Raw genomic sequence first — 229,304 nt, 5'->3', positions numbered from 1 at the left:
GAACCCCCGGCTGCTCGCCGGACTGGCCGCCCGGCTCACCCCCGGTCAGCTGGCGGGCCGCACCCCGCCGCCCTATCCGCTGCCCGGCGCCGAGGACGTCCTGGAGGCCCACGCCGCCCGCCTCGACGGGCTGCCCCCGGACACCCGCACGCTGCTGCTGCTCGCTGCCGCGGCGCAGGAGCACGAGCCGGAGGGCGCCGGTGCCGATGTCGCGCTCCTGCTCCGTGCCGCCGCCTCGACGGGCCTCGGCCCCGCCGTGCTCGACCAGGCCCTGCTCACCCCGGCCGGGACCGCCGGCGCTCTCCAACGAGCGGGCGACCGACTCCACTTCAGCCACCCGCTGCTGCGCCGGGCGGTCCTGCACCGAGCCTCCCCGCAGCACCGCCGCGCGGTGCACGGACTGCTCGCCGCGCTGCTGACGGCTGCCCCGGCCGGCGCCCGCGGACGGGTCCGCCGGCCACCGCGCTGGGCCGCGGGGGCAGGGGGCGGGGGACTGGGCCTCAGCGGTCGGACGTCCCTGCCCGGGGCCGGTGTCTCGTATGTGACGGCTTCCGGTTCCGGTGCCCGGCCCGGTGACGGCAGGGCGGCAAGTTCCGCCTTCCGTCCGGGGGAGGGGCCGGTGGTTGGTGCGGGTGTGCGTCCGGGGGAGGGGTGGGCGGTTGGTTCGGGTGTGCGTCCGGGGGATGGGCCGGTGGCCGGTGCGGGTCTCCGTCCCGGCGGCGGCCGGGTGGCCGCTGCCGGTTTCCGTCCCGGAGACACCCGCGCGACCGGTTCCGTTTCCGCCCCTGCCCCCGGCCTCGCCCCCGTGCCTGCGCCGTTCTCCGATCCGGCGCCCGTCCCCGTGCCGGGCGCCGGCGGTGTCAGCCGGTCCGACCGGGTGCTTCCCCCTCAGCACGGCGTGTTCCGGCCCGGGGCGGGATACCCGGCGGCCGGGCCGGCGGGGCTGCCCGCGCTCGTCCAGCGTGCCTGCGCCGCCGAGGGGCCCGACGACGGGCTGGCCGACGCCCTGGAGGCGGCGGCCGTGGCGCCGCGGCCGCATGCCGAGCGGGCCGCCGCGCTCGCCCGTGCCGCGGTGCTCTCCAGCGACGAGGAGGTGCGGGCCGCCCGGTTCGCCGCCGCCGCCGAGCACACCCGTCTCGCTGGGGACGCCGGCCGGGCCCGCGCGCTGTTGGCCCGGGTCGGCGCCCGCCCCGCGCACGACGGCGCGCACCTGGTGCGCGGGCTGCTCGCCCTGCGCGACGGACCGGCCGCCGACGCCCACGAGGCCCTCCTCACCACCGCGGCGCTGCTCGCGCCGCACGACCCGCGCCGCGCGCTCGACGCCCAGCTCGGAGCCGCCGAGGCCGCCTGGGCGATGGGGGACGCGCTCGCGTACCTCGACGCCATGACCCGGATGCCGGTCTCCGTGGCGGAGCCGGCCCTCGCCCAGTACTGCGACGGTATGAGCGCGGTGCTGTGCGGGCGTATCGCCGAAGGGCAGGCGCTGCTGCGCCGCTGCCTGGCTTCGGCGGGCCGGGCGGACGACCCGGCCCAGCTGCTGCGCGGTGGGGTCTCGGCCCTGGTGCTGGGCGACGTCGACGCCGCCTGCCGGTTCGGCACCCGGGCGCTGGCCGCCGTACGGTCGGCCGGTCCCGAGGCCCTGCTGCCGCAGGCCCTGGAGCACCTGGCGTACGCCGAACTCCGGGCCGGCCGCCATGCCCCCGCCCGCGCCCACGCGCTGGAGGGCCTGCACGCGGCCCGGCGTACCGGACAGCCCAACATCGCCTCCCACCTGCACGCCGTGCTGGCACTTGCCGCTTCGGTGGAGGGCGGCACGGAAGCCTGCGCCGCCCACGCCGACGCGGCCCTGGCAGGGGCAGGCCCCAACGGACTCGTACAGGCCGCCACCCTCGCCACCTGGGCGCTCGCCCGTGCCGACCTGGCGGCGGGCCGCTCCGGAGAGGCCGCGGCCCGGCTCGACCCGCTCGTGCGGCCCGGCCCCCGGCGCGGCCACTTCGCCACCCGGATGCTCGCCGTGCCGTGCTACGTCGAGGCGTCCGTCCTGGCCGGGCGGGCGGAACGGGGCAGGGGAGCGGACCCGGTCGCCGACGCGGTGGCGGAGTTCGCCGTGTGGGTCACCCGCACCACCGACCCCCAGGCCCCCGCCCAACTCGCCCGCTGCCGCGCCCTGCTGGCGGCACCGGCCGATGTCGCCGGACGGTACGAGGAGGCGCTCGCCCACCACGATCGCGCCGGCGGCGACTTCGAACGCGCCCGCACGCAGCTGCTCCACGGGGCGTGGCTGCGCCGGCGCCGCCGTACCCGGGAGGCGAGGGGCCCGCTGCGGGACGCCCTGGTCGCCTTCGAGCGGTGCGGTGCGCGGGCCTGGACCGACAGGGCGAGCGGTGAGCTGCGGGCCGCTGGGGAGGCCGTGGAGGGCCCGGCCGCCGCGGGCGGCACGGATCCGCTGGCCGCGCTCACCCCGCAGCAGCAGCGCATCGCCCGATGCGTCGCCGAGGGGGCCACCAACCGTGAGGTGGCGCTGCGGCTCTCGGTGAGCACGCGGACCGTCGACCACCATCTGCGCAATGTCTTCGCCGCGCTCGGCGTGCGGTCCAGGACCGAACTGGCCAGGCTGCTGGACCGCTGAAACGACGCGGGTGAGGAGTTCCGGTTTCGGCTCCGAGTCCGGGAGGTTGCAGGACCGTGATGAGAAGTACGCCGCAAACCTCTAGGTACCGACTGGGCGGTATGCCATTCTGCGGGCGTCAGGATGATTCGGTGTGCTCATGCCCAACGCCGGGCTGAGTGAACCGGAGCCGGTCGTTTTCTGGAGCCGGCCGAATCCCGGTGGAGGCCGCCATGCCGCAGGTCGTACGTTCACGGGTCAGGGCGCTGCACGGGCCGCCCCCCGTCGCTCCGATGCCGCGCCGCTTCCGTTCGCTGGCCGATCGCGAGGCCGTCGCCGTACTGCACCGGGCTGCCCGGGTGCTGATGGAGGCGCTGCCGGAGCTCACGGACCGGCTCGTCGAGGCGCTGCACGAGCAGGAGCCCGCCTACCGCTCGGCCATCGAGGCCGACGCGGCGGAGATCTGGCAGGAGGTGCACCACTCGCTTCGGCACAACGTCGGATCGCTGATCCAGCCCCGGGAGTTCCGGGAGGCCGCCCACCGGACCTCCCGGCGGATCGGCGAGGTACGGGCCGAGCAGGGCCTGCCGCTCGACGCGGTCCTGCACGCCTTCCGGATGGGCGGCGCGATGGTCTGGCAGGACCTGGTGGACGACACCGCGCGCCGCCACCCCGAGGACATCCGGCTGCTGGTGCACGTCGCGGCGGACGTCTGGAACTTCGTGGACGAGCACTGCGGTGTCGTCGCGGACGCCTACCGGCAGACCGAGCGCAAGCTGGCGTGGCGGCGGGAGAACCGCCAGCGCCTGATGACGGCGGCCCTGCTCGACGGCACCGCGCAGATCGCCGAACTGCCGGACGCCGCCGCGATGCTGGGGCTGCCGGAGCACGGCAGGTACGCGGTGCTCGCGGTCTCCACCGCCCGCCGCGCCCCGCACGGCACCGCACAGCCGCCGATGACGCTGCCCGCCGGGACGGACGCGCTCTGGCACCCGGGCCCGGACGCCGAGTTCGCGATCCTGACGCTGTCCCGGGGCGAGGGGGCGGCGGAGCCCGTCGCTCCGCTCACCGGTGCGGGCACCGGATCAGCGGCCGATCAGGGCGGTGGCCCGCAGCCCGGCGGACCTGCCGGCGCGGTCGACGGGGACGCGGAACTCGCCGCGCTGGCCGCCGGGTTGTCCGCCCCGCCCGGCAGCAGGGTCGGCATCAGCTCCGTCGTGGAGGGGCTGGCGGCCGTCGGGGACGCCCGGCGGCTCGCCGAGACCGCCCTGCGGGCCTGCCCGGCCGGAGGCGGAGTCGTCCTGCTCGACGAGCAACTGCCCGCCGCCCTGGTCGTCTCGTCCCCGGGACTCGGCTCCGCGCTGGCCGCACGGGTGCTGGGACCGTTGGACCGGCTGGACCCGGCCGACCGCGACGTGATCATCGAGACGCTCACGGCGTGGTTCGACTCGGACGGTTCCGCGCAGCGGGCGGGGGCCCGGCTCTACTGCCACCGCAACACGGTCCTGAACCGGCTGCGCCGCTTCGAGCAGCTGACCGGCCGCTGTCTGACCCGCCCGTCCGACGCGGTCGAGGTCTCCCTGGCCCTGACGGCCCGCCGCCTGCTGGCGGGCTGACGCTCCGACGAGCACATCGCGCCCGCGCCCACCGGACTGCCGGGCGCCCGGACTGACGGACTGGCGGACTGCCGGACTGCCGGACTGCCGGACTGCCGGACTGGCGGGCGCCGGAAGCAGGAGCCGTCCGTGCCGTCGTCCGGCGGGCTGCCGGACGAGGTGTTCACGCGCGGCAGGGCGGCGGACGAGGCGCCCGGCGGGGTGTCGGACGACCGGCTCGTGCCCGGCGGGGTGTCGGACGACCGGCTCGTGCCCGGCGGGGTGTCGGACGACCCGCTCGTGCCCGCCGGGCCGGGCCGGTGGCCGGGCGGGCCGGGTGCGATGTGCTCGCGCACAGACCTCGCCCGCACCGGCTGTACCCGCGCAGCGCCCCCGCCCCGGCCGCTGTACGCGGACCCGGTCGCCTGATGCCGTAACCGGCATGTCCTCAGCGCCCCCGACACCCCGCACGCCCCGCGCCCGCGCGCGCGCCTGCGCACCCGCCGTCCCAGCGGCCCCGACCCCGCCCCCGGCCCCGGGACCGCGACGGTGAGCGGCGGCTTCGACGCCCGGTCGCTGGCCGTGGTCGTCTTCCTCGGATTCGTCGCCGTGTCGCTGCTGCTGTGCGGGCTGGCCGCGGCGGACCAGGACGACCCGGAGCACTTCTACGCGGGCGGCGGCTCCGCCCTCGGTCCGGCCGGGAGCGGGCTGGCCATCGCCGGCGACTACATCTCGGCCGCCACGCTGCTCTCCACGACGGGTTCGGTCGCCCTCGCGGGATTCGACGGCATTCTCTTCGCCGCCGCCACGGTCGCCTCCCTGGTCCTGGTCATGCGGATCCTGGCCGAACCGATGCGCCGCAAGGGCGTGTTCACCCTCGGCGACTTCCTGGCGGACCGGCTCGGCGACCCGACCGTACGCCGCGCCCTCGGAATCACGACCCTGGTCGTGCTGGCCCCGCTGCTGCTGGTGCAACTCGCCACCGCGGGCCGGGTCATGGCCTCCATGTTCGGGCTGCCCGACGGCGCGCTCACCAGCTGCACCGTCGCCAGCGGCGCCCTGATGGTCTGCTACTCGGCGGTCGGCGGCATGCGCGGCACCGGCTACATCCAGATCGTCAAGGTCGCGGTGGTGCTGGCCGCGGTGACCCTGCTCGCCGGGCTGGTGCTCGCCCGCTACGGCTGGAACCCCTTCGCCCTCTTCGACGCCGCACAGCAGGGCAGCGGAGCCGGCGGGTCCTACGCACGCCCCGGACTGCAGTTCGGCCACACCTTCGCCGGCACCCTGGATCTCCTCGGCTTCCAGCTGACCCTGGTCCTCGGGGCCGCGTGCATGCCGCACATCATGATGCGGCTGCACCCCATGCGCGACCGCTGGACCGTGCGCCGCGCCACCGTCTGGGCGGCGGCCCCCGTGGCCTTCCTGTGCGCGGGCGTCGTCGTGGTCGGCCTCGGGGCGTCCGCCCTGCTCGGCCACAAGATCATCCAGGCCGCGGACCCGGCGGGCGGCACCGCGCTGCTGCTGGTGACCGGCGCACTCGACCCGGGCGCCGACGGGCCGCGCGAGAGCCCGCTGTTCGCGTTCGTGGCCTGCGCGGTGTTCGCCACGACCCTGGCCGCGGTCGCCGGCATCACGCTGGCCGCCGCCTCATCCGTCGCCCGGGACTTCGCGGCGAAGGCCCGGTCCCGTACGGCCGTCCGCTCCGACCGGTCCGCCGGGCGCGAGATCCTCCGCGCCCGCCTGGCCGTCGTCCTGACGGGCGCGCTCGCCGTCTACGTGTCGACGTACACCCACGACCGCAATCCGCAGGTGCTGCTCTCGCTCTCGTTCGCGGCCGCCGCGTCCGTACTGCCGCCGGTCCTGCTGTACGCCCTGTTCCGGCCGGGCTTCAACGCGCGCGGGGTGCGCTGGACGGTCTACGGCACGCTGCCGCTCATCGTGTTCCTGATGGTCTTCTCGCCCGCGTTCTCCGGCACCCACATCGCGCTGTTCCCGACCCGCGACTTCCACTGGTTCCCGCTCCAGACACCGGGCCTGGTCACGATCCCGGCCGGATTCCTCCTGGGACACCTCGGCTCCCGTGCCGGGCGGAGGGAGCGTCCGGCACCGCCCGGGCCGCGGCCGCACCGCGCGGCGCCGGCCACGCGGTAGCGGGCCACGGCAGGCCCGCCCGGCCGCCTACATCCCGAGCTTCGCTGTCGTCAGCCGGCCGATCGCGTCCTGCTCACCTTCCAGCTCCACCCGCGCCGCGTCCTGCCGCCCGAACGCGAACAGCAGCAGCTCGCCCGGCTCGCCCGTCACCGTCACCACCGGGGTCCCCTTGTGCGCCACCGCCGTCTGGCCGTCCGGGCGGCGCAGCACCAGCCCCACCGGGGCCTTCCGGCCCAGGACCCGCGCCGCCTTCTCCGTACGCGACCACAGGACATCGGCGAAGACCGGGTCCAGCTCCCGCGCCGACCAGTCCGGCTGCGCCCGGCGGACATCCTCCGTGTGCACGTAGAACTCGACGGTGTTCGCCGCCTCGTCCAGCTGCTTCAGCCCGAACGGGGACATCCTCGGCGGACCCGTACGGATGAGCTGGATCAGTTCCTCGTACGGCTTCGCCGCGAACTCGGCGGTGACCCGCTCACTCCGGTTCTTCAGCGGTCCGATCACGGTCCCCGCCGCCGCGTCCGGCCGCCGCTCACGCACCACCACATGGGCCGCCAGATCGCGGGCGGTCCAGCCGTGGCAGAGAGTCGGGGCCTCCGGGCCCACGGCCTCCAACAGGTCGGCAAGCAGAAGTCGTTCGCGCTTCGCATGGGTCGACATGCCCGCCAGCGTACGACCGCCGTCCACCGTCCGCCCAGTGGACGCACGCCCGGACGCGCTCCGCACCCACGGCACAATGGGCACATGACCAGCACGCCCACGCCCGGCACGCCCCGGCCCGCCAGCGACCTCGACCCCGCCATCGCCGCCCGTCTCAAGCGCGGCGCCGACGGACTGGTCCCGGCCATCGCCCAGCAGTACGACACCGGCGAGGTGCTGATGCTCGGCTGGATGGACGACGAGGCACTGCACCGCACGCTCACCACCGGCCGCTGCACCTACTGGTCGCGCAGCCGCCAGGAGTACTGGGTCAAGGGCGACACGTCCGGCCACATCCAGCTGGTCAAGTCCGTCGCCCTCGACTGCGACGCCGACACGGTCCTCGTCAAGGTCGACCAGACGGGTGCCGCCTGCCACACGGGCGACCGCACCTGTTTCGACGCCGACGTCCTGCCCCTCGGCCAGTAGGGTCTGCCGCCATGGACCTCGACACCTTCCGCAAGCTGGCCGTCGACCGGCGCGTCATCCCCGTCACCCGCCGGCTCCTCGCGGACGGCGACACCCCGGTCGGTCTCTACCGCAAGCTCGCGGGCGAACGCACCGGCACCTTCCTCCTCGAATCCGCGGAGAACGGCCGCACCTGGTCGCGCTACTCCTTCATCGGTGTACGCAGCGCCGCCACGCTCACCACCCGCGACGGCGAGGCCCACTGGCTCGGCACCCCGCCCGTCGGTGTCCCCGTCGACGGCGACCCGCTCCAGGCCCTGCGCGCGACCATCGAGACGCTCCACACCCCGCACGACCAGGAATCCGGGCTGCCGCCCTTCACCGGCGGCATGGTCGGCTACCTCGGCTACGACATCGTGCGCCGGCTGGAGAAGATCGGCGAGAGCGGCGGCGACGACCTCAAGCTCCCCGAGCTGACGATGCTGCTCACCTCCGACCTCGCCGTCCTCGACCACTGGGACGGCAGCGTCCTGCTGATCGCCAACGCGATCAACCACAACGACCTGGACTCCGGCGTCGACGAGGCGTACACCGACGCCGTCGCCCGGCTCGACGCCATGGAGCGGGACCTGAGCCGCCCCGTCGAGAACGCCCCGGCGGCCCTCCCGCCCTCCGAGCTCCCCCCGTACACCGCCCTGTGGGGCGGCCCCGCCTACCAGGACGCCGTCGAGGACGTGAAGGAGCGCATCAGGGCAGGCGAGGCCTTCCAGGTCGTCCCCTCCCAACGCTTCGAAACCCCGTGCACGGCCAGCGCGTTGGACGTCTACCGGGTGCTGCGCGCCACCAACCCCTCGCCGTACATGTACCTCTTCCGCTTCGACGGCTTCGACGTCGCCGGATCCAGTCCCGAGGCCCTCGTCAAGGTCGAGGACGGCCGCGCGATGGTCCACCCGATCGCCGGCACCCGGCATCGCGGCGCCACCCCGCAGGAGGACCAGGCGCTCGCCGACGAACTCCTCGCCGACCCGAAGGAACGCGCCGAGCACCTGATGCTCGTCGACCTCGGCCGCAACGACCTGGGCCGGGTCTGCGAGCCCGGCAGCGTCGAGGTCGTCGACTTCATGTCGATCGAGCGGTACTCCCACGTGATGCACATCGTGTCCACGGTCACCGGCAAGGTCGCCGAGGGCCGCACCGCCTTCGACGTCCTGACCGCGTGCTTCCCGGCGGGCACCCTCTCCGGCGCCCCCAAGCCGCGCGCCATGCAGATCATCGAGGAGCTCGAACCCACCCGCCGCGGGCTGTACGGCGGCTGCGTCGGCTACCTCGACTTCGCCGGGGACTCCGACACCGCCATCGCGATCCGCACCGCCCTGCTGCGGGACGGCACCGCGTACGTCCAGGCCGGCGCCGGTGTCGTCGCCGACTCCGACCCGGTCGCCGAGGACACCGAGTGCCGCAACAAGGCCGCCGCGGTGCTGCGCGCCGTGCACACCGCCAACCGGCTCGGCGGAAACTGAGAGCATCCGGCAACCGGGGGGCCGCGACGCCGCCCCCCGGTTGGCGGATGCTCTGAGACGACCGGCACACGGGGGGCGGTCGGCCACTGCGGGGCCGTAAGGGATAGTGGAGTACGTGAGCGCTGTCCCCGTACCCCAGCCCCGTGCCGAAGCCGCCACCGCGCCCGACAGCGCGGGAAGCCGCCGAAGCCTGGCAGCCGCCCTGCTCCTCGGGGCGGCCGGAGCCACTGTCGTGCTGCTCGCCTCCGGGCAGACCTGGGCCGGGGGCGAGGCCGCGGTCGGCGGCGGCAACCTGGCCCTGAACGCCGAGGGGCAGGACGTCACCGGCCTCCCCGCGGCCCTCGCCATAGTCGGCCTGGCCGCCCTCGTCGCCGTCTTCGCCGTCCGCGGCGCCGGCCGGCTGGCCGTCGCGGGGCTGCTGGCCCTCAGCGGGTTCGGCGCCGCGCTGAGCGCCTTCCTCGGCGCGTCCGACAGCGCCGCGCTCGACGAGAAGGCCGCGCAGACCACCGGCGACGCCTCCGCCACCATCCACGCACTCAGCCACACCGCCTGGCCCTACGTCACCGCGGCCGGCGGCCTGCTGATCCTCATCGCCGGGCTGCTCGCCCTGCGCTTCGGCAGCCGCTGGCCCACGATGTCCGGACGGTACGAGCGCGACGGCACCCCCCGCCCCCGCAAGGCCCGCCCCACCGCCCCGGACCCCGACCGGCCCGAGGACCTGTGGAAGGCGCTGGACCGCGGCGAGGACCCGACGCGCGAGGCATGACCCCCAGCTCACGTCGCACCCGCCCGTACGGGACAATGACCCTGAGCTCGTAGCACGGCGGCACAGTCGCGGCGACCCCGAGCGATACCAACAGCGCAACACCAACGAGGAGCAACTCATGGCGGGCAGCAGCCACGGACACACCCCGGCCGCCTGGACCGGTGTCATCATCGCCTTCATCGGCTTCTGCATCGCGGGCGTCTTCATGGTCGCGGCCAACCCGCTGGGCTTCTGGGCCGGAATCGTCGTCGTCTTCGTCGGCGGGATCGTCGGACTCGCGATGAAGGCCGCGGGCCTCGGCATGCCGAAGGAGTCGGCGGAGCTGGCGGCGGCCAGGGCCCGCGCCGGGCAGGCACAGACCTCCTGAATCCGTTCCGAGGACCCACACACGCGAGGCGCAGCCCGGTCCGGGCTGCGCCTTTCCGTATGAACGGCGACAATCACCGAGTGGACGCATCGCCTTCCCCCGCCCCGCCCCCGCCCCCGCAGGCCGCCGCCCCGCAGACCCCGGGCCCGCAGCCGGTGACCGGCCGGCCCCCGACACCGGGCCACGGACCGATGCCGGCCTTCCCACCCGGACCCGGACCCGGACCTGTTCCCGCGTCGCGGTTGCGGCGGATCGCCAAGCCCGCCGCCGTCATGGCGGGCGTCGTCGCCGCCTTCGCCTACGTCGGCACCGTGGACCCCAACGAACCCGGGCACTACCCGGTGTGCCCGCTGCTCCGGCTCACCGGCATCTTCTGCCCGGGCTGCGGCGGGCTGCGCAGCGCCCACGCCTTCGCCCACGGTGACATCGCCGCGGCACTCGGCTCCAACGCCGTCGCCGTCATCGGCTACGCGGCCTTCGCCGTGCTCTGGGCGCTCTGGATGGTCCGCGCGGCCGCCGGACGGCCGCTGCGGATCGAACCGAAACCCGCCCACTGGTGGGCGATCGGAGCCGTACTGCTCATCTTCACGGTGGTCAGGAACCTGCCGTTCGGATCGGCGCTGGCACCGTGAATGCCCAGGTAGTGGGACATCCGCCAGGCGGATGCGGGCCCATCGGTCTCCTGCGGATACCATCGGGATGTCCCATCCTGTTCCCCTGTCAACGTCCCGGAAGGGGGCCTCTCGCGTGAGTGTGCTCGACGAGATCATCGACGGCGTTCGCGCCGACCTCGCGGAGCGGCAGGCGCGCGTCAGCCTCGACGAGCTCAAGGAACGCGCGGCGCGCGCTCCCCAGGCCAAGGACGGAGTCGCCGCCCTGCGCGGCGAGGGCGTGACCGTCATCTGCGAGGTCAAGCGCTCCAGCCCCTCCAAGGGCGCCCTTGCCGCCATCGCCGACCCGGCCGCGCTCGCCGCGGACTACGAGGCGGGTGGCGCGTCCGTCATCTCCGTCCTCACCGAGGAGCGGCGCTTCGGCGGATCGCTGGCCGACCTGGAGGCCGTCCGCGCCAAGGTCGACATCCCGATCCTGCGCAAGGACTTCATCGTCACCTCGTACCAGCTGTGGGAGGCGCGGGCCTACGGCGCCGACCTCGCCCTGCTGATCGTCGCCGCCCTCGACCAGGAGGCCCTCGTCTCCCTGATCGAGCGCGCCGAGTCCATCGGCCTGACGCCGTTGGTCGAGGCGCACGACGAGGAGGAGGCGGAGCGCGCGGTGGAGGCCGGCGCGAAGATCATCGGCGTCAACGCGCGCAACCTGAAGGACCTCAAGGTCGACCGCTCCACCTTCGAGCGCGTCGCCCCCGAGATCCCCGACCACATCGTCAAGATCGCCGAGTCCGGCGTCCGCGGCCCGCACGACCTCATCGCCTACGCCAACGCGGGCGCGGACGGTGTGCTGGTCGGCGAGTCCCTGGTCACCGGCCGCGACCCGCGGTCGGCCGTCGCCGACCTGGTTGCCGCGGGCGCCCACCCGGCGCTCCGGCACGGACGGAGCTGACCCGGGGCCTTGCGTTCGGACCGTGCAGGGCTCGCGGGGTCCGGCACGCCCCTCTGCCGCGTTGTCGTCGGTCGCCCGTGCTCCGCAGTGACTCCCTCCTCCGCCCCGCAGCCGCACGTACCGGACCCCGCTCCCTGATCCGGCCCGATCCGAACGAAAGGCCCTGGCCCGTGACCCCCGACCGTTCCGCGCTCCGTCCCCGGGCGGGCCTCCGCCCCGCCGGGGCACGTCAGCCGCTGGGACGCGATCCGCACGCCCCGCTGGCGCGCGGCTGCCGCCCGCGCGGCTGCCGCGCCCCCGCGCGCCGGGTGCACGGACGGCGGGTGCGGTACGTGATCGGCGACGAGCCGGGACAGGTCAACGGCATGCGATGGCGCACGGGGTCCGCGCAGTAGAGCGAGCCCCGGCCGTCGCACCCCGCCCCGTCCGGCGGATCCGCACGACCCCACCGCCCGGCCTTCCACGGCCGCGGCGGGGCTCCGCTCACGGCGCAATACGGTGAACCCACCCACTGCCATGCCGAGGAGCAACGTCGAGATGTCGTCCGACTTCTTCATTCCGGACCCGGAGGGTCTGATCCCCAGCGCCGAGGGGTACTTCGGTGCGTACGGCGGAAAGTTCATCCCGGAGGCGCTCGTCGCCGCCGTGGACGAGGTCGCCGTCGAGTACGACAAGGCCAAGGCCGACCCGGCCTTCGCCGCCGAGCTCAACGAGCTCATGGTGAACTACACCGGCCGGCCCAGCGCCCTGACCGAGGTCAAGCGCTTCGCCGAGCACGCCGGCGGCGCACGGGTCTTCCTCAAGCGCGAGGACCTGAACCACACCGGCTCGCACAAGATCAACAACGTGCTGGGCCAGGCGCTGCTCACCAGGCGCATGGGCAAGACCCGCGTCATCGCGGAGACCGGAGCCGGCCAGCACGGCGTCGCCACCGCGACCGCCTGCGCGCTCTTCGGCCTCGAATGCACCATCTACATGGGCGAGATCGACACCGAGCGGCAGGCGCTGAACGTGGCGCGCATGCGGATGCTCGGCGCCGAGGTCATCGCGGTGAAGTCCGGCTCCCGCACGCTCAAGGACGCCATCAACGAGGCGTTCCGCGACTGGGTCGCCAACGTCGACCGCACCCACTACCTCTTCGGCACGGTCGCCGGCCCGCACCCCTTCCCCGCCATGGTCCGCGACTTCCACCGCGTGATCGGCGTCGAGGCCCGGCGCCAGATCCTGGAACGGGCCGGCCGGCTGCCGGACGCCGCCATCGCCTGCGTCGGCGGCGGTTCCAACGCCATCGGCCTCTTCCACGCCCTCATCCCGGACGCCGGGGTCCGCCTCATCGGCTGCGAACCCGCAGGGCACGGCGTGGAGACCGGCGAGCACGCGGCGACCCTGACCGAGGGCGAGCCCGGCATCCTGCACGGTTCGCGCAGCTACGTCCTCCAGGACGACGAGGGCCAGATCACCGAGCCGTACTCCATCTCGGCCGGCCTGGACTACCCGGGCATCGGCCCGGAGCACGCCTACCTGAAGGATGTCGGCCGGGGCGAGTACCGCGCGGTCACCGACGACGCGGCCATGCAGGCGCTGCGCCTGCTCTCCCGTACCGAGGGGATCATCCCGGCCATCGAGAGCGCGCACGCGCTGGCCGGAGCCCTGGAGGTCGGCAAGGAGCTCGGCAAGGACGGCCTGATCCTGGTCAACCTGTCCGGCCGGGGCGACAAGGACATGGACACGGCAGCGCGCTACTTCGGGCTGTACGAGACCGACGCCGCCGTCGAGGCCGACGCGGACAGCGAAGGCGCCGAGATCGAGGGGGACGTCAAGTGAGCGGCAACATCGAACTGCTGAACACCACGCTCGCCGCCGCGAAGGCCGAGAACCGGGCCGCGCTGATCGCGTACCTGCCCGCCGGCTTCCCGACCGTGGACGGCGCCATCGAGGCCGTCAAGGCCGTGGCCGCGGGCGGCGCCGACGTCGTCGAGGTGGGGCTGCCGCACAGCGACCCCGTGCTCGACGGCCCCGTCATCCAGACGGCCGACGACATCGCGCTGCGCGGCGGGGTGCGGATCGCCGACGTGATGCGTACGGTCCGCGAGGCGCACGAGGCGACCGGCATCCCGATCCTCGTCATGACGTACTGGAACCCGATCGACCGGTACGGCGTCGAGCGCTTCACCGCCGAACTCGCCGAGGCGGGCGGCGCCGGGTGCATCCTGCCCGACCTGCCGGTCCAGGAGTCCGCCCTGTGGCGTGAGCACGCCGACAAGCACGGTCTGGCGACCGTCTTCGTCGTCGCGCCCAGCAGCAAGGACGAGCGGCTCGCCACCATCACGGCGGCCGGTTCCGGCTTCGTGTACGCCGCCTCGCTGATGGGGGTCACCGGCACCCGCGTCTCGGTCGGCGAACAGGCCCAGGACCTGGTGCGGCGCACCCGCGCCACCACCGACATCCCGGTCTGCGTCGGCCTCGGCGTCTCCAACGCCGACCAGGCCGCCGAGGTCGCGGGCTTCGCCGACGGCGTCATCGTCGGCTCCGCCTTCGTCAAGCGGATGCTCGACGCTCCGGACGAGGCGGCGGGCCTCGCGGCCGTCCGCTCACTGGCGGCCGATCTGGCCGAAGGTGTTCGAAAGCGCTGACACCCTTTCTCACCCGAATGGGTGGATCTTGGACCGGGGAGGCACGCGAGTGCCTCCCCGGTTCGTTGCTGCGGGTGTGAGCGAGAAGAACCAAGAGGGAAAACGGGCCGCGCGAGACCGGCTGATCCAGCAGCGCGAGCAGGTGAGGGCGCGCGAGCGCCGCCGCCGCACGCTGATCGTGTCCGCCGCCGTGGTGGGAATCCTGGGACTGGCCGCCGTCGTCGGCGTGATCGCCGCGAACACCGGCGGCAAGGGCGACAAGGACAAGGCCTCGGGTCCCGCCGTCGCGCCGTCCGGCGCCACGGGCAAGGACAGCCTGACCATTCCGGTGGGAGCGGACGACGCCCCGTCCACGCTCACGGTCTGGGAGGACTTCCGCTGCCCGGTCTGCGCCCAGTTCGAGAACGCCTTCCGGGACACGATCCACCAGATGGAGAAGAGCGGTCAGCTCAAGGTCGAGTACCACTTCGCCACGCTGATCGACGGCAATCTCGGCGGCAGCGGCTCGCTCAAGGCGGCCAACGCGGCGGCCTGCGCCCAGGACGTCGGCAAGTTCCCCGCCTACCACGACGTCCTGTACAGCAACCAGCCGCCGGAGTCCGACGACGCCTTCGGCGACAACAGCAAGCTGATCGAGCTGTCCAAGAAGGTCGACGGGCTCGACACGCCCGCGTTCCGCAGCTGTGTGGAGGACGGTGCGCACGACGCCTGGGTGGAGAAATCCAACACCGCGTTCGAGAACGGCGGATTCCAGGGCACACCGACGGCGCTGCTCAACGGCGAGTCGATCTTCCCCAAGAAGGGGGACGAGCCGATCACCGTGGCCAACCTGAAGAAGTGGGTCGCCGAGGCCAACAAGGGCAAGAAGCCGGGGACCGTCACACCCGCCCCCTCGGGGTCCTGAGAGGCGGGCTGCCGGGGGAATCGATGACCGGCTCGTTACCCAGACGTTGTCGGGCGGGTTGCCGTACGTCCCGCCCGGCAGGGTAGCGTCGACCGTGCCATGAATCTTGCCTACATTCCCAGCCCGTCGACCGGCGTGATCGATCTCGGACCGATCCCGCTCCGCGGCTACGCGTTCTGCATCATCATCGGTGTCTTCGTCGCCGTCTGGTTCGGCAACAAGCGCTGGGTCGCCCGAGGCGGCAGAGCCGGCACGGTTGCCGACATCGCCGTCTGGGCCGTGCCCTTCGGCTTGGTCGGCGGCAGGCTCTACCACGTCATCACCGACTACCAGCTGTACTTCAGCGACGGTGAGAACTGGGTCGACGCCTTCAAGATCTGGCAGGGCGGCCTCGGTATCTGGGGCGCGATCGCGCTCGGTGCGGTCGGTGCCTGGATCGGCTGCCGCCGCCGCGGGATCCCGCTGCCCGCCTGGGCCGACGCGCTCGCCCCCGGCATCGCCCTGGCCCAGGCCTGCGGCCGCTGGGGCAACTGGTTCAACCAGGAGCTTTACGGGCGGGCGACCGACGTCCCGTGGGCGGTGAAGATCAGCGAGGGCCCCAACCGGGTGGCCGGCACGTACCACCCGACCTTCCTCTACGAGTCGCTGTGGTGCATCGGCGTGGCGCTCCTGGTGATCTGGGCGGACCGCCGCTTCAAGCTCGGCCACGGACGGGCGTTCGCGCTGTACGTCGCCGCGTACTGCGCGGGCCGTGCCTGGATCGAGTACATGCGCGTCGACGAGGCCCACCACATCCTGGGCCTGCGTCTGAACGTGTGGACCGCGCTGATCATGTTCGTGCTCGCGGTGGTGTACATCGTGATCTCGGCGAAGGTACGGCCGGGGCGCGAGGAGATCGTCGAGCCGGGGGCGTCGGAGACACCCGAGGCCAAGGACGGCGAAGCCGCCGAGGACACGGAGTCCGGCGAGGCCGAGGACGGCGACACGGAGTCCGCCGACACGAAGCCGGCCGAAGCTGACGCCGAAGCCGACCAGGACGCGTCGAAGACGAACGGTGAGGCGGAGACGGCCAAGGGCTGACGTCGACGCACATACGACGACGAGGGCCGCCGAACGATTCGGCGGCCCTCGTCATGTCCGTGTCTGCGGCACGGTGCCCTCAATCGCCGGACGGGCTCGATTCCGCCAGGGCCAGCGTGCGGTGTGCCTGGGCCACCACCGCCGCGTCGACGAAGCGGCCGTCCGGCAGGGCCAGCGCACCCGCCTCGACCCGGGCGGCCTCGACGATCTCCTGCGCGGCCTCCACCTCCTGCGGCGTCGGCCGGAACGCCCGCTCGATCACCGGGAGCTGCCGGGGGTGGATCGCCGCCCGGCCGAGGAACCCCAGCGCCCGCCCGTGGGCGCAGGACGTCCACAGCCCGTCCAGGTCCCGGACGTCCGGGAACACCGACTGGGTGGGCGGGGCAAGACCCGCCGCCCTGGCCGCGACCACCACCCGGCTGCGCGACCAGTCGAGCCCCGCATCCTCGCGCACCCCCAGATCCGCCCGGAGGTCCGCCTCCCCGAGGGCGATGGAACGCACCTGCGGATGGGCGGCGGCCACCGAGTACGCGTGCTCGATGCCGAGCGCCGACTCCAGCAGCGGACAGAGCGCGACCCCCGGGGCCAGCGCCGCGATGTGGTGGACGGACGCGGCATGCGTGATCTTCGGCAGCCGCAGCCCGGCGAGACCCGGCAGCCCCGCCAGGGCCAGCACGTCCGTCTCGTCGTTGACCCTGACGTGGACCGGCGCCTGTGTGGGGGAGGCCGGGTCGGAGAGCAGCTCGACGGCGGCGGACCGTGCGTACTCCTTGCGGTCGGGGGCGACCGCGTCCTCCAGGTCGACGATCACCATGTCCGCCCCGGAGTCCCGCGCCTTGCGCACCACATCAGGCCGGTCGCCCGGGACGTACAGCCACGTCAGCGGCGTCTCGGCGGTCACAGGACACGCTCCGACCGCAGTGCCGCGATCTCCTCGCCGCTCAGCCCGAGCCCGGTGAGGATCTCCTCCGTGTCCGCCCCGTGCGGCCGCCCCGCCCAGCGGATGCCCCCGGGGGTGCCCGAGAGCCGGAAGAGGACGTTCTGCATCCGCAGCGGACCCAGCTCCGGATCGTCGACCTCCGTGATGGAGTCCAGGGCCCGGTACTGCGGATCCTCCATCACGTCACGGATGTCCTGGATGGGTGCGATGGCCGCCTCCGCCTTCTCGAACGCGGAGATCGCCTCGTCCCGGGTGCGCCGCCCGATCCAGTGGCCGACCGCCTCGTCGAGTTCGTCGCTGTGCTCGGCCCGGGTGGCGCCCGAGGCGAACCACGGCTCCTCGGTCAGCTCCTCCCGGCCCACCAGGCGCATCACCCGCTCCGCGACGGACTGCGCCGACGTGGAGACGGCCACCCACTGCCCGTCCGAGGTGCGGTAGGTGTTGCGCGGGGCGTTGTTGCGCGAACGGTTGCCGGTGCGTGGCTGGACGTAACCGAGCTGGTCGTACCAGAGCGGCTGCGGGCCGAGCACCATCAGGATCGGCTCGATGATCGCCATGTCGACGACCTGGCCCACGCCCGTACGGTCCCGGCCGGCCAGCGCCGCCATCACGGCGAACGACGTGGCGAGCGCCGCGATCGAGTCGGCGAGACCGAAGGGCGGCAGCGTCGGAGGGCCGTCCGGCTCCCCGGTGATCGCCGCGAACCCGCTCATCGCCTCCGCGAGCGTGCCGAAGCCGGGCCGGTGGGCGTACGGGCCGAACTGGCCGAAGCCCGTGACCCGGACCAGCACCAGACGCGGGTTGACGGCGTGCAGCTCCGCCGGCCCGAGACCCCACCGCTCCAGCGTGCCCGGCCGGAAGTTCTCGATGATCACGTCGGTGTCGGCGGCGAGCCGCAGCAGGAGGTCGCGGCCGCCCGGGCAGGCCAGATCGAGAGTGAGATTGCGCTTGTTGCGGCCGAGCAGCTTCCACCACAGACCGACCCCGTCCTTCGTCGGGCCGTGCCCCCGGGACGGATCGGGCTTGCTCGGATGCTCGACCTTGATCACATCGGCGCCGAAGTCGCCCAGCATCGTGGCGCACAGGGGGCCCGCGAACAGCGTGGCGAGATCGATGACGCGCAGCCCGGTCAGGGGGGCTGCTCCCGGCGCGCTCATGCGGCGTCGATTTCGCTGCGGTACGGCATGGAGATCGAGGCGCCCGGTTTCTGGACGCAGAGCGCGGCGGCCGACGAGGCCCAGGCGATGGCCTGCGGCACCGGCCGTCCCTCGCCGAGCGCCACGGCGAGCGTGCCGGCGAACGTGTCACCGGCGCCGGTGGTGTCGACGGAGGTCACCTCGGGGGCCGGGAAGTGGACGGTCTGGCTGCCCCGTGCCGCGTACAGGCAGCCCTTCGAACCGAGTGTGATGACGAGCGCGGGCACCTGACCGAGCAGGATCTCGGCCGCCGCGTGCGGTTCGGCGTGCCCCGACAGTTCGGCCGCCTCGTGCTCATTGGCGATCAGCAGGTCGACACAGTCGAGGAGTTCGGCGGGCAGTTCCTGTACGGGGGACGGGGTGAGGACCGTCCGCACCCCCTGGGCGTGACCGGCCCGTGCCCCCTCGATCACGGCGGTCAGCGGCAGTTCCAGTTGGAGCAGCAGCAGATCGGCCTCGGCGATGGCGGCGATCTCACCCGGGCCGAGTGCGGTGACGGTGCCGTTGGCGCCGGGGATGACGACGATCGCGTTGGACCCCTTGGCATCGACCACGATGTGCGCGGTGCCACTCGGCCCCTCCGCGGTGTGCAGGAGATCGGTGTCGACTCCGGAGTGCTCCAGGTTCTCCCGCATCCGGGCGCCGTACTCGTCGTCGCCGACCGCGCCGATCATCATCACGTCGCCGCCCGCGCGGGCGGCGGCGACGGCCTGGTTGGCGCCCTTGCCGCCGGGAATCGTGCGGAACTCCCGCCCGGTGACGGTCTCCCCGCGTTCCGGAGCCCGGTCGACGTAGGCCACAAGATCCATATTGGTGCTGCCGAGCACCGCGACTTTGGTCATGGGCGGAGTGCCTCCTCGTGGGTGAGCCGGGTGAGCCGGGTGAGCCGGGTGAGCCGGTGGGTCAGGTCGGCGAGGGTGTCGAAGCCGACCGAGTCGAAACCGGGGACGGACGTGGCGAGCCGGTTCTTCAGCGGGGTGGTCCACCGGTCGGGCAGCGCGTCCGGCCGCCCGGCCAGCAGGCCGGCGAGCGAACCGGCGGTCGCCCCGTTGGAGTCGGTGTCCCAGCCGCCGGACACCGCACGGCAGATCGAGCCGGTGAAGTCGCCGTCGGCATGGGTGAGGGCGGCGGCGAGCAGAGCCGCGTTGGGCAGCACATGTACCCAGTGATACCTGCCGTACGCCGTGTGCAGCCGGTCGACGACCGTATCGAAACGGGCCTCCCCGCGGGCCGTGGCGATACCGTCCCGTACGGCCTGCGCGAACCGCGAACCCGGCGGCACCACGCGCAGGCCGGCGGCGAGGCACCCGTGCACATCGGCCTCGCCCCCGGCCGCCTCCGCGAGCGCCGCCGCGGTGAACATCGCGCCGTACACACCGTTCCCGGTGTGGGTGAGGACCGCGTCGCGATGCGCCTGTTCCGCCGCCGCGCCGGGGTCACCGGGATGGGTCCAGCCGTGGACGTCGGCACGGATCTGCGCCCCGATCCACTCCCGGAACGGATTGCGGTGACGGGCGGTGTCCGGCGGTTCGAGGCCGTCGAGCAGATTGCGGTACGCGACGCGCTCGGCGGTGAACGTCCGGCCCGCCGGGAGCTCCTCCAGCCAGAGCCTGGCGAGATCGGCGGTGCTGAAGGAACTGCCGTACCGCTGGAGCAACAGCACGGTGAGCAACGGGTAGTTGAGGTCGTCGTCCTCGGGCATCCCGTCGATGTTCTCGGCCAGCGAGGTGGGCGCCGAGCGACGGTTCCAGGGGTAGGTGGCGGCCAGTGCCGGGGGCACGCCGCGGGCGGTGAACCAGGTGCTCAGCGGCCAGTTGCCGGTGGCCCGGGCCAGGGCGCGGATGCCCTCAAGCGGCAGCTTCTCGACCGGCTTGCCGAGCAGACAGCCGGCGGCGCGGCCCAGCCAGGCCGCGTGCAGCCGCTCGCGGTCCACGGCGGCCGGCCCGTTGCGCGGGTGCGGCCACTGCGGGCAGGCGTCCCGGATCGCGTCGAGGTCGGTCGGTTCGTCGTCGGCCAGCGGCGAATCAAGCAGGGCCAGTTCGTCCAGCAGATGTGCGGCGACCGCGCGCAGCCCGGGCGGGGCCGGGGGAGCCGAGGCGCCCGCGCGGTCCGGGGCCGGCGAGCCGCCGGCCTCGTACCACCGGCGTTCGATGTCCCGGACGTCCCGCCCGTCCTCGGCCGCCTGCCGCAACTCGTGCCCGACGAGGTCCTCGGGCTGGACCCAGGTGGCCCGCAGCGTCGTCGTCATGGCCGGGCCGCCGGCGTGGCGAAGGCCGCCTCGTGGGCGCGGCGGCGGGCCGTGTCGTGGGCGAACACCTCGCGGGCGACCTCGGTCAGGACGCGGGCCGGGGCGTGCAGGTCGAGCCGGCTGGCCTCGCCGACCGTCGTCGCCCAGTCGGCCGGGACCGCCCGTTCGCCGTGCAGCGCGCCCGCGATCGCGCCGCCCATCGTGGCGATCGAGTCGCAGTCCCGCCCGTAGTTGACCGAGCCGAGGACCGTCTGCCGGTAGTCCCCGTCCGCGACCAGCAGCATCCCGAGCGCGACGGGGAGTTCCTCGATGGCGTGCAGCCGGGACGGGCGGCGGGCGCCGAGCGAGGGGGCGCGGTAGTCGGGGCCGACCGTGTCGAAGGGGGCGACGGCCTCCCGCAGCGGGACGAGCGCCGACTCGAAGTCCCGGTGTCCGACCGCCGTTTCACAGACCGCGTCGATCGCGGCCCGGGTGCCGTCCTTGGCGAGCGACAGACACGTCTCGACCACGCTCGCGGGCGTCGCCCCCGGAAGGCAGGCCGCGGCGACGGCAGCCGCGAAGACTCCCGCGGCCTCCCGCCCGTACGACGACTGATGGGCGCCCGCCACATCCAGCGCCTCGGCGTACGCGGCCTGCGGATGGGCCGCGTTCACCAGGCCGACGGGCGCCATGTACATCGCCGCACCGCAGTTCACGATGTTCCCGGTGCCCGCCTCACGCGGGTCGACATGGCCGTAGTGCAGCCGGGCGACGATCCACTTCTCGGCGAGGAAGATCCGCTGCAGCGGCAGCGCCTCCGCCTCCAGTTCCGGAATCCAGCGGGGGTTCGAGATCAGCTCCGGCACGAGGTGGTCGGCGACGGCGTACGCGTCGAGGTGGTCGCGGACCTTCCCGTACACGCGTACCAGCGCATGGGTCATCAAGGTGTCGTCGGTGACGTGCCCGTCGCCCTTGTGGTACGGCGCGATGGGGCGGGCGGTACGCCAGTCGTCGCCGTCCCACGGACCGACCACGCCGGTGATCCGCCCGCCGTGGCGCGCCACGATCTGCTCCGGGGCGTAGCCCTCGACCGGACCGCCGAGCGCGTCGCCGACGGCGGCGCCGACGAGCGCGCCCGCGATCCGTTCATCGAGGGTGGGCGCCGCGGGCGTCGTGGGGGGTGCGGACCTCGTGGGCGCCAGGGGCGCTGTGGATGTCATGTCCGAATTGTCCACCCGAGGGTGCTGGTTCCGTGTCTGCCAGCAGCCCGGCGAGTTCGATCAGATCCGTCCCCGCGAAACGGGGCAGCGCGCACCCCGCCAGGGTGCGGCACGCCTCGCGCCAGCCGTCGGGCACGGTGGTGATCGAGCCCAGCGCACCGGTGAGCGCACCGGCCAGGGCGGGGGCCGAGTCGGCGACCCGGGACAGACAGGCCGCCGACGGCACGGCCTGCGCGATGTCGCCCCGCGCCGCGGTGGCCAGGGCGAGGGCGACGGGGACCGTTTCGGCCGCGGCGATCCCGTAGCTGTAGACATGGTCGACGATCTGATGCTCCAGCACCGGTACGAGGGCGAACGCACCGGCCCGCTCGCCGGCGAAGTCGCGGGCGATGCGGACCGCGTGGGCGGCGTTGCGGGCGATCTCGGTGCCCTCGGGGAGCTGGGCGAGCGCGGCGTTCACCGCGGTGTCCACGTCCGCGCCGCCGAGCGCCTCGGCGATCGCGGCGGCCATCGCCCGCGCACCGTGCACCCCGTCGCCGTCCTGGGTGTAGCGCGCGTCGAACTCCGCGAGGTCGGCCGCGGCCCCGGGATCGCCCGGGTGCACGACGGCCAGCACGGCGGCCCGCACACACGCCGCGTCGTCGAAGTAGTGCGGGTTGTCGTGCCCCGTGGCGGGCGGGCGGAGACCGGCGGCGAGGTTGCCGAGCCCGGCCCGGACCGAGATCCGGGCCCGCAGCGGGAGGACCGCCGACTCGACCTCGGGTGCCCGGGCGGCCGCGGCGGCGACCTCGGCTGCCAGCGCGTTCCAGGCGGCGTCCACGGCGGCCCGCATCCGGCGAGCCGCGGGCAGGCCCTGCAGCGCACCCGCCGCGGAGGTGAGGATGGTCCCGGCGGCGAACGCCGCCCATTCGGCGTCGTCGGACGGGCCGAGCCGCAGGGGCTCGGGCGGCTGGTTGAGCGCGATGGGGACGGGCAGCGTGGTGGTCGCGTTCTGCTCGGCGAAGGTGTCGAGCTCGCGGGTCAGGCGCCGGGTCCACTCCGGCATCCGGGCCGCCCGGTGCCGCGCGGCAGGCCACCCGGCGGCGTCCCCGGCGGCCAGCCCGAGCAGCAGCCCCTCGATACGGGCCCGGCGCGGTGTGCGCGGCCGCGCGGCTCCGGGGCCGGCTTCGGTTCGTGCCTCGGTTCGCGGGGTGTCCCTGGCCGTGGTCATCGCCCCACCACCGTTGCGGTGGCGGGGGCGGCATCCGACTCCGCATCCGTGGACGGTGGCGGGGGAGGCCCGTCCCCGCCCCGTTCCTCCGTCTCGTCCGGGGTGAGCAGTTCCGCGATGTCCAGGACGTGGTAGCCGCGCATCGACGGGAGGCAGCTGCCGCGGACCGGTCCGATCGCGTCCGCCCAGGGGCGCGGGATGGCGGACGCCCCGTGCAGCGCTCCGGCCAGGGCCCCCGCCACCGCGGCTGTCGTATCGGCGTCGCGGCCCATGTTGACCGCCATCAGCACCGCCGTACGGAAGTCGCCGCGCGCCGCCGCGAACGCGCCGAAGGCCAGGCCCACCGCCTCCGGGGCCAGGTCCGTCCACGGATATCCGCCGACGACGACGGCCGAGCGCACCGCCCGTTCCCTCGTCAGCCGGTCGGGATACGGGCGCTGCGCCGCCGTCACCGCCCGCCGCAGCGAACGCGCCGTCCACGAGTCCATCGGTACGACGGAGAGCGCGGCGGCGATCACGGAGGTGACCCCGGCCCCCGTCATCGCGGCCGCCACCCCGGCCGCCACCGCCTGGCCGCCGTAGATGCCCTCGCCCTCATGGCTGACCCGGCCGTCCACCGCGACCAGCCGCGCCGCCTCGGTGGGCCGGCCCGCCGCGAAGACGCCGAAGGGGGCCGCCCGCATCGCCAGGCCGTCGCTCCAGGCGTGCCGGTGCTGGGCGGAGATCGGGGCGGCCAGCCCCCGGCGCAGGTTCTCCAGCGTGCCGCGCTCGCTGAAACCGGCACCCCGGAACGGCCCCTCGTCCAGATCGGCGATCCACAGGTGCCAGGCCCGCTCGACATGCGTGACGGTCAGCGCCGAGCCGTGCCGGGCCAGCAGCAGCCCGGAGAAGATCGCGTACTCGGTGTCGTCCGTGCCCGCCGGGTCGTCGCTCACGAAGCCCTCGATGCGGCCCCAGCGGCGGCGGATCTCGGAGGGCCGCATGTTCTCCGCGGGGGCGCCCAGCGCATCGCCGACCGCGAGACCCAGCAGCGCACCCCTGGCCCGGTCACCGAGGCCGCCCGGTGCCGCAGCGGCCGGTTCGGGAGCCCCGCGTACCGCTGCCCGCGCGCCGTTCGTCCGCGGCCCTGCCGGATTTCCTGCGCCTCGCTCCATCGCGTCGACCCTTCGCTCGTACCGAGCCAGTTCTCGTCCCTGTGGGATCTGTGCCACGCGGAGCCACGACAGAGGCCGGTTATCCCCACAAAAGGGCCACTCGGATGACGGCCTTCGGACAGCAAGGCAAGGCGTACCTACCTGGTTACGCAGGGTGGTAAGTACGGCCTGCCTTGCTGGCGGGAGCCATTTTTCGTGCGTACTTTCGAGGGTGTCGAGCGGGGCGGAGCGTACGAATTCCGCTGCCGGAGAAGGGGAGAGCTGTGTCCATCATCGAGACCGACGCCGTACTGCACGAGGCGCACCGGGACAACCACACCCACCGTGACGTGAACGGCGGATGGCTGCGTCCGGCGGTGTTCGGTGCGATGGACGGGCTCGTCTCGAACCTCGCCCTGATGACCGGTGTCGCGGGCGGGGACGTCTCGCACCGCACGATCGTGATCACCGGCCTGGCCGGTCTGGCCGCGGGCGCCTTCTCGATGGCGGCCGGCGAGTACACCTCCGTCGCCTCGCAGCGCGAGCTCGTCGAGGCCGAGCTCGACGTCGAGCGGCGGGAGCTGCGCAAGCACCCCAAGGACGAGGAACGGGAGCTCGCCGAGCTCTACGAGTCCCGCGGCGTCGAGCCCGGCCTCGCCCGCGAGGTCGCCCGGCAGCTGTCGCGCGACCCCGAGCAGGCCCTGGAGATCCATGCCCGCGAGGAACTCGGCATCGACCCGGGCGACCTGCCGTCGCCCCTCGTCGCCGCCGTGTCCTCCTTCGGCGCCTTCGCGCTGGGCGCGCTGCTGCCCGTACTGCCGTATCTGCTCGGTGCGGACGCGATGTGGCCCGCCGTGCTGCTCGCCCTGGCCGGACTGTTCGGCTGCGGAGCGGTCGTCGCCCGGGTCACGGCCCGCAGCTGGTGGTTCAGCGGACTGCGCCAGCTGGTGCTCGGTGGCGCCGCCGCCGCGATCACCTACGGCCTGGGCGCCCTGTTCGGGGTCGCCGTCGGAGGCTGAGAACCCGCGTCCGGTACCGTCCACGGCCACGTACACCCTCCGGTGCACGTGGCCGTAACGCGTACGCCACCTGTGTGACGTACGTCCTGACCACCGCCACTGGGCGGATCGGTCGTACGCGACGTAAAATGAGACTCTATGCAGGGCTACACATAAGTAGTCGTTACCCGGCGGTTTCGTTTCCTTTGCCGCCGGGCATGAGCCGTAGACACCGCAGGCAACGACGCCTGCTCTCTGTGGTCTCCCGGGCGCCGATCCTCCGACTGCGACCCACTTCACCGTCACGACGGTGTCCGTATGTTGGAACGAGCTATCCGCTTTTTGAGAAGCGTCCCATCATGTAATCTGCACGAAATTTCGCAGAGGGCCAACGTCGTCCCTCGGCACTGAAAATGCCACGACGACGACGGGAGAGCCGATGCGCACCGACGCCTGGTCGCCCATGGACGGTCGCCCCGCCCAGCAGGGGATGTACGACCCCCGCAACGAGCACGACGCCTGTGGCGTGGGGTTCGTAGCCACTCTGACCGGTGTGGCCGGCCACGAGCTGGTCGAGCAGGCGCTGACCGTACTGCGCAACCTCGAACACCGCGGAGCCACCGGATCCGAGCCCGACTCCGGTGACGGTGCCGGAATCCTGCTCCAGGTCCCGGACGCCTTCCTGCGCGAAGAGGTCGGCTTCGAGCTCCCCGATGCCGGCGCCTACGCCGTCGGCATCGCCTTCCTGCCCGCGGACGACTCCACCGAGGCCGTCCGCAACCTCGAGAAGATCGCCGCCGAAGAAGGCCTCAAGGTCCTCGGCTGGCGCGAGGTCCCGGTCACCCCCGACATCCTCGGCAACGGCGCCCGCGCCACCATGCCCGAGTTCCGCCAGCTCTTCGTCGCGGACGGCGAGAGCACCGGCATCGTCCTGGACCGCAAGGCGTTCGTGCTGCGCAAGCGCGCCGAGCGTGAGACCGGGGTCTACTTCCCGTCGCTCTCCGCCCGCACGATCGTCTACAAGGGCATGCTCACCACCGGGCAGCTGGAGCCGTTCTTCCCGGACCTCTCCGACCGCCGTTTCGCCACCACGGTCGCGCTGGTCCACTCCCGCTTCTCCACCAACACCTTCCCGAGCTGGCCGCTCGCCCACCCGTACCGCTTCGTCGCGCACAACGGCGAGATCAACACGGTCAAGGGCAACCGCAACTGGATGAAGGCCCGCGAGTCCCAGCTCGCCTCCAGCCTCTTCGGCGAGGCGCAGCTGGACCGGATCTTCCCCGTCTGCACCCCGGACGCCTCCGACTCGGCCTCCTTCGACGAGGTCCTGGAGCTGCTCCACCTCGGCGGCCGCTCCCTGCCGCACTCCGTCCTGATGATGGTCCCCGAGGCGTGGGAGAACCACGACTCGATGGACCCGGCCCGGCGCGCCTTCTACCAGTACCACTCCACGATGATGGAGCCCTGGGACGGCCCGGCCTGCGTCACCTTCACCGACGGCACCCAGGTCGGAGCGGTCCTCGACCGCAACGGCCTGCGCCCCGGCCGCTACTGGGTCACCGACGACGGCCTCGTCGTGCTCTCCTCCGAGGTCGGCGTCCTGGACATCGACCCCGCCAAGGTCGTCCGCAAGGGCCGCCTCCAGCCCGGCAAGATGTTCCTCGTCGACACCGCCGAGCACCGCATCATCGAGGACGACGAGATCAAGGCGTCCCTCGCCGCCGAGCAGCCGTACCAGGAGTGGCTGGAAACCGGCGAGATCGAGCTCGAGGACCTCCCCGAGCGCGAGCACATCGTCCACACCCACGCCTCCGTCACCCGCCGCCAGCAGACCTTCGGCTACACAGAGGAAGAGCTCCGCGTCCTCCTCGCCCCGATGGCCCGCACCGCCGGCGAACCGCTCGGCTCCATGGGCACGGACTCGCCGATCGCCGCGCTCTCCGAGCGCCCCCGGCTGCTCTTCGACTACTTCACCCAGCTGTTCGCCCAGGTCACCAACCCGCCGCTGGACGCCATCCGCGAGGAGCTCGTCACCTCGCTGCGCTCCACGCTGGGCCCCGCGGGCAACATCCTGGAGCCGACCGCCGCGGCGTGTCGCAGCGTCACGCTGCCCTTCCCGGTGATCGACAACGACGAGCTGGCCAAGCTCATACACATCAACGCCGACGGCGACATGCCGGGCATGAAGGCAGCGACGCTTTCCGGCCTCTACCGCGTCAGCGGCGGCGGCGAGGCCCTGGCCGCCCGCATCGAGCAGATCACCACCGAGGTCGACGCCGCCATCGAGGACGGCGCCCGCCTGATCGTCCTGTCCGACCGGCACTCCGACGCCGAGCACGCGCCGATCCCGTCGCTGCTGCTCACCTCGGCCGTCCACCACCACCTCATCCGCACCAAGCAGCGCACCCAGGTGGGCCTGCTGGTCGAGGCCGGTGACGTCCGCGAGGTCCACCACGTCGCCCTGCTGATCGGCTACGGCGCCGCCGCGGTCAACCCGTACCTCGCCATGGAGTCCGTCGAGGACCTCGTCCGGGCCGGCACGTTCATCGAGGGCATCGAGGCCGAACAGGCCATCCGCAACCTCATCTACGCGCTGGGCAAGGGCGTCCTCAAGGTCATGTCCAAGATGGGCATCTCCACCGTCGCCTCCTACCGCGGCGCCCAGGTCTTCGAGGCCGTCGGCCTCGACGAGGACTTCGTCGCGCAGTACTTCAACGGCACCGCCACCAAGATCGGCGGCGCCGGACTCGACGTCGTCGCCAAGGAGGTCGCCGCCCGCCACGCCAAGGGCTACCCCGCCTCCGGCATCTCCGCCTCGCACCGCGCGCTGGAGATCGGCGGCGAGTACCAGTGGCGCCGCGAGGGCGAGCCGCACCTGTTCGACCCGGAGACGGTCTTCCGCCTCCAGCACGCCACCCGTAACCGCCGGTACGACATCTTCAAGAAGTACACGGACCGGGTGAACGAGCAGTCCGAGCGCCTGATGACGCTCCGCGGACTCTTCGGCTTCGCCTCGGACCGCGAGGCCATCGACATCGACGAGGTCGAGTCCGTGGCCGACATCGTCAAGCGCTTCTCCACCGGCGCCATGTCGTACGGCTCGATCTCCCGCGAGGCGCACGAGACCCTCGCCATCGCCATGAACCAGCTGGGCGGCAAGTCCAACACCGGTGAGGGCGGCGAGGACGCCGACCGGCTCTACGACCCGGCCCGACGCTCCTCCATCAAGCAGGTCGCCTCCGGCCGCTTCGGTGTCACCAGCGAGTACCTGGTCAACGCGGACGACATCCAGATCAAGATGGCGCAGGGCGCCAAGCCCGGCGAGGGCGGCCAGCTGCCCGGCCACAAGGTCTACCCGTGGGTCGCCAAGACCCGGCACTCCACCCCGGGTGTCGGTCTGATCTCCCCGCCGCCGCACCACGACATCTACTCCATCGAGGACCTGGCTCAGCTGATCCACGACCTCAAGAACGCCAACCCGGCGGCCCGCATCCACGTGAAGCTGGTCTCCGAGGTCGGTGTCGGCACGGTCGCCGCCGGTGTCTCCAAGGCGCACGCGGACGTCGTCCTCATCTCCGGCCACGACGGCGGAACGGGCGCCTCCCCGCTCACCTCCCTGAAGCACGCGGGCGGCCCCTGGGAGCTCGGCCTCGCCGAGACCCAGCAGACGCTGCTCCTCAACGGCCTGCGCGACCGCATCGTCGTGCAGACCGACGGCCAGCTCAAGACCGGCCGCGACGTCGTCATCGCCGCACTGCTGGGCGCCGAGGAGTTCGGTTTCGCGACCGCGCCGCTCGTCGTCTCCGGCTGCGTCATGATGCGCGTCTGCCACCTCGACACCTGCCCGGTCGGCATCGCCACCCAGAACCCGGTCCTGCGCGACCGCTTCTCCGGCAAGGCCGAGTACATCGTCAACTTCTTCGAGTTCATCGCCCAGGAAGTCCGCGAGATCCTCGCCGAGCTCGGCTTCCGTACGATCGAAGAGGCCGTCGGCCACGCCGAGCTCCTGGACACCGACCGTGCGATCACGCACTGGAAGGCCCAGGGCCTCGACCTCAAGCCGCTGTTCTACGTCCCCGAGCTGGCCGAGGGTGCCGCCCGCCACCAGATCGCCGAGCAGGACCACGGTCTGTCCAAGGCCCTCGACAACGAGCTCATCAAGCTCGCCGCCGACGCCCTGAACGCCGACAGCGCCGAGTCCGCCCTGCCGGTCCGCGCACAGGTCGCGATCCGCAACATCAACCGGACCGTCGGCACCATGCTCGGCCACGAGGTCACGAAGAAGTTCGGCGGTGCGGGCCTGCCCGAGGACACCATCGACATCACCTTCACCGGCTCCGCGGGCCAGTCCTTCGGCGCCTTCCTCCCCAGCGGTGTGACGCTGCGCCTGGAGGGCGACGCCAACGACTACGTCGGCAAGGGCCTCTCCGGCGGCCGCGTCGTCGTCCGCCCGGACCGCGGCGCCGACCACCTCGCCGAGTACTCCACCATCGCGGGCAACACCATCGCCTACGGTGCCACCGGCGGCGAACTGTTCCTGCGCGGCCGCACCGGCGAACGCTTCTGCGTCCGCAACTCCGGCGCCACCGTCGTCTCGGAGGGCGTGGGCGACCACGGCTGCGAGTACATGACCGGTGGACACGCCGTCGTCCTCGGTGAGACCGGACGCAACTTCGCAGCCGGCATGTCGGGCGGCGTCGCGTACGTCATCGACCTGAACCGCGACCACGTCAACGTCGGGAACCTCGGCGCGGTCGAGGAGCTCTCCGACACCGACAGGCAGTGGCTGCACGACGTGGTGCGCCGCCACCAGGAGGAGACCGGATCCACGGTCGCCGAGAAGCTTCTCGCCGAGTGGGACGCCTCGGTGGCCCGCTTCAGCAAGATCATCCCGTCCACCTACAAGGCCGTGCTCGCCGCCAAGGACGCCGCTGAGCTCGCCGGTCTCTCCGAGCAGGAGACCACCGAGAAGATGATGGAGGCGGCGACCAATGGCTGACCCCAAGGGCTTCCTGACCACCGGACGCGAGGTCGCCAAGACCCGCCCCGTCGGCGAGCGCGTCAAGGACTGGAACGAGGTCTACGTTCCGGGCTCGCTGCTCCCGATCATCAGCAAGCAGGCCGGCCGCTGCATGGACTGCGGCATCCCGTTCTGCCACAACGGCTGTCCGCTCGGAAACCTCATCCCCGAGTGGAACGACTACGCCTACCGCGAGGACTGGACCGCCGCGTCCGAGCGCCTGCACGCCACGAACAACTTCCCGGAGTTCACCGGGCGGCTCTGCCCGGCCCCGTGCGAGTCGGCGTGTGTGCTCGGCATCAACCAGCCGGCCGTCACGATCAAGAACGTCGAAGTCTCCATCATCGACCAGGCGTGGGACCGCGGCGACGTCACGCCGCAGCCGCCCGAGCGCCTCTCCGGCAAGACCGTGGCCGTCATCGGCTCCGGCCCGGCCGGACTCGCCGCCGCCCAGCAGCTGACCCGGGCCGGCCACACGGTCGCCGTCTACGAGCGCGCGGACCGCATCGGGGGACTCCTCCGGTACGGCATCCCCGAGTTCAAGATGGAGAAGTCGCACATCAACCGCCGCATCGAGCAGATGCGCGCCGAGGGCACCAAGTTCCGCACCGAGATCGAGGTCGGCAAGGACATCGACGCCGCGAAGCTGCGGCGCCGCTACGACGCCGTCGTCATCGCCGCCGGCGCCACCGTCTCCCGCGACCTGCCCGTCCCGGGCCGTGAGCTGAACGGCGTGCACTTCGCGATGGAGTACCTGCCGCTCGCCAACAAGGTGCAGGAGGGCGACCTGACGGTCTCCCCGATCACCGCCGAGGGCAAGCACGTCGTCGTCATCGGCGGCGGCGACACCGGCGCCGACTGCGTCGGCACCGCCCACCGCCAGGGCGCGCTCTCCGTCACGCAGCTGGAGATCATGCCCCGGCCGGGCGAGGACCGGAACGCCAACCAGCCCTGGCCGACCTTCCCCATGCTCTACAAGGTCACCTCCGCGCACGAGGAGGGCGGCGAGCGGGTCTACTCCGTCTCCACCACCCACTTCGAGGGCGACGAGGACGGCAACGTCCAGGCCCTCCACCTCGTCGAGGTGGAGTTCAAGGACGGTAAGCTGGAGCAGAAGCCCGGCACCGAGCGGCAGATCCCCGCACAGCTGGTCACCCTCGCCATGGGCTTCACCGGCACGGACCAGGCCAACGGCCTCGTCCAGCAGTTCGGTCTGGAGCTCGACGCACGGGGCAACGTCGCCCGTGACGACGACTACGCCACCAACGTCGACGGCGTCTTCGTCGCCGGTGACGCGGGCCGCGGCCAGTCCCTCATCGTGTGGGCCATCGCCGAGGGCCGCTCCGCGGCACGCGGCGTGGACCGCTTCCTGACCGGAGCCAGCGCACTGCCGGCCCCGATCCGCCCGACGGACCGTTCCCTGATGGTCTGATCACGGCACACAGACGTCCCGTACAACGGCGTACGGAACTGAACGCGGCGCCTGCCCGTCCCCGACCGGACGATTCGGCAGGCGCCGTGGCGCATCCCGGGGCGGTTTCCGCCCAGGCGCCCCCTGCCTCAGGTGACCAGAGCCAGCGCGCAGGTGGCGGCGGACACCGCCGTCACCGACAGCACCAGACCCGTCAGGACGAAGCGCCGCACATCGATCCGCGTCCCCTGCCAGCGGCACCGCTCGAACCACAGCAGCGTCGCCAGCGAACCCCACGGCGTGACCACGGACCCCGCGTTGACCCCGATCAGCAGGGCCAGCAGCTGGTTGTGGTTGTCCGCCGGGATCACCGCCTCGCCCGCCACGTACGCCGGCAGGTTGTTCAGCACGTTCGACAGCCCCGCACCCACCCCGGCCGACCGCAGCATGCCCACGAAGCCGTCGTCCGAGCCGAGCGCCCGCACCAGCAACGTGTGCAGCCCGTGTGCACCGACCGTCTCCACGACCAGGAACATCCCGGGCACCAGCACCAGCAGCCGCCACGGGACCAGCGAGAGGCGCAGCTCCTCCCGGCGGCGCACCGCGTAGGCCGCCACCACGACCACCATCGAGACCAGCGAGGCCGACCACAGCGGCACGTCCAGCAGCAGGATCGCCAGCAGGAAACCACCGCACGCCACCGCACAGATCCGCAGCAGCACCGGGTCACCGGGCACGGGCAGCGCGGGCGGCGTGTAGCGGTCCGCGCCCCGCCTGCCGCGGCGCCAGTAGAACACCCACAGACACCCGGCCGTCACCCCGATCGCGGCCAGCTGGGGCAGCCACATCACGCCTGCCAGACCGGCCGGCGACAGCGCCACCCGGTCCGCCGCCAGCAGATTGGTCAGGTTCGACACCGGCAGCAGCAGACTCGCCGTGTTGGCCAGCCACACCGTCGTCATGGCCAACGGCAGGGCCGCGATGCCCACCCGGGTACCGAGCGCCAGCATCACGGGGGTGAGCAGGACCGCGGTCGTGTCCAGGTTCAGGGTGATCGTGGTCAGCGAGGCGAAGACCACGCACAGCCCGAAGAGCAACGGGTAGCGGCCCCGTCCCGCGCGCGCCACCCAGGCCGCCACCACATCGAAGACCTGTGCCCGGCCCGCCAGTTCCGCCAGCACGATCACGGTGGCCAGGAACGCCAGCAGCGGCCCGATACGCCGCATCTGGTCGGCCGCCGGCCCGGCGGGCAGGAGACCGGTCGCCGCGGCGGCCAGTCCGAGGACGAGGAGCCCGCCGGCCAGCCAGTCCAGAGGATGCAGCCGGCGCACCAGGGAGACCGCACCGGAACGCACGGTCCCCGGCGCGGAGTGATCATTCCGCATGCGGGCATCGTGTCAGACCGGCCACCCGTTGCCGCTCAGCCCGTCAGCGCCGAGCTCTTGAGGACCACCAGCAGCACCAGCACGGCGAACAGCACCACACACCCGGCCGCCTGCACCGGCGTGCGGCGCTGCGCCGGGGCGTACGCGTAGACGATCGTGACGACCGCACCGGTCAGCAGCCCGCCCAGATGCCCCTCCCACGAGGTGAAGGTCGCCGAGATCACCATCCAGACCAGGAACCCGGCCAGGAACCGGTTCACCGCCTGCATGTCCCGGCCGAGGCGCCGGTTGATGACGTAGAACGACGCCGCGAGACCGAAGACCGCCCCCGAGGCGCCCACCGCGGAGTCGAGCGGCGCGATCAGGTAGAGGAGCACCGAACCGCCCAGCGCGGACAGCAGGTACAGCGCGAGATACCGGACCCGGCCCAGCTCCTGCTCGACGACCCGGCCCAGATTCCACAGCGCGTACATGTTGAAGAGGATGTGCAGCACCCCGAACGGCAGTGAACCGAAGCCGGACTCGTCCGGCGGCAGGTGCAGGAAGGCCCCGGTCAGCAGCCGGTACCACTCACCGTCCACCACGCCGGTGACGTCGAAGCCCGGGAAACCCCCGTCCACGTAGACGTACTGGCTGCCGTCCGGGCCGGTCAGCCCGGCCCCCGTCATCGCGAACCGGTCGACGATCCCCGGACGGACCAGCTCGCCCAGGTACACCAGGATGTTGAGGCCCATCAGCACATACGTGACGAGCGGCACCGCGTTCCGGGCCACCGCGCCGCCGAACACCGTCCGCGCCTGCCGTACCGAGCGCTGCCCCTCCTTCACGCACTCCACGCAGTGATGGCCGACGGCCGCCTCGCGCATGCAGTCGGGGCAGATGAAGCGTTCGCAGCGGGTGCAGCTCACATACGTCTCGTACGAGGGGTGGCGATAGCACCTTGTGACGGCGGCCTCCATGGCCGGCTCCTTCATCGGTCGGCGGGCACAGAGGCCGGTGGGGGCGGCGGCGATCAAGATAGCGAACCCGGGGGAGCGGTCTAGGCTCGGGGTTCCTCATCGCCGACGATCGGAGCCCCCTGATGACCGCCGAGGCGTTCCGGATCCTGCGCGCCGCCGGCCGCACCCCTGTGGCGTGGCGGAACGGCGGGGGCACCACGCGCGAGATCGCCGTGTCCCCCGGCGCCACCACCGATGCCTTCGACTGGCGGGTCAGCCTGGCGGACGTGGCCGCGGACGGGCCGTTCTCCGTGTTCCCGGGTGTCGACCGGACCCTGACCGTGGTGGAGGGGGCCGGGATGGACCTGATGGTGGACGGTGAGCACCACATCGTCGACGAGCCGTACTGGCCGCACGACTTCCCGGGTGACGTGGAGACGGACGGGCGGCTGCTGGCGGGCCCGGTCGTGAACCTCAACGTGATGTACCGCAGGGACCGGGTCCGGGCCGAGACGGCGGTGGTACGCGGCACCCTCCGGCTGATGGCTCCGGAGGGCGGGGCGGTGCTGGCCGTGGCGCTGGAGGACGGTGCCGTCATCGACGGCACGGACGTCCGGCTCGACCGCTACGACGCGGTGCTGCTGCGGAGCAGGGCGTCGTGCGTGCTGCGGACCCAGGGGGACGCGGCACTGGTGACCGTGTCGGGCTACGAGCCCGGAATCCAGTAGCGGTGCACCTCGGAGACGGCCGGGGGCTCACTGGCGGCGGGCAGACCCTGCTTCTCGGCGATGGGCATGATCACTGTGCCGAACTTGTCCATGGCCTCCTGGGACTCCCAGAGGTCGTACACCTCGATGCCCGAATCGGTGGCCACGCAGACGTGCGAGAGACAGCCCGCGAACGTGTCGCCGGGCAGTGACTCCAGTTCCGCGTTGAGCGCGTCGTACTGGTCCGTCGTCACACCCGGCAGCGACACCTTCATGAAGATCGTCATCTGAACTCACCTCGGAGGGGAGCGGCCCTCCCTGCCGCCCGGACGGCGGCCTCCACCCCTTCCAGCACACCACGCCGGGGCCGCCGTGGCATCCGTCCGGGTGGTCCATCGCCGTGCTTGGCGGAATCCGGACAGAGGATGTCGGGATTCCCGGGTTCGATGGAGTCATGACCTCATCGAACTGGGCAGACTTCCGGACCGCCGAACCGGACTTCGCCGACACCGTGCGCCGTCGCTTCGAGCAGTACAAGCACCACGTCCTGGCGACCCTCCGCAAGGACGGCTCGCCCCGGGTGACCGGCCTCGAAGTGGACTTCCGGCTGGACGAGCCGCTTCTCGGCATGATGCCGAACTCGCGCAAAGCACTGGACCTGCGCCGCGACCCCCGCTTCGCGGTGCAGGCGAACCCGGGCCCCGACGCCGAGATGGCCGACGGGGACGTACGGATCTCCGGACGCGCGGTGGAGGTGGCCGACCCGGACCTGCTGGCCCGCTTCATCGACGAGGTGAAGCCGCCGGAACCCTTCCACCTCTTCCGGGTGGAGCTCACCGAGGTCGTACGCACCGGGATCGAGGGCGGCGACACCCTGGTCGTCCAGGTCTGGCGCCCCGGCCGGGCCCTGCACACGGTCCGCCGGGGCAACGACGACGGGTCGACGGTCACGGCGCCCTGACGGGGCGGCGTGGACGGGGCCCGTCCGGGGCGGCGGCCACCGGGCGGAGAATGGGTGCGTGCCTACCAAGAAGAAGCCCCAGGCGACCCCCTCGCCCGAGCGTCGTGACGAACTGCTCGCCACCGCCGCCGAGGTGTTCGCCGCCCAGGGATACAACGCCACGACCGTCCGCAGGATCGCGGACGAGGCCGGCATGCTCGCGGGCAGTCTCTACTACCACTTCGATTCCAAGGAATCGATGCTCGACGAGATCCTCTCCACCTTCCTGAACGAGCTCTGGGAGGGGTACGACTCCGTCCTCGACGCGGGGCTCGGCCCCCGGGAGACCATCGAGGCACTCGTCACCGAATCCTTCCGCGAGATCGACCGGCACCGTGCCGCCGTCGCCATCTACCAGAAGGAGGCCCGGCACCTGGCGGCGCAGCCCCGGTTCCAGTACCTCGTCGAGTCCCAGGAGAAGTTCGAGAAGGCCTGGCTCGGCACCCTGGAGCGAGGCGTCGCCGACCGGACCTTCCGGGACGACCTCGACGTCCGCCTCACCTACCGGTTCGTCCGGGACACCGTCTGGGTCGCCGCGTCCTGGTACCGGCCGGGCGGCCGGCACAGCCCGGAGGAGATCGCCCGCCAGTACCTCTCGATGGTCCTGGACGGCATCGCGCTGCGTCGCTGAACCGGATGCGGGACAGTTCGCGGGACGGTTTCGAACAGTTCCGAAAGGCCCCTTGGCCGGACGCCCCAAGGGGTCTCCCGGCAATCCGCCGGCCGGCGGCGCGGCGTGTCCCACCGCTGATCGGCAGATCGTGCTACGGTGGTCCGGTTGCAGTTTTGGTACCCATGAACTTTATGTGCGCCTGACGGGAATGCTTCCTCAGGCGCTTTATTGTTTTCCGGCTTTCTCCGGGTGGGGCTCAATGCGGCGACTTGGAATTCGTAAAGTGCGGATTTCCGGCACTGCACCTGTTTTAGGAGAATGACATGGCTACTGGAACCGTGAAGTGGTTCAACTCGGAAAAGGGCTTCGGCTTCATCGAGCAGGACGGCGGCGGCGCCGACGTCTTCGCCCACTACTCCAACATCGCCACCCAGGGCTTCCGTGAGCTCCAGGAGGGCCAGAAGGTCTCCTTCGACGTCACGCAGGGCCAGAAGGGCCCGCAGGCGGAGAACATCGTCCCGGCCTAATTGCCGGACGCGTACCTCGCAGCCGGGGCCCGCACCGTGAAGGTGCGGGTCCCGGCTTGTGCTGTCCCTGGGAAGCAACGCAAAGACGGGCGCCGACCGGCGCCCCGCACCGGGTGCGACGAAGCACCCCGGGAGTCCCGAGCGTTCCGCGCGCCGCGTACGGCGGTATGACCGCACGTCCACGCAAGCCCCCGGAACTCTCCAGCAGTCCCCAGCAGTCCCACGTAGTTCCCAGGAATCCCCCAGGAGGGCAATTCCGTATGACCCGCTCCGAACGTCAGGACCGTCCCGCCCGCAATCGCCCGTCGAGGGGGCGTGGCACGGCCCAGGCAAAGGCAACCGCACAGGGTTCCGGCAAGGGATCCGGCAAGGCGTCTCCCCGTCGCAGGGCCACGCCGCCGCAGGGTGAGTTCGCCCTGCCCGAAACCATGACCCCCGCACTGCCCGCCGTCGAGGCGTTCGCCGAGCTGGACATGCCCGCCGCCCTGCTGAAAACCCTTGCCGCGCAGGGCGTCACCGACCCGTTCCCGATCCAGGGCGCCACCCTGCCGAACTCGCTCGCCGGCCGGGACATCCTCGGCCGCGGCCGCACCGGCTCCGGCAAGACCCTCGCCTTCGGCCTCGCGCTGCTGGCCCGCACCGCCGGGCGCCGCTCCGAGCCGAAGGCGCCGCTGGCCCTCGTCCTCGTCCCGACCCGCGAGCTCGCCCAGCAGGTCACCGACGCGCTGACGCCGTACGCCACCGCCGTCAACCTGCGGATGGCCACCGTCGTCGGCGGCATGTCGATCACCAAGCAGTCCGGCACCCTGCGCCGCGGCGCCGAAGTGGTCGTCGCCACGCCGGGCCGGCTCAAGGACCTCATCGAACGCGGCGACTGCCGCCTCGACCAGGTCTCCATCACGGTCCTCGACGAGGCCGACCAGATGGCCGACATGGGCTTCATGCCGCAGGTCGTCGCGCTGCTCAAGCAGGTCGAGGAAGGCGGACAGCGGATGCTGTTCTCCGCGACCCTGGACAAGAACATCGACCGGCTGGTCAAGATGTTCCTGACCGACCCCGTCGTGCACTCGGTCGACCCGTCCGCCGGTGCCGTCACCACCATGGAGCACCACGTGCTCCATGTCCTCGACGAGACCGACAAGAAGGCCGTCGCCACGAAGATCGCCGCCCGTGAGGGCCGCGTGATCATGTTCGTCGACACCAAGCGTGGCGCGGACCGCTTCGCCAAGCGGCTGCTCGCCAGCGGTGTACGGGCCTCCGCGCTGCACGGCGGGCGTTCCCAGCCGCAGCGCAACCGGACCCTGGACCAGTTCAAGACCGGCGAGGTCACCGTGCTCGTCGCGACGAACGTGGCGGCCCGCGGCATCCACGTCGACGACCTCGACCTGGTCGTCAACGTGGACCCGCCCACCGACCACAAGGACTACCTCCACCGCGGTGGACGCACGGCGCGCGCCGGGGAGTCCGGCAGCGTCGTCACACTCGTGCTGCCCGAGGAGAAGCGGGAGATGACCCGGCTGATGCAGGACGCGGGCATCGCCCCCCGCACCACGCGGATCAGGTCCAGTGACGAGGAGCTCACCCGGATCACCGGGGCGCGCGAACCGTCCGGCATCGCGATCGTGATCGAGGCCCCGCAGCCGACCCCGCCGAAGCCGCGCACGCGGTCCGGCGGCGGCACGGGTACGGGCACCGGCACCGGCGGCGGGTTCCGCTCGGGCAGCCGTGGCCGCGGCAGGCGCGGCGGATCCGGTGGCGCGGGTGGTGCCGGTGGCAGCGCCGCGGGTGGCGCGGGACGCGCCGGTGGCGCGGGTGGTGCCGGCCGCACCGGCGGTGCCGGCGGCGCCTCGCGCGGTGCCGGCGCGGGTGGCGCGGGTCGCGCCGGCGGTGCCGGTCGCGGTGGTGCGCCTGCGCGGGGTCGTCGCGCGGCGTAGCAGGTCACGTCTCAGCCCGTCCGGCGTTCGAGGACGGAGCGGCAACCGGGTTCGCCCGGAGCACCGTTTCCGTCCTCAAGCGGCGGACGGGCTGCTTTTACCGCCCGGACGGGCTTGTTCGTGCCCCGAGCCGCGCGAGGACGTCCGTGCCGAACGCCCGACGCAACGGGTCGTCCGCCGCGCACCACGCGGCCGCCGCCTGGCGGGTCTCCTCGTCGCCGCGCTCGCACAGCGCCTCGGCCGACGCCCGCCAGTTGTCCAGCTCCGGGCTCCCGGACCGCAGAGCCCGACGTGCCAGCTCCTCGAAGGAGGCGCGCACACCCAGCTCCGTCTCCAGGACCGTGGCGATCGCACCGTGTCCCGTCTGCTGGTCCCGGCCCGCGAACGGACGACCGTCACGGACCAGTTCGACGGACAGCGTCTGTCCGCCGTCGACCACGGACCGGCTCACCACGACCTCGTACGCACCCCTCTCCCCGTACGACTCCCGCAGGCCCGCCCGCATCTCCTGCTCCAGGTCGGTGTCCAGCAAGCGCCTCGCCTCGCCCAGCGCCTCCTCGACCGCGCCGTCCGCCGCCCCCGCACCGTGCCGCAACAGCGCACGCACCGTTGGCAGAGAGCCCCTGCGGGCCGCGAGCAGCAGAAGAGATTCGCCCTCCGGACCCGGCAGACACGGATCCGCGCCGTACGCCAGCAGCACCTCGGCGGTCCGCGCATGACCGAGCCCCACCGCCCACCGCAGCGCCGTGAACCCGAACTGCTCACGCAGATCCGGCCGCGCCCCGGCCGCCAGCAACGCCTCGACCACCTCCGTGTGCCCGCCGCACGCAGCCCCGCACAGCGGCAGGTCACCCGACTCGGGACCGCAGGCCCGGTCGGGGTCGGCGCCCGCGGCGAGGAGCAGCCGCACCACCCCCGGCCGGTCGGACACCGCCGCGAGATAGAGGGCGCTCGCCCCGTCCTCGTCCACCGACTCGGCGGGCACGCCGCTGCGGAGCAGCTGTACGACGGCGTTCTCACCCTCGTGCAGCGCCTCGAACAGGCTGGGCGCATCCCCTGCCGCCGCCATCGGATCTTCTGTCATATTTCGACTGTAATACGGCGCGCGCCAGGGCCTCTTGTCCGTCCACGCGCTCTCAGGTGGTGCAGTCCAGCACCGTCCGGCACAGCGCGCACCGCGCCCGCACCCGGCCGCGTACCGGCACCCTGTTGCGCTGATGGCACGTCGGGCACGCGAACGCGACCCGCAGCCCGTCCCCGCCCGCCTCGAAGGCGTACGGAACCCCGGGACCCGGGACCGGAGCCGCACCGGGATGGTCCTGGGCGTACCGCCGGTCCTTGGCGTACCGGCGCCGGCCCGCCCAGCCCGCGGCCGTCAGCGGCGGCTGCGCACTCTCGCGCAGGGCCTGCGCCCGGCCCTTGGTGTACGCGGTGTACGCCTGCGGGCTGGTGAACCACGGCGAGGGATCCTCGTCGAAGGCGAGCGCCCGCTTGGCCAGCACGTACCCGAACTCCTCCGGAGTGAGGTAGCCGAGCTTCTGGCTGGACGTGGCGTCCTCCCGGAACGCGTCCAGCAGCAGCCAGCCCGCCCCCAGGTACGCCGCCGCGGTGTCGGTCAGGATCTCGTTGTCCCGGGTCCCCGGGAACTCCAGGCCGAGCCGGTGCAGCAGCACATGCATGACCTCGTGCGACAGCGCGGCGCCGATGTCCCGGCGATGAGTGCGGAAGCGGTCGTTCAGCTCGATGAAGTACTCCGGTCCCGCCGCGAGTTCGACACTTCCCGCATGCTCCATCGCACGGAACGCCACGATCATCCGCGCGTCCGGCAGCCGCAGGTGCTGCACCATCGCCCGCGCCACCCGCTGCGCACCGAGATGCAGGTCGTCCGCGTCGGCGAACGCCGCGTCGGCGGGGGCGAGGCTCGGGGCGAAGCGGTGCACGCCGTCGTACGACAGACGGCGGTACAGCGCGGTGATCGCGGAGCGGACGGTGTCCAGATGCGGGAAACCGTGCACCACCGGGCTGCCCTGGGGGCTGTCCGCCACGTCCCCCACCCCCACTTCGCGACGCTCGACTCCGCACCACTGTAGACCGGGGCGGGCGGGCCCCGTCAGACGTCCGTGGCCGCCGGGCCCGGCGCCCGCAGACCGGGGCGGGCGGGGCCTGTCAGACGTCCGTGGCCGCCGGGCCCGGTGCCCGCACGGGCGCACCCGGGCCCAGCTCCGCGTACGGAGCCGCCGCACCCTCCACCTCCAGCACCCACACCTCGTTGGTCCCGTCCCGCAGCACCGGACCCGGCACGTACAGCGTCCGCTGCGGGCCCGCCGCCCAGTAACGTCCGAGGCAGAACCCGTTCACCCAGACGAACCCACGCGTCCAGCCCGGCAGTTCGAACCCCGCGTGCCCGGTTCCGGACACGTCGGCGACCTCGAACGTGCCCCGGTACAGGCCGGTCCCCCCGGACCCGTCGACCGGCACGAACGGGACACCCTCCAACGCGGCCGGCCCGTCGAACGCGTCGAGCCGCAGCGCCCGCGCCCGTACGCCGTGCAGGAACTGGCGCTCGTGCAGCACACCCCCGGTGATCCCCTTCGGTTCACCCAGCCGGGGCCCGTAGTTGACCCGGCCCAGCGACTCCACCCACAGCTCCACCTCGGCGGGCCCGCCCACCGGCTCCGCCAGCGTGCTGTCCGCCTCGCTCAGCACGCCCCGGCGGACCCCGTCCACGTACACGACCGCCCGGTCGCGCAGGCCCGAAACCCCCAGGGTGTACGGGGCGCGCGGACCCGGAACCGCGACCCGGTAGCGGACCAGGCCGCGGTCCAGGCCCAGTTCCTCGAACGTGGGCGGCACACCGGACTCCGCCGTCTCCTTCTCGCCCAGCGCCTCCATGACGTCGGGCAGCGGCGCCCACTCGGTCAGTTCGGCCCGTACCGGAGCCAGGCCGGCGGGCTCGGCGGGCAGCGGGGGCAGCGGCCCGTCCGCGTACGGGGCGAGGACCTCCCGGAACAGGTGGAACTTCTCCGTGGCCCGCCCGTACTCGTCGACCGGTGCGTCGTAGTCGTACGACGTCACCGTCGGCAGCAGGTCCCCGTCCTGGAGCGGCCCGGAACGGTTGGCCCCCGCCCAGCCCGCGAAGTTCGTCCCCCCGTGTGCCATGTAGATGTTCACCGAGGCCCCGCACTCCAGGATCTCCCGCAGCGCGTCGGCGGCCTGCGCCGGATCCCGCTGGACCGGCGGCGCGCCCCAGTGCTCGAACCAGCCGCACCAGAACTCCATGCACATCAGCGGACCACCGGGCTGATGGCGGCGCAGCACCCGGAACGCCTCGCCCGCGCCCGAACCGAAGTTCGCCGTGGCGAGCAGACCGGGCACCGAACCACCGGTGAGCATGTGGTCCTCGGGACCGTCGGAGGTGAACAGCGGAACGCGCACGCCGGACTCACCGAGCAGCGCCGCGATCCGGCGCAGATAGACGGCGTCGGTGCCGTAGCTGCCGTACTCGTTCTCCGCCTGCACCATGATCACCGGCCCGCCGCGGTCGGTCTGTCGCTCCACCACCTGCGGCAGCAACGCGGCGAACCACCGCTCCACCGCGTCCAGATAGCCCTCGTCCCGGGTCCGCACCCGCCGGCCGAACCGCCCGGTCACCCACGCCGGCAGCCCGCCGTTCTCCCACTCCGCGCAGATGTACGGCCCCGGGCGCACGATCGCCCACAGACCGGCCCGCTCGGCCGCGTCCAGGAAACGGCCGAGCGCCCCGACGCCGCGGAACTCGCCCGGTCGCGGCTCGTGGAGGTTCCACGGCACATACGTCTCGACGCAGTTCAGACCCATCGCCCGCAGCATCGACAGCCGGTGCTCCCACTGTGCCTCGTGCACCCGGAAGTAGTGCAGGGCCCCCGACAGCAGCCGTACGGGCTTCCCGTCGATCCGGAAGTGGTCGTCCGCCACGGTGAAGTCAGCCATCGTGCTCGTTCTCTCCTGATGCGCGCGGTCCCGTGAACGCCGCGCTGCGCGGCCCGGTACGAGCGGAACGCGGTACGTGGGACGGAGCGGGCGAACCCGGGAGCAATGTCACGGCCCAGCCTCACCCCCTGGCGTGCGGCCGGTCCATGGACAAAGATCACTGCTGATTGGACGCAGCACGACGCAGCACGACGCAGTACAACGCAGCACACGGCGCTGCACGTCACACGGCCGCGGACGGAGGAGCGAAGGACGATGTACCACACCTGGATGCGCTTCTTCACCCCGAGCCCGCTCCACCACCGCCTCGGCCTGGTCTGCCTGGGAGTCGGCCTGCAGCACGGCACGCTGCCGACCGTCGGCCCCCGCACCCTGGACCACCACGTGGCCGTCGTCATCAACGCGGGCAGCGGATGGTTCGCCGGTCCGGACGGTCGCCGGGTGCCCGTCACCGCGCCCAGCCTGATCTGGCTGACCCCCGGCACCCCGCACCACTACGGAGCCGACCCGGTCACCGGCTGGGACGAGAGCTTCGTCGACTTCACGGGGCCGGCCACCGCCACGTACACCGAACTCGGCTACATCGAACCCGAACGCCCGCTCGTCCCGCTCGCCGACACCGCGGCACCACGGGCCGCGATCGGCCGGATGGTACGGGCGGCCCGGCGGGGCAACCCCCTGCTGGAGGTGGAGACGGGGGCGGCCGTCCATGAACTCCTCGTCGCGCTCCGCCGGGCGCGCGCCGATGTCGGCCCCGACGGCGACCCGGTGCTGCAGGCCCTGGCCCGCGATGCCTTCCAGCCGCTGTCCGTCGCCGAGCACGCCGCCCGGCACGGCATGACGCCCGCCGAACTCCGCACGGCGGTGCGGCGGGGGGCCGGGTGCAGCCCGAAGGACTACCTCCTGACCATCCGCCTCGGCCGCGCCAAGGAGCTGCTGGCCACCGGGGACCTGCCCGTCGCCGCTGTCGCCCGGCGGGTGGGGTACGACGACCCGGCGTACTTCTCCCGGCTGTTCGCCCGCCGCGTCGGCATGGCCCCGGTCCGCTTCCGCGAACAGCAGGGCCGCAGCGTGCCGGGCGGCTGGAGCGACCGAGTCCCGGACCCGGAACACCCTCCGACGATCATCCCGTAGTCCGGTCCCTCTAAGCTCTCTGACCATGACCACGAGCGACATCGACGATTCCGTAGGCGCCGAACTGAACCGGCTGCGCGAGAGCATCGACAACATCGACGCGGCTGTTGTCCACATGCTCGCGGAGCGCTTCAAGTGCACCCAGCAGGTCGGCCACCTCAAGGCCGCCCACCAGCTCCCCCCGGCCGATCCGGCCCGCGAGTCCCGCCAGATCGCCCGGCTCCGTCAACTGGCCGAGAGCGCCCATCTGGACCCGGCCTTCGCCGAGAAGCTGCTGAACTTCATCGTGGCGGAGGTCATCCGCCACCACGAACGGATCGCGGAGGAGTCGGCGGCGAACGGCGCGGCCTGAGGCAGGCCCGTCGTCGGCCGGCCGTTCCGGGTGGCCGCTCCTCATGGGGCGCAGGGGCGTCCTCCGGACCGCTGGTCCGGCCGTCTGCGCCTCGACCGGGCGACCCAGGCGCTTACCAGTAGACCGAAGCCCGTAGCCATGACGGTGATCCCCGCCGTCGCCGACTCGTTGACGTGATCACCGTTCCCCTGCGGCGCGGGCAGGCCCGCGGCCGCGTAGTGGGGGAGGAGCAGCAGGCCCGTACCCACCAGGGCGGGCACCACCCAGCCGGCGCTGTCGCGGCGCGAGGACCGGGCACACACCACTGCGCCCACCGTCAGAAGCACCGCACAGCCCAGCGCCGGGAGCACCGTGTAGATCAGCCACTCGGACAGCAGGGGCCGCCAGTACCACTCCGATGCGGGCCTCGGGCCGTCGAAGTAGCGCAGGGTCCGGGGCTGCGGTGGCCCCAGGAAGTCGCGCAGTGACCCGGGCACCAGTCCGCCCAGCAGTCCGCCGGCGAAGAGCGGTGCCGAGCACCGGACCGCTGTGCCACCCTTCGTCCGGTGGACCGCCCGGCCGACGCGGACGCCCAGCACCGCGCACCAGCCGGCCAGCAGTCCCAGGAATACACCCTTCACCGCCCCGTAGCCGATCGGTGTCCATACGTTCCAGGGATAGTTCGCCATGTGTGCGGCACGCACGCTTCCCGCGACACCCCAGGCGATGGCGCCCGCTGCCACTGCCCATGGCACGACCCCCGTGATCCGGGGCGGCCTTTCACGCGGGCCCGGGACCTGCGGCCCGGCGATCCCACTCACCTGTCCGGTCACTGCCCACCCCGTCCCGCCCCGATCCGTGCGAGAGCGCCGGCCTGTCGCGCCTGTCGCAACGCGGGACGCGACAGAGGCCCCGAAGGTTGCGCCCGTCGATGGGGCGATTGGCCGCCGTCAGGGCGAGATCTCCTCCAGCGGCCGGTTCGCCGTCTCCTCCGCCAGCGTTCCCGCCACCACCGCGCCCACCAGCGCCACCCCTCCCAGCATCACGAACACCGCGGCGACGCTGTCGCCCGCCGCGTAGACCACGCCCACCAGGATCGGGCCGAGGATCACGCCCAGCCGGTTGACCGCGCCGCCGACGCTGCAGCCCAGGGCGCGCATCCGGGTCGGGTAGAGCTCGGGTGTGTACAGGTACAGGCAGATGTTGGAGCCGAAGAAGCCGACCGCCGAGAGCGAGGTCCAGATCAGGACCTCTGCCGGGGTGCCCGCGCCGAGCGCGGCCAGGGTGAGCAGGAGTGCGGCCGAGGCGCCGAGGCAGATCGCGAAGATCCGGCGGCGGCCCAGGACGTCCACCGTGAGCGCGACGATCAGACAGCCGAGCAGGCCGGCGACCGAGGTCACCGTGGAGTAGAGCAGGGCGTCGGAGAGGGTGAGGCCGTACGCGTCCTTGTAGATGCTGGGCAGCCAGGACGTCACGCCGTAGTTGACGAAGTAGCCGGTGAACCAGATCGCGCCGACGACGAGGGTGCGGCGCCGGTAGCGGCCGGTGAACAGGCCGCGGATACCGGTCGCGGCGCGTTCCGCCGGGGTGGCGGTGGCCACCGCCACGGGTTTCTGATCGGCGGGGCCGGGGCCGGACGGGCGGGGGAGTGGTTCGCCCGTCGCCGCCGACACCTTGGCCTCGATGCCGGTCATCACCGCGTCGGCCTCCGCCAGACGGCCGCGTTCCGCGAGCCAGCGCGGCGACTCCGGGACCTTGCGCTGGACGAGGAAGGCCAGCAGGCCGGGCACGGCGGCGACCGCGAACATCACGCGCCAGCCCGCCGCCGGGACCACCCAGGCCGCGACCAGGGCGCCGATGGTGAGGCCGGCCGGGAAGACGAGCTCGTACAGCAGGACGAAGCGGCCCCGTTTGAAGCTCCGGGTGATCTCGCTGATGAAGGCCGCCGCCACCGGCACCTCGCCGCCGATCGCGAGCCCCTGGACGAAGCGCAGGGCCAGGAACGGGGTGAGCGAGGTGCAGGCGGTCAGCGCCAGGCTCACGAGACCGGACGCGGCCACGCAGTACGCGATCACCTTCACCCGGCCGTAGCGGTCGGCCAGCCGGCCCGACAGCAGGGCGCCGACGAGCATGCCGGCCGAGCCGACCGTGAGGACCGCCGTGGCGTCGCCCGTGGACAACTGCCACTCGTCGCGGAGCTCCGGCAGCGCGTAGGCGATCAGCAGCTGGTCGAAGGCCTCGAAGAAGGTGACGACACCCACGATCAGGCGGACGGTGACGTGCCAGCGGGAGAGCGGCAGGCGCTCGAAGCGGGCGGCGATGGTGGCGCGGGTGGTGCCGGCCGGCGAGGCGCCGGGAGCGGCGGCGTCCTTCGAGGTGTCGGTGCTCATCCAGGGTTCCTCCTGCTCCGCATGGGGCCGGAGCGGTTGGGGAGCCAGGTGTACGGGGTTACAGAGGGGAGGGGGATGAGGTGAGCGTACGGGTGGGAACGGCCGCACGGTGCTCGTGACCTTGTGAAGTCACCCACGCGTGAAGTCACCCACGCTTGCGAAGTCGCCCACGCACCTCTGTAAGTGCCTAGCTTTTAAGTGCTTAAGTTTTACCGGTGCCGGGGTGGTCGCCGTCAAGACCTCCGAGGCAAAAGGAGATTTTGCCGAGGGGGCTTGCGGTCAATTACTTAAGCCCTTAGATTTTTAGGCCTGAGGTAATCGATTCGATCGCAGGAGGCCAACTGATGCTTGCCGACGAGGTGTTGGTCGCGGGGCAGTGGCGACAGGGCCGTGGCGCCCTCATCGAGACGGTCGACCCGGCCACCGGCCAGGTCATCGCCACCGTGCACGCCGCATCCCTCGACGACGTCGAGGAGGCCGCCACCGCGGCCACCCGCGCCGCCCACGACCCCGCCTGGCGCGAGCTCCCCGCCCACCTCCGTGCCCGGCTGCTCCACCGCATCGCCGACCTCGTCGAGCAGAGCGCCGACCGGCTCTCCGCCCTGCAGACCGCCGACACCGGCAAATGCCGCACCGAGACCCGCGCCCTCGTCCACAGCGCCGCCGGCACCTTCCGCTACGCCGCCGCCGCCCTGGAGACCGCGGAGGACGCCCTCACCCCCTCCCGCGGCCCGTACGTCACGATGAGCGTCCACGAACCCATCGGCGTCGTCGGCGCGATCACCCCCTGGAACTCGCCGATCGCCAGCGACGCCCAGAAGCTCGCCCCCGCCCTCGCCGCAGGCAACGCCGTCCTCCTCAAGCCCGCCGAGTGGACCCCCCTCGTCGCCCTCGCGCTCGGCCGCCTCGTCCACCGGGCACTCACCGAGGCCGGGCTGCCCACCGCGCTGCTCTCCGTCCTGCCCGGCCGCGGCAGCGTCATCGGCGACGCGATCGTCCGCCACCCGGCCGTGGAGAAGATCACCTTCACCGGCGGCACCTCCACCGGCCGCACCCTTGCCCACGCCGCCGCCGACAAACTCATCCCCGTCTCCCTCGAACTCGGCGGCAAGTCCCCGACGATCGTGCTGGAGGACGCCGACCTGGAGCAGGCGCTGGCCGGCGTCATGTACGGCGTCTTCTCCTCCAGCGGACAGAGCTGCATCGCCGGCTCCCGGCTGTTCGTGCACCGCTCCCGCTACGAGGAGTTCCTCGGCGAACTCGTCTCCCGTACCGAGAAGCTCCGCGTCGGACCCGGCACCGACCCCGACACCCAGGTAGCCCCGCTCGTCCACCACAAGCACCGCGACAGCGTCGCCGCCTACGTCGACCTGGCCCGCGAGGAAGGCGCCACCGTCCGGTGCGGAGGAGCGGCCCCCGACGGCGAGCGCTACCGCGACGGCGCCTACTACCTCCCCACCGTCCTGGACGGCCTGCCCAACACCGCCCGCGTCTGCCAGGAGGAGATCTTCGGACCCGTCGTCGTCGCCCTGCCCTTCGACGACGAGGACGACCTCGTCACCCAGGCCAACGACAGCGTCTACGGACTGGCCTGCGGCATCTGGACCCGCGACCACGCCCGGGCCTGGCGCCTCGCCCGCCGCATCGACGCGGGCACCGTCTGGATCAACACGTACAAGCAGTTCAGCATCTCCACCCCGTTCGGCGGGCTCAAGGACAGCGGCATCGGCACCGAGAAGGGCCGCGACCTCATCCGCGGCTACCAGCGGCAGAAGTCCCTCTACTGGGCCACCGACACCACCCCCCTGCCCTGGGCCGCCCAGTGAAGGCGAACGCCCCGGGCCACGCCGTGAAGCCGAGCGAGAAGAAGCCGGAGCCCCCCATGCCGTACGAGAACACCCCACACCCCCTGCAGGCGCCCGTCGCCCGGCTGCGCGCCCTGCGCTCCGTCGAGCTCCGCACCCCCGCCTTCACCGAGTCCGCCGACTTCTACCGCGAGGTCTGGGGCCTGGAACCCGTCGAACAGGAAGCGGACGCCACCTGGCTGCGCGGCACCGGCGAGGAACACCACGTCCTCCACCTCGCCCGCGGCGAGCAGAACGGCCTCGGCCGCATCACCTTCGCCGTCGCCACCCCCGCCGAGATCGACGAGGCCGCCCGCCGGCTCCTCGCCCGGTCCATCGTCCCCGTCGCCGGACCCGGCCCACTCGACCAGGTCGGCGGCGGCTACGGACTCCGCTTCACCGACCCCGAGGGCCGGCTGATCGAACTCAGCGCCCAGACCCACGCCGTCACCCCGCGCGGCCGGGACGCAGCCGTCCCCGTCGGCGTCACCCACACCGTCCTCAACACCACGGACATCGACGCCGCCGTCGCCTTCTACACCTCGGTCCTCGGCCTGCGCGTCTCCGACTGGTCCGAACACCAGATGGCGTTCCTGCGCTGCAACGCCGACCACCACTGCATCGCGTTCAACCAGGCCGAGTGGACCTCCCTCAACCACGTCGCCTACGAGATGACGTCCGTCGACCACTTCATGCGCGGCCTCGGACGCCTGCGCCACCACGGCATCAACCCCCAGTGGGGACCCGGCCGTCACGGCCCCGGCAACAACACCTTCTCCTACTTCACCGACCCCGCCGGACTCGTCTGCGAGTACACCTCCGAGGTCGCCCAGATCGTCGAGGACGCCTGGATCGCCAAGGTCTGGCGCCGCACCCCCGACCTCTCCGACCTGTGGGGAACCGCAGGACCGCCCTCACCCGGCATCCGCAGCCACATGGCCGGAACCCCCGACCCCGGCCCCCTCGCCACCCCCACCGACGCGCCAGAAGAGGTGACCGCATGACCACCACCCTCACCCCCCGGCCGGACACCACCACCCGCCCCACCCGCCCCGTGCGCCGCATCGGCCTCGTCGGCTGGGGCGCCATCGGACGCGTCGTCGGCACCGCCCTCGCCGAAGGCCACATCCCCGGCGCCGAACTCACCTGCATCATCGACAACCGCCCCCTCGTCGACGCCCCCGCACCCCAGCTCTCCTTCGAGGACGCCCTCACCGTCTGCGACCTCATCGTCGAAGCAGCGGGCCAGGCCGTCGTACGCGAATGGGCCGAGCGCGTCCTCGACAGCGGCGCCGACCTGCTCATCGCCTCCACCGGCGCCCTCGTCGACCCCGCCCTCACCGACCGGCTGCGCGCCGCCGGACCCGGACGCGTCTACTTCACCGGCGGAGCCGTCGGCGGACTCGACCTCCTCCAGGCCGTCCGCGGACTCGGCCCCCTCACCTCCGTCACCCTCACCACCACCAAACTCCCCGCCACCCTCCACCAGCCCTGGATGGACGCGGAGCTCACCGAACGGCTGCGCACCACCACCGAACCCGTCGAAGTGATGCGCGGCACCGCCGTCGACGTCCCGGTGAAGTTCCCCAAGTCGACCAACGTCGCCGCATCCGTCGCCCTCGCCACCGGCGACCCCGCCCTCGTCCAGGTCGTCGTCGTCGCCGACCCGGCCGCCACCCTCACCCGGCACGTCATCGACGCCGCAGGACCGCACGGCACCTACCGCTTCGAGGTCGCCCACCGGCCCGACGAAGCCAACCCCGCCACCAGCCAGGTCGTCCCGCACGCCGTGCTCCGCAGCCTCGGCGCCGTCGTCGGCCGGGCGGGACAGATCCTGTGACCGCCGCCACCGCCGTCGCCGGGGTTCATACGCGGGAAGCCGGCGACCCGGAGGCCCCGCTGCTCCTCTGCCTCCACGGCATCGGCTCCTCCTCCGCCGCCTTCGCCCCCCAACTCGATGCCCTCGCCGACCAGGTGCGCATCGTGGCCTGGGACGCCCCCGGCTACGCGGACTCCGCCGACCCCGACCACGCGCCCGGCCTCGACGGCTACGCCGACGCCGCCGCCGCCCTCATCCGCGCACACGGCGGCCCCGCCCACGTCCTCGGAGTCTCCTGGGGCGGCGTCATCGCACTGCGCCTCGCCACCCGCCACCCCGACCTCGTCGCCTCCCTGATCGTCGCCGACTCCAGCCGCGGCTCCGGCACCCACCCGGAGAAGGCCGACGCCATGCGCGGGCGCGCACACCAACTCGCCGACCAGGGACCCGAAGCCTTCGCCGCCGCCCGCGGACCACGCCTCGTCTCCGCCGGCGCACCCCCCGAACTCGTCGCACGCGTCGTCAACACCATGGCCGCCTCCATCCGCAGCCCCGGCTACGGCTACGCCGCCGCCTCCATGGCCGAAGCCGACCTCACCCACGACCTGCCCGCCATCACCGCACCCGCCCTCGTGCTGTGCGGCGAACAGGACACCGTCACCGGCACCGACGAGTCACAGGCCATCGCCGGCGGACTCACCAAATCCGTCTACGTCACCCTCTCCGGCGCCGGACACCTCTCCAACCAGGAACGCCCCGAGGCCTTCAACGCCTGGGTCCGCGCCCACCTCCACGTCGTCGCCCGCGTTCCCGCGTAACGACGAGACCCCGCACCCACCCACAGAACCAGGAGCACCCCGTGCCCATCGACAACACCCCGTACGAGACCGACGGCGACCTCGCGAAGTTCACCGACTCCCTCATCGCCACCAAGGACTCCCGCGAACCCGACTGGAACACCCTCTCCTTCCAGGAGAAGGCCGGCGCCCAGTACCGCCGCGCCCAGATCCGCTACGTCGGCTCCGGCGCCACCGGCAACCACGAGAACGACAACCGCATCCTGCCCTCCGGCGGCTTCACCCTCTCCAACATGCTGCTCCCGCCGGGCGCCGAAGGCCCCGAGCACACCCACCACGACGTCGAGGAGGCCTTCTTCGTCCTGGAGGGCCAGGTCAAGGTCGGCATCCACCGCGGCGCCGACGAGGCCGAGTACCGCACCCTCGGCTACCGCGACATGATCGTCGTCCCCGCCGGAGTCGCCCGCTCCCTGAAGAACGAAGGCGACACCGACGCCCTGTTCTGCGTCATCATCGGCACCCAGAAGCCGCAGGTCCCCACCTACCCCGCGCACTCCCCGATGCACGGCATCACCCGCGACTGATGGCCACCGACGACACCCCCCGCACGGTCGTCGTCACCGGCGCCGGCCGCGGCCTGGGACTGGCCGCGGCCCGCCGGATCGGCAACGACGGCCACCGCGTCGTCATCGCCGAACTCGACGGGACCACCGGCCGGCAGGCCGCCCGGGAACTGCGCGCCGAAGGCATCACCGCCGACTACCACCCGCTCGACGTCGCCGACCCCGACTCCACCGCCGCCCTGGCCGCCACCCTCGCCGGCGACGGCACCCGGCTGTACGGCCTGGTCAACAACGCCGGACTCGCCAACGCGGTCGGCGGCAAACCGTTCCACGAGATCGACATCGACGCCTGGGACCGCATCATGACGGTCAACGCCCGAGGCCCCTGGCTCGTCGCCCGCGCCCTCCTCCCGCTCATGCGGGCCCACGGCAGCGGACGCATCGTCAACCTCGCCTCGGACGCCGCCCTGTACGGCTCCCCCCGCCTCGCCCACTACATCGCCTCCAAGGGCGCCGTCATCTCCCTGACCCGGGCCATGGCACGCGAGATCGGAGACCTTGGCATCACCGTCAACGCCGTCGCCCCCGGTCTCACCGAAGGGGAGTCCGCCGTCGACATCCCCGCCGAACGCCACGAGCTGTACCGCCTCAACCGGGCCATCTCCCGCCCCCAGCAACCCGCCGACCTGGTCGGTCTCATCGCCTTCCTCATCGGTGACGAGTCCGGCTACATCACGGGCCAGACCTTCGCGGTCAACGGCGGCTTCACGATGAACTGACCGACTGGGCCCGCCGTCCAGGCCCGCCCCCCATGCCCGTCCTGGCCAAGCAGGCCCGCGCGGGCAGACCAAGCCCGTCCTGGCGAATCAAGCCCGTCCGGCGATTGAGGACACCCCCGCACCGGGCCTCGTTGCCCCCCGCCCCACCCCCAACCGCAAGGAACCCCATGGACCTCCGCCTGAAAGGCCACCGCATCCTCGTCACCGGCGGCAGCTCCGGCGTCGGCCTCGCCACCATCCGCATGCTGCTCGCCGAAGGCGCCCGCGTCGCCACCTGCGGCCGCCGGGCCGACGCCCTCGCCCAGGCCCTCGACGGCCTCGCCACCCCGGACGCGCTCTACCACGCCCCGTGCGACGTCCGCGACGAAGCCGCCGTACAGGCCTTCACCGAGGCCGCAGCCGACCACCTCGGCGGCCTCGACGGACTCGTCAACAACGCCGGCGCCTCCCGGATGAAACCCTTCGCCGAGACCACCACCGACGACTGGCGCGACGAACTCGAACTCAAGTTCTTCGGCGTCCTCAACCCCCTCAACGCCGCCCTGCCCCACCTGCGCGCCTCCGGCCACGCCTCCGTCGTCAACATCAACGCCGTCCTCGCCAAACAACCCGAGACCGCACTGATGACCACCAGCGCCGCCCGCGCCGGCATCCTCAACCTCTCCACCTCCCTGTCCAAGGAACTCGCCCCCGACGGCATCCGCGTCAACTCCGTCTGCCTCGGCCTCGTCGACACCGGACAGTGGGAACGCCGCTACGCCGCCTCCGGCAGCCCCCTCGACTACCCCGCCTGGCAGACGGCACTCGCCGCCGACCGCGGCATCGCACTCGGCCGCCTCGGCAACGCCGACGAAGTCGCGTACGCCGTCACCGCCCTCCTCTCACCCAGGGCCTCGTACATCACCGGCACCACCGTCGACGTCTGCGGCGGCGTCAACCGCGCCGTCGCATAACCCCTCACCCCCACCACCCCTCAGGAGCACCCGACATGACCCGACCCAACGGCGGCGACCTGCTCGTCGAGACGCTGCGCGCACTCGGCGTCGACACGGTGTTCGGCATCGTCAGCGTGCACAACCTGCCGCTCGTCGAAGCCGTCGACCGCGACCTCCGCTTCGTCCCCGTCCGCCACGAAGCCGCCGCCGTCAACGCCGCCGACGGCTACGCCCGCGCCACCGGCAACCTCGGCTGCGCCCTCACCAGCACCGGCACGGGAGCGGGCAACGCCGCCGGATCCCTCATCGAGTCCCTGAGCTCCGGCACCCCCGTCCTCCACATCACCGGACAGATCGACAGCGAACACCTCGGCTCCGGACGCGGCTTCATCCACGAGACCAAGGACCAGCTCGGCATGCTCCGCGCGGTCTCCACCCACGCCGTCACCGTCACCGACGCCGCATCCGCCGGCGACATCCTCCGCGACGCCGCAGCCCGCGCACTCACCGCCCCGCACGGCCCCGTCAGCGTCGAATGGCCCATCGACCTGCAGTTCGCCCCCCAGCAGCTCACCGCCACCCCCGTGCCACGGCCGGCCACCCCCGCCCTGCCCGACCCGGCACTCCTCGACGAGGCGGCCGCACTCCTCTCCGCCGCCCGCCGCCCCCTGGTCTGGGCCGGCGGCGGAGCCAACACCGCCCGCCCCGAACTCGCCGCACTCCTCGACGCCCTGAACGCCGGACTCGTCACCTCCAACTCCGGCCGCGGCTCCGTCCCCGAATCCGACGACCGCGTCCTCGGCAACTACGCCACCGCACCCGCCGGCCGCGCCCTCCTCGCCGAAGCCGACGTCCTGCTCTCCATCGGCACCCACTTCCGCTCCAACGAAACCGCCGACTACAGCCTCGGACTCCCGCCCGTCCACATCCAGCTGGACCTCGACCCCGCCGCCCCCGGCCGCGTGTACCCCGCCACCGTCGCCCTCCACGGCGACGCCACCGCCGTACTCGCCGCACTCCTCGGACGCGTCACCAGCGGTGGTACGGAGACGAGCTGGCCGGACCGCGTACGCAAGGCACGCACCGACGCCCGCACCGCACAGCGCCACGCCATCGGACCCCAGGCCGCGATCAACGACGCCATCCGCGACGCCTGCCCGCCCGGATCCGTCATCGCCCGCGACGTCACCATCCCCTCCTCCACCTGGGGAAACCGCCTCCTGGAAATCACCGACCCGGCCACCAACGTCTTCCCCCGCGGCGGCGGCATCGGACAGGGCCTCGCCATGGGCATCGGCGCCGCACTCGGCCGCCCCGACACCCCCACCGTCGTCATCGCCGGAGACGGAGGCCTCGCCGTCCACCTCGGCGAACTCCTCACCCTCGCCCAGGAGAAGCCCGACCTCACGCTCCTCGTCTTCAACGACGGCGGCTACGGCGTCCTGCGCAACATGCAGGACAACCACTTCCCCCGCCGCTCCGGAGTCGACCTCACCACCCCCGACTTCGCCCTCCTCGCCGCCGCCGTCGGCCTCCCCTACGCACGCATCGCCACCGAAGCCGACGCCGGACCCGTGATCAAGGAGGCCATCGCCTCCCCGGGCCCCACCCTCGTCGAGATCGACCTCACCGCACTCGGCCCGATGAACACCCCGTTCACCCCGCCCGTCAAGCTCCCCGCCACCGCGACCGATACCTCTGGACAGGGAGGCAACCCGTCATGACAACCGCCGAGGAACCCCGGCTCGACCTGCTCGTCCACCGCATGACCTGGGAGGCCGACGGCGTCCTGAGCATCGAACTCACCCACCCCGACGGGGAACCCCTCCCCACCTGGCAGCCCGGCGCCCACATCGACGTACACACCGGCGGACACACCCGCCAGTACTCCCTGTGCTCCGACCCCGCCGACACCACCCACTGGCGCATCGGCGTCCTGCGCGAACCCGCCTCCCGCGGCGGCTCCGCCCACCTCCACACCCACATCCGCCCCGGCCAGACCCTCCACGTCCAGGGCCCCCGCAACCACTTCGAACTCGACCCGGCGGGCGACGCCACCGGCTACCTCTTCATCGCCGGCGGCATCGGCATCACCCCGATCCTCGCCATGGCCCGCGAAGCCACCCGCACCGGCACCCCCTGGCGCCTCGTCCACGGCGGACGCACCCGCACCTCCATGGCCTTCGGCGCAGAACTCACCTCACTCGCCGAACTCCCCGGCGGAACCGTCGAGTTCATACCCCAGGACGAACACGGCCACATCGACCTCGACACCCTCCTCGGCGACCTCGCCCCCGGCACCCAGGTCTACTGCTGCGGCCCCGAACCCCTCCTCGCCGCCGTCGAGGAACGCCACCCCGCCGCCCGTACGGAACGCTTCGCCGCCCCCACCGCCGCACCCCGCGACGGCGAGGACACCGGCTTCGACGTCGTCTGCTCCCGCACCGGACGCACCATCGAGGTCGGCCCCGACACCTCCGTACTCGACGCACTGGAGAACGCCGGCATCCCCGTCGCCTCCTCCTGCCGCGACGGCATCTGCGGCACCTGCGAGACCAAGGTCCTCGAAGGCACCCCCGACCACCGCGACTTCCTCCTCACCGAAACCGAACGCGAAGCCGGCGCCTCGATGATGCTCTGCGTCTCCCGCGCCCGCACCCCCCGCCTCGTACTCGACCTCTGACACGCCCCCGAAGGGAGCCGACATGGCCCGCCCGACCACCCCGCAGTACCTCGAACCCCACCAGGCACGCACCACCGAGCCCACCCCCTACGAGAAGAAGCTCGCCGCAGTGATCGAAGAGGTCTTCGGCAGCGGAGCCCACGACCTGCCCGGCCTCGTCGCCGGACTCAACGCCCGCGACCTGCCCGCCCCCGACGGCAGCCCGTGGACCGAGGAAACCTTCCGCAACGAGATGCGACGCCTGGGAGCGTGAGACAACCATGACCACCGACACCACCACCGTGCACCCGGGCACCCCCACCCGCCCCTCCGAAGTCGCCCGCCCCGGCAACCGCACCGCCGACAAGCTCTACGCCACCGGCATCCGCAACCAGTGGTACGCCGTCTGCCCCTCCGACCACGTCCCCGCGGGCGGCATGAAACGCCTCACCCTCCTCGGCGAGGAATGGCTCCTCTTCCGCCGCGCCGACGGCACCCTCCACATGCTGGAGGACCGCTGCCCCCACCGCGGCGCCCGCCTCTCCCTCGGCAAACACCTCGGCGACCGCATCGCCTGCTGGTACCACGGCGTCCAGGTCGACGGCACCGGCACCGTCGCCGCCGTACCCGGCCTCCCCGGCTGCAACCTCGAAGGCAAACAACTCGTCGCCGCCCCCCACGTCATCGAGACCGCCGGCGGCATCCTCGCCTACTTCGGCGACAACGAGCACCCCGAACCCACCCCACTCGTCCTCCCCGAACACCTCACCGACCCCGGCACCTCCGCGTTCCTCTGCTACGCCGAGTGGAACGTCAACTGGCGCTACGCCGTCGAGAACCTCCTCGACCCCATGCACGGCTCGTTCCTCCACCGCGACTCGCACAGCATGGCCGAGGGCCAGACCACCGCACGCTTCCGCATCCGCGAGACCGAACGCGGCTTCTTCTTCGAGAAGACCGACCAGAGCGGCGTCAACTTCGACTGGGTCGAGCTCTGCCGCACCGGCGTCGACTGGGTCGACCTCACCATCCCCTACCCACCGACCGCCGGCCCCGGCGGACCCTTCGGCATCGTCGGCATGGCCACGCCCATCGACGAGAACCGCTGCGCCGTCTTCTTCTGGCGCTACCGCAAGGTCACCGGCTGGCAGCGCGACACCTGGCGCTTCCTCTACAAGACGCTCCTGGAGGACCGCCACTGGGACGTCCTCGAACAGGACCGCATCATGCTGGAGGACCTGCGCACCGACGCCGACCAGGCGGAGAACCTCTACCAGCACGACCTCGGCGTGGTCCGCGTCCGCCGCATGTACCGCACAGAAGCAGAAGCCCAGGCAACGACAGTCTGACCCGACCCCCGCTCCTCAATCGCCCGGACACCCAGCACATCAAGCAGGACACCCGGCACATCAAGCAGGACACCCGGCACATCAAGCAGGACACCCGGCACAACAAGCCGGACCCCGGCAAACTCAAGCCCGTCCGGCGATTGAGGACACCTTCACACCGGGGCGCGACGCCCCAATTCAAGCCCGTCCGGCGATTGAGGACACCACCCGCACCGGGGGACAGGCGCACCCCGCGGAGCGCCCCCGCACCGGGGGACAGGTGCACCCCGCGGAGCGCCCCCGCACCGCGAAACCGCGACTACTCGCCCGACTCCGCCGCCAACACAGACCGCTCCAGCTTCTCCAGCAGCCCCGCCAACTGCGCACACTCCGCAGGCGACAACCCCGCCAACATCCGCCGCTCATTGTCCAGATGCTCCGAGAACAACTCGTCGATCAGCGACAGACCCTCGTCCGTCAGCCGAGAGTGCACCACCCGGCGGTCCTGCGGATCCCGCTCCCGACGGATCAGCCCGTCCTTCTCCAGACGGTCGATCCGCAACGTCACCCCCGCCGAACTGATCAACCCCGAATCGGCCAGCTCACCCGCCGTACGCCGGAACGGCGCCCCCGCCCGCCGCAGCGCCGTCAGCACATCGAAACCGGCCATCGACAGGCCCTTGCGCTCCACCGGCCGCGAGATCGCCGCGCTGTAGCGCAGAAACGCCCGGTGCAGCCGGCCGAACACCTCCAGCGGAGCCGTATCCAGCTCGGGCCGCTCCCGCCGCCAGTCCGCGACGATCGACGCCACCGCGTCCTGGTCCTTCGCCATCCCGCACCCCTCCCCACACGTACACGTCATCAAGAATCTTAGCCCTCAAAGGACCCCGACGGGCCGCGTCAGCCCTGCGAGAACCCGCCTGCACACCGCCCGCCCCATACGGCAGCATGGCCCCCATGTCCGTACTGACGCGCGATGAAGCGCAGGCCCGAGCCCAGTTCCTCGACGTACAGCGGTACACGATCGACCTCGATCTGACCGCGGGGGAGGAGACCTTCGACTCCCGTACCGTCATCCAGTTCACCGCCCTCGCCGCAGGTGACACCTTCGTCGAGCTCAAGCCCGCCACCTTGCGCTCCATCAGCCTCGACGGACACGCACTGGACCCCGCCGGCCTCACCGAGAACCGCTTCCCCCTCACCGCCCTCACCGCCGGCCCCCACGAACTGCGCATCGACGCCGCCATGCGCTACTCCCGCACCGGCGAAGGCATGCACCGCTTCACCGACCCCACCGACAACGAGACGTACGTCTACACCCAGCTCTTCATGGAAGACGTCCAGCGCGTCTTCGCCGCGTTCGACCAGCCCGACCTCAAATCCGTCTTCGCCCTCACCGTCACCGCCCCCGAAGGCTGGACCGTCCTCGGCAACGGCATCGCCGAACACACCGGCGACGGCCACTGGACCCTCGCCCCCACACCCCCCGTCTCCACCTACCTCGTCGCCGTCGCCGCAGGCCCCTGGCACTCCGTGACCACCGAACACGCCGGACTGCCCTTCGGCATCCACTGCCGCCGCTCCCTGGCCCCCCACCTCGACGCCGACGCCGACGAGATCCTCGACATCACCCGCGCCTGCTTCGACCGGTTCCAGGAGAAGTTCGACGAGCCCTACCCGTTCGACTCCTACGACCAGGCCTTCGTCCCCGAATTCAACGCGGGCGCCATGGAGAACCCCGGCCTCGTCACCTTCCGCGACGAATTCATCTACCGCTCCGCCGTCACCGACACCGAACGCCAGACCCGCGGCATGGTCATCGCCCACGAAATGGCCCACATGTGGTTCGGCGACCTCGTCACCCTCGCCTGGTGGGACGACATCTGGCTCAACGAGTCCTTCGCCGAGTACATGGGCTACCAGACCCTCGCCGAAGCCACCCGCTTCACCGACACCTGGGTCGACTTCGGCGTCGCCCGCAAGGGCTGGGGATACGACGCCGACCAGCGCCCCTCCACCCACCCCGTCGCCCCCGACCCCGCCGCCGTCCCCGACACCGCCTCCGCGATGCTCAACTTCGACGGCATCTCCTACGCCAAGGGCGCATCCGCCCTGCGCCAACTCGTCGCCTGGCTCGGCGAAAAGGACTTCCTGGCCGGCATCAACACCCACTTCGCCCGCCACAAGTTCGGCAACGCCACCCTCGCCGACTTCATCGACAACCTCGCCTCCGCCACCGACCGCGACGTCCACTCCTGGGCCGACCAGTGGCTGCGCACCACCGGAGTCGACACCCTCACCCCCCACATCGGCGAGAACGACACCACCTGGTCCCTCACCGTCGACCACCACGGCACCCGCCCCCACCACATCACCGTCGGCACCTACGACCACGCCATCAACACCCAGTCCGGCCCCGACCGCCTCGTCCTGCGCGACCGCTTCGACATCGGCATCCCCCCGCAGAACACCCCACAGGACAGCGACCGCACCACCACCCGCCCCGGCCGCCGCCCCGCCCTCGTCGTCCTCAACGACAACGACCTCACCTACGCCAAGATCCGCCTCGACCCCGACTCCTGGACCACCCTCCAGGCCGGCCTCTCCGGCATCCCCGACCCCCTCACCCGCGCCGTCGTCTGGAACGCCGCCCGCGACATGGTCCGCGACGGCGAACTCGCCCCCACCACCTACCTCGAAGCCGCCCGCACCCACCTCCCGCACGAAACCGACCTCGCCCTCCTCCAAGGCGTCCTCGCCTTCGCCGACACCCAGGTCGCCGCCCGCTACATCACCCCCGAGGACCGCCCCGCCGCCCTGGCCACCCTCACCGCCCTCACCCGCGACCTCATCCGCCGCACCGAGGACGGCACCCACCCCGGCCTCCGCCTCACCGCCGTACGCCACTTCATCGACGCCGCCACCCAGCCCGACACCATCCACGGCTGGCTCACCGAAGGCACCGTCCCCGGCGGCCCCGAACTCGACCCCGAACTCCGCTGGCGCATCCTCACCCGTCTCGCCGTCCTCGGCGCCACCGACGAACAGGCCATCGCCGCCGAACTCGAAGCCGACCCCAGCGCCACCGGCCAGGAAGGCGCCGCCCGCTGCCGCGCCGCCCTGCCCACCCCCGAAGCCAAGGCCGCCGCCTGGCACGCCATGTTCACCGACGACACCCTCTCCAACTACCTGTTCACCGCCACCGCCCAAGGCTTCTGGCAGCCCGAACAGACCGACCTCGTCGCCGCATACGTGCCCCGCTACTACCCCGACGCCACCGCACTCGCCGTCCGCCGCGGCCCCGCCATCGCCGACGCAGCCGGACGCTACGCCTTCCCCGCCTACGCCATCGACGCCGACAGCCTCCACCTCGGCGACCAGGCCCTCACCGACCAGGCCCTCATCCCCGCCCTGCGCCGCAAACTCACCGACCAGATCGACGACCTCCGCCGCGCCCTCAGCGTCCGCAACACCCACTGACCCAAACCACCCGAAACAGCACCGCCCGAACCCGCACCACCCGTGCCCGGCCCGCCCTCACCCCGAGGACAGGCCGGGCACACCCATATCCGCACCCGGCCCGCACCCATATCCGCACCCACAACCACCCACGCCCCTACCACCCGAACCCCTCACCAACACCCCCAAGCGCCCACCCATCCCCCTTTCGAGTTCAGATCACCAGGCTCCCCGGCAACGCCCACCGAAACCCGGACAAGCTGGCCTGTCCACCCATGTCCACCCGTGCGCACCCGAAGGGCCACCCACCCATGCCCACCCCACCCCTCGCCGGATCCACCACCGGCCCCACCGCACTGCGCCCCCTCATCGACACCGTCCTCACCGCACTCCAAGAAGGCGCCCGCCGCCGCGACGGCCCACTCCCCGCCGGCGGACCCGACACCGTCACCACCCACATGCGCACCGCCCTCGACCCCCTCATCCCCGAACACGGAACCGGCCCCCACCACGCCCTCGCCACCCTCATCGGCGCCCTCACCGAAGGCGCAGCCGACCCCGCCGACCCCCTCTGCGCCGCCCACCTCCACACACCGCCCCTCGCCCTCGCCACCGCCGCCGACCTCGCCGCCTCCGCCCTCAACCCCTCCATGGACTCCTGGGACCAAGCCCCCGCCGCCTCCACCCTCGAAGCCGACACCACCGCAGCACTCGCCGCCGAGATCTACCCCCACCACCCCCACCCCGACGCCCTCATCACCACCGGCGGCACCGAAGCCAACCAACTCGCCCTCCTCCTCGCCAGAGAACGCCACGGCCCCACCCTCCAGACCATCACCGGCACCAACGCCCACCACAGCATCACCCGCGCCACCTGGCTCCTCGGCCTCCCCACACCCCTCACCGTCCCCGCCCCCGACGGCACCATCGACCTCACCGCCCTGAACGACACCCTCACCCGCCACCAAGGACAGACACCCCTCCTCGTCACCGCCACCGCAGGCACCACCGACACCGGCCAGATCGACCCCCTCACCGCCATCGCCGACCTCTGCCACACCCACGGCGCCGAACTCCACATCGACGCCGCCTACGGCGGACCCCTCCTCCTCAGCCCCACCCACCGCCACAAGGTCACCGGCCTCGACCGCGCCCACAGCGTCACCCTCGACCTCCACAAACTCGGCTGGCAACCCGCCTCAGCCGGCATCCTCGCCGTCCCCGACCACCACCACCTCGACCCACTCCACCACCACGCCCCCTACCTCAACGCCGACGACGACACCCAAGCCGGACTCCCCGACCTCCTCGGCCGCTCCCTGCGCACCACCCGCCGCCCCGACGCCCTCAAAATCGCCGTCACCCTCCAAGCACTCGGCCGCACCGGACTCGCCGACCTCATCGACCGCACCTGCACCGCCGCCCACCACCTCGCCGACCTCATCACAAAAACCCCCACCCTCGACCTCTACGACCAACCCACCATCACCACCGTCCTCTTCCGCCCCACAGGCGCCGACGACCACACCGTCGCCACCATCCGCCGCACCCTCCTCACCCGAGGCCACGCCGTACTCGGCCGCACCCACGCCCACGGCCACCTCTGGCTCAAAGCCACCCTCCTCAACCCCCACACCACCCCCGACGACCTCCAAAAACTCCTCGACCTCGTCACCCACCTCACCACCGAGACCGCAGAAAGCAGCCCGAACCGATGACAGCCCGGACCGACCGGCCCACCCCCGCAACCGATCAGCCCCACGACCTCGTCGGCATCGGCATCGGCCCCTTCAACCTCTCCCTCGCCGCCCTCACCCACGGCCTCCCCAACCCCATCACCGCCACCTTCTACGACCAACGCCCCGCCTTCCACTGGCACCCCGGCCTCCTCATCGACGGCGCCAGCCTCCAAGTCCCCTTCCTCGCCGACCTCGTCACCCTCGCCGACCCCACCAGCGCCTGGACCCTCCTCAACTACCTACGCACCCGCGACCGGCTCTTCCCCTTCTACTTCGCCGAGCGCTTCCACATCCAACGCGCCGAATACGACGCCTACTGCCGCTGGGTCAGCCAACAACTCCCCGACCTCCACTTCAGCCACCAAGTCGACGCCATCCGCTGGAACCCCCAACACGCCCACTTCGAAGTCGACTTCACCCAACTCGACGCCCACGGCGAAGCCGAAGCCCTCGGCCGCGCCCACACCCGCAACATCGCCCTCGGCATCGGCACCGAACCCCACATCCCCGAACCCCTCAAACCCCTCACCAACACCGGCACCGTCCCCGTCATCCACTCCGCCGACTACCTCCACCACCGCCAACAACTCCTCGAAGCCGAACACATCACCGTCATCGGCTCAGGACAATCCGGCGCCGAAATCTTCCTCGACCTCCTCCGCGCCCGCCCCACCGGCCACGAAAAACTCCACTGGCTCGCCCGCACCCCCGCCTTCGCCCCCATGGAGTACTCCAAACTCGGCCTCGAACACTTCACCCCCGACTACACCCGCTACTTCCACGCCCTCCCCGAAGCCGTACGCGACCAACTCGTCCCCCACCAATGGCAACTCCACAAAGGCATCGACCACGACACCATCACCGCCATCCACGACGAGCTCTACCGCCGCACCCTCCACGGCGGCTGGCCCGACGCCACCCTCACCCCCGGCGTCACCGTCCGCACCGCAGGCCGCCTCGCCAACACCCGCATCGAACTCCACCTCGAACACACCCAACAAGGCACCCGCACCCGCCTCACCACCGACGCCGTCGTCCTCGCCACCGGCTACCGCGAACGCCCCCTCGACCCCATCCTCGACAACCTCGGCACCCACCTACGCCGCGACACCGCCGGACGCCCCCGCATCGACCACCACCACCGCCTCGACCTCGACCCCACCATCACCGGCAACATCTACGTACAGAACGCCGAACGCCACACCCACGGAGTCGGCGCCCCCGACCTCGGCCTCGCCGCCTGGCGCAGCGCCACCATCCTCAACCACCTCACCGGCACCACCCCCTACCCCCTCCCACAACGCACCGCCTTCACCACCTTCGGCCTCACCCCCCAGAACACCGGCATCCCCACACAGAACCCCGTCCTCGTCCCCCTCGTCCAAGGCAACTGACCACCCACGGACACAACGAAGGCGGCCGCCCACCCCACAAAAAAGGGAAGAGAGCGGCCGCCCCCCCCACACACACCCGACTAGAACACCGGCACACCGTCCCGCGTCAGACGCCAGTCCACCGAAGCAAACTCCGCACCATCCACCGAACCCTTCGCCTGCACCCACGCAATCATCGTCGTCCGGATCTCCTCCGAATTCGCCCACAACTGCTTCGAACCCGCCACATGCGGGAAATTACCGCCACCACTCGCCCGGTAATTATTCACCGCCAGCACAAACTGAGCCGCCGGATCAATCGCCTTACCCTCGAACGACAGATTCACAATCCGCGAACCATTCGGCTTCGCGATGTCGATGTCATACGTCACACCCGACACCACATCATAATTGTAATCCGGCGTGTTGTCCGCATTCGTCAACTTCGCCGTATCCACCGGAGCACCCGCCGCCGTCTGCACGTAATACCGCGCCGAGAACTCCAGATAATCCTTCACCTGCGCACCCGTCAGCAGCCGCGCCTCAAGCGTGTTCTCGAACGTGTACAGACCTGCCGCATCCTTGATCGTCACGTCCCCCGCCGGAATCCGCGCCGTACGCGAGAAACACGCCGCCTGCGACAACACCGGCAACGCCGCGTACTCGCCACCCGCCAGCGCCGCCTTCACCGTCTCCGCCTGGATGACATTGATCAGGTCGATGATCGGCTCGTCCTTCCACGCCGCCTCCGCCGACGTCATCTCCGAAGCCGACGTACCGATCACCTGGTTGACATACGCCACCACCTTCTTGTGCTCGTCCGCCAACAGCTTGGTGATCTTCCGGTCCTCCGCCACCGTGTTGGAGTTCAGCACCTGGGAACCAGCCCTCTCGACCACCCAGCGGCCCTTCTCCCACACCAGATCGAAATCGAACAACGTCAGCCGCTGCCCCCACTTCAACGGCTCCGACAGCACGACCTTCTTACCGGTCTCCTTGTTCTCCACGAAGTACTCGGGAATCTCCGAATGCGCATGACCCACCAGAATCGCATCGATCCCCGGCACCTGCTCCGCCACCAGACCCGCAGCATTCTCCACATACGGAATCTGATCACCGTACGACGACGTCCCACTGCTCCCCGAATGCGCCGACACAATCACCACATCCGCACCCATCGAACGAAGCCGCGGCACATACTTCGCCGCCTGCTCCTCAAGACCCGGGAACACCATCTTCCCGCCCACGTTCGCCTTGTCCCAGATCGCGATGCCCGGATTCGTCAGACCCAGAATCGCCACCTTCACATCCCGGCCATGAGGCGTACGCAGCTTCTTGATCACATACGGGGCGAACGCCGGCCGCAACGTCTTCGCATCCAGCGCGTTCGCACCCAGCAGCGGGAAATCACACTGCTCCTCGAACTTCCGCAGCACCGGAATGCCGTAATTGAACTCATGATTGCCCAACGCCGCCGCGTCATAACCGATCGCGTTCATCGCCTGCGCCATCGGATGCACCGGCCCGCGCTTCGCCGTGATCGGATCGACCTTCGCGTAGTAGTACGACAACTGCGTACCCTGGATCGTGTCACCCGCATCGATCATCAGGGTGTTCTGACGGCCCTTCTCCCGGCGCACCTGCTCCACCAGCGTCGAGATCTTCGCCAGACCGACGTCGTTGTGCGCCTTGTCGTCGAACTCCTTGTCGGTGAAGTAGTCCCAGTTGAAGACGTTCCCGTGCAGATCCGTCGTCCCCATCACGGTGAACGAGTACCGCTTCGGCGGACGCCCGTGCCCCCGGCCATGCGCCTCGGCCGGCACCGCGGTGCCACCCGCGATCGCCACACCGGCACCGGCCGCAGCCGACGTGCCCAGGAACGTCCTTCGGTTCAGCGGCATCTCGTCTCCCACATCTCTGTTCTCTCCGTGCACAGTTCTGTCCGTACACAACGCGCGTAGACCCCACGCACGCGTGGACAACGCGCGTAGATAATCACCCACGCACCGCCCCCGGCAACACCCCCGACAGGTTTCTATTCGATGACCCCCACACCCCCACCCGGTTGCCACCGCGAACCCGCAGCCCCGACCACCCACCCCCACAGCCCCGCACGCCACCGCCGAACGCTCATCCGAGCACCCCGCCGCACAATTCAACACTTGTCAAAAACCCTTCACCCAAAGGCCGTTGACCAGTCATTGACAGCCAATTAACTACCCGTAGGTAAGGTTTAGGCTCCCCCTATGCGCCGAGCCAAAATCGTTTGCACCCTAGGACCCGCCACCGACACATACGACCAGATCAAAGCCCTGGTCGACGCGGGAATGGACATCGCCCGCCTCAACCTCAGCCACGGCACCTACACCGAACACGAAGACCGCTACCACCGCGTACGCAAAGCATCCGACGAAGCCGGACGCAGCGTCGGCATCCTCGCCGACCTTCAAGGCCCGAAGATCCGCCTCGGACGCTTCCGCGAAGGCCCCGTACTCCTTGAACGCGGCGACGACTTCACCATCACCGTCGAACCCATGGAAGGCGACCGCCACACCTGCGGCACCACCTACACCGGCCTCAACGCCGACGTCACCGCCGGCGAACGCATCCTCATCGACGACGGCCGCGTCACCCTCGAAGTCACCCACGTCGACGGCCCCCGCGTCCACACCACCGTCATCGAAGGAGGCATGGTCTCCGACCACAAAGGCCTCAACCTCCCCGGCGTCGCCGTCTCCGTCCCCGCCCTCTCCGAAAAAGACATCGAAGACCTCCGCTGGGCCCTGCGCACCGGCGCCGACATCATCGCCCTCTCCTTCGTCCGCAGCGGACGCGACATCGAAGACGTCCACCGCATCATGGACGAAGAGGGCCGACGCCTCCCCGTCATCGCCAAAGTCGAAAAACCCCAGGCCGTCGACAACATCGACGACATCGTCGCCGCCTTCGACGGCATCATGGTCGCCCGCGGCGACCTCGGCGTCGAAATGCCCCTGGAACAGGTCCCGATCGTCCAGAAGCGCGCCATCAAACTCGCCAAGCGCAACGCCAAGCCGGTCATCGTCGCCACCCAGATGCTCGACTCGATGATCGACAACTCCCGCCCCACCCGCGCCGAAGCCTCCGACGTCGCCAACGCCGTCATCGACGGCACGGACGCGGTGATGCTCTCCGGCGAGACGAGCGTCGGCAAGTACCCCATCGAGACGGTACGCACGATGTCCCGCATCGTGGAGGCAGCCGAGGAGGACATCCTCGCCAAGGGCCTCCCGCCCCTGACCGACCGCAACAAGCCCCGCACCCAGGGCGGCGCGGTCGCCCGCGCCGCGGCGGAGATGGGCGACTTCCTCGGCGCCAAGTTCCTGGTCGCCTTCACCCAGAGCGGCGACACGGTCAAGCGCCTCTCCCGCTACCGCTCACCCATCCCGCTCCTGGCCTTCACCCCGGACCCGGCCACCCGCTCCCAGCTGAACCTCACGTGGGGCGTGGAGACGTTCCTGGGGCCGCACGTGGACTCGACGGACGCGATGGTGGCGCAGGTCGACGAAGAGCTCCTCAAGATCGGCCGCTGTCAGAAGGGCGACGTGGTCGTCATCACGGCAGGCTCCCCGCCCGGCGTCGCGGGCTCGACGAACCTGGTACGCGTGCACCACATCGGCGAGGACGACAGCCCGAAGTAGGGCTGTCGGCTCAGTATTTCGGCCCGACGTGTGCGTCCATGAGGACTACGGACGCCCGTCGGGCGACGGAGATGTTGTACTCCTTGCCCGCGCGGGTGCAGTGGGTCCACTCGATGCCCAGCTTGTCGAGGGTGTCGGTGTAAAGCCGCCGGATGTCGTCCGAGACGTTGGTGAACCAGTACCGGGGGTACTCGTACCGCTTTTTCACGCCGCCGACCGTCCTGGTGGTCCAGTTCATGTTCCGGCATCCGTCGGAGTGGATGAGGCCGCGGATGAAGTCCCAGGGGTGGGCGTCGACGATCTCCTGCTGCCATGGTTCGAGGGCGATGACGCGGTCGTGCTTCTTGCCGGGGCCGTGCTGGGGGAAGAGGCACCAGAGGTGCTTCGAGTACATCTTCACGTCGCGGCAGCCCTTGCGGCGCACCCTGCAGACGGAGTTTTCGGGGAAGACTGTGCGCATGGCCTTCTCGCACTGGTCCATCAGGCCCGGCCATGAGTCGTCGCAGGTAATGGACAGGCTGGGTGCCTTCATAGCCTTGTTCTGGATGATGTGCCCATCTCCGAGGTAAAGGCCGAGGAGGTAGGCGTATGCGGCCTGGTCCAGCTCCCCGTCACATCGAGGGCACAGGGAAAAGCGACGAGGGCTGGGGCATTCCCCACGCTTGGCACGGTCCATGTGTTTCCAGTAGCTGATCGTGCCTGTCGGTACGTTCAACTTCCGTGCCACGTCCGCGTTCCGTGCGCCCCCTCGCAGGAGGGTGAGTGCCTTCTGTCGCATTTCTGTTCCGTGGAAGTTCACACAACCACGATGGGTGAGTAGCCGCTACGATGTGCAGCAGAAAGTGGATGTTCACGAGAACGTGAACATCCACTTTCTGCTGTCAACTGTGCCGGGTGCGGGAGTCGAACCCGCACGCCCTTTCGGGCAGATTGGTTTGAGCAATCAGCGTCTGCCATTCCGCCAACCCGGCAGGGTGTGGTTCGGAGTGTACCGGGTCACCGCATGAGGTTGCAGCTAGGTAGGCTGCTTCGCAGCAGCGCCTGTCCTGGAACAAGGAGCCCCCGTGACCACCCCCGAGTCGCCCCAGCCCGTCGCCGACGACGACAAGTCGCACGTCCCGCCGCTGACGACCCGCGTCGTCATCGCCGAGGACGAGGCGCTCATCCGCCTCGACCTCAAAGAGATGCTCGAAGAAGAGGGGTACTCGGTCGTCGGTGAGGCCGGAGACGGGCAGCAGGCTGTCGAGCTGGCCCGGGAGCACAAGCCGGACTTGGTCATCCTCGATGTGAAGATGCCGGTCCTCGATGGCATCTCCGCCGCCGAGAAGATCGCCGAGGAGTCCATCGCGCCCGTCCTGATGCTCACCGCGTTCTCGCAGCGCGACCTCGTGGAGCGGGCCCGGGACGCCGGGGCGATGGCGTACCTCGTGAAGCCGTTCAGCAAGAGCGACGTGGTGCCGGCCATCGAGATGGCGGTGTCGCGGTTCGCCGAGCTGAAGGCGCTGGAGGGCGAGGTCGCGGACCTGTCGCAGCGGCTGGAGACCCGGAAGCTGGTGGACCGGGCGAAGAGCATCCTGCAGACGGACTACGGGCTGTCCGAGCCTGCCGCGTTCCGGTGGATCCAGAAGACGTCGATGGACCGGCGGCTGTCGATGCAGCAGCTGGCGGAGGCGTTGATCGAGGACGCCGAGGAGAAGAAGCGGGCTGCCGAGTAGTCGTACGCGTACACGAAGAAGGCCCGTGCCCCGGTGATCCGGGGCACGGGCCTTCTTCGTACGGACGTCAGTCCTCGCCGAGGTACGCCTTGCGGACGGACTCGTCGTGGAGGAGGTCCGCTCCGGTGCCGGAGAGGACGATCTTGCCGATCTCCATGACGTGGCCCTGGTCCGCGAGGGAGAGGGCGGCCTGGGCGTTCTGCTCGACGAGCAGGATCGTGGTGCCCGAGGCCTTGAGCTCGACGATGGTTTCCATGATCTTCTGCATCATGATCGGGGAGAGGCCCATGGAGGGCTCGTCGAGCATGAGCAGCTTGGGCTGGGACATGAGGGCGCGTCCCATGGCGAGCATCTGCTGTTCGCCGCCCGAGAGGGTTCCGGCGGCCTGCTTCCGGCGTTCCCCGAGGATGGGGAAGAGGTCGTAGGCGCGTTGGATGTCCTTCTCGATGCCTGCCTTGTCGTTGCGGAGGTAGGCGCCGAGGAGGAGGTTCTCGGTGATCGTCAGCCGGGGGAAGATGTGGCGGCCCTCGGGGGAGTGGGCGAGGCCCAGGGCGACGATCTTGTGTGCGGGGATGTTGGCGAGTGGTTTGCCCTCGAAGAGGATGCGTCCGCCGATGGGCTTGAGCAGTCCGGAGAGGGTGCGCAGGGTGGTGGTCTTTCCGGCGCCGTTGGTGCCGATGAGGGTGACCACCTGGCCGGCGTCGACGCTGAAGGAGATGCCTTTGACGGCTTCGATCTTGCCGTAGGCGACGCGGAGGTCCTCGACCTCGAGCAGTGCGGTCATCGGGTGTCCTCCTCCTCGGTGGTGGTGGTGTCCTTGGGGCTGGTGCCGGTGTTTGCCACCGCTTCGGCTTCCGCTTCGGCCGCTTCGACTTCGGCGACTTCTTCGGCGCCGGGGGCGCCTTCGAAGGGGGTGCCGAGGTAGGCGGCGATGACGCGTTCGTCGCTCTGGACGACTTCGGCGGTGCCTTCGACGAGTTTTTCGCCCTGGACGAGGCAGGCGACGCGGTCGCTGAGGTTGAAGATGAAGCGCATGTCGTGCTCGATGACGAGGACGGCGATGCCTTGGTCCCGGATGGCGAAGATGAGTTCTTCGGTGACGCGGGTTTCCTGGGGGTTCATGCCGGCGGTGGGCTCGTCCAGGAGGAGGAGTCCGGGGTCGCTGGCGAGGGCGCGGGCGATTTCCAGCTTGCGCTGGTCTCCGTAGGGGAGGTTGCGCGCGAGGTGGTCGGCCTTGTCCTGGAGGCCGATGAACTCCAGGAGTTCCATGGCGCGTTCGTGGCTGGCCTGTTCGGCTTTGGTGAAGCCGGGGAGGCGCAGGAGTGCGGACCAGAGGCCTTCTTTGGTCCTGGTGTGGCGTCCGACGAGGACGTTTTCCAGGACGGTCATGTTGGCGAAGAGCCTGATGTTCTGGAAGGTGCGGGCGATGCCTGCCTTGGTGACGAGGTGGGGCTTGGGTGGCAGGACGGTGCCTTTGTAGCTGACCTTGCCCTCGGTGGGGACGTAGAGGCCGGTGAGGCAGTTGAAGAAGGTGGTTTTGCCGGCGCCGTTGGGGCCGATGAGTCCGACGATTTCGCCCGCGTTGACGGTGAGGTCGACGTTGCGTACGGCGGTGAGTCCGCCGAAGCGCATGGTGACGCCGCTGGCGTCGAGGACGGTGGTCGCGGTGTTCGTGGTGGTGGTCATGGTGTTCACGCCCCCGCCTTGGTGATGCCTGCGTCGGCCTCTTCGGGCTGCCGTGGTTCGGGTACGAGGACGGGTTCGTCGTTCTCGTGGAATTCGAGTTGCTTGCGGCGGTCGGCGACGAGGCCTTCGGGTCGGAAGCGCATCAGGAGGATGAGCGCGACGCCGAAGAGGAAGAGCTGGTAGTCCTGCATGAACTGCAGCTTGGCCGGGATGAGGTAGAGCAGTGCGGCGCCGACGAAGGGTCCGCTGAGGGTTCCCATGCCGCCGAGGATGACGGCGGCGAGGAGGAAGGCGGAGTTCGGGGGTACGGAGCCGGCGAACTGGTACTGCTCGGGTGTCACGGTGTAGTTGACGTGTGACTGGACGGTTCCTGCGAGTCCGGCGAGGGTGGCGCCGAGGGCGAAGGCGAGCAGTTTGAGCCGGAAGGCGTTGATGCCCATGGCGGTGGCTGCGGTTTCGTCCTCGCGGATGGCTACCCAGGCGCGGCCGATGCGGGAGTCTCCGGAGCGGCGGAAGACGAGGACGACGACGGCGGTGACGACGAGCATCAGCAGGTAGTAGTTGGCCGGCCTGCTGAGGGTGAAGGGGCCGATGTCGTGGCTGAGTCCGAAGTCGATCCCGAAGAGGTTGAGGTCGGGGATGCTCGGGATGCCCTGGGAGCCGTTGGTGAGGTCGGGGCCGCTGTTGCCGTTGAGGTTGTTGACGGTGACGCGGAAGATCTCTCCGAAGCCCAGGGTGACGATGGCGAGGTAGTCGCCGCGCAGTCGCAGGGTCGGGGCGCCGATGAGGACGCCGAAGATCAGTGAGACTGCGGCTCCGGTGAGGACGGCGGCCCAGAACGGGAAGTGGACGCCGATGGCGGAGAGGGGTGCGCCGGAGACGAGGGCGGCTGTGTAGGCGCCGACGCCGAGGAAGGCGACGTAGCCGAGGTCGAGGAGGCCGGCGAGGCCGACGACGACGTTGAGGCCGAGTGCGACGGTGGCGAAGATGAGGATGTTCGCACCGATGAGGGTGAATTCCGCCGTGTCCTGGGTGAAGGGGAAGCAGAAGGCTGCGACCAGGGCTGCGGTGAGGGTGACGTTGCGGTGCTTCGTGGTCAGCGCGGTGATGCGGGCGATGAGTCCGGCCCGGGTGAGTGCGGTGAAGGTGAAGGCCGCGGTGATGAGGAAGCCGATGAACTGTTCGGATTCCTCGGTGGGGATGTCGATGCAGTAGGTGAAGACGTACAGCGCGACGCCGAAGGCGGCGGCGACGACGAGGATCTCGCCCCAGGCGGGGAGGGGTTTGGCGCGGCCGACGGACGGTGCGGCGAGGCTGTTGCGGAAGGTTTTCCAGGCGCCGGGCCGGGTTTCGTGGGCGGGGGGTTCCACGTCGCTGGGGAGTCCGAGGGCGGCGATGAAGGCGATGAGTGCGCCGATGCCGCTGACCCAGGCTCCGGGTTCGAGGTTGACCACGCCGCCGAGTTCGTAGGCGATGGCACCGATGGTGTAGCCGGTGGTGCCGAGGGTGGCGAGGGTGAGGAGGCGGACGGGGCTGTTGGTGCCGCCGGGGGTGAGCCAGCGGAGGCCTCGGATGCCGTATCCGCAGAGGGTGAAGAGGAGGGTGAGGATGGCGGCGGTGAGGGTGAGGATCTGGAGGCCGCCGGGGTAGCCGGTGACGGTGAGGTCGCCGGGGAATTCGGAGGTCCAGGTCCAGGGGAGGAAGGTGCCGGCGAGTGCGACGGCTGCGCCTGCGGCGGTCGCGATCCGGGCGATCGGTGCGGGCAGTGGGATGAGTGCTTTCTGGGTGGTCATCCGTATCACGCCCTGTCCGCGACGCGTTCGCCGAGCAGGCCTTGTGGCCGGAGCAGGAGGACGACGATGAGGAGGACGAAGGCCCATACGTCCTTCCAGGCGCCGCCGCCGAAGAGGTCCATGCCGGGGACGTCGCTCATGTAGCCGGTGGCGAGGGATTCGGCGACGCCGAGCACGACTCCGCCGAGCATGGCGCCGTAGATGTTGCCGATGCCGCCGAGTACGGCTGCGGTGAAGGCTTTGAGGCCCATGATGAAGCCCATTTTGAAGCCGATCTGGCCGTTCTTGAGCCCGTAGGCGACGGCGGCGACGGCTGCGAACGCGGCACCGATGGCGAAGGCCATGACGATGATGCGGTCGGTGTTGATGCCCATGAGTTTGGCGGTGTCGGGGTCCTGCGAGGTGGCTTGCATGCCGCGGCCGGAGCGGGTCTTGGAGACGAAGAGGCCGAGGGCGATCATGCAGACGGGGGCGGCGATGAGGACGAAGAGGTCACCGCGCTGGATGTGGGCGCCGAAGAGGTCGAATGCTTCGCCCTTGAACTGGGGGAAGGGTCGGTCCTTGGTGGCGTTGGGGTACCACTTCCAGATGGCCTGCTGGAGTGCGAGGGAGAGTCCGATCGCGGTGATCAGCGGGGCGAGTCTGGGGGCGGTGCGCAGGGGTCGGTAGGCGAAGCGTTCGGCTGCGACGCTGATGGCGACGGAGCATATGACGCCGCCGATGATCATGAGGGGGACGATTGCGAGGAGGTTGGAGCCGGCCGGCATCCAGAGGTACACGGTGAGAGCTCCGAAGCCTCCGATCATGAAGATCTCGCCGTGGGCGAAGTTGATGAGCTGGATGATTCCGTAGACCATCGTGTATCCGATCGCGATGAGTCCGTACATCGCGCCGAGGATGAGTCCATTGGCCAGCTGTTGCGGCAGTTCGTGCACCGCAGGGCCTCCGTGGAGTGGTTCGGATATGGCACCGCGCGGGAGCGCTCGTAGCGCTCCCGCGCGGTCTGGTGTCAGTCAGTGCGTGACCGGGAGCGTGTTACGGCTTGTAGGCCTCGCTGAGCTTGGAGGTCCACTTGCCGCCGTCGACCTGGTAGGCGGTCATCATGGTGTTGGTGGTGTCGCCGTATTCGTCGAAGGAGACGGGGCCGGTGACGCCTTCGAAGCTGACCTTGCTGACGGCTTCGAGGACCTTGGCGCGGGCGTCGTCGGGGAGCTTGCCGTCGTTGGCTGCGACGACGGCCTTGACGGCCTCGATGATGGCCCAGGTGGCGTCGTAGGTGCCGCCGCCGTAGGCCTCGTAGGCGTCCTTGTATCCGGCGGCCTTGTAGTTCGCGATGAAGGTCTTGGCGGACTCGAGCTCTTCGACGGGCTTGCCGACGGAGGTGGCGATGTCGCCCTGGGACTTCTTGTTGAGCTTGATGAAGTCGGCGCTGTACATGCCGTCGCCGCCCATGAGGGGGATCTGGACGCTGTCCTTGAGCTGCTGGCTCAGGGGGGCGCCGGCGGGGTACTCACCGCCGTAGTAGACGGCCTTGGCGCCGGACTTCTTGACCTTGGTGACGACGGCGTTGAAGTCGCGGTCGTCGGGGTTGACGTGGTCGGATCCGGCGATCTTGCCGCCGAGGCCGGTGAACGTCGCCTTGAAGGAGGCTGCGAGACCGGCGCCGTAGGGCTTCTGGTCGTCGATGAGGTAGACCTGCTTGATCTTCGCGTTGTTGTACAGGTACTTCGCGGCGAAGGCGCCCTGGATCTGGTCCGTGGTGGCGGTGCGGAAGTAGGTCTTGAAGGGGCGCTTCTTGTCGCCGGTCTTCCAGTTGTCGCCCTGGGTCAGCTCGGTGCCGGTGTTGGCGGGGGAGATCTGGGTGAGGCCCGCGTCGTTGAGCGGCTTCTGCATCGACTGGGAGACGCCGGAGTTCAGCGGGCCGACGACGCCGACGACCTTTTTGTTGTCGATGAACTTGGTGGCGTTCTGCTGGCCGACGGAGGGCTGGGCCTGGTCGTCGAGGGGCTGGACCTCGAAGGTGATGCCCGGGACCGTCTTGTCCTTGTTCGCCGTCTTGGCGGCGAGGTCGGCGGAGTTCTTGATGCCGAGGCCGAGGGCGGAGAGGTCACCGGTGAGCGGGGCGTCGACGCCGATGACGACGGTCTGGTTGCCGCTGCTCTCGCTGCCCTTCTTGTCGTCGTCGCGCGACCCGCAGGCGGTGAGTGTCAGTGCTCCTGTGGTGAGCACTGTGGTGAGGATGAGCAAAGAACGGTGTCGCACGAAAAGTCCTTTCCCTGGCGCGGCCTCCTCTGCTTGAGGTGCCGTGTCGTTCGCCGGGCCGTACTGGTTGGTACAGGGCCGTGCTGCAGACGCGCCCGGCGGCGCGGTGACTGGCGGTGACTCTAAGGGCAGGGGTGGGGGTCGGGGATGGGGGTGGAGCAGGATGTGACTGTCTTGTTATGCCCTTGAGCAAGGCTTGAGGTGGCTGTGTGGACATGTACGGCTTTTTACCGGACGGTGAAGTGACCGCATGCTGAGAACGCGCAGCTCTGTTAAGGGGCTTGAGGCGATCTTGGTGCTGTCGTGTGGTGGGGGCGTGTGGCGGCGTGGGTGGGCGCGCCTGAGTGCCCGGTGCCTGCGGGGCCGGGTTCGTTGTGGGGCGTCGGGTGGGTGCACATTGCGGTTTTGTTACGCAGTGTTACATCCGGGGTGGTGTGGTCGACGCGGTGTGGTGGGTGCGCAGGCGGGTTGTGGCAGATGAGTGGGCCACGGAACGGGCTGGGTGGTCAAGGGTGTTGGCTGTGGCTGTTGTGCAAGTTCTGTGTGTGGGGCGGTGGTTGTGCCCGGGTATGGCACTGCCCGGACGGATTCGGGATCCGGCCGGGCAGGGGTGGTGCGGGGTGGTGCGGGGTCAGGAGGGTTCGGCCTTGGGGAGGTCGCGCAGGAGGCAGGTGAGGCGGGCGGTGCAGACGCGCTTGTCCTGTTCGTCGGTGATGACGATTTCGTACGTGGCGGTGGTGCGGCCGCGGTGTACGGGGGTGGCGGTGCCGGTGACGAGGCCGCTTCGTACCCCTCGGTGATGGGTGCAGTTCAGGTCGACGCCGACGGCGATCTTGGTGGCGCCGCCGTGGAGCATGGAGCCGATGGATCCGAGGGTTTCGGCGAGGACGGCGGAGGCGCCGCCGTGCAGGAGTCCGTAGGGCTGGGTGTTGCCTTCGACGGGCATGGTGGCGACGACGCGGTCCGCGGAGGCTTCGATGATGGTGACGCCCATGCGTTCGCCGAGGTGGCCTGCGGAGAAGAGTGCGGGCAGGTCGACGCCGAGGGTGGCGTACTCGTCGATGATCTCCTGGGGGAACTGGGGTGTGGTGTGCTCGCCCATGGGTCCGGCTCCGATCGTCTGCGGTGGTTCGTTGCTGTGCGCACGTTCGTGTGTGCACTGTTCTTATCAGACGACTGAGCGGGCGCTTAGTGCGCCTGCCCGGGGGTGTCGGCGCGCGCGCTCTCGAACCGCACCACGACGGACTTGCTGGCGGGGGTGTTGCTGGTGTCGGCGGTGGAGTCCAGGGGGACCAGCACGTTGGTCTCGGGGTAGTACGCGGCGGCGCAGCCGCGGGCGGTGGGGTAGTGGACGACGCGGAAGCCGGGGGCGCGTCGTTCGGTGCCGTCCTTCCATTCGCTGACGAGGTCGGTGTAGGTGCCGTCGGTGAGGCCGAGGGCGGTGGCGTCGTCGGGGTTGACGAGGACGACGCGGCGGCCGCCCTTGATGCCGCGGTAGCGGTCGTCGAGGCCGTAGATGGTGGTGTTGTACTGGTCGTGGGAGCGCAGGGTCTGCAACAGCAGGCGGCCTTCGGGGAGTTCGGGGTATTCGACGGGGGCGGCGGTGAAGTTGGCCCTGCCGGTGGCGGTGGGGAAGCGGCGGGAGTCGCGGGGGGCGTGGGGGAGGGTGAATCCGCCGGGGTGGGCGATGCGTTGGTTGAAGTTCTCGAAGCCGGGGACGACGCGGGAGATGCGGTCGCGGATCGTGGCGTAGTCCTTCTCGAACTCTTCCCAGGGGGTGGTGGAGGCGGGGCCGAGTACGGCGCGGGCGAGGCGGGCGACGATGGCGGGTTCGGAGAGCAGGTGGGGGCTTGCGGGGGTGAGGTTGCCGCGGGAGGCGTGGACCATGCTCATGGAGTCCTCGACGGTGACGAACTGCTTGCCGCCGGCTTGTACGTCCTTGTCGGTGCGGCCGAGGGTGGGCAGGATCAGGGCCCTGGCGCCGGTGACGGTGTGGGAGCGGTTGAGCTTGGTGGAGACGTGGACGGTGAGGCGTGCGGTGCGCATGGCGGCTTCGGTGACGTCGGTGTCGGGGGAGGCGGAGACGAAGTTGCCGCCCATGGCGAAGAAGACCTTGGCGTCGCCGTCGCGCAGGGCGCGGATGGAGCGGACGACGTCGTAGCCGTGGTGGCGCGGTGAGGTGATGGAGAATTCCTTGTCGAGGGCGTCGAGGAACGCTGTCGAGGGGCGCTCGAAGATGCCCATGGTGCGGTCGCCCTGGACGTTGGAGTGGCCGCGCACGGGGCAGACTCCGGCGCCGGGCCGGCCGATGTTGCCGCGCAGCAGGAGGAAGTTGACGACTTCGCGGATGGTCGGCACGGAGTGTTTGTGCTGGGTGAGGCCCATGGCCCAGCAGACGATGGTGCGCTTGGACGCGAGGACCATGGAGAGGGCCTCTTCGATGGCGGGGCGCTCCAGGCCGGTCGCGGCGAGGGTCTGTTCCCAGTCGGCTTCTGCGGCCGCGGCGGCGAACTCCTCGTAGCCGTGGGTGTGTGCGGCGACGAAGGTCTCGTCGACGGCGCCCTCGGTGGCGAGGATCATCTTGTTGAGGAGCCGGAAGAGGGCCTGGTCGCCGCCGATGCGGATCTGGAGGAAGAGGTCGTTGAGTGCCGCTCCCTTGATCATGCCGAGCGGGGTCTGCGGGTTCTTGAAGCGTTCGAGTCCGGCCTCGGGGAGCGGGTTCACCGAGATGATCTTCGCTCCGGCGGATTTGGCCTTCTCCAGGGCGGAGAGCATCCGGGGGTGGTTGGTGCCGGGGTTCTGTCCGGCGACGATGATCAGGTCGGCGTGGTGGAGGTCCTCCAGGGAGACGGATCCCTTGCCGACGCCGATGGTCTCGGTGAGTGCCGAGCCGGAGGACTCGTGGCACATGTTGGAGCAGTCGGGCAGGTTGTTGGTGCCGAATTCGCGGGCGAACAGCTGGAGCAGGAACGCGGCCTCGTTGCTGGTGCGTCCGGAGGTGTAGAAGAGCGCTTCGTCGGGGGAGGCGAGTCGGCCGAGTTCCTCGGCGATGACGGCGAAGGCGCGCTCCCAGGTCACGGCCTCGTACCGGTCCGCGCCCTCGGGCAGATACATGGGTTGCGTGATGCGTCCCTGCTGGCCGAGCCAGTAGCCGCTGCGGGTGGCGAGGTCGGCGAGGGGGTGTGCGGCGAAGAAGTCCGGGGTGACGCGGCGCAGGGTGGCTTCCTCGGCGACGGCTTTGGCCCCGTTCTCGCAGAACTCGGCGGTGTGCCGCTTGTCGGCCTCGGGCCAGGCGCAGCCGGGGCAGTCGAAGCCGTCCTTCTGGTTGACCTTGAGGAGGGTCTGCGCGGTGCGGCGGACGCCCATCTGCTGCTGGGCGATGCGCAGGCTGTGGGCGACGGCGGGCAGCCCGGCGGCGGCGTGCTGGGCCGGCTGGACCTGGGGTGCGTCCTGGACCGGGTCTCCTGCGGGCGGCTTCGTGGCCATCGTGCTCCCCTTCGGGCCTGCCGCGGACCTTGTGTGGTCCGCTGTGCGTGTTTCCTTCTCCTTCGATCCTGGCACGCGGTGCGGGCGGGGTGCCCGGTGAGCGGTCGGCGGGCGGTGGTGGGCGGTGGCCGGTCCGGATTGTCAGTGGTACGTGGCAGGATCGGGGTGTGGCTGAGACGGCATCGAAGAAGACGGCAGACAACCGACCGCGCCTGCTCCTGATGGACGGGCACTCCCTGGCGTACCGGGCGTTCTTTGCGCTGCCTGCGGAGAATTTCACGACGGGGGCGGGGCAGCCGACGAACGCGGTGTACGGCTTCGCGTCGATGCTCGCGAACACGTTGCGTGACGAGGCGCCGACGCATTTCGCGGTGGCGTTCGACGTGTCGCGCAAGACGTGGCGCTCGCAGGAGTTCCCCGAGTACAAGGCGAACCGTTCGAAGACGCCGGACGAGTTCAAGGGTCAGGTCGAGCTGATCGGTGAACTGCTGGACGCGATGCACGCGGACCGTTTCGCGGTCGACGGCTTCGAGGCGGACGACGTCATCGCGACGCTGGCCACGCAGGCGGAGGCGGCGGGGTTCGAGGTGCTGATCGTCACCGGTGACCGTGACTCCTTCCAGCTGATCACGGACAATGTGACGGTGCTGTACCCGACCAAGGGTGTGTCGGAGCTGACGCGGTTCACCCCGGAGAAGGTCGAGGAGAAGTACGGGCTCACCCCGCAGCAGTACCCGGACTTCGCGGCGCTGCGCGGTGACCCGTCGGACAACCTTCCGGGTATTCCGGGGGTGGGTGAGAAGACGGCCGCGAAGTGGATCAACCAGTTCGGTTCGTTCGACGAGCTGGTGGAGCGGGCCGAGGAGGTCAAGGGGAAGGCCGGGCAGAATTTCCGCGACCACCTGGACGCGGTGCGGCTGAACCGGCGGCTGACGGAGATGGTCCGTGACGTGGAGCTGCCGAAGACCCCGGCCGATCTGGAGCGTGCTCCGTACGACCGCACGGCGGTCACCGGGGTGCTCGATGTGCTGGAGATCCGTAACCCGAGCCTGCGCGAGCGGCTGCTGGCGGTGGATCCGGGCAAGGCGGAGGACGAGGCTCCGGCGCCGGCCGCGGGCGTCGAGCTGGACGGTTCGGTGCTGGGTGCGGGCGAGCTCGCTCCGTGGCTGGCCGAGCACGGGGAGCAGCCGCTCGGTGTCGCCACGGTCGACACCTGGGCGCTCGGCAGTGGCACGGTCACCGAGATCGCGCTCGCCGCGGCGGGCGGGGCTGCGGCCTGGTTCGACCCGGCGCTGCTCGACGCGGCGGACGAGCAGGCGTTCGCTGCGTGGATCGCGGACGCGGACCGGCCGAAGGTCATGCACAACGCGAAGAGCGTGATGCGGGTCTTCCCGGAGCACGGCTGGCGGACCGAGGGCGTCTCGATGGACACGGCGCTCGCCGCGTACCTGGTCAAGCCGGGCCGTCGCTCGTTCGCGCTGGACGCGCTGGCCGTGGAGTACCTGGGCCGTGAGCTCGCTCCGGCGGCGTCGTCCGACGGCCAGCTGGCGTTCGGTGCGGACGACCAGGCCGAGGCCGATGCGCTGATGACGCAGGCCCGTGCGGTCCTCGACCTGGGTGACGCGTTCACGGCGCGGCTGAAGGAGGTCGGTGCGGCCGAGCTGCTGCACGACATGGAGCTGCCGACGTCGATCCTGCTGGCCCGTCTGGAGCGGCACGGCATCGCGGCGGACCGGGCCCATCTGGAGGGCATGGAGCAGCAGTTCGCGGGTGCCGTGCAGCAGGCGGTGAAGGAGGCGCACGCGGCGGTGGGCCGCGAGTTCAACCTCGGTTCGCCCAAGCAGCTCCAGGAGGTCCTCTTCGGTGAGCTGGGCCTGCCGAAGACGAAGAAGACGAAGACCGGGTTCACGACGGACGCGGACGCGCTGGCGTGGCTGGCCGCGCAGACGGAGCACGAGCTGCCGGTCATCATGCTGCGCCACCGCGAGCAGGCGAAGCTGCGGGTCACGGTCGAGGGCCTGGTGAAGACGATCGCGGCGGACGGCCGTATCCACACCACGTTCAACCAGACCGTGGCGGCGACCGGCCGGCTGTCGTCCACCGACCCGAATCTTCAGAACATCCCCGTGCGGACGGACGAGGGCCGGGCCATTCGTCGAGGCTTCGTCGTGGGCGAGGGCTTCGAGACGCTGATGACGGCGGACTACAGCCAGATCGAACTGCGCGTGATGGCGCACCTGTCCGAGGACGCGGGTCTGATCGAGGCGTTCACGTCCGGTGAGGACCTGCACACCACGGTCGCCTCGCAGGTGTTCGGCGTCGACAAGTCGGCGGTCGACCCGGAGATGCGGCGCAAGATCAAGGCGATGAGCTACGGACTGGCGTACGGGCTGTCCGCGTTCGGTCTCTCGCAGCAGCTGAACATCGAGGCGGGTGAGGCCCGGGGCCTGATGGACACCTACTTCGAGCGGTTCGGCGGGGTCCGGGACTATCTGCACCGGGTGGTGGAGGAGGCCAGGGCCACCGGGTACACGGAGACGGTCTTCGGCCGCCGCCGCTACCTGCCGGACCTCAACAGCGACAACCGCCAGCGCCGCGAGACGGCCGAGCGGATGGCGCTCAACGCACCGATCCAGGGCACGGCCGCGGACATCGTCAAGGTCGCCATGCTGCACGTCGACCGGGCGCTGACCGAGGCGAAGCTGACGTCACGGATGCTGCTCCAGGTCCATGACGAAATCGTGCTGGAGATCGCCAAGGGCGAGCGGGAACAGGTGGAGAAGATCCTGCGCCACGAGATGGCGACGGCGGTGCAGCTGCGGGCGCCGCTGGACGTGTCGGTCGGGGTCGGCACCGACTGGGAGTCCGCCGCACACTGACGTGGGCCCCGCCCCGGGGCGGGGGCGTTCTCTAGTCGCCGGTCCGGCTCGTGTCCCGGGCCGGGCCGGTGACGGGGCGCGCCGGGGCGCCGGTGCCCCGGACCCACAGCCGCATCCACATGCCGTACAGCACGAGCCCGACGGCGAGCCCGGCGCCCGCGCCGAAGCAGGCGGTCGGAATGATGTCGAGCGGTGTGTCGACGTGTCCGAAGTACGCATACCAGCGTGCGCAGCGGTGCACGATGCCCAGCAGTACGCACATGCCGAGGGACGCCGCTGCCCACGCCCGTGCCCGGTGGTCCAGGACCGGTACGGACTCCGGCACCGGCCGGGCCCCGGTGCGGCGCAGCCCCGACACGGTGAACCATGCCAGCACCGTCAGCGCCAGGGCCGAACTGCCGTACTGCACCAGTTGGAACACCGGGTGGCCGCCCGCGTGCTGCCCGAGCACGGGTACCAGCCGCACGCCCCACCGGTCGTGGTGGGTGAAGGCGTCCCAGACGACGTGTGTGGCGGCTCCGATGACGGCCGACACGACGAACCACGCACCGTCCCGCAGGCCCCGCGGCCCTTGTCCGGGCGGGCGCGGGGCACCGCGGACCCAGGCGTGCACGCGCCCCTGCCAGGGCGTGGGCAGCAGCGCCACGAGGGGTTCGCGCAGCAGCAGCCACAGCGCCACGGTCGCCGCGGTGATCAGGACGTCCACCGTGAACACACCCCACCAGGCGTGGGTGACCTGCCCGAACTCCATGGCGCCCGGGATCGCCGTGTCCGCGTAGTACGTCATGTCGGGGGCGAACGAACCGGCGACGAGTGCCGAGGCCAGGAGCGGTCCGCGCCCTGCTCCGTTGCGGCGGATCCCGGGGAGGACGGCTGCGGCGTGGCTGAGCGTGAACGGCATGGGGGAAGTATGCGCGAGCAGCCGGCGCGGGCTTTTCACCGACTGGACAACTTGCGGACCGGAACGTGAGAAACCGGTAAGAAGCGGTCCGGTCGCTGTGTTCGCGCGGCACAAGTTGCCGTAGGGTCGCCTGAGTCCAGGCGCAGGGGAGCGCGGACAGCCGACGAGGGGGAGGGCCCAGACGTTATGGCAGCGCAATTCGGTCGCCGACTGCGCAGAGGGGCGACCACGGCTGCCGTGGCCGCTGCCGCTGTGGCAGCACTTTCCGCCTCGCAGGCCCCGGGTTCGCCCCTGGTGGCGTCCGACGGGGACCAGCCGGCCACCGGTACGGCGGGTTCGACGCCCTCGGGCGACGGTGCCGCGTCCGGCAACTCGCCCTACTTCACCGACCTGCCGCCGCTGAACACACCCAACAAGCCGGGCACCTCCGTCAATCTGCCCGTGACGGGCAGCGCCGAATCGGGCATTCCGGCGTCGATCCTCGCGGCGTACCAGAAGGCCCAGCAGACCGTCGCGGGTACGGACGCCGCCTGCCGGCTGCCGTGGCAGCTCCTCGCCGCGATCGGCAAGGTCGAGTCGGGCCAGGCCCGCGGCGGCCGTGTCGACGCGCAGGGCACCACGCTCTCCCCGATCCTCGGCCCCGCCCTCAACGGTCAGGGTTTCGCCCTGATCAAGGACACCGACAACGGTGCCTACGACGGGGACTCGACGCATGACCGGGCGGTCGGCCCGATGCAGTTCATCCCGTCCACCTGGGCGACCTGGGGCCAGGACGGCAACGCCGACGGCCGCAGGGACCCCAACAACATCTACGACGCGGCGCTCGCCGCCGGGCGTTACCTCTGCGCCGGTTCGCGCGATCTGGCGCTCGCCGCCGACCTTGACCGGGCGGTCCTGAGCTACAACCACTCCGACGAGTACCTGCGTACCGTCCGCACCTGGTTCGAGTACTACAACCGCGGCACGCACGAGGTGCCGGACGGCACCGGCGTCCTGCCGGTCGAATCCAGTACCGGAACGCACCCGGGCACCGGCTCCGGAACCCATGGCGGCGGCCCGTCCTCCTCCCCGTCGCCGTCGCCCTCGGGGTCGCCGTCGCCCACCCCGACGCCCAAGCCCGAGCCGCCGTCGAAGCCGAGCCCGACGCCCTCGGACCCGGGCGGGCCGGGCACGCCCACGACGCCGACCCCGACCCCCGAGCCCACGCCGAGCCCGGCCCTGGCCGCCGTGCAGAACGCGGGCACCGGCGAGCTGTCGGCCACGGCGGGCGACGCGTTCGCTGAGCGGATCAAGGTCCTGGCGAAGAGCAACTTCGGCAAGCCGCTCGCCAAGGTGTCCGTGACCTTCACCGTCGTCGGTGACACGGACGCCGCGTTCGACGGCGGGAAGAAGTCCGTCACCGCGGCCACCGGGACCGACGGCACGGTCACCGCACCCGTGCTGAAGGCGGGCGAGAAGACGGGCGCGTTCACCGTCCGGGCGACGGCCACCGGCACGTCGCTGCCCGCCGTCACGTACACGGCGGCCGTCACCGCGCGGCAGGCCGACGCCATCGTCAGGACGGGCACCGCGGAGCTGACCGCAGTGGCGGGCCAGACGTTCGCCGACGTCACCGTCAGGGCCACGTACAAGGGCGCTGCCGCCGACCGGGTCGCCGTCACCGCCACCATGATCACCGACGACGAGAAGCCGGTCGAGAACGACAAGGGCCCGTACTTCACGAACGACGACGGTGACCCGGTCCGCACCTTCGCGTTCACCACGGACGCCGACGGCACGCTCACCCTGCCGAAGATCTACGCCGACGGTGCCGCGGGTACGTACAAGCTGCGTCTGACCACCGAGGGCGGCGCCACCGTCGTCATCGAGCTCACGGTCCAGGCCCCCGCCGCCTGACCCGCGCGCGCCCGGGCCCACCACGCCCCCGAACAGCCCCTTGGCCGGCACCCGGCCAAGGGGCTGTTCTACGTGTTCTCATCTCGCGCCCCGGTTGCTACGGTGCCCCAGCCCTGACGACCCATCAGTTCTGAGCCCGGGAGGCCGAGCATGCGCGCCCTGATTGCCGCAGCCGTCGGACTGGCCGCAGCCCTCGCCCTCGTACTCACCATCAGTGCGATCGGCGCGCCACCCGGCGAGACCTCGCCCGAACCCCTGCTGACCACGGTCCCGGGTCCGAAGAACTAGGGGGCTGTCCGGCGGCGCATGGCCGGGGTCACGGCGTGTCCGACCCTGATCCGCCGGACAGCCCCGATCCGTCCGCACCACGCAATGCAGAGGAAGGACACCCCATGCGCCGCCGAGCCAGCCTCGTACTCCTGGCCTTCGCCGTCTTCTTCGCCGCGCTGTCACCGCTGTTGCGCTGGTACGCCTTCCCGCGCCTCGCGAAGATCCCGCCGAACCAGTACCAGGAGACCGTGCTGGAGGCGAAGCCCGCGACCCTCCTCGACTACAGCACCCTGAAGGCCGAGAAGGTCGACAGGATCACCATCGTGCAGACCCTCAAGGGCAACGTGGAGGAGTCCGAGAAGATCGAGCGCAGCGCGGGCCGCGACGTCGTCGTGTGGGACGCCCTGTCCTATGTGCAGGGACCCGACGGCAAGATGGTCTCCAAGATCCCCGAGCGCTACATCTTCGACGCGCACAGCCAGGACCCGGTCCACGCCACGGGCGAATCGGTCGACGGCGACGCGGTGAACCGCGAGGGCATCGAGTTCAAGTGGCCCTTCCTCACGGAGAAGCGCGACTACGAGTACTTCGACGCCCAGACCCGCACCAGCTCGCCCATCCACTACGAGGGCACCCGGAACTTCCGCGGCATGGACGTCTACTACTTCGAGCAGACCATCCCGTGGACCAAGGTCCCCATGCCCAAGACCATGCCCATCAAGGGCATCACCCCGGAGCAGATCACCAAGACGGGGGTGACCCGCTGGTACACCACCAAGCGGATGTTCTGGGTCGACCCGGTCACCGGGGCGCCGGTCAACGGCGAGGAGGTCCACAAGGAGGAGCTGCGGAACGGGAAGGCGATGGGCATGTCCCAGGACACCGTCACCGTCTTCGCCGGGCACGTGAAGATGCGCGAGGACTACATCGTCTCGATCGTCGACCAGGTCAAGTCCCAGCGGGTGCTGATCCTGCTGCTGACCTCGTACCTGCCCTGGGGCTTCCTCGTCCTGGGCGCCGGGCTGCTGGCCCTGTCGCTGTGGCTGGAGGCGCGCTCGCGGCGGCCGGGCGGGACGGACACGGTCAGGCGGAAGGAACCGGAACCCGCTCCTACTCCCGCCTGAGCCGCGCCTTCGTGAACCGGGTCGCCTCGACCGTCGTCGGGTCCTCGGGCCATGGATGCCTCGGATAGCGGCCGCGCAGCTCCGCCCGCACCGCCTTGTAGCCCTCCCGCCAGAACGACGCCAGATCCGCCGTCACCGCCGCCGGGCGCCCCGCGGGCGACAGCAGGTGCACCAGCACCGGCACACCCGCCACCCGCGGGGTCTCCTGGAGACCGAAGAGCTCCTGGAGCTTCACCGCGAGCACGGGCTGGGATCCCCCGTACTCCACCCTGATCCGTGAACCGCTCGGCACCTCGATCCGCTCAGGGGCCAGCTCGTCCAGCCGGGCCGCCTCGCCGGTCGCCCACGGCAGCAGCCGGCGCAGCGCCTGCCCCGCGTCGATCCCGGCCAGGTCCGAACGGCGCCGGGCCCGGGAGAGTTCGGGCTCCAGCCACTGCTCGGTACGGTCCAGCAGCGCTTCGTCCGACACCTCCGGCCAGGGTGCGCCGAGCTCCCGGTGGAGAAAGGCCAGCCGCTCCCGCAGCTGTCCGGTGTTGCGGCTCCAGCGCAGGAGCCCCAGCCCTTCCCGCCGCAACCCCTCCACCAGGGCCTCGCGGACCAGGGCGGGGTCCGGGTTCTTCAACGGACGCGCCGCCAGTTCGACGGCGCCGAGTCGCTCCACCCGCCGGGCCACCACGTCCCGGCCGTCCCAGCGGACCTCCTCGCCCGCGAACCGCAGATGCCCGGCCGCCCGCCGTGCCGTGTCCTCGTCGATGACCGCGGCGAGCCGGACCTGCGCGGAGGCCGCGTGCGCGGGACGGTCCGCGACCGCGACCGCCAGCCACGGCGCGCTGCGCAGCCGCGAGCCGTCCCGCAGCTCCGCGCCCGTGCCGGACGCCATCAGGAACGTCCCCTCGCCCCGGGCCCGCGCCACCCGCTCGGGAAAGGCCAGGGCGGCGACGAGTCCCACGGCGGCGTCGTCCGTGCCCGCACCGCCGGCCCCGGAACCCTTGAGGGAGGGCGACAGCCGCCGCACCTCCTGCCGCCAGCGGGCCGCGTAGCCGTCCTTGCCGAGCCGGGCGGTACGCAATGCCGCCGCCAGGTCGTCGCCGTAGTCCCGGGGCGGTTCCTCGCTCAGCAGCGCCACGACCTCCGCGGCCCGTCGCCCGCCGACCTCGGCCGCCCCGTCCAGGAGCGCCCTGGCCAGCCGCGGATGCAGCCCGAGGCGGGACATCCGCACCCCCCGGTCGGTCACCCGCCCGTCGGCGTCCACCGCGCCGACCGCGCTCAGCACCTCGCGGGCCGCGCCCATCGCCCCGGCCGGCGGCGGGTCCAGCAGCGCGAGTCCCGCGGCGTCCGGATCGCCCCAGCAGGCTGCCTGGAGGGCGAACGCGGCCAGGTCGGCCACCTTGATCTCGGGGGAGGGGAACCGGGCGAGCCGCCCGTCCTCCGCCTGCTCCCAGCAGCGGTAGACCGTCCCGGGAGCCTCCCGGCCGGCCCGGCCCGCCCGCTGGCGGCCCGCCGCCTGCGAGGCCCGTACCGTCGTCAGCGCGCTCAGCCCGCGGGCGTGATCGGTGCGCGGCTCCCGGGCCAGCCCCGAGTCGACGACGGTCCGCACCCCCGGAACGGTCAGCGAGGACTCCGCCACCGACGTCGCCAGCACCACCCGCCGCCCGTCGGACGAACCCGCCAGCACCGCGTCCTGCACCGCGGCCGGCGCCCGCCCGTGCACCTGGAGCACCTCCGCGGCCACCCCGGACAGCTGCCCCGCCACCCGGCCGATCTCGCCGACACCCGGCAGGAAGCACAGCACGTCGCCCTCCCGCTCGGCCAGCGCCCGGCGCACCACGGAGGCGACATGGGCCAGCAGCGCCGGGTCGACCCGCATCCCGTGCGGCGGCCGGACCGGACGGGCGGGCGGGGCCCACACCACCTCGACGGGGTGCGAGACGCCCTGCGCCTCGATCACCGGGGCGTCGCCGAGCAGCCGGGCCCAGCCCTCGGCGTCGGTGGTCGCGGACGCGGCGACCAGACGCAGGTCGGGGCGGATCGCCTCCCGTACGTCGAGCAGGAACGCGGCCACCGTGTCCGCGTCCAGATGGCGCTCGTGGCACTCGTCGATGATCACCGCGTCGATGCCCGCGAGCTCCTGGTCGCGCTGGAGCCGCTGGAGCAGCACCCCGGTGGTGACGACCTCGACCACGGTGTCCGGGCCCGTCACCCGCTCCCCGCGCACGGTGAAGCCGACCCGTTCACCCGGCCGCTCGCCGAGCAGCCACGCCATCCGCCGGGCCGCGGCCCGCGCCGCGATCCGCCGCGGCTCGGCGACCACGACCCGGCGCACCGGACCGTCGCCGGTCAGACCGGCCAGGACAAGAGGGACGAGGGTCGTCTTGCCGGTGCCCGGCGGCGCGCACAGCACCGCGACCCCGCGTTCGTCGAGCGCCTGCCGCAGCGCGGGCACGGCGGTGCGGACGGGCAGCTGGTCCAGGGCGTCGGTACGGATCACGCCCCCAGTCTCGTACGGCGGGGCGCGGCCGCCCGCACCGGCAGGTGTCCCAGTCCGTACGCGGGCCGGGGCGGTGGCAGGTTCTCAGTCCCGTACGCAGACGAAGATCGCGGTCCCCGGGATGAGGTTGCCCCGCAGCGGCGACCAGCCGCCCCACTCCTGGTTGTTCCACGCCGGCCACTCCGGCTCGACCAGGTCGGCCAGGCGGAAGCCGCCCGCCACCACGTCCCGCACCCGGTCGCCGAGCGTGCGGTGGTGCTCCACGTACACCGCCTCGCCCCGCTCGTCCTGCTCGACGTACGGGGTGCGGTCGAAGTAGGAGGCGGCGACGGACAGGCCCTCGGGCCCCGGCTCGTCCGGGAAGGCCCAGCGGACCGGGTGCGTGACGGAGAAGACCCAGCGGCCGCCGGGGCGCAGCACCCGGTGGACCTCGCGGAAGACCTGGACCGGATCGGCGACGAAGGGCACCGCGCCGTAGGCGGAGCAGGCCAGGTCGAAGGAACCGTCCCGGAAGGGCAGCACCCCGGCGTCCGCCTCGACCAGGGGGATGCCCTCGCCGATCCGCAGGGCGTGCTGGAGCTGGCGGTGGGAGAGGTCGAGGGCGACCGGCCGGGCGCCCTGCGCGGCCAGCCAGCGCGAACACTGTGCGGCGCCCGCGCCGATCTCCAGGACGTCGAGGCCCTTCAGCGACTCCGCGGGGCCCAGCAGGCCGGCCTCGGCCTCGTCGAGTCCCTCCGGGCCCCAGACGAAGCGGTCGTCGCCGAGGAAGCCGCCGTGGTCGTTCTGGTACTCGTCCGCGTTCCGGTCCCACCAGCCGCGGCTGGCCCGGCTGCTCTCGGCCTCGCCGGCGGTGCGGCGTGTCGCTTCGGGTTCGGCCGCGTAGATCTCTTGGCTCATCGTGTCCGTCGTTGTAGTTTGCCTTCACCCCGTGGTGCGCGGTACGTACCAGGGGGACCTCTGTGAGCGCGGAACCCGCGTGTCCGGATCATCTCCGGGGCCGATGTGGCCTCGGTGAACCTGAGTTGTGCCGGGTATGGGCCGTTCCGCCCCTGGTGTGCGCCTTCGCGCATTGACCGTGCCCTGCTGCCCCCGTATGCTACAAGTTGCGCTGCGAGCCTGCGCGCCTCAGACCTAGCAGGCCGCGCTCGCATCTGTATGTATGTCCCCTCGGTTCACGAGGCGCCTCCCGACCACGGGATTCGGCGCTTCCCAGGCTGTCCGGCTTCTGCAGAGGCGATACGGGCTCACGGCGTAGCAGTAACTTCGACTCACTGTCCGTACCGGAGCCCTTTCCCACATGACGAGCAGCACCGAGACCACCGCCACCACTCCGCAGGTTGCGGTCAACGACATCGGCGACGCGGACGCGTTCCTCGCGGCGATCGACGAGACGATCAAGTACTTCAACGACGGCGACATCGTTGACGGTGTCATCGTCAAGGTTGACCGCGACGAGGTTCTCCTCGACATCGGTTACAAGACCGAAGGTGTCATCCCGAGCCGCGAGCTCTCGATCAAGCACGACGTCGACCCGAACGAGGTCGTCAAGGTCGGCGACGAGATCGAGGCCCTGGTTCTCCAGAAGGAGGACAAGGAAGGCCGCCTGATCCTCTCGAAGAAGCGCGCTCAGTACGAGCGTGCCTGGGGCACCATCGAGAAGATCAAGGAAGAAGACGGCATCGTCACCGGTACCGTCATCGAGGTCGTCAAGGGTGGTCTCATCCTCGACATCGGCCTCCGTGGCTTCCTCCCGGCGTCGCTCGTCGAGATGCGCCGCGTCCGCGACCTCCAGCCTTACGTGGGCAAGGAGCTCGAGGCCAAGATCATCGAGCTGGACAAGAACCGCAACAACGTGGTCCTGTCCCGCCGTGCCTGGCTCGAGCAGACCCAGTCCGAGGTCCGCCAGACGTTCCTCACGACCCTCCAGAAGGGTCAGGTCCGCTCCGGCGTCGTCTCCTCGATCGTCAACTTCGGTGCCTTCGTGGACCTGGGTGGCGTCGACGGTCTCGTGCACGTCTCCGAGCTGTCCTGGAAGCACATCGACCACCCCTCCGAGGTTGTCGAGGTCGGCCAGGAAGTCACCGTCGAGGTTCTCGACGTGGACATGGACCGCGAGCGCGTGTCCCTGTCGCTCAAGGCGACGCAGGAAGACCCGTGGCAGCAGTTCGCCCGTACGCACCAGATCGGGCAGGTCGTTCCCGGTAAGGTCACCAAGCTCGTTCCGTTCGGTGCGTTCGTGCGCGTCGACGAGGGCATCGAGGGCCTGGTCCACATCTCCGAGCTGGCCGAGCGTCACGTGGAGATCCCGGAGCAGGTCGTCCAGGTCAACGACGAGATCTTCGTCAAGGTCATCGACATCGACCTCGAGCGTCGTCGCATCAGCCTCTCGCTGAAGCAGGCCAACGAGTCCTTCGGTGGCGACCCGGCCTCGGTCGAGTTCGACCCGACGCTGTACGGCATGGCCGCGTCGTACGACGACCAGGGCAACTACATCTACCCCGAGGGCTTCGACCCCGAGACCAACGACTGGCTCGAGGGCTTCGAGGCTCAGCGCGAGGTCTGGGAGACCCAGTACGCCGAGGCGCAGCAGCGCTTCGAGCAGCACCAGGCCCAGGTCATCAAGTCCCGCGAGGCCGACGAGGCCGCTGCTGCCGAGGGCGCTGCTGCCCCGGCCGGCAGCGCTCCGGCTGCCTCGGGCGGCAGCGGTGGCGGCGGCGGTTCGTACTCCTCGGAGTCCGCGGACAACTCCGGCGCCCTGGCGTCGGACGAGGCCCTGGCTGCCCTGCGCGAGAAGCTGGCGGGCGGCCAGAGCTGACGCTCTGACCTTCCGGCCGGTCATCGGCTGCAGTAGATGACGGTGAGGCCCGCTCCCTTCGGGGGGCGGGCCTCACTCGTTTCCGCGGCGAGCTGTTACGGGGTGACGGCGATGTTGGTCAGGCCGTTGCCGCCGGTCACGGTGTTGCTCGCGTGGACCGTCGTGGTGCAGCTCGCGCCGTAGTTCGTGACATTGACCGCGAGCCTCTTGTCGCCCGTCGATCCGGACAGGTCCGACACGTTGTCCCTGAAGACGGTCCCGCAGCCCCAGCCGCTCTGCTGGGTGTGGGTCTCGTATCCGTTGTTGGTCGTACGGGAGCCGTGGTTGCCCTCGACCAGCACGTTGTTGCCCTTCACGTCGACCCAGGAGTCGTCGTAGTTGGCGCCGGTCAGTCCGCTGCCGTCGAAGGTGTTCCCGACGATGCGCGCACCCGTGGTGCCTTCCTTGATGTCGACGTTCTCGCCGCCGACGTCCGGCCCGATGGTGTTGTCCAGGATCTGTACCCGGTCGCTCCGGTCGGAGAGGTCGCCCGCCGTGCCGACGTAGACGCCCTCGCCCATGCCGCGGCCGTCGTGCCCGGTGTCGTAGATCCGGGAGTTCCGGATGACGCCGTCGCTGCTGGACCTGCGGAAGTGGACGCCCTCCATGTCGAGGTCGTGCACGGTCACCGAGTCGATCACGACGCCGTTGGCGCCGTCGGCCATGATGCCCTTCTGGCCGCCCGTGACGGTGATGCCCTTCACCGTCCAGTACGAGGCGCCGTTGAGGTGCAGCCCGTAGCCGCCACCGGCCGTGAGCACTGCCCCCGCCGAGCCGGTCAGGGTGATGCGTGCGGAAGGGGTGCCGGGGACGAGGGCCTTGAAGTTGCCGGTGTACGTGCCGTCCGCGAGGTGGATCGTGTCGCCCGGACCGGCCGCGGTGAGCGCCGACTTGAGCTGGGCGGCGGTGCTCACTTCGATGACCGTCGCGGCCCCGGCCGTACCGGCGGAGGCGAGGGCGAGCGTGCCGGTGGCGAGAGCGGTGACCAGCAGGGCGGGGAACAGCGTGCGGGTGCGCATGGGGGTGCCTTCCCGTGAAAGGTTCAGGACGTTCTCGTACATGAATGTGGGGCGAGTCTCTGAACTTGCTGCCCAGTGACGGTAGGGATGGGGCGCGGGCATGTCAAGGTCTGGACCATTGCTCGTAGGGTTCCGGGCGCGGTGAACACAGGGAAACGTGTGGGATACACGAACAGCTGACGCCCCGAAACACACGCTTGCCAGGATCCCGGCAACCTCAAGATCCGAAGGGGAGCCGGGACATGACGCATGCTTCGCACCACTCGCCCGCGACACCGGGCGCGAGCCGCCGCACCTTCCTCCGCAACGTCGGACTCTCCGGCGGGGCGGGCGCGATGTTCGCCACCATGGGGGCACTCGGCCTCGCCCCCACCGCCCAGGCCGCGAGCCGCGAACCCGCCTACCGCGCCCCCAGCGAGGGCGACTTCCACCTGAAGGGCAAGGCCGCCGCCAAGGTGGTCGTCGTCGGCGGCGGCATCGCCGGCCTCGCCACCGCCTACGAGCTCGGCAAGGCGGGCTACGACTGTACGGTCCTGGAGGCCCGCGGCCGTACGGGCGGCCGCAACTTCACCGTGCGCGGCGGTGATTCCACCACCGACATCCACGGCGTCAAGCAGACGGCGCGGTTCTCCGACGGGCAGTACATGAACGCCGGACCCGGCCGCATTCCGCAGTGGATGGTCACCCTCGACTACTGCCGTGAACTCGGTGTCCCCATCGAGGTGTTCACCAACGTGAACGCCAACGCCTACCTCTACAACGAGAAGGCGGGCATGAAGGCCCCGGTGCGCTACCGCACCGCCAAGGCCGATGTGTACGGCTACGTCGCCGAACTCCTCTCCAAGGCGACCGACAAGGGCGCGCTCGACCGGCAGATCACCGCCGACGACCAGGAACGGCTGCTCGACTTCCTCAAGGACTTCGGCGACATCGGCGACACCCTCGACTACACCGGGAGCTCCCGGCGCGGATACCGTGTCGACCCCGCTGCCGCCGGAACCCCCGGCGAGGAACTCGGGTCCGTCCCCTCCGCGTCCGAGGTCTTCGCCAGCGGCGTCGGACGCTACTTCGCCTTCGAGTTCGAGTACGACCAGGCGATGCTGATGTTCCAGCCGGTCGGCGGCATGGACCGGATACCCGCCGCGCTCACCCGCGCGATAGGCGAGCGCAGGATCCGCACCGGCGCCGCCGTCACCGAGATCACCGACACCGCCCACGGCGTCACCGTCACCTACACCCAGTCAGGTCGCACCCGCAGCATCGAGGCGGACTACTGCGTCGCCGCCCTGCCGCCCAACATCCTCGCCAAGACCGCTCACAATCTCGGCCCGGCCGTCCAGACCGCACTGGAGGCCTGCAGACCGTCCTCGGCGGGCAAGATCGGGCTGGAGTACAGGAACCGCTGGTGGGAGAGCGACCACCAGATCTACGGGGGCATCACCGAGACGGACATGGACCTGGCCCACATCTGGTACCCGTCCTACGGCCACCAGGGGAGCCGCGGCACCCTCATCGGGTACTACAACACCGGCTCCAACGCGGACGCGTACGCCGCCCTGACCCCGCGCGAGCGGGAGGCGAGGGCCGTCGCGCAGGGCGTGAAGATCCACGGCGAGAAGTACCGTACGGAACTGGCCACCTCGTTCTCCCACCACTGGCGCCAGACCCCGTACCTGGAGGCTGCCTGGCACTCCCTGTCGGGCGGCCCCGACGCCCCGGTCTTCGCACCGCTCAACCAGGCAGCGGGGCGGGTCTACTTCGCCGGCGACTACCTGAGCTACGCCGACGCCTGGCAGCACGGAGCGTTCACTTCCGCACGGAAGGCGGTCACGGCACTGCACACGCGGGTACTTGGGTAAACACCATGTGAAGGGGCACGGGCGGGAATGCCCGTGCCCCCCGGGACGTTCTTCTTCAGGAACACAAGGAGGAGCGGTAACCGTGCCTGATCCGCAGAGTTTGTACGAATGGGAGCCGAAGGGCCTGGCTGTCGTCGACATGGCGCTCGCCCAGGAGTCGGCCGGTCTGGTCATGCTCTACCACTTCGAGGGATACATCGACGCGGGTGAGACCGGTGAGCAGATCGTCGACGGGCTGCTCGAATCGCTGCCCCATCAGGTCGTGGCCCGTTTCGACCACGACCGCCTCGTCGACTACCGCGCACGGCGCCCGCTGCTGACGTTCAAGCGTGACCGCTGGTCGTCGTACGAGACCCCGACGCTGGACGTCCGGGTCGTCCAGGACGCCACGGGTGCACCCTTCCTGCTGCTGTCCGGCCCCGAGCCCGACGTGGAGTGGGAGCGGTTCGCCGCCGCCGTCGAGCAGATCGTCGAGCGGCTCGGTGTCCGTCTCGCCGTCACCTTCCACGGCATCCCGATGGGTGTTCCGCACACCCGTCCGGTCGGCGTCACACCGCACGGCAACCGCACCGACCTCATGCCGGGCCACCGCAGCCCGTTCGACGAGGCGCAGGTGCCCGGTTCCGCCGCCGCCCTCGTCGAGTACCGGCTGATGGAGGCCGGACACGACGTTCTCGGTGTCGCCGCACATGTGCCGCACTACGTCGCCCGCTCCGCCTACCCCGACGCCGCGCTCACCGCGCTGGAATCGATCACGGCCGCGACCGGACTCGTGCTGCCGGCCGTCGCCCACTCCCTGCGCACCGAGGCGCACCGCACCCAGACGGAGATCGACCGCCAGATCGGCCAGGGCGACGAGGAGCTCGTCTCGCTGGTCGAGGGCCTTGAGCACCAGTACGACGCCGTCGCGGGTTCCGAGACCCGCGGCAACCTGGTCGCCGAGCCGGTCGAACTGCCGTCCGCCGACGAGATCGGTCTCGAATTCGAGAAGTTCCTGGCGGAGCGCGAGGGCGACGGCTGAGGGCGATGGCTGAGCCGGGTCGGGCCGCTCTTGTCAGGCCTGTTCCAGCAGCGCCGGGCGGCGGGCACTAGGCTGCCGCCCATGCTGAAAGTGGGCCTGACCGGTGGTATCGGCGCCGGCAAGAGCGAAGTGTCCCGGATGCTCGCCGGATACGGAGCCGTCCTCATCGACGCCGACCGGATCGCCCGCGAGGTCGTCGAGCCCGGCACCCCCGGGCTCGACGCCGTCGTCGGGGAGTTCGGCACCGGCATCCTCACCCCCGAGGGGACACTGGACCGGCCGAAGCTCGGCTCGATCGTCTTCTCCGACGGCGAGCGCCTCGCCGCCCTCAACGCGATCGTCCACCCGCTGGTCGGCGCCCGCTCCGCCGAGCTGGAACGTGCCGCGGGACCCGATTCCGTCGTCGTCCACGACGTGCCGCTGCTCACCGAGAACAGCCTCGCCCCGCTCTACGACCTGGTGATCGTGGTCGACGCCGCGCCGGAGACCCAGCTCGACCGCCTCGTACGCCTGCGCGGGATGACGGAGCAGGAGGCGCGCGCCAGGATGGCCGCACAGGCCACCCGGGAGCAGCGGCGCGCGGTGGCCGATCTGGTCATCGACAACGACGGACCGATCGAAGCCCTGGAACCGCAGGTCCGCGAGGTCTGGGCGGAACTGGAACGGCGGGCCGCGGCCGGCTGAGCCCGGCCGGAACAGCGGTGGCCGGGCAGACGTTCACCTGACAGCGGAGCCGACGTTCACCTGACCGTGGACGAGGGAAGGATGTGACCGTGCCCGAGAGGAACCCCGAAACCCACGTCATCGACTTCCGCGCGGCCGAGCAACTGCTCGCGGCGCGCGATCCCCGTGGCGCGGTCCAGCTGCTCGACTCGGTGATCGCCTCCCACCCGGAGAACACCGCGGCCCGGCTCCTGCGCGCCCGCGCCTTCTTCGCGGCAGCCCAGCTGCGCCCCGCCGAGCTCGAGTTCGAGCTGGTCCTGGAGCGGGAGCCGGACAACGCGTTCGCGCACTTCGCCCTCGCCCGCACCTTCGAGCGCTCCGGTCACCCGGAGCGGGCCACGCGCCACTTCCGGCTGGCGGCGGCGCTCGACCCGAACCCGGAGTACCTGAAGGCCGCCCGCTTCGACGCGGAGGGCTGAGCGGCTCCCGCGCTCAGTGCCCGTACCGCCCCCGGCCCCCGTGATCGGGTTCGTACGGCGGGATGGAGCGGCCCGGCTGGTAATGCGGGCCCTGGTGCAGGTGGTGGACGATCACCGCGAGATCCACCAGCACCAGCACGAGCAGCACCCCGCAGGCCGCCGCCCACCCCGGCCTGCCGGTCCAGGCGAACGCCGCCAGGCCGAAGACGGCCCAGGCCAGGCCCCATAGACTCAGCCAGAGCCGCATCCGCAGGGAACTGCGGGCAGTCGTCGGTTCACTACCGGTACGCATGGCGATCGCCTCTCCTACCAGCATGGACCCGCGGCGGCGCGAGTGCGGCGTTCCGACGGAAGAGAGTGGGGGACGGCCGTGAACGGCACAGCATGGGGGGACACCGCAGCCCGCAGGTCGCGTGTCCGCGGGTGTCTGCTGGGCGGGGCGATCGGGGACGCACTGGGAAACCCGGTGGAGTTCCTGTCGCTCACCGGCATCCGCCGGGCGCACGGCGAGCAGGGCGTACGCGACCTCACCGCGGACGAGGACGGGGTCGTCGGACGCGTCACGGACGACACCCAGATGACCCTCTTCACCGCCGAGGGGCTGATCAGAGCGCACTCCCGGGCCATGGCCAAGGGCATCGGCGGCGCGGAGACGGCGATCATGAAGCACGCCTACCTGCGCTGGCTGGACACCCAGAACCATCCCGCGCCGCCGGCCCGGGGCGGGGACGATCTGGTCCGGACCGGTTGGCTCAGGCAGCAGCCCTGGCTGTACGCACGCCGGGCCCCCGGCAACGCCTGCCTGACCGGGCTCGCCTCCGGGCACACCCCCGACCCGAGAGGCCCCATCGGAAAGCCGGGCCCCGTCAACACAGACTCCAAGGGCTGCGGCACGGTCATGCGCTCCGCTCCCTTCGGCCTCACCGGGCAGCACCCGGCCCAGTGCTTCGAGCTCGCCGCCCGGTGTGCGCAGATCACCCACGGCCACCCCACCGGCGCCTACGCCGCCGGGGCGCTCGCGGCGATCGTCGCCCATCTGCTGGAGGGCGACTCCCTGCCGGGCTCCGTCCTGCGCGCCATGGACCTGCTGGCCCGCCACCCCGGCCACGAGGAGACGACCGCCGCCCTGCGCGGCGCCGTCGAACTGGCCGCGCAGGGCGCACCGAGCGCCGAGAAGGTGGAGTCGCTCGGCGCGGGCTGGGTGGCCGAGGAGGCCCTGGCCATCGCCGTGTACTGCGCCCTGGTCCTGCCGGAGCCCGGTCGGGCCGCCGAGTCGCTGCTGCTCTCCGTCAACCACTCGGGCGACAGCGACTCCACGGGCTCGGTCTGCGGCAACCTGCTCGGCGCCCGCCACGGCGACGCGTGCCTTCCGCCGTCGTGGCTGGTGCGCACCGAGGGACGGGCCGTGATCACAGAGGTGGCCGACGACCTGTCGCTGGAGTTCGCGCACGCCCTCGCGTGGCCGGAGGGCCGCTACCCGGGGTGCTGACCGGGCCGGTCGGTCAGCCGGTCAGCAGCTTGGCGCGCAGGGTCTCCACGGTCGCCGCGTCGAGCTTCAGCCCTTCGTGTACATAGGTGTCGAAGTCGCCGTAGATCTGGTCGGCCTCGGCGAACGCGGCGCGCAGCCAGCTCAGTTCGACGGCCTCCGGGTCACCGGTGTACTGGTTGCTGGCGAGGAAGTCCGCCTCGACGGTGGCCCGGGGTACGCCGAGCAGGGTGAGCAGGACGGCAGGACCGCAGACCCGCCACCGACGCCGAACTGGCCCAGCAGCGCGACTCGGCGGCCCAGCGTGCGGAGGAGGGCGTGCCGCTCGACGCCATCCTCACCGCGTACCAGGTGGGGATCGCGATGTGCTGGGAGGAGACAGCCCAGGACGCCGGCCCCGACGACCTGCCCGCCGTCCTGGAGATCATGAACCGCATCATGGTCCTCCAGCAGCAGCTGATCTCCGCGGTGAGCGGCGCCTATCTGGAGGCCCGGCAGATCCTGGACAGCCAGGAACACGGCGGCCGGCACGCCCTGATGGCCGCCCTGCTGACGGGCGAGGACCTGGAACGCTTCACCCGGCGCACGGGGCTGCGCCCGGCCGCCCGGTATCTGACGATGACGCTCGCGCTCGGCACGCACGACGACGAGGTGGGCCAGGCCCCGGGCCCCGGTGCGGGGGTGGCGGCCCGCCGCAAGATCCGCCGGATCCGCACGGCCCTGGACCGGTTCGCCGGTACGCCCGCGCTGACCGCCCTCGACGAGACGGGCGGCACGGTCCTGCTGGCCGTCGCCGAGCCGCCGCCGTGGAGCGGGCCGGGCGGGCTGGTCGGCCTGATCGCCGAAGCCACCCGCGCCGCGGGCGTGCCGGTCACCGCGGCGGCCGAGACCACGGAACCGGCGGCGGTGCCGGCCGCCGTGGCCCGCAACGCCGAGATCGTCGGCCTCGTCGCCCGTACCGGACGGCCCGCAGGCCTGTACCGGCTGGCCGACGTCCTGCTGGAGTACCAGCTGAGCAGGCCGAGCGAGGCCCTGAACGGCCTGGCGCGGCTCCTGCACCCGCTGGAGGCCAAACCGGAGCTGCTGCACACGCTGGAGACGTACCTCGCGCACGGCCTGGACCGCAGGGCGGCGGCTGCCGCCCTGCACGTCCACCCGAACACCGTCGACTACCGCATCCGCCGTATCGGCCGGCTGACCGGTCTCTCCCCGGCCCGGCCCATGGATCTCCAGCACCTCAGCGCTGCGCTGGTCGCCCGCCGTTCGGTATGAGGAGGGGAACGGCGGCCGCGGACGATCGGTACAGGGCGGGGAACGGCCGCAGCCGACCGTTCGTTCGGCCGAGTATGAGCGAACGAGTGGTGCGTGAGGGCTATTCGGGGACGGGGCCCGGTGAGATCACCCCGGACGGCTGCGCGGTCGAGCTGTACCGACGACTGGCCGTCAGTGACGAACCGGACGTCATCGCCGCCGCCGTACCCGCCGGATCGAGCATTCTGGAACTGGGAAGCGGTGCGGGCCGGGTGACGCATCCTCTGGTCGACCGCGGGTTCGACGTCACGGCGGTGGACGAGTCGGCGCAGATGCTGGAGCAGGTGCGCGGCGCGCGCACGGTGTGCAGCCCCATCGAGTCGCTCGATCTCGGCGACGAGACCTTCGACGTGGTCATGCTGGCCTCGTTCCTGGTGCACTCGGGCGACCACCGGGTGCGGGACGGGCTGCTGCGGACCTGCCGGAGATACGTGCGTGACGGCGGAGTGGTCCTCATCCAGCGCGAGGGCGAGGACTCCCGCGTCGGTCTGCCGCGCGAGCGCGTCCACCCGTCGGGGTACACGGTCCGGATCGTCTCCGCGGAGCCCGTCGGCGACGGGGTGGACTCGGTGCTCTGCGTGTACGAGTTCCCGGATGCGCGCTGGACGCAGACCTTCCTCTCGCGGCCGCTGTCGAAGGAGCAGTTCGAGGGCTACCTGGACATGGCCGGGCTGAGGGTGGACCGCTGTCTCACCGAGGACGGCACCTGGGTGAGGGCCGTGCCCAAGTAGCGCCGCAGCGCGGGGAACCGGCGTCCGGCGGAGCGATGAGTTACGGGCCGGGACACGGTCTGACCTTGTGTGAGCGCGACACCGCGCACCGCTTCCCCGAGGAGACCTCATGTCCGAGATCACGACGGCCGCAGCCACGTCTGCCGCTCCCACAGCCCCTTCTGCCGCCGCCGGCCGCCGTGGCCGGGGCGCTGTCGCGCTGAGCGTGGCGCGGTATGCCCTTGCCCTGTTCCTGGGCTTCAGCGGAGTCGCCAAGCTGATCGCCCATGAGTCCGCCGTCGAGTCGTTCGACCGGATGGGCTGGAGTCACGGTGCGATGTACGCCATCGGCGGTCTGGAGACGGCCGGGGCGATCGCGCTGCTGATCCCGGTCCTCGCCGGGGTGGCGGCCATCGCCTTCTGCGGGCTGCTGGCAGGGGCGTCGGTCGTCCAGCTGACGCTGCTCGATCCGCCGAACGCGGTGATGCCCGCGGTACTCATCGTGGTCATGGCCCTGATCGCCCGGGACCGCCGGGGCGGAACGGCGGCACTCGTCGCAATGGTCCGCCGCAGTGCGTGAGACGGACGCCGGTGCGGGCATGCACCGGGTGCGCGACCCTCGGGGCCGCGACCCGGTGCATGCCCGCACCGGCGTCCTGGGGGATCAGTGAACGGTGGTGAAGCTGCGCCAGGGCAGTGAACTGGGCGCCCTCACATCGGAGAGCGTGGTGGCGAGGTACGTCGTGCCCGGGCCGGTGCAGTCCCGCGTGCGGTACAGGATGATGTCGATCAGCGTCTCGTTGAGCACTTCCTTGGCTCCCGCGGGGGCGAGCCGGTGGCATCCCTTCACCGAGGGACTGTTCACCTCGATCACGGCGTCCCGTTCGGTCGTGTAGATGACCGGGCCGACGGCGGTCCGGCCGAGGCCCGAGCAGCCTGCGACGGTGAGGGTCAGGAGCGCGGTCCCGGCGGCGATGCCGAGACGGCGGCGTCGGTGGTCGATCACGGGCATGGGCGGGTCCTCGTCTGTCTCGTCCGGCTCATCCGTACGCACTCCGTCACGCCACCCCGTACGCGGCGGAGCGACGTGCTGACGCTGGTCACCCTGCCCGCTCCCGGCGGGCCCGGCATCCGGGAAGCGGCCGGGCGGGGGACGGGAGGACGGACCGAGGTTCGCCCGCTGTCCAAAGGGGGCATAACGTGGTAATAGCGCTGATTGTGGCGTGAGGCAGATGTTCCGGTTCTTCCGGATGGCAGGGGGCCGTCATGGTCCAGGAGCTCTTGATCGCAGTGGTCGCGGCGGTATCGGCGGGTGCCGTGTACACGGCCGCTGCCGCCCGGGTCGTCAAGCAGTACGAGCGGGGCGTGGTGCTCAGGCTCGGCCGGCTCCGCAACGATGTGCGCGGGCCCGGATTCACCATGGTGCTGCCCGGCGTCGAGCGACTGCGCAAGGTCAACATGCAGATCGTGACCATGCCTGTGCCGGCGCAGGACGGGATCACCCGGGACAACGTCACGGTGCGGGTGGACGCGGTCATCTACTTCAAGGTGGTCGACGCCGCGAGCGCGGTCGTGGAGGTGGAGGACTACCGGTTCGCCGTCTCGCAGATGGCGCAGACGTCGTTGCGTTCGATCATCGGCAAGAGCGATCTGGACGATCTGCTCTCCAACCGGGAGAAGCTCAACCAGGGCCTGGAGCTGATGATCGACAGCCCCGCGGTGGGATGGGGTGTGCAGATCGACCGGGTCGAGATCAAGGACGTCTCGCTGCCGGAGACCATGAAACGCTCCATGGCCCGCCAGGCGGAGGCCGACCGTGAGCGGCGTGCCCGGGTCATCAACGCGGACGCGGAGCTCCAGGCGTCCAAGAAGCTGGCCGAGGCGGCGTCGGAGATGTCGGCCCAGCCCGCGGCGTTGCAGCTGAGGCTGCTGCAGACCGTGGTGGCCGTGGCGGCGGAGAAGAACTCCACCCTGGTGCTGCCGTTCCCGGTGGAGCTCCTCCGCTTCCTGGAACGGGCCCAGCAGCCGGCGCAGCCGCAGGCCGTGGACCGCGCACCACAGGAACCCGCCCCGCCCGCACCGGCCGGACCCGCCGCCCCACCGGCGTCTGCCCCCGGCCATCTGCGTCCCGCCCCGCCCGCGTCCCCGGCCCCGGCTCCGGGACAGCCCCGCCCCACCGGCCCGAAGCCGCTCGCCAGGCACTGACCCGCCGGCCCGCCCGCACCGGCCGGCCGGTGCGTCGCGGCGCGGTCACGCCCGGTCACGCTCCGGCCGCTGTCGGACCCGTACGAGTTGCGGGCACGGCGGCGGCCGGTCCGCTGTCAGACGCCCCGCCTAGACTCGCGAGTCGAAAGGTTCCCGTGCCGGCCGCGCCGACCAGGCGCGGAGGACCGAGGACACCAGGGCTCACGACCGGGCCCGGACGGGAACAGGGAAGGGCCGATGGGTATCGCACCGCAGACGCACGACGCGGCCACCGGCCGCCTGCTGCGCTGCGCCGCGGTCTTCCTGCCGGCCACGCTCCCGCGCGAAGGGCGCATGGCGTTCTGGGACCCGGAAGGACACCCCCTGCCCGACCGGGATGACCTGTGGGCGCCCGGCACCGGCACCGGGGCGGACACATCCGCACCCGCCGAGGCGGACGGCTCGGGCGTGCGCACCTCCGAGATCATCGTCGTCCGGCACCACGGCGAGCAGGGAGACATCCGCCGGAGCACCGTGCCCGCCCTGCTGCTCCCCCTGACCGAGGCCGTACCCCTGCTGGCCCGGGCCCGCCACCTGCGGTCCGCGCACCCCGCCACCCGCTGCTGGGGCGCCGCCACCCTGCACGCGCTCCACCTCGTCTCCCGCGGCCGGATGCTGCCCGGACTGACCGCCGACGATCACGACGCCTGGCGGGCCGGCCCGCGTGACGCCGAGGACGTCGCCCATCTGCGCGCGGTCGCCGCCGCCATGCCCGCCGAGGGTTACGCGATCCCCTTCCCCGACCGCACCCCCCTCCAGGTCCCCGACCCCGAGCCGCTCATCAGCTCCTTCCTCGACGCGGTGGCCGACACCCTGCCCCGGACCCCCGCGGCAGCCTTCGCCATGGGCGCGCCCTTCGCCGCCCGGGAGGGCCGCCATCTGCCCGGCGTCCGCGAGTGGGCCGTGGAGGTCGCGGCCGGACTGGACGCGGGCGTACGGGTGTCGCTGCGCCTGGACCTCTCCGCGTTCGAGCTCTTCGACACCGAAGACCGGCCCGGCCCGGCAGAGGACCGGGACGAAGGCGTACCGGCCCCCGCCCGGCATGCCGGCGCCGCCATCACCCAGGTGCACAGCCTCGCCGATCCCACCTACGTCGTCGACGCGGCCGCCCTGTGGAACGGCTCGGCGGGCGAGCCCTTCGGCCCGCGGGCCCGGATCGACGCCGTGCTCGCCCTGCGCCGCGCCGCCCGCGTCTGGGCCCCGCTGGAACGGCTGCTGGACCAGCCGGTTCCCGACGTACTGGCCCTCACCGAGGACGAGTTGTACGAGCTGCTGGGTGCCGGCGGGGCGCGGCTGGCAGCCGCCGGGGTGAGCGTGCACTGGCCCAGGGAGCTCGCCCGTTCGCTCACCGCGACGGCGGTCGTGCGGCCCGCGCCGGGCTCGGCCACCGACGGCACCTCGTTCTTCGACGCCGAACAGCTCTTCGCGTTCAACTGGCAGCTCTCGCTGGGCGACCAGAAGCTGACCGAGGCCGAGATGGACGTGCTCGCCGAGGCACACCGGCCCGTGGTGCGGCTGCGCGACCAGTGGGTCGTCGTCGACCCCGCGCTCGTACGCAAGGCACGCAAGCGGGAGCTCGGCCTGCTCGACCCGGTGGACGCGCTCGCCGTCGCCCTGACCGGCAGCGCCGAAGTGGACGGCGAGCAGGTCGAGGCCGTCCCGATCGGCGCGCTCGCCGAACTGCGCGCCCGCATCGTCGAGGACGACACCCTCATCGCACCGCCGCCCGGCCTCGACGCCACCCTCCGCGACTACCAACTGCGCGGACTGGCCTGGCTGGACCGGATGACATCCCTGGGCCTCGGCGGCTGCCTCGCCGACGACATGGGCCTCGGCAAGACGATCACCCTCATCGCCCTCCATCTGCACCGGGCCCACCCCGCACCCACGCTCGTGATCTGCCCCGCCTCGCTGCTGGGCAACTGGCACCGGGAGATCAACCGCTTCGCACCCGGCGTCCCCGTGCGGCGGTTCCACGGCACCGACCGCACCCTCGCCGAGCCCGACAACGGCTTCGTCCTCACCACGTACGGCACGATGCGCTCCAGCGCCGCCGAACTGGCCTCCCACAGCTGGGGACTGGTCGTCGCCGACGAGGCACAGCACGTGAAGAACCCGAACTCCTCCACGGCGAAGGCGCTGCGCACCATTGCGTCCCCGGCCCGGGTCGCCCTGACCGGCACCCCCGTCGAGAACAACCTCTCCGAACTCTGGGCCCTGCTCGACTGGACCACTCCCGGGCTGCTCGGTCCCCTCAAGGCCTTCCGGGCCCGCCACGCCCGCATCGTGGAGAACACGGGAACCGCCGCAGGCATCGCCAACGACGAAGCGGTCGAGCGGCTCTCCCGGCTGGTCCGGCCGTTCCTGCTGCGCCGCAAGAAGTCGGACCCCGGCATCGCCCCCGAGCTGCCGCCCAAGACGGAGACCGACCACCCCGTCTTCCTCACCCGCGAACAGGCCACGCTCTACGAGGCCACGGTGCGCGAGACGATGGCCTACATCGAGGCGTCGGAAGGCATCGCCCGGCGTGGCCTGATCATGAAGCTGCTGGCCTCGCTCAAGCAGATCTGCAACCACCCCGCGCAGTATCTGAAGGAGGAGCCCACCCGTCTCACCGGCCGGTCCGGGAAGCTCGCCCTGCTCGACGAACTCCTCGACACGATCCTCGCCGAGGACGGCTCCGTGCTCATCTTCACCCAGTACGTGACGATGGCCCGGCTGCTCTCCGCCCACCTCACCTCGCGCGCGATCCCCTCCCAGCTCCTGCACGGCGGCACGCCGGTGCCGGAGCGGGAACGGATGGTGGACCGCTTCCAGTCCGGCGAGGTGCCGGTCTTCCTGCTCTCCCTCAAGGCCGCCGGCACCGGGCTCAACCTCACCCGGGCCGCCCATGTCATCCACTACGACCGCTGGTGGAACCCGGCGGTCGAGGAGCAGGCCACGGACCGCGCCTACCGCATCGGGCAGACCCAGCCGGTGCAGGTGCACCGGCTGATCGCCGAAGGCACCGTCGAGGACCGGATCGGCGAGATGCTGCTGGCCAAGCGAGCCCTGGCCGACGCCGTGCTCGGCACCGGCGAGACCGCGCTCACCGAGCTCAGCGACCGTGACCTGGCCGACCTCGTCTCGCTCCGGAGGCCGTCATGAGCCCCCGCCCCCACTCCTCCGGCGCACGGCCCGTCGCCCGGTCCCGCCCCGGCCCCGACGACCTGCGGCGGACCTTCGAGGCCGTGCCGGCGCGCACCTCCGGCGACGACGAGCCGTTCGCGGACAGCTGGTGGGGCCGGGCATGGGTGACGGCGCTGGAGGACCTCTCGATGGACGCGCCCCGGCTGGCCCGCGGACGCGCGTACGCGGACAGCGGCAAGGTCGCCGCGATCACCGTCACGCCCGGTCGCGTCGTCGCCTACGTGCACGGCAGCCGCCCCCGGCCCTACCGTGCCGAGCTCCGGCTGCGCACGCTCACCGACCCCGACTGGGACACCTTCCTCGACGCGGTCGCCGCCCGCCCCGGCCACCTCGCCGCCCTCCTCGCCAAGGAGATGCCGCACTCCCTCGCCGACACAGCGGCCGCCGCCGGCATCACCCTGCTCCCCGCGGCGGACGACCTCGACCCCGGCTGTTCCTGCCCCGACCACGGCTGGCCGTGCAAGCACGTGGCGGCGCTCTGCTACCAGATGGCCCGGCTCCTGGACACCGACCCGTTCGTCCTCCTGCTGCTGCGCGGCCGGGGCGAACGCGAGCTCGTGGAGGACCTCGGCCGTCGCAACGCCGCACACTCCGCGCGGGAGCGGCCCGCTCCACCCGCCACCCCGTCCGTACCCGCCCGGGAAGCGCTCGCCGACCGTTTCCTGCCGCCGCTGCCCGCCCCGTTCCCGGTCGAGCCGCATCCGGGCCGGCCGCCCTCGTACCCCGAGTTTCCCGGGGCCAGGGACCCCCTGGCCCTCGACCAGCTCGCCACCGACGCGGCCGCCCGCGCCCACGCGCTGCTCATCACCGGCGCCGACCCGCTCGCCGGGCTCACCGCCTGGCAGGACGCGGTCCGGCTGGCAGCCGCCCGCCCCACGGCCGGACTCACCGCCACCACCCGTGCCCTCTACCGCGAACTGGCATCCGCCACCGGCCGCAACACCACCGACCTGGCCCGGGCCGTCGCCGCCTGGCGTCAGGGCGGAGCCGAGGGACTCGCCGTCCTGGAGACACCGTGGGACCCCCCGGCCGGCCCGTTCGACCGCGCCCGCCCGGCCCTCGCGGCGGCCGGCTTCCCGCGTTTCCAGCCCTGGCGCAACCACCTGACCCACCCCGGCGGCACACTCCAGCTCCGCTTCGGCCACGACAACCGGTGGTACGGCTACGAATCGGATCCCGGCGAGGACGAATGGTGGCCCAGGGCGGCGCCGGACTCCGACCCCGTGGGCGCACTCCTCGAACTCAGCGGCGGCTGACCCCGCCGGAGGATCAGCTGTTCAGGAAGATCAGCAGGCCGATCAGCAGCACCGCGACGACGGGCAGCATGATCAGCCGTGCCTTGCGGAACGACTCGTTGTCCTGCTGCGCGAGCCCACGGCCGGCACCGTGTGCGGACGCCAGGTGCTCCCCGGCCATGTCGACGAGCCGCCGGGTCGTCAGGAGCGACGGCGACCAGTCGCAGTGCGTACAGACGAGGAAGTCGCGGTAGGGGTCGTACCTGAAGTCCCGCTCGATGTTGACCGTGAAGACCTGTCCCTCCTCGGTCGTCGCGGTGAAGTGACGTACGGGCGTGCCCATCTGGCGTTCTCCCTGGCGGTCGACGGCCGGTGCCCCGGCACCCGGCCGCGGAACAGTACCGGACGGCTCGGGCGCTGTGCCGGGCGGGTCGTCCGAGGGAGCCGGGGGATGGTGCCGGGGAGCGGGCGGGCTGCATCAGCGGCGAAAACTGCCGCGGGCCGGACGTCGGAGAAGGCAGCCAGGAATTCTTAGATCGGAGAAGTCGGCCAGGGATCAGAGACCGGAGGGAGACAGTCAGGGATTCAGAGACCGGAGGGAAACGGCCAGGGATCAGAAGTCGGCCGTCGTGCGCTCCTCCAGCCGCGCCACCGAGTCCTGGGCGTACGCCTTCTCGTAGGCATTGCGGATCCGCTCGATCTGCGGATCGCGCAGTCGGGCCTCGGACGCCGGGTAGAGCAGGGTCAGTTCGTAGCTGCGCTCCCGCTCGATGACCCCGTTGGAGTCCCGCCACTGTCCCCGGCCGTCCTGGATGGTCAGCCCGTTGGGAAAGCGCGGGGTGACTTCGGCGTCGATGAAGGCCAGGAACTGGCGGTCGGTCACATCCGGGCCGCCGTCGGGGCGTTCGGTGCCGAAGAACAGCCGTGTCTCGATGTATGCCTTGCCCCGCGCGGCAGCCGGCCGGGCGTCCGCGGGGGAGTCGGTGCCCAGGGTGGCGTAGGCGACCGGTGTGCCCACGGCCAGGACCGCGAGGCCCGCCGTGGCCGCGGCGAGCGCGGCACGACGACGTGGGCGGCGGCGGACAGCCGGGGAGCCGTCGGACGAGCCCGGGTCGTTCGCGGCGGTGGGGTGGGGCAGGCGGGACATGAGGAAGCCCTTCGTTCCGGAAGCGGGGCAGGCGCGGACGCGCCGGGCTCACTGTGGCAAGTCGCCCCCGCCCGGCAGCGGCGGCGCAGGGGCGTCGCGCGGAAACCACCCGAACGGGCGGGCGGGGGTCTCCCGGTCGGTTTCGGGGCGACAAAAACCGTTGGTGCGACGCGTGTTGCTCTTGCTAGCTTCCTGGACGTGGCGAAACTCAATCAGATCATCGCAGTGGAGAAGGGCGTCAAGTCCAAGGCTCACCAGGACCTGACGGCGGCGCATCACGGCCTCCAGAAGGCCGGTCTGTTGGCCGGGATCTCCCGGACCTACCAGCCGAAGGACGAGGAGGGCGAGCAGTTGCCGCCCGAGTCGACCCTGGTGCAGATCAAGGCCGAGGACGTGCTGCGGGAGACCGCGGCGACGCTGACCCGCCTCTTCGACGTGACCGCCACCAAGGACTGGGCGAACTGCGCGGCCCGCGCCGACGTCTCGGTCGACGGACGCGTGCTGGTGAGCGGCGTGCCGGTGTCGTACCTGCTCTTCCTGGAGAAGCAGCTCACGGACATCAACACCTTCGTCCGCAAGCTCCCGGTGCTCGACGCCTCCGAGGCATGGAGCCAGGACCCGTCCACCGACTCCTGGAAGACCGAGCCGGTGCGGACCCTGCGGACGAAGAAGGTGCCCCGCAACCACGTGAAGGCGGAGGCCACCGAGAAGCACCCGGCGCAGGTCGAGGTGTACTACGAGGACATCCCCATCGGCTACTGGACCACGGTCAAGTTCTCCGGTGCGCTGCCCGCGCGGCGGATCAACGAACTGCTCGACCGGGTGGAGAAGCTCCAGCAGGCCGTCAAGTTCGCCCGCGAGGAGGCCAACGGCGTGGACGTCACGGACCAGCGGGTGGGTGACGCGGTCTTCGGTTACCTCTTCGGGTGACCGACCATGGAATCCCCGGCGGCGGTCGACGCGGCCGGGGTGCGCGAGGAGCGCAAAGCTGAAACTGAAGTTTGTCGTGACGACGCGGCTCAAGTGGAGGTTCGAGTCCTCCCCCCGGCACTTTCGCACCTCCGTACGTCCCGTACGGATACGGGCCGGGGTGGCCCAAATGGCAGAGGCAGGCCGCGATCAATCTCAGACTCTTGCTCCAGACTCAGCATGCGCCGCCTATCGCCGGATCAACCGGGCCCGTGCCCGTGTGCGTCGAGATGCCGGTTCGACTCCGGCCCGCGGAGCTTCGGTCTGCGGTCGTCTAAAGGCAGGACACGGCGACATAAAACTGACACGGGACCTTTAAAAGTGCCGGCGTGCCGTACAGGCGGCAACCACAGGGCTCGGGGGCCGGCTACGCCCCCGGGCCCGCTCCCGTTCCCGGGCCCGCGTCACCCCGTCGCGCGCAGCGACACCCCGCGCCCGGCGAAGAAGCGCTCGAAGCCGGCCAGTGGCAGCTCCGCCGCCCGGGTCGATGCCGATGTGCCGGACGGGTTGTGGAAATGCACGCCCGTCCCGTCGGCCGTGCGCGACGTCAGGAGCACCAGATGGCCGCCGCGTCCCGGCGCGGGCCGCTGCGGGTGACGGATCGCGTAGTGGACGGACGCCATGACGGACCGGCCCTCGTCCAGCAGGTCCAGGATCTCCGCCGGTGCGAGATGACGGTGGACGGTGGCCTCCAGGCCGTGCTTCTCGCGTACGTACGTGGCGAACGGGGCGTAGACCAGTCCCCGGATCTCGCCGTCGTCGTCCTCGGTGTACGCGCCGTACTCGAGCGCTCCGTCCCGCAGCGAGAAGAGTGACGGGGCGTCGGCGCCGAGCGCCATGCGCAGACAGGTCATACCGCACAGATGACCGGCCCAGCGCGCGTACTCGGCGGGCGACTTCGCGCCGGAGTCCGCCCAGGCGGGATCGGATGCCGGGTCAAGACCGCCCTCGACGATCGGCCCGACGAGCTCGAACGAGGCGAACTGTGTCTGGACGGGGACCCGGCAGGCAGGACAGCTCACGAGCGGTCTCCGTTCATCTCCGGTGGCCGGTCACTGCCGGTACCCGGCCAGGAAGCGGCCGATGCGGCTGATCGCCGCGTCAAGATCGTCAGCGTACGGGAGGGTCAGGATCCGGAAGTGGTCGGGCCGCGCCCAGTTGAAGCCGGTGCCCTGTACGACCTGGATCTTCTCGCGCAGCAGCAGGTCCAGGACGAACTTCTCGTCGTCGATGATCGGATGCACCTTCGGGTCGATGCGCGGGAAGGCATACAGCGCCCCCTTCGGTTTCACGCACGACACCCCGGGGATCTCGTTCAGCTTCTCCCAGGCGCGGTTGCGCTGCTCGTACAGCCTGCCGCCGGGCACCACCAGGTCCCGGATGGACTGGCGGCCGCCGAGCGCGGCCTGGATCGCGTACTGCGCGGGCGCGTTGGGGCACAGACGCATGGAGGCGAGCATGGTCAGCCCCTCCAGGTAGCTGCGGGCGTGCTGCTTGGGTCCCGACACCACCATCCAGCCCGAGCGGAACCCGGCCACGCGGTACGTCTTCGACAGCCCGCTGAAGGTGAGGCAGACCAGGTCGGGGGCGAGCACCGCCACGCTGTGGTGCTCGGCGTCGTCGTACAGGATCTGGTCGTAGATCTCGTCGGCGAACACCATCAGGCCGTGCCTGCGGGCCAGGTCGAGGATGCCTTCCAGCACCTCGCGGGGGTAGACGGCACCCGTCGGGTTGTTCGGGTTGATGATCACGACGGCCCGGGTGCGGTCGGTGATCTTCGAGGCCATGTCGGCGAGGTCGGGGTTCCAGTCCGACTCCTCGTCGCACACGTAGTGCACGGCCTTCCCGCCGGCCAGCGTCGTCACCGCGGTCCACAGCGGGTAGTCGGGGGAGGGGATGAGTACCTCGTCACCGTCCTCCAGCAGCCCCTGCACCGCCATGGAGATCAGCTCGGAGACACCGTTGCCGAGGAAGATGTCGTCGACGCCGATCTCGCTGAGCCCCATGGCCTGATAGCGCTGCGCGACGGCCCGGCGGGCGGACAGGATGCCGCGCGAATCCGTGTAGCCGTGGGCCTGCGGGAGCATCCGGATCATGTCCTGGACGATCTCCTCCGGCGCCTCGAAGCCGAACAGCGCCGGATTGCCCGTGTTGAGCCGCAGCACGCTGTGGCCCGCCTCCTCCAGGGCGTTGGCGTGCTCGATGACCGGGCCCCGGATCTCGTAACAGACCTCGTTGAGCTTGCTGGACTGGCGGAATTCCATGCGGTGCCTCCCCGACCCGATTGCGATACTTGGTTTTACCAAGCTTGGGCTTGGAAAGTCCAACAACATGTCTAGACTGCGTCGCATGCCACGTCAGCAACAGCCCGCAACCCGCCCGGCCCGCCGCCGGAGTTACGACCAGTTCTGTGCCGGCGCCAGGGCGCTGGACGCGGTCGGTGACCGGTGGACCCTGCTGATCGTCCGCGAACTGCTGGCCGGTCCCCGGCGCTACACCGATCTCCACGCCGACCTGCCCGGAGTCAGCACGGATGTCCTCGCCTCCCGGCTCAAGGACATGGAGCAGGGTGGGCTGGTCACCCGCCGCAGACTGCCACCGCCCGCCGCCGCCTCGGTGTACGAACTGACCGAGCGGGGGCACGGGCTGCTGCCCGTCCTCGCGGCGCTCGCCGAATGGGGCGCGCCGGCACTCGTGGAACGGCGGCCCACGGACGCGGTCCGGGCGCACTGGTTCGCCCTTCCGCTGCTGCGCGCCCTGGAGGGGTTCGGCGGATCGGTCGCCGGCGGGGTGGTCGATGTGCACCTGGACGAGGGCGAGTTCCATGTCCGTACGGGGAAGCAGGCGCCGGGCGAACCGGTCTACGGGGACGGGCCCGCAACCCGTGCCGACGCGCGCATCGTCCTTGACGCGGCGCTCTGTCTGGCGCTGGGCCGGGGAGAGCTGACGTTCGCCGAGGCCGTCAAGGACGGACGGATCGAGGTGTCGGGCGAGGGGCCGCTCGCCGTGGAGCTGCGCGGCGCGTGAGGGTTGTCGTGGCGTGATTCGATCGGTCAACTTCTGGGTAGCGTCGGGGCATTTGGGATGTCCGGGACACCGATGAGAAGGAGTTGCCCGTGCGAAGTGGCAGACAGCAGGAGCGGCAGGAGGGTCGACAGGGACAGCAGCGGCGCCTGGGCAAGGCGCTTGTCATCGGGGGCTGCGTGGCCGCACTCGGCTTCGTACCGGCGGCGGCCGTCGCCACCCCCGGCAGCGGGGTGAGCGGCACTGTGGTCGCCGAAGGAACCTCGGTGGGCAAACTGAAGGTGAAGGCGCCGAAGGGGCGGACCGACGTCACCTTCCGGACGATCACGGTCGAGCCGGGCGGCTCCACCGGCTGGCACACCCACCGCGGCCAGCTGATCGCCGTCGTCAAGTCCGGGACGCTGACCCGCACCCTGGACGACTGCACGGTCGAAGTGACCCCAGCGGGCACGTCCTTCATCGAGCCTTCCGGTGCCCGGCACCGCCACGTCGGCCGCAATCTGGGCACGGAACCCGTCGTCCTCTGGGTGACCTATCTGCTGCCGGAGGGCAGCCCGCTCTCCGACGACGCCGACGCGGTGGACTGCGGAGAGAAGTAGCGGCAGCGCGAGGCACCGCCCTCTGGCGTCCCGGGACTCTCGCAGGACCGCCGGGCGCCGACCGTCAGCGGGCGAGTGTCTCCCCGTACGCGCCGAGGCCGGCGCTCACGAGGCCGTCGCGGAAGGTCAGCACCTCGTACACCCGGCCCCCGATCTGGTTGCGGTAGTCGATCACCAGCGTGTCGACGCCCGCCCGCACGTCCATCACCTCGAACTCCAGGTCGGGGATGAGTTCCAGGCCCCGGGCCCAGTACGCGCGCAGCTCGCTCTTGCCGCGGACCGTGCCGGAGGCTTCGCCGGTGAACCGCGCGATCATGGGCGAGCTGAACGTCACGTCCTCGTGGTAGTGCGCCAGGATGCGTTCCAGGTCGTGGGAGTTCCAGTCGTCCTGCCACTGCGTGGCGAACCCGCGGGCGAATTCGAGATCCATGGGCAGGACCGTAACGGGCGGGGCCGGTGGATGCCGCACGTTTTCGGCGACGGTGCACGATGGACATGTGCGATTCGAAGCGATCACCTGGGAGCGGCTGGCAGACGAGCTGGCCGCGCACGCCGACGCGCTGAAGCCCGCAGACGGCGGACCCTGGCTCAGGATCGCGGTCGACGGAGCTCCGGCGGCCCGTACCGCCGAACTGGCCGAGTCCGTCGCCCAGGGGCTGCGGCTGCGGGGCCGGGCGGTGCTCCCGGTGTCCACCGCGGGGTTCCTGCGGCCGGCGAGTCTGCGCTACGAGTACGGAAGACGGGACCCCGACTCGTACTACGGCAGCTGGTTCGACACCGGGGCCCTGTGGCGTGAGGTGTTCGGTCCGCTGGAGCCGGGCGGGAGCGGGCGGGTGCTGCCCGATCTGTGGGATCCGGTCACGGACCGGGCCACGCGGAGCCCGTACCGGCATCTGCCGGAAGGGGGGGTGCTGGTCCTGCACGGGCCGTTGCTGCTGGGGCACTGGTTCCCGTTCGACCTGAGTGTCCATCTGCGGCTGTCGGCCGGTGCGCTGCGGCGGCGCACGCCGGAGGACGAGCAGTGGACCCTGCCCGCGTTCGCCCGTTACGAGGACGAGGCGGCGCCCTCCGAGAACGCGGACGCGGTCGTCAGGGCCGACGATCCGCACCGTCCCGCCTGGACCGGGCTGCGGCGGGACGGGTAGCGGGAGGCGTCACCCGGCAGGCAGCGGGGGCCGGCCGCCCACGGTCGTGACGGCCTCCGACCCCGCCCGGCACCCCGCCGCCATGGCCGACGCGTCGTCGGCCCCCGCCAGCCGGGCCGCCAGGAAGCCTCCGGTGAACGCGTCACCGGCCCCCGTGGAGTCCACGGCCTCGGGCACGGGTTCGGCCGGAACGCGGGCGGTCACCGTTCCCGCGGTGGCGAGCAGGGCGCCGCCCTCGCCCAGGGTGACGGCGGCCTGGCGGACCAGCAGGCTCAACTTGGCGGCGGCGTCCGCAGGTTCGGTGAGCCCTGTGAGCAGCCGGGCCTCGTCCGCGTTGGGCAGCAGGAGATCCGCGCCCTCGGTCAGGGCCAGGAACCGGTCGACGCCCAGCTCGGCGAGGAACCCGGCCGATGCCGGGTCGATGCTCACCGGAATGCTCCGCCGCCCGGCCTCCCGCAGGGCGAGCAGAGCCGTCGCACAACTGGTCGTGGCGAAAAGGAGGTAACCGGAGAGATGGAGGTGGGCGATGCCATCGAGCATCGCGGGTGACCAGTCCTCCGGGGAGAGCCGCAGCACGGCCCCGCTGTCGGTGAGGAAGGTGCGCTCGGCGGAGGGGTCGACCAGCGCGACGACGGTGCCCGTCGGCGCGTCGTCGTCCACGGCCAGCAGGTCGCGTACTCCCGCCCGCCGGAGCCGGTCCCGGTGCCAGTCCGCGGAGTCGGCGCCGACACGGGCCACCAGCCGCACGTCACGGCAGCCCGAACGTACGGCCCAGCAGGCCACGTTGGCCCCCGCACCACCGGCCCGTGTCCGGATCCGGGCCGCCGTGTCCGTGCCGTGGAGCAGCGCCGGACCGTGCCGCGCCACCACGTCCGTGACCACGTCACCGACGACGAGAAGGCCGCCGGTCACCGGGTGGCCCAGGCTGTGGTGATCCGTGCCCCGAGCGTCTCCAGGCGCCGCAGCGTGGCGGGCACGTCCAGGATCGGCTTCACTCCCGCGCAGACGACGGTGATGCCCGTCCGGGCCGGCAGCCGCGGATCGGCGGACTCGTCCTGTGTCGCGGTCCGGCCCCGGTGTACGCCTCCGAGGCCGCCGGTCGCGAAGACCCGCAGCCCCGCCCGTGCGGCGAGGAACGCGGTCGCCGAGACCGTCGTGGCACCGCTCGCCCCCGTCGCCAGTGCCGGTGCGAGGTCCCGGTGCCCCAGCTTGTGCCTCGCAGGGTCCTCGGCGATCCGCTCCAACTGGGCCTTGCCCAGGCCGACCCGGGCGCTGCCGTCCAGCACGGCGACCGTGGCGGGCACGGCACCCGGCGACCGCACGAGCCCCTCCAGTTCCTCGGCGACCCGCAGATTGCGCGGGCGGGGCAGACCATGCGCGACGATCGTCGACTCCAGGGCGACGACGAGGGGCCGGTCCTCGGCGAGGGCGGCCCGCACCTCCGCGGAGAGAACGGGAGCGCGGGGGGCGGCGTCGGCCGGCTCAGTGGGTGACATGTTCACATCCCTGTCGCGGCCGGGGCGGGATCAAACGTGCGCCCGTCCCGGCGGCCGGAAGTCGCCGCGCAAGACGTAGCGTCGGACCATGAAGTCTCTGACTGACTCTCCGTCGCCTGCGGTTCGGCACTTCTACGACGACCTGGCCGCGGGGTACGACCTCATTTACACGGACTGGGAGGCGAGCATCGCGCGGCAGGCGGCCGCGCTCGCGGCGCTCATCGGCGGAACGGTCGGTTCCGGCAACGGGTCCGTCGCGTACGACGTGCTGGACTGCGCCTGCGGCATCGGGACCCAGGCGCTGGGGCTGGCGGCGCTGGGGTACCGGGTCACCGGGAGCGATCTGAGCCCCGTCGCGGCGACCCGTGCCGGGAGGGAGGCGGCCTCGCGCGGGCTGACGCTGCCGGTCACCGCCGCCGACATGACGAAGCTTCCGTTTCGCGACGGCTCGTTCGACGTCGTCGTCTGCGCCGACAACTCCCTGCCGCACCTGCTCACTCCGCAGGCGGTGCTGGCCGCACTCGGCGAGATGCGAAGGGTGCTGCGGCCCGGCGGCGTGCTGCTGCTGTCCACCCGGCCGTACGACCGGCTGCGCCGCGAACGGCCGGCATCCACGCCCCCGCAGGTCAGGGAGGGGGAAGGGGGCCGGGTGGTCACCTTCCAGTTGTGGCACTGGCGGCCGGACGGCGAGCGCTACGACCTGGAGCACTTCCAGCTGCTGCCCGACGCACCGGCCGAATCCGAGAGGGAGGGGGACTCGGGGGACGGCTGGAGCGTGCGTACACGGCGCACCTCGTACTGGGCGCTGTCGCAGGATCAGCTCGTCGAGTTCACGACGCGGGCGGGGCTGCGGGAGCCCGTGTGGCACGAGCCCGACGAGTCGGCCTTCTTCCAGCCCGTCCTGGTGGCGCGGCGTCCGGAGGCGGTGGCTAAGGTGACCGGCCATGACCACATTTGATCAAGCTCCCGCCTCCTTCGCCGTGCACATCCCGGACGCCGTCCTTGAGCCGGAACCGCTGGAACCCGGACAGATCGTGTCGGGCGAGCCCGAGGTCACCGGCAAGGTGCTGTGGGAGTCGGCCGACGGCAAGCAGGTGCGCGGGATCTGGCAGATCACGCCGGGCGTGGTCACGGACACCGAGGCCAATGAGCTGTTCGTGGTCGTCAGCGGACGTGCGACCGTCGCGGTCGAGGGCGGCGCCACGCTGGAGATCGGACCCGGCGACGCCTGTGTGCTGCGCGAGGGCGACCGCACGACGTGGACGGTGCACGAGACGCTGCGCAAGGCGTACCACATCAGCCTCTGAGCGTCCGGTGGCCCGGCCTCGGGCAGCGCGGGCAGCGCGGGCAGCTCGGGCTGCTCCCGCGCTCGGGCCGCTCCCGCGCTCAGCCCGTTTCCGCTCTCGCGCCGCTCCCGCTCTCGCGCCGCTCCCGCTCTCAGGCCGTGGCGCGGTGGGTCAGGCTCCGGCGCAGCGCCAGTGCCGCCATCGGCAGCAGCAGGCACGCTCCGGTCAGGTTGAGCCAGCCGTAGCCGGCCTGGGAGACGATCACGCCGGCGACCGCGCCGCCGATGCCCGCCGACGCGTTCATGGTGAGGTCCGACAGCCCCTGCACGGCGGCGCGCGCCGCCTGCGGTACGGAGTCGGTGAGCAGCGCCGAACCCGCCACCAGGCCGGCGGACCAGCCGAGGCCGAGTACGAACAGGCCGGCCGCGGTCCTGCCGTGCGCGGCGCCCGCGGTACCCGCCAGCAGTGCGGCGAGGGCGAGGAGCCCGGCGGCCAGCCCGATGACGGTGAGGCGGCCGAAACGGTCCGCCAGCCAGCCCATGACCGGCGAGAACGCGTACATCCCGGCGATGTGGCCGCTGATCACCAGCCCGATCAGCTGGAGGTCCGCGCCGTGGTGGCCGAGGTCGACCGGCGTCATCACCATGATCGAGACCATCGCGGTGTGCGAGACGGTCACGGTCACCAGGGCGAGCCGGGCCATGGGCGAGGCCCGCACGGCCGCGAGACCCGCGCGCAGCGAACGGCCCCCGGCCGACCGGTTCTCCTGCGGCGCCAGGGCGCGCGCGGTGAGGAGGGGATCGGGCCGCAGCAGCACCGCGACCACGACGGCGGCGAGCAGGAAGATGCCGGCCGCCCAGACGAACGGGCCGGCCGTCTCCGAGACGGCGGTGCCCCGGAACACCCGGCCCGCCGGGGCCGCGATGTTGGGCCCGAGCACCGAGCCGATGGTGGTGGCCCAGATGACGGTCGAGATCGCCCGGCCGCGGCGGTCGGGTTCGGCGAGATCGGCGGCGGCGAATCTGGCCTGGAGGTTGGCCGAGGAACCCGCACCGAACCCGGCCATGCCGAGCAGCAGCAGCGGGAAGCTCTCCACGACGGTCGCCAGCACCACGAGGCCCGCGCCGAGCGCCCCGATCAGATACGCCAGCACCAGTCCGGGGCGGCGGCCCCGCGAGGTCATCAGTGCGGCCAGTGGCAGCGAGAGCAGGGCCGTGCCGGTCACCGACGCGGTGGGCGCGAGGCCCGACAGCGCCTCGGAGCCGCTGACGCGCGTCGCCAGCACCGGGGCCAGGGCGATGCCGATGGGCACACCGAGGCCGCCGAGTATCTGACTGGCGATGAGCACGCCGGACGTCCTGCGCCGGAGTGCGGGCAGGTCCGCCGCGGTGACCGGTCCGGCGGAGACGGGGCCGTCGGGGGTATCGGGAGCGTTGATGGTGTGGGGCACCGACGCAGTGTGCCAGGCGGCACGCAGAGTCCGAACCCCCGCGTCCGGACCCCCGCAGGTCACGGCAGTCGTGCCGGATCCGGGCACGACCCCGCCGGGCCCGGCCGGCTCAGAACAGCGGCTGCGGCAGCACACCCTCCAGAGCCAGCAGCTGCCGCTTCGTCTCCAGCCCGCCGCCGAAGCCGCCGAGCCCGCCGTCGCTCTCCACCACCCGGTGGCAGGGCACCACCACGGGCAGCGGGTTGGACCCCATCGCGGCGCCGACCGCCTGGGCCGCGCCGGGCTGGCCCACCCGGTCGGCGAGGTCTCCGTAGCCGGCGACCGCGCCGTACGGCACACCCGTCGCCAGTTCGCGGAGCACCTGGCGGTTGAAGCCGCTCGTCAGCGACCAGTCCAGGTCGAGCGAGAACTCCCGCAGCGTGCCCGCGAAGTACGCCGCGAGCTGGCGTATGGGTTCGGCGAGGCGCGCGGAGCCGGGTGACTCCACGGGTTCGGCGCCGAGCCGGGTGCGCAACCGGTCCAGCGCCTTGTCCCGGACCGCCGGCCGGGCGTGGAAGACCACGGTCACCAACCCGGCTCCGGTCGCGGCCAGCAGGAGCGGGCCGATGTCACTGTCGACCACGGCCCACTCGACAACCCCGTCGCTGTTCATGGCCACCACCGTACGACCGCCCACTGACAACGGACGCCGGCTCCTGGTGTCCCCGAGCGGTCAGCGGGTGGCCTCACGCACCACGTCGGGGGCGTTGGTGATGATGCCGTCCACGCCGTAGCCGGCCACCCGGAGCGCGTGCTCGGCGTCGTTGACCGTCCAGGCGCTGACCCGGAGCCGCTTGTCGTGCGGGCCCTTCAGCGCGTGCACCGCCGCCACGTACTCGCCCGAGACCGAGGTGTACGCAGGGTTGATCTGGTCGGTGAACTCCGCGTACGACGGCAGGTCCGCGACGGCCGGAGTGCCGAGGAAGCCCGTGACGACGTCCGGGCGCTGCTCGTGCACCTTGCGCACGCTGCCGGCCCCGAAGCTCTGGATCACCAGACGGCTGCGGACGTGCTCGCGGTCGAGCCACCCCTCCTGGCGCAGGACCCGCAGGGTCGCCTGCTCGATTCCGGGATAGGTCTCGGGGCTCTTGATCTCCAGGAGCAGGTTCTGGTCGTTGCGCCCGATCCGGTGCAGGTACTGCCGGAGTGTCGGCACCCGGGCGCCGGCGTACAGCGGACCGAACCAGCTGCCCGCGTCCAGCCGGGCGATCTCGGCGGCCGTGAAGTCCTTGACCGCCCACGGAGCACGGTCGGGGAAGACCTCCTCGGCATCCGTGGTCCGCTTCAGATCGGTGTCGTGGATGACGACCAGCACGCCGTCCCTGGTCAGCTGGACGTCGTTCTCCACCCAGTCGAAGCCCAGGACGTCGGCCTTGTCCACGGCCGCCAGGGTGTTCTCCGGGGCGTACGCCGACGCACCCCGGTGGGCGATGACGAGCGGGTCGTCCGTCCGGCCCCGGGCCACGTCGCTCACTGTCCGGACGCCGGTGCCGACGGCCGTCGCGGCGGGGGCGCCGACGGTGTGGGCCACCGCCGCGGTGCGTCCGGCCGGGGCGGCGTCCGTACCCGGCGTCCCGGCGGCCGTGCTCGACATCAGCAGCGCGCCGGCGCCCAGCAGGGCGGCGGCAGCGGCGGAGGCGGTTGCGGTGCCTGCGTACACGTGGACTCCTTGCGTCAGAGTTACGGACGGCCCGAGGGTCCCAGCCGTCCCCGAACAGGGAAGGGGCGACGGATGGCCACGACGTGAACGCACCTCGGGGACCGGGTCACGGGCCGCCTTCCCGGTCGATAAAATGCAGCTCTTCTGTTTGTTTGCCGGGCCTTGCGCCTTAGGGTCATCCGAACCCGGGCTTCTGCGAAGGGCGTACGAGCATGCAGGGCACAATCGACGGCTTCGGCTACGGGGCGGTCACTCCCGTGGCCGCTTTCCTCATGGCCTGTCTCGGCGCGGCCCTGGGCCTGCGCTGCACCACCCGGTCCCTGCGTACCGAGCGTTCCTTCAAGGCCGGCTGGCTGGCTCTGGGTGCGACCTCCATAGGCTCCGGCATCTGGACGATGCACTTCATCGCGATGGTGGGGTTCACCGTCGAAGAGGTACCGATCGGCTACGACAAGGCGATCACCTTCGCCAGCCTCGCCGTCGCGATCGTCATGGTCGGTATCGGGATCTTCCTGGTCGGGTACCGCGGCGCCACCCGCATGGCGCTGGTGACGGGAGGAACGATCACCGGACTCGGTGTGGCCTCCATGCATTACCTCGGCATGGCCGGTATGCGACTTGATGGGCAGTTCGAGTACGACACGATCACCGTGTCCCTCTCGGTCGTCGTCGCCGTGGTGGCCTCGACCGCCGCACTCTGGGCCGCGGTCTCCATCCACGGCTTCCTGCCCAGCCTCGGCGCCAGCGTCGTCATGGGTGTCGCGGTGAGCGGGATGCACTACACGGGCATGGCCGCTCTCAGGGTCCACCTCCACCCCGCCGCCCTCACCGGCTCCTCCCCGGGCTCCGGCGACAGTGCGACCGCGCTGCTCGTCCCCATGCTGGTCGGCCCGGCGTGCTTCCTGCTGCTGGCCGCCGTCGTCGTGATGTTCGATCCCCTGGTGGTCATGGGCACCCCCGACTGGAACGACCCCGCGGCCGGCCGAGAGGACCGGATGCCCGGCATCCCGGCCCAGCGCCAGGTTCCCCGGTTCGGTACGCACGCCGACCCGGCCTCGTTCCACTCCCAGCAGCGCCAGGACTCCACGCAGCCCCAGGACTGGTGACCGCGGGGCCGCCGCGTGCCCTGTCCCGGCCCCGTTGTCAGTGGGGGGTCGTACGGTGGTTGCATGCGGCCCGTTTCGAAGATCGAACGTTCGGTGGCGCCTTTCGAGGTCGTCAGTCCCTACCAGCCCAGTGGCGATCAGCCGGCGGCCATCGCCGAGCTGGAGCGGCGCGTCCGGGCAGGTGAGAAGGACGTCGTGCTCCTCGGCGCGACCGGCACCGGCAAATCGGCGACCACCGCCTGGATGATCGAGAAGCTCCAGCGCCCCACCCTGGTGATGGCGCCGAACAAGACCCTCGCCGCCCAGCTGGCCAACGAGTTCCGCGAGCTCCTGCCGAACAACGCCGTCGAGTACTTCGTCTCGTACTACGACTACTACCAGCCCGAGGCCTACGTCCCGCAGTCGGACACCTACATCGAGAAGGACTCCTCGATCAACGAGGAGGTCGAGCGGCTCCGCCATTCCGCCACGAACTCGCTGCTCACCCGGCGGGACGTCGTCGTGGTCGCCTCCGTGTCCTGCATCTACGGCCTCGGCACCCCGCAGGAGTACGTGGACCGGATGGTCCAGCTCAAAGTGGGCGACGAGATGGACCGCGACCAGCTGCTGCGCCGCTTCGTCGAGATGCAGTACACCCGCAACGACCTGGCGTTCACCCGCGGCACCTTCCGGGTGCGCGGCGACACCATCGAGATCTTTCCGGTCTACGAGGAGCTCGCCGTCCGCATCGAGATGTTCGGTGACGAGATCGAGGCCCTCTCCACGCTCCACCCGCTCACCGGCGAGATCATCAGCGAGGACCGGTCGCTCCACGTCTTCCCCGCGAGCCACTACGTCGCGGGCCCCGAGCGCATGGAGAGGGCGGTCGGCCGCATCGAGAAGGAGCTGGAGCAGCGTCTCGCCGAGCTGGAGAAACAGGGCAAGATGCTGGAGGCCCAGCGGCTGCGCATGCGTACGACGTACGACATCGAGATGCTCCGCCAGATCGGCACCTGCTCCGGTGTCGAGAACTACTCGATGCACTTCGACGACCGCGACCCCGGCACCGCTCCCCACACCCTCCTCGACTACTTCCCCGAGGACTTCCTCCTCGTCCTCGACGAGTCGCACGTCACCGTCCCGCAGATCGGTGCGATGTACGAGGGAGACGCCTCCCGGAAGCGGACCCTCGTCGACCATGGCTTCCGGCTGCCCTCGGCCCTGGACAACCGCCCGCTGAAGTGGGAGGAGTTCCTCGGACGGATCAACCAGACGGTCTACCTCTCCGCCACCCCCGGCAAGTACGAGCTCTCCCGGGGCGACGGCTTCGTGGAGCAGATCATCCGGCCCACCGGCCTCGTCGACCCGGAGATCGTCGTCAAGCCCACCGAGGGCCAGATCGACGACCTGGTGCACGAGATCCGCAAGCGCACCGAGAAGGACGAGCGGGTCCTGGTCACCACCCTCACCAAGAAGATGTCGGAGGACCTCACCGACTACTTCCTGGAGCTGGGCATCCAGGTCCGTTATCTGCACAGCGACGTCGACACCCTGCGCCGTATCGAGCTGCTGCGGGAGCTGCGCTCAGGCGAGTACGACGTCCTGGTCGGGATCAACCTCCTGCGCGAGGGACTCGACCTGCCCGAGGTGTCGCTCGTGGCCATCCTCGACGCCGACAAGCAGGGCTTCCTGCGCTCGGCCACCTCACTGATCCAGACCGTCGGACGTGCGGCCCGTAACGTGTCGGGGCAGGTCCATATGTACGCGGACAAGATCACCCCGGCGATGGCGCAGGCCATCGACGAGACCAACCGCCGCCGCGAGAAGCAGATCGCGTACAACACCGAGCGCGGACTCGACCCGCAGCCGCTGCGCAAGAAGATCAACGACATCGTCGCGACGATCGCCCGCGAGGAGGTCGACACCGAGCAACTCCTCGGCACCGGTTACCGCCAGGGCAAGGGGACCAAGGCGCCCGTGCCCACGCTGGGCATCAAGGCCGGCGCCGCGAAGGGGAAGGCCGGCGGGGACAAGGCTGCGGTCACCGACCGCCCGGCCACGGAGCTCGCCGGGATCATCGAGGAGATGACCGACCGGATGCGCGCCGCCGCCGCCGACCTGCAGTTCGAGGTGGCCGCCAGGCTGCGTGACGAGGTGGGGGAGCTGAAGAAGGAGTTGCGCCAGATGCGGGAGGCGGGTCTGGCCTGACCCCGGGGAACCCGGTGTGTTGCAGGACCGACACAAAACGGCCCGCGGTGGCTGTGTCCGTGGTGTGAATGCGTAGGGTGCTGGAAAACCGCGCAAGGACGGTTGCGGGGACAGCGGAGAGGGGACAGCGCGTGACGGTCAATATGACCAAGGGTCAGGCCATCAGCCTGCAGAAGAGCGACGGGGGGACCCTGACCGCGGTACGGATGGGGCTCGGCTGGCAAGCGGCTCCGCGCCGGGGTCTGTTCGGCTCGCGCACCCGGGAGATCGACCTGGACGCCTCGGCGGTCCTGTTCGCCGACAAGCAGCCGGTCGACGTCGTGTTCTTCCGGCACCTCGTCAGCGACGACGGCTCGGTCAAGCACACCGGGGACAACCTGGTCGGCGGCGCCGGCTCGGGCGGCGACGACGAGGCGATCCTGGTCGACCTCCAGCGGGTGCCGGTCCACATCGACCAGATCGTCTTCACGGTGAACTCCTTCACCGGCCAGACGTTCCAGGAGGTGCAGAACGCCTTCTGCCGCATCGTGGACGAGACCAACGGCCAGGAGCTCGCCCGCTACACGCTGGACGGCGGCGGGCAGTACACCGCCCAGATCATGGCGAAGGTGCACCGTTCGGGGAGCGGGTGGCAGATGACCGCCATCGGAAACCCGGCCAACGGCCGTACCTTCCAGGACCTCATGCCGGCGATCCTGCCGCACCTGTAGGCAGTGCCGGACCCACGGGTCCGCATCGCGACGCGCAGCTCCCGGCAGCATCGGCCGCCGGGAGCTGCACCGCATCGCGGCACCGGCGCCGCCACCACGTACGCCACGGCATCGGGGCGCCGCCCGGCGCCGCACCACGCACGACACCGCATCGCGCAGCAGCAACTCGTCGAGGGGACAGGGCAATGACGGCCGAGCTGGTCCGGGGGCAGAACCACACATTGCCCCAGACCCGTCTGGAGATCCGGGTTTCGGCCGGCGCGCCCGTCGTGGCCGGTGCCACGCTCGGGGACGAGCACGGCACCGTGCACGGCGTCGAGTGGATAGCCCACCCCGGCTCCCCGCAGCTGCCGGGCCTGGAGGTGTCCAGGCAGGCCGCGGCCGAGCACCGGCTCGCGGTCGACCTCGACGCCCTGCCCGAGGCGGTGCACCGGGTCACCGTGCTGCTGGCGCTGCCGCTGGAGGCGGGCGGCCCGACCCGGTTCGGGACCGTGGCCTCGCCCTTCGTCGCCGTCACCGGACTCGACGGCGCGGAGATCGCCACCTTCACCCTGACCGGCCTGGACAGCGAGTCCGCCGTCGCCGCTCTGGAGCTCTACCGAAGGCAGGGGGCCTGGAAGGTCCGCGCGGTCGGGCAGGGTTACGCCGGCGGTCTCGCCGCGATGCTCGCCGACCAGGGCGTCGCGGGGGCAGCCGAACTGGCGAGGTCGATCCAGGAAGCGGTAGCCCGCGGACTGGCCCGCTCGGTGACCCCGCCCCCGCCCCGCACCCCGGAGGGCGGCCGGGTCACACACGCAGGAGGCCCCGCGGCGCCCCAGAGCGCCGGACGGCCGCAGGCGGCCCCGCAGCCCGAGCCCTCCTCGCCGTCCTCCGCGCCCACCGCCCCGGTCGCCCCGGCCCCGCCGTCCGCGGGGGGCCCCATCGACTACGCGCACCCTCGCCGCGAGTCGACCGCGCCCCCGCCGCCTCCGCCCGCTGCGCCGCCCGCCCAGCCCGGCAGGCCCGCGACCCCCGTGGCCGGGGACGCGACCGGCTGGTCGATGGACGAGCGCCTCTACAACCAGGTCTGGGGCATGTTCGAGGACCTGGCCCGGGCCACCGCCGCGTACCGCAGCGCCGTCGACTTCGCCGAATCCCGGATGGACCAGGAGCTGGAACGGACCCTGTCCGATCCGCGCAGCCGGATCGGCGGCGCGGGCGACCGGGCCCGTGAGCAGGCCCGGGCCAAGCGCGACGAGCTGACCGGCCGGGCCCGCGAGGCACTGGACCGCGACCTCGCCCAGCTCGCCGCCGAGGCCGCCGTGGTGGAGCCCGCGCTGCCCCCCGCGTACGCGGGCTGGGACAGCCCCGTCTGGCATGCCTACCGCGTCCCGATGGAGATCCCCATGGCCCTGCGGATCGGTGACCTCCACCTGCCGGAGAGCAGCGGGATGAGCATTCCGCTGCTCGTCCGGTTGCCGCTGGAGCGTGGCATGTGGATCGACAGCGGACGCACGGCGTCCGAGGCCGCCGCCCTGACCGATACGGACCAGCTGCGCCGGCTGGCCATGGAGAGCGCCGTTCTGCACGCGGCGCGGATGCTCGCCGTCTACCCGCCGAACGAGTTCTCGGTCCATGTCATCGACCCGGCGGGCTCCGCCGCCGCGGCGCTGGCCCCGCTGGTCGGCGCCGGGGTGCTCGCGAGCCCGCCCGCGTCCGGCCCCGGGGGAGTGTCCTCCGTCCTCGCCCACCTCACCCGGCGCGTCGACCTCGTGCAGATGGCCATCAGGGCCGGAGCCGCCGATTCGCTGCCGCCCGACCTGGACCCGGCCGAGCAGCTGCTGATCGTCAACGACTTCCCGCACGGCTTCGACGACCGTGCCGTCACCCAGTTGCGCTATCTCGCGGACGAGGGGCCCGCCGTCGGCGTGCATCTCATGATGGTCGCGGACCGGGAGGACGCCTCCGCGTACGGTCCGGTTCTCGACCCGCTGTGGCGGTCCCTGCTCCGCGTCACCCCGGTCGCCGACGACCATCTGGCCGACCCCTGGGTCGGTCACGCCTGGACGTACGAGCCGCCCGCGACCCCGCCCGGCAGCCGCGTGCTGGAGCAGGTTCTGGAGCGCGTGGCAGCCGCGCGCCGCACCGGGCATCGCTGACCGGTCGGCCCGGCCGCTATGGCCACACCCATTCCCACCTGGCGTTTTGGAGCATCTTTACCCTTCTCTTTACCTTTCCTTGGTGTTCCCTGTACTGTTCATTGAGCGGAGGGGAGTACTCCCGATCGCGGCGTTCCCGTCAGTACGGACTGTGACCGGTCCCGGGGCGCCGGCCCAGGCGCGCATCCCGTGCGCCCAGGTGGAAGAGACCTCCGGCAGCGACGACGCTGATCAGTAGCCGTAGCGAACTGCCGGAGGCGCAGTGGACGTTTCATGGACCCTCTGGGCGCTGACCATTCTTGGTCTGAGCGCCCTCATCGCCGTCGACTTCTTCATCGGGCGCAAGCCCCATGACGTATCGACCAAGGAAGCCGGAATCTGGACGATCATCTGGATCGCGCTGGCCGCCCTCTTCGGGCTCGGCCTGCTCGTGTTCGGCGAGAGCCAGGCCTCGGGCGAGTTTTTCGCCGGCTTCATCACCGAGAAATCGCTGAGCGTCGACAACCTCTTCGTCTTCGTGCTCATCATGGCGAAGTTCTCGGTGCCCTCCCACCTCCAGCAGCGGGTGCTGCTCGTCGGCGTGCTGATCGCCCTGGTGCTGAGGGCGATCTTCATCGCCGCGGGCGCCGCGGTCATCGCCAACTTCTCGTGGGTCTTCTACATCTTCGGGGCGTTCCTGATCTACACCGCCTGGAAGCTGATCCAGGAGGCACGGGCCGACGAGGAGGAAGAGGAGTTCGAGGAGAACCGCCTCCTCAAGAACATCGAGCGCCGCTTCGGTGTCGCCGACCGGTACCACGGGACCAAGCTCTTCATCCGCAACAACGGCAAGCGTGTCCTGACGCCCCTGATGGTCGTCATGCTCGCCATCGGTACCACCGATGTGCTGTTCGCGCTGGACTCCATCCCCGCGATCTTCGGCCTGACCCAGGACCCGTACATCGTGTTCACCGCCAACGCCTTCGCGCTGATGGGGCTGCGGCAGCTGTACTTCCTGATCGGCGGCCTGCTCAAGAAGCTGGTCCACCTCAGCTACGGGCTCTCGGTCATCCTCGGCTTCATCGGCGTCAAGCTGGTGCTGCACGCGCTGCACGAGTCCGGGGTGCACGTCCCCGAGATCTCCATCCCGGTCTCGCTCGGCGTCATCTGCGGGGTGCTGGTGATCACCACGATCACCAGTCTGATCGCCAACAGGAAGACGGCCGAGGCCGAGGCCGCGGTGAAGGCCGGCAAGGCGGAGGATTCCGCGGACAAGGGTGCCGGCGTCGACGCCTGACACCTGAGCGGAGGGCGGGGTGACGGGCGCGGATGCGCGGCCGTCACCCCGCCGCCATGTCACCAGCCCCGGGCGCGCCATTCCGGCAGGTGCGGACGCTCGTCGCCCAGCGTGGTGTCGTGCCCGTGTCCCGGGTAGACCCAGGTCTCGTCGGGCAGCGGGTCGAAGAGCTTGGTCTCCACGTCGTGCAGCAGGCTCGCGAACGCCTCGGGGTCCTTGTTCGTGTTTCCGACCCCGCCCGGGAAGAGGCAGTCCCCGGTGAACAGGTGCGGAGCACCGTGCGGGTCGTCGTAGACGAGCGCGATCGAGCCCGGGGTGTGGCCGGTCAGATGGCGGGCGGTCAGTGCGACCTGCCCGACCCTGATCGTGTCGCCGTCCTCGACGAGCACATCCGTCGGGACCGGGATCCCCTCGGCGTCGAACCGCCCCGCGTACGTCCGCGCACCGGTGACCGCGACCACCTCACCCAGCGCCTGCCAGTGGTCGCCGTGCCGGTGCGTGGTGACGACCGAGGCGATCGAGTCGTCACCGATCAGCGTCAGCAGGGTTCCGGCCTCGTTGGCCGCGTCGATCAGGAGCTGCTCGCTGGTCGCCCGGCAGCGCAGTAGATAGGCGTTGTTGTTCATCGGGCCGACGGCGACCTTGGAGATCATCAGATCCGTCAACTCGTGTACGTCCGCACGCCCGCCGACCTTGACCGTTCCGCTGTACGTCATGCCTCTCAGCCTATAGCGGGGGCAGCGCGGGAAGGGCTCCGCCTTCGACGGTCAGGGCGGACCCGTCGCGCCTGCCGCTGAGCCAGCCGAGCAGTTCGGGAGCCGTGCCGCGGACGGCCACGGGTCCGCCCTCCGCGCCGCCGCCGGTCGTCCAGACCCGGCCCCGGTCGTCGGTCACGGCCGTCGACACGACCGCGGGGTGCCGGCCGAAGCGCTCGGCGAGGAAGTCGATCTCCCGGGCGGTGAACTCGTCCGGCAGGTCCTCCAGCTCGTAGCCGATCCCCAGGTCGACGTGGTGCAGCTCGACCTCGCCGCGGCGGCGGAAGGGGATCCGGGAGGCGGAGTCCGTCACACCGTTGCGCAGCGTGACGGTGCGCGACCAGTCGGCGGGGGCCGCGGTGGCCGCCACGAAGCGGTCCGCGCTCGCGGCCAGGTCGGCGAGCTGCTCCGCCTGCGGCCGGGGCGCGTCGCGCTCGATGTCACCGTCGCGGGTTTCGCTGTCTGCGTACATGGGCCGGCCCTGGAGAACATTTACCAGCGCGTCGGCGTTACGTGAGAGGTGCGCGACGACATGACCCCGGCTCCAGGCCGGGAGACGCGACGGTTCGGCGAGTGCCGCGTCGTCCAGTTTCGCCGTGGCGCTGAGCAGCCGGTCGGTCGCTTCCCGCAGTGCGGCCAGGTCGTGCGCATGATCAGTCATGGGTCGAGCCTAGCGTCGGCCACTCATTCGGGTGAAGGAGTCATCAGCCGTCCGTAAATCGAATGCGCGTGCTATACGCTCGGAGTCGAAAGCTTCGTACATCGCTGTGGCACCCCCCATACCCTGGGGCAGGGGCTCAGTTCCCCCGCTTCTCTCTAGAAAGGTGCGGACCGGCGTGGCCGACCGTCTCATCGTCCGTGGCGCTCGCGAGCACAACCTCAAGAACGTCTCGCTCGACCTCCCCCGCGACTCCCTCATCGTCTTCACCGGGCTCTCCGGGTCGGGCAAGTCGTCGCTCGCGTTCGACACGATCTTCGCCGAGGGCCAGCGGCGCTACGTGGAGTCCCTCTCCTCGTACGCCCGGCAGTTCCTCGGCCAGATGGACAAGCCGGACGTCGACTTCATCGAGGGCCTGTCGCCCGCCGTCTCCATCGACCAGAAGTCGACCTCGCGCAACCCGCGCTCGACGGTCGGCACGATCACCGAGGTCTACGACTACCTCCGGCTGCTCTTCGCCAGGATCGGCAAGCCGCACTGTCCCGAGTGCGGCCGTCCCATTTCGCGCCAGTCGCCGCAGGCCATCGTGGACAAGGTCCTCGGCCTGCCCGAGGGCAGCCGCTTCCAGGTGCTCTCGCCGCTGGTCCGCGAGCGCAAGGGCGAGTTCGTCGACCTCTTCGCCGACCTGCAGACCAAGGGGTACAGCAGGGCCAGGGTCGACGGCGCGACCATCCAGCTCTCCGAGCCGCCCACGCTCAAGAAGCAGGAGAAGCACACCATCGAGGTGGTCATCGACCGCCTCACGGTGAAGGACAGCGCCAAGCGCCGGCTGACCGACTCGGTCGAGACCGCGCTGGGCCTCTCCGGCGGCATGGTCGTGCTCGACTTCGTCGACCTCCCCGAGGACGACCCCGAGCGTGAGCGGATGTACTCCGAGCACCTCTACTGCCCGTACGACGACCTCTCGTTCGAGGAGCTGGAGCCGCGCTCCTTCTCCTTCAACTCCCCCTTCGGCGCCTGCCCCGACTGCACGGGCATCGGCACGCGGATGGAGGTCGACCCGGAGCTGATCGTCCCGGACGAGGACAAGTCCCTCGACGAGGGCGCGATCCACCCCTGGTCGCACGGCCACACCAAGGAGTACTTCGGCCGCCAGATCAACGCCCTGGCCGAAGCCCTCGGATTCCGTACGGACATCCCCTGGGCCGGGCTGCCGCAGCGCGCCAAGAAGGCCCTGCTCTTCGGCCACAAGATCCAGACCGAGGTCCGCTACCGCAACCGGTACGGGCGCGAGCGCGCCTACACCACGCCCTCCTTCGAAGGTGCGGTGCAGTTCGTCAAGAGGCGGCACTCCGAGGCGGAGAGCGACTCCAGCCGGGAGCGCTTCGAGGGCTACATGCGCGAGGTGCCCTGTCCGACCTGTGAGGGCACCCGGCTCAAGCCGATCGTCCTCGCGGTCACGGTGATGGAGAAGTCCATCGCCCAGGTCGCCGCGATGTCGATCAGCGAGTGCGCCGAGTTCCTCGGCCGCATGAAGCTGAACGCCCGTGACAAGAAGATCGCCGAGCGGGTGCTCAAGGAGGTCAACGAGCGGCTGAAGTTCCTGGTCGACGTCGGCCTCGACTACCTCTCGCTGAACCGCGCGGCGGGCACCCTGTCCGGCGGCGAGGCGCAGCGCATCCGGCTCGCCACCCAGATCGGCTCCGGTCTGGTCGGTGTGCTGTACGTGCTGGACGAGCCGTCCATCGGCCTGCACCAGCGCGACAACCACCGGCTGATCGAGACCCTGGTCCGCCTCCGCGACATGGGCAACACGCTCATCGTCGTCGAGCACGACGAGGACACCATCAAGGTCGCCGACTGGGTCGTCGACATCGGCCCCGGCGCCGGGGAGCACGGCGGCAAGGTGGTCCACTCCGGATCGCTCAAGGAGCTGCTGGCCAACGACAAGTCGATCACCGGTCAGTATCTGACCGGCAAGAAGTCGATCGCGATGCCCGAGATCCGGCGCCCCGTCGACCCCTCGCGCCTGCTCACGGTCCACGGTGCCCGGGAGAACAACCTCCAGGACATCGACGTCTCCTTCCCGCTCGGCGTGCTGACCGCCGTGACCGGCGTCTCCGGCTCCGGGAAGTCGACCCTGGTCAACGACATCCTCTACACCCACCTGGCCCGCGAGCTGAACGGCGCCAAGTCGGTGCCCGGCCGCCACACCCGGGTCGACGGGGACGACCTCGTCGACAAGGTGGTGCACGTCGACCAGTCGCCCATCGGCCGGACGCCCCGGTCCAACCCGGCGACGTACACCGGCGTCTTCGACCACGTCCGCCGGCTGTTCGCGGAGACGATGGAGGCCAAGGTCCGCGGCTACCTCCCGGGCCGGTTCTCCTTCAACGTGAAGGGCGGCCGCTGCGAGAACTGCTCCGGCGACGGCACCATCAAGATCGAGATGAACTTCCTGCCCGACGTGTACGTCCCGTGCGAGGTCTGCCACGGAGCGCGCTACAACCGGGAGACCCTGGAGGTCCACTACAAGGGCAAGTCCATCGCCGAGGTGCTGGACATGCCGATCGAGGAGGGCCTGGAGTTCTTCGAGGCCGTCCCGACCATCGCGCGTCACCTGCGCACGCTCAACGAGGTCGGTCTCGGATACGTCAGGCTCGGCCAGTCCGCGCCGACGCTCTCCGGCGGTGAGGCCCAGCGGGTGAAGCTCGCCAGCGAGCTCCAGAAGCGCTCCACCGGACGCACGGTCTACGTCCTGGACGAACCGACCACCGGTCTGCACTTCGAGGACATCTCCAAGCTGATCAAGGTGCTCTCCGGCCTGGTCGACAAGGGGAACTCGGTGATCGTCATCGAGCACAACCTCGATGTCATCAAGACCGCCGACTGGGTCATCGACATGGGCCCCGAGGGGGGCAACGGCGGCGGCCTGGTCATCGCCGAGGGCACCCCGGAGTTCGTGGCGGGCGTCCCCGCCAGCCACACCGGGAAGTTCCTCCAGGGCATCCTGGACGCGGACCGGGTCAGCGAGGCGGCCGTGCCCGCAGCGCGCAAGCCGGTGCGCAAGACGGCCGCGAAGAAGGCGGTCGCCGCGAAGTCCGCCCCCGCGCGGAAGACGGCGACGGCGAAGGCCACCACGGCCAAGGCGAAGGCCACCGGGACGGCAGCGGCGAAGAAGTCCGCGGCCAAGAAGACGACCCGCGCGCGCAAGGCCTGACACCACGATCGCGCGGTGCGAGGTGGCGGCCCCTCCGGAGGGGCCGCCACCTCGCCGTGTCCGGCGTCGCGCCCGCCCCGGCGTGCACCGTCGCTTCCCGCACCGGCCCCGACCAGGCACGACCGCGCGTGACCGGCCCGCGCGCAAGGGCGCCCGGCTCCGCCGGTATCGTCGGATACGTCACCGCTGCACCGCTGCTCAGGCGCCCCGGCAGCCCTGGCACCCTTACCCCTCTGACCCGTGGAGACCGCATGTCCGGCCAGCCCACCGCCCGCCGCACCGTGCTGAAGGGCGCCGCTCTCGCAGGCGTCGCCGGGCTGGGAGTGGCCGCCTGTTCGACCGAATCGAAGCTCGGGCACGCCGAGACCCCGACCCCGACCGCGCCCGTCGAGCTCGGCGCCCCCGACGAGATCCCGGTCGGCGAGTCCAAGCTCTACCGCGAGCAGCGCGTCATCGTCAGCTGCCCGGCCAAGGGGCAGTACAAGGCGTTCAGCGCCCAGTGCACCCACGCGGGCTGCCTGCTGGACAAGGTCGAGAAGAACGAGGGGCACTGCCCCTGCCACGGCAGCCTCTTCGACACCACGACCGGCAAGGCTCTGCACGGCCCCGCGACCGTGCCGCTGCCCTCGGTCCCGGTCAAGGTCGAAGGCGGGAAGCTGATCGCGGGCCCCGACGCCTGAACCGGCCGCCCACCGTCGGCCTCACTCCCAGTCCCAGTCGATGCCGACCAGACCGGGCCGCACCCCCTGCTCCACCAGATGAACGGTCCGGTGCCGGCCGGTGAGCGTGAGATCGGTCCGGGCCCCGCGCGGTGCCCCCGCCGAGACCTGCGCGAACCGCCGGCACCGTACCGGCAGCGCCTCCTCGTCGAAGCCGACCTGCAGCACGTACTGCCCGCCGCCGAAGCTGAAGCCGCGGACGTACTCGCCGCACGGCCCTCCCGTACCGTCCTCGAAGCCGTAGCCGAAGAGGTACGTCTCGCCCGCCCGCAGCCGGGTGTCGAAGAGCAGCTCCGCGACCAGTACCCCCGTCTCCGCGTCCCATCGGACCCGCCCCGTCCGGCAGTTCTCCCGGGCGCTCACCGCGACCCGTGCCGGATCGCACCCCGGGTCGCCGCGGTACACGGCGAGATAGCGGTCGACGCCGTCGCGGTGGGCGCGCACGACGTGCTGCGAGCTCCGGACCTCCATCCGGCGGCCGGGACCGATCCGTACCCGCTCCTGATGCCCCACCGTGTGCAGCCCGCCGTCCGAGGGCGACTCCATCGCCGCGAGCAGCCGCTCCACCGCCCCGGAGGCCTCCATCAGGGAGCGGTACGAGCGGGCCGGCGGGCGGTCGGCGTCGGCGCCGGACTCCCCGGATCCCAACAGCCCGAGCAGGGAGTTCCCCGGCAGCTCCAGCACCTCCTCCAGCGCCTTCACCGCCCGCAGGGACTCCGGCCGCTGCGGCCGGCGGGCGCCCTGCTGCCAGTAACTGAGACTGGTCACACCGACCTTGACACCGCGATGCGCCAGATGGTGCTGCACCCGCTGGAGCGGCAGTCCGCGTACCGAGAGTGCGGTGCGGAGCGCCAGATGGAACGGGCCGGTGTGCAGCACCTGCGCCAGTTCGGCCTCGGTGTGCTGCATGCGTCCTCCAGGTGAACGTTCACGACGGGCGACGGCCGGGCCGCGCCGGCGGGTGTGGGACCGCAGGTGGCAGGGGGAGAGCGTTCACGCACCCGCCACCGGCGTTCACACCGCGATGTTCCCCCGCATTGAAGCGTGTTGACCGGCTTCCGACAACGGTTGATGCTCCTCGTCAGCGTCCGGACGCGCTCCTTGGATCCCCCACCCCCCGCCATGGGAGGAACGCCATGCGCAACCGAAGAATCCGGCCGGGACGGCTGTCGGTGACAGCCGTCCTCGCCGCCGTACTGCTCGCCGCCCCCACGGCGACCGCCGCCGCCGATCAGCACCACCACGCCTCCGCTGCCGCCGGTCAGCAGTTCACCGCCTCCTCCGCGACGGGCACCCTCGCCGCCGCCCAGCGGCTGAACATCAGCATGCAGGCCCAGCAGAAGACGAACTGGTGCTGGGCCGCAGCCGGCAACACCATCGCCACCTGGTTCGGCCGGAACTACAGCCAGAACCAGTTCTGCAACGCCGCGTTCGGGCGTGCCCAGGGCTACGAGTGCCCCAACTCGCAGGCCTCGCTCGGCAACGTCCAGGACGGTCTGTACTGGGCCGGCATCAACCCCGGCTCGTATGTCACCGGCTGGCTGCGCTACCCGACCGTGCAGGCCGAGATCACCGCCGGACGTCCGGTGGAGACCCGCATCCAGTGGTCCTCCGGTGGCGGCCACATGCATGTCCTGTACGGGTACGACGACGCGAACAGCTGGGTCTACTGGGGCGATCCCTGGCCCTCCAGCGACCGCTACAACTGGGCCTCGCACGCCTGGTACGTGAACAACAGCGAGTTCTCCTGGACCCACTCGCTCTACCGGATAGGGGCGTGACGGCATGACCTCCACCCGTTCCCCGGGCCTTCCCGCCACGCGGACCGCACGCCGTGCACGTCCGTTCGCCGCCGCACTGGCCGCGAGCGGCGTGCTGGCCGGTGCCGCCCTGCTCACCGTCGCCCCGCAGGCCGCCGCGGCCACCGGGCCCTCGGCCACCCCGGCGGCCCTGGCGGCGGCCCACGAGGCGGCCACCGACGCCACGACCCTGGACACGCTGTCCCGCTTCTTCGCCCGTGAGGGAGCCGTCACCAGGGCGGCCGCCGCACCCCGGATCGAGGGCGCGGCCGTGCCCGTACGCACCCTGTCCGCGGACTTCGTCGCGGGAGAACCCGGGGCGCCCGTCGCCGCACTGGACTACCTGGCCAGCACGGCGGTCTCCTCGGACGGCCAGAAGGCATCACTCTGGACACTCCCCGAACCGGGGAAGGACGGGAACTGGCAGGTGGTGAACATCGCCACCGGCGACGACGAGACCAGGTACGCGGCCGCAGGCGCCCGCAAACTGCCCGGCGGCATCGTCTTCCGCGAACCGCAGATCGACGCCTGGTACGTCCAGAAGGGCAGCCGGGTGCTCCCGCTGGACGGGGACGCAGTGCGTGCGGTCGGCGCGGGCGGCACCACGCTGGCCGCCTACCGCACCCGGGTACGCAATGCGTACGCGGACAAGCTCCCCGGTTCCGGCTACGCCCGCGCGGGCCGTGCGGGCGGCTACGGGCCCACCGGCGCGCAGCCCGCAGAGGGACGGCCCGGGCCCGCCATCGCGGCGGGCACCGCCACGGGCACCGCGCTGACGGCGACCTCCGGGGCGGCGGCCGCGGGCGCCGTCGCCGTACTCGCCCTCTGCGGCGTCACCGTCCTGCGCACCCGCCACCGCCGCAGGACAACGTGACCACGGGGCCCGTCCGGGCCCGATGACCCCGCACTCCGGGACACGTGCCCCCACCCCGTGTCCCGGAGCGCGGCACCATCCCCGGACCACACCGTGCTGTCACTGCCCGCAAGTAGGGTGGGAGCCATGGCAGACCCCTCCAGCTACCGCCCCAAGCCGGGACAGATCCCCGACTCCCCGGGGGTCTACAAATTCCGCGACGAACACCGCCGGGTGATCTACGTCGGGAAGGCGAAGAGCCTGCGCCAGCGCCTGGCCAACTACTTCCAGGACCTGTCCGGCCTCCATCCGCGCACGCGCACGATGGTGACCACCGCCGCGTCCGTGGAGTGGACCGTCGTCTCCACGGAGGTCGAGGCGCTCCAGCTCGAGTACTCCTGGATCAAGGAGTTCGACCCCCGGTTCAACGTCAAGTACCGCGACGACAAGAGCTATCCGTATCTCGCGGTCACGCTCAACGAGGAGTTCCCGCGCGTTCAGGTCATGCGCGGTGCCAAGAAGAAGGGCGTGCGTTACTTCGGTCCGTACGGGCACGCCTGGGCGATCCGCGAGACGGTCGACCTGATGCTCCGGGTCTTCCCGGTACGCACCTGCTCCGCCGGCGTCTTCAAGAACGCCGCCAGGACCGGCCGCCCCTGCCTCCTCGGCTACATCGGCAAGTGCTCGGCCCCCTGCGTCGGACGGATCACCCCCGAGGAGCACCGGGAACTGGCGGACGACTTCTGCGACTTCATGGCCGGCCGCACCGGCACGTACATCCGCCGCCTGGAGAAGGACATGATGGCGGCGGCCGAGGAGATGGAGTATGAGCGCGCGGCCCGCCTGCGCGACGACGTGGAGGCGCTCAAGCGCGCCATGGAGAAGAGCGCCGTCGTCCTCGCCGACGCCACCGACGCCGACCTGATCGCGGTCGCGGAGGACGAGCTGGAGGCTGCGGTCCAGATCTTCCACGTCCGCGGCGGCCGGGTGCGCGGCCAGCGCGGCTGGGTCACCGACAAGGTGGAGAACGTCGACACCTCGGGGCTCGTCGAGCACGCGCTGCAGCAGCTGTACGGCGAGGAGACCGGCGACTCCGTCCCCAAGGAGGTCCTCGTCCCGGCCCTTCCCGAGGACCCCGAGGCGGTCTCCCAGTGGCTGGCCGGCCGCCGGGGCTCCCAGGTCAGCCTGCGCATCCCGCAGCGCGGGGACAAGAAGGACCTGATGGCGACGGTCCAGCGCAACGCCCTGCAGGCCCTCGGACTGCACAAGACCAAGCGCGCCTCCGACCTGACCACCCGGTCCCGGGCCCTGGAGGAGATCGCCGAGGCGCTCGGCCTCGACACGGCCCCGCTGCGCATCGAGTGCTTCGACATCTCCCACCTCCAGGGAGACGACGTGGTGGCGTCGATGGTGGTCTTCGAGGACGGTCTGGCCCGCAAGGGGGAGTACCGCCGCTTCCAGATCAAGGGCTTCGAGGGACAGGACGACGTCCGCTCGATGCACGAGGTGATCAGCCGGCGCTTCCGGCGCTACCTCCAGGAGAAGGAGCGGACAGGGGAGTGGGAGGAAGGCACCGGCACTGACGGTCCGGGGGCCGACAGCCCCGCCGTCGGCCCCGCTACCACGGGACCCGTGCCCGCCGCCCCCGACCAGGACGCGGCCGCCGAGCCCCGTGAGGACGACGGCCGGCCCAAGCGGTTCGCCTACCCGCCGCAGCTCCTGGTGGTCGACGGCGGGCAGCCCCAGGTCGCCGCGGCCAAGCGGGCCCTCGACGAACTGGGGATCGACGACATCGCCGTCTGCGGCCTGGCCAAGCGGCTGGAAGAGGTCTGGCTGCCCGATGACGACGACCCGGTGGTCCTGCCCCGTTCCAGCGAGGGCCTCTACCTCCTCCAGCGCGTCCGCGACGAGGCACACCGCTTCGCCATCACCTACCAGCGCGCCAAACGGGCCAAGCGCATCCGCTCCAGCCCCCTGGACGCGGTCTCCGGTCTGGGAGAGACCCGGAAACAGGCGTTGATCAAGCATTTCGGCTCCGTGAAGAAGCTGCGGCAGGCGACAATCGACGAGATCTGCGAGGTTCCGGGGATAGGCCGCAGGACGGCGGAATCAGTGGCTGTCGCCCTCGCCGCGGCCGCCCCGGCCACGCCCGCCGTGAACACGGCCACAGGAGAGATCATTGAAGAGGACGACGGGGGCAGCACGGCATGACCGAGAACGAGAATGAACACGGGCACGACCGCACAGACCGAGCAGACGGAGCAGCAGACGTGAGTACGGGCACCTCGATCGAGACGGGCGACAGCACGGTGGCCATCCCCGAGCTGGTGATCATCTCCGGAATGTCGGGCGCGGGCCGCAGCACGGCGGCCAAGTGTCTGGAGGACCTCGGCTGGTTCGTCGTCGACAACCTGCCGCCCGCGCTGATCCCCACCATGGTGGAGCTCGGCGCCCGCTCGCAGGGCAACGTGGCACGGATCGCCGTCGTCGTCGACGTCCGCGGCCGTCGCTTCTTCGACAACCTGCGGGAGTCCCTCGCCGACCTGGAGTCCAAGGGCGTCACCCGCCGGATCGTCTTCCTGGAGTCCTCCGACGACGCCCTGGTCCGACGCTTCGAGTCGGTCCGCCGACCGCACCCCCTCCAGGGCGACGGCCGCATCGTCGACGGGATCGCCGCCGAGCGCGACCTGCTGCGCGAGCTGCGCGGCGACGCCGACCTGGTGATCGACACCTCCAGCCTCAACGTGCACGAACTGCGCGCCAAGATGGACGCCCAGTTCGCGGGCGACGAGGAGCCGGAGCTCCGCGCCACCGTGATGTCCTTCGGCTTCAAGTACGGGCTGCCCGTCGACGCCGACCTCGTGGTGGACTGCCGCTTCCTGCCCAACCCGCACTGGGTCCCCGAGCTGCGCCCCTTCACCGGCCTCAACGAGGAGGTGTCCGCGTACGTCTTCGACCAGCCGGGCGCCAAGGAGTTCCTCAACCAGTACACGGAACTGCTCCAGCTCGTCGCCGCGGGTTACCGCCGCGAGGGCAAGCGGTACGTGACCATCGCCGTCGGCTGCACGGGCGGCAAGCACCGTTCGGTGGCCATGTCGGAGAAGCTGTCCGCCCGGCTCGCCGCCGAGGGCATCGAGACCGTGCTCGTGCACCGGGACATGGGGCGCGAGTGACCAGTCGCAACATGCGTCTGCGCAGACTGCGCAGGGGCACCCCGCTGTCGGGCCGCAAGCGCGGCGCACAGCCCAAGGTCGTCGCGCTCGGCGGCGGCATGGGTCTGTCCGCCTCGCTCACCGCGCTGCGGCGGATCACCGGAGACCTGACCGCGGTGGTCACCGTCGCCGACGACGGCGGATCCAGCGGCCGGCTCCGCGAGGAGCTGGGCGTCCTGCCACCCGGCGATCTGCGCAAGGCGCTGGCCGCCCTGTGCGGCGACGACGACTGGGGCCAGACCTGGGCCCAGGTCATCCAGCACCGCTTCCAGTCCAAGGGCGACCTGCACGAACACGCGGTCGGCAATCTGCTGATCGTCGCCCTGTGGGAGCAGCTCGGCGACCACGTGCAGGCCCTGGACCTGGTCGGCAAGCTCCTCGGCGCGCACGGCCGGGTGCTGCCCATGTCCGCCGTGCCGCTGGAGCTCCAGGCCCTCGTCAAGGGGCACGACCCCGACCACCCGGACCAGGTGGACACGGTGCGCGGCCAGGCCACCGTGGCGCTCACCCCGGGCGAGGTCCAGTCCGTGCACGTGGTCCCGCACGACCCGCCGGCCGTCCCCGAAGCGGTCGCCGCGGTCCTGGACGCGGACTGGGTGGTGCTCGGTCCCGGGTCCTGGTTCTCCTCCGTCATTCCGCATCTGCTCGTGCCCGATCTGCTGGACGCACTGATCGAGACGAAGGCCCGGAAGGTCCTCTCGCTGAACCTCGCACCGCAACCCGGTGAAACAGATGGCTTCTCTCCGCAGCGTCATTTGGAGGTTTTGGGACGACACGCCCCTAAACTCGCCTTGGACGTGGTGCTGGCCGACGAGGCCGCCGTGCCCGACCGCGAGTCCCTCGTCGATGCCGCGAAACGGCTCGGCGCCGCGGTCGAGCTGGCGCCCGTGGCCTCACCCGACGGCGATCCGATTCATGACCCGGAGCTGTTGGCTGCCGCGTACGACCGTATTTTTCGGATGCATGGAAGGATCGGCCCATGGCGATGACGCCAGCGGTGAAGGACGAAATCTCTCGGCTTCCCGTAACCCGGACCTGCTGCAGGAAGGCAGAAGTCTCGGCGATTCTTCGGTTCGCGGGTGGGCTGCACCTGGTGAGCGGCCGGATTGTGATCGAGGCGGAGCTGGACACCGCGATGGCGGCGCGCCGGCTGAAGCGGGACATTCTCGAGATCTTCGGGCACAGCTCGGAGCTCATCGTGATGGCGCCCGGCGGGCTGCGGCGCGGCTCGCGCTACGTCGTGCGCGTGGTGGCGGGCGGCGACCAGCTTGCCCGCCAGACCGGCCTGGTGGACGGCCGGGGCCGTCCCATCCGCGGACTTCCCCCGCAGGTGGTCTCGGGGGCCACCTGTGATGCCGAGGCCGCCTGGCGCGGGGCCTTCCTGGCCCACGGCTCGCTCACCGAGCCGGGCCGCTCCTCCTCCCTGGAGGTGACCTGCCCCGGTCCGGAGGCCGCGCTCGCGCTGGTCGGCGCCGCCCGCAGGCTCTCCATCGCGGCGAAGGCCCGAGAGGTGCGTGGCGTGGACCGCGTCGTCGTCCGGGACGGTGACGCCATCGGCGCGCTGCTGACCCGGCTCGGCGCCCACGAGTCGGTGCTGGCCTGGGAGGAGCGGCGGATGCGGCGCGAGGTCCGCGCCACCGCCAACCGGCTCGCCAACTTCGACGACGCGAACCTGCGCCGGTCCGCCCGGGCCGCGGTGGCCGCAGGCGCCCGGGTGGGGCGCGCGCTGGAGATCCTCGGCGAGGAGGTCCCCGAGCACCTCGCGGCGGCCGGACGGCTGCGCATGGAGCACAAGCAGGCCTCCCTGGAGGAGCTGGGCGCGCTCGCCGACCCGCCGCTGACCAAGGACGCCGTCGCCGGACGGATCCGCCGCCTCCTGGCGATGGCCGACAAGCGGGCCCAGGACCTCGGCATCCCGAGCACGGAATCCACTCTCAGCGAAGAGCTGGCCGACGGCCTGGTCGGCTGATCCGCGCCCCCTGCCGGCGAGCTGCGGGGGGAACGCGCCGCGCACCCGCGGGCGTTGACGCTGCGTAATCGCCGCAGCGAGGGGGACCGGACAACCGGAAGCCCGTACTCCTACTGGGGAGTACGGGCTTCCGCCGTTCCTATGGCCCCGCTCGATGTCACCCCGAAGGCTTCGGAGAGGTAGGGTCGGAGGCGGTCGGGGACATCCCATACAACTCGCCGGCGTCGAAAACCGGCGTACCTAACGAGGAGATCGGTTCGTGACGATCCGCGTAGGCATCAACGGCTTTGGCCGCATCGGTCGTAACTACTTCCGCGCGCTGCTGGAGCAGGGTGCGGACATCGAGATCGTGGCTGTCAACGACCTGGGTGACACTGCGACCACGGCCCACCTGCTGAAGTACGACACCATTCTGGGTCGTCTCAAGGCAGAGGTGAGCCACACCGCCGACACCATCACCGTCGACGGCCACACCATCAAGGTGCTCTCGGAGCGCAACCCGGCAGACATCCCGTGGGGTGAGCTGGGCGTCGACATCGTCATCGAGTCGACCGGCATCTTCACCAAGAAGGCCGACGCCGCCAAGCACATCGCGGGCGGCGCCAAGAAGGTCCTCATCTCGGCTCCGGCCAAGGACGAGGACATCACCATCGTGATGGGCGTCAACCAGGACAAGTACGACGCGGCCAACCACCACGTCATCTCCAATGCCTCCTGCACCACCAACTGTGTGGCGCCGATGGCCAAGGTTATCGACGAGAACTTCGGCATCGTCAAGGGCCTGATGACGACGGTCCACGCGTACACGAACGACCAGCGCATCCTGGACTTCCCGCACTCCGACCTGCGTCGCGCCCGCGCCGCCGCGGAGAACATCATCCCGACCACGACGGGTGCCGCCAAGGCCACCGCCCTGGTCCTGCCGCAGCTCAAGGGCAAGCTCGACGGTATCGCGATGCGTGTTCCGGTCCCGACCGGTTCCGCCACCGACCTCGTCGTGACGCTGCAGCGCGAGGTCACCAAGGACGAGGTCAACGCCGCCTTCAAGAAGGCGTCCGACGACGGCGACCTGAAGGGCTTCCTGACGTACACCGAGGACCCGATCGTGTCCTCGGACATCGTCGGCGACCCGTCGTCCTGCACCTTCGACTCCTCCCTGACCATGGTCCAGGAAGGCAGCACGGTGAAGATCCTCGGCTGGTACGACAACGAGTGGGGTTACTCCAACCGCCTCGTCGACCTGACCGTCTTCGTCGGCGGCCAGCTCTGATCCCAGGATCGGCAGGCACCTCGATGTGAGCACGGGGCTCGAACGGCGCAACGCAGCGCCGTTCGGGCCCCGCTGCATGCTCTCTCGTCCTCCAAGGAGTCCAGACAGATGAAGACGATCGACGAACTTCTCGCCGAAGGGGTCAGCGGCAAGCGCGTATTCGTCCGCGCCGACCTCAACGTGCCGCTCAGCGGCACCACCATCACCGACGACGGCCGCATCCGCGCCGTCCAGCCGACCGTGGCGAAGCTGGCCGAGGCCGGCGCCCGCGTCGTCGTCGCCTCGCACCTGGGCCGTCCCAAGGGCGCCCCGGACCCGGCGTTCTCGCTGGCCCCCGCGGCCACCCGCCTCGGTGAGCTGCTCGGGACCGACGTGGCCTTCGCGACCGACACGGTCGGCGAGTCCGCCCGCGCCACCGTCGCCGCGCTCACCGACGGCCAGGTCGCCGTCATCGAGAACCTCCGCTTCAACGCCGGCGAGACCTCGAAGGACGACGCCGAGCGCGGTGCCTTCGCCGACCAGCTGGCCGAGCTCGCCGATCTGTACGTGGGTGACGGCTTCGGTGCCGTGCACCGCAAGCACGCCTCGGTCTTCGACCTCCCGGCCAGGCTCCCGCATGCCGCGGGCGACCTGATCGCCACCGAGGTCGGCGTCCTGAAGAAGCTCACCGACGACGTGCAGCGCCCCTACGCGGTCGTGCTCGGCGGCGCCAAGGTCTCCGACAAGCTCGGCGTCATCGACCACCTCCTGGAGCGCGCCGACCGCATCCTCATCGGCGGCGGCATGGCGTACACCTTCCTCAAGGCCCAGGGCCACGAGGTCGGCAGTTCGCTGCTGCAGGAGGACCAGATCCCGGTCGTGCAGGAGTACCTCAAGCGCGCCGCGGAGAAGGGCGTGGAGTTCGTGCTCCCCGTCGACGTCGTGGTCGCCCCGGCGTTCCCCGACCTCAAGACCAAGGCCCCGGCCCACTCCACCACCGTCGCCGCCGACGCCATGCCGGCCGGTCAGATGGGACTGGACAACGGCCCGGAGACCAACAAGCTCTACGCATCGAAGCTCGCCGACGCGGCCACCGTCTTCTGGAACGGTCCGATGGGCGTCTTCGAGCACCCCGATTTCGCCGAGGGCACCAGGGCGGTCGCCCAGGCCCTCGTCGACTCCTCGGGCTTCAGCGTGGTCGGCGGTGGCGACTCCGCCGCCGCGGTCCGCATCCTGGGCTTCGACGAGAACGCGTTCGGACACATCTCGACCGGTGGCGGCGCCAGCCTCGAATACCTCGAGGGCAAGACGCTTCCCGGCCTCGCCGCACTGGAGGACTGACCTTTCATGACCACTCGCACCCCGCTGATGGCGGGCAACTGGAAGATGAACCTCAACCACCTCGAGGCCATCGCCCACGTCCAGAAGCTCGCCTTCGCCCTGGCCGACAAGGACTACGACGCCGTGGAGGTCGCCGTCCTGCCGCCCTTCACCGACCTGCGCTCCGTGCAGACGCTGGTCGACGGCGACAAGCTGAAGATCAAGTACGGCGCCCAGGACATCTCGGCGCACGACTCCGGCGCGTACACCGGTGAGATCTCCGGCCCCATGCTCGCCAAGCTGAAGTGCACCTTCGTCGCCGTCGGCCACAGCGAGCGCCGCCAGTACCACGCGGAGACCGACGAGGTCTGCAACGCCAAGGTGAAGGCCGCCTACAAGCACGGCCTGACCCCGATCCTGTGCGTCGGTGAGGGCCTGGACATCCGCAAGGCCGGTGACCAGGTCGCGTACACGCTCGCCCAGCTCGACGGCGCGCTCAAGGACATCCCGGCCGAGCAGGCCGAGACCATCGTGATCGCCTACGAGCCGGTCTGGGCCATCGGCACCGGCGAGGTCGCCACCCCCGAGGACGCGCAGGAGGTCTGCGGTGCGATCCGTGTCCGCCTGGCCGAGCTGTACTCGCAGGAGCTGGCCGACGCGGTCCGCATCCAGTACGGCGGCTCGGTGAAGTCCGGCAACGTGGCCGCGATCATGGCGCAGCCCGATGTGGACGGCGCACTGATCGGCGGCGCCGCACTGGACGCCGACGAGTTCGTCAAGATCGTCCGCTTCCGCGACCAGTGAGTATGCGCTAGCGCGGATCCGTCGTACCCTTGCGGGGGCCAGGAGGGCAGCCTCCCGGCCCCCGTTGTTCGCACATGCAGTCAGGAATTCCGGAAAGTAGGGACCAGCCGTGATTTTGGGGTTCGAGATCGCCCTGATCGTCTTCAGCCTGCTGCTGATGCTGCTGGTGCTGATGCACAAGGGGAAGGGCGGCGGCCTTTCCGACATGTTCGGTGGCGGAATGCAGTCCTCCGTCGGCGGTTCCTCGGTCGCCGAGCGCAACCTCGACCGGATCACCGTCGTGGTCGGTCTGGGCTGGTTCGCATGCATCGTGGTGCTTGGTCTGCTCATCAAGCTGGACAACTGACCCGTCGTACGCGATTCCGGTGAGGGTGTAACTCCAACCACTGGACGCGCGTTGGGCCTTACGTAGACTGGGGCATCTTCGAGCACCATCACGCAGGGAGTTACGACCGTGGCAAGTGGCAACGCGATCCGGGGAAGCCGGGTCGGAGCGGGGCCGATGGGGGAGGCCGAGCGCGGCGAGTCCGCGCCCCGGGCCCGCATCTCCTTCTGGTGCTCGAACGGGCACGAGACGCAGCCGAGCTTCGCCCATGACGCGCAGGTACCGGAGACCTGGGACTGCCCGCGCTGTGGATTCCCGGCCGGCCAGGACCGGGACAGCCCGCCGGACCCGCCGCGCACCGAGCCGTACAAGACGCACCTCGCGTACGTGCGCGAGCGCCGCAGCGACGCGGACGGTGAGGCGATCCTCGCGGAGGCCCTCGCCAAACTCCGCGGCGAGATCTGAACCCTCTCGTGCCCCAGTAGAAGTTGTTCACCGGCCGGACACCCCCAGGGTGTCCGGCCGGAACGCTTCTGCCGTGCCGCAGCCCGCCGTTGTCCCGTCCGCCGCCCTGATCAATTAAGTTGGAGGGGCAGCGGGGAACTGCGGTTACGAGAAGAAGTGGGCTGATGTCCGGGATGAACGCACAAAGCCGAACCAGGCTCAACCAGACGCCGGAATGGACCGCGCTGGGCAAGCACCGTGAGCAGCTCGGGAAGACCCATTTGCGACAGCTGTTCGCGGACGACCCCGAGCGCGGCACGGAATACCGCCTGCGCGTCGGTGACCTGTACGTCGACTACTCCAAGCAACTGGTCACCGACGAGACGCTCCGGCTGCTGCGTGAGCTCGCCGGGGCCACCGGGGTCGCCGAGCTGCGGGACGCGATGTTCCGCGGCGACAAGATCAACACCACCGAGGACCGCGCCGTCCTGCACACCGCGCTCCGCGCCCCGCGCGATGCCGTGATCGAGGCCGACGGCGAGAACGTGGTGCCCGCCGTGCACGCCGTGCTCGACAAGATGACCGCCTTCTCCGACCGTGTCAGGTCCGGCGAGTGGACCGGCCACACCGGCAAGCCGATCAAGAACATCGTCAACATCGGCATCGGCGGCTCCGACCTCGGACCCGCCATGGCGTACGAGGTGCTGCGCTCCTTCACGGACCGCTCGCTCACCGTCCGCTTCGTTTCCAACGTCGACGGCGCCGACCTGCACGAGGCCGTGCACGACCTCGACCCGGCCGAGACGCTCTTCGTCATCGCGTCGAAGACCTTCACCACGATCGAGACGATCACCAACGCCACCTCGGCCCGTGACTGGCTCCTGACGGGTCTGAGGGCGGGTCATGACGCGGTGGCCAAGCACTTCGTGGCCCTGTCGACCAACGCGGAGAAGGTCTCCGACTTCGGCATCGACACCGCCAACATGTTCGAGTTCTGGGACTGGGTCGGCGGCCGTTACTCGTACGACTCGGCCATCGGCCTCTCGCTGATGATCGCCATCGGTCCGGACCGGTTCCGCGAGATGCTCGACGGCTTCCACCTCGTCGACGAGCACTTCCGCACCGCCCCGGCCGAGGAGAACGTCCCGCTGCTGCTGGGCCTGCTGGGTGTCTGGTACGGCGCGTTCTTCGACGCCCAGTCGCACGCCGTGCTGCCCTACAGCCACTATCTGTCCAAGTTCACGGCGTACTTGCAGCAGCTCGACATGGAGTCCAACGGCAAGTCCGTGGACCGGGACGGCAATCCGGTCGACTGGCAGACCGGTCCGGTCGTCTGGGGCACCCCCGGCACCAACGGCCAGCACGCCTACTACCAACTGATCCACCAGGGCACCAAGGTCATCCCGGCCGACTTCATCGGCTTCGCCGAGCCGGTCGACGCACTGCTGCCCGGCCTGGTCGCCCAGCACGACCTGCTGATGGCCAACTTCTTCGCCCAGACCCAGGCCCTGGCCTTCGGCAAGACCCCCGACGAGGTGCGCGCCGAGGGCGTCCCCGAGGAACTGGTGCCGCACAAGACCTTCCTCGGCAACCACCCGACGACGACGATCCTCGCCGACCGGCTGACCCCGTCCGTGCTCGGCCAGCTCATCGCGCTGTACGAGCACAAGGTCTTCGTCCAGGGCGCCGTATGGAACATCGACTCCTTCGACCAGTGGGGCGTCGAGCTCGGCAAGGTCCTCGCCAAGAAGATCGAGCCGGTGCTGACCGAGGGCAAGGGCGCGGAGGAGCTGGACAGTTCGACCGCCGCGCTCGTCACCGCCTACCGCGAGTTGCGGGGGCGCTGAGCGCATGGCCGAGGGGGGCGGGGACGTACGGCTGCGGGCTCCGGCACACACGCTGGACCCGCGGGCCGTCGGCTGGTGGCGGACACAGTGGCTGCTGCTGACGGCACTGCCGGTGGTGGTCCTGGCCGTGCTGGGCGTGTTCATCCCGTCCGCCCGGCCCTGGCTGCTGCTGTCCGCCGCCGCGCTCGCGGTCCTCGGTACCGGCTGCGCCGTCCTCGTCCCCCTCTGGTGGTTCCGTACGCACCGCTGGGAGGTCACCGACGAGGCGGTGTACGTCCGGACGGGGGTGCTGTGGCAGGAGTGGCGGATCGCGCCGATGTCCCGGATCCAGACCGTGGACACCGTGCGCGGCCCCCTCGAACAGCTCTACAGGCTCGCCACGGTCACCGTCACCACCGCCTCGTCCAAGGGCCCCGTCCGGATCGAGGGCCTCGACCACGAGCTGGCGGCCGAGCTCGCCGAGCGGCTGACCCGGATCACCCAGGACACCCCCGGTGACGCCACATGAGCACCGCCGCCCCGCCCGGGGACTGGCGCCGGCTCGACCGGCGTACGGTCCTGGCCACCGCCCTCGTCACGGCGGGCGTGGCGGCCGGAGCCGCCGTACCGACCACGCTCGGGCTCTCCGGACGGTTCGGGTTCGCCGCCGCCGTCAGCTGGGTGGCGGCGGGCGCGGCCCTGCTGATCGCGGGCAGCGCCGGCGCCGACTACCTGCGCTGGCGCCGGACCCGCTACCGCGTCGGCGCCGACCGGGTCGAGCTCCACACCGGCCTCCTGCTCATCAGGAAGCGCTCCCTCGCACGGGAACGCATCCGCAGCGTCGACCTCACCGCCCACCTGCTCCAGCGCATCCTCGGCCTCGTCACCGTCCGCATCGGCACCGGTGAGCACCACGGCGACGACTCCACCCTGGAACTCGACCCGGTCCTGCGCGCCGAGGGCGAACGGCTGCGCCGCGCGCTCCTGGAACGCGGCCTCACCGAGGCGTCCGGCAGCCACCGCGAGGGCGAACTCGTCACGCTCGACCCGCGCTGGATCCGCTACGCACCGGTCTCGTTCGTCGCCCCGGCACTCGGTGGCGCCGCGGCTGGGGCCGTGCTGCAGGTCAGCGACTGGTTCGGGGCGCAGGGCCAGGTGATCGAGTGGGCGAGCGACCGGTTGCGGGACTTCTCCCTGCCCTCCGTGATCGTGCTCGTCGTGCTCGCCGCGACGCTCGCCGGCGTCGTGGGCGCGCTGGGGCTCTGGGTCGAGATGTGGTGGAACTACCGCCTCGAACGCGAACCGGGCGGCACCCTGCGCATCCGGCGCGGACTGCTCACCTCCCGGTCCGTCTCCATCGAGGAGCGGCGGCTGCGCGGCGTCGACCTCGTCGAGCCGCTCGGCGTCCGGCTCCTGGGCGCCGCCCGGGTCGACGCCATCACCACCGGACTGGCCAAGGACGACGAGGAACAGCACGGCGACCACAACACCCTGCTGCCCGCCGCTCCCCGGCAGGTAGCCGACGGGGCCGCAGCCGCGGTGCTGCGTGAGGCGGTGTCCCCGACCGGTGCCGCGCTGACGGCGCATCCGCCCGCCGCGCGCGGCCGCCGGATGCGCCGGGCGTACTGGGCGGTCCTGGTACCCGTTCTGGTCCAGGCCCTGCTCGGCGCCCTGCTGACGCCGGTCCTGCTCTGGACCGCGCTCGGCTGCGCGGCCGTCGGGCTGCCCGTCGGGGTGCTGCTGGCGCGCGACGCCTACCGCGGTCTCGGTCATGCCCTCAGCGGCGGCTACCTGGTGACCCGCTCGGGCACCCTGCGCCGCTCCACCGCCGCGCTGGAGCGGGCCGGGGTGATCGGCTGGACGGTCCGGCAGTCGTACTTCCAGCGACGGGCCGGGGTACTGAACATCACCGCGACGACGGCCGCGGGAGCGGGTGCCTACACGGTGTACGACGCGGACGCGTCCGAGGGCCTCGCCTTCGCCTCCGAGGCCGTGCCGGGGCTGCTGGAGCCCTTTCTGGAGCGGAACCCGCCGGGGGAGTGAGGCTCGTTCCCCGGCTCCGCCGAAGGGGCGCGGGCCGGGGAACGAGCCCCGGTCAGCCGTGCGTCGTGTCGATGACGCAGAAGCGGTTGCCCTCGGTGTCCGCGAGGACCACGAAGTCCGGGTCCGGCGGGTACAGCTTCCAGTCGACCCGGACGGCGCCGAGCGCGAGCAGCCGGGCCACCTCGGTGTCCTGCTCCTCGGTGTACAGGTCGACGTGGACCCGGGGGACCTCCTGCACCGGGACATCGCTCAGGCCCAGCGACACCGCCGGTCCGGGTCCCTCTGCCGGGACCAGCACGACCCAGTCCTCGGCGAGCGGCTCGCGCTCGACGTAACCGAGCGCCGCCTTCCAGAACGCCGCCGCACGCCGTACGTCCGACGCGCCCATCACCACGCTTCCGATATGCATGGGACGAGCCTTTCACGCCGCAGGCCCGGCACGCTCCGAGGAGCGAACCGGGCCTGCGAGGCGTACCGCTGACGGGGGGTCAGGCGGACGCCGGCGGGTACAGGGCGCGCGGCAGCTGCGAGGCCGCCGCCGCGTCCAGCAGCCACAACGTCCGGCTGCGACCGTAGGCACCGGCAGCCGGGGCCTGGATCTCCCCGGCACCCGACAGGGCGATGGCCGCGGCCTCCGCCTTGTCCTCGCCCGCGGCGAGCAGCCACACCTCGCGTGCCGCCCGGATGGCGGGCAGCGTCAGCGAGACGCGGACGGGCGGCGGCTTGGGCGCCCCGTGCACACCGACGACGGTGCGCTCGGTCTCCCGTACCGCGGGCAGCTCCGGGAAGAGCGAGGCCACATGCGTGTCGGGGCCGACGCCCAGCATCAGCACGTCGAACACCGGCACCGGACCGTGGTCCTCCGGACCGGCCGCGGCGGCCAGTTCGGCGGCGTACGCGGCCGCTGCCGCATCGACGTCCTGGCCGCAGGGCCCGTCCGACGCGGGCATCGCGTGCACCCGGGACGGGTCGAGCGGCACCGAGTCCAGCAGGGCCTTGCGGGCCTGCGTGACATTGCGCTCCGGATCGCCGTCCGGCAGGAACCGCTCGTCGCCCCACCACAGGTCGAGCCGCGACCAGTCGATCGCGTCCCGGGCGGGCGCGTCGGCGAGCGCGGCCAGCAGGCCGTTGCCGTTACGGCCGCCGGTGAGCACCACCGAGGCGTGACCGCGTGCGGCCTGGGCGTCCACGATCTTCGTGATCAGCCGGGCCGCCGCGGCCTGCGCCATCAGCTCCTTGTCGCGGTGCACGACGAGCTGCGGGACGACGCTCACTTCGACGCCGCCTTCTTCGCCGGCGCGGCCGTCTTCTTGGCGGCGGGCGCGGTCTGGCCGGAAGGTGCGGCGGCCTTGGGCTTCGCCGCCTCCCCGAGCCGCTCCACGCCGAACTTCACCGACGACTCGTACGTGTTGTCCGGGTCGAGCCGGCGGAGCTCCTCGGCGAGCAGCTCCGCGGTCTCCCGGCGCTTGAGCGCCACCGCGCGGTCCGGCTGACCCACCATGGAGAGGGTGGCCAGCGAACCGTCGGCCCGGTCCAGCACGATCGTGCCGGACTTGGTCTCCATCCGGACGGCCGTCAGACCGGGGCCGCCGGACATGGTGCGCTCGACCGGGACCTGGAGCCGGTCCGCGAGCCACATGGCCAGCAGCTCGCAGCTCGGGTTCTCGGCCTCGCCCTCGACCGTCGCCGAGACGACGTCCACGGCCTGCTGGTCGAGTGCGGCGGCCAGCATCGACCGCCACGGCGTGATCCGGGTCCAGGACAGGTCCGTGTCCCCGGGGGTGTACGACTTCGCGCGCACCGACAGTTCGGCGCTCGGCTGCTCCGCCGAGTAGGCGTCCGTGATCCGGCGCTGGGCGAGCGCGCCCAGCGGGTCCTTCGCCGGATCGGCGGGCGCGGCCTCCGGCCACCAGACCACGACCGGGGCGTCCGGCAGCAGCAGTGGCAGGACGACCGACTGGGCGTGGTTGGCCAGTTCGCCGTGGAGCCGCAGCACCACGGTCTCGCCGGTACCCGCGTCGGAGCCGACCCGGACCTCGGCGTCCAGCCGGGCGTCACGCCGGTTGCGCGGCGAACGGCTGACCCGCTTGATCACCGCGATGATCCGGGAAGGGTGCTCGCGCGAGGCGTCGCCCGCCGACTTGAGAGCGTCGTAGGCGTTCTCCTCGTCGGTGACGATGACCAGCGTGAGCACCATGCCGATCGCCGGGGTGCCGATGGCACGACGGGCCGACACCAGCGCCTGGTTGATCTTGCTGGAAGTGGTTTCCGTGAGATCGATCTTCATGGCCGGCGCCAGCTCCGTCCGTCTCGTGCGAGCATCTCGTCCGCCTCGGCCGGGCCCCAGGTGCCCGCCGGGTACTGCGCGGGCTTGCCGTGCTTGTCCCAGTACTGCTCGATCGGGTCGAGGATGTTCCAGGAGAGTTCGACCTCCTGGTGGCGGGGGAAGAGGTTGGCGTCGCCGAGCAGCACATCGAGGATGAGCCGCTCGTAGGCCTCCGGGCTGGACTCGGTGAAGGACTCGCCGTAGGCGAAGTCCATCGTCACGTCCCGGACCTCCATCGAGGTGCCGGGCACCTTGGAGCCGAACCGCACGGTCACGCCCTCGTCCGGCTGGACCCGGATGACCAGGGCGTTGCCGCCCAGCTCCTCCGTCGCCCCGGACTCGAACGGGAGGTACGGGGCGCGCTTGAAGACGACCGCGATCTCCGTGACCCGGCGGCCGAGCCGCTTTCCGGTACGGAGGTAGAACGGCACGCCCGCCCAGCGGCGGTTGTTGATCGTCAGCTTGATCGCGGCGAAGGTGTCGGTCTTCGACTTGGGGTCGATACCGTCCTCCTCCAGATAGCCGAGGACCTCTTCGCCGCCCTGCCACGCGTGCGCGTACTGACCGCGCACGGTGTGCTTGCCCAGGTCGTCCGGCAGCTCGACGGCCGTGAGCACCTTGAGCTTCTCGGCGACCAGGGCCTTCGGGTGGAAGGAGCCGGGCTCCTCCATCGCGGTCAGCGCCAGCAGCTGGAGCAGGTGGTTCTGGATGACGTCACGGGCTGCGCCGATGCCGTCGTAGTACCCGGCCCGGCCGCCGATGCCGATGTCCTCGGCCATCGTGATCTGGACGTGGTCGACGTAGCTCCGGTTCCAGATCGGCTCGAACATCGTGTTGGCGAACCGCAGCGCCAGGATGTTCTGGACCGTCTCCTTGCCCAGGTAGTGGTCGATCCGGAAGACCTCGTTGGGCGGGAACACGTCGTGCACGAGCTGGTTGAGCTCCTGCGCGCTCGTCAGGTCGTGACCGAAGGGCTTCTCGATGACGGCACGCCGCCAGGAACCCTCCTTCTGGTCGGCGAGCCCGTGCTTCTTGAGCTGCTGGACGACCTTGGGGAAGAACTTCGGCGGCACGGAGAGGTAGAAGGCGAAGTTGCCGCCCGTCCCCTGCGCCTGGTCGAGCTCCTGGATGGTGGCCTTCAGGGTCTCGAAGGCCTCGTCGTCGTCGAAGTTGCCCTGGACGAAGCGCATCCCCTGGATGAGCTGCTGCCAGACCTCTTCGCGGAACGGCGTACGGGCGTGCTGCTTGACGGCGTCGTGGACCTCCTGTGCGAAGTCCTCGTCCTGCCACTCGCGGCGCGCGAAACCGATGAGCGAGAAGCCCGGCGGCAGAAGGCCACGATTGGCCAGGTCGTAGACGGCGGGCATCAGCTTTTTACGGGACAAATCGCCCGTGACGCCAAAGATGACCAGGCCCGACGGCCCCGCGATACGCGGGAGCCGTCGGTCCTGGGCGTCACGGAGCGGGTTGGCTCCGGGAACACCAGACAAAGTGGTCAGCCCTCCGAAGGGGCGAGGCGCTTGAGCTCTGCCTCGGTCGAGTTGAGCAGGTCGATCCAGGCGGCCTCGAACTTCTCGACGCCCTCGTCCTCGAGGAGCTGGACGACGTCGTCGTACGAGACACCCAGCTTCTCGACGGCGTCGAGCTCGGCACGGGCCTGCTCGTAGGTGCCGGCGATGGTGTTGCCCGTGATCTGCCCGTGGTCCGCGGTCGCTTCCAGCGTGGCCTCGGGCATGGTGTTCACCGTGCCGGGGGCGACCAGGTCGTCCACGTACAGCGTGTCCTTGTACGCGGGGTCCTTCACGCCGGTGGAGGCCCACAGCGGACGCTGCTTGTTGGCGTGCGCCTTGTCGAGCGCGGCCCAGCGGTCCGAGGAGAAGACCTCCTCGAACGCCTGGTAGGCGAGCCGGGCGTTGGCGAGGGCCGCCTTGCCCTTCAGCGCCTTGGCCTCGTCGGTGCCGACCGCGTCGAGACGCTTGTCGATCTCGGAGTCCACGCGGGAGACGAAGAACGAAGCCACCGAGTGGATCTTGGAGAGGTCCAGGCCCGCGGCCTTCGCCTTCTCCAGACCCGCCAGGTAGGCGTCCATGACCTCGCGGTAGCGCTCCAGCGAGAAGATCAGCGTGACGTTGACGCTGATGCCCTTGCCGATGACCTCGGTGATCGCCGGCAGACCGGCCTTCGTCGCCGGGATCTTGATGAGCGTGTTCGGCCGGTCCACCAGCCAGGCCAGCTGCTTGGCCTCGGCGACCGTGGCCGCCGTGTGGTGGGCCAGACGCGGGTCGACCTCGATGGAGACCCGGCCGTCCTGGCCCTCGGTGGCGTCGAAGACGGGACGCAGGATGTCGGCGGCGTCACGGACGTCCGCCGTCGTGATCATGCGGATGGCCTCGTCCACGGTGACCTTGCGGGTGGCGAGGTCGGTGAGCTGCTGCTCGTAACCGTCACCGTGCGAGATCGCCTTCTGGAAGATCGAGGGGTTGGTGGTGACACCCACGACGTGGCTCTGGTCGATCAGCTCGGCGAGGTTGCCCGAGGTGATCCGCTTGCGCGAAAGATCGTCGAGCCAGATCGCCACGCCCTCGTCGGAGAGGCGCTTGAGTGCGTCTGTCATGAGAATTGCATCTCCTACTAGTCGTATAACGGCGTCAGCGCGTGACGGCGGCGAGAGATTCCCGGGCGGCGGCCGCGACGGCCTCGCCGGTGAAGCCGAACTCGCGGAAGAGGACCTTGGCGTCGGCCGAGGCACCGAAGTGCTCCAGCGAGACGATCCGGCCGGCGTCCCCGACGTAGCGGTACCAGGTCAGACCGATGCCCGCCTCGACGGCCACGCGGGCCTTGACGGACGGCGGCAGGACGCTGTCCTTGTACGCCTGGTCCTGCTCCTCGAACCACTCGACACACGGCATCGACACCACACGGGTCGGGATGCCGGCGGCCTGGAGCTCCTCACGCGCCTCGACGGCGAGGTGCACCTCGGAGCCCGTACCGATCAGCAGGACCTGGGGCGCTGCGCTGTGCCCGTCGGCCGTCTCGGCCTCGAACAGGACGTAGCCGCCCTTGACCGCGTTCTCGTTCGCCTCGTACGTCGGCACACCCTGGCGGGTCAGCGCCAGACCGTGCGGAGCGCCCTTGCCGAACACCTTGGTGTAGCGGCGCAGGATCTCGCGCCAGGCGAGGGAGGTCTCGTTGGCGTCGGCCGGGCGGACCACGTTCAGGCCCGGGATCGCGCGCAGCGAGGCGATGTGCTCCACCGGCTGGTGGGTCGGGCCGTCCTCGCCGAGACCGATCGAGTCGTGCGTCCACACGTACGTCACCGGCAGGTGCATCAGCGCGGACAGCCGCACGGCGTTGCGCATGTAGTCGGAGAACACCAGGAAGGTGCCGCCGTAGATGCGGGTGTTGCCGTGCAGCGCGATGCCGTTCATGGCCGCGGCCATGGCGTGCTCGCGGATGCCGAAGTGGATCGTGCGGCCGTACGGGTCGGCCTCCGGCAGCGGGTTGCCGGCCGGGAGGAACGACGAGGTCTTGTCGATCGTGGTGTTGTTCGAGCCCGCGAGGTCGGCGGAGCCGCCCCACAGCTCGGGCACGATCTCACCGAGGGCCTGGAGCACCTTGCCGGAGGCGGCGCGGGTGGCGACGCCCTTGCCGGGCTCGAAGACGGGGAGCTTGTCCTCCCAGCCCTCGGGCAGCTCGCCCGCGGAGATCCGGTCGAACTCGGCGGCGCGCTCCGGGTTGGCGGTGCGCCACGCGGCGAAGGTCTTCTCCCACTCGGCCTTGGCCTCGCGGCCGCGGTCCAGTGCCTCACGGGTGTGCGCGATGACCTCGTCGGCGACCTCGAAGGTCTTCTCCGGGTCGAAGCCCAGGACCCGCTTGGTCGCGGCGACCTCGTCGTCGCCGAGCGCGGAGCCGTGCGAGGCCTCGGTGTTCTGGGCGTGCGGTGCGGGCCAGGCGATGATCGAGCGGGCCGCGATGAACGACGGGCGCTCGGTCTCGGCCTTGGCGGCCAGCAGCGCCTTGTACAGACCCGCCGGGTCCAGGTCGCCGCTGGGCAGCTGGTCGACGCGCTGGACGTGCCAGCCGTACGCCTCGTAGCGCTTCAGGGTGTCCTCGGAGACCGCGGTCTCCGTGTCGCCCTCGATGGAGATGTGGTTGTCGTCCCAGAGCAGGACCAGGTTGCCCAGCTTCTGGTGCCCGGCCAGCGAGGACGCCTCCGCGGAGATGCCCTCCTGGAGGCAGCCGTCGCCGGCGACGACCCACACCATGTGGTCGAAGGGGGAGGTGCCGGGGGCCGCCTCCGGGTCGAACAGGCCGCGCTCGTAGCGGGCGGCCATGGCCATGCCCACGGCGTTGGCGACACCCTGGCCCAGCGGGCCGGTCGTCGTCTCCACGCCGGTGGTGTGGCCGTACTCCGGGTGCCCCGGGGTCTTCGAGCCCCAGGTACGGAAGGCCTTCAGGTCATCGAGCTCCAGGCCGTACCCGGCCAGGTAGAGCTGGATGTAGAGGGTCAGGCTGGTGTGGCCCGCCGAGAGCACGAACCGGTCGCGGCCGGTCCACTCCGCGTCGGCGGGGTCGTGCCGCATCACCTTCTGGAAAATGGTGTACGCGGCGGGAGCCAGGCTCATGGCCGTACCCGGGTGGCCGTTTCCGACCTTCTGTACGGCGTCCGCGGCGAGGACGCGGACGGTGTCCACGGCCCGCTGGTCCAATTCGGTCCACTGGAGGTCTGTGGTGGTCGGCTTGGTGCTCACCCTGAGTCAGGGCTCCTCTCCACTGTCGTAAACCGGTGACTGTGACCGCACCGGGCATTGCCGAGCCTACCCCCGTCAGGACCCGCGATTTCCGGCTCCTTCCAGGGTGCGGGCGGCCCGTCGAATCCGCCTCCCGTATGAGCGCGGGGCCTCACCGATGGGCCCTCTCCGATGAGCGTGAGGGCTCACTCCTGAGGCCTCCGATGAGCGCCGGGAGCCACTCCTGAGACGCCCTCGCCGAGTGGTCCGGAGCACATCTGTACGAGCGTGCGTGCGCTCCTGGCGCCCCGCGGCCCGCAAGGGCCCGTGCGGGCGTTCGCGCATGTGCCGCGGCAACGCCCCGCGCCACATCAACACGAGCCCACCCCCGCGAAGGACGGCCTGTCCCCAACGTCTACAGTGGTCTGGTTCGCGCAAGTCTTTACCGGGCCTACACGCCCGGAGCTTGCTGGGATTTCTCTGTCAGGGGTGTGCGTGACGGCCGTCGAGTCCCGACCCGCAGGGGTCGCCTTGACTCCGGGCCCAGGGGGCCATCGCCCATTCGGGGCCCGTGTCAAGGCATTCGTGGCACTGACCAAGCCTCGGATCATCGAGCTGTTGCTGATCACCACTGTTCCGGTGATGTTCCTGGCCGCTCAGGGTGTACCCGACCTGTGGCTCGTGCTCACTACCACCATCGGCGGATACCTGTCCGCCGGCGGTGCCAATGCACTGAACATGTACATCGACCGCGACATCGACGCGTTGATGGACCGTACGTCGCAGCGCCCGCTGGTCACCGGAATGGTGAGCCCGCGCGAGTGCCTGGCCTTCGGTATCGCCCTCGCGGTGATCTCGACGGTCTGGTTCGGGCTGCTGGTGAACTGGCTGTCGGCGGCACTGTCGCTCGGCGCCCTGCTCTTCTACGTCGTCGTGTACACGATGATCCTGAAGCGCCGTACCTCGCAGAACATCGTCTGGGGCGGTATCGCGGGCTGCATGCCGGTGCTCATCGGCTGGTCCGCCGTGACGAACTCGATGTCCTGGGCCGCGGTGATCCTCTTCGCCGTCATCTTCTTCTGGACGCCGCCGCACTACTGGCCGCTGTCCATGAAGGTGAAGGACGACTACGCACGGGTCGGCGTTCCGATGCTGCCGGTCATTGCCTCCAACCGGGTGGTGGCCCGCCAGATCGTCCTCTACAGCTGGGTGATGGTGGCCGTCTCGCTGCTGCTGACCCCGCTGGGCTACACCGGCTGGTTCTACACGGTGGTGGCGGTGCTGACCGGTGGCTTCTGGCTCTGGGAGGCGCACGCCCTGCTGAGCCGGGCCAAGTCCGGCGTGACCGGCGGGAAGCTCAAGGAGATGCGGCTGTTCCACTGGTCGATCACCTATGTGTCCCTGCTGTTCGTCGCCGTGGCGGTGGACCCCTTCCTGCGGTAGCACCTCCTCCGTACGACCTGCCGACGGGCGGGGAGCGTGGCACAGGCCACGCTCCCCGCCCGTCGCACGTTGATCTACCCATCGGTAGCATCTGGTGCATGGCAGAGACGGCTGAGACCCAGCAGGTGGACAGCAAGCAGGCGGCACGCGCGGAGCGCAGGGCGGCCAGGCTGGCCAAGCAGATCGGTGCGTTCGCGAAGGCGCACGGCGGTGCCGAGGGGCAGCTCGCCTACATCGGGCAGATGGGCACCCGCATCGTCCTCGTCGGTGAGGACGGGGGCTGGGGCGACCTCGTCGCCCCCTCGTACGCGGTCGCCGAGAGCGCCGCGCGGAAGTCCGGGATCACGATGCACGAGTCCTTCGACGGCGAGTTCGCCGCGAAGGTCCACACGGGCCCGTACGAGTGGACCCGCATGGCCGGCATCCAGATCGGCGGCCCGGCGAACAAGGCCTGAGGAACGGCCGCCAACGCATCAGGGGCTCCCCCGCAGGACGGCGTACCAGCCGTGCGGGGGAGCCCCTGACGCGTTGGGCGAGGGGGGTGCGGGCTCAGCCCGCCGCAGCCGGCTCCGGCTGCTCGGCCGCCGGGCCCGGAACCGCGGCGACAGCCACCGGCCGCTCACGCAGCGACAGCAGGACGCGGACCACGCCGATCCAGACCAGGCACGAGCCGAACATGTGCACCCCGACCAGGATCTCGGGGGTGTCGTTGAAGTACTGCACGTACCCGATCACGCCCTGCGCCATCAGGATCACGAACAGGTCCCGGGCGCGGTGCAGCGGGCCCACGGGCGCGTCGACGGCCTTCAGGACGAACCAGAGTGCGACGGTCAGCGCCACCACGACCCACGCCAGGTCGGCGTGGAGCTGCGCGATCATCTTCCAGTCGATCGGGATGCGGTGGACGTCGCTGGAGTCACCGGCGTGCCGCCCGGCCCCCGTGACCACCGTGCCGACCGCGATCAGCAGCCCGGCGGCGACCGCCAGCAGCCAGGTCAGCTGTGCGACGGCCTTGCCCACCAGGGGGCGCGGCGCCTCGTCACCCTCCCGGACCCGCTGCCAGGTCACCAGGGCGATCGTGAGCAGTGCGGTGGAGAGCAGGAAGTGTGCCGCGACGGTGTACGGGTTGAGGCCGACGAGCACCACGATGCCGCCGAGCACGGCGTTGCCCATGACCACCCAGAACTGCGTCCAGCCGAGCCGGGTGAGGCTGCGGCGCCACGGCTTGGCGGACCGGGCGGCGATGATCGCCCACCCGACCGCCGCGCACAGGACGTAGGTGAGCATCCGGTTGCCGAACTCGATGACGCCGTGGAAGCCCATCTCACTGGTCGTCGTCAGGCTGTCGTCGGTGCACTTGGGCCAGGTCGGGCAGCCGAGGCCGGAACCGGTCAGCCGCACGGCACCGCCGGTGACGACGATGACGACGGTCATGACGACGGCCGACATCGCCGCACGGCGGACGGTCCGGGGGGACGGCGTCCAGCGCTCGGCGATGTAGAGCAGCGGATTCCGTACGGCTTGAGCGACTTCGGCTCGGGTCAGCTTGGGCACGCGCACCATCGTAGGCGGCCGCTTGTGCAAGCTTTCACGAGGGGGACGATTACCCCGAACCCCTTACGGAACGCACCTGCGGGCTCACTCCCAGCGGAAGAACCTGGCCGCCGCGCCCAGCCCCAGCACCGTCCACACCGCGAGGATCCCCAGGTCGCCCCACGGCATCGCGGCGCCGTGCTGCAGCACGTCCCTCAGCCCGTCCGACAGGGCCGCGATCGGCAGCAGCCCCAGCACCGACTGCACCGCGTCCGGGAACTTGTCCAGCGGCACGATGACCCCGCCACCGACCAGCAGCAGCAGGAAGACCAGGTTGGCGGCGGCCAGCGTCGCCTCCGCCTTCAGCGTCCCGGCCATCAGCAGGCCCAGCCCGGAGAACGCGGCGGTGCCGAGGATCAGGAGCAGCAGCACGGCGAACGGGTTGCCGTGCGGCGACCAGCCCAGCGCGAAGGCGATCACCGTCAGCAGCACGACCTGGAGCACCTCGGTGACCAGGACCGCGAGCGTCTTGGCGGTCATCAGCGCCCATCGGGGCAGCGGTGAGGCGGCGAGCCGCTTGAGCACGCCGTAGCGCCGCTCGAAGCCGGTGGCGATGGCCTGGCCGGTGAACGCCGTGGACATCACGGCGAGGGCGAGAATGCCGGGCGTCAGGAAGTCGACCGACTCACCCGAGCCGGTGTCCACGATGTCGACCGCGCTGAACAGCACGAGCAGCAGCGTCGGGATGATCACCGTCAGCAGCAGCTGCTCGCCGTTGCGCAGCAGCATCCGGGTCTCCAGCGCGGTCTGCGCGGCGATCATGCGGGGCAGCGGGGCCGCGCCCGGCCGGGGGGCGTACGTACCGGCGCTCATGCGCGCAGCTCCTTGCCGGTCAGTTCGAGGAAGACGTCCTCCAGGGTGTGGCGCTCGACGGAGATGCCCTGGGGCATCACGCCGTGCTGGGCGCACCAGGAGGTCACGGTGGCCAGCAGCTGCGGGTCGACGTCGCCGGTGATGCGGTACGCGCCGGTCGTGAGCTCCGCGGCCGCCGTGCCGTCGGGCAGCGCCTTCAGCAGGGAGCCGAGGTCGAGGCCGGGGCGGCCGGTGAAACGAAGGGTGTTCTCGGCGCCGCCGCGGCACAGGGTCTCGGGGCTGCCCTGGGTGAGGAGCCGGCCGGCGTCGATGATGGCGACGTCGTCGGCGAGCTCCTCGGCCTCGTCCATGAAATGGGTGGTGAGGACGACGGAGACCCCGTCGGCGCGCAGCTCGCGCACGAGGTCCCAGGTGGAGCGGCGGGCCTGCGGGTCGAGGCCCGCGGTCGGCTCGTCCAGGAAGACCAGCTCGGGGCGGCCCACGACGGCCATCGCCAGGGCGAGCCGCTGCTGCTGGCCGCCGGAGAGCCGGCGGTAGGTGGTGCGGCCGCAGCCGCCGAGGCCCAGACGCTCGATGAGGGCGTCCACGTCCAGGGGGTGGGCGTGCAGTTTCGCCATGTGGCGGAGCATCTCGTCGGCGCGCGCGCCGGAGTAGACGCCGCCGGACTGGAGCATCACGCCGATGCGGGGGCGCAGACGCGCCGCGTCGGCGACCGGGTCGAGGCCGAGGACCCGGACCGTCCCGCCATCCGGACGGCGGTATCCCTCGCAGGTCTCGATCGTGGTGGTCTTGCCCGCGCCGTTGGGGCCGAGGACCGCGGTGACCGCACCGGCCCGGACGTCCAGGTCGAGGCCGTCCACCGCGGCCTTGCTGCCGTACCGCTTGACCAGGCCGCGGACCTGGACGACCGGGCCGGAGGGGGGTGGGGCGGGCTCGCTCTTCATGGGCGGTAAGTCTAGGCAGCCGTCCGCCGGGGCCCGGTCCGGGGGCTTGATTAGGTAACCCTAAGTGATGGATTCCACCCTTGATCGTTCCGGACCGTGGTTGTCAGAGCCGGAGGAATTACGCAACAATGGCGTTGTGAAATACGTTGGCGAGGCTCCGCAGGAGGAACTCGCGACCGGAGAGCGCTCGACGCGCAACCGGGTCGCGCGCTCCATCCTGGACCATGGCCCGTCCACCGTCGCCGACCTGGCGAAGCGCCTGGGACTCACCCAGGCAGCCGTCCGCCGCCACCTCGACGCCCTCGTCTCCGACGATGTCATCGAGGCCCGCGAGCAGCGGGTCTACGGGGCGCGGACCCGTGGCCGTCCGGCCAAGGTGTTCGCCCTGACCGACTGCGGCAGGGACGCCTTCGACCAGTCGTACGACAAGCTCGCCGCGGATGCCCTGCGCTGGATCGCCGAGACCTCGGGCGACGAAGCGGTCATGGCCTTCGCCCGGGCCAGGATCGCCGACCAGTCGGCGGCCTACCGCGCGGCCGTCGAGGCCGCGGCCCCCGAATCCCGTACGGAGGCGCTGGCCAAGGCCTTGTCCGCCGACGGGTACGCTGCTACGGCGCGCAGCGCGCCGGGCCCGCAGCAGGGTGAACAGCTGTGTCAGCACCACTGCCCGGTCGCACATGTCGCCGAGCAGTACCCGCAGCTGTGCGAGGCGGAGACGGAGTTCTTCTCCAGCCTCCTGGGGACCCATGTGCAGCGTCTGGCCACCATCGCCCACGGCGACGGGGTGTGTACGACGTACATTCCGCGCAGCGGGCACCCCACCCCACAGACCACTGATTCAGCATCTGCAAGAACGGCCGGGAGGAACCCCGCATGACGCTCCCTACGGAGACTGCCCACCCTGAGCTCGATGGCCTGGGCACGTACGAATTCGGCTGGGCCGACTCCGACGCGGCAGGCGCAGCGGCCAAGCGCGGCCTCTCCGAGGCCGTCGTCCGCGACATCTCGGAGAAGAAGAACGAGCCGGAGTGGATGCTGAAGCTGCGGCTCAAGGGCCTCAAGCTCTTCGGCAAGAAGCCCATGCCGAACTGGGGCTCGGACCTGTCGGGCATCGACTTCGACAACATCAAGTACTTCGTGCGTTCCACGGAGAAGCAGGCGGAGTCCTGGGAGGACCTGCCCGAGGACATCAAGAACACGTACGACAAGCTCGGCATCCCGGAGGCGGAGAAGCAGCGCCTCGTCGCCGGTGTCGCCGCGCAGTACGAGTCCGAGGTCGTCTACCACCAGATCAACGAGGAGCTGGAGGCGCAGGGTGTCATCTTCATGGACACCGACACCGCGCTGAAGGAGCACCCGGAGCTCTTCAAGGAGTACTTCGGCACCGTCATCCCCGTCGGTGACAACAAGTTCGCCTCGCTGAACTCGGCCGTGTGGTCGGGCGGCTCGTTCATCTACGTGCCGAAGGGCGTGCACGTCGAGATCCCGCTCCAGGCCTACTTCCGTATCAACACGGAGAACATGGGCCAGTTCGAGCGGACGCTGATCATCGTAGACGAGGACGCCTACGTCCACTACGTCGAGGGCTGCACCGCGCCGATCTACTCCTCGGACTCCCTGCACTCCGCGGTCGTCGAGATCATCGTGAAGAAGGGCGGCCGCTGCCGCTACACGACGATCCAGAACTGGTCGAACAACGTCTACAACCTGGTGACCAAGCGCGCCGTCGCCTACGAGGGCGCGACGATGGAGTGGGTCGACGGCAACATCGGCTCCAAGGTCACCATGAAGTACCCGGCCGTCTACCTCATGGGCGAGCACGCCAAGGGCGAGACCCTGTCCATCGCCTTCGCGGGCGAGGGCCAGCACCAGGACGCCGGCGCCAAGATGGTCCACATGGCTCCGAACACCTCGTCGAACATCGTCTCCAAGTCGGTGGCGCGAGGCGGCGGCCGTACCTCCTACCGCGGTCTCATCGAGATCGGCGAGGGCGCGCCCGGCTCGAAGTCCAATGTGCTCTGTGACGCGCTGCTGGTCGACACCATCTCGCGTTCCGACACCTACCCGTACGTCGACGTCCGCGAGGACGACGTGTCGATGGGTCACGAGGCGACCGTCTCCAAGGTCTCCGAGGACCAGCTCTTCTACCTGATGAGCCGCGGCATGACCGAGTTCGAGGCGATGGCGATGATCGTGCGCGGCTTCGTCGAGCCGATCGCGAAGGAACTCCCGATGGAGTACGCCCTCGAGCTCAACCGGCTGATCGAGCTGCAGATGGAGGGTTCGGTCGGCTAGTACGCCGATCGCCCGGATCCCCCTGATATCTGTCCGACTGAGAAAGAGAGCACCACGACAGCCATGGCTGAGGCTCAGAACATCCCTGCGGGCTCCACGACCGCCGGGTCCATCGCGGTGGCCGCCGAGTCGACCGTCGCCACGCGCATGAGCGCGCCCCCGTCCTTCGACGTCGCGGACTTCCCCGTCCCGCACGGTCGCGAGGAGGAGTGGCGGTTCACGCCGCTGGAGCGGCTGCGCGGGCTGCACGACGGCACGGCCGTCGCGGGCGGCGGCGGCGTGAAGGTCGCCATCGAGGCGCCCGCGGGCGTCACGGTCGAGACCGTCGGCCGCGACGACGCACGCCTCGGAAAGGCCGGTACGCCGGTGGACCGGGTCGCCGCGCAGGCGTACTCGTCCTTCGAGCAGGCCTCCGTCGTCACCGTCGCCAAGGAAGCCGTGCTCACCGAGCCGATCCGGATCGCCGTGCACGGCGAGGGCGGTGTGGCCTACGGCCACCAGGTCATCGAGCTGGGCGCCTTCGCCGAGGCCGTCGTCGTCATCGACCACACCGGTGACGCGGTGCTCGCCGCCAACGTCGACTACGTCCTCGGCGACGGTGCGAAGCTGACCGTCGTCTCCGTCCAGGACTGGGACGAGCAGGCCGTCCACGTCGGCCAGCACAACGCGCTGGTCGGCCGTGACGCCTCCTTCAAGTCCATCATCGTCACCTTCGGCGGCGACCTCGTCCGGCTCCACCCGCGGATCGCCTACGCGGGCCCCGGCGGTGAGGCCGAGCTCTTCGGTCTGTACTTCACCGACAAGGGCCAGCACCAGGAGCACCGCCTCCTGGTCGACCACAACACCCCGCACTGCAAGTCCAACGTGGCCTACAAGGGCGCGCTGCAGGGCGACGGCGCCCACGCCGTGTGGATCGGCGACGTCCTCATCCAGGCCGCGGCCGAGGGCACCGACACCTACGAGATGAACCGCAACCTGGTCCTCACGGACGGTGCGCGGGTCGACTCGGTGCCGAACCTGGAGATCGAGACCGGCGAGATCGTCGGCGCCGGTCACGCCTCCGCGACCGGCCGCTTCGACGACGAGCAGCTGTTCTACCTCCAGTCACGCGGCATCCCGGCCGAGGAGGCCCGCCGACTCGTCGTGCGCGGCTTCTTCGCCGAGCTGGTCCAGCAGATCGGTCTGCCGGACGTCGAAGCCCGCCTCCTCGACAAGATCGAGACCGAGCTGAAGGCGTCGGTCTGATGACCTTCGTCAAGGCGTGCGCGCTGAGCGAGCTGGAGGACGACACCCCGAAAAGGGTGGAGCTCGACGGCACGCCGGTGTCCGTCGTCCGCACCGAGGGCGAGGTGTTCGCGATCAACGACATCTGCTCGCACGCGAACGTGTCGCTGTCCGAGGGTGAGGTCGAGGACTGCATGATCGAGTGCTGGCTGCACGGATCGAGCTTCGACCTCCGTACCGGCAAGCCGTCCGGCCTTCCCGCGACGCGCCCCGTCCCCGTATACCCCGTCAAGATCGAAGGGGACGATGTGCTCGTCTCCGTCACCCAGGAGTCCTGAGTCACCCATGGCAACGCTTGAAATCCGCGACCTGCACGTCACCGTCGAGGCCGACAACGCCACGAAGGAGATCCTCAAGGGCGTCGACCTGACCGTGAAGCAGGGCGAGACCCACGCCATCATGGGCCCCAACGGGTCCGGCAAGTCCACCCTCGCGTACTCGCTCGCGGGTCACCCCAAGTACACGATCACCAGTGGAACGGTGACCCTGGACGGCGAGAACGTCCTGGACATGACCGTCGACGAGCGCGCCCGCGCCGGCCTGTTCCTCGCCATGCAGTACCCGGTCGAGATCCCCGGTGTCTCGGTCTCCAACTTCCTGCGTACCTCCGCCACCGCCGTCCGCGGCGAGGCGCCCAAGCTGCGTACCTGGGTGAAGGAGGTCAAGGAGACGATGGCCGGCCTCCAGATGGACCCGGCGTTCGCCGAGCGCAACGTCAACGAGGGCTTCTCCGGCGGTGAGAAGAAGCGCCACGAGATCCTTCAGCTGGAGCTCCTCAAGCCGAAGATCGCGATCCTCGACGAGACCGACTCCGGCCTGGACGTCGACGCGCTGAAGACCGTCTCCGAAGGAGTCAACCGGGTCCGCGAGTCCGGCGAGGTCGGCACCCTGCTGATCACGCACTACACGCGGATCCTCCGCTACATCAAGCCCGACTTCGTGCACGTCTTCGCCAACGGCCGCATCGCCGAGTCCGGCGGCGCCGAGCTCGCGGACAAGCTGGAGGACGAGGGCTACGAGGCCTACACGAAGGGTGGCGCTTCCGCGTGACACAGCTGCCGGGCCTCCTCGACACCGAGGCGATCCGCAAGGACTTCCCCCTGCTGGATCGTACGGTCCACGACGGTAAGAAGATCGTTTATCTGGACAGCGCTGCGACCTCGCAGAAGCCGCGCCAGGTGCTCGATGCCCTCAACGAGTACTACGAGCGGCACAACGCCAATGTGCACCGCGGCGTGTACACGATCGCGGAGGAGGCCACGGCGCTGTACGAGGGCGCCCGTGACAAGGTCGCCGCGTTCATCAACGCGCCCAGCCGCAACGAGGTGATCTTCACCAAGAACGCCTCGGAGTCGCTCAACCTCGTGGCCAACATGCTCGGCTGGGCCGACGAGCCCTACCGGGTCGACCACGAGACCGAGATCGTCACCACGGAGATGGAGCACCACTCCAACATCGTGCCGTGGCAGCTGCTCTCGCAGCGCACCGGCGCGAAGCTGAAGTGGTTCGGCATCACGGACGACGGCCGGCTGGACCTGTCCAACATCAACGAGATCATCACCGAGAAGACGAAGATCGTCTCCTTCACGCTGGTCTCGAACATCATGGGCACGATCAACCCGGTCGAGCAGATCGTCCGGCGCGCCCAGGAGGTCGGTGCACTGGTCTGCATCGACGCCTCGCAGGCCGCCCCGCACATGGTGCTCGACGTGCAGGCGCTCCAGGCCGACTTCGTGGCCTTCACCGGTCACAAGATGGTCGGCCCGACCGGCATCGGCGTGCTCTGGGGACGGCAGGAGCTCCTGGAGGACCTGCCGCCGTTCCTCGGCGGCGGCGAGATGATCGAGACCGTGTCGATGCACTCGTCGACGTACGCCCCCGCGCCGCACAAGTTCGAGGCCGGTACGCCCCCGATCGCCCAGGCAGTCGGCCTCGGTGCGGCCGTGGACTACCTCTCGGCGATCGGCATGGAGAACATCCACCGCCATGAGCAGGCCATCACCGCATACGCGGTGAAGCGCCTGCTGGAGGTCCCGGACCTCAGGATCATCGGTCCGGCCACCGCGGAGGACCGCGGCGCCACGATCTCCTTCACGCTCGGCGACATCCACCCGCACGACGTGGGCCAGGTGCTCGACGAGGAGGGCATCGCGGTCCGGGTCGGACACCACTGCGCACGGCCGGTCTGCCTGCGGTACGGAATTCCTGCGACGACGCGAGCGTCGTTCTATCTGTACTCCACGCCCGCCGAGGTCGACGCCCTGGTGGACGGTCTGAACCACGTCCGGAACTTTTTCGGTTAGACAGCGGCTGAGGGTTGACTGGTGAAGCTTGATTCCATGTACCAGGAAGTGATCCTGGACCACTACAAGCACCCCCACGGGCGCGGCCTGCGGGACGGCGACGCCGAGGTGCATCACGTCAATCCGACGTGCGGTGACGAGATCACGTTGCGGGTGCGCTACGACGGCGAGACGATCGCCGATGTGAGTTACGAGGGCCAGGGCTGCTCCATCAGCCAGGCCAGCGCCTCCGTACTGAACGAGCTGCTGGTCGGCAAGGAACTGGGCGAGGCCCAGAAGATCCAGGCCGCGTTCCTGGAGCTGATGCAGTCCAAGGGACAGCTGGAGCCGGACGATGCGATGGAGGAGGTGCTGGAGGACGCGGTCGCGTTCGCCGGTGTCTCCAAGTACCCGGCCCGGGTCAAGTGCGCGCTGCTGAGCTGGATGGCGTGGAAGGACGCGACGGCGAAAGCGCTGTCCGAAGGGAAGACGGCATGAGCGACAACGAGACTCTCACCACCAAGCCTGCCTCCGAGGAGGAGGTCCGCGAGGCGCTGTACGACGTCGTCGACCCCGAGCTGGGCATCGACGTCGTCAACCTGGGCCTGATCTACGGCATCCACATCGACGACGCCAACATCGCGACCCTCGACATGACCCTGACGTCCGCGGCCTGCCCGCTGACCGATGTCATCGAGGACCAGGCGAAGTCCGCCACCGACGGCATCGTCAACGAACTCCGGATCAACTGGGTCTGGATGCCGCCGTGGGGCCCGGACAAGATCACGGACGACGGCCGCGAGCAGCTGCGCGCGCTGGGCTTCAACGTCTGAGCACCCCCGTACGCGTACGAACGGCCCCCGGCACCCGCCGGGGGCCGTTCGGCTTTGTCCGTTCGTCCGGCGTACGCCTGGCGTGTGCCGCCCATTGGTACGGGAGCCGGAACCTACTCCTCGACACCACGCCGACGAGAGGTACGCCGTGCCGCACACCCCTGTCCTACGCCATCGCGGAACCGTCGCCGCCGCCGGAGGCGCCCTGGCACTCGCCGCTCTGGGCCTCGGTGTGCCCGCGCACGCCGCGAGCTACGGAACGCCGACGATTGCCCTGTCGGCCCAATACCTCTCCGGCGCGGTCGGCGCCACCGCCGACCCCGTGGTGACGGTCACCGTCGCCCAGAGCGGCGCCGACGTCACCGCGCTCGGCGTGGCCGCCTCCGCCAGCTCCAAGTCGTCCGTCGCCGCGACCGGGGACGTCACCGTGACCGGCGCCGGCGCCACCCGGCAGCTCCGTGTGGCCCCGCACGCACGCGGCTACACCGACCTCACCATCAAGGTCACCGGACTCGGCGGCAAGACCGCCACCAGCACGCTGCACTTCGCGGCCTCCGCCGCCGTGCAGAACGCCTCCGACACCCGCTACCTCACCGGCTCCTCGGACGCCTCGGCCGCCGTCGACGCCGGGGGCGGTTACGCCGTGGTCGCGGACGACGAGACCAACACCCTGCGTCTCTACGACCGTTCGGTCTCCGGTGCGCCCGTACGGACCTGGGACGTGGCTTCGAAGCTCGGTGTCTCCAAGGAGATCGACATCGAGGGTGCGGCCCGCGTCGGCAACACCATCTACTGGACGGGCTCGCTGGGCAACAACAAGGACGGCGAGTACAAGGCCGACCGCAACACCGTCTTCACCACCACGGTGAGCGGCTCCGGCGCGACGACCCAGCTGACCGTCGGCGGCTCGTACAGGAAGCTGCGGGACGACCTCGTCGCCTGGGACAAGGCCAACGGCAATCGCTACGGCTTCGCCGCGGGCACGGCCGACGGCGAAGCCCCCAAGCAGATCGACGGGTTCAACGTCGAGGGCCTGGAGTTCGCCCCCGGTTCGACGACCACGGCCTACCTCGGCTTCCGGGCACCGCTCGTACCGCCGAAGGCGGGCGGCAAGGCGCTGCTCGTCCCCGTCACCAACTTCGACAAGGTGGCCGGCTCCGGAGCGAAGGCGGTCATCGGCACGCCCGTCGAGCTGGACCTCGGCGGGCTCAGCATCCGTGACATCCGGAAGAACTCCGCCGATCAGTACCTGATCGTGGCCGGTTCCTGGGCCGCGGACGACAACTCCGACCCGTACGCCCTCTACACATGGGACGGCGTCGCGGGGCACGCGCCGGTCAAGCGGCTGGACCTGCCGACCGCCGACCCGGGCGGCTGGGAGGCCGTGGTGGACGTCCCGGATCTGACGGTGCCGGGCGCACGCGCCCAGCTGATCACGGACGCGGGTTCGGCCGATCTGTACGGCGACGGCACCGAGGCCAAGGACCTCGACCACGACGCGTGGAAGAAGTCCCGCGCCACCTGGTTCACCGTGGGCAGCTGATCCGGCGGGGCGAACCGAAGGGTTCGCCCCGCCGTACGGCCGTGCCTGTCGGCCCGGCCGGCCGTCGCGGCCGTCCCGCCGGTCGCGACGGCACCGTGCGGGAGACCCACCCGCGTTCGCCTCCTGCGCGGCGGGAGTCGCGGCCGGAGGGCCCGGCCCCGTCCGCCCGCCTGTGTCACAGGCGGGCAGTACGGTCGCCCCATGGCAGCACGAATCGATCTGACCCTCGACTGCGCACATGCGCCGCTTCTCGCCGCCTTCTGGAAGACGGCTCTCGGCTACGTCGACGAGCCGCCACCGGCGCCGTTCCGGACGCGTGAGGAGTGGCTCGCGTCCTTCGGCCTGCCGGAGGACTCCGCGGACGACGGCGCCTGGCTCTGCGATCCCGATGGTGCGGGCCCCCGGCTGTCCATCCTCAAGGTCCCCGAGCCCAAGACAGCGAAGAACCGGCTCCACATGGACGTCCGGGTGCCGGGGCACGGAAGCCCCGATGAGCGCTGGGCCCGGATCGAGGCGGAGTCCGTACGCCTGGTGCGGGCGGGCGGGAGCGTCCTGGAGAAGTTCGACGGGCACCACGTGCTGATGGCGGACCCGGAGGGCAACGAGTTCTGTGTCGCCGCGGCCTCGGGCTGACGGGGTGATCCGCCAAACGCCCTCCGCCGGGTGAACCACCCGCGTCATCATGCCCGCCGGGCATGATGACGGACATGACCGCTTCCTTTTACAGCATCGTCGTCGACGCCCGGGACCTTCCCTCGCTCGCCCGGTTCTGGTGCGGGGTGCTCGACTGGCAGGTGCTCTTCGAGACCGACGAGGAGATCGTCATCGGCGCGGACAAGGACGCCCTGCCGGGCATCACCTTCGTCCCCGTGCCCGAGGCGAAGGGGATCAAGAACCGGCTGCACATCGACCTGGCCCCCGACGACCAGGACGCCGAGGTCGAGCGCATCATCGCGCTCGGGGGCCGGCGCACCGACGTCGGGCAGCCGGGCAGCGCGACCTGGGTGGTGCTGGAGGACCCGGAGGGCAACGAGTTCTGCGTGCTGTCCCCGAAGAACTCGCTCATCGACTGAGCCTCCCGCCGATGAGCGGCGCCTCCGGGGAGCAGCTACTCCGTGTACTGCGGCGGCACCGCGGCGGCCTCGGCGAGTACGGGCCCCAGGTCCTCGGTGCGGATCCGGCGGTCGACGTACAGCAGCCCCGTCACCAGCGGCGGGAAGGTGGCCACGACCAGCTGTGAGATCAGCTGGCCGACCATGATCGACAGCACATAGCCGCTGACGGCGGCGATGACCGCCGCCGGATTCGGGTCGTCGCCCAGGTTCACCGTGCCGAGCATGCCCGAGAACGTGCCGAGCAGTGAGAACGGGATCTGGATCAGATAGCCGGCGAACCCGGCGACGGCGCCGGCCAGCAGCGTGATCCCGAAGATCCGCCACCAGTCGCCGCGCACCAGCCGCGACGAGCGGCGCAGCGCCCCGATCGGACCCTGGCTCTCGAAGACGACGACCGAGGGAGCCAGGCTGAATTTCACCCAGAGCCAGGTCGCCAGCGGGGCCGTCGCCAGGGCGCCCAGGACACCGATCAGGATCACCGCGACCTGCCCGCCGCCGTCCGTGCTGACCGCGGCGATCACGATGGCGACGAAGCCGATCCAGGCGAGCAGGATCGGGACCAGCACGATCAGCCAGGTCAGCAGCACCGTCCCGACCACGGCGGGCATCCGGCTCCAGGCCCGCCGCCAGACGGTGGAGAACGTGGTCGGGCGGCCCAGGACCGCCTCCTGGAGGACCGCGGGCACCGCCGTGTACATCAGGGCCGTGGAGATCACGGTGGCGATCAGGGCCACCAGTGCGACCGAGCTGAAGGCGATGAGCAGCGGCACCCAGTCCTCCGCGCGGGGGTCCTCGTCGGAGCCGAGCGACAGGATGCGGTCCAGATGGTCCGCGACCGCCGAGTACGCGATCGCGGCGGCGGTCAGCACCACGGCCAGCGCCCCGCCGTACGCGGCGGCACCGACGCCGAGCAGCTGCTTGCCGTAGCGGCCGACGGTGGCGAAAGCGCCGCCCATGACGTCCCCGAGCCTCATCGGGCCCAGGGGGACCACCCCCGGCTTCGGCGGCACCCAGCCACCGCCCCAGCCGCCCCAGCCGGGCGGCCCCGGAGGTCCCCCGTACGGCGCACCCCCGTACGCACCGCCACCCCACCCTGCGTCCTGCGCCACTGCTGCTCCGTCGGTCAGTCGATCATGATCTGGCATGTACTGGACGGACCACGGTAGCGCCCTCGTCACCCATTCGGCCCAGAGCCTCCCTCGGCCTCCCATGCGTACACTCGTACACATGGGATACGGACTGCTGGCCGCGGCCATAGCGGCGGAAGTGGCCGGGACGACCGCCATGAAGTACAGCGAGGGATTCGCCCGGCTGTGGCCCTCCCTGATCACCGTCGCCGGGTACCTGCTGGCCTTCTCGCTGCTCGCCCAGACCCTCAAGACGATGTCGATGGGTACGGCCTACGCGATCTGGGCCGGGATCGGAACGGCAGCCGTCGCCGTCATCGGCATGCTGTTCATGGGGGAGTCCGGCAGCCCGGTCAAGGCGGCGGGCATCGCCCTGGTCATCGCCGGTGTGGTGGTCCTCAACCTGGGCGGCGCGCACTGATGGCGCGCAGGTACGACCCCGAGCGCCGAGAGCGGATCATCGACGCGGCGATCCGGGTGGTCGGCGCCAAGGGGATCGCCGGGCTCAGCCACCGCTCCGTCGCCGCCGAGGCCGATGTGCCGCTCGGCTCGACGACGTACCACTTCGCCTCGCTGGACGAACTGCTGATCGCCGCCCTGCGCCGCACGAACGAGAACTTCGCCGCGCTCATGCGCCGGAGCAGTGCCCTCACCGACCCGGCCGCCGACCTCGCGGCCGAACTCGCCCGGCTGCTCGGGGAGTTCTTCGGCGCCGGACGCGGCCCGGCGGAGCTGGAGTACGAGCTCTACCTCGCCGCTCTGCGCCGGCCCGCGCTGCGTCCCGTCGCCGCCGAGTGGGCCGACGGCACCGCCGCGCTCCTGGCACCCCGCACCGGCCCGGTCACGGCACGGGCACTGGTCGCTTTGATGGACGGGATCTGCCTGCAGGTGCTCCTCACCGACGGGGTCTATGACGAGGCGTACGCACGGGAGATGCTGGGCCGCATCAGCCGGGAGGTCGGGAGACGACCGATCGCCCCGTGAACGCTTCGACTTCCCGGCGCCCTCCGTACTCGCGATGTCCTGCCCTGCCGACCGGAAGGGCTTGCCTCGGTCTGCCGGGGGATGGCCACCATCCCCGGGATCCGGGCCGCCCAGGCTCAGGACGTGCTGAACCGGCCGGTCATCGGCATCCACCTGCCGGGCGAGTGTGACCTGTTGCTCCTGGACGCGGAGACCCCGCTGTACGCCGGAGGGGCGATCCGGACTCGGCGTCCGGCTACCCCGTGACGGCGCGGCCGCGTCGGCCGACGAGGAGGGGCGGCGTTCCTGACGCCGGGTCCGTACCGGCCGTCGTGCGGGAGGCCGCGGGGGTGGTTCCCGTACGACGGCCGGCGGGTCGGTACGAGGAGGGCGGGGCCGGCCCCCTCGGTGCGGTTCCGCGACGCCCGGACGCTGAGACCGGTTGGCCCGGGCCGCCCCCGGCCGGTTAGGTTCGGGGCATGACCGACACGACTTCTCCCCGTTCCACCGGCGCCGTCGCCGCCGGCCTCGCCACCATCGCCGGCGACGGTTCCGTTCTCGACACCTGGTTCCCCGCTCCCGAGCTCACCACAGAGCCCGGACCGGCCGGAACCGAGCGGCTGACCCCCGACCGCGCGGTCAACCTGCTCGGCGAGGGCGCCGCCAAGGCCATCGGCGTGGACGCCCGCCGCGGGGTCGAGGTCGTCGCCGTCCGCACGGTCATCGCCTCGCTCGACGACAAGCCGCTCGACGCGCACGACGCGTATCTGCGCCTGCACCTGCTCTCGCACCGCCTCGTCCAGCCGCACGGGCAGAACCTGGACGGCCTCTTCGGTCTCCTCACCAACGTGGCCTGGACCTCGCTGGGCCCGGTCGCCGTGGACGACGTGGAGAAGGTGCGGCTGAACGCCCGCGCCGAGGGACTGCACCTCCAGGTCACCTCTGTCGACAAGTTCCCGCGCATGACGGACTACGTCGCGCCGAAGGGCGTCCGCATCGCCGACGCCGACCGGGTGCGGCTCGGTGCGCACCTCGCCGCCGGCACCACCGTCATGCACGAGGGCTTCGTCAACTTCAACGCCGGCACCCTCGGCACCTCCATGGTCGAGGGCCGCATCTCCGCCGGTGTCGTCGTCGGGGACGGTTCCGACATCGGGGGCGGCGCCTCCACCATGGGCACGCTCTCCGGCGGCGGCAAGGAGCGCATCGTGATCGGCGAACGCTGCCTGGTCGGTGCGGAGGCCGGTGTCGGGATCGCGCTCGGTGACGAGTGCGTGGTGGAGGCCGGTCTGTACGTCACCGCCGGCACCCGTGTCACCCTGCCGGACGGTCAGGTCGTCAAGGCGCGCGAGCTCTCCGGCGCCTCGAACATCCTCTTCCGCCGCAATTCGGTGACCGGCACCGTCGAGGCCCGCCCGAACAACGCGGTCTGGGGCGGCCTCAACGACGTCCTGCACAGCAACGACTGAGAAGAGGTCCGGCAATGGGGGGTCACCGCCCCTCAATTGCCGGGCCCTTCAAGCGGCGAGGAGTTCCTCGTACGCCCTACGGAGCCCGTCGGCCGCCTCGCGCCCGGCGGGCTGCAGCGGTTCACGGACCGGGCCCGCGTCCAGCAGGGCCTTCGCCGTCACCGTGCCCGGCAGCCCGGACGCCATCATCAGCTCCGTGAGCGGAGCCAGGCGAGCGTTCAGCCGGGCCGCCCCGGCGGTGTCCCCGGCGTCGAACGCGTCCAGCACGGCACGCAGCGGGCGGGGCGCCGCGTTGGCCACGGTGCTGACGTATCCGGCGCCGCCCACCGCGTACAGCGGCAGATTCAGCTCCTCGCAGCCCGAGTAGTACGCCAGCGCGGTGGCGGCGATCACCTTCGTCGCCCCCAGCAGGTCGTACGAACAGTCCTTCACCGCCACGATGCGCGGGTGCTCCGCCAGCCGGAGCATCGTCGCCGGCTCGATACGGGTCCCGGTGCGGCCGGGGATGTCGTACAGCATCAGCGGGAGCCCGGACGACTCGGCGACCCGCAGGAAGTGCGCCTCGACCGCGGCCTGCGGAGGGCGGCTGTAGTACGGGGTGACCACCAGCAGTCCGTCGGCGCCCGCCGCCTGTGCCTGTCCGCCCAGTTCCACGGTGTGCCGGGTGTCGGCCGTCCCGACGCCCGCGACCAGCGACACGTCCGGGCCGACCGCCTCCCGCACGGCACGCACCAGGGCCGCCTTCTCGGCATCCGAGGTGGTCGGGGACTCGCCGGTGGTACCGCTGAGCACCAGACCGTCGCAGCCGCCGGCGACCAGCGCCACGGCGTGTGCGGCGGCCGCGTCCGGATCGAGGGCGCCGCTCGGGGTGAACGGCGTGATCATGGCACAGAGGGTGCGGCCGAAGGGGCGGGGGCGGGAGGGTACGGGCGGCGTCATGTCCGCAGTGTCGGCCGCCCGGACCATGAAGGTCTACTTAGTTCTTCTCCGGGTGAAGGTGAAGTAATACTCAACTATGGCCCTGTTCTGGCATGATCGGCCGCACATGTGGGCGGGGCGACACGGGGCGGGGTACATGAAGATGCGGACGACGACGGGCCGGGGTATGCGCGGCCCGATCCCGGCAGCGGCCCTCGTCCTCGCGGGGACGCTCGCCCTGGCCGGGTGCTCGGGATTCCTCGTGCCGGCCGGTGAGGGGGAGCCGGGGCCGGGCCCCTCGCACACCTCCGCCGGGGGAGCGGCGGCGACGCCGTCGCCGCCGGCCCTCGCGACCGGGCCCGACGCCCGCCCGGCCCCCACACCCACCACCACCGGAGGCTGCCCGGCCTCGGGCCTCGTGGTGGACATGGGGCCCGTGGAGGCCGCCCTGGGGCACCGGGCCGTCGGGCTGACGCTGACCAACTGCGGCGGCGAGCCCCACCGGGTCAACGGCTATCCCTCGGTCCAGGCCCTCGACGAGAACGGCGACGCCCTCCCGGTCAAGGTGAACCCGGGCTCGTCGTACTTCGGGAACGACAAGGGGCCTGAAGAGGTCATGCTGGCCCCCGGGAAGACCATGCGCTCGCTCCTGGTCTGGGTCTCCACCCCCACCGGCGGCGACCTCATCGAGGGCGACGCGCTGGAGATCGCCCCCGCCCCCGGCCTGGAGCCCCGCACCTTCCCGCTGGAGGGCAGCGACGTGCGGCTGCTCGACGAGTTCAACATGACGGGCTGGCGGACCGTCACGCCCGAGTGACCCGTGCGGCTCAGCGACGGGCCATGTACAGCCCGAACGCCTTGTGCAGCAGCCTGCTGACCGGGTAGTCCCACTCGCCGACGTACTCGGCGGCACGCCCCCCGGTGCCTGCCTTGAACCGCAGCAGACCCAGCAGATGGTTGCCCTCGTCGAGGGTGTCCGTGATGCCCCGCAGGTCGTACACGGCGGCGCCCCGCTCGTGCGCGTCGCACATCATCCGCCACTGGATCGCGTTGCTGGGCTGCACCTCGCGCCGGCGGCTCGTCGAGGCACCGTACGAGTACCAGACGTGGGAACCCACGGTCAGCATCGTCGCCGCGGAGAGCACCTCACCGTCGTGGTGGGCGAGATAGAGCCGCATCCGGTCCGGGTCCTCGGCCCGCAGCGCGGTCCACATGCGCTGGAAGTAGCCGAGCGGCCGGGGGATGAAGCGGTCACGCTCGGCCGTCTCCCGGTACAGCTCGTAGAAGACCGGGAGGTCGTCGAGGCCGCCCTCCACGACCTTCACACCCGCCTTCTCCGCCTTCTTGATGTTGCGCCGCCACTGCTGGTTCAGTCCGTCCCGGATCTCCTCCAGCGAACGTCCGGCGAACGGCACCTGGAACACGTACCGCGGCTGCCCGGCGCTGAAGCCGTCCGTGTCCCCGTCCGCACCCTGCTGCCAGCCCAGCCGGCGCAGCTGCTCCACGACCTCGGCCGCCCGGGGCTCGGTCTCATCCGCCTCGACGTCGCGCAGCCGGCCCGCGGCCGGGTCCGCGATGGCGTCCTTGACCGTCGCGGCGTCCCAGCGGCGGGCGACCACGGGCGGGCCCATCCGTACCGTGAACGCGCCCCGGGCCTTGGCGTGGGCCACCAGCGGATCCAGCCAGGGGCGCAGCTCGCCCTCGTGCCACGGGATCACCGGGCCCTCCGGCAGATAGGCCAGATACCGCTTCAGCCTCGGGACCGGGCGGTACAGCACCAGCCCCGCGCCGACGATCAGCCCGTCCTCGTCCAGCCAGCCGATGCTCTCCGCGCGCCAGTCGGGCTTCACCTCACCCCACGACGGGACCTGCATATGGCTTGCCGACCCCCGGCCGGCGACGAACGCCACGTGCTGCTCGCGCGTGATCTCCTCGACCCGCAGCGTCATGCGGTACTCCGTTCGTTGTCCGATTCGTCAGCGTAACGAGAGGCACGCGAGCCACGGTTGACCTCAAGCGCGCTTGACGTATCAGGGTGGTTGTCACGGGCGCACCGCAAGGGTGCGCCGGTGAGGGGAGCAGCCATGACAGTGGAGTTCGTGTCCCGGCCCGATGTCACCCGTGCGGATGCGGGACTCGTCAAGGCCAGTACCTGGGACGCCGGCACACCGGAGCGCCGGCGGCAGACCGTCGAGGCCATCCGTGCCGCGTGGGGGACCAGACGGTGGCCGCACCCGGGCCTGCTCTCGTACAGCGTGTACACGGGGGAGGACGCCGGAACGCTCTTCCACTACTCGCAGTGGACCGGCGAGGAGAGCTACCGGGACTTCGTCCGGGACGGCAGGGACGAGCGCAACGCCGAGATCGACGCGGCAGTGCCGGGCATCGAACGGCTCGGACTGCACACCTACGAGCTCTACCGGTCCTCCTCGCCGGGCGGCCGGGAGCCCGGCTGCGTGGTGGTGGTCGACGTCGAGTTCGACGGGGCCGACAAGGCCCGCCAACGCGACTGGGTGGACGGTGTGTTCGAGGCACTGGGTACGGATCCGGCCCCGGCGCCCGGCGGGCTCGCCGGACACTTCCATGTGAGCACCGACGGCACCCGGGTGCTCAACTACGCGGAGTGGGAGAGCGCACAGGCCCACATCGACGCCCTGGCCGCGCCCGGCAACGGCATCGGCTCGCGGACGCCGCAGTGGGAACGGGTACAGACCTACCCGGGGATCACCGGGGGTGGTGTGCGCCGCTACACCCCGGCGCTCAGCCTGCGGCCGGGGCAGGGCGGATAGCCCGCGGGCACGGGTCCCGAGGGCCTCCGGGGGCGGCAATCCCTCGTGCACGGAGACCAGTTGCCCGGGCGCCGCGGACAGTGGGTCCCCATCTGTCCCGTGCACCGGGCGGCCGGGGGCGCAATGCGTCTAGGCTTGGGCCGCCTGACCCCGTACGCGACCGGAGCCGTGGCCCCGGCGACGTGTACGCCCGCACGTTTTCGAGGAGACCCCCTGATGTCCGCAGAGCGCCCCATCCTGCCGCCGGTACGGCTGCACACCGAGGCGGAGCTGGCACGGGACGCGCTCGCGGCACCGCTGCTCGCCCGCGCCGTCCGGCTCGCCCGCTGGGCCGGCCCCGACACGAGAGTCGGCGCCGGCGGCGAACTCGTCGACGCCCAGCTGCCCGCGGCGGCCGAGCACCTGGGCCTCGCAGCGGACGAGGACGGCGCTGCGGAGGCCAGCGAGGCCTGGCGGCTCGCGGTGGACACCGGACTGGTCGAGGTCGAGGACCCGGAGACGGAGCCGGGTGCGGACGAGGAGGGCTTCGCCGAGGACGCGGAGGGAACCGTCACCGCCGGGGAGAACCTGGCGCTGCTGACCGGCGGTTCGCCGCAGGACGTGCTGTCGATCTGGCTCGACGGCCTGGAGGCCGCGCACGCCGACGCCACCGCCCCGGTCTTCGACGACTTCGCCGACCTCGTCGGCGAGGACGGGTCGATCGACTTCGACGCACTGGACTGGGACCCGGAGACCGAAGCGGAATTCCTCGACGGGGTGCTCGGCAACCTCTATCTGCTCACGGTCGGCGAGGGTGCGGGGGACGAGGCCGTGCCGCTGCCCGCCCTGGCCGCCTCGATGATCGTCCCCGACGACATGGGCGAGCCCACCGACGACATCCTGGAACAGGTGTCGGACGCGATGATGCGCCTCGACGACCAGTTCCGGGTGCTCGAACCGATCGGCATCGTCGAGTACCGGCCGGTGGACGAGGCGTTGCTGGCCGAGGAGGGCGAGGAGTCCGTGCCGCCCGCCGACGACGACGATGTCACCCGGTACGGCATGGTGAAGCTGACCCCGCTCGGTATCTACGGCATCCGGGCCCGGATGCTGGACGCCGGTGTGGACGCCCCGGCCATCGGCGACCTGGCCGACAAGGGCGCCGATGTACTGCTCGGCGGCATCGCGTACTACCCCGAGGCGGCGGCCCGCGGCGAGATCGAGCTGTGGCTCGCGCGCCACGGCGCCGACGGGGCCGCCGGTGAACTCCTGGCCGCCGCGCGCGGCGGGGACCCGCAGGCACCTCTGCGCCGGCTGCACTGCCAGCAGGCGCTCGCCCTGGTCGGCGCGGACGCCGAACCCGCGGTGCGCGCAGTGCTGGGCGACCCGGAGCTGGGCGGACTCGCCCGGGTCTGGCTCGCCGAGCGGGGCGCCGCCGACGTACCGCCGCCCTCGGAGGCGATGATCTTCTGGCTCGCCATCGACACGATCGCGGCACAGCTGGAGGCGGACGGCGATCTGGACGAGCTCCAGGGCCTGGTCGAGGGGCTGTCCGGCCAGCACAGTGGCTTCTTCGACGAGGCGTGGCGGGTGGACCACCCGGCGACGGGGGACGTCCTGGAGGCGATGGGGCGGCTGCACAGCGACAAGAAGCAGGCGAAGGACGCCCGCAAGGCCGCGTTCAAGGCCCGCTCCCGGGGCGGCTCGGGCAACTGAGGGACCTGACGGGGCGGGTGGCGGACCAGCGCATTCGGCCACCCGCCGTCGGGGATGTTCACGGAAGGGATTCCCTCGAAGTCGTCCTCAGTTCAACTGATGTTGGCGCAAGGGCGGGACGGTGAGCGCACCAACAACCCGCCCCAGCTGCACCAGGAGTACGTGATGGCCTTCACGCGCAGGGAATTCACCAGACAGTCCGCCCTCACCGGTGCCGGCATCGCCCTCACCGGAACCGTTGCCGCGCTGGCCACCGCCCCCGGCGCCCTCGCCGCCGGGGACTCGAAGCACGGCCACGACGACCACGGCCACGGGCACGGCGGACACGGGCACAGCCACGAGCCCGGCTACGGGCCGCTGCTGCCCGACCCGAAGGGCATACTCGCGCTGCCCGCCGGCTTCTCGTACAAGGTCATCACGCACAGTGGCGTCACCAAGCTGGAGACCGGCGAGTCCACCCCCTCCAACCACGACGGCACGGCCGCCTTCGAGGGCGCGCGCGGCGTGACCCTGCTGGTGAACAACCACGAGCTGAGCGGTACCCGGGCCGGCTGGGAGCACCCGGTTCCGCTCATCGACGGCCTCGTCTACGACCCGGTCGCGGCCGGCGGCTGCACCGTCGTGGAGACCCGCCGCGACGGCCGCACCGCCGAATGGGTCGGCATCGCCGGCACCTCCACCAACTGCGCCGGCGGCTCCACCCCGTGGGGCACCTGGCTGACCTGCGAGGAGACCGAGGACAAGGCCGGCAAGAACGGCCTGCTCAAGGACCACGGCTACGTCTTCGAGGTCGACCCGTACGACAAGCGCGCCAACCGCGACCCGCGTCCCATCAAGGCGTTCGGCCGCTACGCCCACGAGGCCGTCGTCATCGACCCCAAGCAGGGCCACGCCTACCTCACCGAGGACGCGTCCGGCCCCAACGGGCTGCTCTACCGCTGGGTGCCGCCGCGCGGCTTCAAGCACGGCCACGGCAAGCTCCGCACGCTCGCCGACGACGCCGGTGTGCTGCAGGCCACGAAGTGCTTCGACAAGAACGGAGCGTTCGTCGACGACCTCTCCCGCGCCACGAAGATCGGCACCGTGTACGGCGTGGACTGGGTCGACGTGCCCGACCGCGACGCCAAGAGCGTCTCGGTGCGCAAGCAGTTCGGTGACAAGGACATCACCCGCGCCCGCAAGCTCGAAGGCATGTGGTGGGGCGACGGCGGCGCCTACATCGTCTCCTCGTTCGCTCGCGCGGAGAGCCCCGTCCCGCACGACGGCCAGGTCTGGTTCTACGACCCGAAGCGCCGCACGCTGACGCTGAAGGTGCTGCTCGGCGTCAACGCCGATCCCTCCAAGGACGGCGCCTTCGACGGCCCGGACAACATCACGGTCTCGCCCTACGGCGGCCTGGTCATCTCCGAGGACGGCGAGGGCATCCAGCACCTGTTCGGGGCGACCGAGAGCGGCCGCACCTACCCCATCGCGCGCAACGAGCTGAACGTCGGAACGGAGGCCGATCCGGAGTACAGCGAGTTCACCGGTGTGACCTTCTCGCCCGACGGGAAGACGCTCTTCGCCAACATCCAGACACCCGGCATCATGCTGGCCATCACCGGTCCGTGGAAGCGCCAGCCGCGCCGCGAGGGGTAAGGCCTTTCGGTCGGCGGGTGCCCGGCCGGAAGCGGGGCCGGGCACCCGCCGGAGCCGGAACCCCTGATTACGAATCCGGCATCAGTGCGGCCCCAGGAGTGGTCGGGCATGGCGTCGGGCGTTTTCAGGGCGCATACTCAAGGTAATGAAACAGTCAGCCGGATCCCGGCGTCACCTGCCTTCCAGTCCCTTCAACCGCCCGGCCCAGGCGGCCCCACCGGTCGAATTGTTCGATGTGGGCGACAGGGTGTCGCATGACCAGTTCGGACTCGGGCGAGTCCTTGCTGTCGAGGGCGACAACGACGCAGTGCTCATCGACTTCTCGGGGCGACAGGGGAGGATCCTGAGCCCGTACTCCAAGCTGACCAAGCTCTGAGAGAAGCGACGAGCACGCGCCGCGTACGCCATATATCTCTCGCCGACCGCCTTCAGGGGCACCCGCAGCCAGCCGGGTGCCCCTGAAGCCGTTGTGGTGTCGGCCGGTCCCTCCGGGGACCCGGTCCCTAGAGGGACTGGGCGGCGGGCTTGACCATGCCGCGGACGGTGCGCGACTTCACGAAGTCGCCCATCGCGGTCATCTCCCACTCCCCGGAGAACTGCTTGATCAGCTTCGCCATCATCACGCCGGTCTGCGGCTCGGCGCCGGTCAGATCGAAGCGGACCAGCTCCTCGCCGGTGGCGCCGTCGATCAGCCGACAGTAGGCCTTGGCCACCTCGGTGAACTTCTGACCGGTGAACGAGTTGACCGTGAACACCAGACCGGTCGCCTCCGGGGGGATCCGGCCCAGGTCCACGACGATCACCTCGTCGTCGCCGGCGCCTTCACCGGTGAGGTTGTCGCCCGAGTGCTTGATGGCACCGTTCAGGATGGAGAGCTTGCCGAAGTAGCAGCTCTCCAGGTGATTGCGGTTGGGGCCGTAGGCGATCACCGAGGCGTCGAGGTCGATGTCCTTGCCCCGGAACGCCGGCTCCCAGCCGAGGCCCATCTTGACCTGGGAGAGCAGTGGGCGGCCGCCCTTGACCAGCGACACCGTCTGGTTCTTCTGCAGGTTGACCCGGCCCTTGTCGAGGTTGATCTTCCCCGAGGCCAGGGGCGCGGGGGGCGCGGGAGGCGCCGGAGGCGCCTGGGGTGTGACGGGGGGAGCGGCGATCCGCGGGTCCACCGGCGCGGCGACGGGGGCCGGGGGAGTGACCGCGACGGGGGCCGCGGCGGGCTCCTCCTCGACCGAGACGCCGAAGTCGGTGGCGATGCCGGCCAGCCCGTTGGCATAGCCCTGGCCGACCGCGCGGGCCTTCCAGGCGCCGCCGCGGCGGTAGACCTCGATGACCACGAGCGCGGTCTCGGCGCCCAGCTGGGGCGGGGTGAACGTGGCGAGCGCACTTCCGTCGTCCGCGTTGCGCACGGTGGCGGTGGGCTCGATGCCCTGGAAGGTCTGACCCGCGCCGTCCGGGCTCGCGGTGACGACGATCTTCTCGATGCCGGGCGGCACGGCCGCGGTGTCCACCACGATCGCGTCGGGTGCGGTGCCGCCGCCGGAGCGGTAGGTCACACCCGGGCCCGCGGGCTGGTTGTAGAAGATGAAATCGTCGTCGGAGCGCACCTTGCCGTCGGCGGTGAGCAGCAGGCCCGATACGTCGAGCCGCACGGGGGCGGCGACGTCCACCGCCACGCGGGGGGCGGAGAGTGGGATGTTCGAGCCGGGTGTCATAGCGGTCATGCACGGGGTAACGAATGACCCGGCTTTGCCGTTCCCTTACCTTCGGGCGGCTTCGCCCGTACGGCGGCAACGGGGTTCGTGCACGGGCGGCCCCGCTCAGTACGGCCAGATCGGCGGGTTGGTGCAGAAGTGGCCGCCGAGGTGGGCGTGGTCCGGGTTGTCCGGGTCGAGCTCGCCGTGTTCGGCGATGAGCTTCGCCGCGTACTCCTCCGAGTCGTCCTGCGGGTCGTAGCCGAGGGAGCGGGCCGTCGTCAGGTCCCACCACAGGCGGGTGTTGTCCGACGAGCCGTGGATCACGGTATGGCCCACGTTCTCCGCGGTGAGCGCGGCGTCGAAGAGCCGGGCCCCGTCGGCGGGGCTCATCCAGACGGACAGCATCCGTACCGACGTCGGCTCGGGGAAGCAGGAGCCGATGCGTACGGAGACGGTCTCCAGGCCGTGCCTGTCCCAGTACAGCTGGGCGAGGTCCTCACCGAAGGACTTGGAGAGTCCGTAGAAGGTGTCCGGGCGCCGAGGCGTGTCGATGGGGATGAGCGGGTCGCCGGGGAGCGGCCGGGGAGTGAAGCCGACCGCGTGGTTGGAGGACGCGAAGACGATCCGCCGCACGCCCTCCGCGAGGGCGGCCTCGTAGAGGTTGTAGGTGCCCTCGATGTTCGCCCGGAGGATCTTGTCGAAAGAGGCTTCCAGGGAGATGCCCGCAAGGTGGATGATCGCGTCGACGCCCCGCACGGCCTCGCGCAGCGCTTCCTTGTCGCCGAGGTCCGCGGTGATCGCGTCCGGCTCGCCCTCGATGGGGATCATGTCGAACAGGCGGAGCGTGTAGCCGTGGGCGGGCAGCAGTCCGCGCATCAGGGTGCCGAGACCGCCGGCGGCGCCGGTGAGCAGGACGGTGCGGGGAGCGGACATACGCGGATCTCCTCGGTAGGTCGGCGAGCGTGGCGAGCGGGCGCTCGCCCGATGCGTGGTGGGGGCGGCGCCCGATGCGTGGTGGGCGCGGGCGCCCGATGCGTGGCGGGCGCGGGTGCCCGATGCGTGGATGGCATTCACATGCGTGGACAAGTTACGGAGCGTGTGCGGTTGCGTCAAGGGGGGTTTGTTGCTTGCCCCTGTCCGGGGCGGGGGGTCCGTCCTCAATCGCCGGACGGGCTTGTTGGTGCGGCCCCGCCGCGGGGTGCGCCTCTGTGCGGTGGGTGGGGTGGGGTCCCTCCGGGGAGACTCCTCAAAAATGGCGTGTGCACCCCGGTGCGCGAACGACCCGGGTCGTACGCCATTTTCTGCGGGGACTCCCCTGCACGCCCCCACCCGGCCGCCGTGCGTCTGCACACCGGCCCTGCGACTGTCGCAGACGCAAGGCGGCCGGTCCGGGGCCGTGCAGGGGAGTCCCCGCAGGACGACGAACGGATACCGGGGTCCGCTGCGTGGGACTGGAAACGTTCGTCGTTTGAGGAGACGCCCCGGAGGGGCACCGGACCCCCACCCGCCGGGCAACGGCGCACCGGGGCGGGGGACCCGGACCCATCAAGCCCGTCCGGCGCTTGAGGACGGAACCCGTGCCCCGGACCGGGGTGACCCGCCTTGACCCGTGCCAAGGCGCTGCCTTAGCGTAAGACCGTTCATGAATATGGACGTCAATCAGAATTGTGCACGCCTGAATCCGCTCAGGGAGCGCCCGTGACCTCAGCCCCACTTGCCGCCCGACTCACCGCTGTCGCCGGGCCGCTCTTCTTCCCCGTCACCGCCTACGGGCCGGACGGCTCCGTCGACCTCGACGTCTTCCGCGCGCACGTGCGCGCGGGCGTCGACGCCGGTGCGGCGGCCGTATTCGCCTGCTGCGGCACGGGCGAGTTCCACGCCCTGACGCCCGAGGAGTTCCGCCTCGTCGTCGCCGCGGCCGTCGAGGAGACCGCCGGTGCGGTGCCCGTCGTGGCGGGCGCCGGATACGGCACCGCCCTGGCGGTCCAGTTCGCGAAGCTCGCGGAAGAGGCCGGCGCGGACGGGCTCCTCGCCATGCCGCCGTACCTGGTCGTCGCCGGTCAGGAGGGACTGCTGGCCCACTACGCGGCGCTCGCCGCCGCCACCGGCCTGGAGACGATCGTCTACCAGCGCGACAACGCCGTCTTCACCCCCGAGACCGTCGTCGCGCTGGCGAAGACGCCGGGCATCATCGGCCTCAAGGACGGCTACGGCGACCTCGATCTGATGCAGCGCATCGTCAGTGCCGTCCGCACCGGGCTGCCCGGCCAGGACTTCCTGTACTTCAACGGGCTGCCCACCGCCGAGCTCACCGGCCTCGCCTACCGGGGCATCGGCGTCACGCTCTACTCCTCCGCCGTCTTCGCCTTCGCGCCCGACATCGCGCTGGCGTTCTACCGCGCTCTGGAGTCCGGCGACGACGGCCTCGTCAACGCACTGCTCGACTCGTTCTACCGGCCGCTCGTCGAACTGCGCGCCAAGGGCCGCGGTTACGCCGTCTCGCTGGTCAAGGCGGCCGTCCGCCTCCAGGGCCTGGACGTCGGCGAGGTCCGCAGCCCGCTCACCGAGCCGCCGGCCGCGCACATCAAGGAGCTGACGGAGATCATCGGGGCCGGCCGCGCGCTGCTGGAGAGCGCCGGCGCGGGGGAGCGCGGGTGAAGACCTCCGCCTTCCTCTACCCCTGGGACGTCGTCGGGGATCCGGCCGCGGCTGCCCGCGTCGCGGACCTCGGCGTCCAGCAGGTGACGCTCGCCGCCGCCTACCACTCCACCCGGGCACTGACCCCGCGCCACCCCGCGCGCCGCATCGTCACGGCCGAGCACGCCGCGGTGCTGTACCAACCGGACGCCGGGCGGTGGGCGGGGCGTGAGCTGCGCCCGTACACCCAGTCCTGGGTGGACTCGGACGACGCCTACGCGGAGGCCGCCGAGGCCCTGGCCGGTGCCGGGCTCGACGTGCACAGCTGGGTCGTGCTCGCGCACAGTTCCCGGCTGGGCGCGGAGCATCCGGAGACGTCCGTGGTCAACGCCTACGGGGACCGCTACCCGTGGGCCCCGTGCATCGCGCAGCCCGCGGTCCGCGCGTATCTGGTGGACCTGGCCGCGGAGGCGGCGGTACGGGACGGGGCGCGGGGCACCGAGCTGGAGTCGTGCGGCTGGTACGGCTTCGCGCATCTGCACGCCCACGACAAGGTCGGGGGCGTCGGCCTCGGGGACGCGGCGCAGTACCTGATGTCGCTGTGCTTCTGCCCGGACTGCCGGGCCGGATACGAGGGGCAGGGGCTGGACGCCGCGGAGTTGGGCCGTGCCGTGCGGGGCGCACTGGAGCCGGTCTGGGCCGGTTCCGGTACCCCGGAAGCGGGTTGGGGCGGGGTCGAGAAGCTGCTCGGCGCCGATCCGGCCGGGGCCACGCTCCGGTATCGCACCGAGGTGGCCCGCGGGCTTCAGGAGTCGGTGGTGGCCGCGGTGCGCGCCGCCGCCGCCCCAGGGTTCCAGGTGCTGCTGCACGCGGACCCCGCGCCGTACCGCTCCGGCGCCAACGTGGGCGTCGACCCGGAGCACATCCTGTCCGTGGCGGACGGCGTGGTGCTGCCGTGCACCGGCGGTGACGCGGCGCGCGAGGCGGTGCTCGGCCCGTTCGCCGGACGCGGAGGCGTCCTCGCGGCCAACCTCACCGTGGTGCGCGGGATGGGCGGCAGTCCCGGCACGCTGGAGCGCGACGCCGCGCACGCCGCCTCCCTCGGAGCGAACCAACTGCGCCTGTATCACGCGGGGCTGGCCTCGGGGCCGGACCTCGAAGCCGTCACCGGGGCGCTCTCACGCCTCGGCCGCTGACGCCCGCGGGCCGGTGGGGGTCTTTCCCTGCCGGCCCGTGAGCAGCCATGCTGCCGTCAGCAGCGCCACCGCGCCCACCAGCGGCAGCAGCACCCGCACGTCCACCAGCGCGAGCAGCCCCGCGCCCAGCGCCAGCGCCACCGCGTTGGGCGCCATCATCAGCGTGGCCGCGGTCGCCGACGTCCGGCCCAGTACCGCGTCCGGCGTCTCCCGCTGCACCGCCGTCATCGCGGCGATCAGCACACAGGGCAGGCCCACACCGATCAGTGCGCACGCCGTCAGCGCCACGGTGTCGTACGGCAGCGCCCGCAGGCCCACCGCCACCGCGAACACGGTGATGCCCGCCGCCGCGAAGACCCGTTCCGGCATCCGTCGCAGCAGCGGTGCGGCCAGCAGCCCGACCGCGACGGACCCGATGCCCTGCGCCGCGTAGAGCACTCCGGCGTACGCGGGGGAGCGGCCGAGCACCCCGTCCACGACGGCGTACAGCATCGCCCCATTGAGCCCGGCGCACAGCATCGTGACGGATCCGGCGAGCACCAGCGGCCGCAGCGCCGGCGCTCCCCACACCTGCCGTATCCCGGAAGGGCGGTGGACCTCGGCCGGCGCCGGTCCGCGTACCCGCAGCGCCCCGTAGAGGCCCGCGGCCAGGGCGAAGGAGGCCGCGTCCAGCAGGGCCACCGCGTCACCGCCGAAGCGGGCGCAGAGCGCCGCGCCGGTGAGCGGGGCCACCAGCTTCACGCCCTCGTTCGCCATCATCCGCAAGCCGTTGAAGTCGCCCAGCAGGCGGGCGTCCACGGCCTGTGCGACCAGGGCGGACTCAGCCGCGTCCATGAGTACGGAGGCGGCCCCGTACAGCAGCAGGACGGCGAACAGGATCCAGATCCGGCCCGAGGGGTCCACGGCGGCCAGTGCCGTCAGCAGCAGCGCCATGACGACGTTCGCCCCGGCCAGCAGCGGCTTCCTCGGCAGCCGGTCGGCCACCGCTCCGAGGGCCGGCCCGAAGAGCACCGGAAGCCAGACGGCGAAGAGCGCCAGCGCCGCCAGACTGTCCGAGCCCGTCAGTGACTTGACCCAGATCCCGGCAGCCAGTGACATCGCGGAACTGCCGAAACCGGACACCACGACCGAGGTGAGCAGCAGCCCGGCCGTCCGGTCCCGCAGTATCCGTCCTGCCGCCGACTCACCCATCGAACCTCCCTGACCTGCACGTCCGTTACGCGATCAGGCTGGCCGGTAAGGCCGTTGCAGGACATCGGGCGGTTGCCGTAGGCGGTGGGGGGCCGACGGGGTGCCGGGGAGATCGGTGTACGGCACACGTCTTAGCCCGGTGAAGTTCTTCTGCCAGAAGCGTTGACGAAACATTCGCGGCGCCTCTAGCTTCAACGCGTCGTACTTCGTACGTCATATATGAGACGCGATACGCGAGATGCGAGAGCCCTTCACTCATGACCTTTGCGCCCACCCCGATTCCGTCCCGCACCCAGTACGTGCTGGAGGCGATCAAGCACGCGATCCTCACGGCGCAGCTGAGACCAGGGCAGGCGCTCGTCGAGACCGAACTCGCCGCACAGTTCGGGGTGTCCAAGACCCCCGTCCGTGAGGCGCTCAAGACGCTCGCCGGGACCGGCCTGGTCGTCATGAGCCAGTACAAGGGCGCCATCGTGCGGCTGGTCGACGCGACCATGGCCCGGGAGGTGTACGACGTGCGGCTGCTGCTCGAACCCGAGGCGCTGCGTCGCTCCATCACCCGCAAGGCCTCGCTCGACGAGGCCCAGGAGGCCCTGGAGCGCGCCGACTCGGCGGGTGACAAGGCCGACAGGTCGCTCGCCAACCGGGACTTCCACCGGGCGCTCTACCTGCCCTGCGGCAACCCCCTGCTGGCCCGGATGCTCGACGAGGTCCGCGACCAGGCGGCGCTCGTGTCGACGGTCGCCTGGTCGACCATCCCCTCCTGGGAGCGGGAGGCGGCCGAGCACCGGGAGATCCTGCGGCTCGCGCTCGCCGACGACGCGGACGCGGCGGCCGGGGCTCTGCACGACCACATCGCGTCGTTCGTGCGCCGCGCGTTCCCCGACGACGAAGACGGGGGTGACGCGGCGTGAACCAGCAGCACATCGACGAAAGGCCTGTCCGCATGGACCTCACACCGCTGAAGGCGGCCCTCGCAGACGTCGTGGCGATCCCGGTGACCCCGTTCGCCGAGGACGGCACCATCGACACGCAGGCGCACCGCGCCCTGCTGCGAAGGATGCTCGACGGCGGCGTGCGCATCCTCACCCCGAACGGCAACACCGGGGAGTTCTACGCGCTCACCCCCGAGGAGCGGCGTACCGTCACCGAGCTGACCATCGACGAGGCCGGCGGCCGCGCCACGATCCTGGTCGGCGTCGGGCACGACGTACCGACCGCCGTCGCCGCCGCCGAGCACGCCCGTGACGCCGGCGCCGAGATGGTGATGGTGCACCAGCCCGTTCACCCGTACGTCTCGCAGGACGGCTGGGTCGACTACCACCGGGCCATCGCCGAGGCCGTCCCCGGACTCGGTGTCGTCCCCTACATCCGCAACCCGCACCTCGACGGCGCGTGCCTGGCGGTGCTCGCCGACAGCTGCCCCAACGTGATCGGCGTCAAGTACGCCGTCCCGGACGCCGCGCGCTTCGCCGCCTTCGCCCGGGACGCGGGCCTCGACCGCTTCGTCTGGGTCGCGGGCCTCGCCGAGCTGTACGCCCCCGCCTACTTCTCCGCGGGTGCCACCGGCTTCACCTCCGGCCTCGTGAACATCGCGCCCGGTGTCTCCCTGGCCATGCTGGAGGCGCTGCGGGCCGGCGACCATCCGGCCGCCATGAAGGTGTGGGAGCAGATCCGCCGCTTCGAGGAGCTGCGCGCCGACCGGCAGTCCGCCAACAACGTGACCGTCGTCAAGGAGGCGCTGGCCTCGCTCGGCCTGTGCGGCCGCGACGTCCGCCCGCCCAGCCGGGTGCTGCCCGAGTCGCAGCGCGCCGAGGTCGCCGACCAGGTCGCGGGGTGGTCCATATGACCGGTCGCATCGCCCCCGAGGAACTGCGCAGCCACCAGTGGTACGGAACCGACGGGCTGCGCTCCTTCAGCCACCGGGCCCGCACCCGCCAGCTGGGCTACCTCCCCGAGGAGCACCTGGGCAAGCCGGTCATCGCGATCCTCAACACCTGGTCGGACATCAACCCCTGCCACGTCCATCTGCGCGACCGCGCGCAGGCGGTCAAGCGCGGGGTCTGGCAGGCCGGCGGATTCCCGCTCGAGTTCCCCGTCTCCACCCTCTCGGAGACGTTCCAGAAGCCGACCCCGATGCTCTACCGCAACATGCTGGCGATGGAGACGGAGGAGCTGCTGCGCTCCTACCCCGTCGACGGCGCGGTGCTGCTGGGCGGCTGCGACAAGTCGACGCCCGCGCTGCTGATGGGTGCCGCCTCCGTCGACCTGCCCGCCGTCTTCGTGCCGGCCGGGCCGATGCTGCCGGGGCACTGGCGCAACGAGGTCCTCGGCTCCGGTACCGACATGTGGAAGTACTGGGACGACAAGCGGGCCGGACTCATCGGTGACTGCGAGATGGGCGAACTGGAGAACGGGCTCGCCCGCTCACCCGGCCACTGCATGACGATGGGCACCGCCTCCACCCTCACCGCAGCCGCCGAGGCGCTCGGCGTCACCGTCCCCGGCGCCTCCTCCATCCCGGCCGTCGACTCCGGTCACGACCGGATGGCCGCGCAGTCGGGCCTCCGGATCGTCGAACTGGTGTGGCAACAGCGGAAGCTGTCGTCGATCCTCACCGCGGAGGCGTACGAGGACGCCGTCGCCACCGTCCTCGCGCTCGGCGGCTCCACCAACGCCGTCATCCATCTGATCGCCATGGCGGGCCGCTCCGGCATCAAGCTCACCCTGGACGACTTCGACCGCATCGCGCGCACCGTGCCCGTGCTGGCCAACCTGCGGCCCGGCGGGAAGTACCTCATGGAGGACTTCCACTTCGCCGGCGGACTGCCCGGCTTCCTGGCCCGGCTGACCGACGTCCTGCACCTGGACCGGCCCACGGTCGCGCACGACACCCTGCGCGAACAGCTCGACGGCGCACTCGTGCACAACAGCGACGTCATCCGCGAACGCGACAACCCCCTGGCGGACGAGGGCGGCGTGGCGGTGCTGCGCGGCAACCTCTGCCCGGACGGGGCGGTCATCAAGCACATCGCCGCCGAGCCCCACCTGCTGCGCCACACCGGTCCCGCGGTCGTCTTCGACGACTACAAGGAGATGCAGCGCACCATCAACGACCCGGCACTGGCCCTCACTCCGGACCATGTGCTGGTGCTCCGCAACGCCGGACCCAAGGGCGGCCCGGGGATGCCGGAGTACGGGATGCTGCCGATCCCCGACTACCTGCTGAAGCAGGGCGTACGGGACATGGTGCGGATCTCCGACGCCCGGATGAGCGGCACCAGTTACGGCGCCTGCGTCCTGCACATCGCCCCCGAGTCGTATGTGGGCGGGCCCCTCGCGCTCGTGCGGACCGGCGACCCGATCACTCTGGACGTCGAGGCGCGCCTGCTCCATCTCGACGTGACGGAAGAGGAGCTGGAGCGGCGCAGGGCCGAGTGGACGCCGCCCGCCACCCGGTACGAGCGCGGCTACGGGGCGCTCTACCACGACCAGATCACCCAGGCCGACACCGGCTGCGACTTCGCCTTCCTGGCCCGGCCGGGAGAAGTCCCCGACCCCTACGCCGGCTGACGGCCCAGCAGAATTCGGGCGCACCGCCCCGTTCGGAATATCGAACATCATGCGGCAAGCGCTTGCGCACTACACGCATCACCGCACCACCGCACCCTCACGCACCACCGCACCGTCCAGCACCCTCACGCACCACCGTGCACCCCGTACCTGAGAGAGAACGGAGACGTGTCATGGCCCAAGCCGCCGCTGTGGCCACACCGCCCAAGGTGCCCAGGCGCCGCTCCGCGAGCCCCCGCCGACTGCCGTATCTGCTGATCGCCCCCGCGGGGCTGCTGATGCTGGGTTTCATCGCCTACCCGGTGATCAGCGTCTTCTACTACAGCCTGCAGAACTACAACGTCACCAAGCCGTGGCGGAACGGCTTCGCGGGCTTCGACAACTTCACCCGGATCTTCACCGACGACGACCAGTTCTGGACGACGCTGGGCTTCAGCGCCCAGTGGGTGGTCGTGCAGGTGGCGCTCCAGCTCACCCTCGGCCTCGCGCTCGCGCTGATCGTCAACCAGAGCTTCATCGGCCGCGGCATCTCCCGCGCCATGGTCTTCTCGCCCTGGGCCGTCTCCGGTGTGCTGACCAGCACCATCTGGATCCTGCTCTACAACTCCTCGACCGGGTTCAGCCGCTACCTCGCGGACGCCGGGATCGGCGACTACGGCACCTCCGTGCTCTCCGACACCGGAACCGTCTTCTGGGCCGCGACCGTCGCCGAACTCTGGCGCGGAGTCCCCTTCTTCGCCATCCTCATCCTCGCCGACCTCCAGTCCGTCTCCAAGGAGCTGTACGAGGCGGCGTCCGTCGACGGCGCCGGGCGGATGCGCCAGTTCTTCCACATCACCCTGCCCCACCTGCGGGACGCGATCATCCTGTCCACGCTGCTGCGCGGTGTCTGGGAGTTCAACAACGTCGACCTGCTCTACACCCTCACCGGTGGCGGACCGGCCGGCGAGACCACCACCCTGCCGCTCTACGTCGCCAACACCGGCATCGAGGGCCACGACTTCGGGTACGCCTCCGCGCTCACCACCGTCGCCTTCGTGATCCTCCTCTTCTGCTCGATCGTCTATCTGCGCCTGAGCAAGTTCGGAGGCGAACACAAGTGACTGCCGCACTGGCCGAGAAGAACGGCACCGACGCCGCGCGACCGCCCGTCCGCGACCACCGCACCCCGGCCGCGCACCGACGCGGCAAGCCCGGCCGTGAACGCGCCTTCGACGACGTACCGCGCTGGCAGATCTACGTACCGCTGGGCATCTACCTCGTCTTCACCCTCATTCCGTTCTACTGGATGTTCCTGTTCGCCGTGCGCCCCGCGGGCTCCACCTCGCTGGTGCCCTGGCCGATGACCGGGGAGCACTTCTCCAAGGTCTGGAACGAGCGCAGCTTCGCCGTCTTCTTCCAGAACAGCATGATCGTCGGGGTCTGCACCCTGGTCTGCACGACGCTCGTCGCGCTGGCCGGCGGCTACGCGCTCGCCCGGTTCAACTTCAGGATCAAGAACGGCTTCATGCTGGCGCTGCTCTGCTCGCAGTTCATCCCGGGCGCGCTGATGCTCGTACCGCTCTTCGAGATCTTCAAGAACCTCCAGATGATCAACTCCCTGGGGAGCGTGGTCATCGCCGAGACGGTGTTCCAGCTGCCGCTCTCCATCATCCTGATCAGTGGATTCATCAAGAACGTGCCGGTCACCCTGGAGGAGGCCGCCTGGGTGGACGGCTGCTCGCGCTTCCGGGCCTTCTGCGCGGTCGTGCTGCCGCTGCTGCGGCCGGGCCTCATCGCGGTCGGCTCCTTCGCCTTCGTGCACAGCTGGAACCACTTCCTGTTCGCCCTGATGTTCCTCAGCGAGCAGGACAAGCAGACGATCCCGGTCGGCCTGAACACCCTCATCGGCGCGGACAGCGTCGACCTGGGCGCGCTCGCCGCCGGCGGAGTGATCGCCGCGGTCCCCGTGGTGATCGTCTTCGCCTTCATCCAGAAGTGGCTCATCACCGGCTTCAGCGCCGGCGCAGTGAAGGGGTGACGGACATGCCGTCCCTGCCCACCACACCCGTCCCGATCGTCCTCGCGGGCGCCCGCGGCCACGGACGCTGGCACCTCGCCAACATCCGCCGTCTCCAGCACCAGGGCCTCGTCCGGCTTGCCGGGGTCTGTGAGCTGAAGCCGCTCGACGACGGCGAACTCGACGCCTTCGCCGGTGAACTCCCGGAGCAGTCCTCCGACTTCGGTGCGCTCCTGGACTCCACCGGGGCCCGCGCCGCCGTCATCTGCACCCCGATCCAGACCCATGCCGAACTGGCGCTCACCGCCGCCGGCCGGGGCGTCCACCTCCTGCTGGAGAAGCCGCCCGCCGCGACGCGGGCCGACTTCGAACGGATCCTGGCCGGGGTGCGGGACGCCGGCGTCGCCTGCCAGGTGGGTTTCCAGTCCTTCGGCTCGCACGCCGTGCCCGCCATCCGCGAACTCGTGCGCACCGGCGCCATCGGCACCGTCCGGGGCTACGGGGCCGCGGGCGCCTGGGTCCGGGACGAGGCCTACTACCGGCGGGCGCCCTGGGCCGGGCGGCGCCGGATCGGGGACACCGACGTCGTCGACGGGGTCCTGACCAACCCGCTCGCCCACGCCGTCGCCACCGCCCTCGAACTGGCCGGCAGCGGCACGGCCCAGGACGTCGTCGCCGTCGAGACCGAGCTCTTCCGCGCCCACGGCATCGAGGCCGACGACACCTCCTGCGTACGCATCACCACCGCCTCCGGCGTCCCGGTCACCGCCGCCGTCACCCTCTGCGCGGAGCAGGCCGGGGAGCCCTATGTGATCGTCCACGGCGACCGCGGCCGGATCACCTTCTGGTACAAGCAGGACCGGGTGCTCGTCCAGCGCGCCGGACACGGCCCCGAGGAGGCGGTGCACCGGCGGACCGACCTCCTGGAGAACCTCGTCGAGCACCTGGTCCGGGATGCCTCCCTGCTCGTACCGCCGCACCGCACCGGGGCGTTCATGGAGGTCGTCGAGGCGGTACGGACCGCCGACGAACCGCGCGCCCTGCCGGACGACGCCTGGTACACCGTGCCCGCGACCGCCTCCGCAGCCCCCCGCCGGGTGGTGCGCGGGATCGACGGACTGGTCGCGGCGGGCGCCGACACCCTCACCCTCTTCTCCGAACTCGGCGCCCCCTGGGCGACCAGGTCCTGTCCGGAGTTCCCCCGCGGCGTCGCGGCGTCCGGTGCCGCCGCCTCCGGCGTTGTCGTCAGTCGCGAGGGCTCCGCCCTCCCTCCCTCCTCCGCCTTGGATCCGACGGCACCGGACGCCGCTCCTTCTCCCGCGCTGGAACCCCGGACAGGACCTACCACCGAGGTGAGTTCATCGTGACCACCACCGCACTGCTGAGCTGCGCCGGCCGCCCGGTCGGCCGCTACACCTACCTCCCCGCCGCCGACGGCCGGCCCTACCTCCACCCGGTCACCACCCTCGCCGGCACCCCCGTCACCGAGGAGCGCCCGGCCGACCACGTGCACCACCTGGGCACCTCCGTCGCCGTCCCGGACGTCGCCGGGCACAACTTCTGGGGCGGGCGCACCTTCGTCCGCGACCAGGGCCCCACCGTGCTCGACAACCACGGCGTCCAGCGTCATCTCGGCTGGAAGCTCCGCGACCCGGACGGATTCGTCGAGGAGCTCAGCTGGGAGGCCGGCGACACCGAACTGCTGCGGGAGCACCGCACGGTCGCCGCCGCGGAACTCTCCCCGGCCGCCTGGGCGCTGGACTTCTCCTTCTCGCTCACCAACCGGGGCACCGCGGACCTGTCGATCGGCAGCCCCGCCACCAACGGGCGGCCGGGCGCCGGATACGGCGGCTTCTTCTGGCGGGCGCCCAAGGAGGCGTCGGCGCCCGCCGTGTTCAGCGGCTCCGCGGAGGGCGAGGAGGCGGTGCACGGGAAGGCCGCCGACTGGGTGGCGATGAGCGGCGACGGCTGGACCCTGGTCTTCGCCGGGGCGACCGAGGAGACCCGCCGGGACCCGTGGTTCGTGCGGACCACCGAGTACCCGGGCGTCGGCTCCTCCCTCGCCGCGGACCGCCGGCTCCCCGTTCCCGCGGGTGCGACGATCGTGCGCCGGGTCGTCACCGTCATCGCGGACGGCCGGCTCGGCCCGGACGAGGCCGCGGCCTACGTCCGCCGGGCGGTGACCGCGTGAGCGCCCCGGCCGAGCGCCCCTGGACCGCCGACCTCGGCGACGGCACCTACCGCAACCCGGTGCTGAACGCCGACTGGTCCGACCCCGACGTGGTGCGGGTCGGCGAGGACTTCTACCTCACCGCCTCCAGCTTCGGCCGGGTCCCCGGACTCCCGTTGCTGCACTCGCGCGACCTCGTCAACTGGACCCTGATCGGCCATGCCCTGGACCGCCTCGAACCTGCCGCGGACTTCGCGGTGCCCCGGCACGACTGCGGGGTGTGGGCACCGTCGCTGCGGCACCACGCCGGACGGTTCTGGATCTTCTGGGGCGACCCCGACCACGGCATCCAGCAGATCAACGCCGAGGACGTCCGAGGCCCGTGGAGCGCGCCCCATCTGGTCAAGGCCGGCAAGGGACTGATCGACGCCTGCCCGCTGTGGGACGAGGAGACCGGCGAGGCCTACCTCGTGCACGCCTGGGCCAAGTCGCGCTCCGGGATCAAGAACCGGCTCACCGGCCACCGGATGAGCCCCGACGGACGGGAGCTCCTCGACGAGGGCAAGACCCTGATCGACGCCGACACGATCCCCGGCTGGTTCACCCTGGAGGGCCCCAAGCTCTACCGCCGGGACGGCGAGTTCTGGATCCTCGCCCCGGCCGGCGGGGTGAGCACCGGCTGGCAGGGCGCCTTCCGCTCCCGCGAGTTCTTCGGGCCGTACGAGGAACGCGTCGTCCTCGCCCAGGGCCGTACCGAGGTCAACGGGCCGCACCAGGGCGGCTGGGTCACGACCCCGGCCGGCGAGGACTGGTTCCTGCACTTCCAGGAGCGCGGGGCGTACGGGCGGGTGGTGCACCTCCAGCCGATGCGCTGGGACGCGGCGGACGGCGGCTGGCCGGTCATCGGCGACGGGGGCGAACCCGTCACCGTACACACCAAACCGGTCGCGCCCGAGCAGTCCGCGGCGGCCCCCGCCAGTGGTGACAGCTTCCCGGGCGGCCGGTACGGCAGGCAGTGGCAGTGGACGGCCAACCCCCGCCCCGGCTGGACCGTCGAGCACGGCGGGGACGGGCTGCGGCTCAGCTGCGTACGGACCGCGTACGCACACGATCTGCGGGCCCTGCCCAACGTGCTGGTCCAGCGGCTGCCCGCCGAGACGTTCACCGTCGAGGCCGATCTGGCCCTGGGCAGCGAGGTGCCGGGGGCCAAGGCCGGTCTCGCGGTGCTTGGGGACGCGTTCAGCTGGATCGGCCTGGAGCGGCCGGCGGACGGTGCGGACGGGATTCGGCTCGTGCACCGGTACGCCGAGACGGTCGCCGAGCACGAACGCGACGCCGAACACGGCAGGGCGGCCCCCGACGGCACGGCCCGGCTCCGGATCGAGGTCACCGCCGGCGCCCGCTGCCGCTTCTTCGCCGACACCGGGGACGGCGCCGGATTCAGGGCATCGGGCCAGGTCTTCGCCGCCACACCGTGGCGCTGGGTCGGCGCTCTGCTCGGCCTGTTCGCCACCGCACCACCGGGAACGGGGCCGGCCGGGACGGCCTGCTTCACCGGATTCCGCACCACCCCCTGAAACGCGTACCGGACAGGCCGTCGAAGGGCGACGGCCGGCCGGCACCGGACCACCGAACCCCCCACTCATGCGCACGAACCGAGAGAACCGAGAGAGAAGAGCCGATCATGAACATCTCGAAGACGCAGCGGGGGCGTGCCGCGGCGGCTGTCTCGCTTGCCGCGGTGCTCGCACTGACCGCGACCGCCTGTGGTGACGACGGCAGCGACACCGGTACCGAGGGCAGCGGCAAGGGCGAGATCACCTTCTGGGACAACAACGGTGGTCCGCGTACCGCCATCTGGACCGAGATCATCAAGGACTTCGAGAAGAAGTACCCGGACATCAAGGTCAAGTACGTGCCGATCCCGATCGCCGACGTGCAGTCCAAGTACGACACGGCCATCGCCGGCGGCGGTCTCCCGGACGTCGGTGGCGTGGGCACCGCCTACCTCGCCAACATGGTCTCGCAGGAGGCCCTCGACCCGCTCAACGACCGGATCAAGGGCTCCACACTCAACGGCAAGCTCGTCGAGAGCATGGTCGACGGCGTCAAGGTCGCGGGCGGCCGGGGCGACGACATGTACTCCGTGCCGACCTCCGCCAACAACGGCGCACTCTGGTACCGCACCGACCTGTTCAAGACCGCCGGCCTCGAAGCGCCCACCACCTGGGCCAACTTCTACAAGGCGGCCGAGAAGCTCACCGACTCCAAGGACAACAAGTTCGGCTACACGATCCGCGGCGGCGCCGGCTCCATCGCCCAGGCGATCGACGCCTCGTACGGCCAGTCCGGCATCACGGAGTTCTGGAACGGCGACAAGACGACGCTCAACGACCCGAAGAACGTCGCCGCGCTGGAGAAGTACGTGGCGCTGTACAAGAAGGCGACGCCCGCCGCCGACGTCAACAACGACTTCACCAAGATGGTCGCCCAGTTCGACACCGGCACCATCGGCATGCTGAGCCACAACCTCGGCTCCTACCAGGACCACCTGAAGGCGCTGGGCAAGGAGAAGTTCGCCGGCATACCGAACCCGATCGGCGACGGCGGCACCCGGGTCCAGGTCTCCAACCCGGTCGACGGTCTCGGCCTGTTCCGGTCGAGCAAGAACAAGACGGCCGCCTGGAAGTTCATCGAGTTCGCCGCCTCGCACGAGTCGAACAGCAAGTGGAACGAGTCCGCGGGCGCCATCCCGGCCAACACCGAGGCCGCCAAGGACCCGTGGATCAGCGCCACCGAGTCGACCGAGCTCGCCGCGAAGGCCCTCACCGACGGCTCCACGAAGATCGTGCAGCTGCCGTACTACCTGCCGGACTGGAACAACATCAGCAAGGCGGACAACGAGCCCGAGTTCCAGAAGCTGCTGCTCGGCAAGGTCACGGCGAAGGACTTCCTGGACAAGATCGCGGACGAGCTGAACAAGGCCCAGAAGGAGTGGAAGGAGATCGGCAACGGCTGATCCGGTCCCTCTCCAGGCCGACACCCCGGTGACCGGGGACCGGCGGCGGTTCGGGTCGCGTCCCGCCGCCGGTCCCCACTCCTCCTGCACTTCTCCTCCTGCACCCCGTACCGCCGTACGTCCGCGTACGCACCGCTACGCATCCATGAGAGAGGCAGCTTCACCGTGTCACTCACCCGCAGGCAGACCGCGGCCGCCATCGCCGCGCTGCCCCTGGCGCTCGCCACCGGTACCACCGCGGCGGCGCACGGACCGGGCGGCCGTCCCCGCCCCCGCACCCTGCACATCGCCGGCGACTCGACCGCCGCGCAGAAGTACGCCGACGCGGCGCCCGAGACCGGCTGGGGCATGGCCCTGCCGTTCTTCCTCGGCCGCTCCCTGACGGTCGCCAACCATGCGATGAACGGCCGCAGTTCGAAGAGCTTCATTGACGAGGGACGGCTCGCCGCCCTGCTGGACGAGGTGCGCGAGGGCGACCTCCTGCTGATCCAGTTCGGGCACAACGACGAGAAGACCGAGGACCCGGCCCGCGGCACCGACCCGTACACCACCTACCAGGACTACCTGCGCCAGTACGTGAACGGCGCGCGGGCCCGCCGGGTGCGGCCGGTCCTGCTCACCCCGGTGGAGCGCCGCCGCTTCGCCGACGACGGTACGGCGAAGCCCAGCCACGGCGCGTACCCGGCCGCGATGCGCGCGCTGGCCGCCGAGGAGCGCGTACCCCTGCTCGACCTCCAGGCGCTCACGCTCGCGCGCTGGCAGGAACTCGGCCCCGACGGCACCCAGTCGTACTTCAACTGGCTGGAGCCGGGGCAGTCGCCCAACTATCCCGACGGGCGACAGGACAACACGCACTTCCAGCCCCGCGGCGCCATCGAGGCCGCACGGCTCGTCGCCCGGGCCCTCGTGGCCGGGAAGGTACTCGCCCCGCGCGACGTACGGCGCACCGATTCCGCGATCCCGCTCGAGTGGATCACCTGGCCGCAGGCCTGACCCCGGCCGCCACCCCCGTTCCCCCACGGTTCACTTCACCTCACCTCACCACCGAAGGATCCGCCATGCCCGCACGCATCTGTCATGCCCGCGCCATTGCCCTGGTGATGGGCTGCGCCTCCCTGGCGCTCGCCGTGTCCGTCCCCGCCCAGGCCACCGCGCACCCGGGCGGAGCCGGCCACCAGAAGGGCATCGACCGCGCCGTCCTCGCCAAGGGCGACGGCTGGGCCGCAGCCGACGGCTCCACCACCGGCGGCGCCGCCGCCACCCCCGACCACGTCTACACCGTGAGCAACCGGGCCGAACTCATCGCCGCCTTCGAGGACGCGGGCGACGCCCCGAAGATCGTCAGGATCGACGGCACCGTCCACGGGAACTCCGACGCCGCGGGCACCCCGATCGACTGCGACGCGTACCAGACCGACGGCTACACCCTGGACAAGTACCTCGCCGCCTACGACCCGGCCACCTGGGGCCGCGAGGAGGTGCCGTCCGGCCCCATGGAGGACGCCCGGGCCGCGTCGGCCGAGCTGCAGAAGGCCGCGGTGAACGTCAACGTCCCTTCCAACACCACCCTCGTCGGGGTCGGCAAGGACGCGACGGTCATCGGCGCCAGCCTCCAGATCCGGGGCGTCTCCAACGTCATCGTCCGCAACATCTCGTTCGAGGACACCTACGACTGCTTCCCCCAGTGGGACCCCACGGACGGTGAGACCGGCCACTGGAACTCCGAGTACGACAACCTCGTCGTCTACGGCTCCCACCACGTCTGGGTCGACCACAACACCTTCAGCGACGGGGACCGCCCCGACGCCGGTCAGCCGCGTTACTTCAACGAGCTGTACCAGCAGCACGACGGGCTCTTCGACATCGTCAGGGGCGCCGACCTGGTCACCGTCTCGTACAACGTCCTCAAGGACCACGACAAGACGATGCTCATCGGCAACAGCGACGGAGCCGGCGCGACCGACAGCGGCAAGCTCCGGGTCACCCTGCACCACAACCTCTTCAAGGACGTGAACGAGCGCGCCCCCCGCGTCCGCTTCGGGCAGGTCGACTCGTACAACAACCACTTCGTCGCCACCAAGGGCAGCGTCTACGGCTACACCTACGGCATCGGCTCCAAGTCCCAGCTCGTCGCCGAGCACAACGCGTTCACCCTCGGCGCCGGATTCGACCAGGCCAAGATCCTCAAGAAGTGGTCCGAGTCCCCGCTCACCGCCACGGACAACTACGTCAACGGCCGCCGCACGGACCTCATCGCCGTCCACAACGCGGGCGTCCCCGCGGAGCAGCTCACCGCGGGCGCCGGATGGACGCCGACCCTGCGCACCAGGGTCGACCACCCGCTGTTCGTGCCCCTGATCGTGGGCCTCAAGGCGGGCGCCGGCCGGATTCCCGGCGCCTGAGCACCGACAGTCCCGTACCGGACCGCCCCCGCCGGTGCCTCCACGGCACCGGCGGGGGTGCCGCCCGGCCCGTCGCACACCCCGCGCAGGAAGTAAGGAAGTACCGCCATGCCCAGCAGACGCAGCGCCCTGGCCCTGCTCGCGGGCGGCAGCGCCGCCCTCGCCCTCGGCGCGGCCCCCGCCGCGCACGCCCAGGACCGTCCCGGCGCCCGCCCCTTCGGACGCTACGGCTCACCGTCCCACCGCCTGGACGCCGCGACCCTGTACGTCGACGCACGCGGCAGGGGCGACCACACCGCGGTCCAGGCCGCCGTGGACGCCGCGACCGGCCCCGGCCGCACCCTGGTGATCGCCCCGGGCACCTACCGCGAGACCGTCGACATCCCGGCCGACCGGACCGGCCTCACCCTCATCGGCGCGAGCGACGACCCGCACGACACCGTCATCGTGTACGCCAACGCCAACGGCACCCCCCGGCCCGACGGTTCGGGAACCTACGGCACCAGCGGCTCCGCCACCGTCACCGCCCGGCCCGCCGGACTCACCGCCCACGGCCTGACCTTCGCCAACGACTGGCTGCGCGCCGACCATCCCGATTACACCGGCACCCAGGCCGTCGCCATCAAGGTGCAGGGCGACCGCTCGGCGTTCTACGGCTGCCGCTTCCTGGGACACCAGGACACCCTGTACGCCGACTCCCTCGCCCTCACCGCCTTCGCCCGCCAGTACTACCGCGACTGCTACGTCGAAGGCGACGTCGACTTCGTCTTCGGCCGCGCCACCGCGGTCCTCGACGGCTGCCACTTCCGCACCCTGGCCCGCACCGATCTGACGGCCGCGCCGTACGGCTTCGTCTTCGCGCCCAGCACCGCCGGTGCCAACCCGCACGGCTACCTGGTGCGGCGCTCCCGCATCACCAGCACCGCGCCGGACGGCTACTTCAAACTGGCCCGCCCCTGGGTGCCCTCGTCCGACCTCACCGCGCACCCGATGCTGACCGTGCGCGACAGCCACCTCGGCGCCGGGATCGACACGGACGAGCCGTACGGGACCATGTCCTCGGGCTTCCCCTGGCAGGAGCAGCGATTCGCCGAGTACCGCAACACGGGCCCCGGCGCGCGTGTCACCGTGCCCGCCAACCGCCCCCGGCTGACCGCGGCCGAGGCGCGCCTGCACACCGCGGCCGCCTGGTTCGGGGACTGGCGTCCGTACCGCTAGGGCGTGCCAGGCATGACGGGAGCCCCGCCGGAGCGGTCCGGCGGGGCTCCCGTCACCGTCGCTCAGTCGTAACTGATGTCCGAACTGCTGTACTTGCAGTACGTGCCGTCCGGCCCGCTGCCGGTCTCGGTCGGCTCGTCACCGTCGTCGTTGCCCGTGTAGCGCACGCACGGCTTGATCTTCTTGCTGCTGTCGCCGTGGATCCGGACCGACCTCAGCGTCGCGGTGTCGCCGTAGTTGGTGTTGATCCCGACCAGCGCCTTGCCCGGCGCCGTCACGTCGATGCCGCTGACCGAGATCGTCCGCTTGTACTGCTTGGAGCAGTTGCCGCACGACCGGACGAGCTTGCCGAAGTCCGAGACCTGGAAGCCGCTGATGCTCAGCGTGCCCGCGCCGTTGAACTGGAAGACCTTGTCGTCGGCCTTCCTGGCACCGCCGCCGGTCACCTTGTACGTGGCACCCGACGAGGTGCCCTTGAAGGACGCCGCGTCCTCGCCGACGTCCTCCCACCACACGTTCTGGATCGTGCAGCTGCCCTTGCAGTGGATGCCGTCGGCGGCCGGCGAGCCGACGACCACGTTCTTCAGGACGGCCCCGTCGGCCAGTTCGAAGATCGGGTCCTGGCCCTCGTCCTGCCCGCCGTCGCCCAGGTCCCCGCTTCCGTAGAAGCGCTTCAGCCCGCCGTCGTACGTCCCCGAGACCTTGATGGTTGCCGAGACGGCCTTCGAACCCGAGGGCGTCGGCCATGCGGCGGCCGCGGCGGCGGTGGGGGCCGCGCCGGCCGACTGGACCAGCAGGCCGGTGGTGAGCGCGGCGCCGGTGAGCGCCAGCGCGGTGGTCGAAGCGGCGATCATGCGGCGGCGGCCGGTGCGCCGGGCGTGGCTGCCGTGCGGTGCGGCTCGATTCTTCATGTCGGTGTCCCGTTCCTTGGTGGTGGGGGGAGCGTTGCGCTCCTTGGTCGCCACCGCGGGGGACAAGGGTTGCCGGGTTCCGCCGTCTTCTTTCCGTCCGGGCCGGCCGGTCAGTGATCCGGGCCGAAGCGGTCGCCCACCGAGGCCCGTTCACCGTTGGTGCGGACCGCGTGCGCCGTCAGGTAGTCGCCCGTCGCGTCCCGGTCGCCCTCCGCGTGGTTGTACTGCCCGGCGAACGTGTGGGTGCCGGCCGGCACGGTCCGGCCCGCCCGCAACGCCCACCGGTAGACGAGATGGCCGCTGTCCTCGGTCACCGACACGGTGAAGTCCTTCTCGGGCAACGAGCGCCAGGAACCGGTGCTGTTCACGCCGCCGGTGAGGGCGATCCGCAGCTCCACGGTGAGCGAGGTGAGCGGCTCCGACGTCCGCAGCGTCACCTCGCTCTGGGCCCAGTACGCGTTGGAGTGCGGGTCCACAGCGCCGTCCGCCCACAGCGGTCCGTCCTCGGTACGCAGCGAACCGAGGCCCGCGGGCGGGGTCACGGACGGCGCGGGGGAGGACGCCACGGGCGCCGCGGCCCGCTCCCCGTGCGATCCGCCCTCACCGGCGGACGTGACGGCCACCGCACCGAACGCCAGCACCCCGCAGACCGCGGCCGTCGCCCCCGCGACCCGCAGCCACGGAGCCGCCGCACGCCGCGGGCGCACCACCCGGACCGGCGGACGGCCCTCGGCCATGCCCCGCTCCACCCGGGCCAGCATCCGCTCCCGGTCGGGGCGGTGCGCCTCGGCGGCCTCCCGCAGCCGCACGGACAGCTCCTCGTCCTTCACCGGTCTCCTCCGCTGCGCTGCGCCGCCACGGCCGCCTGGACGTGCGAGGCGGCGGCGGGCGTCTCCGGACCCAGCAGCCGCTGCAGTTCCGCGACGGCCCGCGAGGTCTGGCTCTTCACCGTACCCACCGAGATCCCGAGCACCAGCGAGGTGTCGCGCTCCGAGAGGTCGAAGGCATGCCGCAGCACCACACACGCGCGCTTGCGGAACGGCAGCCTGCGCAGGGCCCCCTGGACGTCGACGACCGCCGACACGTCCGGATCGTCGACCGCGTCCCCGCCGCCGCGCGGGGCCCAGAACAGCGCGATCCGCCGTCGCTCGCGCACCGCGCTGCGGATCCGGGTCCGCGCCATGTTGGCCACGACGCCACGCGCGTACGCCACCGGATGGTCGGCGTCCCTGACCCGGTCCCAGCGGTGCCAGAGCGCCAGCAGGGCGTCGGCCGCCAGGTCGTCGGCGGCGTCGGCCTCGCCGGTCAGCAGATGGGCCAGCCGCGCGAGTTCGGCGTAATGGGCCTCGAAGAACTCATGGAACTCGGCGGCAGCGGCATCGGCGTGGTCGATGGATGTGCCCACAGCTACCTCATCTCAGCGCTCGAATCCCGGTGCCCGCACGGTCGGACTGTGTACGTTCCCATCCGCCGCCCACAGTGGGCGGGCGGGGCGAGAGCGTACCAGCGCGCCACGGAAGCGCTTCGACGTGGGTGCGTAACCAAGTAAGACGTAACCGGGCGAAAACCTGAAGGGGCCCGGGACATGAGAGACGTCCCGGCACCCCGATCCGGGTGCCGGGACGTCTCTCGTGTCCCGCTTACCGCTGCAACGCGGCTTTCATCATCTTCTGGGCGATGGGGGCCGCGAGGCCGTTGCCGCTGACCTCCGAAGCCGCCGAACCCGAGTCCTCCACGATCACGGCGACCGCGACCTCCTGGCCGTTGCCGTCGTCCTTCGCGTACGAGGTGAACCACGCGTACGGGGTGTTGCTGTTGTCCACCCCGTTCTCCGCGGTGCCCGTCTTGCCGCCCACCTCGGCCCCGTCGATCCGGGCGTTGGTGCCGGTGCCCTCCTCCACGACGGTCACCATCGCGCTGCGCAGCTGTTCGGCCGTGGACGAGGACACGATCCGCTTCATGTCACCGTCCTCGAAGTCCTCCAGCGTGCCGCCGTCCGCGTCCGTGACCTTGGAGACCATGTGCGGTGCGGCCAGCTCGCCGTCGTTGGCGAGGGCCGCGGAGACCATGGCGATCTGGAGCGGCGTCGCGGTGACCTCGAACTGGCCGATGCCGCTCAGCGCCGTCTGCGCCTTGTCCATCCCGGAGGGGTAGACGCTCTTCGAGGCCCGTACGGGCACGTCCAGCTTCTCGGTGTTGAAACCGAACTTCTCCGCCATCGCCCGCACCTTGTCCTGGCCGAGATCGGCGGCGACCTTGCCGAAGACGTTGTTGCAGGAGTACTGGAGGGCCACGCGCAGCGTCGCGTTCTCGCAGGGGGCGGTGGCGCTCTCGTTCCTGAGGGGGGTGCTGGTCCCGGGCAGCGTGTACGGGACGGGGCTCTTCGTGGGCTCGTCGACCGAGCCGTACAGCCCGTCCTCCAGCGCGGCCGCGGCCACCACCAGCTTGAACGTCGAACCCGGCGCCAGCGGCTGCCGCAGCGCGCGGTTGACCAGCGGCTTGTCCGGGTCGGCGAGCAGTTTCTGCCAGGCGTCGCCGTCCGTCGTCCCGCTGATGGTGGACGGGTCGTAGGACGGGGAGGAGACCATCCCGAGGATCTGCCCGCTCCTCGGGTCGATCGCGACCGCCGCGCCCTTGTCGTCGCCGAGCGCCTCGGCCGCCGCCTTCTGCACCGCCGGGTCGATCGTGGTCAGCACGTTGCCCGGTGCGCTCCGCTTGCCGGTCAGCGCGTCCAGCGGGTTCTTCAGCCGGGTGTCGGTGCCGTCCAGCACATGGCTGTAGATCCCTTCGAGCTGGGTGGAGCCGTAGGCCTGCGAGCCGTAACCGGTGACGGCCGCGTAGAGGTCACCGTCCTCGTAGGTGCGCTTGTACGCGAGATCGCCGCCCTCCGTCCTCTTCGATCCGGTGACCGGGGAGCCGGACACGATGATGTCGCCGAGCGGCTGCGCGTACTGCGCGATGACGTTCCGCCGGTTGTGGTCGTCTTCTGCGAGCGCCCGGGCCTGGTACGCCTGCACCCAGGTCGCCCGCCCCAGGAGGGCGAGGACCAGCAGCAGGCTGAAGACCGAGGCGCGCCTGATCGTCTTGTTCATCCCGCTGGAGGGACGAGCGGGACGCCGCGCTCCGTTCCCGGTTGTGCCGCTTCTCACCCATTCCTCATGAACGCGCTGCCCCCGCCGGGTCAGCGGGGCGTGATGAACCCGGACTCGTACGCCGCGATGACCGCCTGGGTGCGGTCCCGGGTGCCGGTCTTCGCGAGGACGGCCGCCACATGGCTCTTCGCCGTCGCCGGGCCCACCCGCAGCCGGCCGGCGATCTCCGCGTTGGTGAGCCCGCTCGCCATCAGCCGCAGTACGTCCGCCTCCCGGTCGGTGAGCCTGGCCGCCCACGGTGGCGCGGCGGCCGGCTGCCGCTTGCCGTACGCGGCGGCCAGGCCCCGTACCGCGGCGGGGAAGAGCAGCGAGTCGCTGCGGGCGACCAGCCGTACCGCCTGCACCAGGTCCTCGGCAGCCGCCCGCTTGAGCAGGAAGCCCGCCGCTCCGACGCGCAGCGCCTCGTACACGTAGGCGTCGTTCTCGAAGGTGGTCACGACGACGATGCGTGGGGCGGGGTCGAGCGTGGCCAGGATCTGTTCCGTCGCCCGGATCCCGTCGACCTCCGGCATCCGCACATCCATCAGCACCACGTCGGGGCGCAGTTCGCGCACCACGGAGACGGCCTCGGCGCCCGTCGACGCCTCGCCCACGACCTCCAGGCCGGGCTCCGCGTCCAGGATGACCCGCAGGGCGGTGCGGACCATGCGCTCGTCGTCGGCGAGGACGATCCGGACCGGTGTGCTCATCGCTGCTCCTGTGCGGGGGTGTGGAGGGGGAGGCGGGCGGTGAGCCGCCAGTGGCCGTCGTGTTCGCCGGCCTCGGTACGGCCGCCGAGCAAGAGGGCCCGCTCAGTGATGCCGCGCAGACCGCGGCCTCCTCCGGGGCGCACCACCGCCGGCCGTCCGGGCAGCGGACTGGCCAGGACGATCTCCAACTCCCCGGCGGCGTGCACCGTGATCCGCAGCCGCACCGGTTCACCGCGCCCGCCGTGCCGCAGCGCGTTGCTCAGCCCTTCCTGCACGATCCGGTACGCCTCGCGGGACACCGTCCCCGGGACGCCGTCCGGGTCGCCCTCGGCGACGTACTGGACGGGCAGCCCGCAGTGCGCGAGCAGCCCGCCCAGCGCGTCGAGCCCCGGGCCGGACGGCTCGTCCGGCGCCCAGGCCCCGTTGTCGTCCCGGCGCAGCAGCCCCAGCACGGTGTCGAGCTCGCCGACGGTACGCCGGGTCGTCTCCTCGATCGCGGTCAGGGCGGCCCGGACGAACTCCGGGTCGCTGTCCAGCACCCTGCGGGCCGCGCCTGCCTGGAGGGTGACGGCGCTGAGCGCGTGGCCGACCGAGTCGTGCAGTTCGCGGGCCAGCCGGTTACGGACCGCCAGCTCGGCCGCACGGCTTTCGGCGGCGGCCAGCCGGTCGTCCGGGGTCGGGCCCAGCAGGACCGGTGCCCGGTTCGCCAGCAGTGCCCCGGCCGCCGCCGCGCAGCCCGTCAGGGCCACCAGCATCGCGGTCCCGGCGAAGGGCGCCAGGGCCAGGACCCATGACCGGTCCAGAGCCTCGGGCAGATACAGCGCCAGGGGGTCCCGCAAGCCTGAGAAGAGCGGCAGCCCCATGACACCCACGGCGAACGGCACCAGCGACAGCGTCATGCCGCTGATGACGCCGCCGAGTCCCACATGCAGGGTGAACCAGGCCGCCGAACGGATCCTGGCCTGCCGGGTCCTGGCGGGCCCGTCCGCGAGCGGCCGGTCCGCCGGCAGCCCGCACAGCGCACGGGCGGCGGCCACCGAGAGCGGCCGGGCGAGCGGGAGGAGCGCGGTGACCGCGGCCATCGGCAGGGCGTAGGCGAACGCGATCAGCTGGTTGACCGGTGAGTCGAAGACATTGACGTCCGGGCGGTACAGCCCCACGATCACCGTGCCGACCAGGAAGTACGGCATCAGCAGGGCGCCGCCGATGATCAGGTGCAGCCAGCGCTGCCGGGCCCTTCGGCCGAGCAACGGCGTCACGCCCGGGGGCCCGCCGGCCGGGTCGCGGCCGCGCGCTCCGCCAGGAAGTACGCGCCCAGCGTCATCACGAGCGTCCCGACCAGCATCTGGACAGCGTAGATGAGCACCATGGTGGCGGTGGGCTGATCGGCGATGTCGTCGACATCGCTCAGCGAGGCGATGCTCATCCAGCCGCCCCAGCAGGCCGTCGCTCCGGATCCGCCCCAGGCCAGCGCGAGCGGCACCCGCAGCGGCAGCGCGGAGTCGCGGCGGAAGGCGAGGAGCAGGACCCCGGCGACGGTGACGACGAGGAAGAGGACGTAGACCGCTTCGAGTACCGCGGAGCCGCTGGTGCGCTCCTCGATCCGGCCCTCGTTGAGGCCGGCCGTCGAACCGGTGGCCCAGAGCAGATGCAGCGTGCCGGGCACCAGGGCGAGCAACGAGGCGGCGACGGCGGCGGCCCGCAGGACGGGAGAGGTGGGGCTGTCGGGCAGTTCGCGCAGCGTGCCCTGCCAGAGGTGGCCCCAGCGGTCCTTGGCGTACAGCGCGAACAGGGTGCCGAGGGCCAGTCCCTGGATGATGAAGCCGGTGTAGACGACGCCGAAGACCCACTCGTCCAGGAAGGGGCGGCCCACGTCACCCTTGTTGACCGTCTTCCCGCCCAGAAGCCGGACCAGGAGCTGGAGCGGATAGCCGGTCATGATCGGCAGCAGGAGACCGGTGGCCACCCACATCGGCAGGGCGAGCAGCCAGGCGGGCACGCGGCGGCCCCAGGCCTGGGTGAGCAGCAGGGCGATGACCACGACGGCACTGTCCATCAGGACCGACGCGCCGTTCGCGACGGCCATCGTGGTGCGGTGGTCGAGGAGCGAGCTGCCGTCCGGGATGCCGACGTGACTGCCGGAGATCCAGGCGGCCTTGAGGACGATGTAGGGCAGGCACGAGACGATCGCGACGCAGCGCAGCGCGGTGCGGTGGCGGTCGGTGACCGGAGCGGCGGCCGGTGCGGGAGCGGGTACGAGAGGTGTCTGCGTCATGGCACCCACGCTGCCGCGCGGCCGGGCGGGGCACGTCCTGCCGGGCGACGATCCGTCTCCGCCGGACGGCGGAGACGGATCGTCGTGGAGGGTCGTCGCGACGGACCGTCGGGCCGTCGCGCCGGGTCAGACCAGTTCGGGCTGCAGTTCTGCCTGCCGCACCGGTGCGGGCTTCGGATCCCACTGCCGGGTGGTCCGCACATACGCGTAGATCACCGAGACCAGTGCCCCGATGAGCAGTGGGCCGAACAGCCAGGCATGGGCGGCCATCTGCGTCGGCAGCCAGCGGGCGGCCACCAGGATCGCGGCGAAGACCGTGCTGCCGTAGGCGACCAGCTGGATTCCGGACCGTTCCCAGCCGCGGCTCTGAGAGCGCAGGGCCGTCTCGATCGTGAGGGTGAAGATCACGCCGGTGATGATGTCGATGCCGTAGTGGTAGCCGAAGCCCAGCGTCGCGGCGAGTGTGGCGATCAGCCAGAACGTGCCCGCGTACCGCAGGAACCGGGGGCCCTTGCGGGAGTGGATGAAGATCGTGGTGGCCCACGCCGTGTGCAGGCTGGGCATGCAGTTGCGCGGGGTGAAGTCGTCGAACGGCATGTGGTGGGGACCGCTGCGCGGCGGCAGGGTGTCGGGCCACAGGTTGGCCGCGGCCCAGTGCCCGCCTTCGGCGCCGTAGGCGAAGACCGGTCCGACCACCGGGTAGATCATGTAGATGGCCGGTCCGAGGAGGCCGATGACCAGGAAGGTGCGCACCAGATGGTGGGCCGGGAAGGCGCGTTCGTCCGCCACCTTGCGCAGCTGGTACAGGGCGACGACGACCGCGGCCACCGCGAGCTGCGTGTAGACGGAGTCGAGGAAGACCTCGCCGAACGAACCGGTGGCCCTGACCATCCGGCCCACCAGCCACGAGGGGTTGCCCAGCGCGTGGTCGGCGGTCGCCACGTACTGGTCGAGCACCAGCGGGCGGGTCTTCGAGGTGATGAGCAACCAGGTGTCGCCGGTCTTGCGGCCGGTCACCAGCAGCAGGCCCAGCCCGACGCCCTTGAGCAGCAGGAGACGTTCCGCACCGGTGCGGCGGGTGACGGCGATGACCGCGCACCCCAGGATCACCCACAGCGCGCCGTTGCCGAAGGGGTGGCCGTGGGTCACCGGCGCGTCGGCCACCCAGCGCACCAACAGGATGACGAGGTCGATACCGATCGCGGTCCCCACCGCGATGAACCGCTGCCGCCAGGTGAGCACCACCAGCATCAGGCCCATGCTGGCGTACAGCAGGAACCCCGAGGCGGGAGCGACTATCACCTCTCGCGCCTGGCTGGCGATCGGTCCCGGCAGTCCGTAGTGACGCGCGGCGATTTCGAGAGCGACGAGGAATCCGAGGCCCACCACCCCCGCCGTGGCCCACAGTACTGTCCTCGGCCGACGCCAGGTACCGGACGTGATTCCGTTGGTTATTCGCGAAAACACCCGCGATGCTATAGGTATCAAGAGTTTGGCCGATTTGTTAGATGCTGGTGGAGTACGTCGCGACATGGGTCATTTGTCGCGTCGGGTGGCGTGGTTTGCCGGTGCGGTGTGGACGATGAGGTCAATCGCCATGAATTCGAGCATGTTATCGGAGTGATGTTCGAGGACTCGATGGTCATGGCGGATTACGCGGCAGGCCGCCGGCCTGCCGCGTGGGGCGGGCGGCGGTTCTCACCCGGACCGGTGTCACCCGCAGAGGTCTCACCCGGGCCGGTCTCCCGCGCAGGTCTCACCCGGGGGGTCCGCCCAGAAAGGTCTCACCCGCGCAGGTTTCACCCGGCGGGCAGGGTGAACAGCAGCTCGTCCGTCTCCTCGCCGCGCGCGTGCGCATACCCGTGGTCCTCGCCGGTCACGGTGAAGCCGCACTTCTCCAGGACCCGCCGCGAGCCCACGTTGTCGGCCGCGGCACGTGCGTGCAGCGGGCGTTCCGGTACGACGTCGAGCAACGCGCCCAGCGCGGCCGTGGCCAGACCGCGACCCCAGTGCGCGCGGTCGATCCAGTACATCACCTGCCGGTCGTCCGGCGCCCCGTACGCACCGGCGCTGCCGACCACCGCACCGTCCGCGAGCACCGTGCGCGTCACGACCGACGGATCCGCGAGGATGCGCGCCCAGTGCGCGTCGAACGCCTGCCGGTCGGACGGGTCCTCGCTGGTGAAAGCGGCCGTACGAACCGACTCGGGGTCGGACATCCACGCGAAGAACAACGGCAGGTCGGTGTCGCGCACCGCGCGCAGCGAGACGTTGACGCTCCCCACGGTCAGAGCCTCCGGGTCGCGAGGGTCAGCCGGTCCCGCGCGTCGAACAGCGCGTCCTTGACCATCTGCTCGTGCGCCGGTGTGAGCCGGGCGACCGGCACCGAGCAGCTGATGGCGTCCCGGGCCGGGGTGCGGTACGGGACCGCGACGCCGAAGCAGCGCAGCCCCAGGGTGTTCTCCTCGCGGTCCACCGCATAGCCCTGTTCGCGGATCAGGTGCAGCTCCTCGATGAGCTTCTCCCGGTCGGTCAGGGTGTGCTCGGTCAGCGCGGGCAGCGTCTCGGGCAGCATCTTGCGGACCTGCTCGTCGCTGTGGGTGGCCAGCAGCGCCTTCCCGAGCGAGGTCGAGTGCGCGGGCAGCCGGCGTCCGACGCGGGTGAAGGGGCGCAGGTAGTGCTGGGACTGGCGGGTGGCGAGGTAGACCACGTTCGTTCCGTCGAGCCGCGCGAGGTGGATGGTCTCCGTGGTGTCGTCGGAGAGCCGGTCCAGGGTCGGACGGGCGGCCGCGACGACCTCGTCGCCGTCGATGTACGAGGTGCCGACCAGCAGTGCGCGCACACCGATCCCGTACCGCGTCCCCGTCGCGTCCGTCTCCACCCAGCCCAGCTCCACCAGCGTGCGCAGCAGCATGTAGAGGCTGGACTTGGGGTAGCCGACGGCCTCCTGCACCGCGGCGAGGGAGTGCATGCCCGGCCGCCCGGCGAAGTACTCCAGCAACTCCACCGTCCGTACCGCGGACTTGACCTGTGCCCCACCAGACTCGGCAACCGACATGCCCAACGCCCCTTCCAGCCCACTTGGGAAACCCTGCGACTTCTTGCCAACACCGAACGCCCGGAAATAGAGTCGCTTCATATTCACGATCAGGAACTCTGTTCAGAATACCGAACAACTTCTGATGTGTGGCAGTGGAGCGGAAGGAAACACGGTGGCAGCAGCACCAGTCTGGAGCGTCGACCCCCGCACCGGGAACCCGCGTGAGCAGGTTGCGGTGGAGGCTACAGCGGAGGAGGTCGACCGTGTGGTCCGGGCCGCCCACGCCGTACGGGCCTCCCTCGCGGACCGCGCCGTGCGCGCCGCGTTCCTGCGCACCGCGGCCGATCTGCTCGCCGGGGCCGGTGAGCACGTGATCGAGGCCGCCGACGCCGAGACGGCGCTCGGACCGGCCCGGCTGACCGGCGAACTCGCCCGCACCGCAGCCCAGTTGCGGGCCTTCGCGGAGGTCGTCGACGAGGGTGCGTACCTCGACATCCACATCGACCACGAGGACGCCACTCGCACCCCGCCCTGGCCCGACCTGCGGCGTTACAAGATCCCCCTCGGCGTCGTCGCCGTCTACGCGGCCAGCAACTTCCCGCTCGCCTTCTCCGTACCCGGCGGCGACACCGCCAGCGCCCTCGCGGCCGGCTGCCCGGTCGTGATCAAGGCACACCCCGACCACCCTGCGACCTCCGAACTGTGCGCCTCGCTCCTGCGCAGGGCCGCGGCGCAGCACGGACTGCCCGAGGACGTCGTCACCCTGGTGCACGGCTTCCAGGCGGGCGTCGAACTGGTCCGGCACCCGCTCGTCAGCGCCGCCGGCTTCACCGGCTCGATCCGCGGCGGCCGCGCCCTCTTCGACGCCGCGGCCGCACGGCCGGTCCCCATCCCCTTCCACGGCGAGCTCGGCTCCCTCAACCCCGTCGTCATCACCGAGGCGGCCGCCGCCGAGCGCGGCGAGCAGATCGGCGCGGGGCTCGCGGGCTCGATCACCATGGGCGCGGGCCAGTTCTGCACCAAGCCCGGCTTCGTCCTGGCCCCCGAGGGCGAGAACGGCGACCGGCTGCTGAAGTCCCTCACCGGAGTGGTCAGCGACACCGAGGCCGGAGTCCTCCTCGACCACCGCATGCGCGACGCCTTCCTCGCCGGAGTGAGCGAGCGCGCCGCACTCCCGGACGTGGAGCTCCCGGTCACCCCCGGAGCCGGCGGCGATCACACCGTCGCGGCCGGCTTCCTGACCGTACCGGCCCACCTGCTCGCCACCGAGGGCCCGCACGACGCGCTCCTGGAGGAGTGCTTCGGCCCGGTCACCGTCGTCGCCCGCTACACATCCGAGGACGAGATCACCGCGGTCCTGTCCCGGCTGCCCGGCAACCTCACCGCCACCCTCCAGATCGCCACCGAGGAGGCCGACGACAGCGCCGCCGCGCTCCTGGCCGCGCTCACCCCGCTCGCCGGACGCGTCCTGGTCAACGGCTGGCCGACCGGCGTCGCCGTCGCGCCCGCCCAGCACCACGGCGGCCCGTACCCGGCCACCACCTCCACCTCCACCTCGGTCGGCGCCACCGCGATCGAGCGCTGGCTGCGCCCTGTCACCTACCAGACGACCCCCGAGGCGCTGCTCCCGCCGGAGCTGCGCGAGGACAACCCGCTGGGCCTGCCCCGCCGCGTGAACGGACACCCCGCATGACCCTGAGCCTCCCCGAACTCCCCTTCGGCCTGGAACCGTTCGGTCCCGCCACGGGCTGGAACTACGAGGAGGGCGTGCTCACCGGCCGCGCGGGCGCCCGCCAGGACCGCTTCGTGCCGCCCGGCGGCGCCGCCCTCGACACGGAGAGCGACGCACCCCGCCTCCTGGGCCCCGCCCCGGCAGGCGACTTCCAGCTGATCGCCCGGGTACGCGTCGGCTTCGCCGCCGCCTTCGACGCGGGGGTCCTCTACCTCCACGTCGGCGACCGGGAGTGGGCCAAGATCTGCCTGGAGCTCTCCCCGGAGCGCCCCACCATCTGCACCGTCGTCACCCGGGGCCACTCCGACGACGTCAACTCGTTCGTCGTCGACGGCGACACCTACTGGCTGCGCCTGAGCCGCACCGGCAACGCCTTCGCCTGCCACGCCTCACCCGACGGCGAGAAGTGGACCTTCGTCCGCGTCTTCGCCCTGGGCGACGCGGAAGGGGCAGCCGGCGCGTCCATCGGCTTCCTCGCCCAGTCGCCCACGGGCGAGGGCTGCGAGGTCTCCTTCGACCGGATCGAGTTCCGCCCGACGGGCCTCGCGGACCTGCGCGACGGCAGCTGACCGAAGCACGCCTCGATGCCCCCGCTTTCCTTCCTTGTCCGGAGAGCGGGGGCATCGGCGCGCGTGGCCGTACCCGGTGGGGACCGCCACCCCTTCAGCCGGCGGCCGATCATCTGCGTTCGGTGATCTCCGACGACGCGCCCAGGAGCACGGCACGCAGCATGCGGACGGGGCCGAGCGGCGTGGCGGGACGAGACCCGCGTGTCCGGCGTCCTCGGCGCGTCAGCGGGCCCCGGCCCGGACGGAATCCGTGAGCGGTCCGGGGCGGGAACGAAACCTGCCCCGCCATGACCCGCCCGCACACCTCAGGTCCAGGGCAGCGTGCGCCACGGGCCGGCCGGGTCGCCGGTCAGGGCGCGGTGGGTCGCGAGGGCTGTCTCGTACCACTCGCCGAACTCCTCCTCGTCGAAGTGGAGGCAGCGGCCAAGAATGTAGGCGGCCGAGAAGTCCTCCCACGAGCGGTAGTTGACCTGGACGAGACGGCCGGCGCGGACCACGGCCGCCTCCGCCTCCTGCAGGGAGCACAGGCGGGCGGCGAGGCCCCAGCGGGCCATGCCGGAAGCCCGGCCGTAGTCCCAGGCCTCGACGCTCCGGACGAAGCCCCCTTCGGGGAGCAGGCCGTCGGCGCGGAACCGCGCCTCGTAGCGGGCGATGCGGCCGATCAGCCGCTGCACGCTCGTCACTTGACCCTCCAGCTCCGCGGCGGTGACGGTGCGGCCCTGGGTGACGCCGTCCGCGGTCAGGCAGGGTTCGGTGGCGGCCTCGGTGCGCCGGCGCACCACCTTCGCCGCGGCCTGACGCCAGTGGTCGACGTCGATGGGGCCCGCGAAGTCCAGGGCCATGGAGCGGCGCAGTTGCAGGACGAACTCCCAGACGCCGCTGACCATCCCGGCGCTCAGCAGCCGTTCCTGAGTGTCCTGCCAGTCCTCGCGGGTGCGGACGTCCCACCAGCGTTCCAGCGTGCGCTTCTCGATGCGGTAGCCGCTGCCGTGGTAGGCCATCGAGTTCCAGTAGTGCCCGTTGCGCACGTTGATGTGCGCACCGGCCGCGAGACCGAAGGCGACGGGACCGCTGCGCGGCCCGCCCGTCTCCAGGGTGTGGACGGCGTCCCGGGCCAGCCCCGGCCGTTCGACAGGGGCGGAGTGGCGCTGCCACAGGGCGCGTCCCTCCGGCCCGGCCGGCAGGACGCCCTCGCAGGGGCTGCCGGGGTTGACGACGAGGTAGGGCGGGTCGTTCTGGTGCCAGGCCTCCGCGAACCAGCCCAGGTCGTAGCAGTTGTAGACCGGGTCGGCGACGGGCGGCGGCAGCATGCCGCCGGTGTAGACGGCCAGGCACATGGTCTGGGTCTGCGGGCTCCAGTAGGGGTGGAATCGGGTGTTGCCCGGGTTCGCGTCGGCGTACGCCCGGGACTGCATCATGTACAGGTCGGCCCGGGCGACGAGGTCGTAGTACGCGGGCCAGTCGCCGCGCGCCTTCGCCTCGTACAGCCCCCGCTCGACCGCGCTCGGCGCCTGCCAGCCCTGGGCTGGGGCCGTCGGACCGGGCAGGGCTCTTCCGTCGTGACCAGCTGTCAAACCCATGGGCAAACCTTAAGGGGTGGCCCGGCCCGGTCGGCGTGCCGGACCCTTCGGGCGGCGGGCTCCAGCCACCGGGCTTCGTGCCGGCGCGGGCCGAGCGACCACAGGAGCGTGCGGAGTGCAGGGCCTGCTGCATGGACTGGGCGGTCCCGACGCACTCCAGGACGCTGTCGGCGCCGATGCCGCCGGTGAGGTCCTTGATCCGGGCGATGCCTTCGTCTCCGCGCTCGGAGACGATGTCGGTGGCGCCGAACTCGCGGGCGAGCTTCTGCCGGGATTCGTGCCGGGACGTGGCGCGATGATCCGCTCCGCACCCATTTCCTTGGCCGCGATCACCCCGCACAGGCCGACGGCGCCGTCACCGACGACGACCGCGGTGGAGTCGGGCTTGACCTCGGCGGCGTCGGCGGCCCACCAGCCGGTGCCCATCACGTCGGAGACCGCCAGCAGCCTGGGCCGGAATTCCTCGCCCGGATGCCCGTCCGTGGCGACCAGGGTGCCCTGCGCGTTGGGGATACGCACGTAGTCGGCCTGGCAGGTGCTCATGAACTCACGGTGCAGGCCGTTGGACTGGAAGCCGTGCCGACAGTTCGGGCAGGTGTTGTTCGAGGTGGCGAACGGGCCGACGACGAACTGGCCGGGCCTGACCGAGGTGACCCCGATGCCGGCCTCCTCGACGTAGCCGACGTGCTCGTGCCCCATCGGATGCGGATCACCGATACCGTCACCAGGCGGGCTGACCCAGCGACACGCAGACCGACTTGCGACGGCTCACCACGGTGGAGGCAGGGCATGGAACGTGTGGTGCGGGTCTTCTGGGGTCCCCGGAAGGAGACACCCCAGGAGCTGGCAGGACGCTGGAAGGCGATGCTGCACGCGCTGCCCGCGCTTCTTACGGCAGCCTCCTGCGCGCCCACGGGGCAGCCGTGGACCTGGACCCGGCACCACACCTCCGGCCGCCCCACGGAGCTCAGGCCCGACGAGGCAGATCTGGCAGCCGCGCTGCAGGAGGATCACGACTCCCCGCAGACCTCGGACGGCGCCGGACTGAGCCTGTCGAGCGGGGGCGAGCAGGGCTGGGAGATCAGTATCTCCGGGCGCGGCGGCGGGGAGTCGGAGTACGTGACCCAGGCCGTCGTGCTGAAGGTCGCCTCCCCGGACGACGCCGAGGTCCCCGAAGCCGCGCTCCTCGCGCTGATCGCGGACATCTGGGAGCCGGACTTCGGTGAGGCGACCGATGACGAACTGCTCGACACCCTGGAGGACCGGGCCGGTTTCGACTACACGCTCTCCCATGTGAGCGTGGGCCGGCTCGGCTACCTCTCCGCGAGGCGTGCGGCGCTGGCGCCCGCCGGGGTGGGCGTGGCAGCCGAGGAGCTGCGCGGAGCGGGTGTGCTCCTCGACATCGCGCCGCCCGGGGACATCGAGGCCGTCGTGGATGCCTATGTGCGCCTGCGCGACGCCGGCGCGCTGGAGCCTCTGCCCCGTCCGATGAACCGCACCTGCCTGTGAGGGGGCGCCGGGTGCGCCCGGCCGTACGGGGCGGGGCGGCGGCCCGGGAATGGCCGGTACCCCGTCCGCGTTCCCCACTGAGCGGAGGGCCCCTCCGCGCTGCGGGAGCAGCCGCACGAGAGCCTGGAGAGAAGAAGAGTCATGCGCGTCGAGATCTGGAGCGACATCGCCTGCCCGTGGTGCTACATCGGCAAGGCCCGCTTCGAGAAGGGCCTGGCAGGGTTCGCCCACCGCGACGAGGTCGAGGTGGTCCACCGCTCCTTCGAGCTCGACCCCGGGCGCGCCAAGGGCGACACCGCGCTGGTGATCGACATGCTGGCGCAGAAGTACGGGCGCACCCCCGAGGAGGCGCGCTCCATGGAGGCGAACGTCGCGGCCAACGCGCAGGCCGAAGGGCTCGGCTACCGGGCCGAGGGCCGTGACCACGGCAGCACCTTCGACATCCACCGGCTGCTGCACCTGGCCAAGGCCCGCGGCCGTCAGGACGAGCTGCTGAGCCTGGCCTACCGGGCGAACTTCGCCGAGGAGCGTTCCGTCTACGACGACGGGGTGCTGGTCGACCTGGCCGTCGAGGCCGGTCTCGACGTGGACGAGGCGCGCGCGGTGCTCGCCGATCCCGAGGCGTACGCGGCCGAGGTGCGGGCCGACGAGCGGGAGGCGTCCGAACTGGGCGCCAACGCGGTGCCGTTCTTCGTGCTGGACCGGCGCTACGGCATCTCCGGCGGCCAGCCCGCCGAGGTCTTCGCCCAGGCGCTGGAGCAGGCGTGGAAGGACCGCCCGCTGACCGCGATCGGCGGGGACGCGGCGGCCTGCGACGCCGACGGGGCGTGCGAGGTTCCGCAGGCCGGCGGCGCGGCCTGAGCCTGTGAGCTGCACCCATAAGGTTCCCTTGGGTGGACCCCTTAACTCTTGGTGATTGACTATGAGTTAAGGGGCATTCAGGCTGGGCCCATGATGATGTCTTCGCTCAGCCGTGCGGTGGCCGCCGAGTTCGCGCCGGAGACCGCCTACCTCGACACCTCCTCCTGCGGGCTGCTGCCCCGCCGTACCGTCGACGCCGTGAAGGCGCTCGCCGAGGAGAACGCCACCGGTCGCAGGGCCGGTGCCGGCGACTTCGGCGCGGTGGACCGGGCCAGGGCCGGCTTCGCGCGGCTCGCCGGGGTCGACGCCGGCCGGGTCGCGGTCGGCAGCTCGGTCGCCGTCCATGTGGGTCTGATCGCCTGCTCGCTGCCGGCTGGGTCCGAAGTCCTGGCGCCCGAGGGGGAGTTCAGCTCGGTCACCAGCCCGTTCGCGGTCCGTGGTGACCTCCGGATGCGGTACGCACCGCTGGCGGAGCTGGCCGACGCGGTGCGGCCCGAGACCGCGCTCGTCGCCCTCTCCGCGGTGCAGTCCGCCGACGGCCGGCTCGCCGCCCTGGACGCGGTGCGGGCCGCGGCCGCCGCCCATGGGGCCCGTACGCTGCTGGACGCCACCCAGTCCGCGGGCTGGCTGCCGCTGGACGCGGGGGCGTACGACTACACGGTCACCGGCGGTTTCAAGTTCCTGCTCTGCCCGCGGGGCACGTCCTTCCTCACGGTCACCGAGGACGCGCAGCGGTCGCTGCCGCCGGTCTTCGCGGGGTGGGTCGCTGCCGCGGACTCGTGGAACAGCCTGTACGAACCGGTCGCGACGCTCGCCCCCGACGCCCGACGCTACGACGAACCTCCCGCGTTCCTTCCGTATCACGGCGCCGAGCACTCCCTCGCGCTGCTGAACGAGATCGGCGTCGACGCCCTCCACGACCACGCCACCGGGCTGGCGGCCCGGTTCCGGGAGGGGCTGGAGGGGCTGGGCCACAAGCCGGTGCCGGGGGCGACGGCCGTCGTCGGCGCGCCCGGGCTCGGCGACCGGGCCGCGGACCTGGAGCGTGCCGGGGTGATGGTGTCCGACCGGGCCGGCAATCTGCGCGCGGCCTTCCACCTGTACAACACCGAGGCCGATGTGGACCGTGCGCTGGACGTGCTCGGCGGCTGATCCCGGGCGGTCAGTGGTTCTCCGGGCGGTCCGCCCGTCTGCCGGCTCAGGCCGTCAGTGGTTCTCGGGGTGTCTCCCGGCAGGGGCTGGCGGCGGTTCGGTTGTCCGGCCGTCTGCCGGCTCAGGCCGTCAGTGGTTCTCGGGGTGTCTCCCGGCAGGGGCCGGCGGCGGTTCGGTTGTCCGGCCGTCTCCCGGCTGAGGCCGTCAGAGGTTCTCCGGGCAGTCCGCCGTCTCCCGGCAGAGGTTCTCCTCGACCCGGGCCAGCAGCCTGGCCAGCTCCTCGCGCTCCCCGGTGTCCAGTCCCGCGAGGGTGTGCTCCTCCAGATTCGTCCAGGCCCGTTCCACCTCGGAGAGCAGTGCGCAGCTGTTCTCGGTGGCCTCGACCAGGACGGCCCTGCGGTCGGCCGGGTCGGGGCTGCGGCGGACGTGTCCGGACTGCTCCAGGCGCTGGAGCATCTTGGTGACGGTGGACGGGTCCAGGTCGACGGCCTTGATCACCTCGGACTGCCGGACCGCCCCCGCATCCCAGAGGTACATCATCAGGAACTCCTGGCCGGGGTAGAGGTCCGCCCCCTTGAGCAGCTTGCCCGCCGCGATCCGGTGGAGCCGGGCGACCCGGGACACGGCATGGCTGACCGGGCCGCCGCGTGCGGCGCTGGGCAGCTCGGTACAGGCGGGATCGGAGGTCATCGGGGGGCTCCTCTGGTGGTGCGGGCGGCTCCGCGGCCGCCGGGCGCGGTGTCCCGCAACTTTACCTTGGTCGGCCAAGTAATGCGCTACAGTGGCACGCGTCGCAGATGCTTGGTCGACCACATAGTTTTGGTTGGCCGGCCATATATCTCTCTCTGGGGGCTTCTCATGACCACCGCATTCGATGCGCTCGACCTGGCCGGCACCCCGCTCGCCAACCGCATCGCCCTGGCGCCGATGACCCGCAGCCGGGCGGGCGAGGGCGGGGCGCCGGGCGAACTGACCGTGGAGTACTACGCCCAGCGCGCCTCGGCCGGGCTCCTCATCACCGAGGGCATCCAGCCGTCGGCCGTCGGCCAGGGTTACCCGAGCACCCCGGGGCTGCACAGCGCCGCGCAGGTCGCCGCCTGGCGCAAGGTGACCGACGCCGTGCACGCCCGGGGCGGCAGGATATTCGCGCAGGTCATGCACACCGGCCGCATCGGCCACCCGGTCCTGCTGCCCGACGGGCTCGTCCCCGTCGGCGCCTCCGCGGTCGCGGCCACCGGGCAGGTGTTCACCCATGAGGGCCCGAAGGACTTCGTCACCCCGCGCGAGCTCACCGACGCCGAGATCCGGGCGACGATCGCCGACTTCGTCAGCGCGGCACGCAATGCCGTGGACGCGGGCTTCGACGGGGTGGAGCTGCACGGCGCCAACGGATACCTGATCCACCAGTTCCTGGCGCCCAACTCCAACCTCCGCACCGACGCGTGGGGCGGCTCCGTGGAGGGCCGGATCCGGTTCGCCCTGGAGACCGTGCGCGCCGTCGCCGCCGAGATCGGTGCCGCCCGCACCGCGATCCGCCTCTCGCCCGGCAACACGTACAACGACATCGACGAGCCCGCGCCCGAGGCCACGTACAGCGCGCTGGTCCAGGCGATCGAGCCGCTCGGGCTCGCCTATCTGCACGTCGTCGAGGGCGCGGCCGGCGACCGTGAGCTGACCGAGTCCCTGCGCAAGCAGTTCAACGGGATCCTCGTCCTCAACCCGGCGAGCGAGGGCCCGACCGGACCCGACGCGCTCGCCCTGATCGAGGAGGGAGTGGCCGACGTCGTCTCGTACGGCGTGCTGTTCCTGGCCAACCCGGACCTGCCCGAGCGGCTGCGCGCGGGCGGCCCCTTCAACACCCCGGATGCCACCACCTTCTACGGGGGCGACCACCGCGGGTACACGGACTACCCCGTGCTCGGGGCCTGACGAACCGGCGGGCCGGCCGCCGCTCTCACGCCGACTCGCGGCGGACCAGCTCCGTGGGCAGGATCACCGCGGCCGGGTCCTCCCCACCGATCTGCGCCAGCAGCACCCGTACCATCTCGGCGCTGATCCGGTCCCAGGGCTGACGGATCGTCGTCAGCGCCGGCCGGGAGGCGAGCGCCGCGGGGGAGTCGTCGAACCCGCCCACCGCGACGTCCTGCGGCACCCTGCGCCCGGCCTTCTCCAGAGCGGCGAGCACGCCCTGGGCCATCAGGTCCGAGGCGACGAACACCGCGTCCAGGTCGGGTGCCCGTTCCAGCAGCAGCCCGGCGGCCGCCTCGCCGCCCGCCCGGCTGTAGTCGCCGGGCACGATCAGTGAGTCGTCCGCGGGCAGTCCGCAGTCGGCCAGCATCTCGCGGTAGCCCGCGAGCCGCTCCACACCGCCCGGGGTGTCCAGCGGGCCGCTGACCGTACCGATCCGGCGGCGCCCCGACTCGTACAGGAAACGCACCATGTCCCGGGCGCCGTCCCGGTCGTCGGCCGCCACATAGCTGACCTTCGACTTCTGCCCGAGCGGCTTCCCGCAGGCGACCAGGGGGACGCCCGCCTCGTGCAGCTGGGCGGCGACCGGGTCGCCCGAGTGGCTGGAGACCAGCAGGACCCCGTCCACATGGCCGGCGATGTAGCGCATGTTCCGGCGGCGCTCCGCCTCCGTACCCGCGATCATCAGCAGCAGCGGGATGTCGTGCGCGGCGAGCGCGCTCGTGCAGCCGCGCAGCAGCACATTGAAGTTCGGGTCCTCGAAGAACCGCTCCTGCGGCTCGGTGAGCAGGAACGCCACCGAGTCGGAGCGGCCCGTGATCAGTGACCTGGCGTGCCGGTTCACCGTGTAACCGGTCTTGCGGATGGCGGAGTTGACCGCGTCCAGCGCGGCCGGACTGACGTTGTGACCGCCGTTCAGCACCCGGGAGACCGTACCCCGGGAGACCCCGGCCTCCCGCGCCACGTCATGGATCGTCGGTGGCCGTCGGCGTCCCGTACCGGTCTGTTCTGTGCGGCTCATGGTGCATGATCTTTCATCAAGTGACGTCCTGGCGGGGCCCGTCAGGACTTTACGGCCCCGGAGAGCAGGTCGAGGCTCCAGAACCGCTGGATGACCAGGAACAGGGCGATCAGCGGGACGATGGCCAGCAGCGCCCCCGTGATCACCAGCGTATAGAGGGCCGGAGTGGTGGAACCCTGCTGGAGCAGGGTGAAGAGGCCCAGCGTGACCGGGAACTTCTCGTCGTCGCCGAGCATGATGTACGGCAGCAGGAAGTTGTTCCAGATCGCGACGAACTGGAAGAGGAAGACGGTCACCAGGCCCGGCACCATCATCGGCAGGGCGATGGTCCGGAAGATCCGCCACTCCCCGCCGCCGTCCATCCGGCCGGCCTCGATCACATCGCCCGGCACGGCGGCCGCCGCGTAGATCCGGGCGAGGTACACCCCGTACGGGGAGAGGATCACCGGCAGCATCACCGACAGGTAGGAGTCGGTCAGGTCGGCCTTCGCCATCAGCAGGTACTGCGGCACCGCCAGGATCACCGGCGGCATCAGAACCCCCGCCAGCAGGATGTTGAAGATGCTCTCCCTGCCGCGGAAGCGGTACATGGCCAGCGCGTACCCCGAGACGGCGGAGACCGCCGTGGACAGCAGTGCGCCCACCCCGGCGTAGAGGGCCGAGTTGGCCATCCACTTCCAGTAGACGCCGTCCCGGTACGCGGACAGGTCGGCGACGTTGTCCGCGAAACCCGAACCGGGCAGGAAGGTGAAGGTGGAGAAGAGTTCGCTGCCGGACTTGGTCGAGGCGACCAGGATCCAGGCGACGGGCAGCAGACAGTAGAGCGCGCCGAGCAGCAGGGCGGCGGTGGGGACGAGGGCGAACCGGCGGGGGGCCGCGGTCAGGGGTCCGAGTTGCGGCGTGGTCACTGGGAGGCCCCCTGCTTCGTACGGGAGTTGGCCGCCTTGAGGAAGCCGAAGGACAGGGCCAGGGTGGCGACGGCGATGATGACCGCCTGGGCGGCCGCCGCGTAGATGTCGTTGTTGACGAAGGCGTCCTGGTAGACCTTCATCAGCGGACTCCAGGTGGTGGAGAGGGAGTTGGTGAGCGGTTTCAGCGTCGTCGGCTCGTTGAACACCTGGAGGGTCGCGATGATCGAGAAGAAGAACGTCAGCACCAGGGACGGCGCCACCATCGGGATCTTGATCCTGAGCGCGATCTGCAACTGGGAGCAGCCGTCGAGCCGTGCCGCCTCGAAGATCTCGGCGGGGATCGCCCGCAGCGAGGTGTAGATCACGATCATGTTGAAGCCGGTGCCGCCCCAGACCGCGATGTTGGCGAGCGCGAGGTAGAGCGGTCCGCCGTCGAGCAGATCCGGCTGCGGCAGACCCGCCTTGTCCAGCAGGAAGTAGAACGGACTGACGTCGGGCAGGTAGAGGAAGCCCCACATCAGGGCGGCGACGACGCCCGGGATCGCGTACGGGAGGAAGATCGCCAGCCGGGTGAAGCCGCGCAGCCGGAGCCGTTCGGTGTCCAGGAGCAGGGCGAAGAGCAGGGCGAGCCCCAGCATCACGGGGACGACGATCGCGCCGTAGCCGAGGATGCGCAGCGCGCCGTGGAGCAGTTCGGAGTCGGAGAGCGCGTCGGTGTAGTTGGCGAACCCGGCCCAGATCTCCTTGCGGGCCCCCTTGCCGAGGCCCAGTCCGCTGACCTCGGTCCGGCGGAAGCTGAGGTGGAGCGCGTAGCCGATGGGCAGGGCGAAGAAGAGCAGGAACAGCACCGTGGCGGGGATCAGGAAGGCGTACGGGGCGCTCTTGACCCCGTACGGCTTCCGGCGGCGTGCGCGTGTCACTCGGAGACTCCGAAGCCCTGCTTCTTCAGGTCGGCGACGGTGGCGTCCTGCATCGCGGTCAGGGCCGGCGCGAAGGCGGACCTGCTCTTGGCGGCCTCGGCGAAGTTGTCCTTGAAGGCGGTGTACGCGACGTTCACGTTCGGGCCCCAGGCGGCCGGGGCGGTGCCCTTGGCGATCTTCGCGGCCTCGGTGTAGAAGTCCGGCTGGTTGGCGAAGTAGGCCGGCGGCTTCGCGAGCGCGCCACCGGTCTGGGCGGCCGTGGCGGCGGGGTAGATCCCGCTCTCCTTCACCAGCGCGGCGAGGGCCGTGGAGTCGGTGTTCAGCCACTTGGCGAAGGTGGCGGCGGCCTCCTTGTGCTTCGAGTCGTTGGTGACGGCGGTGGAGGAGCCGCCCCAGCTTCCCGTCACGCTCTCGCCGGACGTCCACTGGGGGAGCGGGGCCATGGCCCACTTGCCCGCGGTGTCGGGGGCGGCGGTGGTCAGGGTGCCCGGCGCCCAGACCGCGCTGACCCAGGCGATCTGCTTGCCGGTGTTGAGCGCCTTGTTCCAGGCCGGGGTGTACATCGGCTGGTTGTCGATGGCGCCCTCCTTGACCAGGCCGCCCCAGAAGCCTGCGACCTTCTGTGTGGCCGGGTCGTCGATCGCGACCTTCCACTTGTCGCCGGAGGTGGTCCACCACTGGGCACCGGCCTGCTGGGCGAGGCCCGCGAAGAGGCCGGAGTCGTTGGAGGAGAACGTGGTGAGGTCCTTGTCCGGCGCCTTTTCCTTCAGCGCCCGGGCGGTCTCGGCGAACTCGTCCCAGGTGGTGGGCACGGACAGGCCGTACTGCTTGAACAGGTCCTGGCGGTAGTAGAACATCAGCGGGCCGGAGTCCTGCGGCAGCGCGTACAGGGCGTCCGAGCCCAGCGTCGCCTGCTGCCAGACACCGTCGGCGAACTTCCCCTCGGCGTCGCCCGCCTCCTTGGATATGTCGGCCAGCACGTCGTTGGAGACCAGGGTGGGGAGCGCCTGGTACTCGGCCTGCACCAGGTCGGGTGCCTTGTGCGCCTTCGCCGCGGTGATGATCTTGGTGACCAGGTCGTCGCCCGAGGCCTGCTTCTTCACGGTGACCGTGATGCCGGCCTTCTTGCCCTCGCCCTTGTTCCAGAGGTCCGCGACCTTGTCCAGGCCGGGGGCCCAGGCCCAGTAGGTGAGCGATACGGGGCCGGAGGCGGCCGGGCCGTCGCCGCTGCCGTCGTCCGACGAGCCGCAGCCCGTGAGCAGTGCGGTGGCGGCGAGCGAGGCGGCTGCGGACGCCGCGACGATGCGGTACTTCATGGAGGTCTCCCCTGACGAGAAGCGAGGGTGCAGCGCCTGATGTGCGCTGTGAGCGTTCACAGTAGAGAAACGAAACCGACACTTGTCAATGGTTGATGCTGTGCGGTTATGTTGGGCCTGCGCCACCGAGAGTGTGTGTGCACGTTCCCAGAAGTTGTACCAAAGAGCCCAGGAGACGCCCATGCCGCACACCCCTCGCGCGACTGCCCCGCAGGGTCTGCACCAGCTGGCCTTCGGCGGCGACTACAACCCCGAGCAGTGGCCCGAGGAGGTCTGGCACGAGGACATGCGCCTCATGCGGGAGGCCGGCGTCACCATGGTCAGCGTCGGGATCTTCTCCTGGGCCCTCCTGGAGCCCGAGCCCGGCGCGTACGACTTCGGCTGGCTCGACCGGCTCCTGGACCTGCTGCACGTCAACGGCATCCGCGCGGACCTCGGCACCCCCACCGTCGCCCCGCCCGCCTGGTTCTACCGCGCCCACCCCGAGGCGCTTCCCGTCAGCCGGGAAGGCGTTCGGTACGCCTTCGGATCACGCGGCGCGATCTGCCACAGCAACCCGGACTACCGGGCTGCCGCGGCGAACATCACCGAACAGCTGGCCCGCCGGTACGCGAACCACCCGGCCCTCGCCCTGTGGCACGTCCACAACGAGTACGGCGTCCCGGTCAGCGCCTGCTACTGCGACAACTGCGCCGCCCACTTCCGCCGCTGGCTCACCGCCCGACACGGATCCGTCGAGGCCGTCAACGAGGCCTGGGGCACCGCCTTCTGGGGTCAGCGCTACCGCGGTCTCGACGAGATCGACCCGCCCCGCACCACCCCCACCGTCGGCAACCCGGCCCAGCAGCTCGACTACGCCCGCTTCGCCGACGCCACCATGCGCGAGAACTTCTGCGCCGAACGCGACCTCCTGCACCGGCTCGCCCCCGGCATCCCCGTCACCACCAACTTCATGACCGCGCTCAGCCAGTGCGACTCGGTGGACTACTGGGCCTGGGGCCGCGAGGTCGACCTCGTCACCAACGACCACTACCTGATCACCGACGGCCGCCGCACCCACGTCAACCTCGCCATGGCAGCCGACCTCACCCGCTCGGTCGCGGGCGGCGCGCCCTGGCTGCTCCTGGAACACTCCGCCGGCGGCGTCAACTGGCAGCCCCGCAACCCCGCCAAGCGCCCCGGCGAGATGGCCCGCAACAGCCTCGCCCACGTCGCCCGCGGTTCCGAGGGTGCGATGTTCTTCCAGTGGCGCCAGTCCCTGCGCGGCGCGGAGAAGTTCCACTCGGCGATGCTCCCGCACGCCGGCACGGACTCCCGGATCTGGCGCGAGGTCTCCCGGCTGGGCGCCGACCTGGGCCTGCTGAACGGGATCCGCACCACCCGGACCGTCGCCGACGTCGCCATGGTCTGGGACTGGCAGTCCTGGTGGGCGCAGTCCCTGGAGTGGCGCCCGAGCCAGGACCACGACGCACGCGAGCGCGCCGACACCTTCTACGCCTCGCTCTTCGACCGGCACCTCACCGTCGACTTCGCCCACCCCGACGCAGACCTGTCCCGCTACCCGCTGGTCGTCGTCCCGGCCCTCTACCTCGCCACCGAGGAGTCCGGCCGCAATCTCCGCCGGTACGTGGAGGGCGGTGGCACACTCGTCGTCTCGTACTTCTCCGGCATCGTCGACGCCGACGACGCCGTGCACCCCGGCCCGTACCCGGGCGCGCTCAGGGACGTCCTGGGGCTGACGGTCGAGGAGTTCTCCCCGCTCGCCGAGGGCGGCACGGTCCGCCTGATCACCCCCGAGGGCGCACCCGAGGGGCCGGAGCTGACGGGTGACCTCTGGTCGGACGTGGTGATCCCGCGCGGCGCCGAGACCATGTGGTCCTACGCCGACGGCATCCCGGCCGGCCGGCCCGCCGTCACCCGCCACCGTCTCGGCGAGGGCACCGCCTGGTACGTCTCCACCCGGCTGACCGGCGCAGACCTGGACGCCGTGCTGGACCGGGCCTGCGAGGACGCCCGCATCGCGCCGCGTACCGGGATCCCGTACGACGTCGAGGTCGTCACCCGCACCGGCGACGCCGGCACGTACCTCTTCGTCATCAACCACACCGGGGGTGACACCAAGGTGCCGCTCGACGCCCCCGGCACCGAACTCCTCACCGGAGAACCGGCCACGGGCCACCTCGCCGTCCCGGCAGGTGCCGTCCGTGTGGTCCGGCTCGACAGCTGAGGACGCACGACCCGCTTCCCCCTGCACCTCCCGCGCAACGGTCGAAGGGACATCGACGATGTACGCAGCGACGCACGGCAAGAAGAGAGCGGGGGTGCTGGCGGCCTCGCTGTCCGGCCTCCTGCTGGCAGCGCTCCCCACCCTCCCCGCCCACGCGGCCACGGCCGCCACCGCCCCCGCCAACACCGGATTCGAATCGGGCAGCACCGGCTGGTCGACCTACTCGGCGGGCGGGCAGAACGCCGCCTCCTTCACCGAGGCCGGCGGCCACAGCGGCAGCACCCGGCTCAGCCACTGGTCCGCCTCCGCCTACAAGGTGGAGACGTACCAGTACCTCACCGGCCTCACCGACGGCACGTACACCCTGAGCGCCTGGGTCAGGTCGGGCGGCGGCCAGAACTCCGCGTACCTCGCCCTGCGCAACTGCGGCAGCGCCGAACAGCGCACCGACCTGCCGCCCACCGCGAACGGCGGCTGGATCCGCCTCGTCACCTCGGTCAGGGTCACCGGCGGTTCCTGCACGATCAGCCTGAACTCGGACGCCCACGCGGGGGAGTGGGCCAACTTCGACGACATCGCCTTCACCCGCGGCGCCACCGGGCTCACCGTGAAGGGCGGTGACCTCTCCACCCTCCCGAAGAACGAGGCGCACGGCGCCGTCTACCGCAGCGCGAGCGGCACCACCGGCGACGCGATGAGCCTCCTGAAGTCCGCCGGGATGAACTACGTCCGCCTCAAGGTGTGGGTGAACCCGGCCGACGGCTTCAACGACAAGGCCCACGTCCTGGCCATGGCCAAACGCGCCAAGGCCCTCGGCATGAAGACCCTCGTCGACTTCCACTACTCCGACGCCTGGGCCGACCCCGGCAAGCAGAACAAGCCCGCCGCCTGGTCCGGCCACGGCTACGCGCAGCTGCGCACGGACGTGTACAACCACACGTACGACGTGCTGAGCGCCCTCAAGGCCCAGGGCACCACCGCCGACATGGTCCAGATAGGCAACGAGACCAACGCCGGAATGCTCTGGCCCGAGGGTTCCACCGACAACTGGTCCCAGCTCGCCGGGCTGCTCACCTCCGGAGCGAACGCGGCGAAGGCCGTCTCCTCCGGTACGAAGGTGGCCCTGCACCTCGCCAAGGGCGGCGACAAGGCCGGCACCCGCTGGTGGTTCGACAACGCCGTCGCGTACGGCGTGCCCTTCGACGTCATCGCGCTCTCGTACTACGGGTACTGGCACGGGCCGCTGAGCGACCTCCAGGCCAACCTCGACGACGCGGCAGCCCGCTACGGGAAGCCGGTCCTGGTCGCCGAGACGGCGTACGCGCACACGCTGGCCGACGCCGACGGCCTGGAGAACAACATCGCCACCGCGGGCCAGCTCGTCAGCGGCTACCCGGCCACCCCGGCCGGCCAGGCGGCCAACCTCCGTGACGTGATGAACGTCGTCGAGGCGGTCCCCGGCGGCAGGGGCCTCGGCGCCGTGTACTGGGAGCCGGCGTGGACCGCCGTCAGCGGCAGCGGCTGGGACCCGGCCGACCCCGCCTCCGGCAACGCCTGGGAGAACCAGGCACTGTTCGGCTACGACAGCAGGCTGCTTCCGGCGGCGAGCTGGTTCTCCCACCGGTAGCCCTTCGACGGAGGTGTGCCCGGTCACTTCGACGCTGACCGGCCGGGGTTCACGGGCGGGGAAGGTCCTGGTATGCCGGGTCCGGGACGCTGTCTCGCGTGAGCGCCCAGAGTGCGAGCGCGAGGCAGCTGGCCGTGGCGCCCAGCGCGCACACGGCACCCCAGCCGGCCGCCGTGTAGAGGGAGGTCGCGGCGATCGCGCCGGTCGCGCTGCCGATCGAGTAGAAGACCATGTATCCGCCGATCAACCGGCTGCCCGCGTCCGGATGCAGCGCGTGGATCAGGGTCTGGTTGGTGACATGGACGGCCTGTACGGCGAGGTCGAGGAGGATCACGCCGACGCCCAGGACCCAGAGCGAACTGCGGGTGAAGGCCAGGGGCAGCCACGAGGCGGCGAGCAGCGCCAGGGCGATGCCGGTGGTCTGTCGGGAGAGTCCGCGGTCGTTGAGGCGGCCCGCCCAGGCCGCCGCCAGGGCGCCGGCCGCTCCGACCAGGCCCAGCGCGCCGATCGCGGTGTGGGAGAAGGAGTACGGGGGCTCGCTGAGCGGCAGGGCGATGCTGCTCCACAACGTGCTGAACGCCGTGAAGACGAGGAGGCCGAGCAGGGCGCGGAGCCGCAGGAGCCGTTCCCGAGCGAACAGGGTGACCGTGGAGCGCAGGAGCTGTCCGTAGCGCAGGGACGCCGGCTGGGCGGCGTTGTCGCGCGGCAGCACGCGGTGCAGGACCAGGGCGAGCAGCGCGGTGAGCGCCGCCGAGGCGAGGTAGACGGAGCGCCAGCCCGCGAGATCGGCCAGCACACCCGATGCGGTGCGGGCGAGCAGGATCCCGACGACCACGCCGCTGGTCACCGTGCCGACGACGCGTCCGCGCCGGGCGGGCGCGGTCAGGGCCGCGGCGAAGGCCACCAGCGTCTGCGTGACCACTGCGAGCAGTCCTGTCCCGGCCATGCCCGCGAGCAGAACCGCCGCGGTGCGGGAGGTGGCGACCACGGCCAGCGCCGCCACCAGGAGGAGCAGTTGGGCCACGACGAGCCGTCTGCGGTCGGCCACGTCGCCCAGCGGTACGAGGAAGAACAGCCCCAGCCCGTATCCGACATGCGTCAGCGTGACGACGCTGCCGACGAGTGCCGGGCTCATGCCCAGGTCGTGGCCCACGGTCACCAGGAGCGGCTGGGCGAAGTAGACGTTCGCCACCGAGGTTCCACAGGCGACGGCGAACAGCAGTGTGACGCCGCGGGACAGGACGAACCCGGAGCCCGCACTGCCTGCACCGCCGCGGTCCGCGATCCGCGTTGGTGTCGCATCCTCACAGTCGTTGAGCATCAGCATCCCTCCGCCGCGCACCTGGTTTCATCTTGCTACCAGAAGGGACCGTAGCTTTTATTGGTAGCATCTTGCAACCA

Annotated in this window: 203 protein-coding genes, 2 tRNA genes and 4 pseudogenes (1 of these 209 only partly in view); 129 read left to right on the top strand and 80 right to left on the bottom strand. The window is 71.2% G+C overall.

Translation table 11 applies throughout. The annotated features are described in order from the left end of the window. The 4 genes from OG446_RS08330 to OG446_RS08315 form a co-directional block, all read left to right on the top strand. A protein-coding gene (locus OG446_RS08330; protein WP_328893410.1) for a helix-turn-helix transcriptional regulator crosses the window boundary here: on the top strand, positions 1-2,629 show its 3' portion. 644 nt of this gene lie to the left of the window's left edge; only the last 2,629 of its 3,273 coding nucleotides appear in the window; its start codon lies beyond the left edge, outside the window; its stop codon occupies positions 2,627-2,629. A gap of 212 nt (positions 2,630-2,841) precedes the next feature. Next, positions 2,842-4,224: a PucR family transcriptional regulator gene (locus OG446_RS08325; protein WP_328893409.1), complete on the top strand. Its 1,383-nt coding sequence runs from the start codon at positions 2,842-2,844 to the stop codon at positions 4,222-4,224. Positions 4,225-4,353: 129 nt separating this feature from the next. Continuing rightward, positions 4,354-4,632 (top strand): hypothetical protein, encoded by a 279-nt coding sequence (locus OG446_RS08320; protein WP_328893408.1) that lies wholly within the window; start codon positions 4,354-4,356, stop codon positions 4,630-4,632. 120 nt (positions 4,633-4,752) lie between these two features. Beyond that, complete coding sequence (locus OG446_RS08315) at positions 4,753-6,354, top strand: sodium/solute symporter (protein WP_328893407.1); 1,602 nt, start codon at positions 4,753-4,755, stop codon at positions 6,352-6,354. Between the two features lie 27 nt (positions 6,355-6,381). Here OG446_RS08315 and OG446_RS08310 read toward each other — a convergent pair whose 3' ends face one another. Next, positions 6,382-7,014: a TIGR03085 family metal-binding protein gene (locus OG446_RS08310; RefSeq protein ID WP_328893406.1), complete on the bottom strand. Its 633-nt coding sequence runs from the start codon at positions 7,012-7,014 to the stop codon at positions 6,382-6,384. A gap of 84 nt (positions 7,015-7,098) precedes the next feature. On the opposite strand from OG446_RS08310, the gene hisI reads away from it, so the two are divergent. From hisI to lgt, 11 genes are all read left to right on the top strand, one after another. Then, entirely contained in the window at positions 7,099-7,482 is a 384-nt protein-coding gene (gene hisI / locus OG446_RS08305) for a phosphoribosyl-AMP cyclohydrolase (RefSeq protein ID WP_326735673.1), read from the top strand. Positions 7,483-7,493: 11 nt separating this feature from the next. Then, positions 7,494-8,981, top strand: coding sequence for an anthranilate synthase component I (locus OG446_RS08300; protein ID WP_328893405.1), 1,488 nt, complete (start codon positions 7,494-7,496; stop codon positions 8,979-8,981). Positions 8,982-9,087: 106 nt separating this feature from the next. Next, the gene (locus tag OG446_RS08295) at positions 9,088-9,747 is read left to right on the top strand and encodes a TIGR02234 family membrane protein (protein WP_328893404.1); all 660 of its coding nucleotides are present in this window, start codon (positions 9,088-9,090) and stop codon (positions 9,745-9,747) included. A 118-nt stretch (positions 9,748-9,865) separates the two neighbouring features. Next, positions 9,866-10,114 (top strand): HGxxPAAW family protein, encoded by a 249-nt coding sequence (locus OG446_RS08290; RefSeq protein ID WP_148022565.1) that lies wholly within the window; start codon positions 9,866-9,868, stop codon positions 10,112-10,114. An 80-nt stretch (positions 10,115-10,194) separates the two neighbouring features. Continuing rightward, on the top strand, positions 10,195-10,746 hold the full coding sequence (locus OG446_RS08285; protein ID WP_328893403.1) for a DUF2752 domain-containing protein: 552 nt from the start codon (positions 10,195-10,197) through the stop codon (positions 10,744-10,746). A gap of 115 nt (positions 10,747-10,861) precedes the next feature. Beyond that, positions 10,862-11,671 (top strand): indole-3-glycerol phosphate synthase TrpC, encoded by an 810-nt coding sequence (gene trpC / locus OG446_RS08280; protein WP_326663321.1) that lies wholly within the window; start codon positions 10,862-10,864, stop codon positions 11,669-11,671. Positions 11,672-11,907: 236 nt separating this feature from the next. Next, positions 11,908-12,066: a tryptophan biosynthesis modulator TrpM gene (gene trpM / locus OG446_RS08275; RefSeq protein WP_236063301.1), complete on the top strand. Its 159-nt coding sequence runs from the start codon at positions 11,908-11,910 to the stop codon at positions 12,064-12,066. A 142-nt stretch (positions 12,067-12,208) separates the two neighbouring features. Continuing rightward, positions 12,209-13,495 carry a tryptophan synthase subunit beta gene (gene trpB / locus OG446_RS08270; protein ID WP_328893402.1) on the top strand — a complete coding sequence of 429 codons (1,287 nt, stop codon included), beginning with the start codon at positions 12,209-12,211 and terminating at the stop codon, positions 13,493-13,495. Next, a complete protein-coding gene (gene trpA / locus OG446_RS08265; protein WP_219569350.1) occupies positions 13,492-14,304 on the top strand; it encodes a tryptophan synthase subunit alpha in 813 nt (270 codons plus the stop codon). Before trpB ends, trpA begins: the two co-directional genes overlap by 4 nt. Before the next feature lie 76 nt (positions 14,305-14,380). Further along, positions 14,381-15,208 carry a DsbA family protein gene (locus OG446_RS08260; protein ID WP_328893401.1) on the top strand — a complete coding sequence of 276 codons (828 nt, stop codon included), beginning with the start codon at positions 14,381-14,383 and terminating at the stop codon, positions 15,206-15,208. 99 nt (positions 15,209-15,307) lie between these two features. After that, complete coding sequence (gene lgt, locus OG446_RS08255; RefSeq protein ID WP_328893400.1) at positions 15,308-16,288, top strand: prolipoprotein diacylglyceryl transferase; 981 nt, start codon at positions 15,308-15,310, stop codon at positions 16,286-16,288. 79 nt (positions 16,289-16,367) lie between these two features. On the opposite strand, the gene OG446_RS08250 is transcribed toward lgt, so the two are convergent. Genes OG446_RS08250 through OG446_RS08220 form a run of 7 tightly spaced genes read right to left on the bottom strand, consistent with a single transcriptional unit; the run spans position 16,368 to position 24,235 of the window. Next, positions 16,368-17,189 carry an HpcH/HpaI aldolase/citrate lyase family protein gene (locus OG446_RS08250; RefSeq protein WP_328893399.1) on the bottom strand — a complete coding sequence of 274 codons (822 nt, stop codon included), beginning with the start codon at positions 17,187-17,189 and terminating at the stop codon, positions 16,368-16,370. Then, positions 17,186-18,385, bottom strand: a complete 1,200-nt coding sequence (locus OG446_RS08245) for a CaiB/BaiF CoA transferase family protein (protein WP_328893398.1) — start codon at positions 18,383-18,385, stop codon at positions 17,186-17,188. The genes OG446_RS08250 and OG446_RS08245 overlap by 4 nt, the downstream gene beginning before the upstream one ends. Then, the gene (gene rbsK, locus OG446_RS08240; protein WP_328893397.1) at positions 18,382-19,266 is read right to left on the bottom strand and encodes a ribokinase; all 885 of its coding nucleotides are present in this window, start codon (positions 19,264-19,266) and stop codon (positions 18,382-18,384) included. The genes OG446_RS08245 and rbsK overlap by 4 nt, the downstream gene beginning before the upstream one ends. Continuing rightward, complete coding sequence (locus OG446_RS08235) at positions 19,263-20,672, bottom strand: ADP-ribosylglycohydrolase family protein (RefSeq protein WP_328893396.1); 1,410 nt, start codon at positions 20,670-20,672, stop codon at positions 19,263-19,265. The genes rbsK and OG446_RS08235 overlap by 4 nt, the downstream gene beginning before the upstream one ends. Beyond that, the gene (locus tag OG446_RS08230; RefSeq protein ID WP_328893395.1) at positions 20,669-21,871 is read right to left on the bottom strand and encodes an ADP-ribosylglycohydrolase family protein; all 1,203 of its coding nucleotides are present in this window, start codon (positions 21,869-21,871) and stop codon (positions 20,669-20,671) included. The genes OG446_RS08235 and OG446_RS08230 overlap by 4 nt, the downstream gene beginning before the upstream one ends. Next, positions 21,798-23,081 carry an ADP-ribosylglycohydrolase family protein gene (locus OG446_RS08225; protein WP_328893394.1) on the bottom strand — a complete coding sequence of 428 codons (1,284 nt, stop codon included), beginning with the start codon at positions 23,079-23,081 and terminating at the stop codon, positions 21,798-21,800. Before OG446_RS08225 ends, OG446_RS08230 begins: the two co-directional genes overlap by 74 nt. After that, a complete protein-coding gene (locus OG446_RS08220; RefSeq protein ID WP_328893393.1) occupies positions 23,078-24,235 on the bottom strand; it encodes an ADP-ribosylglycohydrolase family protein in 1,158 nt (385 codons plus the stop codon). Before OG446_RS08220 ends, OG446_RS08225 begins: the two co-directional genes overlap by 4 nt. Positions 24,236-24,498: 263 nt before the next feature. On the opposite strand from OG446_RS08220, the gene OG446_RS08215 reads away from it, so the two are divergent. The 3 genes from OG446_RS08215 (at position 24,499) to OG446_RS08205 (ending at position 31,664) form a co-directional block, all read left to right on the top strand. After that, entirely contained in the window at positions 24,499-25,233 is a 735-nt protein-coding gene (locus tag OG446_RS08215) for a VIT1/CCC1 transporter family protein (RefSeq protein WP_328893392.1), read from the top strand. 418 nt (positions 25,234-25,651) lie between these two features. Next, positions 25,652-30,211, top strand: coding sequence for a glutamate synthase large subunit (gene gltB, locus OG446_RS08210; protein ID WP_328893391.1), 4,560 nt, complete (start codon positions 25,652-25,654; stop codon positions 30,209-30,211). Further along, a complete protein-coding gene (locus OG446_RS08205) occupies positions 30,204-31,664 on the top strand; it encodes a glutamate synthase subunit beta (RefSeq protein WP_328893390.1) in 1,461 nt (486 codons plus the stop codon). Before gltB ends, OG446_RS08205 begins: the two co-directional genes overlap by 8 nt. A gap of 128 nt (positions 31,665-31,792) precedes the next feature. On the opposite strand, the gene OG446_RS08200 is transcribed toward OG446_RS08205, so the two are convergent. Together OG446_RS08200 and OG446_RS08195 are read right to left on the bottom strand one after the other, a co-directional pair. Then, positions 31,793-33,028 carry an SLC13 family permease gene (locus OG446_RS08200; RefSeq protein WP_328893389.1) on the bottom strand — a complete coding sequence of 412 codons (1,236 nt, stop codon included), beginning with the start codon at positions 33,026-33,028 and terminating at the stop codon, positions 31,793-31,795. 35 nt (positions 33,029-33,063) lie between these two features. Further along, entirely contained in the window at positions 33,064-33,987 is a 924-nt protein-coding gene (locus tag OG446_RS08195; RefSeq protein WP_328893388.1) for a rhomboid family intramembrane serine protease, read from the bottom strand. A 122-nt stretch (positions 33,988-34,109) separates the two neighbouring features. Here OG446_RS08195 and OG446_RS08190 point away from each other — a divergent pair, with 122 nt between their 5' ends. Beyond that, entirely contained in the window at positions 34,110-34,694 is a 585-nt protein-coding gene (locus OG446_RS08190; RefSeq protein ID WP_328893387.1) for a HutD/Ves family protein, read from the top strand. On the opposite strand, the gene OG446_RS08185 is transcribed toward OG446_RS08190, so the two are convergent. Beyond that, a complete protein-coding gene (locus OG446_RS08185) occupies positions 34,673-34,960 on the bottom strand; it encodes a hypothetical protein (protein WP_328893386.1) in 288 nt (95 codons plus the stop codon). The two genes, OG446_RS08190 and OG446_RS08185, sit on opposite strands and share 22 nt — an antisense overlap. Before the next feature lie 167 nt (positions 34,961-35,127). Between OG446_RS08185 and OG446_RS08180 the strand changes: the two genes are divergently transcribed. The 4 genes from OG446_RS08180 to OG446_RS08165 all read left to right on the top strand — a co-directional run bounded on the left by OG446_RS08180 (position 35,128) and on the right by OG446_RS08165 (position 38,747). After that, a complete protein-coding gene (locus tag OG446_RS08180; protein ID WP_328893385.1) occupies positions 35,128-35,634 on the top strand; it encodes a pyridoxamine 5'-phosphate oxidase family protein in 507 nt (168 codons plus the stop codon). Between the two features lie 58 nt (positions 35,635-35,692). Then, on the top strand, positions 35,693-36,304 hold the full coding sequence (locus OG446_RS08175) for a TetR/AcrR family transcriptional regulator (protein ID WP_328893384.1): 612 nt from the start codon (positions 35,693-35,695) through the stop codon (positions 36,302-36,304). 305 nt (positions 36,305-36,609) lie between these two features. Continuing rightward, entirely contained in the window at positions 36,610-36,813 is a 204-nt protein-coding gene (locus OG446_RS08170) for a cold-shock protein (protein ID WP_015607926.1), read from the top strand. A gap of 260 nt (positions 36,814-37,073) precedes the next feature. Beyond that, complete coding sequence (locus OG446_RS08165) at positions 37,074-38,747, top strand: DEAD/DEAH box helicase (protein WP_328893383.1); 1,674 nt, start codon at positions 37,074-37,076, stop codon at positions 38,745-38,747. A gap of 97 nt (positions 38,748-38,844) precedes the next feature. Here the strand turns inward: OG446_RS08165 and OG446_RS08160 are convergent, their stop codons facing one another. From OG446_RS08160 to OG446_RS08150, 3 genes are all read right to left on the bottom strand, one after another. Then, positions 38,845-39,831: an ankyrin repeat domain-containing protein gene (locus OG446_RS08160; RefSeq protein WP_328893382.1), complete on the bottom strand. Its 987-nt coding sequence runs from the start codon at positions 39,829-39,831 to the stop codon at positions 38,845-38,847. Positions 39,832-39,883: 52 nt separating this feature from the next. Beyond that, complete coding sequence (locus tag OG446_RS08155; RefSeq protein WP_328893381.1) at positions 39,884-40,792, bottom strand: hypothetical protein; 909 nt, start codon at positions 40,790-40,792, stop codon at positions 39,884-39,886. A gap of 121 nt (positions 40,793-40,913) precedes the next feature. After that, the gene (locus tag OG446_RS08150; protein ID WP_328893380.1) at positions 40,914-42,716 is read right to left on the bottom strand and encodes a glycoside hydrolase family 35 protein; all 1,803 of its coding nucleotides are present in this window, start codon (positions 42,714-42,716) and stop codon (positions 40,914-40,916) included. 255 nt (positions 42,717-42,971) lie between these two features. Here OG446_RS08150 and OG446_RS08145 point away from each other — a divergent pair, with 255 nt between their 5' ends. Both OG446_RS08145 and OG446_RS08140 read left to right on the top strand, forming a co-directional pair. Continuing rightward, a complete protein-coding gene (locus OG446_RS08145; protein ID WP_328893379.1) occupies positions 42,972-43,850 on the top strand; it encodes a helix-turn-helix domain-containing protein in 879 nt (292 codons plus the stop codon). Between the two features lie 25 nt (positions 43,851-43,875). Further along, complete coding sequence (locus tag OG446_RS08140; protein ID WP_328893378.1) at positions 43,876-44,202, top strand: chorismate mutase; 327 nt, start codon at positions 43,876-43,878, stop codon at positions 44,200-44,202. Between the two features lie 41 nt (positions 44,203-44,243). Here the strand turns inward: OG446_RS08140 and OG446_RS08135 are convergent, their stop codons facing one another. After that, positions 44,244-44,936, bottom strand: a complete 693-nt coding sequence (locus OG446_RS08135; protein ID WP_328893377.1) for a hypothetical protein — start codon at positions 44,934-44,936, stop codon at positions 44,244-44,246. A gap of 195 nt (positions 44,937-45,131) precedes the next feature. Then, positions 45,132-46,571: an MFS transporter gene (locus OG446_RS08130; RefSeq protein WP_328893376.1), complete on the bottom strand. Its 1,440-nt coding sequence runs from the start codon at positions 46,569-46,571 to the stop codon at positions 45,132-45,134. Positions 46,572-46,915: 344 nt separating this feature from the next. Here OG446_RS08130 and OG446_RS08125 point away from each other — a divergent pair, with 344 nt between their 5' ends. The 11 genes from OG446_RS08125 to OG446_RS08075 all read left to right on the top strand — a co-directional run bounded on the left by OG446_RS08125 (position 46,916) and on the right by OG446_RS08075 (position 57,319). Beyond that, positions 46,916-48,397, top strand: coding sequence for an aldehyde dehydrogenase (locus OG446_RS08125; RefSeq protein ID WP_328893375.1), 1,482 nt, complete (start codon positions 46,916-46,918; stop codon positions 48,395-48,397). 56 nt (positions 48,398-48,453) lie between these two features. Next, the gene (locus tag OG446_RS08120; protein WP_328893374.1) at positions 48,454-49,419 is read left to right on the top strand and encodes a VOC family protein; all 966 of its coding nucleotides are present in this window, start codon (positions 48,454-48,456) and stop codon (positions 49,417-49,419) included. Continuing rightward, positions 49,416-50,255: an aspartate dehydrogenase domain-containing protein gene (locus OG446_RS08115; RefSeq protein WP_328893373.1), complete on the top strand. Its 840-nt coding sequence runs from the start codon at positions 49,416-49,418 to the stop codon at positions 50,253-50,255. The genes OG446_RS08120 and OG446_RS08115 overlap by 4 nt, the downstream gene beginning before the upstream one ends. Next, on the top strand, positions 50,252-51,052 hold the full coding sequence (locus OG446_RS08110) for an alpha/beta fold hydrolase (protein ID WP_328893372.1): 801 nt from the start codon (positions 50,252-50,254) through the stop codon (positions 51,050-51,052). The genes OG446_RS08115 and OG446_RS08110 overlap by 4 nt, the downstream gene beginning before the upstream one ends. 41 nt (positions 51,053-51,093) lie before the next feature. Then, complete coding sequence (locus OG446_RS08105; RefSeq protein ID WP_148015699.1) at positions 51,094-51,615, top strand: cupin domain-containing protein; 522 nt, start codon at positions 51,094-51,096, stop codon at positions 51,613-51,615. Continuing rightward, on the top strand, positions 51,615-52,373 hold the full coding sequence (locus tag OG446_RS08100) for an SDR family oxidoreductase (protein WP_328893371.1): 759 nt from the start codon (positions 51,615-51,617) through the stop codon (positions 52,371-52,373). Before OG446_RS08105 ends, OG446_RS08100 begins: the two co-directional genes overlap by 1 nt. A 167-nt stretch (positions 52,374-52,540) precedes the next feature. Beyond that, positions 52,541-53,326 (top strand): SDR family oxidoreductase, encoded by a 786-nt coding sequence (locus tag OG446_RS08095; RefSeq protein ID WP_328893370.1) that lies wholly within the window; start codon positions 52,541-52,543, stop codon positions 53,324-53,326. A gap of 35 nt (positions 53,327-53,361) precedes the next feature. Next, positions 53,362-55,032 carry a thiamine pyrophosphate-binding protein gene (locus tag OG446_RS08090; RefSeq protein ID WP_328893369.1) on the top strand — a complete coding sequence of 557 codons (1,671 nt, stop codon included), beginning with the start codon at positions 53,362-53,364 and terminating at the stop codon, positions 55,030-55,032. Continuing rightward, complete coding sequence (locus tag OG446_RS08085; protein WP_328893368.1) at positions 55,029-55,991, top strand: PDR/VanB family oxidoreductase; 963 nt, start codon at positions 55,029-55,031, stop codon at positions 55,989-55,991. Before OG446_RS08090 ends, OG446_RS08085 begins: the two co-directional genes overlap by 4 nt. Positions 55,992-56,013: 22 nt before the next feature. Further along, complete coding sequence (locus tag OG446_RS08080; RefSeq protein WP_328893367.1) at positions 56,014-56,244, top strand: recombinase-like helix-turn-helix domain-containing protein; 231 nt, start codon at positions 56,014-56,016, stop codon at positions 56,242-56,244. A gap of 7 nt (positions 56,245-56,251) precedes the next feature. Next, positions 56,252-57,319: an aromatic ring-hydroxylating dioxygenase subunit alpha gene (locus tag OG446_RS08075; protein ID WP_328893366.1), complete on the top strand. Its 1,068-nt coding sequence runs from the start codon at positions 56,252-56,254 to the stop codon at positions 57,317-57,319. A 298-nt stretch (positions 57,320-57,617) separates the two neighbouring features. Here OG446_RS08075 and OG446_RS08070 read toward each other — a convergent pair whose 3' ends face one another. Beyond that, complete coding sequence (locus OG446_RS08070; protein WP_328893365.1) at positions 57,618-58,130, bottom strand: MarR family winged helix-turn-helix transcriptional regulator; 513 nt, start codon at positions 58,128-58,130, stop codon at positions 57,618-57,620. A gap of 125 nt (positions 58,131-58,255) precedes the next feature. On the opposite strand from OG446_RS08070, the gene pepN reads away from it, so the two are divergent. The 3 genes from pepN (at position 58,256) to OG446_RS08055 (ending at position 63,890) form a co-directional block, all read left to right on the top strand. Continuing rightward, positions 58,256-60,778, top strand: a complete 2,523-nt coding sequence (pepN, locus tag OG446_RS08065; protein WP_328893364.1) for an aminopeptidase N — start codon at positions 58,256-58,258, stop codon at positions 60,776-60,778. Between the two features lie 290 nt (positions 60,779-61,068). Further along, positions 61,069-62,475 (top strand): pyridoxal phosphate-dependent decarboxylase family protein, encoded by a 1,407-nt coding sequence (locus OG446_RS08060; protein WP_328893363.1) that lies wholly within the window; start codon positions 61,069-61,071, stop codon positions 62,473-62,475. Next, positions 62,472-63,890 carry a lysine N(6)-hydroxylase/L-ornithine N(5)-oxygenase family protein gene (locus tag OG446_RS08055; protein WP_328893362.1) on the top strand — a complete coding sequence of 473 codons (1,419 nt, stop codon included), beginning with the start codon at positions 62,472-62,474 and terminating at the stop codon, positions 63,888-63,890. Before OG446_RS08060 ends, OG446_RS08055 begins: the two co-directional genes overlap by 4 nt. Positions 63,891-63,970: 80 nt before the next feature. Here OG446_RS08055 and OG446_RS08050 read toward each other — a convergent pair whose 3' ends face one another. After that, positions 63,971-65,770: a bifunctional metallophosphatase/5'-nucleotidase gene (locus OG446_RS08050; RefSeq protein ID WP_328898238.1), complete on the bottom strand. Its 1,800-nt coding sequence runs from the start codon at positions 65,768-65,770 to the stop codon at positions 63,971-63,973. A gap of 345 nt (positions 65,771-66,115) precedes the next feature. On the opposite strand from OG446_RS08050, the gene pyk reads away from it, so the two are divergent. After that, the gene (gene pyk, locus OG446_RS08045; RefSeq protein WP_328893361.1) at positions 66,116-67,549 is read left to right on the top strand and encodes a pyruvate kinase; all 1,434 of its coding nucleotides are present in this window, start codon (positions 66,116-66,118) and stop codon (positions 67,547-67,549) included. A gap of 10 nt (positions 67,550-67,559) precedes the next feature. Here the strand turns inward: pyk and OG446_RS08040 are convergent, their stop codons facing one another. Together OG446_RS08040 and OG446_RS08035 are read right to left on the bottom strand one after the other, a co-directional pair. Next, positions 67,560-68,348, bottom strand: coding sequence for a helix-turn-helix domain-containing protein (locus OG446_RS08040; protein WP_328893360.1), 789 nt, complete (start codon positions 68,346-68,348; stop codon positions 67,560-67,562). An 89-nt stretch (positions 68,349-68,437) separates the two neighbouring features. Then, positions 68,438-68,520 (bottom strand) — tRNA-Leu (locus OG446_RS08035). Between the two features lie 93 nt (positions 68,521-68,613). Between OG446_RS08035 and OG446_RS08030 the strand changes: the two genes are divergently transcribed. Continuing rightward, positions 68,614-69,264 (top strand): ANTAR domain-containing response regulator, encoded by a 651-nt coding sequence (locus tag OG446_RS08030; RefSeq protein WP_148015825.1) that lies wholly within the window; start codon positions 68,614-68,616, stop codon positions 69,262-69,264. 67 nt (positions 69,265-69,331) lie between these two features. Here OG446_RS08030 and OG446_RS08025 read toward each other — a convergent pair whose 3' ends face one another. From OG446_RS08025 to OG446_RS07995, 7 genes are all read right to left on the bottom strand, one after another. Then, positions 69,332-70,048, bottom strand: a complete 717-nt coding sequence (locus OG446_RS08025; protein ID WP_219573771.1) for an ABC transporter ATP-binding protein — start codon at positions 70,046-70,048, stop codon at positions 69,332-69,334. Next, positions 70,045-70,950 (bottom strand): ABC transporter ATP-binding protein, encoded by a 906-nt coding sequence (locus OG446_RS08020; RefSeq protein WP_328898237.1) that lies wholly within the window; start codon positions 70,948-70,950, stop codon positions 70,045-70,047. Before OG446_RS08020 ends, OG446_RS08025 begins: the two co-directional genes overlap by 4 nt. Before the next feature lie 5 nt (positions 70,951-70,955). Further along, entirely contained in the window at positions 70,956-72,743 is a 1,788-nt protein-coding gene (locus tag OG446_RS08015) for a branched-chain amino acid ABC transporter permease (protein WP_328893359.1), read from the bottom strand. Between the two features lie 5 nt (positions 72,744-72,748). Next, on the bottom strand, positions 72,749-73,678 hold the full coding sequence (locus OG446_RS08010) for a branched-chain amino acid ABC transporter permease (RefSeq protein WP_306069759.1): 930 nt from the start codon (positions 73,676-73,678) through the stop codon (positions 72,749-72,751). A 100-nt stretch (positions 73,679-73,778) separates the two neighbouring features. Then, positions 73,779-74,990, bottom strand: coding sequence for a branched-chain amino acid ABC transporter substrate-binding protein (locus OG446_RS08005; RefSeq protein ID WP_328898236.1), 1,212 nt, complete (start codon positions 74,988-74,990; stop codon positions 73,779-73,781). A 646-nt stretch (positions 74,991-75,636) separates the two neighbouring features. Continuing rightward, complete coding sequence (locus OG446_RS08000) at positions 75,637-76,107, bottom strand: PaaI family thioesterase (protein WP_328893358.1); 471 nt, start codon at positions 76,105-76,107, stop codon at positions 75,637-75,639. An 86-nt stretch (positions 76,108-76,193) separates the two neighbouring features. Next, complete coding sequence (locus OG446_RS07995) at positions 76,194-78,491, bottom strand: FdhF/YdeP family oxidoreductase (RefSeq protein ID WP_328893357.1); 2,298 nt, start codon at positions 78,489-78,491, stop codon at positions 76,194-76,196. Positions 78,492-78,658: 167 nt separating this feature from the next. On the opposite strand from OG446_RS07995, the gene polA reads away from it, so the two are divergent. Continuing rightward, on the top strand, positions 78,659-81,370 hold the full coding sequence (polA, locus tag OG446_RS07990; protein ID WP_328893356.1) for a DNA polymerase I: 2,712 nt from the start codon (positions 78,659-78,661) through the stop codon (positions 81,368-81,370). 31 nt (positions 81,371-81,401) lie between these two features. Here polA and OG446_RS07985 read toward each other — a convergent pair whose 3' ends face one another. After that, complete coding sequence (locus OG446_RS07985; RefSeq protein ID WP_328893355.1) at positions 81,402-82,271, bottom strand: DUF4184 family protein; 870 nt, start codon at positions 82,269-82,271, stop codon at positions 81,402-81,404. A gap of 186 nt (positions 82,272-82,457) precedes the next feature. On the opposite strand from OG446_RS07985, the gene OG446_RS07980 reads away from it, so the two are divergent. The 3 genes from OG446_RS07980 to OG446_RS07970 all read left to right on the top strand — a co-directional run bounded on the left by OG446_RS07980 (position 82,458) and on the right by OG446_RS07970 (position 85,561). Beyond that, positions 82,458-84,167, top strand: coding sequence for a lytic transglycosylase domain-containing protein (locus OG446_RS07980; protein ID WP_328893354.1), 1,710 nt, complete (start codon positions 82,458-82,460; stop codon positions 84,165-84,167). A 150-nt stretch (positions 84,168-84,317) separates the two neighbouring features. Further along, positions 84,318-84,455 carry an SPW_0924 family protein gene (locus OG446_RS07975; RefSeq protein ID WP_328893353.1) on the top strand — a complete coding sequence of 46 codons (138 nt, stop codon included), beginning with the start codon at positions 84,318-84,320 and terminating at the stop codon, positions 84,453-84,455. A gap of 104 nt (positions 84,456-84,559) precedes the next feature. Then, positions 84,560-85,561, top strand: a complete 1,002-nt coding sequence (locus tag OG446_RS07970) for a DUF3068 domain-containing protein (RefSeq protein ID WP_328893352.1) — start codon at positions 84,560-84,562, stop codon at positions 85,559-85,561. On the opposite strand, the gene hrpB is transcribed toward OG446_RS07970, so the two are convergent. Next, positions 85,548-88,049 (bottom strand): ATP-dependent helicase HrpB, encoded by a 2,502-nt coding sequence (gene hrpB / locus OG446_RS07965; protein ID WP_328893351.1) that lies wholly within the window; start codon positions 88,047-88,049, stop codon positions 85,548-85,550. The two genes, OG446_RS07970 and hrpB, sit on opposite strands and share 14 nt — an antisense overlap. Positions 88,050-88,133: 84 nt before the next feature. Then, complete coding sequence (locus OG446_RS07960) at positions 88,134-88,946, bottom strand: class I SAM-dependent methyltransferase (RefSeq protein WP_328893350.1); 813 nt, start codon at positions 88,944-88,946, stop codon at positions 88,134-88,136. Between the two features lie 400 nt (positions 88,947-89,346). Between OG446_RS07960 and rpsA the strand changes: the two genes are divergently transcribed. Further along, positions 89,347-90,864 carry a 30S ribosomal protein S1 gene (gene rpsA, locus OG446_RS07955; RefSeq protein WP_328893349.1) on the top strand — a complete coding sequence of 506 codons (1,518 nt, stop codon included), beginning with the start codon at positions 89,347-89,349 and terminating at the stop codon, positions 90,862-90,864. Between the two features lie 95 nt (positions 90,865-90,959). Here rpsA and OG446_RS07950 read toward each other — a convergent pair whose 3' ends face one another. Further along, a complete protein-coding gene (locus OG446_RS07950) occupies positions 90,960-91,922 on the bottom strand; it encodes a right-handed parallel beta-helix repeat-containing protein (RefSeq protein WP_328893348.1) in 963 nt (320 codons plus the stop codon). A gap of 335 nt (positions 91,923-92,257) precedes the next feature. Here OG446_RS07950 and OG446_RS07945 point away from each other — a divergent pair, with 335 nt between their 5' ends. The 4 genes from OG446_RS07945 (at position 92,258) to OG446_RS07930 (ending at position 95,944) form a co-directional block, all read left to right on the top strand. Then, positions 92,258-93,781, top strand: a complete 1,524-nt coding sequence (locus OG446_RS07945) for a flavin monoamine oxidase family protein (RefSeq protein WP_328898235.1) — start codon at positions 92,258-92,260, stop codon at positions 93,779-93,781. An 82-nt stretch (positions 93,782-93,863) separates the two neighbouring features. Continuing rightward, positions 93,864-94,802: a PAC2 family protein gene (locus tag OG446_RS07940; protein ID WP_328893347.1), complete on the top strand. Its 939-nt coding sequence runs from the start codon at positions 93,864-93,866 to the stop codon at positions 94,800-94,802. An 81-nt stretch (positions 94,803-94,883) separates the two neighbouring features. Then, entirely contained in the window at positions 94,884-95,486 is a 603-nt protein-coding gene (coaE, locus tag OG446_RS07935; RefSeq protein ID WP_328893346.1) for a dephospho-CoA kinase, read from the top strand. Positions 95,487-95,575: 89 nt separating this feature from the next. Next, positions 95,576-95,944, top strand: coding sequence for a tetratricopeptide repeat protein (locus OG446_RS07930; RefSeq protein WP_326663418.1), 369 nt, complete (start codon positions 95,576-95,578; stop codon positions 95,942-95,944). A 13-nt stretch (positions 95,945-95,957) separates the two neighbouring features. On the opposite strand, the gene OG446_RS07925 is transcribed toward OG446_RS07930, so the two are convergent. After that, positions 95,958-96,236, bottom strand: a complete 279-nt coding sequence (locus tag OG446_RS07925; protein WP_328893345.1) for a DUF6343 family protein — start codon at positions 96,234-96,236, stop codon at positions 95,958-95,960. Between the two features lie 78 nt (positions 96,237-96,314). Here OG446_RS07925 and OG446_RS07920 point away from each other — a divergent pair, with 78 nt between their 5' ends. Then, on the top strand, positions 96,315-97,433 hold the full coding sequence (locus tag OG446_RS07920) for an ADP-ribosylglycohydrolase family protein (RefSeq protein WP_328893344.1): 1,119 nt from the start codon (positions 96,315-96,317) through the stop codon (positions 97,431-97,433). Positions 97,434-97,446: 13 nt separating this feature from the next. Here OG446_RS07920 and OG446_RS07915 read toward each other — a convergent pair. Next, positions 97,447-97,680 (bottom strand): annotated as a pseudogene (locus tag OG446_RS07915) (tyrosine-protein phosphatase); the annotation flags it as partial. On the opposite strand from OG446_RS07915, the pseudogene OG446_RS07910 reads away from it, so the two are divergent. The 3 genes and pseudogenes from OG446_RS07910 to OG446_RS07900 all read left to right on the top strand — a co-directional run. Continuing rightward, positions 97,674-98,702, top strand: a pseudogene (locus tag OG446_RS07910) (PucR family transcriptional regulator); the annotation flags it as partial. The pseudogenes OG446_RS07915 and OG446_RS07910 sit on opposite strands and share 7 nt — an antisense overlap. Before the next feature lie 74 nt (positions 98,703-98,776). Continuing rightward, entirely contained in the window at positions 98,777-99,472 is a 696-nt protein-coding gene (locus OG446_RS07905) for a class I SAM-dependent methyltransferase (RefSeq protein ID WP_328893343.1), read from the top strand. A 109-nt stretch (positions 99,473-99,581) separates the two neighbouring features. Further along, complete coding sequence (locus OG446_RS07900; RefSeq protein ID WP_328893342.1) at positions 99,582-100,031, top strand: DoxX family protein; 450 nt, start codon at positions 99,582-99,584, stop codon at positions 100,029-100,031. Between the two features lie 84 nt (positions 100,032-100,115). Here OG446_RS07900 and OG446_RS07895 read toward each other — a convergent pair whose 3' ends face one another. Beyond that, entirely contained in the window at positions 100,116-100,463 is a 348-nt protein-coding gene (locus OG446_RS07895) for a hypothetical protein (protein WP_328893341.1), read from the bottom strand. Positions 100,464-100,717: 254 nt separating this feature from the next. On the opposite strand from OG446_RS07895, the gene OG446_RS07890 reads away from it, so the two are divergent. The 3 genes from OG446_RS07890 to OG446_RS07880 all read left to right on the top strand — a co-directional run bounded on the left by OG446_RS07890 (position 100,718) and on the right by OG446_RS07880 (position 106,140). Beyond that, entirely contained in the window at positions 100,718-101,656 is a 939-nt protein-coding gene (locus OG446_RS07890; RefSeq protein ID WP_328893340.1) for a slipin family protein, read from the top strand. Positions 101,657-101,893: 237 nt separating this feature from the next. Next, complete coding sequence (locus OG446_RS07885; RefSeq protein ID WP_328893339.1) at positions 101,894-104,842, top strand: DEAD/DEAH box helicase; 2,949 nt, start codon at positions 101,894-101,896, stop codon at positions 104,840-104,842. After that, the gene (locus OG446_RS07880) at positions 104,839-106,140 is read left to right on the top strand and encodes an SWIM zinc finger family protein (RefSeq protein WP_328893338.1); all 1,302 of its coding nucleotides are present in this window, start codon (positions 104,839-104,841) and stop codon (positions 106,138-106,140) included. Before OG446_RS07885 ends, OG446_RS07880 begins: the two co-directional genes overlap by 4 nt. A gap of 13 nt (positions 106,141-106,153) precedes the next feature. On the opposite strand, the gene OG446_RS07875 is transcribed toward OG446_RS07880, so the two are convergent. Both OG446_RS07875 and OG446_RS07870 read right to left on the bottom strand, forming a co-directional pair. Continuing rightward, complete coding sequence (locus OG446_RS07875) at positions 106,154-106,462, bottom strand: hypothetical protein (protein WP_328893337.1); 309 nt, start codon at positions 106,460-106,462, stop codon at positions 106,154-106,156. A gap of 270 nt (positions 106,463-106,732) precedes the next feature. After that, positions 106,733-107,266 carry a DUF3574 domain-containing protein gene (locus tag OG446_RS07870; protein ID WP_328893336.1) on the bottom strand — a complete coding sequence of 178 codons (534 nt, stop codon included), beginning with the start codon at positions 107,264-107,266 and terminating at the stop codon, positions 106,733-106,735. Between the two features lie 198 nt (positions 107,267-107,464). Between OG446_RS07870 and OG446_RS07865 the strand changes: the two genes are divergently transcribed. Continuing rightward, positions 107,465-108,196 (top strand): DUF7873 family protein, encoded by a 732-nt coding sequence (locus OG446_RS07865; protein ID WP_328893335.1) that lies wholly within the window; start codon positions 107,465-107,467, stop codon positions 108,194-108,196. Between the two features lie 33 nt (positions 108,197-108,229). Then, positions 108,230-108,316: transfer RNA gene (locus OG446_RS07860), tRNA-OTHER, on the top strand. A 323-nt stretch (positions 108,317-108,639) separates the two neighbouring features. Here OG446_RS07860 and OG446_RS07855 read toward each other — a convergent pair. Both OG446_RS07855 and OG446_RS07850 read right to left on the bottom strand, forming a co-directional pair. Further along, positions 108,640-109,257 carry a C39 family peptidase gene (locus tag OG446_RS07855; RefSeq protein ID WP_328893334.1) on the bottom strand — a complete coding sequence of 206 codons (618 nt, stop codon included), beginning with the start codon at positions 109,255-109,257 and terminating at the stop codon, positions 108,640-108,642. Between the two features lie 30 nt (positions 109,258-109,287). Beyond that, a complete protein-coding gene (locus OG446_RS07850) occupies positions 109,288-110,499 on the bottom strand; it encodes a pyridoxal phosphate-dependent aminotransferase (RefSeq protein ID WP_328893333.1) in 1,212 nt (403 codons plus the stop codon). Between the two features lie 85 nt (positions 110,500-110,584). Here OG446_RS07850 and OG446_RS07845 point away from each other — a divergent pair, with 85 nt between their 5' ends. Both OG446_RS07845 and OG446_RS07840 read left to right on the top strand, forming a co-directional pair. After that, positions 110,585-111,262: a winged helix-turn-helix transcriptional regulator gene (locus OG446_RS07845; protein ID WP_328893332.1), complete on the top strand. Its 678-nt coding sequence runs from the start codon at positions 110,585-110,587 to the stop codon at positions 111,260-111,262. 89 nt (positions 111,263-111,351) lie between these two features. Beyond that, a complete protein-coding gene (locus OG446_RS07840; RefSeq protein WP_389261297.1) occupies positions 111,352-111,858 on the top strand; it encodes a cupin domain-containing protein in 507 nt (168 codons plus the stop codon). A 64-nt stretch (positions 111,859-111,922) separates the two neighbouring features. On the opposite strand, the gene OG446_RS07835 is transcribed toward OG446_RS07840, so the two are convergent. After that, on the bottom strand, positions 111,923-112,288 hold the full coding sequence (locus OG446_RS07835) for a nuclear transport factor 2 family protein (protein WP_328893330.1): 366 nt from the start codon (positions 112,286-112,288) through the stop codon (positions 111,923-111,925). A 67-nt stretch (positions 112,289-112,355) separates the two neighbouring features. Here OG446_RS07835 and OG446_RS07830 point away from each other — a divergent pair, with 67 nt between their 5' ends. Beyond that, complete coding sequence (locus OG446_RS07830) at positions 112,356-113,003, top strand: uridine kinase (RefSeq protein WP_328893329.1); 648 nt, start codon at positions 112,356-112,358, stop codon at positions 113,001-113,003. Between the two features lie 9 nt (positions 113,004-113,012). On the opposite strand, the gene OG446_RS07825 is transcribed toward OG446_RS07830, so the two are convergent. Both OG446_RS07825 and OG446_RS07820 read right to left on the bottom strand, forming a co-directional pair. Further along, positions 113,013-113,915: a carbohydrate kinase family protein gene (locus OG446_RS07825; RefSeq protein ID WP_328893328.1), complete on the bottom strand. Its 903-nt coding sequence runs from the start codon at positions 113,913-113,915 to the stop codon at positions 113,013-113,015. Positions 113,916-113,935: 20 nt separating this feature from the next. Further along, positions 113,936-114,499, bottom strand: a pseudogene (locus tag OG446_RS07820) (pseudouridine-5'-phosphate glycosidase); the annotation flags it as partial. 88 nt (positions 114,500-114,587) lie between these two features. On the opposite strand from OG446_RS07820, the gene OG446_RS07815 reads away from it, so the two are divergent. Further along, a complete protein-coding gene (locus OG446_RS07815) occupies positions 114,588-115,457 on the top strand; it encodes a class I SAM-dependent methyltransferase (protein WP_328893326.1) in 870 nt (289 codons plus the stop codon). Then, entirely contained in the window at positions 115,444-115,806 is a 363-nt protein-coding gene (locus OG446_RS07810; RefSeq protein ID WP_328893325.1) for a cupin domain-containing protein, read from the top strand. Before OG446_RS07815 ends, OG446_RS07810 begins: the two co-directional genes overlap by 14 nt. 130 nt (positions 115,807-115,936) lie before the next feature. Here the strand turns inward: OG446_RS07810 and OG446_RS07805 are convergent, their stop codons facing one another. The 3 genes from OG446_RS07805 to OG446_RS07795 all read right to left on the bottom strand — a co-directional run bounded on the left by OG446_RS07805 (position 115,937) and on the right by OG446_RS07795 (position 118,934). Beyond that, complete coding sequence (locus OG446_RS07805; protein ID WP_328893324.1) at positions 115,937-117,235, bottom strand: MFS transporter; 1,299 nt, start codon at positions 117,233-117,235, stop codon at positions 115,937-115,939. A 109-nt stretch (positions 117,236-117,344) separates the two neighbouring features. After that, positions 117,345-117,887 carry a methylated-DNA--[protein]-cysteine S-methyltransferase gene (locus OG446_RS07800; RefSeq protein WP_328893323.1) on the bottom strand — a complete coding sequence of 181 codons (543 nt, stop codon included), beginning with the start codon at positions 117,885-117,887 and terminating at the stop codon, positions 117,345-117,347. A 60-nt stretch (positions 117,888-117,947) separates the two neighbouring features. Next, positions 117,948-118,934, bottom strand: coding sequence for a glycerophosphodiester phosphodiesterase (locus OG446_RS07795; RefSeq protein ID WP_328893322.1), 987 nt, complete (start codon positions 118,932-118,934; stop codon positions 117,948-117,950). Positions 118,935-119,146: 212 nt separating this feature from the next. Between OG446_RS07795 and OG446_RS07790 the strand changes: the two genes are divergently transcribed. The 5 genes from OG446_RS07790 to OG446_RS07770 all read left to right on the top strand — a co-directional run bounded on the left by OG446_RS07790 (position 119,147) and on the right by OG446_RS07770 (position 126,351). After that, on the top strand, positions 119,147-120,040 hold the full coding sequence (locus tag OG446_RS07790; RefSeq protein WP_328893321.1) for an MHYT domain-containing protein: 894 nt from the start codon (positions 119,147-119,149) through the stop codon (positions 120,038-120,040). 63 nt (positions 120,041-120,103) lie between these two features. Beyond that, positions 120,104-122,227, top strand: a complete 2,124-nt coding sequence (uvrB, locus tag OG446_RS07785) for an excinuclease ABC subunit UvrB (protein WP_328893320.1) — start codon at positions 120,104-120,106, stop codon at positions 122,225-122,227. A gap of 131 nt (positions 122,228-122,358) precedes the next feature. Next, positions 122,359-122,937: a TerD family protein gene (locus OG446_RS07780; RefSeq protein WP_123526718.1), complete on the top strand. Its 579-nt coding sequence runs from the start codon at positions 122,359-122,361 to the stop codon at positions 122,935-122,937. A 185-nt stretch (positions 122,938-123,122) separates the two neighbouring features. Then, positions 123,123-125,075 carry a TerD family protein gene (locus OG446_RS07775; protein WP_328893319.1) on the top strand — a complete coding sequence of 651 codons (1,953 nt, stop codon included), beginning with the start codon at positions 123,123-123,125 and terminating at the stop codon, positions 125,073-125,075. A gap of 262 nt (positions 125,076-125,337) precedes the next feature. Beyond that, positions 125,338-126,351 carry a TerC family protein gene (locus tag OG446_RS07770; RefSeq protein WP_328893318.1) on the top strand — a complete coding sequence of 338 codons (1,014 nt, stop codon included), beginning with the start codon at positions 125,338-125,340 and terminating at the stop codon, positions 126,349-126,351. A 59-nt stretch (positions 126,352-126,410) separates the two neighbouring features. On the opposite strand, the gene OG446_RS07765 is transcribed toward OG446_RS07770, so the two are convergent. Next, on the bottom strand, positions 126,411-127,067 hold the full coding sequence (locus OG446_RS07765) for an MBL fold metallo-hydrolase (RefSeq protein ID WP_328893317.1): 657 nt from the start codon (positions 127,065-127,067) through the stop codon (positions 126,411-126,413). 10 nt (positions 127,068-127,077) lie between these two features. Beyond that, the gene (locus OG446_RS07760; RefSeq protein ID WP_328893316.1) at positions 127,078-127,767 is read right to left on the bottom strand and encodes a maleylpyruvate isomerase family mycothiol-dependent enzyme; all 690 of its coding nucleotides are present in this window, start codon (positions 127,765-127,767) and stop codon (positions 127,078-127,080) included. Between the two features lie 175 nt (positions 127,768-127,942). Here OG446_RS07760 and uvrA point away from each other — a divergent pair, with 175 nt between their 5' ends. Next, positions 127,943-130,984, top strand: a complete 3,042-nt coding sequence (gene uvrA / locus OG446_RS07755; protein ID WP_328893315.1) for an excinuclease ABC subunit UvrA — start codon at positions 127,943-127,945, stop codon at positions 130,982-130,984. Between the two features lie 251 nt (positions 130,985-131,235). After that, positions 131,236-131,664, top strand: coding sequence for a Rieske (2Fe-2S) protein (locus tag OG446_RS07750; protein ID WP_328893314.1), 429 nt, complete (start codon positions 131,236-131,238; stop codon positions 131,662-131,664). A 21-nt stretch (positions 131,665-131,685) separates the two neighbouring features. On the opposite strand, the gene OG446_RS07745 is transcribed toward OG446_RS07750, so the two are convergent. Beyond that, positions 131,686-132,612: a hypothetical protein gene (locus OG446_RS07745; protein ID WP_328893313.1), complete on the bottom strand. Its 927-nt coding sequence runs from the start codon at positions 132,610-132,612 to the stop codon at positions 131,686-131,688. 227 nt (positions 132,613-132,839) lie between these two features. Here OG446_RS07745 and OG446_RS07740 point away from each other — a divergent pair, with 227 nt between their 5' ends. The 14 genes from OG446_RS07740 (at position 132,840) to OG446_RS07675 (ending at position 147,547) form a co-directional block, all read left to right on the top strand. Then, the gene (locus tag OG446_RS07740) at positions 132,840-133,484 is read left to right on the top strand and encodes a papain-like cysteine protease family protein (RefSeq protein WP_328893312.1); all 645 of its coding nucleotides are present in this window, start codon (positions 132,840-132,842) and stop codon (positions 133,482-133,484) included. Between the two features lie 4 nt (positions 133,485-133,488). Beyond that, positions 133,489-134,376: a hypothetical protein gene (locus OG446_RS07735; protein ID WP_328893311.1), complete on the top strand. Its 888-nt coding sequence runs from the start codon at positions 133,489-133,491 to the stop codon at positions 134,374-134,376. A gap of 126 nt (positions 134,377-134,502) precedes the next feature. After that, positions 134,503-136,566 (top strand): excinuclease ABC subunit UvrC, encoded by a 2,064-nt coding sequence (uvrC, locus tag OG446_RS07730; RefSeq protein WP_328893310.1) that lies wholly within the window; start codon positions 134,503-134,505, stop codon positions 136,564-136,566. Next, entirely contained in the window at positions 136,563-137,528 is a 966-nt protein-coding gene (gene rapZ, locus OG446_RS07725; protein WP_328893309.1) for an RNase adapter RapZ, read from the top strand. Before uvrC ends, rapZ begins: the two co-directional genes overlap by 4 nt. Further along, positions 137,525-138,556, top strand: a complete 1,032-nt coding sequence (locus OG446_RS07720) for a gluconeogenesis factor YvcK family protein (protein ID WP_328893308.1) — start codon at positions 137,525-137,527, stop codon at positions 138,554-138,556. Before rapZ ends, OG446_RS07720 begins: the two co-directional genes overlap by 4 nt. Next, on the top strand, positions 138,547-139,536 hold the full coding sequence (whiA, locus tag OG446_RS07715; RefSeq protein ID WP_024494235.1) for a DNA-binding protein WhiA: 990 nt from the start codon (positions 138,547-138,549) through the stop codon (positions 139,534-139,536). The genes OG446_RS07720 and whiA overlap by 10 nt, the downstream gene beginning before the upstream one ends. A 259-nt stretch (positions 139,537-139,795) precedes the next feature. After that, positions 139,796-140,806 carry a type I glyceraldehyde-3-phosphate dehydrogenase gene (gene gap / locus OG446_RS07710; protein ID WP_328893307.1) on the top strand — a complete coding sequence of 337 codons (1,011 nt, stop codon included), beginning with the start codon at positions 139,796-139,798 and terminating at the stop codon, positions 140,804-140,806. A 108-nt stretch (positions 140,807-140,914) separates the two neighbouring features. Continuing rightward, positions 140,915-142,126 carry a phosphoglycerate kinase gene (locus OG446_RS07705; RefSeq protein ID WP_328893306.1) on the top strand — a complete coding sequence of 404 codons (1,212 nt, stop codon included), beginning with the start codon at positions 140,915-140,917 and terminating at the stop codon, positions 142,124-142,126. Positions 142,127-142,132: 6 nt separating this feature from the next. Continuing rightward, positions 142,133-142,909 carry a triose-phosphate isomerase gene (gene tpiA, locus OG446_RS07700; protein ID WP_136328652.1) on the top strand — a complete coding sequence of 259 codons (777 nt, stop codon included), beginning with the start codon at positions 142,133-142,135 and terminating at the stop codon, positions 142,907-142,909. A gap of 109 nt (positions 142,910-143,018) precedes the next feature. Then, on the top strand, positions 143,019-143,255 hold the full coding sequence (secG, locus tag OG446_RS07695) for a preprotein translocase subunit SecG (protein WP_018104607.1): 237 nt from the start codon (positions 143,019-143,021) through the stop codon (positions 143,253-143,255). Between the two features lie 108 nt (positions 143,256-143,363). Next, complete coding sequence (locus tag OG446_RS07690; RefSeq protein WP_078622699.1) at positions 143,364-143,699, top strand: RNA polymerase-binding protein RbpA; 336 nt, start codon at positions 143,364-143,366, stop codon at positions 143,697-143,699. A gap of 173 nt (positions 143,700-143,872) precedes the next feature. Beyond that, positions 143,873-145,525, top strand: coding sequence for a glucose-6-phosphate isomerase (gene pgi, locus OG446_RS07685; protein ID WP_328893305.1), 1,653 nt, complete (start codon positions 143,873-143,875; stop codon positions 145,523-145,525). Positions 145,526-145,529: 4 nt separating this feature from the next. Further along, a complete protein-coding gene (locus tag OG446_RS07680; protein ID WP_328893304.1) occupies positions 145,530-146,033 on the top strand; it encodes a PH domain-containing protein in 504 nt (167 codons plus the stop codon). Further along, positions 146,030-147,547, top strand: a complete 1,518-nt coding sequence (locus tag OG446_RS07675) for a PH domain-containing protein (protein ID WP_328893303.1) — start codon at positions 146,030-146,032, stop codon at positions 147,545-147,547. The genes OG446_RS07680 and OG446_RS07675 overlap by 4 nt, the downstream gene beginning before the upstream one ends. A gap of 52 nt (positions 147,548-147,599) precedes the next feature. Here the strand turns inward: OG446_RS07675 and OG446_RS07670 are convergent, their stop codons facing one another. From OG446_RS07670 to tkt, 6 genes are all read right to left on the bottom strand, one after another. Further along, positions 147,600-147,956 (bottom strand): VOC family protein, encoded by a 357-nt coding sequence (locus OG446_RS07670; protein ID WP_328893302.1) that lies wholly within the window; start codon positions 147,954-147,956, stop codon positions 147,600-147,602. A gap of 79 nt (positions 147,957-148,035) precedes the next feature. Beyond that, entirely contained in the window at positions 148,036-148,821 is a 786-nt protein-coding gene (gene pgl / locus OG446_RS07665) for a 6-phosphogluconolactonase (RefSeq protein ID WP_328893301.1), read from the bottom strand. Further along, a complete protein-coding gene (opcA, locus tag OG446_RS07660; RefSeq protein WP_328893300.1) occupies positions 148,818-149,834 on the bottom strand; it encodes a glucose-6-phosphate dehydrogenase assembly protein OpcA in 1,017 nt (338 codons plus the stop codon). Before opcA ends, pgl begins: the two co-directional genes overlap by 4 nt. Beyond that, positions 149,831-151,363, bottom strand: a complete 1,533-nt coding sequence (gene zwf / locus OG446_RS07655; protein ID WP_148015892.1) for a glucose-6-phosphate dehydrogenase — start codon at positions 151,361-151,363, stop codon at positions 149,831-149,833. Before zwf ends, opcA begins: the two co-directional genes overlap by 4 nt. A 5-nt stretch (positions 151,364-151,368) precedes the next feature. After that, on the bottom strand, positions 151,369-152,487 hold the full coding sequence (gene tal / locus OG446_RS07650; RefSeq protein WP_328893299.1) for a transaldolase: 1,119 nt from the start codon (positions 152,485-152,487) through the stop codon (positions 151,369-151,371). 34 nt (positions 152,488-152,521) lie between these two features. Further along, entirely contained in the window at positions 152,522-154,624 is a 2,103-nt protein-coding gene (tkt, locus tag OG446_RS07645) for a transketolase (RefSeq protein ID WP_328893298.1), read from the bottom strand. A gap of 474 nt (positions 154,625-155,098) precedes the next feature. Here tkt and OG446_RS07640 point away from each other — a divergent pair, with 474 nt between their 5' ends. Together OG446_RS07640 and OG446_RS07635 are read left to right on the top strand one after the other, a co-directional pair. Next, the gene (locus tag OG446_RS07640; RefSeq protein WP_328893297.1) at positions 155,099-156,046 is read left to right on the top strand and encodes a heme o synthase; all 948 of its coding nucleotides are present in this window, start codon (positions 155,099-155,101) and stop codon (positions 156,044-156,046) included. Between the two features lie 98 nt (positions 156,047-156,144). Continuing rightward, the gene (locus OG446_RS07635; protein ID WP_328893296.1) at positions 156,145-156,501 is read left to right on the top strand and encodes a hypothetical protein; all 357 of its coding nucleotides are present in this window, start codon (positions 156,145-156,147) and stop codon (positions 156,499-156,501) included. Between the two features lie 94 nt (positions 156,502-156,595). Here OG446_RS07635 and OG446_RS07630 read toward each other — a convergent pair whose 3' ends face one another. The 3 genes from OG446_RS07630 to OG446_RS07620 all read right to left on the bottom strand — a co-directional run bounded on the left by OG446_RS07630 (position 156,596) and on the right by OG446_RS07620 (position 159,396). Then, positions 156,596-157,609, bottom strand: a complete 1,014-nt coding sequence (locus tag OG446_RS07630) for a COX15/CtaA family protein (RefSeq protein WP_328893295.1) — start codon at positions 157,607-157,609, stop codon at positions 156,596-156,598. Between the two features lie 75 nt (positions 157,610-157,684). Beyond that, positions 157,685-158,452: an ABC transporter permease gene (locus OG446_RS07625; protein WP_328893294.1), complete on the bottom strand. Its 768-nt coding sequence runs from the start codon at positions 158,450-158,452 to the stop codon at positions 157,685-157,687. Beyond that, positions 158,449-159,396, bottom strand: a complete 948-nt coding sequence (locus tag OG446_RS07620; RefSeq protein WP_328893293.1) for an ABC transporter ATP-binding protein — start codon at positions 159,394-159,396, stop codon at positions 158,449-158,451. The genes OG446_RS07625 and OG446_RS07620 overlap by 4 nt, the downstream gene beginning before the upstream one ends. Positions 159,397-159,532: 136 nt before the next feature. Between OG446_RS07620 and OG446_RS07615 the strand changes: the two genes are divergently transcribed. The 11 genes from OG446_RS07615 to OG446_RS07565 all read left to right on the top strand — a co-directional run bounded on the left by OG446_RS07615 (position 159,533) and on the right by OG446_RS07565 (position 168,706). Then, positions 159,533-160,273, top strand: coding sequence for a helix-turn-helix transcriptional regulator (locus tag OG446_RS07615; RefSeq protein ID WP_328893292.1), 741 nt, complete (start codon positions 159,533-159,535; stop codon positions 160,271-160,273). Next, the gene (gene sufB, locus OG446_RS07610) at positions 160,270-161,691 is read left to right on the top strand and encodes a Fe-S cluster assembly protein SufB (protein WP_136328638.1); all 1,422 of its coding nucleotides are present in this window, start codon (positions 160,270-160,272) and stop codon (positions 161,689-161,691) included. Before OG446_RS07615 ends, sufB begins: the two co-directional genes overlap by 4 nt. Positions 161,692-161,754: 63 nt before the next feature. Next, positions 161,755-162,936: a Fe-S cluster assembly protein SufD gene (gene sufD, locus OG446_RS07605; protein ID WP_326663574.1), complete on the top strand. Its 1,182-nt coding sequence runs from the start codon at positions 161,755-161,757 to the stop codon at positions 162,934-162,936. Then, positions 162,936-163,253, top strand: coding sequence for a bifunctional 3-phenylpropionate/cinnamic acid dioxygenase ferredoxin subunit (locus tag OG446_RS07600; RefSeq protein ID WP_136328637.1), 318 nt, complete (start codon positions 162,936-162,938; stop codon positions 163,251-163,253). The genes sufD and OG446_RS07600 overlap by 1 nt, the downstream gene beginning before the upstream one ends. A 7-nt stretch (positions 163,254-163,260) precedes the next feature. Continuing rightward, positions 163,261-164,025, top strand: a complete 765-nt coding sequence (gene sufC / locus OG446_RS07595) for a Fe-S cluster assembly ATPase SufC (RefSeq protein ID WP_326663577.1) — start codon at positions 163,261-163,263, stop codon at positions 164,023-164,025. Continuing rightward, a complete protein-coding gene (locus tag OG446_RS07590) occupies positions 164,022-165,278 on the top strand; it encodes a cysteine desulfurase (protein WP_148015902.1) in 1,257 nt (418 codons plus the stop codon). The genes sufC and OG446_RS07590 overlap by 4 nt, the downstream gene beginning before the upstream one ends. Positions 165,279-165,299: 21 nt before the next feature. Further along, positions 165,300-165,755 carry a Fe-S cluster assembly sulfur transfer protein SufU gene (gene sufU, locus OG446_RS07585; RefSeq protein WP_024492621.1) on the top strand — a complete coding sequence of 152 codons (456 nt, stop codon included), beginning with the start codon at positions 165,300-165,302 and terminating at the stop codon, positions 165,753-165,755. Next, the gene (locus OG446_RS07580) at positions 165,752-166,090 is read left to right on the top strand and encodes a metal-sulfur cluster assembly factor (protein WP_093539690.1); all 339 of its coding nucleotides are present in this window, start codon (positions 165,752-165,754) and stop codon (positions 166,088-166,090) included. Before sufU ends, OG446_RS07580 begins: the two co-directional genes overlap by 4 nt. Before the next feature lie 148 nt (positions 166,091-166,238). Continuing rightward, positions 166,239-167,633, top strand: coding sequence for a hypothetical protein (locus OG446_RS07575; RefSeq protein ID WP_328893291.1), 1,395 nt, complete (start codon positions 166,239-166,241; stop codon positions 167,631-167,633). Positions 167,634-167,834: 201 nt separating this feature from the next. Continuing rightward, positions 167,835-168,266, top strand: coding sequence for a VOC family protein (locus OG446_RS07570; RefSeq protein WP_328893290.1), 432 nt, complete (start codon positions 167,835-167,837; stop codon positions 168,264-168,266). Positions 168,267-168,340: 74 nt separating this feature from the next. Next, positions 168,341-168,706, top strand: a complete 366-nt coding sequence (locus OG446_RS07565; RefSeq protein ID WP_328893289.1) for a VOC family protein — start codon at positions 168,341-168,343, stop codon at positions 168,704-168,706. Positions 168,707-168,741: 35 nt separating this feature from the next. On the opposite strand, the gene OG446_RS07560 is transcribed toward OG446_RS07565, so the two are convergent. Further along, positions 168,742-169,857, bottom strand: a complete 1,116-nt coding sequence (locus OG446_RS07560) for a DUF7847 domain-containing protein (RefSeq protein WP_328893288.1) — start codon at positions 169,855-169,857, stop codon at positions 168,742-168,744. Positions 169,858-169,975: 118 nt separating this feature from the next. On the opposite strand from OG446_RS07560, the gene OG446_RS07555 reads away from it, so the two are divergent. The 4 genes from OG446_RS07555 (at position 169,976) to dapD (ending at position 172,307) form a co-directional block, all read left to right on the top strand. Beyond that, entirely contained in the window at positions 169,976-170,296 is a 321-nt protein-coding gene (locus tag OG446_RS07555; RefSeq protein ID WP_328893287.1) for a DMT family transporter, read from the top strand. Further along, a complete protein-coding gene (locus tag OG446_RS07550) occupies positions 170,296-170,859 on the top strand; it encodes a TetR/AcrR family transcriptional regulator (RefSeq protein ID WP_328893286.1) in 564 nt (187 codons plus the stop codon). Before OG446_RS07555 ends, OG446_RS07550 begins: the two co-directional genes overlap by 1 nt. Positions 170,860-170,940: 81 nt before the next feature. Continuing rightward, a complete protein-coding gene (locus OG446_RS07545) occupies positions 170,941-171,105 on the top strand; it encodes a hypothetical protein (protein WP_328893285.1) in 165 nt (54 codons plus the stop codon). Positions 171,106-171,317: 212 nt separating this feature from the next. Beyond that, positions 171,318-172,307 carry a 2,3,4,5-tetrahydropyridine-2,6-dicarboxylate N-succinyltransferase gene (gene dapD, locus OG446_RS07540; protein ID WP_328893284.1) on the top strand — a complete coding sequence of 330 codons (990 nt, stop codon included), beginning with the start codon at positions 171,318-171,320 and terminating at the stop codon, positions 172,305-172,307. Between the two features lie 48 nt (positions 172,308-172,355). Here dapD and dapA read toward each other — a convergent pair whose 3' ends face one another. Then, positions 172,356-173,246, bottom strand: coding sequence for a 4-hydroxy-tetrahydrodipicolinate synthase (gene dapA / locus OG446_RS07535; RefSeq protein ID WP_328893283.1), 891 nt, complete (start codon positions 173,244-173,246; stop codon positions 172,356-172,358). Between the two features lie 136 nt (positions 173,247-173,382). Here dapA and OG446_RS07530 point away from each other — a divergent pair, with 136 nt between their 5' ends. Then, positions 173,383-174,042 carry a DUF4232 domain-containing protein gene (locus OG446_RS07530; protein WP_328893282.1) on the top strand — a complete coding sequence of 220 codons (660 nt, stop codon included), beginning with the start codon at positions 173,383-173,385 and terminating at the stop codon, positions 174,040-174,042. A gap of 10 nt (positions 174,043-174,052) precedes the next feature. On the opposite strand, the gene OG446_RS07525 is transcribed toward OG446_RS07530, so the two are convergent. Continuing rightward, a complete protein-coding gene (locus OG446_RS07525) occupies positions 174,053-175,174 on the bottom strand; it encodes a lipid II:glycine glycyltransferase FemX (protein ID WP_328893281.1) in 1,122 nt (373 codons plus the stop codon). Between the two features lie 135 nt (positions 175,175-175,309). On the opposite strand from OG446_RS07525, the gene OG446_RS07520 reads away from it, so the two are divergent. From OG446_RS07520 to OG446_RS07505, 4 genes are all read left to right on the top strand, one after another. Next, complete coding sequence (locus tag OG446_RS07520; RefSeq protein WP_328893280.1) at positions 175,310-176,014, top strand: antibiotic biosynthesis monooxygenase; 705 nt, start codon at positions 175,310-175,312, stop codon at positions 176,012-176,014. A gap of 216 nt (positions 176,015-176,230) precedes the next feature. After that, entirely contained in the window at positions 176,231-177,709 is a 1,479-nt protein-coding gene (locus tag OG446_RS07515) for a hypothetical protein (protein WP_328893279.1), read from the top strand. Positions 177,710-177,874: 165 nt separating this feature from the next. After that, positions 177,875-179,347 (top strand): alkaline phosphatase PhoX, encoded by a 1,473-nt coding sequence (locus tag OG446_RS07510; protein WP_328898234.1) that lies wholly within the window; start codon positions 177,875-177,877, stop codon positions 179,345-179,347. A 145-nt stretch (positions 179,348-179,492) separates the two neighbouring features. Then, complete coding sequence (locus tag OG446_RS07505; protein ID WP_037711258.1) at positions 179,493-179,723, top strand: hypothetical protein; 231 nt, start codon at positions 179,493-179,495, stop codon at positions 179,721-179,723. Between the two features lie 127 nt (positions 179,724-179,850). Here OG446_RS07505 and OG446_RS07500 read toward each other — a convergent pair whose 3' ends face one another. Together OG446_RS07500 and OG446_RS07495 are read right to left on the bottom strand one after the other, a co-directional pair. Beyond that, complete coding sequence (locus tag OG446_RS07500; RefSeq protein WP_328893278.1) at positions 179,851-181,065, bottom strand: TerD family protein; 1,215 nt, start codon at positions 181,063-181,065, stop codon at positions 179,851-179,853. Between the two features lie 96 nt (positions 181,066-181,161). Then, positions 181,162-181,971: an NAD-dependent epimerase/dehydratase family protein gene (locus OG446_RS07495; RefSeq protein WP_328893277.1), complete on the bottom strand. Its 810-nt coding sequence runs from the start codon at positions 181,969-181,971 to the stop codon at positions 181,162-181,164. A 765-nt stretch (positions 181,972-182,736) separates the two neighbouring features. Between OG446_RS07495 and OG446_RS07490 the strand changes: the two genes are divergently transcribed. Together OG446_RS07490 and OG446_RS07485 are read left to right on the top strand one after the other, a co-directional pair. After that, positions 182,737-183,696, top strand: coding sequence for a 5-dehydro-4-deoxyglucarate dehydratase (locus tag OG446_RS07490; RefSeq protein ID WP_328893276.1), 960 nt, complete (start codon positions 182,737-182,739; stop codon positions 183,694-183,696). Beyond that, complete coding sequence (locus OG446_RS07485) at positions 183,693-184,871, top strand: hypothetical protein (protein WP_328893275.1); 1,179 nt, start codon at positions 183,693-183,695, stop codon at positions 184,869-184,871. The genes OG446_RS07490 and OG446_RS07485 overlap by 4 nt, the downstream gene beginning before the upstream one ends. Here OG446_RS07485 and OG446_RS07480 read toward each other — a convergent pair. Next, on the bottom strand, positions 184,854-186,062 hold the full coding sequence (locus OG446_RS07480) for an MFS transporter (protein ID WP_328893274.1): 1,209 nt from the start codon (positions 186,060-186,062) through the stop codon (positions 184,854-184,856). The two genes, OG446_RS07485 and OG446_RS07480, sit on opposite strands and share 18 nt — an antisense overlap. 257 nt (positions 186,063-186,319) lie before the next feature. On the opposite strand from OG446_RS07480, the gene OG446_RS07475 reads away from it, so the two are divergent. The 12 genes from OG446_RS07475 (at position 186,320) to OG446_RS07420 (ending at position 200,443) form a co-directional block, all read left to right on the top strand. Next, positions 186,320-186,976 (top strand): GntR family transcriptional regulator, encoded by a 657-nt coding sequence (locus tag OG446_RS07475; RefSeq protein WP_328893273.1) that lies wholly within the window; start codon positions 186,320-186,322, stop codon positions 186,974-186,976. Between the two features lie 32 nt (positions 186,977-187,008). Beyond that, positions 187,009-187,911 (top strand): dihydrodipicolinate synthase family protein, encoded by a 903-nt coding sequence (locus OG446_RS07470; RefSeq protein ID WP_328898233.1) that lies wholly within the window; start codon positions 187,009-187,011, stop codon positions 187,909-187,911. Then, positions 187,908-189,635, top strand: a complete 1,728-nt coding sequence (araD, locus tag OG446_RS07465) for an L-arabinonate dehydratase (protein WP_328893272.1) — start codon at positions 187,908-187,910, stop codon at positions 189,633-189,635. The genes OG446_RS07470 and araD overlap by 4 nt, the downstream gene beginning before the upstream one ends. A gap of 173 nt (positions 189,636-189,808) precedes the next feature. After that, on the top strand, positions 189,809-190,738 hold the full coding sequence (locus tag OG446_RS07460) for a carbohydrate ABC transporter permease (RefSeq protein WP_328893271.1): 930 nt from the start codon (positions 189,809-189,811) through the stop codon (positions 190,736-190,738). Then, positions 190,735-191,655, top strand: coding sequence for a carbohydrate ABC transporter permease (locus OG446_RS07455; protein ID WP_219569434.1), 921 nt, complete (start codon positions 190,735-190,737; stop codon positions 191,653-191,655). Before OG446_RS07460 ends, OG446_RS07455 begins: the two co-directional genes overlap by 4 nt. A gap of 5 nt (positions 191,656-191,660) precedes the next feature. Beyond that, a complete protein-coding gene (locus OG446_RS07450) occupies positions 191,661-193,001 on the top strand; it encodes a Gfo/Idh/MocA family protein (protein ID WP_328893270.1) in 1,341 nt (446 codons plus the stop codon). Next, positions 192,998-193,825 carry a PmoA family protein gene (locus OG446_RS07445; RefSeq protein ID WP_328893269.1) on the top strand — a complete coding sequence of 276 codons (828 nt, stop codon included), beginning with the start codon at positions 192,998-193,000 and terminating at the stop codon, positions 193,823-193,825. The genes OG446_RS07450 and OG446_RS07445 overlap by 4 nt, the downstream gene beginning before the upstream one ends. Further along, positions 193,822-195,381, top strand: coding sequence for a glycoside hydrolase family 43 protein (locus tag OG446_RS07440; RefSeq protein ID WP_328893268.1), 1,560 nt, complete (start codon positions 193,822-193,824; stop codon positions 195,379-195,381). The genes OG446_RS07445 and OG446_RS07440 overlap by 4 nt, the downstream gene beginning before the upstream one ends. A gap of 107 nt (positions 195,382-195,488) precedes the next feature. Next, positions 195,489-196,823 (top strand): ABC transporter substrate-binding protein, encoded by a 1,335-nt coding sequence (locus OG446_RS07435; protein WP_328893267.1) that lies wholly within the window; start codon positions 195,489-195,491, stop codon positions 196,821-196,823. Between the two features lie 165 nt (positions 196,824-196,988). Next, positions 196,989-197,816 (top strand): rhamnogalacturonan acetylesterase, encoded by an 828-nt coding sequence (locus OG446_RS07430; protein WP_328893266.1) that lies wholly within the window; start codon positions 196,989-196,991, stop codon positions 197,814-197,816. Between the two features lie 65 nt (positions 197,817-197,881). After that, complete coding sequence (locus tag OG446_RS07425) at positions 197,882-199,225, top strand: pectate lyase family protein (protein WP_328893265.1); 1,344 nt, start codon at positions 197,882-197,884, stop codon at positions 199,223-199,225. Positions 199,226-199,333: 108 nt separating this feature from the next. Further along, on the top strand, positions 199,334-200,443 hold the full coding sequence (locus OG446_RS07420) for a pectinesterase family protein (protein WP_328893264.1): 1,110 nt from the start codon (positions 199,334-199,336) through the stop codon (positions 200,441-200,443). Positions 200,444-200,505: 62 nt separating this feature from the next. Here OG446_RS07420 and OG446_RS07415 read toward each other — a convergent pair whose 3' ends face one another. From OG446_RS07415 to OG446_RS07370, 10 genes are all read right to left on the bottom strand, one after another. Next, the gene (locus OG446_RS07415) at positions 200,506-201,354 is read right to left on the bottom strand and encodes a pectate lyase (RefSeq protein WP_328893263.1); all 849 of its coding nucleotides are present in this window, start codon (positions 201,352-201,354) and stop codon (positions 200,506-200,508) included. 110 nt (positions 201,355-201,464) lie between these two features. Next, the gene (locus OG446_RS07410) at positions 201,465-202,184 is read right to left on the bottom strand and encodes a hypothetical protein (protein ID WP_328893262.1); all 720 of its coding nucleotides are present in this window, start codon (positions 202,182-202,184) and stop codon (positions 201,465-201,467) included. Beyond that, positions 202,181-202,759: a SigE family RNA polymerase sigma factor gene (locus tag OG446_RS07405; RefSeq protein WP_328893261.1), complete on the bottom strand. Its 579-nt coding sequence runs from the start codon at positions 202,757-202,759 to the stop codon at positions 202,181-202,183. The genes OG446_RS07410 and OG446_RS07405 overlap by 4 nt, the downstream gene beginning before the upstream one ends. 235 nt (positions 202,760-202,994) lie before the next feature. Next, a complete protein-coding gene (locus OG446_RS07400; protein ID WP_328893260.1) occupies positions 202,995-204,446 on the bottom strand; it encodes a peptidoglycan D,D-transpeptidase FtsI family protein in 1,452 nt (483 codons plus the stop codon). Positions 204,447-204,535: 89 nt separating this feature from the next. Then, positions 204,536-205,195 carry a response regulator transcription factor gene (locus OG446_RS07395; RefSeq protein ID WP_328893259.1) on the bottom strand — a complete coding sequence of 220 codons (660 nt, stop codon included), beginning with the start codon at positions 205,193-205,195 and terminating at the stop codon, positions 204,536-204,538. Next, a complete protein-coding gene (locus OG446_RS07390; RefSeq protein WP_443050266.1) occupies positions 205,192-206,385 on the bottom strand; it encodes a sensor histidine kinase in 1,194 nt (397 codons plus the stop codon). Before OG446_RS07390 ends, OG446_RS07395 begins: the two co-directional genes overlap by 4 nt. A gap of 65 nt (positions 206,386-206,450) precedes the next feature. Next, the gene (locus OG446_RS07385; RefSeq protein WP_328893257.1) at positions 206,451-207,470 is read right to left on the bottom strand and encodes a hypothetical protein; all 1,020 of its coding nucleotides are present in this window, start codon (positions 207,468-207,470) and stop codon (positions 206,451-206,453) included. 126 nt (positions 207,471-207,596) lie between these two features. Next, positions 207,597-208,958, bottom strand: a complete 1,362-nt coding sequence (locus tag OG446_RS07380) for a phosphatase PAP2 family protein (protein WP_443050050.1) — start codon at positions 208,956-208,958, stop codon at positions 207,597-207,599. A gap of 311 nt (positions 208,959-209,269) precedes the next feature. Beyond that, on the bottom strand, positions 209,270-209,755 hold the full coding sequence (locus tag OG446_RS07375; RefSeq protein WP_328893256.1) for a GNAT family N-acetyltransferase: 486 nt from the start codon (positions 209,753-209,755) through the stop codon (positions 209,270-209,272). A gap of 2 nt (positions 209,756-209,757) precedes the next feature. After that, positions 209,758-210,528, bottom strand: coding sequence for an IclR family transcriptional regulator (locus OG446_RS07370; RefSeq protein WP_219569419.1), 771 nt, complete (start codon positions 210,526-210,528; stop codon positions 209,758-209,760). 154 nt (positions 210,529-210,682) lie between these two features. Here OG446_RS07370 and OG446_RS07365 point away from each other — a divergent pair, with 154 nt between their 5' ends. Both OG446_RS07365 and OG446_RS07360 read left to right on the top strand, forming a co-directional pair. Beyond that, positions 210,683-212,203 (top strand): aldehyde dehydrogenase (NADP(+)), encoded by a 1,521-nt coding sequence (locus OG446_RS07365; protein WP_328893255.1) that lies wholly within the window; start codon positions 210,683-210,685, stop codon positions 212,201-212,203. Beyond that, positions 212,200-212,811 carry a DUF1349 domain-containing protein gene (locus OG446_RS07360; RefSeq protein WP_328893254.1) on the top strand — a complete coding sequence of 204 codons (612 nt, stop codon included), beginning with the start codon at positions 212,200-212,202 and terminating at the stop codon, positions 212,809-212,811. The genes OG446_RS07365 and OG446_RS07360 overlap by 4 nt, the downstream gene beginning before the upstream one ends. A gap of 305 nt (positions 212,812-213,116) precedes the next feature. On the opposite strand, the gene OG446_RS07355 is transcribed toward OG446_RS07360, so the two are convergent. Together OG446_RS07355 and OG446_RS07350 are read right to left on the bottom strand one after the other, a co-directional pair. Continuing rightward, on the bottom strand, positions 213,117-214,391 hold the full coding sequence (locus tag OG446_RS07355; protein ID WP_328893253.1) for a DUF1266 domain-containing protein: 1,275 nt from the start codon (positions 214,389-214,391) through the stop codon (positions 213,117-213,119). 79 nt (positions 214,392-214,470) lie between these two features. Beyond that, positions 214,471-215,108, bottom strand: a pseudogene (locus tag OG446_RS07350) (zinc-binding dehydrogenase); the annotation flags it as partial. 72 nt (positions 215,109-215,180) lie between these two features. On the opposite strand from OG446_RS07350, the gene OG446_RS07345 reads away from it, so the two are divergent. The 3 genes from OG446_RS07345 (at position 215,181) to OG446_RS07335 (ending at position 217,913) form a co-directional block, all read left to right on the top strand. Continuing rightward, positions 215,181-215,900 (top strand): Imm52 family immunity protein, encoded by a 720-nt coding sequence (locus OG446_RS07345; protein WP_328893252.1) that lies wholly within the window; start codon positions 215,181-215,183, stop codon positions 215,898-215,900. Positions 215,901-216,041: 141 nt separating this feature from the next. Then, positions 216,042-216,761, top strand: coding sequence for a DsbA family oxidoreductase (locus tag OG446_RS07340; protein WP_328893251.1), 720 nt, complete (start codon positions 216,042-216,044; stop codon positions 216,759-216,761). A 90-nt stretch (positions 216,762-216,851) separates the two neighbouring features. Beyond that, positions 216,852-217,913, top strand: coding sequence for an aminotransferase class V-fold PLP-dependent enzyme (locus tag OG446_RS07335; RefSeq protein ID WP_328893250.1), 1,062 nt, complete (start codon positions 216,852-216,854; stop codon positions 217,911-217,913). Positions 217,914-218,117: 204 nt separating this feature from the next. Here OG446_RS07335 and OG446_RS07330 read toward each other — a convergent pair whose 3' ends face one another. Beyond that, entirely contained in the window at positions 218,118-218,603 is a 486-nt protein-coding gene (locus OG446_RS07330) for a MarR family winged helix-turn-helix transcriptional regulator (RefSeq protein ID WP_328893249.1), read from the bottom strand. 168 nt (positions 218,604-218,771) lie between these two features. Here OG446_RS07330 and OG446_RS07325 point away from each other — a divergent pair, with 168 nt between their 5' ends. After that, the gene (locus OG446_RS07325) at positions 218,772-219,842 is read left to right on the top strand and encodes an alkene reductase (RefSeq protein WP_328893248.1); all 1,071 of its coding nucleotides are present in this window, start codon (positions 218,772-218,774) and stop codon (positions 219,840-219,842) included. 25 nt (positions 219,843-219,867) lie between these two features. Here OG446_RS07325 and OG446_RS07320 read toward each other — a convergent pair whose 3' ends face one another. Genes OG446_RS07320 through OG446_RS07305 form a run of 4 tightly spaced genes read right to left on the bottom strand, consistent with a single transcriptional unit; the run spans position 219,868 to position 224,049 of the window. Beyond that, a complete protein-coding gene (locus OG446_RS07320; protein WP_328893247.1) occupies positions 219,868-220,902 on the bottom strand; it encodes a LacI family DNA-binding transcriptional regulator in 1,035 nt (344 codons plus the stop codon). A 41-nt stretch (positions 220,903-220,943) separates the two neighbouring features. Further along, positions 220,944-221,810: a carbohydrate ABC transporter permease gene (locus OG446_RS07315; protein ID WP_328893246.1), complete on the bottom strand. Its 867-nt coding sequence runs from the start codon at positions 221,808-221,810 to the stop codon at positions 220,944-220,946. After that, positions 221,807-222,733 carry a carbohydrate ABC transporter permease gene (locus OG446_RS07310; protein WP_328893245.1) on the bottom strand — a complete coding sequence of 309 codons (927 nt, stop codon included), beginning with the start codon at positions 222,731-222,733 and terminating at the stop codon, positions 221,807-221,809. Before OG446_RS07310 ends, OG446_RS07315 begins: the two co-directional genes overlap by 4 nt. Beyond that, the gene (locus tag OG446_RS07305; RefSeq protein WP_328893244.1) at positions 222,730-224,049 is read right to left on the bottom strand and encodes an extracellular solute-binding protein; all 1,320 of its coding nucleotides are present in this window, start codon (positions 224,047-224,049) and stop codon (positions 222,730-222,732) included. Before OG446_RS07305 ends, OG446_RS07310 begins: the two co-directional genes overlap by 4 nt. Positions 224,050-224,230: 181 nt before the next feature. Here OG446_RS07305 and OG446_RS07300 point away from each other — a divergent pair, with 181 nt between their 5' ends. Then, positions 224,231-226,276, top strand: a complete 2,046-nt coding sequence (locus tag OG446_RS07300; RefSeq protein ID WP_328893243.1) for a beta-galactosidase — start codon at positions 224,231-224,233, stop codon at positions 226,274-226,276. Positions 226,277-226,334: 58 nt separating this feature from the next. Continuing rightward, positions 226,335-227,903, top strand: coding sequence for a glycoside hydrolase family 53 protein (locus OG446_RS07295; protein ID WP_328893242.1), 1,569 nt, complete (start codon positions 226,335-226,337; stop codon positions 227,901-227,903). A 49-nt stretch (positions 227,904-227,952) separates the two neighbouring features. Here OG446_RS07295 and OG446_RS07290 read toward each other — a convergent pair whose 3' ends face one another. Further along, on the bottom strand, positions 227,953-229,224 hold the full coding sequence (locus tag OG446_RS07290; protein WP_328893241.1) for an MFS transporter: 1,272 nt from the start codon (positions 229,222-229,224) through the stop codon (positions 227,953-227,955). Positions 229,225-229,304: the final 80 nt, after the last annotated feature.

Origin of the sequence: Streptomyces sp. NBC_00236 (assembly GCF_036195045.1) — a bacterium.
In the GTDB taxonomy this organism is placed as follows: domain Bacteria; phylum Actinomycetota; class Actinomycetes; order Streptomycetales; family Streptomycetaceae; genus Streptomyces.
The sequence above is the reverse complement of the archived record's forward strand: the minus strand, read 5'-3'. Positions and strand labels throughout refer to the sequence as shown.

What these genes read in the sequence shown, in the direction of transcription:
- OG446_RS08290 (WP_148022565.1), top strand. Translation starts at nt 9,866, where the DNA reads ATGGCGGGCAGCAGCCACGGACACACCCCGGCCGCCTGGACCGGTGTC.
- OG446_RS07630 (WP_328893295.1), bottom strand. Translation starts at nt 157,609, where the DNA reads ATGGTGCGCGTGCCCAAGCTGACCCGAGCCGAAGTCGCTCAAGCCGTA.
- OG446_RS07320 (WP_328893247.1), bottom strand. Translation starts at nt 220,902, where the DNA reads ATGAGCCGCACAGAACAGACCGGTACGGGACGCCGACGGCCACCGACG.
- OG446_RS08100 (WP_328893371.1), top strand. Translation starts at nt 51,615, where the DNA reads ATGGCCACCGACGACACCCCCCGCACGGTCGTCGTCACCGGCGCCGGC.
- OG446_RS07880 (WP_328893338.1), top strand. Translation starts at nt 104,839, where the DNA reads ATGAGCCCCCGCCCCCACTCCTCCGGCGCACGGCCCGTCGCCCGGTCC.
- OG446_RS07625 (WP_328893294.1), bottom strand. Translation starts at nt 158,452, where the DNA reads ATGAGCGCCGGTACGTACGCCCCCCGGCCGGGCGCGGCCCCGCTGCCC.
- trpB (WP_328893402.1), top strand. Translation starts at nt 12,209, where the DNA reads ATGTCGTCCGACTTCTTCATTCCGGACCCGGAGGGTCTGATCCCCAGC.
- OG446_RS07970 (WP_328893352.1), top strand. Translation starts at nt 84,560, where the DNA reads ATGCGCCGCCGAGCCAGCCTCGTACTCCTGGCCTTCGCCGTCTTCTTC.
- OG446_RS07905 (WP_328893343.1), top strand. Translation starts at nt 98,777, where the DNA reads ATGAGCGAACGAGTGGTGCGTGAGGGCTATTCGGGGACGGGGCCCGGT.
- OG446_RS07810 (WP_328893325.1), top strand. Translation starts at nt 115,444, where the DNA reads ATGACCACATTTGATCAAGCTCCCGCCTCCTTCGCCGTGCACATCCCG.
- OG446_RS07885 (WP_328893339.1), top strand. Translation starts at nt 101,894, where the DNA reads ATGGGTATCGCACCGCAGACGCACGACGCGGCCACCGGCCGCCTGCTG.
- OG446_RS07705 (WP_328893306.1), top strand. Translation starts at nt 140,915, where the DNA reads ATGAAGACGATCGACGAACTTCTCGCCGAAGGGGTCAGCGGCAAGCGC.
- OG446_RS07500 (WP_328893278.1), bottom strand. Translation starts at nt 181,065, where the DNA reads ATGACCGCTATGACACCCGGCTCGAACATCCCACTCTCCGCCCCCCGC.
- dapD (WP_328893284.1), top strand. Translation starts at nt 171,318, where the DNA reads ATGACCGACACGACTTCTCCCCGTTCCACCGGCGCCGTCGCCGCCGGC.
- OG446_RS08225 (WP_328893394.1), bottom strand. Translation starts at nt 23,081, where the DNA reads ATGACCACGGCCAGGGACACCCCGCGAACCGAGGCACGAACCGAAGCC.
- rbsK (WP_328893397.1), bottom strand. Translation starts at nt 19,266, where the DNA reads ATGACCAAAGTCGCGGTGCTCGGCAGCACCAATATGGATCTTGTGGCC.
- OG446_RS07495 (WP_328893277.1), bottom strand. Translation starts at nt 181,971, where the DNA reads ATGTCCGCTCCCCGCACCGTCCTGCTCACCGGCGCCGCCGGCGGTCTC.
- OG446_RS07550 (WP_328893286.1), top strand. Translation starts at nt 170,296, where the DNA reads ATGGCGCGCAGGTACGACCCCGAGCGCCGAGAGCGGATCATCGACGCG.
- OG446_RS08050 (WP_328898238.1), bottom strand. Translation starts at nt 65,770, where the DNA reads ATGCCGCTGAACCGAAGGACGTTCCTGGGCACGTCGGCTGCGGCCGGT.
- OG446_RS07600 (WP_136328637.1), top strand. Translation starts at nt 162,936, where the DNA reads ATGACCTTCGTCAAGGCGTGCGCGCTGAGCGAGCTGGAGGACGACACC.
- hisI (WP_326735673.1), top strand. Translation starts at nt 7,099, where the DNA reads ATGACCAGCACGCCCACGCCCGGCACGCCCCGGCCCGCCAGCGACCTC.
- OG446_RS07960 (WP_328893350.1), bottom strand. Translation starts at nt 88,946, where the DNA reads ATGAGCCAAGAGATCTACGCGGCCGAACCCGAAGCGACACGCCGCACC.
- OG446_RS07985 (WP_328893355.1), bottom strand. Translation starts at nt 82,271, where the DNA reads ATGCCGTTCACGCTCAGCCACGCCGCAGCCGTCCTCCCCGGGATCCGC.
- OG446_RS07435 (WP_328893267.1), top strand. Translation starts at nt 195,489, where the DNA reads ATGAACATCTCGAAGACGCAGCGGGGGCGTGCCGCGGCGGCTGTCTCG.
- OG446_RS08020 (WP_328898237.1), bottom strand. Translation starts at nt 70,950, where the DNA reads ATGACCACCACCACGAACACCGCGACCACCGTCCTCGACGCCAGCGGC.
- OG446_RS08190 (WP_328893387.1), top strand. Translation starts at nt 34,110, where the DNA reads ATGACCGCCGAGGCGTTCCGGATCCTGCGCGCCGCCGGCCGCACCCCT.
- OG446_RS07900 (WP_328893342.1), top strand. Translation starts at nt 99,582, where the DNA reads ATGTCCGAGATCACGACGGCCGCAGCCACGTCTGCCGCTCCCACAGCC.
- rapZ (WP_328893309.1), top strand. Translation starts at nt 136,563, where the DNA reads ATGACCGAGAACGAGAATGAACACGGGCACGACCGCACAGACCGAGCA.
- OG446_RS08090 (WP_328893369.1), top strand. Translation starts at nt 53,362, where the DNA reads ATGACCCGACCCAACGGCGGCGACCTGCTCGTCGAGACGCTGCGCGCA.
- tpiA (WP_136328652.1), top strand. Translation starts at nt 142,133, where the DNA reads ATGACCACTCGCACCCCGCTGATGGCGGGCAACTGGAAGATGAACCTC.
- OG446_RS07875 (WP_328893337.1), bottom strand. Translation starts at nt 106,462, where the DNA reads ATGGGCACGCCCGTACGTCACTTCACCGCGACGACCGAGGAGGGACAG.
- opcA (WP_328893300.1), bottom strand. Translation starts at nt 149,834, where the DNA reads ATGAAGATCGATCTCACGGAAACCACTTCCAGCAAGATCAACCAGGCG.
- OG446_RS07370 (WP_219569419.1), bottom strand. Translation starts at nt 210,528, where the DNA reads ATGTCGGTTGCCGAGTCTGGTGGGGCACAGGTCAAGTCCGCGGTACGG.
- OG446_RS07800 (WP_328893323.1), bottom strand. Translation starts at nt 117,887, where the DNA reads ATGAACAGCGACGGGGTTGTCGAGTGGGCCGTGGTCGACAGTGACATC.
- OG446_RS07680 (WP_328893304.1), top strand. Translation starts at nt 145,530, where the DNA reads ATGGCCGAGGGGGGCGGGGACGTACGGCTGCGGGCTCCGGCACACACG.
- OG446_RS07290 (WP_328893241.1), bottom strand. Translation starts at nt 229,224, where the DNA reads ATGCTCAACGACTGTGAGGATGCGACACCAACGCGGATCGCGGACCGC.
- OG446_RS08150 (WP_328893380.1), bottom strand. Translation starts at nt 42,716, where the DNA reads ATGGCTGACTTCACCGTGGCGGACGACCACTTCCGGATCGACGGGAAG.
- lgt (WP_328893400.1), top strand. Translation starts at nt 15,308, where the DNA reads ATGAATCTTGCCTACATTCCCAGCCCGTCGACCGGCGTGATCGATCTC.
- OG446_RS07815 (WP_328893326.1), top strand. Translation starts at nt 114,588, where the DNA reads ATGAAGTCTCTGACTGACTCTCCGTCGCCTGCGGTTCGGCACTTCTAC.
- OG446_RS07870 (WP_328893336.1), bottom strand. Translation starts at nt 107,266, where the DNA reads ATGTCCCGCCTGCCCCACCCCACCGCCGCGAACGACCCGGGCTCGTCC.
- OG446_RS07765 (WP_328893317.1), bottom strand. Translation starts at nt 127,067, where the DNA reads ATGACGTACAGCGGAACGGTCAAGGTCGGCGGGCGTGCGGACGTACAC.
- OG446_RS07425 (WP_328893265.1), top strand. Translation starts at nt 197,882, where the DNA reads ATGCCCGCACGCATCTGTCATGCCCGCGCCATTGCCCTGGTGATGGGC.
- OG446_RS08025 (WP_219573771.1), bottom strand. Translation starts at nt 70,048, where the DNA reads ATGACCGCACTGCTCGAGGTCGAGGACCTCCGCGTCGCCTACGGCAAG.
- OG446_RS07995 (WP_328893357.1), bottom strand. Translation starts at nt 78,491, where the DNA reads ATGGCCACGAAGCCGCCCGCAGGAGACCCGGTCCAGGACGCACCCCAG.
- OG446_RS07890 (WP_328893340.1), top strand. Translation starts at nt 100,718, where the DNA reads ATGGTCCAGGAGCTCTTGATCGCAGTGGTCGCGGCGGTATCGGCGGGT.
- OG446_RS07750 (WP_328893314.1), top strand. Translation starts at nt 131,236, where the DNA reads ATGTCCGGCCAGCCCACCGCCCGCCGCACCGTGCTGAAGGGCGCCGCT.
- OG446_RS07950 (WP_328893348.1), bottom strand. Translation starts at nt 91,922, where the DNA reads ATGCGCACCCGCACGCTGTTCCCCGCCCTGCTGGTCACCGCTCTCGCC.
- OG446_RS07460 (WP_328893271.1), top strand. Translation starts at nt 189,809, where the DNA reads ATGGCCCAAGCCGCCGCTGTGGCCACACCGCCCAAGGTGCCCAGGCGC.
- OG446_RS08160 (WP_328893382.1), bottom strand. Translation starts at nt 39,831, where the DNA reads ATGACAGAAGATCCGATGGCGGCGGCAGGGGATGCGCCCAGCCTGTTC.
- OG446_RS07925 (WP_328893345.1), bottom strand. Translation starts at nt 96,236, where the DNA reads ATGCGTACCGGTAGTGAACCGACGACTGCCCGCAGTTCCCTGCGGATG.
- OG446_RS07335 (WP_328893250.1), top strand. Translation starts at nt 216,852, where the DNA reads ATGATGATGTCTTCGCTCAGCCGTGCGGTGGCCGCCGAGTTCGCGCCG.
- OG446_RS08095 (WP_328893370.1), top strand. Translation starts at nt 52,541, where the DNA reads ATGGACCTCCGCCTGAAAGGCCACCGCATCCTCGTCACCGGCGGCAGC.
- OG446_RS07475 (WP_328893273.1), top strand. Translation starts at nt 186,320, where the DNA reads ATGACCTTTGCGCCCACCCCGATTCCGTCCCGCACCCAGTACGTGCTG.
- uvrC (WP_328893310.1), top strand. Translation starts at nt 134,503, where the DNA reads ATGGCAGACCCCTCCAGCTACCGCCCCAAGCCGGGACAGATCCCCGAC.
- dapA (WP_328893283.1), bottom strand. Translation starts at nt 173,246, where the DNA reads ATGACGCCGCCCGTACCCTCCCGCCCCCGCCCCTTCGGCCGCACCCTC.
- OG446_RS07740 (WP_328893312.1), top strand. Translation starts at nt 132,840, where the DNA reads ATGCGCAACCGAAGAATCCGGCCGGGACGGCTGTCGGTGACAGCCGTC.
- OG446_RS07635 (WP_328893296.1), top strand. Translation starts at nt 156,145, where the DNA reads ATGGCAGAGACGGCTGAGACCCAGCAGGTGGACAGCAAGCAGGCGGCA.
- OG446_RS08140 (WP_328893378.1), top strand. Translation starts at nt 43,876, where the DNA reads ATGACCACGAGCGACATCGACGATTCCGTAGGCGCCGAACTGAACCGG.
- OG446_RS08235 (WP_328893396.1), bottom strand. Translation starts at nt 20,672, where the DNA reads ATGACGACGACGCTGCGGGCCACCTGGGTCCAGCCCGAGGACCTCGTC.
- OG446_RS07945 (WP_328898235.1), top strand. Translation starts at nt 92,258, where the DNA reads ATGTTCGCCACCATGGGGGCACTCGGCCTCGCCCCCACCGCCCAGGCC.
- OG446_RS08300 (WP_328893405.1), top strand. Translation starts at nt 7,494, where the DNA reads ATGGACCTCGACACCTTCCGCAAGCTGGCCGTCGACCGGCGCGTCATC.
- OG446_RS07385 (WP_328893257.1), bottom strand. Translation starts at nt 207,470, where the DNA reads ATGACGCAGACACCTCTCGTACCCGCTCCCGCACCGGCCGCCGCTCCG.
- OG446_RS08130 (WP_328893376.1), bottom strand. Translation starts at nt 46,571, where the DNA reads ATGAGCACCGACACCTCGAAGGACGCCGCCGCTCCCGGCGCCTCGCCG.
- OG446_RS08205 (WP_328893390.1), top strand. Translation starts at nt 30,204, where the DNA reads ATGGCTGACCCCAAGGGCTTCCTGACCACCGGACGCGAGGTCGCCAAG.
- OG446_RS08145 (WP_328893379.1), top strand. Translation starts at nt 42,972, where the DNA reads ATGTACCACACCTGGATGCGCTTCTTCACCCCGAGCCCGCTCCACCAC.
- OG446_RS07515 (WP_328893279.1), top strand. Translation starts at nt 176,231, where the DNA reads ATGTCCGCAGAGCGCCCCATCCTGCCGCCGGTACGGCTGCACACCGAG.
- tal (WP_328893299.1), bottom strand. Translation starts at nt 152,487, where the DNA reads ATGACAGACGCACTCAAGCGCCTCTCCGACGAGGGCGTGGCGATCTGG.
- OG446_RS07510 (WP_328898234.1), top strand. Translation starts at nt 177,875, where the DNA reads ATGGCCTTCACGCGCAGGGAATTCACCAGACAGTCCGCCCTCACCGGT.
- OG446_RS07520 (WP_328893280.1), top strand. Translation starts at nt 175,310, where the DNA reads ATGACAGTGGAGTTCGTGTCCCGGCCCGATGTCACCCGTGCGGATGCG.
- OG446_RS07305 (WP_328893244.1), bottom strand. Translation starts at nt 224,049, where the DNA reads ATGAAGTACCGCATCGTCGCGGCGTCCGCAGCCGCCTCGCTCGCCGCC.
- OG446_RS07330 (WP_328893249.1), bottom strand. Translation starts at nt 218,603, where the DNA reads ATGACCTCCGATCCCGCCTGTACCGAGCTGCCCAGCGCCGCACGCGGC.
- OG446_RS07300 (WP_328893243.1), top strand. Translation starts at nt 224,231, where the DNA reads ATGCCGCACACCCCTCGCGCGACTGCCCCGCAGGGTCTGCACCAGCTG.
- OG446_RS08120 (WP_328893374.1), top strand. Translation starts at nt 48,454, where the DNA reads ATGCCGTACGAGAACACCCCACACCCCCTGCAGGCGCCCGTCGCCCGG.
- sufB (WP_136328638.1), top strand. Translation starts at nt 160,270, where the DNA reads ATGACGCTCCCTACGGAGACTGCCCACCCTGAGCTCGATGGCCTGGGC.
- OG446_RS07670 (WP_328893302.1), bottom strand. Translation starts at nt 147,956, where the DNA reads ATGCATATCGGAAGCGTGGTGATGGGCGCGTCGGACGTACGGCGTGCG.
- araD (WP_328893272.1), top strand. Translation starts at nt 187,908, where the DNA reads ATGACCGGTCGCATCGCCCCCGAGGAACTGCGCAGCCACCAGTGGTAC.
- OG446_RS07835 (WP_328893330.1), bottom strand. Translation starts at nt 112,288, where the DNA reads ATGGATCTCGAATTCGCCCGCGGGTTCGCCACGCAGTGGCAGGACGAC.
- OG446_RS07555 (WP_328893287.1), top strand. Translation starts at nt 169,976, where the DNA reads ATGGGATACGGACTGCTGGCCGCGGCCATAGCGGCGGAAGTGGCCGGG.
- pyk (WP_328893361.1), top strand. Translation starts at nt 66,116, where the DNA reads ATGCGCCGAGCCAAAATCGTTTGCACCCTAGGACCCGCCACCGACACA.
- OG446_RS08080 (WP_328893367.1), top strand. Translation starts at nt 56,014, where the DNA reads ATGGCCCGCCCGACCACCCCGCAGTACCTCGAACCCCACCAGGCACGC.
- OG446_RS07565 (WP_328893289.1), top strand. Translation starts at nt 168,341, where the DNA reads ATGACCGCTTCCTTTTACAGCATCGTCGTCGACGCCCGGGACCTTCCC.
- OG446_RS07295 (WP_328893242.1), top strand. Translation starts at nt 226,335, where the DNA reads ATGTACGCAGCGACGCACGGCAAGAAGAGAGCGGGGGTGCTGGCGGCC.
- OG446_RS08200 (WP_328893389.1), bottom strand. Translation starts at nt 33,028, where the DNA reads ATGCGGAATGATCACTCCGCGCCGGGGACCGTGCGTTCCGGTGCGGTC.
- OG446_RS08115 (WP_328893373.1), top strand. Translation starts at nt 49,416, where the DNA reads ATGACCACCACCCTCACCCCCCGGCCGGACACCACCACCCGCCCCACC.
- rpsA (WP_328893349.1), top strand. Translation starts at nt 89,347, where the DNA reads ATGACGAGCAGCACCGAGACCACCGCCACCACTCCGCAGGTTGCGGTC.
- OG446_RS08220 (WP_328893393.1), bottom strand. Translation starts at nt 24,235, where the DNA reads ATGGAGCGAGGCGCAGGAAATCCGGCAGGGCCGCGGACGAACGGCGCG.
- OG446_RS07735 (WP_328893311.1), top strand. Translation starts at nt 133,489, where the DNA reads ATGACCTCCACCCGTTCCCCGGGCCTTCCCGCCACGCGGACCGCACGC.
- sufC (WP_326663577.1), top strand. Translation starts at nt 163,261, where the DNA reads ATGGCAACGCTTGAAATCCGCGACCTGCACGTCACCGTCGAGGCCGAC.
- pepN (WP_328893364.1), top strand. Translation starts at nt 58,256, where the DNA reads ATGTCCGTACTGACGCGCGATGAAGCGCAGGCCCGAGCCCAGTTCCTC.
- OG446_RS07790 (WP_328893321.1), top strand. Translation starts at nt 119,147, where the DNA reads ATGCAGGGCACAATCGACGGCTTCGGCTACGGGGCGGTCACTCCCGTG.
- OG446_RS08195 (WP_328893388.1), bottom strand. Translation starts at nt 33,987, where the DNA reads ATGGAGGCCGCCGTCACAAGGTGCTATCGCCACCCCTCGTACGAGACG.
- OG446_RS08310 (WP_328893406.1), bottom strand. Translation starts at nt 7,014, where the DNA reads ATGTCGACCCATGCGAAGCGCGAACGACTTCTGCTTGCCGACCTGTTG.
- uvrB (WP_328893320.1), top strand. Translation starts at nt 120,104, where the DNA reads ATGCGGCCCGTTTCGAAGATCGAACGTTCGGTGGCGCCTTTCGAGGTC.
- coaE (WP_328893346.1), top strand. Translation starts at nt 94,884, where the DNA reads ATGCTGAAAGTGGGCCTGACCGGTGGTATCGGCGCCGGCAAGAGCGAA.
- OG446_RS07850 (WP_328893333.1), bottom strand. Translation starts at nt 110,499, where the DNA reads ATGGAATTCCGCCAGTCCAGCAAGCTCAACGAGGTCTGTTACGAGATC.
- OG446_RS07760 (WP_328893316.1), bottom strand. Translation starts at nt 127,767, where the DNA reads ATGACTGATCATGCGCACGACCTGGCCGCACTGCGGGAAGCGACCGAC.
- OG446_RS08070 (WP_328893365.1), bottom strand. Translation starts at nt 58,130, where the DNA reads ATGGCGAAGGACCAGGACGCGGTGGCGTCGATCGTCGCGGACTGGCGG.
- OG446_RS08165 (WP_328893383.1), top strand. Translation starts at nt 37,074, where the DNA reads ATGACCCGCTCCGAACGTCAGGACCGTCCCGCCCGCAATCGCCCGTCG.
- OG446_RS08125 (WP_328893375.1), top strand. Translation starts at nt 46,916, where the DNA reads ATGCTTGCCGACGAGGTGTTGGTCGCGGGGCAGTGGCGACAGGGCCGT.
- pgi (WP_328893305.1), top strand. Translation starts at nt 143,873, where the DNA reads ATGAACGCACAAAGCCGAACCAGGCTCAACCAGACGCCGGAATGGACC.
- OG446_RS08075 (WP_328893366.1), top strand. Translation starts at nt 56,252, where the DNA reads ATGACCACCGACACCACCACCGTGCACCCGGGCACCCCCACCCGCCCC.
- OG446_RS07470 (WP_328898233.1), top strand. Translation starts at nt 187,009, where the DNA reads ATGGACCTCACACCGCTGAAGGCGGCCCTCGCAGACGTCGTGGCGATC.
- OG446_RS07775 (WP_328893319.1), top strand. Translation starts at nt 123,123, where the DNA reads ATGACGGCCGAGCTGGTCCGGGGGCAGAACCACACATTGCCCCAGACC.
- OG446_RS07325 (WP_328893248.1), top strand. Translation starts at nt 218,772, where the DNA reads ATGACCACCGCATTCGATGCGCTCGACCTGGCCGGCACCCCGCTCGCC.
- gltB (WP_328893391.1), top strand. Translation starts at nt 25,652, where the DNA reads ATGCGCACCGACGCCTGGTCGCCCATGGACGGTCGCCCCGCCCAGCAG.
- OG446_RS07480 (WP_328893274.1), bottom strand. Translation starts at nt 186,062, where the DNA reads ATGGGTGAGTCGGCGGCAGGACGGATACTGCGGGACCGGACGGCCGGG.
- whiA (WP_024494235.1), top strand. Translation starts at nt 138,547, where the DNA reads ATGGCGATGACGCCAGCGGTGAAGGACGAAATCTCTCGGCTTCCCGTA.
- OG446_RS08055 (WP_328893362.1), top strand. Translation starts at nt 62,472, where the DNA reads ATGACAGCCCGGACCGACCGGCCCACCCCCGCAACCGATCAGCCCCAC.
- OG446_RS08170 (WP_015607926.1), top strand. Translation starts at nt 36,610, where the DNA reads ATGGCTACTGGAACCGTGAAGTGGTTCAACTCGGAAAAGGGCTTCGGC.
- OG446_RS07420 (WP_328893264.1), top strand. Translation starts at nt 199,334, where the DNA reads ATGCCCAGCAGACGCAGCGCCCTGGCCCTGCTCGCGGGCGGCAGCGCC.
- OG446_RS07400 (WP_328893260.1), bottom strand. Translation starts at nt 204,446, where the DNA reads ATGAACAAGACGATCAGGCGCGCCTCGGTCTTCAGCCTGCTGCTGGTC.
- OG446_RS07745 (WP_328893313.1), bottom strand. Translation starts at nt 132,612, where the DNA reads ATGCAGCACACCGAGGCCGAACTGGCGCAGGTGCTGCACACCGGCCCG.
- OG446_RS08325 (WP_328893409.1), top strand. Translation starts at nt 2,842, where the DNA reads ATGCCGCAGGTCGTACGTTCACGGGTCAGGGCGCTGCACGGGCCGCCC.
- OG446_RS08180 (WP_328893385.1), top strand. Translation starts at nt 35,128, where the DNA reads ATGACCTCATCGAACTGGGCAGACTTCCGGACCGCCGAACCGGACTTC.
- OG446_RS07505 (WP_037711258.1), top strand. Translation starts at nt 179,493, where the DNA reads ATGAAACAGTCAGCCGGATCCCGGCGTCACCTGCCTTCCAGTCCCTTC.
- OG446_RS07570 (WP_328893290.1), top strand. Translation starts at nt 167,835, where the DNA reads ATGGCAGCACGAATCGATCTGACCCTCGACTGCGCACATGCGCCGCTT.
- OG446_RS07895 (WP_328893341.1), bottom strand. Translation starts at nt 100,463, where the DNA reads ATGCCCGTGATCGACCACCGACGCCGCCGTCTCGGCATCGCCGCCGGG.
- OG446_RS07620 (WP_328893293.1), bottom strand. Translation starts at nt 159,396, where the DNA reads ATGAAGAGCGAGCCCGCCCCACCCCCCTCCGGCCCGGTCGTCCAGGTC.
- OG446_RS07360 (WP_328893254.1), top strand. Translation starts at nt 212,200, where the DNA reads ATGACCCTGAGCCTCCCCGAACTCCCCTTCGGCCTGGAACCGTTCGGT.
- OG446_RS07980 (WP_328893354.1), top strand. Translation starts at nt 82,458, where the DNA reads ATGGCAGCGCAATTCGGTCGCCGACTGCGCAGAGGGGCGACCACGGCT.
- OG446_RS07675 (WP_328893303.1), top strand. Translation starts at nt 146,030, where the DNA reads ATGAGCACCGCCGCCCCGCCCGGGGACTGGCGCCGGCTCGACCGGCGT.
- OG446_RS07530 (WP_328893282.1), top strand. Translation starts at nt 173,383, where the DNA reads ATGAAGATGCGGACGACGACGGGCCGGGGTATGCGCGGCCCGATCCCG.
- OG446_RS07580 (WP_093539690.1), top strand. Translation starts at nt 165,752, where the DNA reads ATGAGCGACAACGAGACTCTCACCACCAAGCCTGCCTCCGAGGAGGAG.
- OG446_RS08085 (WP_328893368.1), top strand. Translation starts at nt 55,029, where the DNA reads ATGACAACCGCCGAGGAACCCCGGCTCGACCTGCTCGTCCACCGCATG.
- OG446_RS07845 (WP_328893332.1), top strand. Translation starts at nt 110,585, where the DNA reads ATGCCACGTCAGCAACAGCCCGCAACCCGCCCGGCCCGCCGCCGGAGT.
- OG446_RS07340 (WP_328893251.1), top strand. Translation starts at nt 216,042, where the DNA reads ATGCGCGTCGAGATCTGGAGCGACATCGCCTGCCCGTGGTGCTACATC.
- OG446_RS07545 (WP_328893285.1), top strand. Translation starts at nt 170,941, where the DNA reads ATGGCCACCATCCCCGGGATCCGGGCCGCCCAGGCTCAGGACGTGCTG.
- OG446_RS08060 (WP_328893363.1), top strand. Translation starts at nt 61,069, where the DNA reads ATGCCCACCCCACCCCTCGCCGGATCCACCACCGGCCCCACCGCACTG.
- OG446_RS08230 (WP_328893395.1), bottom strand. Translation starts at nt 21,871, where the DNA reads ATGACATCCACAGCGCCCCTGGCGCCCACGAGGTCCGCACCCCCCACG.
- OG446_RS07345 (WP_328893252.1), top strand. Translation starts at nt 215,181, where the DNA reads ATGGAACGTGTGGTGCGGGTCTTCTGGGGTCCCCGGAAGGAGACACCC.
- OG446_RS07395 (WP_328893259.1), bottom strand. Translation starts at nt 205,195, where the DNA reads ATGAGCACACCGGTCCGGATCGTCCTCGCCGACGACGAGCGCATGGTC.
- OG446_RS07975 (WP_328893353.1), top strand. Translation starts at nt 84,318, where the DNA reads ATGCGCGCCCTGATTGCCGCAGCCGTCGGACTGGCCGCAGCCCTCGCC.
- OG446_RS07390 (WP_443050266.1), bottom strand. Translation starts at nt 206,385, where the DNA reads ATGCCGTACTTCCTGGTCGGCACGGTGATCGTGGGGCTGTACCGCCCG.
- OG446_RS07355 (WP_328893253.1), bottom strand. Translation starts at nt 214,391, where the DNA reads ATGGGTTTGACAGCTGGTCACGACGGAAGAGCCCTGCCCGGTCCGACG.
- OG446_RS08245 (WP_328893398.1), bottom strand. Translation starts at nt 18,385, where the DNA reads ATGAGCGCGCCGGGAGCAGCCCCCCTGACCGGGCTGCGCGTCATCGAT.
- OG446_RS08185 (WP_328893386.1), bottom strand. Translation starts at nt 34,960, where the DNA reads ATGACGATCTTCATGAAGGTGTCGCTGCCGGGTGTGACGACGGACCAG.
- OG446_RS07415 (WP_328893263.1), bottom strand. Translation starts at nt 201,354, where the DNA reads ATGAAGAATCGAGCCGCACCGCACGGCAGCCACGCCCGGCGCACCGGC.
- OG446_RS07525 (WP_328893281.1), bottom strand. Translation starts at nt 175,174, where the DNA reads ATGACGCTGCGGGTCGAGGAGATCACGCGCGAGCAGCACGTGGCGTTC.
- OG446_RS07450 (WP_328893270.1), top strand. Translation starts at nt 191,661, where the DNA reads ATGCCGTCCCTGCCCACCACACCCGTCCCGATCGTCCTCGCGGGCGCC.
- sufD (WP_326663574.1), top strand. Translation starts at nt 161,755, where the DNA reads ATGGCTGAGGCTCAGAACATCCCTGCGGGCTCCACGACCGCCGGGTCC.
- OG446_RS08015 (WP_328893359.1), bottom strand. Translation starts at nt 72,743, where the DNA reads ATGACCACCCAGAAAGCACTCATCCCACTGCCCGCACCGATCGCCCGG.
- OG446_RS08000 (WP_328893358.1), bottom strand. Translation starts at nt 76,107, where the DNA reads ATGGGCGAGCACACCACACCCCAGTTCCCCCAGGAGATCATCGACGAG.